The sequence below is a fragment of the Chlamydiales bacterium genome (assembly GCA_041395025.1).
Lineage (GTDB): Bacteria > Chlamydiota > Chlamydiia > Chlamydiales > JAAKFR01 > JAJACP01.
The window spans coordinates 634384-865069 of the sequence record JAWLBH010000001.1 but is presented as its reverse complement, the minus strand read 5'-3'; the positions used below and the strand labels follow the sequence as shown (position 1 = coordinate 865069).

General features: G+C 36.3%; 196 protein-coding genes, 7 tRNA genes and 1 pseudogene (1 of these 204 cut by a window edge). 119 read left to right on the top strand and 85 right to left on the bottom strand.

Going from position 1 to position 230686, the window contains the following annotated elements; translation table 11 throughout:
* Positions 1-338: 338 nt before the first annotated feature.
* Positions 339-1085 (top strand): glycosyltransferase family 2 protein, encoded by a 747-nt coding sequence (locus R3E91_03915; protein ID MEZ5315339.1) that lies wholly within the window; start codon positions 339-341, stop codon positions 1083-1085.
* A complete protein-coding gene (locus R3E91_03910) occupies positions 1076-1801 on the top strand; it encodes a polysaccharide deacetylase family protein (GenBank protein ID MEZ5315338.1) in 726 nt (241 codons plus the stop codon). The genes R3E91_03915 and R3E91_03910 overlap by 10 nt, the downstream gene beginning before the upstream one ends.
* Here R3E91_03910 and R3E91_03905 read toward each other — a convergent pair.
* The 5 genes from R3E91_03905 to sufB all read right to left on the bottom strand — a co-directional run bounded on the left by R3E91_03905 (position 1798) and on the right by sufB (position 6727).
* Complete coding sequence (locus R3E91_03905; protein ID MEZ5315337.1) at positions 1798-2154, bottom strand: hypothetical protein; 357 nt, start codon at positions 2152-2154, stop codon at positions 1798-1800. The two genes, R3E91_03910 and R3E91_03905, sit on opposite strands and share 4 nt — an antisense overlap.
* Before the next feature lie 64 nt (positions 2155-2218).
* Positions 2219-3427 carry a SufS family cysteine desulfurase gene (locus R3E91_03900; GenBank protein ID MEZ5315336.1) on the bottom strand — a complete coding sequence of 403 codons (1209 nt, stop codon included), beginning with the start codon at positions 3425-3427 and terminating at the stop codon, positions 2219-2221.
* Between the two features lie 7 nt (positions 3428-3434).
* Complete coding sequence (sufD, locus tag R3E91_03895; protein ID MEZ5315335.1) at positions 3435-4568, bottom strand: Fe-S cluster assembly protein SufD; 1134 nt, start codon at positions 4566-4568, stop codon at positions 3435-3437.
* Entirely contained in the window at positions 4561-5283 is a 723-nt protein-coding gene (gene sufC, locus R3E91_03890) for a Fe-S cluster assembly ATPase SufC (protein MEZ5315334.1), read from the bottom strand. The genes sufD and sufC overlap by 8 nt, the downstream gene beginning before the upstream one ends.
* A gap of 1 nt (position 5284) precedes the next feature.
* The gene (gene sufB / locus R3E91_03885) at positions 5285-6727 is read right to left on the bottom strand and encodes a Fe-S cluster assembly protein SufB (protein ID MEZ5315333.1); all 1443 of its coding nucleotides are present in this window, start codon (positions 6725-6727) and stop codon (positions 5285-5287) included.
* A gap of 264 nt (positions 6728-6991) precedes the next feature.
* Between sufB and R3E91_03880 the strand changes: the two genes are divergently transcribed.
* Positions 6992-8023, top strand: a complete 1032-nt coding sequence (locus R3E91_03880) for a polysaccharide biosynthesis/export family protein (GenBank protein ID MEZ5315332.1) — start codon at positions 6992-6994, stop codon at positions 8021-8023.
* 59 nt (positions 8024-8082) lie between these two features.
* On the opposite strand, the gene R3E91_03875 is transcribed toward R3E91_03880, so the two are convergent.
* Positions 8083-9108, bottom strand: a complete 1026-nt coding sequence (locus R3E91_03875) for a tetratricopeptide repeat protein (GenBank protein ID MEZ5315331.1) — start codon at positions 9106-9108, stop codon at positions 8083-8085.
* Between the two features lie 68 nt (positions 9109-9176).
* Complete coding sequence (locus R3E91_03870) at positions 9177-12416, bottom strand: penicillin-binding transpeptidase domain-containing protein (protein ID MEZ5315330.1); 3240 nt, start codon at positions 12414-12416, stop codon at positions 9177-9179.
* Positions 12417-12675: 259 nt separating this feature from the next.
* Here R3E91_03870 and R3E91_03865 point away from each other — a divergent pair.
* From R3E91_03865 to R3E91_03825, 9 genes are all read left to right on the top strand, one after another.
* A tRNA-Gly gene (locus R3E91_03865) sits at positions 12676-12746 on the top strand.
* Between the two features lie 134 nt (positions 12747-12880).
* Positions 12881-13642 carry a 30S ribosomal protein S2 gene (gene rpsB / locus R3E91_03860; protein ID MEZ5315329.1) on the top strand — a complete coding sequence of 254 codons (762 nt, stop codon included), beginning with the start codon at positions 12881-12883 and terminating at the stop codon, positions 13640-13642.
* The gene (gene tsf, locus R3E91_03855) at positions 13642-14499 is read left to right on the top strand and encodes a translation elongation factor Ts (protein MEZ5315328.1); all 858 of its coding nucleotides are present in this window, start codon (positions 13642-13644) and stop codon (positions 14497-14499) included. Before rpsB ends, tsf begins: the two co-directional genes overlap by 1 nt.
* Positions 14492-15205 carry a UMP kinase gene (gene pyrH / locus R3E91_03850; protein ID MEZ5315327.1) on the top strand — a complete coding sequence of 238 codons (714 nt, stop codon included), beginning with the start codon at positions 14492-14494 and terminating at the stop codon, positions 15203-15205. The genes tsf and pyrH overlap by 8 nt, the downstream gene beginning before the upstream one ends.
* Positions 15206-15209: 4 nt before the next feature.
* Complete coding sequence (frr, locus tag R3E91_03845) at positions 15210-15761, top strand: ribosome recycling factor (GenBank protein MEZ5315326.1); 552 nt, start codon at positions 15210-15212, stop codon at positions 15759-15761.
* 56 nt (positions 15762-15817) lie between these two features.
* Positions 15818-15892 (top strand) — tRNA-Glu (locus tag R3E91_03840).
* Positions 15893-15927: 35 nt separating this feature from the next.
* Positions 15928-16001 (top strand) — tRNA-Lys (locus R3E91_03835).
* 242 nt (positions 16002-16243) lie between these two features.
* A complete protein-coding gene (locus R3E91_03830; protein ID MEZ5315325.1) occupies positions 16244-16765 on the top strand; it encodes a UvrB/UvrC motif-containing protein in 522 nt (173 codons plus the stop codon).
* Positions 16746-17816: a hypothetical protein gene (locus R3E91_03825; protein ID MEZ5315324.1), complete on the top strand. Its 1071-nt coding sequence runs from the start codon at positions 16746-16748 to the stop codon at positions 17814-17816. Before R3E91_03830 ends, R3E91_03825 begins: the two co-directional genes overlap by 20 nt.
* A 57-nt stretch (positions 17817-17873) precedes the next feature.
* On the opposite strand, the gene R3E91_03820 is transcribed toward R3E91_03825, so the two are convergent.
* The 13 genes from R3E91_03820 to R3E91_03760 all read right to left on the bottom strand — a co-directional run bounded on the left by R3E91_03820 (position 17874) and on the right by R3E91_03760 (position 30951).
* Positions 17874-18842 (bottom strand): hypothetical protein, encoded by a 969-nt coding sequence (locus R3E91_03820; GenBank protein ID MEZ5315323.1) that lies wholly within the window; start codon positions 18840-18842, stop codon positions 17874-17876.
* A 41-nt stretch (positions 18843-18883) separates the two neighbouring features.
* The gene (locus R3E91_03815; protein ID MEZ5315322.1) at positions 18884-21193 is read right to left on the bottom strand and encodes a type II secretion system protein GspD; all 2310 of its coding nucleotides are present in this window, start codon (positions 21191-21193) and stop codon (positions 18884-18886) included.
* A gap of 115 nt (positions 21194-21308) precedes the next feature.
* Positions 21309-22835 carry a protein kinase gene (locus tag R3E91_03810; protein MEZ5315321.1) on the bottom strand — a complete coding sequence of 509 codons (1527 nt, stop codon included), beginning with the start codon at positions 22833-22835 and terminating at the stop codon, positions 21309-21311.
* Positions 22836-22873: 38 nt separating this feature from the next.
* Positions 22874-24139, bottom strand: coding sequence for a type III secretion system cytoplasmic ring protein SctQ (gene sctQ, locus R3E91_03805; GenBank protein ID MEZ5315320.1), 1266 nt, complete (start codon positions 24137-24139; stop codon positions 22874-22876).
* 5 nt (positions 24140-24144) lie between these two features.
* Positions 24145-24840: a DUF5421 family protein gene (locus tag R3E91_03800; GenBank protein MEZ5315319.1), complete on the bottom strand. Its 696-nt coding sequence runs from the start codon at positions 24838-24840 to the stop codon at positions 24145-24147.
* 2 nt (positions 24841-24842) lie between these two features.
* Positions 24843-25346 (bottom strand): type III secretion T3S chaperone, encoded by a 504-nt coding sequence (locus R3E91_03795; protein MEZ5315318.1) that lies wholly within the window; start codon positions 25344-25346, stop codon positions 24843-24845.
* Positions 25347-25512: 166 nt separating this feature from the next.
* A complete protein-coding gene (sctN, locus tag R3E91_03790; GenBank protein ID MEZ5315317.1) occupies positions 25513-26835 on the bottom strand; it encodes a type III secretion system ATPase SctN in 1323 nt (440 codons plus the stop codon).
* A gap of 2 nt (positions 26836-26837) precedes the next feature.
* The gene (locus R3E91_03785) at positions 26838-27482 is read right to left on the bottom strand and encodes a hypothetical protein (GenBank protein MEZ5315316.1); all 645 of its coding nucleotides are present in this window, start codon (positions 27480-27482) and stop codon (positions 26838-26840) included.
* A 21-nt stretch (positions 27483-27503) separates the two neighbouring features.
* Positions 27504-27947 (bottom strand): hypothetical protein, encoded by a 444-nt coding sequence (locus R3E91_03780; GenBank protein MEZ5315315.1) that lies wholly within the window; start codon positions 27945-27947, stop codon positions 27504-27506.
* Between the two features lie 21 nt (positions 27948-27968).
* Positions 27969-28223 carry a DUF5407 family protein gene (locus tag R3E91_03775; protein ID MEZ5315314.1) on the bottom strand — a complete coding sequence of 85 codons (255 nt, stop codon included), beginning with the start codon at positions 28221-28223 and terminating at the stop codon, positions 27969-27971.
* Between the two features lie 11 nt (positions 28224-28234).
* On the bottom strand, positions 28235-28474 hold the full coding sequence (locus R3E91_03770; GenBank protein ID MEZ5315313.1) for a DUF5398 family protein: 240 nt from the start codon (positions 28472-28474) through the stop codon (positions 28235-28237).
* A 35-nt stretch (positions 28475-28509) separates the two neighbouring features.
* Positions 28510-30534, bottom strand: coding sequence for a type III secretion system inner membrane ring subunit SctD (gene sctD, locus R3E91_03765; protein MEZ5315312.1), 2025 nt, complete (start codon positions 30532-30534; stop codon positions 28510-28512).
* Positions 30535-30561: 27 nt separating this feature from the next.
* Entirely contained in the window at positions 30562-30951 is a 390-nt protein-coding gene (locus tag R3E91_03760) for a type III secretion system chaperone (GenBank protein ID MEZ5315311.1), read from the bottom strand.
* A 250-nt stretch (positions 30952-31201) separates the two neighbouring features.
* Between R3E91_03760 and yidD the strand changes: the two genes are divergently transcribed.
* Positions 31202-31423, top strand: a complete 222-nt coding sequence (gene yidD / locus R3E91_03755) for a membrane protein insertion efficiency factor YidD (GenBank protein ID MEZ5315310.1) — start codon at positions 31202-31204, stop codon at positions 31421-31423.
* Between the two features lie 8 nt (positions 31424-31431).
* On the opposite strand, the gene R3E91_03750 is transcribed toward yidD, so the two are convergent.
* Entirely contained in the window at positions 31432-33204 is a 1773-nt protein-coding gene (locus tag R3E91_03750) for a SulP family inorganic anion transporter (protein ID MEZ5315309.1), read from the bottom strand.
* A gap of 189 nt (positions 33205-33393) precedes the next feature.
* Here R3E91_03750 and der point away from each other — a divergent pair, with 189 nt between their 5' ends.
* The 3 genes from der (at position 33394) to R3E91_03735 (ending at position 37052) form a co-directional block, all read left to right on the top strand.
* On the top strand, positions 33394-34704 hold the full coding sequence (gene der, locus R3E91_03745) for a ribosome biogenesis GTPase Der (protein MEZ5315308.1): 1311 nt from the start codon (positions 33394-33396) through the stop codon (positions 34702-34704).
* A 68-nt stretch (positions 34705-34772) separates the two neighbouring features.
* Positions 34773-35900: an Lpg1974 family pore-forming outer membrane protein gene (locus tag R3E91_03740; GenBank protein MEZ5315307.1), complete on the top strand. Its 1128-nt coding sequence runs from the start codon at positions 34773-34775 to the stop codon at positions 35898-35900.
* A 12-nt stretch (positions 35901-35912) separates the two neighbouring features.
* Positions 35913-37052, top strand: coding sequence for an Lpg1974 family pore-forming outer membrane protein (locus R3E91_03735; protein MEZ5315306.1), 1140 nt, complete (start codon positions 35913-35915; stop codon positions 37050-37052).
* A 43-nt stretch (positions 37053-37095) separates the two neighbouring features.
* Here R3E91_03735 and R3E91_03730 read toward each other — a convergent pair whose 3' ends face one another.
* The 4 genes from R3E91_03730 to mnmE all read right to left on the bottom strand — a co-directional run bounded on the left by R3E91_03730 (position 37096) and on the right by mnmE (position 44267).
* Positions 37096-40722, bottom strand: coding sequence for a DEAD/DEAH box helicase (locus R3E91_03730; protein ID MEZ5315305.1), 3627 nt, complete (start codon positions 40720-40722; stop codon positions 37096-37098).
* 148 nt (positions 40723-40870) lie between these two features.
* On the bottom strand, positions 40871-42064 hold the full coding sequence (brnQ, locus tag R3E91_03725) for a branched-chain amino acid transport system II carrier protein (protein MEZ5315304.1): 1194 nt from the start codon (positions 42062-42064) through the stop codon (positions 40871-40873).
* A 221-nt stretch (positions 42065-42285) separates the two neighbouring features.
* A complete protein-coding gene (nth, locus tag R3E91_03720; GenBank protein ID MEZ5315303.1) occupies positions 42286-42894 on the bottom strand; it encodes an endonuclease III in 609 nt (202 codons plus the stop codon).
* The gene (gene mnmE / locus R3E91_03715; protein ID MEZ5315302.1) at positions 42891-44267 is read right to left on the bottom strand and encodes a tRNA uridine-5-carboxymethylaminomethyl(34) synthesis GTPase MnmE; all 1377 of its coding nucleotides are present in this window, start codon (positions 44265-44267) and stop codon (positions 42891-42893) included. Before mnmE ends, nth begins: the two co-directional genes overlap by 4 nt.
* A 278-nt stretch (positions 44268-44545) precedes the next feature.
* On the opposite strand from mnmE, the gene asd reads away from it, so the two are divergent.
* The 5 genes and pseudogenes from asd (at position 44546) to R3E91_03690 (ending at position 50457) form a co-directional block, all read left to right on the top strand.
* Positions 44546-45433, top strand: coding sequence for an archaetidylserine decarboxylase (gene asd, locus R3E91_03710; GenBank protein ID MEZ5315301.1), 888 nt, complete (start codon positions 44546-44548; stop codon positions 45431-45433).
* A 38-nt stretch (positions 45434-45471) separates the two neighbouring features.
* Positions 45472-46782, top strand: coding sequence for a tetratricopeptide repeat protein (locus tag R3E91_03705; GenBank protein ID MEZ5315300.1), 1311 nt, complete (start codon positions 45472-45474; stop codon positions 46780-46782).
* Between the two features lie 144 nt (positions 46783-46926).
* Positions 46927-49722 (top strand): annotated as a pseudogene (gene secA, locus R3E91_03700) (preprotein translocase subunit SecA).
* A gap of 123 nt (positions 49723-49845) precedes the next feature.
* The gene (locus R3E91_03695; GenBank protein ID MEZ5315299.1) at positions 49846-49956 is read left to right on the top strand and encodes an SEC-C metal-binding domain-containing protein; all 111 of its coding nucleotides are present in this window, start codon (positions 49846-49848) and stop codon (positions 49954-49956) included.
* 222 nt (positions 49957-50178) lie between these two features.
* The gene (locus R3E91_03690; GenBank protein MEZ5315298.1) at positions 50179-50457 is read left to right on the top strand and encodes a hypothetical protein; all 279 of its coding nucleotides are present in this window, start codon (positions 50179-50181) and stop codon (positions 50455-50457) included.
* Here R3E91_03690 and R3E91_03685 read toward each other — a convergent pair.
* Complete coding sequence (locus tag R3E91_03685; protein MEZ5315297.1) at positions 50451-50948, bottom strand: hypothetical protein; 498 nt, start codon at positions 50946-50948, stop codon at positions 50451-50453. The genes R3E91_03690 and R3E91_03685 overlap by 7 nt on opposite strands.
* Before the next feature lie 234 nt (positions 50949-51182).
* Here R3E91_03685 and lpdA point away from each other — a divergent pair, with 234 nt between their 5' ends.
* The 9 genes from lpdA (at position 51183) to R3E91_03640 (ending at position 58957) form a co-directional block, all read left to right on the top strand.
* On the top strand, positions 51183-52583 hold the full coding sequence (gene lpdA / locus R3E91_03680; protein MEZ5315296.1) for a dihydrolipoyl dehydrogenase: 1401 nt from the start codon (positions 51183-51185) through the stop codon (positions 52581-52583).
* The gene (gene lipA, locus R3E91_03675) at positions 52583-53548 is read left to right on the top strand and encodes a lipoyl synthase (protein ID MEZ5315295.1); all 966 of its coding nucleotides are present in this window, start codon (positions 52583-52585) and stop codon (positions 53546-53548) included. The genes lpdA and lipA overlap by 1 nt, the downstream gene beginning before the upstream one ends.
* Complete coding sequence (locus R3E91_03670; GenBank protein MEZ5315294.1) at positions 53545-54570, top strand: hypothetical protein; 1026 nt, start codon at positions 53545-53547, stop codon at positions 54568-54570. The genes lipA and R3E91_03670 overlap by 4 nt, the downstream gene beginning before the upstream one ends.
* Positions 54571-54637: 67 nt before the next feature.
* Positions 54638-55531, top strand: coding sequence for a type III secretion inner membrane ring lipoprotein SctJ (gene sctJ, locus R3E91_03665; protein ID MEZ5315293.1), 894 nt, complete (start codon positions 54638-54640; stop codon positions 55529-55531).
* 2 nt (positions 55532-55533) lie between these two features.
* Positions 55534-56379 carry a hypothetical protein gene (locus R3E91_03660; GenBank protein ID MEZ5315292.1) on the top strand — a complete coding sequence of 282 codons (846 nt, stop codon included), beginning with the start codon at positions 55534-55536 and terminating at the stop codon, positions 56377-56379.
* The gene (locus R3E91_03655) at positions 56376-57017 is read left to right on the top strand and encodes an HrpE/YscL family type III secretion apparatus protein (GenBank protein MEZ5315291.1); all 642 of its coding nucleotides are present in this window, start codon (positions 56376-56378) and stop codon (positions 57015-57017) included. The genes R3E91_03660 and R3E91_03655 overlap by 4 nt, the downstream gene beginning before the upstream one ends.
* A 4-nt stretch (positions 57018-57021) precedes the next feature.
* A complete protein-coding gene (gene sctR, locus R3E91_03650; protein MEZ5315290.1) occupies positions 57022-57840 on the top strand; it encodes a type III secretion system export apparatus subunit SctR in 819 nt (272 codons plus the stop codon).
* Between the two features lie 10 nt (positions 57841-57850).
* Positions 57851-58129: a type III secretion system export apparatus subunit SctS gene (sctS, locus tag R3E91_03645; GenBank protein ID MEZ5315289.1), complete on the top strand. Its 279-nt coding sequence runs from the start codon at positions 57851-57853 to the stop codon at positions 58127-58129.
* Between the two features lie 3 nt (positions 58130-58132).
* Complete coding sequence (locus tag R3E91_03640; GenBank protein ID MEZ5315288.1) at positions 58133-58957, top strand: EscT/YscT/HrcT family type III secretion system export apparatus protein; 825 nt, start codon at positions 58133-58135, stop codon at positions 58955-58957.
* Between the two features lie 76 nt (positions 58958-59033).
* On the opposite strand, the gene R3E91_03635 is transcribed toward R3E91_03640, so the two are convergent.
* Complete coding sequence (locus R3E91_03635; protein ID MEZ5315287.1) at positions 59034-59411, bottom strand: hypothetical protein; 378 nt, start codon at positions 59409-59411, stop codon at positions 59034-59036.
* 201 nt (positions 59412-59612) lie between these two features.
* Between R3E91_03635 and R3E91_03630 the strand changes: the two genes are divergently transcribed.
* Genes R3E91_03630 through R3E91_03590 form a run of 9 tightly spaced genes read left to right on the top strand, consistent with a single transcriptional unit; the run spans position 59613 to position 68840 of the window.
* Positions 59613-61010: a hypothetical protein gene (locus R3E91_03630; protein ID MEZ5315286.1), complete on the top strand. Its 1398-nt coding sequence runs from the start codon at positions 59613-59615 to the stop codon at positions 61008-61010.
* Positions 61007-63307 (top strand): secretin N-terminal domain-containing protein, encoded by a 2301-nt coding sequence (locus tag R3E91_03625; protein ID MEZ5315285.1) that lies wholly within the window; start codon positions 61007-61009, stop codon positions 63305-63307. The genes R3E91_03630 and R3E91_03625 overlap by 4 nt, the downstream gene beginning before the upstream one ends.
* A complete protein-coding gene (gene gspE / locus R3E91_03620) occupies positions 63297-64862 on the top strand; it encodes a type II secretion system ATPase GspE (GenBank protein MEZ5315284.1) in 1566 nt (521 codons plus the stop codon). Before R3E91_03625 ends, gspE begins: the two co-directional genes overlap by 11 nt.
* A gap of 1 nt (position 64863) precedes the next feature.
* Complete coding sequence (locus tag R3E91_03615; protein MEZ5315283.1) at positions 64864-66045, top strand: type II secretion system F family protein; 1182 nt, start codon at positions 64864-64866, stop codon at positions 66043-66045.
* Between the two features lie 9 nt (positions 66046-66054).
* On the top strand, positions 66055-66423 hold the full coding sequence (locus tag R3E91_03610; GenBank protein MEZ5315282.1) for a type II secretion system protein: 369 nt from the start codon (positions 66055-66057) through the stop codon (positions 66421-66423).
* Complete coding sequence (locus R3E91_03605) at positions 66407-66940, top strand: hypothetical protein (protein MEZ5315281.1); 534 nt, start codon at positions 66407-66409, stop codon at positions 66938-66940. Before R3E91_03610 ends, R3E91_03605 begins: the two co-directional genes overlap by 17 nt.
* Positions 66894-67283: a hypothetical protein gene (locus tag R3E91_03600; GenBank protein MEZ5315280.1), complete on the top strand. Its 390-nt coding sequence runs from the start codon at positions 66894-66896 to the stop codon at positions 67281-67283. Before R3E91_03605 ends, R3E91_03600 begins: the two co-directional genes overlap by 47 nt.
* On the top strand, positions 67252-67881 hold the full coding sequence (locus R3E91_03595; protein ID MEZ5315279.1) for a DUF1494 domain-containing protein: 630 nt from the start codon (positions 67252-67254) through the stop codon (positions 67879-67881). Before R3E91_03600 ends, R3E91_03595 begins: the two co-directional genes overlap by 32 nt.
* Positions 67878-68840 carry a hypothetical protein gene (locus R3E91_03590; GenBank protein MEZ5315278.1) on the top strand — a complete coding sequence of 321 codons (963 nt, stop codon included), beginning with the start codon at positions 67878-67880 and terminating at the stop codon, positions 68838-68840. Before R3E91_03595 ends, R3E91_03590 begins: the two co-directional genes overlap by 4 nt.
* A gap of 14 nt (positions 68841-68854) precedes the next feature.
* Here the strand turns inward: R3E91_03590 and R3E91_03585 are convergent, their stop codons facing one another.
* From R3E91_03585 to mutL, 5 genes are all read right to left on the bottom strand, one after another.
* A complete protein-coding gene (locus R3E91_03585) occupies positions 68855-70000 on the bottom strand; it encodes a dual specificity protein phosphatase (protein ID MEZ5315277.1) in 1146 nt (381 codons plus the stop codon).
* 131 nt (positions 70001-70131) lie between these two features.
* A complete protein-coding gene (locus R3E91_03580) occupies positions 70132-71886 on the bottom strand; it encodes an ATP-binding protein (protein MEZ5315276.1) in 1755 nt (584 codons plus the stop codon).
* Between the two features lie 2 nt (positions 71887-71888).
* Positions 71889-74099: an adenylate/guanylate cyclase domain-containing protein gene (locus tag R3E91_03575; GenBank protein ID MEZ5315275.1), complete on the bottom strand. Its 2211-nt coding sequence runs from the start codon at positions 74097-74099 to the stop codon at positions 71889-71891.
* 46 nt (positions 74100-74145) lie between these two features.
* On the bottom strand, positions 74146-75186 hold the full coding sequence (locus R3E91_03570; protein MEZ5315274.1) for a Xaa-Pro peptidase family protein: 1041 nt from the start codon (positions 75184-75186) through the stop codon (positions 74146-74148).
* Positions 75149-76912: a DNA mismatch repair endonuclease MutL gene (mutL, locus tag R3E91_03565; GenBank protein ID MEZ5315273.1), complete on the bottom strand. Its 1764-nt coding sequence runs from the start codon at positions 76910-76912 to the stop codon at positions 75149-75151. The genes R3E91_03570 and mutL overlap by 38 nt, the downstream gene beginning before the upstream one ends.
* On the opposite strand from mutL, the gene R3E91_03560 reads away from it, so the two are divergent.
* Positions 76899-78425 carry a CT620/CT621 family type III secretion system effector gene (locus R3E91_03560; GenBank protein MEZ5315272.1) on the top strand — a complete coding sequence of 509 codons (1527 nt, stop codon included), beginning with the start codon at positions 76899-76901 and terminating at the stop codon, positions 78423-78425. The genes mutL and R3E91_03560 overlap by 14 nt on opposite strands.
* Positions 78426-78434: 9 nt before the next feature.
* Here the strand turns inward: R3E91_03560 and R3E91_03555 are convergent, their stop codons facing one another.
* Positions 78435-79781, bottom strand: coding sequence for a hypothetical protein (locus tag R3E91_03555; GenBank protein MEZ5315271.1), 1347 nt, complete (start codon positions 79779-79781; stop codon positions 78435-78437).
* 322 nt (positions 79782-80103) lie between these two features.
* On the opposite strand from R3E91_03555, the gene R3E91_03550 reads away from it, so the two are divergent.
* The 4 genes from R3E91_03550 to pgeF all read left to right on the top strand — a co-directional run bounded on the left by R3E91_03550 (position 80104) and on the right by pgeF (position 83674).
* The gene (locus R3E91_03550) at positions 80104-80607 is read left to right on the top strand and encodes a SycD/LcrH family type III secretion system chaperone (GenBank protein MEZ5315270.1); all 504 of its coding nucleotides are present in this window, start codon (positions 80104-80106) and stop codon (positions 80605-80607) included.
* A 17-nt stretch (positions 80608-80624) separates the two neighbouring features.
* Positions 80625-81713, top strand: a complete 1089-nt coding sequence (locus R3E91_03545) for a hypothetical protein (GenBank protein ID MEZ5315269.1) — start codon at positions 80625-80627, stop codon at positions 81711-81713.
* Positions 81714-81749: 36 nt separating this feature from the next.
* On the top strand, positions 81750-82850 hold the full coding sequence (locus R3E91_03540) for a hypothetical protein (protein MEZ5315268.1): 1101 nt from the start codon (positions 81750-81752) through the stop codon (positions 82848-82850).
* A gap of 80 nt (positions 82851-82930) precedes the next feature.
* The gene (gene pgeF, locus R3E91_03535; protein ID MEZ5315267.1) at positions 82931-83674 is read left to right on the top strand and encodes a peptidoglycan editing factor PgeF; all 744 of its coding nucleotides are present in this window, start codon (positions 82931-82933) and stop codon (positions 83672-83674) included.
* Position 83675: 1 nt separating this feature from the next.
* Here the strand turns inward: pgeF and R3E91_03530 are convergent, their stop codons facing one another.
* From R3E91_03530 to gmd, 5 genes are read right to left on the bottom strand one after another with little or no spacing between them, the layout of a single operon-like run.
* On the bottom strand, positions 83676-84617 hold the full coding sequence (locus R3E91_03530) for a DMT family transporter (protein ID MEZ5315266.1): 942 nt from the start codon (positions 84615-84617) through the stop codon (positions 83676-83678).
* Between the two features lie 44 nt (positions 84618-84661).
* Positions 84662-86026, bottom strand: a complete 1365-nt coding sequence (locus R3E91_03525) for a sugar phosphate nucleotidyltransferase (protein ID MEZ5315265.1) — start codon at positions 86024-86026, stop codon at positions 84662-84664.
* Entirely contained in the window at positions 85965-87074 is a 1110-nt protein-coding gene (locus tag R3E91_03520) for a glycosyltransferase family 9 protein (GenBank protein ID MEZ5315264.1), read from the bottom strand. Before R3E91_03520 ends, R3E91_03525 begins: the two co-directional genes overlap by 62 nt.
* The gene (locus R3E91_03515) at positions 87055-88071 is read right to left on the bottom strand and encodes a glycosyltransferase family 1 protein (protein MEZ5315263.1); all 1017 of its coding nucleotides are present in this window, start codon (positions 88069-88071) and stop codon (positions 87055-87057) included. The genes R3E91_03520 and R3E91_03515 overlap by 20 nt, the downstream gene beginning before the upstream one ends.
* A complete protein-coding gene (gene gmd / locus R3E91_03510; GenBank protein ID MEZ5315262.1) occupies positions 88052-89116 on the bottom strand; it encodes a GDP-mannose 4,6-dehydratase in 1065 nt (354 codons plus the stop codon). The genes R3E91_03515 and gmd overlap by 20 nt, the downstream gene beginning before the upstream one ends.
* Before the next feature lie 384 nt (positions 89117-89500).
* Here gmd and thrS point away from each other — a divergent pair, with 384 nt between their 5' ends.
* The 5 genes from thrS (at position 89501) to R3E91_03485 (ending at position 94671) form a co-directional block, all read left to right on the top strand.
* Complete coding sequence (thrS, locus tag R3E91_03505; protein ID MEZ5315261.1) at positions 89501-91420, top strand: threonine--tRNA ligase; 1920 nt, start codon at positions 89501-89503, stop codon at positions 91418-91420.
* The gene (locus R3E91_03500; protein ID MEZ5315260.1) at positions 91417-92187 is read left to right on the top strand and encodes a ParA family protein; all 771 of its coding nucleotides are present in this window, start codon (positions 91417-91419) and stop codon (positions 92185-92187) included. The genes thrS and R3E91_03500 overlap by 4 nt, the downstream gene beginning before the upstream one ends.
* A 28-nt stretch (positions 92188-92215) precedes the next feature.
* Positions 92216-92965, top strand: coding sequence for a CT583 family protein (locus R3E91_03495; GenBank protein MEZ5315259.1), 750 nt, complete (start codon positions 92216-92218; stop codon positions 92963-92965).
* 13 nt (positions 92966-92978) lie between these two features.
* Positions 92979-93530, top strand: a complete 552-nt coding sequence (locus tag R3E91_03490) for a DUF5414 family protein (protein MEZ5315258.1) — start codon at positions 92979-92981, stop codon at positions 93528-93530.
* 145 nt (positions 93531-93675) lie between these two features.
* Positions 93676-94671 carry a Ulp1 family isopeptidase gene (locus tag R3E91_03485; protein MEZ5315257.1) on the top strand — a complete coding sequence of 332 codons (996 nt, stop codon included), beginning with the start codon at positions 93676-93678 and terminating at the stop codon, positions 94669-94671.
* A gap of 34 nt (positions 94672-94705) precedes the next feature.
* Here R3E91_03485 and uvrB read toward each other — a convergent pair whose 3' ends face one another.
* The 6 genes from uvrB to dusB form a co-directional block, all read right to left on the bottom strand.
* Entirely contained in the window at positions 94706-96703 is a 1998-nt protein-coding gene (uvrB, locus tag R3E91_03480; GenBank protein MEZ5315256.1) for an excinuclease ABC subunit UvrB, read from the bottom strand.
* The gene (gene trpS / locus R3E91_03475; GenBank protein ID MEZ5315255.1) at positions 96696-97733 is read right to left on the bottom strand and encodes a tryptophan--tRNA ligase; all 1038 of its coding nucleotides are present in this window, start codon (positions 97731-97733) and stop codon (positions 96696-96698) included. Before trpS ends, uvrB begins: the two co-directional genes overlap by 8 nt.
* Positions 97730-98929: an aromatic amino acid transport family protein gene (locus R3E91_03470; protein MEZ5315254.1), complete on the bottom strand. Its 1200-nt coding sequence runs from the start codon at positions 98927-98929 to the stop codon at positions 97730-97732. The genes trpS and R3E91_03470 overlap by 4 nt, the downstream gene beginning before the upstream one ends.
* Positions 98919-100181: an aromatic amino acid transport family protein gene (locus R3E91_03465; protein MEZ5315253.1), complete on the bottom strand. Its 1263-nt coding sequence runs from the start codon at positions 100179-100181 to the stop codon at positions 98919-98921. Before R3E91_03465 ends, R3E91_03470 begins: the two co-directional genes overlap by 11 nt.
* A 229-nt stretch (positions 100182-100410) precedes the next feature.
* A complete protein-coding gene (locus tag R3E91_03460; GenBank protein MEZ5315252.1) occupies positions 100411-100683 on the bottom strand; it encodes an acylphosphatase in 273 nt (90 codons plus the stop codon).
* Complete coding sequence (dusB, locus tag R3E91_03455) at positions 100680-101630, bottom strand: tRNA dihydrouridine synthase DusB (GenBank protein ID MEZ5315251.1); 951 nt, start codon at positions 101628-101630, stop codon at positions 100680-100682. The genes R3E91_03460 and dusB overlap by 4 nt, the downstream gene beginning before the upstream one ends.
* A gap of 372 nt (positions 101631-102002) precedes the next feature.
* Between dusB and R3E91_03450 the strand changes: the two genes are divergently transcribed.
* The 5 genes from R3E91_03450 to recA all read left to right on the top strand — a co-directional run bounded on the left by R3E91_03450 (position 102003) and on the right by recA (position 107043).
* Positions 102003-103394 (top strand): hypothetical protein, encoded by a 1392-nt coding sequence (locus tag R3E91_03450; protein ID MEZ5315250.1) that lies wholly within the window; start codon positions 102003-102005, stop codon positions 103392-103394.
* The gene (locus tag R3E91_03445; GenBank protein ID MEZ5315249.1) at positions 103391-104005 is read left to right on the top strand and encodes a hypothetical protein; all 615 of its coding nucleotides are present in this window, start codon (positions 103391-103393) and stop codon (positions 104003-104005) included. The genes R3E91_03450 and R3E91_03445 overlap by 4 nt, the downstream gene beginning before the upstream one ends.
* The gene (locus R3E91_03440; GenBank protein ID MEZ5315248.1) at positions 104002-105273 is read left to right on the top strand and encodes a hypothetical protein; all 1272 of its coding nucleotides are present in this window, start codon (positions 104002-104004) and stop codon (positions 105271-105273) included. Before R3E91_03445 ends, R3E91_03440 begins: the two co-directional genes overlap by 4 nt.
* Positions 105254-105790 carry a 5-formyltetrahydrofolate cyclo-ligase gene (locus R3E91_03435; GenBank protein MEZ5315247.1) on the top strand — a complete coding sequence of 179 codons (537 nt, stop codon included), beginning with the start codon at positions 105254-105256 and terminating at the stop codon, positions 105788-105790. The genes R3E91_03440 and R3E91_03435 overlap by 20 nt, the downstream gene beginning before the upstream one ends.
* Positions 105791-105963: 173 nt before the next feature.
* On the top strand, positions 105964-107043 hold the full coding sequence (recA, locus tag R3E91_03430; GenBank protein ID MEZ5315246.1) for a recombinase RecA: 1080 nt from the start codon (positions 105964-105966) through the stop codon (positions 107041-107043).
* Here recA and R3E91_03425 read toward each other — a convergent pair.
* From R3E91_03425 to R3E91_03410, 4 genes are all read right to left on the bottom strand, one after another.
* A complete protein-coding gene (locus R3E91_03425) occupies positions 106974-107858 on the bottom strand; it encodes a polyprenyl synthetase family protein (GenBank protein MEZ5315245.1) in 885 nt (294 codons plus the stop codon). The genes recA and R3E91_03425 overlap by 70 nt on opposite strands.
* 57 nt (positions 107859-107915) lie before the next feature.
* Positions 107916-108467 (bottom strand): LpxA family transferase, encoded by a 552-nt coding sequence (locus R3E91_03420; GenBank protein ID MEZ5315244.1) that lies wholly within the window; start codon positions 108465-108467, stop codon positions 107916-107918.
* A 334-nt stretch (positions 108468-108801) separates the two neighbouring features.
* A tRNA-Pro gene (locus R3E91_03415) sits at positions 108802-108875 on the bottom strand.
* A gap of 5 nt (positions 108876-108880) precedes the next feature.
* A complete protein-coding gene (locus tag R3E91_03410; protein ID MEZ5315243.1) occupies positions 108881-109135 on the bottom strand; it encodes a hypothetical protein in 255 nt (84 codons plus the stop codon).
* A 53-nt stretch (positions 109136-109188) separates the two neighbouring features.
* Between R3E91_03410 and ung the strand changes: the two genes are divergently transcribed.
* Positions 109189-109866, top strand: a complete 678-nt coding sequence (gene ung / locus R3E91_03405) for a uracil-DNA glycosylase (GenBank protein ID MEZ5315242.1) — start codon at positions 109189-109191, stop codon at positions 109864-109866.
* Entirely contained in the window at positions 109863-110087 is a 225-nt protein-coding gene (locus tag R3E91_03400) for a hypothetical protein (GenBank protein ID MEZ5315241.1), read from the top strand. The genes ung and R3E91_03400 overlap by 4 nt, the downstream gene beginning before the upstream one ends.
* Here R3E91_03400 and rdgB read toward each other — a convergent pair.
* The gene (gene rdgB, locus R3E91_03395; GenBank protein ID MEZ5315240.1) at positions 110076-110696 is read right to left on the bottom strand and encodes an RdgB/HAM1 family non-canonical purine NTP pyrophosphatase; all 621 of its coding nucleotides are present in this window, start codon (positions 110694-110696) and stop codon (positions 110076-110078) included. The two genes, R3E91_03400 and rdgB, sit on opposite strands and share 12 nt — an antisense overlap.
* A 2-nt stretch (positions 110697-110698) precedes the next feature.
* Positions 110699-112867: a GreA/GreB family elongation factor gene (locus R3E91_03390; GenBank protein ID MEZ5315239.1), complete on the bottom strand. Its 2169-nt coding sequence runs from the start codon at positions 112865-112867 to the stop codon at positions 110699-110701.
* Between the two features lie 154 nt (positions 112868-113021).
* On the opposite strand from R3E91_03390, the gene R3E91_03385 reads away from it, so the two are divergent.
* The 3 genes from R3E91_03385 to R3E91_03375 are packed head-to-tail and all read left to right on the top strand — an operon-like array spanning position 113022 to position 116957.
* Positions 113022-113438 (top strand): hypothetical protein, encoded by a 417-nt coding sequence (locus R3E91_03385; protein MEZ5315238.1) that lies wholly within the window; start codon positions 113022-113024, stop codon positions 113436-113438.
* A 27-nt stretch (positions 113439-113465) separates the two neighbouring features.
* A complete protein-coding gene (locus R3E91_03380) occupies positions 113466-114818 on the top strand; it encodes a Na(+)-translocating NADH-quinone reductase subunit A (protein ID MEZ5315237.1) in 1353 nt (450 codons plus the stop codon).
* A gap of 18 nt (positions 114819-114836) precedes the next feature.
* Positions 114837-116957: a YjbH domain-containing protein gene (locus R3E91_03375; protein MEZ5315236.1), complete on the top strand. Its 2121-nt coding sequence runs from the start codon at positions 114837-114839 to the stop codon at positions 116955-116957.
* Here R3E91_03375 and hemB read toward each other — a convergent pair.
* A complete protein-coding gene (hemB, locus tag R3E91_03370; protein ID MEZ5315235.1) occupies positions 116938-117954 on the bottom strand; it encodes a porphobilinogen synthase in 1017 nt (338 codons plus the stop codon). The genes R3E91_03375 and hemB overlap by 20 nt on opposite strands.
* A 370-nt stretch (positions 117955-118324) precedes the next feature.
* Between hemB and R3E91_03365 the strand changes: the two genes are divergently transcribed.
* Positions 118325-119950, top strand: coding sequence for an FAD-dependent thymidylate synthase (locus R3E91_03365; GenBank protein ID MEZ5315234.1), 1626 nt, complete (start codon positions 118325-118327; stop codon positions 119948-119950).
* Positions 119951-119997: 47 nt separating this feature from the next.
* Here R3E91_03365 and topA read toward each other — a convergent pair whose 3' ends face one another.
* The gene (gene topA / locus R3E91_03360; protein ID MEZ5315233.1) at positions 119998-122490 is read right to left on the bottom strand and encodes a type I DNA topoisomerase; all 2493 of its coding nucleotides are present in this window, start codon (positions 122488-122490) and stop codon (positions 119998-120000) included.
* 325 nt (positions 122491-122815) lie between these two features.
* Here topA and R3E91_03355 point away from each other — a divergent pair, with 325 nt between their 5' ends.
* Positions 122816-123631: a hypothetical protein gene (locus tag R3E91_03355; GenBank protein ID MEZ5315232.1), complete on the top strand. Its 816-nt coding sequence runs from the start codon at positions 122816-122818 to the stop codon at positions 123629-123631.
* 32 nt (positions 123632-123663) lie between these two features.
* Here R3E91_03355 and rpoN read toward each other — a convergent pair whose 3' ends face one another.
* Positions 123664-125004 (bottom strand): RNA polymerase factor sigma-54, encoded by a 1341-nt coding sequence (gene rpoN / locus R3E91_03350; protein ID MEZ5315231.1) that lies wholly within the window; start codon positions 125002-125004, stop codon positions 123664-123666.
* 32 nt (positions 125005-125036) lie between these two features.
* Positions 125037-126971: a UvrD-helicase domain-containing protein gene (locus R3E91_03345; GenBank protein ID MEZ5315230.1), complete on the bottom strand. Its 1935-nt coding sequence runs from the start codon at positions 126969-126971 to the stop codon at positions 125037-125039.
* Positions 126972-127139: 168 nt separating this feature from the next.
* Here R3E91_03345 and R3E91_03340 point away from each other — a divergent pair, with 168 nt between their 5' ends.
* The 6 genes from R3E91_03340 to R3E91_03315 all read left to right on the top strand — a co-directional run bounded on the left by R3E91_03340 (position 127140) and on the right by R3E91_03315 (position 131747).
* Entirely contained in the window at positions 127140-128387 is a 1248-nt protein-coding gene (locus R3E91_03340; protein MEZ5315229.1) for a DUF1343 domain-containing protein, read from the top strand.
* Positions 128388-128548: 161 nt separating this feature from the next.
* On the top strand, positions 128549-128842 hold the full coding sequence (locus R3E91_03335) for a co-chaperone GroES (protein ID MEZ5315228.1): 294 nt from the start codon (positions 128549-128551) through the stop codon (positions 128840-128842).
* A 20-nt stretch (positions 128843-128862) separates the two neighbouring features.
* Complete coding sequence (gene groL, locus R3E91_03330) at positions 128863-130545, top strand: chaperonin GroEL (protein ID MEZ5315227.1); 1683 nt, start codon at positions 128863-128865, stop codon at positions 130543-130545.
* A gap of 80 nt (positions 130546-130625) precedes the next feature.
* Positions 130626-130868 carry a zinc ribbon domain-containing protein gene (locus R3E91_03325; protein MEZ5315226.1) on the top strand — a complete coding sequence of 81 codons (243 nt, stop codon included), beginning with the start codon at positions 130626-130628 and terminating at the stop codon, positions 130866-130868.
* Between the two features lie 195 nt (positions 130869-131063).
* Positions 131064-131137, top strand: a tRNA-Arg gene (locus tag R3E91_03320).
* A gap of 28 nt (positions 131138-131165) precedes the next feature.
* Positions 131166-131747 carry a peroxiredoxin gene (locus R3E91_03315; protein MEZ5315225.1) on the top strand — a complete coding sequence of 194 codons (582 nt, stop codon included), beginning with the start codon at positions 131166-131168 and terminating at the stop codon, positions 131745-131747.
* Between the two features lie 43 nt (positions 131748-131790).
* Here R3E91_03315 and R3E91_03310 read toward each other — a convergent pair whose 3' ends face one another.
* Both R3E91_03310 and eno read right to left on the bottom strand, forming a co-directional pair.
* Positions 131791-132174: a hypothetical protein gene (locus R3E91_03310; GenBank protein ID MEZ5315224.1), complete on the bottom strand. Its 384-nt coding sequence runs from the start codon at positions 132172-132174 to the stop codon at positions 131791-131793.
* Positions 132175-132252: 78 nt separating this feature from the next.
* Entirely contained in the window at positions 132253-133524 is a 1272-nt protein-coding gene (eno, locus tag R3E91_03305; GenBank protein ID MEZ5315223.1) for a phosphopyruvate hydratase, read from the bottom strand.
* Between the two features lie 345 nt (positions 133525-133869).
* On the opposite strand from eno, the gene R3E91_03300 reads away from it, so the two are divergent.
* The 4 genes from R3E91_03300 to R3E91_03285 are packed head-to-tail and all read left to right on the top strand — an operon-like array spanning position 133870 to position 141952.
* Positions 133870-135792, top strand: coding sequence for a PP2C family protein-serine/threonine phosphatase (locus tag R3E91_03300; GenBank protein MEZ5315222.1), 1923 nt, complete (start codon positions 133870-133872; stop codon positions 135790-135792).
* Positions 135793-135795: 3 nt separating this feature from the next.
* Positions 135796-137700 (top strand): SpoIIE family protein phosphatase, encoded by a 1905-nt coding sequence (locus tag R3E91_03295; protein MEZ5315221.1) that lies wholly within the window; start codon positions 135796-135798, stop codon positions 137698-137700.
* Positions 137700-140567 (top strand): hypothetical protein, encoded by a 2868-nt coding sequence (locus tag R3E91_03290; GenBank protein MEZ5315220.1) that lies wholly within the window; start codon positions 137700-137702, stop codon positions 140565-140567. Before R3E91_03295 ends, R3E91_03290 begins: the two co-directional genes overlap by 1 nt.
* A 38-nt stretch (positions 140568-140605) precedes the next feature.
* Complete coding sequence (locus tag R3E91_03285) at positions 140606-141952, top strand: hypothetical protein (GenBank protein ID MEZ5315219.1); 1347 nt, start codon at positions 140606-140608, stop codon at positions 141950-141952.
* A 101-nt stretch (positions 141953-142053) separates the two neighbouring features.
* Here R3E91_03285 and R3E91_03280 read toward each other — a convergent pair whose 3' ends face one another.
* Positions 142054-143778 carry an MFS transporter gene (locus R3E91_03280; protein MEZ5315218.1) on the bottom strand — a complete coding sequence of 575 codons (1725 nt, stop codon included), beginning with the start codon at positions 143776-143778 and terminating at the stop codon, positions 142054-142056.
* On the opposite strand from R3E91_03280, the gene R3E91_03275 reads away from it, so the two are divergent.
* From R3E91_03275 to R3E91_03265, 3 genes are all read left to right on the top strand, one after another.
* Entirely contained in the window at positions 143771-146545 is a 2775-nt protein-coding gene (locus R3E91_03275) for an exodeoxyribonuclease V subunit gamma (GenBank protein MEZ5315217.1), read from the top strand. The genes R3E91_03280 and R3E91_03275 overlap by 8 nt on opposite strands.
* On the top strand, positions 146532-149348 hold the full coding sequence (locus tag R3E91_03270) for a UvrD-helicase domain-containing protein (protein ID MEZ5315216.1): 2817 nt from the start codon (positions 146532-146534) through the stop codon (positions 149346-149348). The genes R3E91_03275 and R3E91_03270 overlap by 14 nt, the downstream gene beginning before the upstream one ends.
* 94 nt (positions 149349-149442) lie before the next feature.
* Positions 149443-150801 carry an AAA family ATPase gene (locus R3E91_03265; GenBank protein ID MEZ5315215.1) on the top strand — a complete coding sequence of 453 codons (1359 nt, stop codon included), beginning with the start codon at positions 149443-149445 and terminating at the stop codon, positions 150799-150801.
* Between the two features lie 21 nt (positions 150802-150822).
* Here the strand turns inward: R3E91_03265 and R3E91_03260 are convergent, their stop codons facing one another.
* Positions 150823-151530, bottom strand: coding sequence for a hypothetical protein (locus R3E91_03260; protein ID MEZ5315214.1), 708 nt, complete (start codon positions 151528-151530; stop codon positions 150823-150825).
* 94 nt (positions 151531-151624) lie between these two features.
* Complete coding sequence (rpsT, locus tag R3E91_03255) at positions 151625-151912, bottom strand: 30S ribosomal protein S20 (GenBank protein MEZ5315213.1); 288 nt, start codon at positions 151910-151912, stop codon at positions 151625-151627.
* A 206-nt stretch (positions 151913-152118) separates the two neighbouring features.
* On the opposite strand from rpsT, the gene R3E91_03250 reads away from it, so the two are divergent.
* Positions 152119-152475 carry a hypothetical protein gene (locus R3E91_03250; GenBank protein ID MEZ5315212.1) on the top strand — a complete coding sequence of 119 codons (357 nt, stop codon included), beginning with the start codon at positions 152119-152121 and terminating at the stop codon, positions 152473-152475.
* 504 nt (positions 152476-152979) lie between these two features.
* Positions 152980-154182, top strand: coding sequence for a hypothetical protein (locus R3E91_03245; GenBank protein ID MEZ5315211.1), 1203 nt, complete (start codon positions 152980-152982; stop codon positions 154180-154182).
* Positions 154183-154255: 73 nt separating this feature from the next.
* Here the strand turns inward: R3E91_03245 and R3E91_03240 are convergent, their stop codons facing one another.
* A complete protein-coding gene (locus tag R3E91_03240; protein MEZ5315210.1) occupies positions 154256-154828 on the bottom strand; it encodes a competence protein CoiA family protein in 573 nt (190 codons plus the stop codon).
* Between the two features lie 58 nt (positions 154829-154886).
* Here R3E91_03240 and R3E91_03235 point away from each other — a divergent pair, with 58 nt between their 5' ends.
* Complete coding sequence (locus R3E91_03235; protein MEZ5315209.1) at positions 154887-156551, top strand: RNA polymerase sigma factor; 1665 nt, start codon at positions 154887-154889, stop codon at positions 156549-156551.
* A gap of 9 nt (positions 156552-156560) precedes the next feature.
* Here R3E91_03235 and R3E91_03230 read toward each other — a convergent pair whose 3' ends face one another.
* From R3E91_03230 to R3E91_03190, 9 genes are all read right to left on the bottom strand, one after another.
* Positions 156561-157778, bottom strand: coding sequence for a hypothetical protein (locus R3E91_03230; protein ID MEZ5315208.1), 1218 nt, complete (start codon positions 157776-157778; stop codon positions 156561-156563).
* 133 nt (positions 157779-157911) lie between these two features.
* A complete protein-coding gene (locus R3E91_03225) occupies positions 157912-159087 on the bottom strand; it encodes a hypothetical protein (GenBank protein ID MEZ5315207.1) in 1176 nt (391 codons plus the stop codon).
* Between the two features lie 175 nt (positions 159088-159262).
* Complete coding sequence (locus tag R3E91_03220) at positions 159263-160318, bottom strand: hypothetical protein (protein MEZ5315206.1); 1056 nt, start codon at positions 160316-160318, stop codon at positions 159263-159265.
* A gap of 463 nt (positions 160319-160781) precedes the next feature.
* On the bottom strand, positions 160782-161900 hold the full coding sequence (locus R3E91_03215; protein ID MEZ5315205.1) for a hypothetical protein: 1119 nt from the start codon (positions 161898-161900) through the stop codon (positions 160782-160784).
* Positions 161901-161983: 83 nt separating this feature from the next.
* Entirely contained in the window at positions 161984-162352 is a 369-nt protein-coding gene (locus R3E91_03210; protein ID MEZ5315204.1) for a hypothetical protein, read from the bottom strand.
* A 928-nt stretch (positions 162353-163280) separates the two neighbouring features.
* On the bottom strand, positions 163281-164600 hold the full coding sequence (locus R3E91_03205) for a hypothetical protein (GenBank protein ID MEZ5315203.1): 1320 nt from the start codon (positions 164598-164600) through the stop codon (positions 163281-163283).
* A gap of 311 nt (positions 164601-164911) precedes the next feature.
* Positions 164912-166213: a hypothetical protein gene (locus R3E91_03200; protein ID MEZ5315202.1), complete on the bottom strand. Its 1302-nt coding sequence runs from the start codon at positions 166211-166213 to the stop codon at positions 164912-164914.
* Positions 166214-166352: 139 nt separating this feature from the next.
* Entirely contained in the window at positions 166353-167579 is a 1227-nt protein-coding gene (locus tag R3E91_03195; protein MEZ5315201.1) for a cation:dicarboxylase symporter family transporter, read from the bottom strand.
* A gap of 62 nt (positions 167580-167641) precedes the next feature.
* A tRNA-Ala gene (locus tag R3E91_03190) sits at positions 167642-167714 on the bottom strand.
* Between the two features lie 68 nt (positions 167715-167782).
* On the opposite strand from R3E91_03190, the gene R3E91_03185 reads away from it, so the two are divergent.
* The 3 genes from R3E91_03185 to R3E91_03175 are packed head-to-tail and all read left to right on the top strand — an operon-like array spanning position 167783 to position 171508.
* On the top strand, positions 167783-168970 hold the full coding sequence (locus R3E91_03185; GenBank protein MEZ5315200.1) for an amino acid aminotransferase: 1188 nt from the start codon (positions 167783-167785) through the stop codon (positions 168968-168970).
* Entirely contained in the window at positions 168967-170001 is a 1035-nt protein-coding gene (locus R3E91_03180) for a rod shape-determining protein MreC (GenBank protein MEZ5315199.1), read from the top strand. Before R3E91_03185 ends, R3E91_03180 begins: the two co-directional genes overlap by 4 nt.
* Before the next feature lie 4 nt (positions 170002-170005).
* On the top strand, positions 170006-171508 hold the full coding sequence (locus tag R3E91_03175) for an NAD(P)H-hydrate dehydratase (GenBank protein MEZ5315198.1): 1503 nt from the start codon (positions 170006-170008) through the stop codon (positions 171506-171508).
* Positions 171509-171562: 54 nt separating this feature from the next.
* Here R3E91_03175 and R3E91_03170 read toward each other — a convergent pair whose 3' ends face one another.
* Complete coding sequence (locus R3E91_03170; protein ID MEZ5315197.1) at positions 171563-172519, bottom strand: NAD-dependent epimerase/dehydratase family protein; 957 nt, start codon at positions 172517-172519, stop codon at positions 171563-171565.
* Positions 172520-172734: 215 nt separating this feature from the next.
* Between R3E91_03170 and R3E91_03165 the strand changes: the two genes are divergently transcribed.
* The gene (locus R3E91_03165; GenBank protein MEZ5315196.1) at positions 172735-174078 is read left to right on the top strand and encodes a UDP-glucose/GDP-mannose dehydrogenase family protein; all 1344 of its coding nucleotides are present in this window, start codon (positions 172735-172737) and stop codon (positions 174076-174078) included.
* Between the two features lie 122 nt (positions 174079-174200).
* Here the strand turns inward: R3E91_03165 and R3E91_03160 are convergent, their stop codons facing one another.
* Positions 174201-175058 carry a glycosyltransferase family 2 protein gene (locus R3E91_03160; GenBank protein ID MEZ5315195.1) on the bottom strand — a complete coding sequence of 286 codons (858 nt, stop codon included), beginning with the start codon at positions 175056-175058 and terminating at the stop codon, positions 174201-174203.
* Positions 175059-175128: 70 nt separating this feature from the next.
* Here R3E91_03160 and R3E91_03155 point away from each other — a divergent pair, with 70 nt between their 5' ends.
* From R3E91_03155 to R3E91_03105, 11 genes are all read left to right on the top strand, one after another.
* Entirely contained in the window at positions 175129-176100 is a 972-nt protein-coding gene (locus R3E91_03155; GenBank protein ID MEZ5315194.1) for an SDR family oxidoreductase, read from the top strand.
* Positions 176097-177086, top strand: a complete 990-nt coding sequence (locus R3E91_03150; GenBank protein ID MEZ5315193.1) for a GDP-mannose 4,6-dehydratase — start codon at positions 176097-176099, stop codon at positions 177084-177086. Before R3E91_03155 ends, R3E91_03150 begins: the two co-directional genes overlap by 4 nt.
* A complete protein-coding gene (locus R3E91_03145; protein MEZ5315192.1) occupies positions 177068-177661 on the top strand; it encodes an SIS domain-containing protein in 594 nt (197 codons plus the stop codon). The genes R3E91_03150 and R3E91_03145 overlap by 19 nt, the downstream gene beginning before the upstream one ends.
* Complete coding sequence (locus R3E91_03140; protein MEZ5315191.1) at positions 177619-178929, top strand: adenylyltransferase/cytidyltransferase family protein; 1311 nt, start codon at positions 177619-177621, stop codon at positions 178927-178929. Before R3E91_03145 ends, R3E91_03140 begins: the two co-directional genes overlap by 43 nt.
* A 48-nt stretch (positions 178930-178977) precedes the next feature.
* Positions 178978-179130: a hypothetical protein gene (locus tag R3E91_03135; protein MEZ5315190.1), complete on the top strand. Its 153-nt coding sequence runs from the start codon at positions 178978-178980 to the stop codon at positions 179128-179130.
* Positions 179131-179132: 2 nt separating this feature from the next.
* Positions 179133-180026: a thiamine pyrophosphate-dependent dehydrogenase E1 component subunit alpha gene (locus R3E91_03130; protein MEZ5315189.1), complete on the top strand. Its 894-nt coding sequence runs from the start codon at positions 179133-179135 to the stop codon at positions 180024-180026.
* Positions 180019-181080, top strand: a complete 1062-nt coding sequence (locus R3E91_03125) for a transketolase C-terminal domain-containing protein (GenBank protein MEZ5315188.1) — start codon at positions 180019-180021, stop codon at positions 181078-181080. Before R3E91_03130 ends, R3E91_03125 begins: the two co-directional genes overlap by 8 nt.
* 9 nt (positions 181081-181089) lie before the next feature.
* Positions 181090-182079 (top strand): GDP-mannose 4,6-dehydratase, encoded by a 990-nt coding sequence (locus R3E91_03120; protein ID MEZ5315187.1) that lies wholly within the window; start codon positions 181090-181092, stop codon positions 182077-182079.
* A 75-nt stretch (positions 182080-182154) separates the two neighbouring features.
* Positions 182155-182817, top strand: a complete 663-nt coding sequence (locus R3E91_03115; GenBank protein ID MEZ5315186.1) for a class I SAM-dependent methyltransferase — start codon at positions 182155-182157, stop codon at positions 182815-182817.
* On the top strand, positions 182793-183638 hold the full coding sequence (locus R3E91_03110; protein MEZ5315185.1) for a sugar nucleotide-binding protein: 846 nt from the start codon (positions 182793-182795) through the stop codon (positions 183636-183638). The genes R3E91_03115 and R3E91_03110 overlap by 25 nt, the downstream gene beginning before the upstream one ends.
* A 254-nt stretch (positions 183639-183892) precedes the next feature.
* On the top strand, positions 183893-184918 hold the full coding sequence (locus tag R3E91_03105) for a zinc-binding dehydrogenase (protein ID MEZ5315184.1): 1026 nt from the start codon (positions 183893-183895) through the stop codon (positions 184916-184918).
* A gap of 28 nt (positions 184919-184946) precedes the next feature.
* On the opposite strand, the gene R3E91_03100 is transcribed toward R3E91_03105, so the two are convergent.
* Complete coding sequence (locus R3E91_03100) at positions 184947-186053, bottom strand: glycosyltransferase (GenBank protein ID MEZ5315183.1); 1107 nt, start codon at positions 186051-186053, stop codon at positions 184947-184949.
* 122 nt (positions 186054-186175) lie between these two features.
* Between R3E91_03100 and R3E91_03095 the strand changes: the two genes are divergently transcribed.
* From R3E91_03095 to R3E91_03065, 7 genes are all read left to right on the top strand, one after another.
* A complete protein-coding gene (locus R3E91_03095) occupies positions 186176-187336 on the top strand; it encodes a hypothetical protein (GenBank protein MEZ5315182.1) in 1161 nt (386 codons plus the stop codon).
* The gene (locus tag R3E91_03090) at positions 187323-187940 is read left to right on the top strand and encodes a FliH/SctL family protein (protein MEZ5315181.1); all 618 of its coding nucleotides are present in this window, start codon (positions 187323-187325) and stop codon (positions 187938-187940) included. The genes R3E91_03095 and R3E91_03090 overlap by 14 nt, the downstream gene beginning before the upstream one ends.
* Positions 187937-189235: a FliI/YscN family ATPase gene (locus R3E91_03085; GenBank protein ID MEZ5315180.1), complete on the top strand. Its 1299-nt coding sequence runs from the start codon at positions 187937-187939 to the stop codon at positions 189233-189235. Before R3E91_03090 ends, R3E91_03085 begins: the two co-directional genes overlap by 4 nt.
* A 54-nt stretch (positions 189236-189289) precedes the next feature.
* Entirely contained in the window at positions 189290-189730 is a 441-nt protein-coding gene (locus R3E91_03080) for a flagellar export protein FliJ (GenBank protein ID MEZ5315179.1), read from the top strand.
* Positions 189696-191054, top strand: coding sequence for a UTP--glucose-1-phosphate uridylyltransferase (locus R3E91_03075; protein ID MEZ5315178.1), 1359 nt, complete (start codon positions 189696-189698; stop codon positions 191052-191054). Before R3E91_03080 ends, R3E91_03075 begins: the two co-directional genes overlap by 35 nt.
* A complete protein-coding gene (locus R3E91_03070) occupies positions 191051-192052 on the top strand; it encodes an NAD(P)H-dependent glycerol-3-phosphate dehydrogenase (protein MEZ5315177.1) in 1002 nt (333 codons plus the stop codon). Before R3E91_03075 ends, R3E91_03070 begins: the two co-directional genes overlap by 4 nt.
* Before the next feature lie 147 nt (positions 192053-192199).
* On the top strand, positions 192200-192583 hold the full coding sequence (locus R3E91_03065) for a hypothetical protein (protein ID MEZ5315176.1): 384 nt from the start codon (positions 192200-192202) through the stop codon (positions 192581-192583).
* A 5-nt stretch (positions 192584-192588) separates the two neighbouring features.
* On the opposite strand, the gene R3E91_03060 is transcribed toward R3E91_03065, so the two are convergent.
* From R3E91_03060 to R3E91_03045, 4 genes are read right to left on the bottom strand one after another with little or no spacing between them, the layout of a single operon-like run.
* Positions 192589-193515, bottom strand: coding sequence for a 3',5'-cyclic-nucleotide phosphodiesterase (locus R3E91_03060; GenBank protein MEZ5315175.1), 927 nt, complete (start codon positions 193513-193515; stop codon positions 192589-192591).
* A complete protein-coding gene (locus R3E91_03055) occupies positions 193508-195307 on the bottom strand; it encodes a phosphoenolpyruvate carboxykinase (GTP) (GenBank protein ID MEZ5315174.1) in 1800 nt (599 codons plus the stop codon). Before R3E91_03055 ends, R3E91_03060 begins: the two co-directional genes overlap by 8 nt.
* Position 195308: 1 nt before the next feature.
* The gene (locus R3E91_03050; GenBank protein MEZ5315173.1) at positions 195309-196403 is read right to left on the bottom strand and encodes a rod shape-determining protein; all 1095 of its coding nucleotides are present in this window, start codon (positions 196401-196403) and stop codon (positions 195309-195311) included.
* Between the two features lie 7 nt (positions 196404-196410).
* On the bottom strand, positions 196411-199875 hold the full coding sequence (locus R3E91_03045) for an SNF2-related protein (protein ID MEZ5315172.1): 3465 nt from the start codon (positions 199873-199875) through the stop codon (positions 196411-196413).
* 229 nt (positions 199876-200104) lie between these two features.
* Between R3E91_03045 and R3E91_03040 the strand changes: the two genes are divergently transcribed.
* The 9 genes from R3E91_03040 (at position 200105) to R3E91_03000 (ending at position 207929) form a co-directional block, all read left to right on the top strand.
* Positions 200105-200176, top strand: a tRNA-Gly gene (locus R3E91_03040).
* Between the two features lie 29 nt (positions 200177-200205).
* Positions 200206-201513, top strand: coding sequence for a trigger factor (gene tig, locus R3E91_03035; protein ID MEZ5315171.1), 1308 nt, complete (start codon positions 200206-200208; stop codon positions 201511-201513).
* Positions 201514-201638: 125 nt separating this feature from the next.
* Positions 201639-202244, top strand: coding sequence for an ATP-dependent Clp protease proteolytic subunit (locus tag R3E91_03030; GenBank protein ID MEZ5315170.1), 606 nt, complete (start codon positions 201639-201641; stop codon positions 202242-202244).
* Positions 202237-203484 (top strand): ATP-dependent Clp protease ATP-binding subunit ClpX, encoded by a 1248-nt coding sequence (gene clpX / locus R3E91_03025; GenBank protein MEZ5315169.1) that lies wholly within the window; start codon positions 202237-202239, stop codon positions 203482-203484. The genes R3E91_03030 and clpX overlap by 8 nt, the downstream gene beginning before the upstream one ends.
* Positions 203481-204710 carry a CCA tRNA nucleotidyltransferase gene (locus R3E91_03020; protein ID MEZ5315168.1) on the top strand — a complete coding sequence of 410 codons (1230 nt, stop codon included), beginning with the start codon at positions 203481-203483 and terminating at the stop codon, positions 204708-204710. The genes clpX and R3E91_03020 overlap by 4 nt, the downstream gene beginning before the upstream one ends.
* 77 nt (positions 204711-204787) lie before the next feature.
* On the top strand, positions 204788-205120 hold the full coding sequence (locus R3E91_03015; protein MEZ5315167.1) for a hypothetical protein: 333 nt from the start codon (positions 204788-204790) through the stop codon (positions 205118-205120).
* A gap of 251 nt (positions 205121-205371) precedes the next feature.
* Entirely contained in the window at positions 205372-206208 is an 837-nt protein-coding gene (locus R3E91_03010; GenBank protein MEZ5315166.1) for a hypothetical protein, read from the top strand.
* A 171-nt stretch (positions 206209-206379) separates the two neighbouring features.
* On the top strand, positions 206380-207318 hold the full coding sequence (locus R3E91_03005) for a hypothetical protein (GenBank protein ID MEZ5315165.1): 939 nt from the start codon (positions 206380-206382) through the stop codon (positions 207316-207318).
* Between the two features lie 68 nt (positions 207319-207386).
* On the top strand, positions 207387-207929 hold the full coding sequence (locus tag R3E91_03000; GenBank protein MEZ5315164.1) for a hypothetical protein: 543 nt from the start codon (positions 207387-207389) through the stop codon (positions 207927-207929).
* Positions 207930-208013: 84 nt separating this feature from the next.
* Here the strand turns inward: R3E91_03000 and R3E91_02995 are convergent, their stop codons facing one another.
* On the bottom strand, positions 208014-208706 hold the full coding sequence (locus R3E91_02995) for a pseudouridine synthase (GenBank protein MEZ5315163.1): 693 nt from the start codon (positions 208704-208706) through the stop codon (positions 208014-208016).
* Positions 208707-208757: 51 nt separating this feature from the next.
* Between R3E91_02995 and R3E91_02990 the strand changes: the two genes are divergently transcribed.
* The 3 genes from R3E91_02990 to R3E91_02980 are packed head-to-tail and all read left to right on the top strand — an operon-like array spanning position 208758 to position 211189.
* Positions 208758-209441, top strand: a complete 684-nt coding sequence (locus R3E91_02990) for a histidine phosphatase family protein (GenBank protein ID MEZ5315162.1) — start codon at positions 208758-208760, stop codon at positions 209439-209441.
* The gene (locus R3E91_02985) at positions 209428-210429 is read left to right on the top strand and encodes an aminotransferase class V-fold PLP-dependent enzyme (GenBank protein MEZ5315161.1); all 1002 of its coding nucleotides are present in this window, start codon (positions 209428-209430) and stop codon (positions 210427-210429) included. Before R3E91_02990 ends, R3E91_02985 begins: the two co-directional genes overlap by 14 nt.
* Positions 210416-211189, top strand: coding sequence for an iron-sulfur cluster assembly scaffold protein (locus tag R3E91_02980; GenBank protein MEZ5315160.1), 774 nt, complete (start codon positions 210416-210418; stop codon positions 211187-211189). Before R3E91_02985 ends, R3E91_02980 begins: the two co-directional genes overlap by 14 nt.
* Positions 211190-211231: 42 nt before the next feature.
* On the opposite strand, the gene R3E91_02975 is transcribed toward R3E91_02980, so the two are convergent.
* Entirely contained in the window at positions 211232-211771 is a 540-nt protein-coding gene (locus R3E91_02975; protein MEZ5315159.1) for a biotin--[acetyl-CoA-carboxylase] ligase, read from the bottom strand.
* Positions 211772-211799: 28 nt separating this feature from the next.
* On the opposite strand from R3E91_02975, the gene R3E91_02970 reads away from it, so the two are divergent.
* Positions 211800-212933, top strand: a complete 1134-nt coding sequence (locus tag R3E91_02970; GenBank protein MEZ5315158.1) for an FtsW/RodA/SpoVE family cell cycle protein — start codon at positions 211800-211802, stop codon at positions 212931-212933.
* 163 nt (positions 212934-213096) lie between these two features.
* On the opposite strand, the gene R3E91_02965 is transcribed toward R3E91_02970, so the two are convergent.
* The 4 genes from R3E91_02965 to serS all read right to left on the bottom strand — a co-directional run bounded on the left by R3E91_02965 (position 213097) and on the right by serS (position 220276).
* Positions 213097-216168: an NAD-glutamate dehydrogenase gene (locus R3E91_02965; protein MEZ5315157.1), complete on the bottom strand. Its 3072-nt coding sequence runs from the start codon at positions 216166-216168 to the stop codon at positions 213097-213099.
* Positions 216169-216172: 4 nt separating this feature from the next.
* Complete coding sequence (locus tag R3E91_02960; protein MEZ5315156.1) at positions 216173-218125, bottom strand: heavy metal translocating P-type ATPase; 1953 nt, start codon at positions 218123-218125, stop codon at positions 216173-216175.
* 2 nt (positions 218126-218127) lie between these two features.
* Positions 218128-218841 (bottom strand): VIT1/CCC1 transporter family protein, encoded by a 714-nt coding sequence (locus tag R3E91_02955; protein ID MEZ5315155.1) that lies wholly within the window; start codon positions 218839-218841, stop codon positions 218128-218130.
* A 166-nt stretch (positions 218842-219007) separates the two neighbouring features.
* Positions 219008-220276, bottom strand: a complete 1269-nt coding sequence (gene serS, locus R3E91_02950; GenBank protein ID MEZ5315154.1) for a serine--tRNA ligase — start codon at positions 220274-220276, stop codon at positions 219008-219010.
* Between the two features lie 29 nt (positions 220277-220305).
* Between serS and ribD the strand changes: the two genes are divergently transcribed.
* The 7 genes from ribD to R3E91_02915 all read left to right on the top strand — a co-directional run bounded on the left by ribD (position 220306) and on the right by R3E91_02915 (position 227072).
* Entirely contained in the window at positions 220306-221385 is a 1080-nt protein-coding gene (gene ribD / locus R3E91_02945) for a bifunctional diaminohydroxyphosphoribosylaminopyrimidine deaminase/5-amino-6-(5-phosphoribosylamino)uracil reductase RibD (protein MEZ5315153.1), read from the top strand.
* 351 nt (positions 221386-221736) lie between these two features.
* The gene (locus R3E91_02940; GenBank protein ID MEZ5315152.1) at positions 221737-223341 is read left to right on the top strand and encodes a hypothetical protein; all 1605 of its coding nucleotides are present in this window, start codon (positions 221737-221739) and stop codon (positions 223339-223341) included.
* A 294-nt stretch (positions 223342-223635) separates the two neighbouring features.
* Entirely contained in the window at positions 223636-225453 is a 1818-nt protein-coding gene (locus R3E91_02935; GenBank protein ID MEZ5315151.1) for a hypothetical protein, read from the top strand.
* 44 nt (positions 225454-225497) lie between these two features.
* The gene (locus R3E91_02930; GenBank protein MEZ5315150.1) at positions 225498-226274 is read left to right on the top strand and encodes a hypothetical protein; all 777 of its coding nucleotides are present in this window, start codon (positions 225498-225500) and stop codon (positions 226272-226274) included.
* Between the two features lie 29 nt (positions 226275-226303).
* Positions 226304-226492, top strand: coding sequence for a hypothetical protein (locus tag R3E91_02925; GenBank protein MEZ5315149.1), 189 nt, complete (start codon positions 226304-226306; stop codon positions 226490-226492).
* Between the two features lie 119 nt (positions 226493-226611).
* Positions 226612-226836 (top strand): hypothetical protein, encoded by a 225-nt coding sequence (locus tag R3E91_02920; protein ID MEZ5315148.1) that lies wholly within the window; start codon positions 226612-226614, stop codon positions 226834-226836.
* Positions 226809-227072 carry a hypothetical protein gene (locus R3E91_02915; GenBank protein MEZ5315147.1) on the top strand — a complete coding sequence of 88 codons (264 nt, stop codon included), beginning with the start codon at positions 226809-226811 and terminating at the stop codon, positions 227070-227072. Before R3E91_02920 ends, R3E91_02915 begins: the two co-directional genes overlap by 28 nt.
* A gap of 251 nt (positions 227073-227323) precedes the next feature.
* Here R3E91_02915 and R3E91_02910 read toward each other — a convergent pair whose 3' ends face one another.
* The 3 genes in view from R3E91_02910 to R3E91_02900 are tightly spaced (each overlapping or abutting the next) and all read right to left on the bottom strand, a layout consistent with a single transcriptional unit that may run on beyond the window.
* A complete protein-coding gene (locus tag R3E91_02910) occupies positions 227324-229045 on the bottom strand; it encodes an ABC transporter permease subunit (GenBank protein MEZ5315146.1) in 1722 nt (573 codons plus the stop codon).
* Positions 229042-230523, bottom strand: a complete 1482-nt coding sequence (locus tag R3E91_02905; protein MEZ5315145.1) for an ABC transporter permease — start codon at positions 230521-230523, stop codon at positions 229042-229044. Before R3E91_02905 ends, R3E91_02910 begins: the two co-directional genes overlap by 4 nt.
* Positions 230520-230686, bottom strand: partial view of an ABC transporter substrate-binding protein gene (locus tag R3E91_02900; GenBank protein MEZ5315144.1) — the end only. It continues 1870 nt past the right edge of the window; the window shows 167 of its 2037 coding nt (coding positions 1871-2037); its start codon lies off the right edge, out of view; the stop codon is at positions 230520-230522. Before R3E91_02900 ends, R3E91_02905 begins: the two co-directional genes overlap by 4 nt.

Genomic DNA, 230686 nt, shown 5'->3' with positions numbered 1-230686 from the left:
TTTTTTCCTTAAATCAATGATGTTTATCTATTGACGAAGAGAAATAAGAAGTAAAAAATTAGAAGCCGATTCTGCGAGATAACAAGATTAGGAGTTAGAACCTTGAGTAGACCAATAAATCTATTTAGCTTAGAGATAGGTAGCAGACACGAAACGATAGAGTCTGATTATGATGATTGTGATGAACCTATAAACCATCTACCTGGATCTGAAAAAGTGGTGATGATTAGAGGCACTCTAACAGTTTTACCGTAGTGTTTATTGCTTTAATTTGCAAATCGTAGATTCTGTGATTAATTGATCGAATTAATCCCTGTAATTAACTAAAAATTTCGCAGATGATTAGTGTCACAATTATCATTAAGAATGGAGAACGTTATCTCAATCAAGTCCTCTATCCTCTTGAGAGGTTTCAGGAAATTATTCTTTATGATACAGGTTCCACTGATCAAACACTTGCAATTGCTAAGCGTTATCCAAATGTTGTGATCTATCAAGAAAAATTCCGTGGATTTGGTATCACGCATAATGATGCGGCTCAACGAGCCAGCCATCCATGGATCTTATCGATCGACGCTGATGAAATTCTATCGAAGGAACTGGTCGATGAGATCTTTCAAACACCTTTGCAACCAAGAACTGTTTATGCTTTCCCTTTTTATAACTACTGCAATGGTAAGTGGATTAAATGGTGTGGATGGTACCCTGAATCACACATTCGCCTTTATAATAAAACGGAAACGGCTTTTTCCCAATCTATGATTCATGAAAAGGTGATTTCAACTGGATTTTCTAAGTCTATCTTTAAACATCCTATTCAACACTATTCATATGATTCAATTTCTGATTTTCTCATTAAAATGGAAAGATACTCAACTCTCTTTGCAAAAGAATATCGTCATAAAAAATATTCTTCTCCTTATACTGCTCTTAAACATGGGCTGGGTGCATTTCTAAAGAGTTTTTTCTTAAAAAGGGGGTTTTTAGGAGGTTTTGAAGGATTTTTGATCTCTGTCTATAATGGACATACAGCATTTTATAAGTATCTAAAACTCTATCAGGAGAATAAACATAAATGCTCCTAGCTTTTATGTACCATCGAGTGGGTCAAGGAAAACATACTAATGCTAAAGAAACTCTCCGTGCTCACTTAGTGTTTCTTAAAGAGCATTACCCGATTGTATTACCAGGAGATCCTCTGCAGAAAGGCAAACTTTCAATTTGTCTAACATTTGACGATGCTTTTTTTGATTTTTACTATTTTATTTTTCCCATACTCAAGGAATTGAATATTAGATCTTTAATTGGAATTCCTGTCCGATATATCCTGAATTCAACTGTGTTATCTCCTGAAGAACGACTCAGTGTCCCTTACCCATTAGCGATGCAAGATGGGTTTTTTGATAAGAAAGCTCCTTTTTGCACTTGGGCAGAACTAAATGAAATGGTGCAATCAGGCCTTGTTGAAGCAGCCTCTCATTCGTTTATGCATGGGAATCTCACCTTCAATTTTATTGATCTGAATCAAGAGATAGTGCTATCTAAACAAATCATTGAAACTCGTCTTTCCCAACCAGTTAATTCATTTATTTATCCGTTCGGTAGAACAAATCCTACTCTCCATAAATATGTTTCGAAACACTATCCTTATGCTTTTCGTATTGGTTCTTCATTAAACTGGGGATGGGGTAAAGGGAAACAACCGATTAAACGCATCCCAGCTGACAGGATCATGGATCTAAACACTTTACTTAAACCCCGACGACTAGTCCGGTATTTTCTAAAAAACTACTTTTGTTAAATTTTTAACTCGGCAATCTTTGCAGGTTGCCTATCTTCTGAAAAGATCTCCCGAAAAATCGTAGCTAAGACGTCAATAACTAAAAAAATGATTCCACAACCTAAACATTCAATCGTTCCACGAATAATCTGTAGTGATCTAAATTGCCAAGGAGCTCTAAACCATCGTCCTTGATTAGATAGGGTACTGTACAGGCGAACTCCTCCAGTATATAATCCAATAATAGGGAAATACCCCCCCAGATTGAACCCGTTGACAAAAAGGGCTGCTTTCTCATCTTTTATTGTTTCATCACTCCAAAATGTCTTCACAACTGTCACATGACTATGAAATCCAAATGTGCTTTTAAACATAAACTCGAATTATTGAATAAAAAACTTTGTTTTATCAGACAAAGATAAACTTGTCTAGCTTTTTTCAAACCAAAAAATGTAGAACCGATTGGAGCACGGCAATGAACTGATCAATCTCTGAAATAGTATTGTAAAGACCAAAAGAGATCCGCGCTAGACTATCTAGTCGAAATCGTTCTAATGTCGGCTGACTACAATGGTGCCCTGTCCGAATAGCAATCCCACGGCAATCAAGAAAAGTGGCCAAATCTAATGGATGGACTCCTTGAATCAAAAAACTAATAATAGCCTCTTTTTTTACTGCATTGCCTACAATGGTTAATCCCCTGATCTGATTCAATTTCTCGGTAGCATAATCAAATAATTTTCGTTCCCATGAAGCAATTGCAGACATTCCAATTTTAGAAAGATAATCAATGGCTGTACCTAAGGCAATCACCTCAGCAATCATTGGAGTGCCAGCTTCAAATTTTAAAGGTAAATCGTTATAGGTCGTTTCACGTAGAGTGACATGCTCAATCATATCACCTCCCCCTTCAATCGGTGGCATTTTTTCAAGTAATTCACGCCTGCCGTAGAGCACTCCAATACCTGTTGGACCATAAAGCTTATGACCTGAAAATACATAAAAATCTACTTCCAATGCTTGAACATCAATAGGTAAATGCGCAATAGCTTGAGCTCCATCAAGACAGACATGGGCACCCATCTCATGAGCCTTATCAATAATGGCTTTTACAGGATGAAGTGTTCCAATCACATTCGAAAGATGGGCAATACTGATGATCTTCACTTTTTCATCAATTTGATTGAGAAATTCTTCAAAAATCAACTCACCTGCATCATTGACAGGAATAATGCGCAAAACTGATCCACGTTGTTCGCATATCATCTGCCAAGGGACAATATTAGAATGATGTTCAATTTCGGAAATAATAATTGCATCTCCTGGATGCAAAAAAACTGAGCCATAGGATTGAGCGAGGAGGTTTAAAGAAGCAGTAGCTCCACGTGTAAAGATAATTTCTTCAAAGTATCTTGCATGAATAAAGTGTTGTATCTTTTTACGCGCCTCTTGGTAGAGCTCAGTGGCATGACGTGCAAGTTTGTAAACACTGCGATTCACAGTTCCATAATGATGAGCATAAAAATTAGATAGAGAATCAATAACAACTTGCGGTTTCTGTGCTGTTGCTGCTGTATCGAAATAGATCAGATCCTCATGAATCATTGGAAAATCTTTACGATAGGTATCGATGTGAGTATCCTCCATAAGATACTTATAATAAATCTAGAATCTCCTGACAAAATCCCTCCACAAGCAGCTCTTTCGCTTGTGAATGAGAAATCCCACGTGTCTTTAGATAAAATAAATGTTCCTCATCAATCTGTCCAATAGTTGAGCCATGCGATGCTTTGACATCATCAGCAAAAATTTCAAGGTTTGGTTTAGATTGAGCCGATGCATGTTCACTAAGAATCAAATTGTTGTTCACCTGAAAAGCCTCGCTTTGCTGTGCATTCTGATCAATATAAATTTTCCCCTCAAAACTAGTTTGAGAAACACCTCTTAGAACGTTTTTGAAATGCTGTAAAGATCGACAACGGGGTGACTGATGTTCCATAAGGACATGGATGTGATGATGACTTCTACCGTCTAAACAACTCAAACCATAAAGTCCCGCTTCACTTCCTTCCTCCATAAGGCGAATAACATAATCTCGCCTCAATGTCTCTCCTCCTTTCGCAACAAGACAATTTTTAAAATGGCTATTTCTTTTTAGAGTAGCTCGGACTGCATCGAAATGCCAACTCTTTTCGTTCTCTTCTAAAAAAGTATTCAAAACAATTGAGGCACCTTCATCAAGAGCAATATCCATATAGCTATTCACCCAACCATAGGCTTGATGAGCGATAACAATTTTAGATTGAGCTCCCCTACCAGCATAAAGATGACATCTAGGATGCATAGCAACTGACGCATTCTGTGGAATGATATGGTGAATAATTTTCAAAGAACTGACAGATTTTGGAGGAAGATAAATAAAGATAGGCTCTTCACAAAGCGCTCCATTAAGTGCGGCAAAAGGATCATGCTCTGCCTTTAATTGACTTTTTAGGCGAGGAGTAAGAAAAGCACCATAGCTTTTTTTAGCCTCTGAAAGAGGTTGGACAATGAGCTCCTTAGAAGGCAGTGAGGCAAAAGGATCATATCTGCCATTAACAAAAACCATTTCATCTTGTTTTGGAGTAATTAAGGGATTGATTGGTTGAGCTGTTTCAAAAACACGCTCATAAAGAGCTTTCAGCTTTACATAACGAAAAGACTCAGTCTTTTTCGTTGGTAATCCAATCTCGATAAAACGCTTCCAATACTCTTGATTAATGATCTGTTGCTTAAGACTGTCAAGCATCAAGATAACCTTGTGCTTCGAGCTCTAAGGCTAATTGACTATCTCCTGATCTAACAATTTTTCCATCTACAAATACATGAACAAAATGCGGTTGAATATATTCAAGAAGACGCTGATAATGAGTGATTAAAACCATTGCACGTTCTTTATTCATGATCTGCTTCATTCCTTGAGCTACAATCCTCATCGCATCAATATCAAGACCTGAATCAGTTTCGTCAAGAATCGCAAGCTTAGGCTCTAAAAGAGCCATCTGCAAAATTTCATTTGATTTTTTCTCCCCGCCTGAAAATCCTTCATTCACAGATCGATCCTTAAATTCCCTACGCATTTTGATAATTTCCATTTTTTCTTCAAGAAGTGTGGTAAATTCCTCTTGAGAAAGAGGAGTAGTGCGTCTAGCATTTAAAGCTTGATAAAGAAACTGAGAGTTTGTGAGGCCAGTAATCTCAGGCGGGTATTGGAAACTCATAAAAAGCCCTAATTTTGCTCTTTCTTCTGGTTCCATTTCAAGAATACTTTGTCCTTCAAAAAGCACTTCTCCTTTTGTCACTGTATAAGCAGGATGTCCTGTGATAATCCTAGCTAATGTTGATTTACCCGCTCCATTAGGCCCCATGATCGCGTGAATTTCCCCTACTTTTATGTGTAAATTTAACCCTTTTAAGATAGGTTTTTCACAAACAGATGCATATAAATCATGTATTTCTAACATTTTAACCAACAGAATTTTCTAGTTTTAAGGCTAATAATTGTTTAGCTTCCTCAGCAAATTCAAGTGGAAGTTCTTGAAGTACCTGCTTTCCAAAGCCATTCACAACAAGATGAATCGCTTGTTCTCTTGAAATTCCACGAGATTGGAGGTAAAACAGCTGTTCTTCATTCATCTTTGAGGTCGATGCTTCATGTTCAACTTGCCCTGTATTATTCCCAACTTCAATATAAGGGAAGGTATTAGCAGAGCATTGATTTCCGACTAACATTGAGTCACACTGAGTATAATTCCTTGCCCCTGTAGCCCGAGGGGCAATTTTTACTAAGCCACGATAACTATTATGCGATTGATCAGCAGAGATTCCTTTTGCAATAATTGTTGAACGAGTATTTTTCCCTAAATGGAGCATTTTGGTCCCTGTGTCAGCCTCCATTCGACCATTAGTAAGTGCAATAGAATAAAACTCTCCAACAGATCCATCTCCTTGCAGAATGCAACTAGGATATTTCCAGGTAATCGCTGCACCAACTTCAACTTGCGTCCAAGAAATTTTTGCATAGTCATCACATCTTCCTCTTTTAGTCACAAAATTGTAGATTCCTCCTTTTCCTGTCTGGGAATCACCTGCATACCAGTTTTGAATAGTGGAATATTTAATTTCAGCGCCTTTATGTGCAATCAACTCCACAACAGCTGCATGAAGCTGATTTTTTGAATAGGCAGGAGCTGTACATCCTTCCAAATAACTCACATAAGATCCTTCTTCAGCAATGATTAATGTTCTTTCAAACTGTCCCGATTCTTGATCATTAATACGAAAATAGGTCGAAAGCTCCATTGGACAACGCACACCTTTAGGAATATACACAAAAGACCCATCGGTAAAGACAGCTGAATTTAGTGTAGAAAAATAATTATCTCCAATGGGAACTACACTCCCGAGGTATTTTTCTACAAGTTTTGGATAGTTTTGCACCGCTTCCGAAATTGAACAAAGAACGACACCTGCTTCCTCAAGTTTTTTCTTAAAAGTCGTCCCAATAGAGACTGAATCAAATACCATATCAACTGCAACATTCGCTAAACGTTTTTGTTCATCTAAGGGAATTCCTAGCCGCTTGAATGTTTTGAGTATCTCAGGATCAACCTCATCTAAACTTCCTAGCTTTGCTTTTGTTTTAGGAGCAGAGTAATAAGTAATGTCCTGATAATCAATCGATGGATAGTTGATATTTGCCCATTTCGGTTTTTCTAAGGTTTGCCATTTACGATATGCTTTGAGGCGAAATTCAAGCATAAACGGCATTTCCTCTTTTTTTTCTGAAATTAACCGAATAGTTTCTTCATTAAGACCTTTAGGAATTGACTCACTTTCTACAGGAGTCACAAATCCATATTTGTACTCAGAACGTTGTTTTAAAATCTCTTCTGTTGTTGCTTGCATAAGATGAAATCATACTATAGAGTCCCGGAAATTGCCTAGATTAAAATTGCTATTTCTGAACTATTTTTTAGTTAAAGATTCATTTTTTAAGATTCTCAAGATTAAAAAATTATAATATTTAATTTGTTATTAAACTTTATAATTTAAAATGATTTTAATTAAATTATGGAAATGAAATTAAAAAAAGCTTATCGATCACCATATGAATTTTCATGATAAGATCAATATAAGACAAAAAAGCTCATTTGATGATACAAGATTCCCATGCGTTGGATTGTATTTCTCTCATGTTTTCTTTCTGCCTGCTCTTCTTCTCACTACAATTATCAAATTGAAGGTGCTCAAGAATTTGTACTTGAATCTTATCAAATTTCTCAGGGTAAAAAATCTATTCTTGAATTAGAAGGGAAATCTCCTAAAAATTTGAATAGAGAATATTTAGAAGAATATGAGGATGTAATTGATGAAGATGATCTCCTAAATATTGTCCTCTTTGATCCGATGCAAAACGATTTGATTTGTACTATCAATCAAATTGGACAAACTGTGGGTTACCGTGTGATGAAGGGGATGATTTATCTACCTCATCTTAAACCAGTTTATGTAAAAGGAATGACGCTAACAGAGACTCGTGAAGAGATCCAACGACTCTATTCTCAGGAAATTGAAAATGTAAGTGTATTTATTGACTATGCTCAGCGCTTGCATAGCAAAGTGGAACTCATCGGTGCTGTTAAAAATTCTGAAGTCCTCATCAATGGGAAAACACGTCTCTACGAAGTGCTATCTTTAGCTGGAATAGCTAGCGATACTAATTTATTTAAAAGTTATGTAGTTCGTTCGGGTGAAATTTTACCTGTGGATTTCTATAAACTAGTTCACGAAGGAGATATGTGTCAAAATATTGTTATGCGTCCTAAAGATAAGATTTTCATAGCCGATCCAATGGCTTCCAAAGTAATGGTCATGGGAGAAGTTGGGATGAATACATTAGTTCCTGTTCCTTCAGGTTATATTTCTTTACGGGAAGCCATTGCTGCTGCTGGGGGAATTCCCTTTACAGGTGACAAAAGATGTATTCTTGTGATCCGAGGCAATGCGATGATTCCAAAAATTTATCGTCTTTCTTGGAATCACATCACTTTCCTACCCAATGATAGCCTCTTGCTTGTTCCGGGTGATACTGTTTATATTTCAGAAAGGCCGATTACAAAATGGAATCGTTTCATTGAACAACTCCTACCTAGTTCTTTCTTAATTGATCTTGGCATCAGGACTAAAGGACTTTTCTATTAATGAGAAAGTTTCTATGAGTTTTCTGCAAAAATTTAAATACATCCTTGTTTTTTAAATCTTTATACTTTTTTTTGAACATAGAATTGTTGCCCCTTTTTGGCAATAGATAGAGCATCTTCAAGAGCTAATGTAAAATTAGAATTTATCCCTTTAAGAAACTCAAGTTCTTTATCCCCCTTTTCTTTTTCACCATGAATATAATAAAGCCGACCAAGCAAATAATGGGTTTTCTCATGATCTAGATCGATCATCAAAGCTTGATGCAACACTTTTATAGCTTGCATATCTTCTTTCATGTCCACATAAGCAATAGCAAGATAAAAAACAGACTCGGTATCTTTAGGATTCAGGGTAAGAGCTTTTTTAAAAACTTTTACTGCTTTTTTTGGTCTACCCGCTGTTAAGTAGCAAAGCCCTAAGTTATAAAAGCTATCAGAAACATCCCCACGTAATTCAACTGCACGTTCATAAGCTGAAGTGGCTTCTTTCCATTTTTTTTGAAAAGAGTAAAAAAGACCTAATTTAATCCATCCTTTCCAATATGAAGGATGAATCTCAACTGTTTTTTTCAAATAATCGACTGCTTGAGATAACTGACCCTTTTCGCCAAGCAGAAGTGCTAAATTATAAGATGCTTTAAAATGGACAGAATCATATTTAAAAGCTTCTTTGTAGTAACGGATAGCTTTTTGAAAAGAACCAGCCTGATCATACACACAACCCAAGCTAAATAAACACTCAGCATCATGTGGATGGTCTTTAAGATAAATAGTATACTGCTTCATTGCTTCTTCAAGATTGCCCTGTCTTTCAAAAGCAGCTCCAAGACAATAATGAAGATAACTATTTTCTGGAGCAATTTTTAACCCTTGTTCACACCATTGCATCCCTAAACTCACATTTCCCATTTCTAAAGAGATAATCCCTAAATAACAGTATGCAAGAGGTAAAGAAGGATCAAGATGAATAACTTTTTGAAAATCCATCTCTGCTTCTTCATATTTTCCATCCAAGAATTTTCCTACCCCTGAACAAAAGATTTTCTTCGCAGGACTTGGTTCTCGCGCTGGCAGTGATTTTCCCATACATAGCACCTACAACAGTTTTAATCATCTATTGTGGAATGCAAATTCAGTGCCAATTATTCTTGACGTTAGGAAATATCTTTATCAGATTGATGTGAGGCTTTGATACTCATCCATTTTTGAATGATTTTTCCAGCTAAAGGGGCTGCGTCTTTCCCAAACTCTCCTTGTCGCAGATAAATAATCACTACCAGTTCAGGTTTTAGATAGTCTGGACTCTCATATGCAATCGCCCCAAACCAAATATCTTTTGACTTCAACGTTCTTGAAATGGAGTCAAGGCCATATCTCTCCATGACTTCTGATGTACTTGTTTTTCCAATGATTCGATTCACAAGCTCAGCAGGAAATTGATGTTTTAAAAGCCGAGCTGTCCCTTTTTCTCCCAATACAACCTGACGTAATCCTTGGAGTAAAGGCTTTTGTATTGTTTTAGGAAGAAAAATTCTCCATTTGACATCTTTTTTACAATGCGTAATTTGAGGCTTAAGAATCTCTCCTCCATTTGCTATTCCCGCCATCATCACAGCAGTTTGTAAGGGAGTTCCAACAAGGCTGTGTTGCCCAATTGACATCGCATAAAGACCAGTTCGGTTATAAGCAACATCTTTAGGAATTTTGCCAGCATATTCTCCAGGAAGTCCAATCCCAGTCCGACTACCATATCCAAAAAGTTGAGAAGCAGAACAAAGGTCTTCTGGATCTTCTAAAACATCTCCTGCTAACATCGCAAAGTAAGGATTACTTGAGGTTTCAATTGCATGAACTAAATCAACCTCTCCAATACCATGATGTTCAGATCTTGGTAATCGCCCTCCTCGGTAATAAACCGGAATAGTTGATCCATCGAGATTGTAACCCACATTCCATTCTCCTATTTTCCCTGGTGCACGATGTTTGTTATCGATAATCGTCAAGGGATTAAGATCTTCTGGATGAATAAAATATCTCTGTCTCATTGATTCATAAGCAGTCACTAATTTAAAAATCGAACCAACTGTTGTCGCCTGACGAAAAGCATAAGAACGCGCATACCCAAACCCATATGTTGGATAAAACGCTGAGGCAAGATGTTTCTCTAAAGATCCACGTAATCCTAAATACGAGCCGAAAAGAGGGCGATTGAGCTTATTAAATGAACGTAAACTTTGACAAAAAGAGAGAAAAAGATCGTGCGATGCAAAAGAATCGACCTGTTCCTTGAAACGATGATAATCAAAAATCCATGTAAGCCCGCTATATGCACCTTGAGCAATTTCGTGGGCCCAATGCATTAAATCCAATACATAAGGTTTTAAGGAGAGGTTATTGACATGAGTTTCTTGATTCAAAAAAATAGATAAGAAATCCCAACGATACTTTTCCCAAAAAATAGCAAATTGTTCTTTTCTTACCTTGTCAAGATATTCGATGTAAGGGCGTGAGTATTTACGGCCCATTTTTTTTTCTTCTAGACGTTTTTTTTTTAAAAAACTCTTAAATTCTTTCTCACGCCAATTTTTGAAATCATAATGGTAATATAGTTCTTCAATAATTTGGTACATAGCCTCTTCAACTGAAGAGATCTGAGCACTAGATTTTCGATAATCTACAAGAGACATTTTTCCAATCGCCTCCTTAAGAGAAGCAGAAAAATCACTTGGATCTACATTTATTCGATAGAGATCTACAAGAAGTAACTTCTCATAGTTTAATGGAATTCCATGAAAATACGAGTCAAGGGAACTACATATTTCATCAATTTGAGGTTTGAATAGAACCATTTTATCTGCAAAAAATGCCCGTTCCTGAAGAGAGATATTTGTATAAGTAGAAATATGATTCTCTCCATCATAAACAACGTCAAAAATTTTTGCAGGAGTAATTGAAAAATTTTCTGTCTCAAATAACGAAATCAATTCACAAACCTTCTTCTGCACCCAAATTGCATCATTAATTGTCCCTTTCAAATCAAGCCTTTGCCTCACTGGTGAATGCGCTGGTAAAATCATTCCAAGATAAGTATTCCAATCTAATTTGATCTCTTCTTGATAAAAAGTCTGAGAAATTTGATTAAATCGATCTCTTATAAGAGAAGACTTTAAATCCCAAAGAGATGCAATATGAGCTTCTGTCTCTAACCATTGATGAATTTTTCTATTTTTTTCAGCAGATTTAATGATATCCCCTGTGCGAATAAAATCATTTGGATCAAAACGAGGAGAAGAAGCAAGGGCATAAATCTCTCCAGAATGGGGATCCATAACAACAATTGCTCCTCCTTTAATCCACGGTTGATGCTCAGGAATAAGAGCTTGTCTCTTAATAGAAGCAGGACGCGTACTAGGGAGTTCCTGATCATATTCAACAAGAAGCTGTTCTGCATAAGCTTGCAATTCAGAAGAGATAGATAGAATAACTGGTTGACCAGGAATTGAAGATTCTGATCCCATAAGTTCTCTTAAAAAATTTCCTCTCGTATCTACGAGATACCTATGTCTACCTCTAAAACCTCTCAATTGTTCATCAAAAACAGCCTCGACTCCCATTTTCCCCACAAAATCATTAATAGTATAAGCCTTTTTCTCAAGTTGTTTGAGACGTTGTTGCACTTCTTCAACAGTCTGATATTCTTGAGGAAAAGGAGAGTGATCTCCCTCTTTCCACATCATAATAGACTCGCGTAATTCATGGAGTTCTTGAGTAATCTCTTTGTACTCGATCGCACTAATAGGACCAATATAACCGACTACATCCCCTCCAACTGGACCCATAGGATAGTATCTCTTAGGAGCAATTTCAGCATATAATCCAGGCCAATCTTTTTCTAACATTTTGAGACGAAAATACTCTTCTTCAGAAATATCTTCTTTTAAAATACAAGGTACATTACCTAAAATGGCTGCTTTCGAGTGTATCAAGTCCTCGATTCTCTCTGGATCAAGATGAAGCTCTTCACTTAGTTTTTCAGAAAGAGCTTTAATGTAATCTCTTCGATAAAAATTTTTGACACGTTTTCCTTCGAAATTTTTTTTGAATACTATCCTAGGTAAATCAGAAATCCCTCCATAAGCAATAGCAGCATTATACTGGACTTTATTCACTGCCATTGGAATATGAAAACGATCGCAAATTGTGGCTCTATTCGCTCTTTCTATCACGACTTTTTCTTGTGGTTTACGCGATTCTTCCAATTTTTCTTGATGCTGCAGGACAGAAAGATGCCATATACGAATCAGAATCAAGAGAATAATAACCAATACACCATTTAAAATTCGGTTGGCTTTTTCAGGAATTTTATGCTTTTTATTCAAAGATGCAATCTTCATAAGATGAGAATCAAACGTTGATTTTAATTAAAAAAAATACTTCCACAAATAATTCCTCTTCTTTTATAGTTTTACATCCTTTTCTGATCTTATCTCAACAGGGATTTTGGTTATTTTCCTCCTGCTATCTACTATTTAAAGTAGCTATAACATCAAGCTAGAAAAAAATAGGTCTAATCAGACTCGAGTTTTGATTACATCTCTTTCAACTCAACTTGCACAAAAAAAGATCATAAATTACAATTTTTGGTTTATTAGGGCGCCTGTAGCTCAATGGTAGAGCAGTAGCCTTCCAAGCTACTGGTGTCAGTTCGATTCTGATCAGGCGCTTTATTTCTAAATAATATCTAAGAAATCCGAGTGGGTTTTTTAGTTTGTATATCTAAAATAATGATTAATCAAGACCGAAATTCTGTCAAAAAACAGGATGCCGTGTCAAAAAGGTCAAAGGGACAAGGCTTGATATGAAAAAAGATGTAAGTGTGAAAGATTTATTAGAAGCAGGAGCCCATTTTGGGCACCAAAAAAGACGATGGAATCCAAAGATGAAACGTTTTATCTTTGATGTACGTAATAAATTATATATTATTGATTTAGCCAAAACATTACAACAATTAAGAAAAGGGATTGAAGTGGTATCGAATTTGGTTTTAGAACACAAATCCATTTTGTTTGTTGGTACAAAAAAACAGGCTAAATCAGTTATTCGTGAGTCTGCCGAGGCATGTGATGAATTTTATGTCTGCGAACGTTGGCTTGGTGGAATGTTAACCAATATGAGTACTATTCGAAATTCAATTAAAATTTTAGAAAAAATTGAACATCAGCTTGCAACAACTGGAGATGGGATGACCAAAAAAGAAATCTCTCTCTTAACAAAAAAGCAAGAAAAGCTTGAAAGTCATCTTTCAGGAATGCGAGCAATGCGTAAATTACCCGGTCTTTTAATTGTTGTTGACCCAAGTCATGAACACATTGCAGTGGCTGAAGCAAAAAAACTTGATATTCCTGTACTTGCCCTGATTGATACAAATTGCGATCCAGATCTTATTGACTATCCAATCCCCTGCAATGATGATGCTTTAAAAAGCATCAAAGTGATTATTCAAGCATTAACTCAAGCAATCATTGACTCTAAAAATACACTTAATCTCTCAGTAGAAGGAGAAAAAAAGGAAAAAGCGATTAGCTCTTCTCAAGATAATATATTAGAAGAGGTGCTATAATGGTTGAGATCAACGCAGAAATGATAAAAACTCTTAGACATCGTACCGGAATTGGAATGGGAAAATGTAAAGAAGCTTTACAAGCTGCTCATGGTGATATTGAGTTAGCTATTGCTAACCTTCGCAAAGCTGGAATAGCTTCAGCTGTAAAAAAAGAAGGACGCCAAACTAATGAAGGGATGATTTGTGTCGCTGAAACGCATTCAACAATGGTGGTTATTGAAGTTAATGCCGAAACAGATTTTGTTGTGAAAAACGAACGCTTTCAGGAATTTGCACATAATTTAGCTAAAGAAGCTTGTGATTCTTCAGCAACAAATATTGAAGATTTTCTTAATCAATCTTATACGAAAGATCCAACTCTTACTCTTGATCAATATCGATCAACAATTGTAGAAGGTTTAGGTGAAAACATACGCATCAGTCGTTTAAAAAGATTCAGTAAAAAAATCGATTCGACACTTGCTTTTTATTCCCACCAAGGAGGACAGATTGTCACAATTGTGGAAATTGCTGGATCAAGTCATTTGGGTCAATTCGGGAAAGAAATTGCCATGCATATTGCTGCGGAAGCACCTGATTATATCTCACCCCAAAAGATTCCCGATCACCTTATTGAACAGGAAAAAGAGATTGCAAGAGCACAAATTAAAGGAAAGCCCGAAAGTATTGTAAATAAAATCCTTGAAGGTAAATTAAATGCATTTTTCGATCAAGTCTGCTTACTTAATCAAAAATTTATCAAAAATGGCAATCTGACAATCCAACAACTTCTAGCAACAGAAAGCAAAAAAATAGAGAGTGAAATCACTATTTCTCATTTTCTTCGTTGGAAAGTTGGAGAATACAATGGATAGATACCAGAGAATTATCATTAAACTTTCAGGTGAAGCATTCATGGGATCTCAGGACCATGGTTTGTGTCATAATGCCTTATCCCAAATTGCTCATCAAATTTCTAAACTTCAAAAATATAATTGTCAAGTTGGAGTTGTGATAGGAGCCGGGAATTTATTTCGCGGTCTTCAGAAGAGTCAAGAACTGCAGATCGAGCGGATCCATTCCGATGAAATTGGGATGCTTTCTACTTTGATTAATGGAATTGCATTAAAAGATGCTCTAATTAAGATTGGTACTAAAGTCCATCTAATTACAGGATTAGAATGTCCAAGAATAGCTGAATCTTATCAAGTAGATCGAGTGATTGAATACTTATCTATGGGAGAGGTTGTTCTTTTTGTTGGAGGGATTGGTCATCCTTACTTCACAACAGATACAAATGCTGCGCTAAGAGCTTGTGAAATTCATGCTGATATTCTATTTAAAGCTACAATGCATGTTGATGGAGTATTTGATAAAAACCCCTCTCAGCATATGAATGCAAAAATCTATCATCAAATTTCTTTTCAAGAAATTTTGAAAAAAGAATTAGCAATCATGGATTTTTCTGCAATTACGATGTGTATGCAAGCAAAAATTCCGATTCGAGTTTTTAATTTTAACAAAGTGTCTCTCACAGATGCGCTTTTAGACAAATCTTTGGGAACATTGATAAGTGGGTGAATCTATGGATGTCATGTCAGATATTCGAAAAAAAATGGAAGGGGCAGTTGATCATCTTAAATATGAGCTCAACTCTCTCAGAACAGGTCGAGCAAATCCAGCTATTTTAGACAATGTTTATGCTACAGTTTATGGTACGAAGATGCGAATCAAAGATCTTGCAACTATCTCAGTACCTGAGCCACGTCAAATTCTCATCTCTCCTTTTGATATAAATAACCTGCATCCTATTGCAAAAGGCATTGAGCTAGCTAATCTTAATCTACAGCCAATTGTTGATGGAAATATCATAAGAATGCAGCTACCTGAAATGAACCAAGCAGCTAGAGAAGAGATGGTCAAACAGGCACGACGAAAGCGTGAGGCTGCAAAAATATCCATTCGCAACGTTCGTCGCGAAGGTAACGAGTTGATAAAAAAACAAAAAACAGATGGAGATCTTCCTGAAGATCGGATGAAAAAGTTGGAAAAAAATATTCAAGAACTCACCGATCAATGTTGTAAAGAAGCTGACAAAATCACTGAAACAAAAGAAAAAGAAATCATTACAATTTAAGTTATTGCCATATACCTATCCTATGATTAAAATGGTTTTGCATTTTTAGTTGTTACGGCCCCATCGTCTAGCCAGGCCTAGGACACCGGGTTTTCATCCCGACAACAGGGGTTCGAATCCCCTTGGGGTCAAATTCAATTTTTTGAAGACTATCCTTTAATCTTTAGGGTCTTTAGCTCAGTTGGTTAGAGCACCTCACTTTTAATGAGGGGGTCGATGGTTCGAGTCCATCAAGACCCAGTTTTTTTTCGTTATTTTTTATCTAGAACATTATTCTTGATTTCTGTTTTTTCTTGTTCCCTCTATCATTTTATCTAACTATTTAAAAATAAAGAGTCAATTATTCAACTTTTGCTGATTTTAATGATATCTAGCTCTATTGGAATTTCGATCAAAACGTACAAATAGCATTTCTTATATGAGTCAATTTGCAAATATTTTCGAGGATCATTAAGATATAGATTTTACTTAAATTTTAATAGATGCCTGAACGACCATTAGATTGCACCGAGTGTAAAAAGCCAATTTCTGTCCATTATATTGAAATCATTCAAGAAAAAGTCACACGTACAGGGATGTGTTTGAATTGTCCCCATCTTGAAAAACGATTACATGGAAATACATCTCACAATACTCAAGATAAAAAAGAAAAAATGGCAGACCTTGTATGTGGAAATTGTGGAACATCCTTAGAAGCGATTCGTATGGGCCATCTTCTTGGATGTTCAGATTGTTATAATGTCTTTGCTGAAATTCTTGTTGATGATTTATTTAAGGAAAAACGTGTCTCTCGCCACCTTAATCCAAGTAAGAAAGGTCAGCCTCTGCATATTGGAAGAGTCCAAGGAGAAATGACTGGCATTAGTCCAACCTTACGTTTAATTACTTTAAACGAAGCAATTGATGAAATGTTAATAAAAGAAGATTACGAACAAGCTGCTTTACTAAGAGATCAAATCCGTGCATTAAAGCAGAAGGTAGAAGATGAAAAAACATCGGAGTGAAATCGATCAAATTTATCAACTCAACAAATTGTGGGAAAATGATTCCCACAATGTATGGCTTGCTTCAACCCTAAGTCTTGCCCGTAACTTAAACAAATTTAAATTTTCTTCTAAGCTTGATAAAGCACGCCAAGAACAATTGATTAGATTAATTTGGGAAGGATTTAATGGAGTCCCTATACTTAATCAACCTCTTCTTTATCATTCTGAAGATATAGGCCCATTAGAAAAAGAATTTTTAGTTGAACATTTTCTCATTCAAAATCCCTTTCATCAAGCCCATGCAGGAGAAGGATTTATTATAGATCAATCTGCTAAATTTTTGGCAATGTTAAATCTACAAGACCATCTTCGAATTCATCAAGTTGATACTCAACAGGAAATTGAAAAATCTTGGAATCAACTTGTAGAAATAGAAAGCCATTTAAATAAAAATCTTGATTTTGCATTTAATAGTCGTTTTGGGTTTTTAACAGCTGATCCTCTTTATTCAGGAACCAGTTTAACGATCTCTCTATTTTTGCATATTCCTGCGATCATCCATACTGGTGAATTACCGGAACTACTGGAAAAAGAAAAAGAAGAAGAGGTAGAGGCAGTTGGCCTTCATGGGAAAGCAACTGAAATGATTGGTGATATTTTAGTTGCACGCAATACTTGTACGATTGGATTAACAGAAGAATATATTTTGACAACGATGCGTATGTGGGCAACACGAGCTATCGTTGCAGAAATCCATATGCGGAAAAAACTCATCGAAAATAATAACGAACAAATCAAAAATAAAGTTACTCGAGCGCTGGGTCTTTTAACACATTCCTATCAACTTGAAGTCATTGAAGCATTAAATGCATTAAGCTTAGTGAAGCTAGGCATTGAAATTGGATGGGTATTAGCGCCTAAAGAGTTCAATTTTAATCAAATTTTCTTTAATTGTAGACGAGCCCATCTTCTCAATATTTCTAATAAAGCCATCCAAATTCCTGAATTACCTAAACAACGGGCTAAATACTTGCATGAAATTGCAAAAAAACTTAAAATTTCTTTATAATTCTTCAGATGTGATCTGTTCTACTGATTCAATAATAGACTATAAAAATCTCAAAGATTAAAAAGAATATTTTAGCATCATGAAAGGGAAAAGTTCTTCACGTTGAATAATTTTTCCTACATAAGAGCAATACAATTGCTCGTTATACCGTTTAGCTGCTAAACCAGCTCCACTAATTCCACCAAAATACCATCCACCTTCAAAACTCAGTGTAATGACTCCTGCTGCAATATTACCTTCATGCAAAAAATGAGCAGCTGCACCAATAAAAAGAGCATTCACAAGAAAAGCTGTTACTGCTGTTTGTCTCATTCCAATATACCAGTAACCTGCTCCAGGCATAATCGCATTAAATATCTCTGCTTTTTGTATCGATTTCATTGCTTTATGATATCCACAAAATACTCCCCTATAAGCTGGATTAAGGGATAAATAATTCAAATCAACTTTTTTAATTGCTTCTAAAATGGTGAGACGGTGAGCTATTTCAGAATCTTGTATCTCAATTAAATTTAGGACGTGGGAAGCATGATCGGTTTTCCCCAATTGATAATAACTATCATAAAGAATCAAAAGTAGGTCAGAATAGGCAGGAAAAAGTGAGTCTATCGATCCAAGATCTGTTGAGTCAACAATATAAATTACCTCTGTATATTTTCTACCTAAGTAATAAGCCAGAGCAATCATATATTGAATCTCCTGGGAACGTCCTTTCAAATCATTAGGAATCAAATACAAGGCTCGTTTAAATCCAGTAATTGCGCGATAAAGATCAAAATCTTCAGCAAATAGAAGAGCAATTCTATATTCTTTTCCCCAATCTGTTTCTTTTTCTTCAGGGCTTAAAGGAGAAAAAGGAAGAAGAGAAAAATTCTCAGGTAGAGAAAGAGAAATGCGTTTTTCTTTTTGAATTTCCTTAGGATGAGGTGGAAACTGAATAGAAGGTTGGATACATTTAGGAACACGATAGTAACATCCTGTTTGAAATACGCATAACATCATCAGAATCGTGACTTTCCGAAACATAGGGATATTCTCAGAAATTCTGAATTTTATAGCGAGCTATTTTAATGTATTGGATTCATGGGAGGATAGACCTCGCATTCGGGAGCTTGTTCACAACAGGATTCTTGCAATGATGAGGGATCTGTATCAAAGTTATATTGATAGCCTTCTTGATTAGTTAATTTAATCTGATCGTCAATTACAGTCATCACTTTTGGACGAATAAACATAATCATATTTCGTTTACTACGTTGCTCAATATTACGTGAAAAAAGTGGACCAATAAGAGGTAATGTCCCCAAACAAGGAATCCCAGAGTTTACTTTTGTACACTGATCTCGAATATGACCACTCATAACAAAAAAACAACCATCAGGAACATGAACACGAGTGGTCGCAAGAATTTTTTGTGTCTGAGGTGCAATCACATTTTCTGTTGTCACAGAAAGTACATTAGAAATGGCTTGATTAATATCAATCGTCACAACATTACTAGGTGAAATTGTTGGAGTCACTTGAAGTTGAATCCCTATATCTTCGTATTGAAAGTTTTGTGTCACTGATCCAGTTTGCTGAATCACAGTGCTAGTAGTCTGGTAGGGAATATTCTCTCCAACAAAGAAATTTGCTGACTGTGTATCTTCAACCATAATTCGTGGATTAAGTACTACTTGGGTTTGCATCTCTTGATCGAGAGCACTCACTAGTGCTCCTAATGTCAAAAATGATTGTCCATGATGACGAAGAATATTCCCAATAATTCCAAATCCAAATGCTTCTGTTTGATTGACGATATTACTGATTCCGGAAAGAGAAGAAGGTACTGGAAGTGGAATATCGCGTCCAGGGTTGGGAATTAGAGGAGGCTGGGAAGAGGGGTTCGATGCGATATAACGAGCTCCAGGAGGAATTGATCCTCCTTGAAGATTTGGATTTGGAGGTGAATTGCCTAATAAACCTGAAGCATATGCAAGCTTATTCTGCTCATCACCCAAGGCAATCCATTGAACACCAAAATCAAGCGAATTCTGTAAAGTTGTATCGATAATTAAGACTTCGATATAAACTTGCTTAGGAGGTTGATCTAGATCATCTAGCAATTCAACAATTTTTTTAATGGCATGACTAGAGCCAGTGACAATGATCGAATTATTTACCTCTAACCATTGCAGACTATGAATAGTATTAACAAAATCTAAATTCGCGACACCAGAATATTGTAAATTTGCGCCAATCTCTTTCATTGCATCAGCAATCTTCTGTCCTTTTTGATATTTTAATTTATACATGTGAAAATTATTATTTGCCATTGCATCTGAAGGCAAATCTGGAGCAATTTCTGTGATATCTGCAGTGTCTAAAGCTTGTAAAACTTGAATAGCTTTTTGATTTAAATAAGGAGTAGAAACCACAAATATTTTGTTTGAAGAAGGCTGAGCAATGATTTGCAAGGGGTTATCCCCAGCTAAAGGAGCTAATATTTCTCGTGCATAACTCACAAGAGCACTAGGATAAGCACTATTAACTTTATATTCGAGAATATCAAAAGCTGTATTTGGGATATCAAGAGCGGAAAGAAGATCTGCAATCTTATCAACATTTGCTGTCATATCTGTAACAATCAAATGATGTGTTTCAACAGAAACCTCAACAATCGCATCAGAAGATAGGAGGGGTTTTACAATTGTTTGAATCTTGTTTGGATCAATATTGTAGAGTCGAAAAACACGAGTGATCACTGCTGCCTCACATGCTTCATGAATATTTGTATCAGTAATCACTGTAGAGACTTTTGACATATTTTGATTTTTATAAATCAAAATATTGTTCCCTTGTTCTACAACTGAAAGACCGTGAATTCTTAAAATCTGGAGCAATGCTGCAGAAAGATCTTCTATGGATGTTGGGTCTTCAGAAATAATCGTAATTGCGAAATTTAAATCATTCTTATCAAATACAAAATTTGTCCCAGAAATTTTACTAATAAACTGGATCAGTTGAAGGATAGAAATATCTTCAAAATTAATCGTATATCCTTCTCTCTTAGGATCGCAATTAGGTTTCAGATATTTACCAAAATCTATTCCTTTAAGCTCAGTTTTAGTTTCTGAAGTTTTATTTGTCTGACTGAATTCTTTAATTTCATTTTTATGCTTTCTTTCTGCAGCTAACAATCCATCCGATTGAATGTGGAATGAAGGATGAGATTCATGGGAAACCGAAGCTAATTGATGATCATTTGCATGAAGAGTTGGTCGCAATAAAGGATGAGAAGAGGATTGAATAATTGTGATCGGTCTTTCTAGAGATCCTTGTGTATCTGATCCAATCAGTTCAGATTTGCCATATTTTTCACCATACACAAATGGCATTAAACTAATAATAAATACACATATATAAATGAAATAAAAATTTCTAAGGCGCATTGTCTTCATTATATCTGGCTATATGGTATTGGGTATAGTGAAAATTATTATTTTTACCCAGCTATGTTTCCCTTTGAATACTAATTACAGTAATTGGAGATTCAAAAAAAGCTCGTTCTTCTTTTTGCGAGACTTTGCGAAAAATGGCTTCAACTTGTTTTTGTGGATCCAAAAAAAGAGTCTCCATTAGAGCATTTAAAAATCGTCCTTCATCCTTCTCAATTTCCTGAATACTTTTTGCTTGACCAGCTTGAAAAGTATGCAAAGTTAAATTATCTCCAATATTCCAATTCGAATCAACTTCAAGAAATTCTGGAGAATTTGAAATTCCTAAAGGGGCATTTTCAGCAGTTAAACGACGAGGAGTTTTCCCACCTGCAGGTAAATACCAGAGTGGGCTATAGCCACAAGAGATGTAAGAAAAACGTTCTTGTAGTGGGTATAGAGTCAGCAAAGAAAAAGAAAAACTCTGACTATTCTTTTGATCAAGAATTCTAGCATTTAATGTTGATACAAAATCGAGTGGTGTGTTGATAGCATGAGCCAAAGCATGAACCATGCCTTTCAATATAGCAATTTGTAATAAACCTTGAACACCTGTCGTTAAGGATTCACCCATAACAAGGCTATAGATCCCCTCTTTTGGCTCGAAAAAATCATAATAGACAGAAGAGAGAGCAGTACTACAGTTCGAGGAAAGCGCCATATTCACACGCTGCCAATTGGGAAGATGAGGAGGAATTAAAATTGATTGTGCTTGTCGAAGATTCTCTTTCAACTCACCAAGATAATCACTGCCACGCATATCATGTTGTAGTTCATTTGAATTTAAGTAAGCTGAAACTTCTTGAATAAATTCTACAATATCATCAAATCGATCTTTTCGCTTTGGTTGAAGTGCTTTCGATAAAAGCTTCTGTAAACCACGTGGAACATTCGAAAGATGAACCAATCCATGTGATAAACGCCCTAATATGAGTTCATAAGTAATAATCCCTAAGGCATATACATCGATAGAAAAATCTACATTAAGAGGATTCTCGATTTGCTCAGGACTCATGTAAACCGGAGTGCCAAGAAGTTGAGTCTTAGTAGAATTTATTTTCTCTGTATATATCTGTGAAATACCAAAATCTACTACTTTTACTCCTCCTTGAGCTGTTAGAAGAATATTTTCTGGTTTCAGATCACGATGAATAATCCCATGGACATGAAGATGTGTAAGGGCATAACCAATTTGAATTACAACTTCAAGTGCCCTTTTTAATGACATTGCTTCTTGCAAAATCATTTGACGGAGAGAAATTCCCTGGATGAATTCCATCGCAATATACACTCCTCCTTCCCACTTACCATTCCCATAAATTTTCACAATATTAGGATGATCAGTTAGAGCAATAATCTCTGCTTCTCGCATAAAACGGTCTACCATTTCAGGATGAGAAACATACTTAGATGAAAGTACTTTAATGGTAATTGGCTGATGGGTCTCAGGATGAATACCAAGATAAAGAAGAGTCATCCCACCTCGATCTAGGAGACTCTCAATCCTGTATCCGCCGATATGGCTTGGAAACTCATGAGTCACTGATTTCCTTTCTCCTATCTAAAATAAAATGATCCTTTTTATAGCGATAAAATGCGCACACCCAATGTTTCACCAATACGAATCAATTCTCCACGTCCAACTTTTTTGCCATTAACGACAAGATCTACTCCCTGTTCAGGGTGAACATTGATTTCTATTAAATTACCAGGATTCAAATCCATCAATGCCTTGGCTGTCATACGCAGACGTCCTACTTCAACAGTTAAATCTATAGGTAATTCTTCGATTGCGATTGTCGTTTCATTAGGTATGAGTTCCATTTTTTTCATACTCTCTTCTTCATCAAAATCTTCCAAATCTTTTAGAGAGGGATTTTCATCCTCTAATTCTGATGTGAAATCCTCTGATTGATTCATGTCAAAGAATGGTTCCTCATCCATAAACGTACTTACCTCCTGATAGTTAGGGTACTCAGTGATTTTAATGCCTCTTTCTTTAAAACGCCCTCGAAAAAGAGATTTTTGATTAAGAGATAGAACAACCCCTCCCTTTTTTTTCACTGGATCGTATGAGCAATGATCGAGTAAAATAAAATCTCCCTTCTTTACGTTTTTCCATTCTTTAAACTTAAGCCTTGTATGACCAATCTCTAAACTGATATCTAAATTGATTTTCTCCTTAACCTCACAAGATAGAGTAGAGGGAAGAAGATGAGAAAAATAACTTTTCCATTCACGACGAAAATCTGCTGTTAGGAGTAATTTAGCTCGAAAGGGTTGTTGATTCAGAGAACAGAATATGTTGATGACAAAACAAGGTTGTTCTCCAATGACTTGTTGAATATCCTCGCAAACCTCACCCAATCTAGGAGAAAGAGGAGAGGCAAAATTCAAATTCTCAAGAATAGAAAGAATTTCAGCAATAAAATAATAGTAAAACCCTTCAACAAGGGAAGGATCGTAAAAGTAAGCGGTTTCTTTTTTTTCTCCAAGAAGATTTCTCATCAATTGTTTAAGATCTTGACCGTTTGTCAGAAAATACACAGGAAGTGTTAAGGGGACCCATTCGATCGGTAAACACATCAGCCCTTTCCCTAAACCAGACCATATCTTACCCCCAACTTCCCAACCTTTAATATCATATCCAGTTTTCAATAAGCCATGTCCAAGCACTTCTTGCAGACGTTTTTCAAAAACTTTCCAATCAAAGGGTGCAGGAAGCCCAAATTGCGGTTTTTCTTCAAGATTAAGGAGAAGACGTTCGACCTCCCTAATCCAATCAAGAGGTTTATCAGCAGTCATAGCCATGATTTTTTCAATTTCTATATCTTTACTATATCCCAAGTCGATTATTCAGAGCTAGTCTCCTCTTCACGATCTTTTTCATAGCCCGACTTTTGATCTTCTTTCATTGTACCCTCTTGAGCAGCTATCGAACGAAAAGCCGTCGGATGAGATTCAATGCGAGGCAGTGTAATGGCACGTTCTCCGATACTCATTTCTTTAATATAAATATTTTTTTGTTGTAAAGTTTGAATCATATCTAATAACTGCTGTTTATGTTTCTCAACCATGATCATCGCATTGTTTTCTTGCTGAGGAGTCATAAAATTATCAAAATGAATGGTCAATTGATTTTCTTCATAACTTAACGTCAAGTGGCTCCCTAAAAACGCTTCAGGAAGATTCATAGAGGCTTCTGATAACTGGATGTTAGCAAAATCTTTTCCCTCAAGCTGTCCAATTTGCATTTCTTTAACCATATTTTGAATCAATTTGCTAATTGCAGTGATATCTGTTTTTATTTCTGAAATATCTTGAGAAGCAATCTCTTGACTTTCGGAAAACTCCTGAGATTGTTTCAATTCTTTCAATCCTAATTCAGCACCAGCAATATCAAAAAGTGACTCTTTCTTATCTTTGCTCTCTTCTTTTTTTCTTGGCAGTGTGAAATCTTTGTTTGTTTTCTTATGATCGACTGGTTCTTTATTACGTTCCCTTTTTGAAAAGACACCTGTTTCTCGATTTGATGGGGGAATTTTCATAATTACGATTCCTTTTGTTTTTTTTTCTGAGAGGTATAAACAATCTGGCCAATTTCATCTTGTTCTTTTGCTTCTTTTTTTATCAGTTCAGCCTGAACTTCTTTATCCCATGCTTCTTTATGTAAAGAAAGCTTTTCTTCCTCAACTCTTTTGATCTTAAGATGATCTTGTGCCTCTTGAAGATCCCTCTTGGCAATTTTTACCTGTTGTTGTTGTGTTTCAACTTTTTTTTCTTCTTTTTCTAGTTTTTCTTTAACCACTTTTAAATAAGACTTCATTTGTAAAACTTCATTACTCGTGGTTCCTTTATCCAGAGCCTCTCTTAATTGAGCTAACTTGCTGTTATGATGATTTAAAACAAGATTTCGTGCTTCTTCAATTTTTTTTAACTTATCTTCTTCAATTGTTAGTGCTTGCTTTTTTTTCTGCACAACCTTTTCTGCTTTTTCTACCCGATCCTTCTTGACCAAGAGCACTTGTTGAAGTGGATAGAGTTTTTTTGCCATTTTTTATCTACCAAAATACTTGTTTAGACTCTATTCTCGAAAATCAAGTTAGCAGGTTTCTTAAACACCATTTTTTTAAACAGAAAACCATAGATTGTAAACACGATCTCTTACATATCCCAAATTTTTGTTCAAAAAAAATCATTCTCTAATTTATTGTTTAGAACTATCTAAAGAGCGCCTTAAGCTGTTGAATGGTTTCTTTAAAAGAAGATTTTTCTTCAATTGTCTGTTTTAAAAAACGGTTCAGTTTATTGATATGATCAATCGCATAATCAGCATCACGATCCGATCCCCGTTTATATTCTCCAATGCGAATTAACATTTCATTTTTTCTATAGTTAGCCAATACTTCTCGTGCTTTACTAATCATTTTAAGATGTGCTGGATCTGTCACTTCATTCACTAGACGACTAATAGACGCCAACACATCAATGGCAGGATAGTGATACCCTTGTGCCAGGGTATTTGAAAGAACAATATGACCATCCAAAATAGACTTTACTTCATCTGCAACAGGTTCGTTCATATCATCACCAGCAACTAAGATTGTATAGAAGGCTGTGATTGAACCTTTATCAGAATTTCCTGATCTTTCAAGCAAACGAGGAAGAGTAGAAAAGACAGAAGGTGTATAACCTGCACGAGCAGGGGGTTCACCAGCTGCTAATCCCACCTCTCTTAAAGCTCTTGCAAAACGCGTGACTGAATCCATAATCAAAATGACAGTTTTACCTTGATCACGAAAATACTCAGCAATCGCCGTTCCGACATACGCTGCATTCAAACGAAGCTGAGAAGCTTGATCAGAAGTAGATACAATAATGACTGAACGCGCCAATCCTTCTGTCCCAAGATCTTTTTCTATAAATTCTCTAACCTCTCGCCCTCTTTCACCAATAAGTGCAATCACATTAATATCCGCTTCAGAACTCCGAGCAATCATTCCAATCAATGTAGATTTACCCACACCCGCTCCTGCAAAAATTCCAATGCGCTGGCCACGCCCACATGTCAAAAGGCCATCTATAGATCTTACCCCTGTTGAGATGGGTTCTTTAATCCGTTGCCTTTTTAGAGGATCTGGTGGAGAACGAAAAATCGGACAGGTTTGAGTCAAATTTAAAGGGCCTTTTGTCTCAATATCAAGAGGCTCTCCAATGCCATTTAACACTCTTCCTAATAACTTAGGACCCACTTTAATATGGAGAGGTAACCCAGTTGGAATCACTTCTGAAGAAGGACCTATCCCAGTCATTTCCCCTAAAGGAGAAAGATAAACTTGGTCTTGTGTGAATCCTACGACTTCAGTAATGAGCGGTGGGAGATCTTTTCGTTTAACTAGACAAACCTCACCGATCCGCACCTGAGGGACAACAGCCTTAATCAGCATCCCTACAACTTCTGTAATCCGGCCCATGACAGTTGTTAACTGTACCTCTTCTAAACTGGATATCAGTTTTTCGAAGCCAGTGGTCTCTTCATTCATATTTATCCTAACTGCGTACTCATGATAGTTTTAATGCCTGAGACAGAGGCTCCAACAATGCTGGCAAACAATTCACCTCTTTGAACAGCTCGTTGAACTGAGTATTGTAATTTTAAAAAGGAAGCAGGATTGGGATTTTTATCTTTCCCTATGAAATTTATCGCTGAACTCAAAGTCTGCTGAGATCCATTAATCCAACGGGTAATATAACTTAAAGGTGATTCATCATTCATTCGATGAGCAGAAGGGAATGTCTGATTCGTATGTTTTCCAATGGCTCCCATGTCAGAAGACATTTCCTCAACAATTTTGTCCAAAGCTTCATAATGATCTTCTGTAAATTTTTTAGTGATATTTGGATTTTTAAGTTTTGTCGCTACATCTCCAAGTTGATTTTGTAATCCTTCCATAGCATGATTTAACTGTTCAGGAGTCAGTTTCTTGATATTTTGCTGAGCTTGCTCTCTAGCAAAATCCATCGGAGTTTTTTTTATTTCACCCATTTCAAACTCTGCTTTATCCTTTGATGAAGGTAATGAAAAAGGAGTCGCATTTTCAGTCTCTTGTGAATCCCCTAAAGAATGAGTAGGATTTCTATCAGGATTTGGAGGGATTGGATTAATTTCAGAAATTCTATTATCGGGCATATCTTTTTTCCTCCTAAAATTTTACGGACTAGTTTTAACTTTATCCTGAAGCTCTTTTTCCCATTCAAGAAGAGACTTTGCAAGTTGAAGAGTTGAAGGAGTGTTGCTTTTCTCTAGGACTTCTTGTGCAAGGGTTGCTCCTATTTCAAGAGATTCATATTTTTCTTTTGGTGAACCCTCTTGTAAAACTGAAAGAATATGAGAAAAAGCAAGAAAAACCTGCGCTCTCCAATTTGTTTTTTCAATCTGAAGAATCTCTCGAAAGTGTTTTTGAGAGGTTTTAATATCCATCTTATGCAAAGCAATAATCCCATACCCCATCTTCCGAACCATATTTTGTGGATCAAGAATACCGACAGCATTAAATAATTTTTTTGCACTCTCTTCATCGCCCTGCTTAATTGCGATCAACCCTCCCTCAACTAATAAGGCAAGATCTACTTTAAAATCCTGAAGTGTTTCCATATCCTTAATCCTCTAAATTTATTATTGTCCTTTAACCGCACGTGCCATTGTGACCATTTCATTATGAACTGCACTCAAAGCATTCGAGACTGCTTCAATATACTGTGACATAATTTGCATATGAAACTGCATGTTAAACATAGTCGCTAAATTGACTGTACCTCCTGTTGCGGCCTCTAACTGATTTAAATAGGTTTGAACAGACTGTACATAGCTTTCTAAACCTTTAAGAATCTTATTAAAATCAAAAGATGGTGCCGAACCTTGACCCGTCATAACTTTCCTCCTTACAATACTTTTCTATTTACACGCTGAACCACTTTCTGAAGAGCTAAATATCCATGTAAAAGTGTTTGCGATTGATCAAATTTTTTTTTATTTTCTCCTTTACGAAGAAGAATTTTCAATTGTGAAATTCGTTCCTCAATTTGCTCTTTTAAAGCACGTAATTTTCCTACATCTTTTAACTCTTCCTCTAAATCAAAGGAATAATCAACTGATTGTATTTTTTTTTTGTCACTTTCCATTCCAAACATCATTCTTTCCTTATATATAATTTACCTTATTTGTTGTACTCGATCTTATATTTTAAACCATCCTTTTCAAGAAAAATTGCATGAGGTTGAATACTTGTAATGGTCATTAAATCAATTTGATCTCCTCTTGTTAAAATGCGCCCATTAATCACAACATTAATATTTACATCTCCATGTTTTGAAAAACCTGTAACACGATACTTATTCGGATAACGCCTATTCAAATCGATTAAACCCTGCTCAGATGAGACTGCCACTACAAAGTTCTTTATGGAACGTATACCTAAAATCTTTTCAAATGCATCAACCAAACTTTTATATTCATATGTTTGTGTTGAATTAATATAACCTGTTAGCAATAACTCACCCGTGGAAAAAGCAGGTGTGACTGCTCCAAACCCATGCTGAATCAATTGAGCACTGACGTCTTGAATAATTTGTTCTTCAACAAACACATGATTTTCCAAAAGGTTAGGATAATTGAAGTTAATATTGAGATAGTCAATCAGGTTACTCGCTTGTAAATGGGTTTTTAAATAACCAGAAATGATAAATATCCCAGCCTGGGGAGAATGCATACTGACCCCTTTGAACTGGGAAATTTTTGAGAGTAAAATATTCATCTCTTGCCAAACAGCCTCATCGTTGACAATATTATTTTCCAGACCATGAATAAAGATTAAATTCTTGATCTTATATAATAACTCATTCATCTCAACACCTGTTCTGACATGTCCCATCAAAAAAAGCTTTCCACTCAAAGGATTATAGGTATATTGAATGGCTGGATAGTCTTTAAGTATCTCTTGGATTTCTTTTGGATAATCCTGTTTCTCAATGATCACCTCGCTTGTTTGCAATAAAGAGACCATCCCGATTCCAAATAAAACAGCTAAGCCCGCAATAAACAAGGCGAGGATAAGTGAACCATGTGCAAGAGGATTTAAAGATTGTTTAATGGGTAAAGAAGGATTACTCTCTTGATGAGTCCCCTCTTCTAGAACCTCTTCTTTTTTCTTTTGAGATGTTTCAAAAACTTGAGTGACAATTGTTTCAGAAGGAGCTTCTTTATCGATTAAAAGAAAAGCTGAAGTTCCCAAAGCAACTACGACATTTGCAAATAGTTGGGTAGAATTTACAATTCTCTCATTATCAACGATAACTCCATTACGGCTTCCTAGATCTTCTATAAAAATTTCTCCATCTTCATTCAATAGAAGACGCGCATGTTCTCTCGATACACTTAAATCATTAAATACCAAATCACAGGTTTCTGAATCAGTTCCAATCAAATACTTATGCTCTAATTCAAGGGCAAATTCAGCTCCTGTATTTGGACCTGAGATCACTTTAATCAAAAATCGAGTGGTGGGAGTGAGGTCTATCATCACCTCAGAATCTTCTACTTGTCTGAAGATCTCTTCTCTAGCTAAATCTTCTTGTTTACCACTCGAATCGATTGGATAAGATAATTCTTCTTTATATTCTGCATCGCCATCTTCCATGGCCTCTTTTGCGATTTCTTCATCTGAGTCATTTGAATACTCTATTCCCCTATCATTCCGACTCTCTTCTTGGTCATTTCGATTCTCCTCTTCCTCATCTATTTCTTCCTGGTCAACAGGAGAAGAAGTCTGATCCAAGTTTTTATCCTCTTCTTTAAGGAAAGGTTCCCCTTCTTCCTCAGAATCTAAAAAAGGAGTCTCTGATTCAAAGGCATATTCGGGTTCAAAGGCATATTTACTAAGAGCTCCTTCAGGATAAAATTGAAAAATTGTCTTACCAACACCCACTTTATCGCCAGCTTGCAGTTGCTTACGAGATGAAAAAGCAGCATTGTTAAGTAAAGTAGGAGATTCTTGACTTAAATTTTCAATGAAATAACCTTCTGGAGTTTTATAACAGATAAAATGTTTAGGTGAGACTTTTGGATCTTCAATCACAATGGTCACCTGATCAGGATCAGAACCAAATGACCACTCTTGACCATCTTCAAGAGAAAGAATCAATCCCTTTAAAACTCCTTCTTCGGCGACAAATTCAGCATTCATTATTTATTACCTAATCATTTACCGAGTTTATGATTTAATAAATTCAGTTGCTTCAATTTTCCACGCTTCCGCATAGTTCAAAAAGTCCTCAAGGTAATCATGAAAATCTTTATAATCCAAATCTTTAGGTAGAAACCTTAAAAAGGTAATCTTCTTTCCATCTTTAGTCAATCCCAGAATACTTCCCCCCGTCTCACGACCAAAAAGATTACCTACCATCATTTTCAGTAAAAAAGCCTCTGTTTTTGCTTCGGGTAAAAGACTAAGCACTGTAAAGAAAGAAATAGTTAAGTCAATATTTTCTCTTACAGAAAGCTCCAAGTCTGGTTCGAAATAAAGAGAATAAGAACCATCATGATTTGCATTCAGCGGCTCTTCCAAATCTAAACTTAATTGATCTATAAGCTGCTTAAGCAAATCTATCCTTGCAAAAAAGGTTTCCACTTTATTATTTATTTTTGTTTATCTAAAGATAATCGTCCAATGAATTATGAAATTGATATTTTTTTTCTTAATAAACTCTTTATTTTTTCTCCCATTAAAAGGAAATTATATCGAATCATTTTCTGAACCATGGGGAATAGATTCTGAATTCGTTTACATAAAACGGGAAGATACACAAAACCAAAACTCTAAGATCTATTATGGGAGAAGTATTTGTAAAGGTTTGATTCGTTTTTTCCAAAATTATATCTCTCCAATTGACGGCCCAAGAAGTAGTTTCTATCCAAGTAGTTCTCAGTATACATTTGAAGCAATTCAAAAATATGGTGTCTTTCGTGGCATTTCCATGGGTTGTGACCGTTTGATGCGTGAAAACAATGAAACTTGGATTTACAAAAACATAAAAAAAGAGGGGATTCAACTGAAAATAGACTTGCTTCAATAATAGATTAATCAAATATAATCTTTCGCGAGTTTATAAGCATTACGAGTTGGTTCACTTGGAAGTTGCTCATTAGCTGGGAAAAGATTTTCTTTCCCAATCTCGTTGATAAATTGTGAATCTTCTAATGTTTTCCATACCTCTGTTGAAATTCCGCTGATCAATAACTTTTTGCCTGTTGCCTTTAAGTAGTTGAGTAGCTCTCTTAGCATGAGACAAATTGAAGCATCAATATAACGCGTATTGAGTAGTTGAAGAATGAGGATTTTAATTGAATCGTCTTCGGAGATATCTCTTAGTTTAGCTTGCAGAAGATCAGCCGCTCCGAAAAATAATTCTCCTTCTGGTTGTAAAATACAGATACGAGGATCGGGACGTTCCTCTTTAGCCTCAAGAGGACGTAATTTGCCAAAATTATTAAATGCATAATCAATAAGATAAGGGATAGCTGCTCTTTTTAAATAAATCACCACTGATAAAACCACCCCTATATAAAGGGTAATATCAAGAGTAAAAATCATACTAGATAAAAATGTAGAAAGAAGAACAAATGCATCCCCACGTGTAGCACGTAAACAGATGAAAAAATCTTTAAAATTAATCATATTATAAGCTACAAAAATCATCAGTGCGCTCAACGTACTTATAGGAATCTTATTTACAAGAAATCCAAATAATCCAATAAATAGAAAAGCTAATAAACCACTCATAATTGCAGAAAAACGGGTGCAAGCTCCTGAACCTATATTGAGTGCACTTCTTGAAAAACTCCCTGAGCTAGGCATGGCATACAAAAAAGAAGAAAAGCAATTGCTAACCCCTAGCCCATAAATCTCTTGATTACTATCATATGTAGAATCTTTTGAACTTGTATAATTACGTCCAATTGTCGTGGCTTCAATCACACTCAAAAGCGCAATAGCAAAAGCTAATGGAATGATTTTCGTGAAAATCCGAAAATGAAAAAAAGGGATAGAGAATCTTGGAACATCAAAAGAGAGAAAACTAAAATCTTGTAATAAGACAATACGTCCAATCCGATGACCTGGAGAAATCTCAAAAATGCTTTTAGACGCTTCTGGAGCAAGATGAAAAAAAAATGTTATACTACCAGCTAATAAAAAAACAACTGCTGCTCCTGGAATTTTTACAGATATCCGGTGGAAAATAATTAATAGTATCAAAGAACTTATTGATAGTAGGATCGTAGGTACGTATAGATTGTGTATTTTTTCAATGAAAAACCAAGCTTGTTGATAGAGCGGCTGATATTGATCCATTTCCTTAATCCCAAAAAAAGGGAAAAGCTGTGTCACTACAATAGTGGCAGCACCCCCAGAAATATATCCCATAACTACGGATCGACTTGTAAACTCAGTTAATCTTCCCAGTCTTAACAACCCAGCTATACACTGGAAAATTCCAATGATTAGGATGATTTCAATGGCAATGTTTGAAGCTAAAACATCACGCGCTTGCCCATGAATACCGGGGTAATACGTATAGAGAATTTCAGAGATTCCAGATTGCATTAAAATTGCCACCATATTCGTGGTTCCTGAGACAAGAAAACGAGACTGGCCAAAACTCGCTGTAAAAATCACTCCGAAAATTACTGACCAAATCCCCATGGAAGTCGGCAGACCAGCTAAGAAAGCATAAGCCATGCTCTGTGGTAAAGCCATCAATGCAACTGAAATTGCTGCGATAAGATCTTGTTTTAAAAATTTTAATTTATATTTTTTTAAATCCTCAAAAAACGGAAAGAAATCCACAGGTCGCATCAACATATTTTCAAATTAATACGATTCTATTATAATTTTTCAACCCTCTCTTATTTTTAGGCAGCTAATACTCAGCTTTTTCTCTCTTTTAATTTTCATCTAAGAAGGAGTTTTAGCTATTTGCTTAATTAAACATTGAAAGAATGGCTGAGAGAATTTTTAAATCTAGAAGAACAGACAAAGTGTTTTATGTTTAAGCTTGCGATTATTGGTAGACCGAATGTCGGTAAATCTTCTCTTTTCAATAAATTCTGCAATAAACGGATCGCCATTGTAGATGAAGTAGAAGGAAGTACCCGCGATCGTCTTTATGGACAAGCCAATTTATTTGGTATGTCTTTTGAAGTCATTGATACTGGAGGAATTGATCTTGGATCATCTGATAGATTTTATGATCAAATCCGCAAACAAGCGGAAAATGCCATTCTTGAAGCTGACACATTAATCATGGTAGTTGATGGACAGGTGGGAATCACTGAAATCGATCAATCAATTGCTCGGTTTCTTTTAAAAACTGGAAAGCCTCTTACATTAGCCATCAATAAAATTGATAATCTAGCCGAACAAGATCGATTACACCGTTTTTATTCTCTTGGAATTTCCAACATCGTTCCTGTTTCTGCAGTCCATGGCTATCAGATCGCTGAGCTTCTTGAGATTGCATGGAAAGGATTTTCTCTAACACAAGAGAGCTTGATCTATCATAAAGATCATATTGCGATTATTGGTCGAACAAATGTAGGTAAATCTACATTAGTCAATGCTCTGGTCAATGAAGAGAGATCTCTTGCGAGTTCTATACGAGGAACAACTCGTGATAGTATTGACATTCCTATTCAGTTTGATGGGAAAGAGTATATTCTCATTGATACTGCTGGAGTGCGACGTAAAAAATCTGAGCATACAGCTGTTGAAAAATTTGCTACGATACGCACAGAAGGGGCAATTGAACGTTGTGATCTCTGTTTATTAGTCCTTGATGGATCTGAGGGGATGACAACTCAAGAAAAGCAGATTGTTCAGCGGATTGAAAAAGCTGGGAAAAGTTGTATTGTTCTAATGAATAAATGGGACTTAGTGAAAGGATTTCGATCGGAACACTGTCTTCGTGCTCTATACCAACAGGTACCTTTCTTAAGCCATTGTCCTGTGCTTTTCATTTCAGCAAAATATAAAAACAATCTTCATCGTATTTTCCCTCAAATCGAAACTGTGATCAAAGCTTCTAAATATCGCGTCTCTACCCATCAATTAAATCTTTTTCTCAAAGATACATTAGCCATCAATCCTCCACCCGCCATTCATGGAAAACGCCTACGCGTTTACTACATGACACAAATTGCTATTCAGCCTCCTCGATTTATTCTATTCATTAACCATCCCTCCCTCATTTCCCATTCTTATAAGCGTTATTTAACCAATCAACTTCGGAAAAAATATGGTTATTTAGGTACTCCATTGCAACTTCAACTCCGTAGTAAAGCCTATCAAAAAAAATAAATGCTTTTAAAAATCACCTTTTGTATAAGTGGGCAATAAGAGATTTTATATAAAGAAGGAGGCTTTTTATGTTCCGTTTTTTGGTATTAACGGGTGTAGTAGTTTTAGGAATCCATGGGCAAGCACCTGCTCTTGCTCGAGAAGTTATTCCTGATGAAAATGTTTATTACGATGCTTCAAGTCTAAATACACCAGAAGCTTTATGTGCACGGAATCCTAATCAAACGAATGGTGCGAAATCGCTTTATTGCTGTGACGACTCATCGTCTTATAATTGTAATAGTTTCCCTTCAATATCCTTTCTTTTTGAAGCAGATTATCTCTATTGGCAAGCACGTGTTGATGATTTGACCTATGGTTTTGTATGGACAACATCCGGTGTGGATCCTGATGTTAGAGTAGAAGCTGGAGATCGTTATCAAGTTAATCCTGAAAGTAAATCTGGAGTAAGACTAGGAATCGGTCTTCCTATTCCTTATGTAGATAGAGTTTTGTTTTCAGCTAGATGGACCTATTATGCTACAGCAGGAGATGGAAGAGCTGTTGGCGGTTCAAATAAGTACTTGATGTCTCCTTGGACCAATCCTGCTAAAACGGCGATTTCTAATATAGGAAATGCAAAGTATAATATGGTTGTAAATATTGCAGATTTTTCTCTTGAACACAATCTATTTGCTTCTAATGAACTGACAATTACTCCTTTGGTTGGAGCACGTTGTCTCTGGATGAATCAAGATTTAAACGTCACCTATTCAGGAGGAGATTTTACACTAAGTCCATTATATGCTCACAATGAGAATAGATTATTAGGAGGTGGATTGAGAACTGGTCTATCTACTGAATGGAATATGGGGTGTGGTTGGAGCATACTAGGATGGTCCTACATCGATCTTTTATGGTCAAAAGTGAAAGTTCATCAAGACAATATCTATGGCGGTGATACTAATAGTATCATGAAGACTGATTCTCGTACCTTCAATCCCGTTTTTGAATTGTTTTTAGGACTCTCATGGGAAAGCCCTCTTTGGTGCACAAATATGCGTGCTCGAATCGGTTGGGAAGAGCAAGTATTCTTAAATGCAATACAATTTAATAGATACACCCAATTTACTGGTCAAGAAGATCTACTTAATATCTATCAAACAGGGAACGTAGCTCTAGGTGGTTTGACTGTTGGGTTATCCATCGAATATTAAAGGAGGTTTTGTATGTTCCGTTTTTTAATATTAACGGCTGCAACCATTTTAGGACTCCATGGGCAAATACCTGCTTTTGCTCGAGAAGATAAAGTTGATATGCTAGATAGCTATTATCGAGCATCTAGCTTTGATGAATCAGAAATGGTTTGTGCACGTGAAAATAACAATGCTGTTAAACCTCCTTGTTATTTTGAAGGGAATTACATTCCCAATGCTTGTCCCTCTAGAATCTTTCTTTTTGAAGCAGATTATCTCTATTGGCAAACACGCTCAGATGAATTGCCTTATGCAGTGATCAATGCGACAACAGGGGCAAGCCCTGATCTTGTTCTAACTTCTGGAAAGTTTTATCGTCTTCAACCTGAATATAATTCAGGAGTAAGACTTGGAGGTAAGGTTTTTATTCCTGCTCTGAGAAACCTACTCTTTTCAGGGAAATGGACCTATTATCAAACAACAGGAAATGGAAATACTCCAACTTTATTAGCTAGTGAGTATATGTATCCAACATGGATGAATCCTAATCAAAATCCATTGCCAGCTCTTGCTGAAGGAGAGTACTCTCTACAAACTAATATCGCGGACTTTTCAATAGAACGGATATTTTTCCCTTCGAGTAAGTTGAAAATTAACTCTTTGATAGGAGTCCGTGCTCTTTGGCTTGATCAAGGATTGAATGTTTTATATTCAGGAGGAAGCCTTGCAGATCCGGTCTTATCCAAAAATACTGCAAATTTATCGGGTACGGGTTTGCGAACTGGAGTATCTACTCAATGGAATCTTTGCTATGGTCTGAGTGTCCTAGGATGGTCATATATTGATCTTATCTGGTCTAAAACAACGATCAATCAACGAAATGAGTATCAAGCAGACATTCGTGCTGCGACTCAAGATATTATTTTCACTACTAATCCAATGTTTGAGCTATTTTTAGGCCTTTGCTGGGAAAAAATTGTTGCATCTAAAAATATGTCTAGGGGTACAAATGTATCTGCTCGGATTGGATGGGAGCAGCAGTATTTGATTAACGGTGTGCAATTTAATCAATATACTGAATTCCGCAGCACAGATGCAATCTCAGCGATTGTTCATCAAACAGGGGGCCTTTCTTTTGGTGGCCTAACTGCTGGTCTATCTATTGGATTCTAGACAAGCCCTAATGATAAAAAAGGAAGGACAAATCCTTCCTTTTTTATTTTTCTTTCATCAGCTGATCATACGTAAGTAATTCGATTAATTCTGAGCGAGTCAATTTTTTCAAAACAAGCTGATCATCAGCATGCACTATCTCTTCTAAAAGCTGAGCTTTTCTTGAAATCATCTGATCAATTTTTTCTTCAATTGTTCCTTTTGTAATCAATTTATAGACTTGTACTCCCCATTTTTGACCTATACGATGGACACGGTCAATCGCTTGATTTTCTCTAGCAGCATTCCACCACCGATCATACATAATCACCACACTTGCAGCAGTTAAATCAATGCCTAGGCCTGCTGCCTGTAGAGAGCCAATGAACACAACACAATTAGGATCTTCCTGGAATTTTTTTAATTCTTTCTTTCGATTCACGGTTTTCCCCCGAATCTGAGCATAGCCCCATCTTTTTTCTTTTAAATAATTTTCTACGATGTCAAGCATGTGAAGATATTGGGAAAAAACCACCACTTTCTGTTCACTCTCTCGTGCTTCTTCAATCAATTCAACAAAAAGGTCCCATTTGCCTGATTGGTATTTTTTATAATCCTGAGGCTTCTTTTCTACAAGCGCAGGATGGTTACAGATTTGTTTTAACCGAGAAAGAAGAGCAAAAATATGTAGATAGTTAACTGGCATCTGAGAGTTTTGTAATTCAATCATTAATTGATCATAGTCTTTAGAAAAAGAGGCTTGATAGAGATCATATTGTTGCTGAGAAAGCTCACAATAGGACTTATCTTCGCTTTTTGCAGGAAGTTCTTGAATGACTTCGCTTTTACGACGTCTTAAAACAAAAGGGCGAATTATCTGACGCAAAAGTGATTTTTTCTCATCATCTTCTCTCTCGATCGGATCGATAAATATTTTTCGATAGCGTACCTCTGAGGGCATATACCCAGGAAGAATAATGTCAAAAAGTGCTTTCAGCTCATATAAATTGTTTTCAATAGGAGTTCCTGTTAAGCCAAGACGCATGCGCGCCTGAATATGAGTCAGTGCCTTGTGAATCCGACTCGAAGCATTTTTTGCCACTTGAATTTCATCAAAAATTACAACCTCAAAAAATATTTTCTCCAGCAGATGCTTATCTAATCGAAGGATACCATATGTGGTGAGTACAATTCCCTCATCTGGAATGTCCTCTAATGCACGATTTAGACCATAGAAAGTATGTAAGGTGACTTCAGGTAAAAAGGTCTCTAGCTTATCTTGCCAATGGTAAATCACAGAGGTAGGACAAACTACTAAAATTTTTTTTTTAGATTTCTTTCCCTGATTCAAAGCTGCACTGATTAATCCCATAGCTTGATGAGTTTTACCTAAGCCCATCTCATCACAAAGAAGTGCAGACAATTTGTTTTGATACAAAAACCATAACCAATCCAAACCGATTTCCTGATATAAGCGTAGCTTGCTTTTTAACCCCGTAATGACAGGTTTTTCATAAGGAATACATTCGCGAAATTCTTCCAAAATTTGATCGGTCATCTTTCTATTTAGATTATCTAAGGAAGAAGTAAGAAGAGGAAAAGTGGTGTCAAGTCGAATAAATTCAAGAGCAGTCAATTCAATGAATTTTAAATCTTTTGATGGAATATATTGATGAATCCATTGGAATTTTTGATCATGTAGATCAATGAATCCACCATTTGTGAAAAGATAACGTTGTTTTTTTTGATAACCTTGAGCAATTTCAGTGAGTGTAATCCGTCCATATTCAGTGAGAAATTCAAATTTTGCTTTAAAATCTCCACCCTTTGTACGCATAAGGTCACTCACTTCAAGATCTAATTTATAAGGTAACTTTAAACGCTTATCGATAAATAGAAGATAAGTGGCAATTTGAGGCAATTCATGAGTAAAAAAATCTGCTAACTGCTCTTGGGAAATTATTCTTTCAATTTGGTATTTTTGGGGCAGACGCATATTCATTGGCAGTTCATAAAATCCCTCTCCTTGTTTGTAAACAAAATCTCCATAGAAGAAAATATGCTCTTCCCCTTTACACACTGGCTTGATTTGAATAGAGCTCTCTGATTTAACCGTTATTTCCAATCCTCTTTCTGTCAGAGGAAGATGGTCCATAAAAAAATGAGGAATACACTCCACTTCTTCATAATTCTTTTTGATAAAATCAGATACGTCTCCAGAAAAAATCTCCATGCCAGGACGTATTGCAGGACCTAAACGAGCATATTTTTTAGAAAAAAATCCTAATTTTCCATAATAAATCCAATCTCCAAAATCATACGAATCTATCGATTGAAAAGGAGATTTTGTATGAAAATAGAGATTTTGGTTCTTTGTAATGGAATAAGTTAAATAAGCGTCTATGCTTGCTAAATGTGTTTGAAATCCCTCTTGTCCATTCAACCAAATACGATGATGGTTAACAAAATGAGAGACCTGAAATGGAAACAAAATCACTTTTTTTTCTTTAAACAAGACATTCTTAACTGCAAAAAATCCTCGATTAGGCAGATAGACCCAGTGTTTAAATAGATGTCCATCATCTTGTTGCAGATCTTCTTTTTCAAAAAGATATGCCCTAAAATGCCAATGCCAATCCTGGTCAAAGTGTAGAGTATAAGAAAGGTTAGTCGGCTTTTTATCAATAAAAATAAAAGGAAGAATTACCTCTGAATAATTTGTCAAAAATTCAGAAACTTTTTCCTCTTCAATGCATCTATAATCGAGAAAAAAATCTTCATTTTTAGAGAAAAACCCCTTACCAGAAAGATAATCCCATTCTCCAATGGTTTTGGTTTTTTCTCCTTGCTTTCTAATGTTTTTTTTAGATTGTGAGATATGAAAAGATCGGGTTTTTCGATCGTAATCGATGTGGTTAATTTTTCCTTCGACTCTATGCAAAAGTTTTAATGGGCTATCAATTGTTGAAAGAGTTGGAATCCACTTTTCGAGATCTCTAGGTTGCATTTTCCAAATCATCTCAAAATCTGGGAAAGTGACATTTAAATGAGTTGGTAATCCTTCTAATCCCTCATAAAAACAAATTGATGCCTGATCTTCGTGTAATAACGCCCATTTAGCCAAATCAGACCAAAAAGAAAGAGAATAACGTAGAGCAGGGCTAGGTCTTCCTTTACGCCACCAATGAATTTCTTCCTGAGAAAGATTAGAAAATTTAATCGAATTTTCTGGAGTTTCAACTACCCTATCCTCAACCCACTTCCTAAGCCTTTCTTGTGCTTTTTTCTTTGTTCCTAGAATCATGAAAAAAATGGCATTTTGAAATATGTATCTTCCTGTTTCTTTTTTTTTTAAACAGTGCCCTTCATATCCAATATGATCAGCAGACAAGGTGCAGAGTACATTCCAAAAAGAATTTTCAAAGCGTAAATGAAGAAGTTCTCCTTTATTGCTTATCTTTAGATAAGCTGCCATGAGATGAACACATCCAAACCCATTTTCTAAAGAACATGAACAAAAAGCATCCTCGATGACTTCTTCCTCATCAAACTGAAGAAAAGGCCAAAAAGCTGTTTGAAATTCCGGATCATAAACTTCTATTTGATAGGTCCCTTTTGAAAAGAGTACCTCTCTAACACATCCGTTTTTCACCATTGTCTCAGCTTGAAATCTAAAAATTTCTAAATCCATAACTCATCTTTTTGTCTCATAAAAAAATCTCTCCACAGATGATCGGCCCGATCCTAGGGATCGATAGGCTTCTTTGCGATATTTTTTTCTATTCAATTGATCGCATTGAAAAAGCAATGGCTCTTTTCAAAAGCCTCGATCAAAACCCCTATGTATATAGGAATAAACGTATCAACAAGGTAAGTCCAGATATTCCGTAGAAAATCCCCTTAACCGGCTGAAAATCAAAAAGTTTATATAGTATATTAAGAACACATAATACGATAAGCGCTGGATAAAAGACTTGCAAAATCGGGACAAGAAAAGAAGCAATGCCTTCGAAATGCAGGGTAGAAATTAAAAAAGAGAGCCCAAGAGTGATGAATAGAGAAATCTGGTAAGAAATTTTATGTTTAAAAAAGTTTTCATGCAAATATTCTGCAAAAACGGCTGTTAAAGCAATTTCTGTTGTTAAACAGGCCAAACAAACAGCAAGAGAAGCGACCATACCAGCATAGGGTCCTAAGATTTGGTAAGCTAATGAACCAAGCATTTGATGATTCGACAGCAAAGCTAAACTGGGGCTAAAACCAGCAGCAATAAAAGAAAATGAAAGATAGACAACTGTCAGCAGACAGGCTGAAATAATGCTCCCATAGAGAGCGATTTTTAAGAATGAACGGTTTTCTTTTTCTGAAACTTCTTTAACTATATGACTTTCTCTTAAACAAAGTAAAACAACTGAAGAAAAGAAAAAAGCGGCTAAAAGATCCATTGTATTATATCCATCAAGCAGACCTCTTAGAAACATTTGGGGACCCGAATAGAAAGAAGGAGCGGGATAAGGCATTTGAATAAATCCTTTCACGATGATAAGAGCGAGAGACAAGAGAAGAATAGGAGTGAGGAGGTAGCCTAAAAGAGAAACAATTTTATTTGCACGAAATGTAAATAAATAAATGATTCCACACGAAATGAGACTAAATGTGGTTAAGTTTAATCCGTAGAAATTTTTTAAACCAGAGATCTCAAGAGTCGAAAAAGCAATCGTAATACAACGGGGAATCCCTCCAAAAGGACCAATCAATGAAAGAATCATAATGGTCACTAAAAATCCTGGAACTTTACCAATACGTTGGAAAAACAAAACATAATTTCCATGATATAAAAGCATCGCTAATAGTCCTAAGAGAGGGACGATCACTGCAGTAATAATCAGGCCAAAAATACCAAAAAAAATTTTATCTTGAGTCAATTGACCAAGGGCTAAAGGAAATACGATATTTCCTGCTCCAAAAAACATCGCAAATATTGCAAGGCCTGTTGACCAAATAGTCCCTTTTTTTTGATTCGTTAATGCCATATTTTCCTTTTTCACCATCTTCAAAGATTTAGGATCATGAGTAAAAATTCTTGAGTTAGAAAGAAGAGAACTCCTTTCTATAAAAGGAGGAGAGTAAAGAGAGAAATTAAATGAATTTTGCTGATATAGAACACTCTAACTAATTTTAAATGTAAGATGAAAAAGTTGCAAGTGAAACTTCCTCTTCTTTACTAAAACATTACTAAAAAATATTTTGGATCTCAGTTTTTTAAAGTTCTACAAATTGAACACTTATTCATACTATGCCCACGTGCAGGACAATATTGTCGAGCATAAAGAATGATCTGTAAATGTATCCGTCCCCACTCATTGATATGAAATTTTTTTTTTAGATCTTGTTCAACTAACTTTATATTTGCTTCTTTTGACAATCCCCAACGATGTGCACAACGATAAATATGAGTATCAACAGGGAAAGCGGGTAAATGAAATATTTGCACCATAACAACCGATGCAGTTTTGTGGCCAACACCAGGAAGAGCTTCAAGGGCTGCAAAAGAATTAGGAACTTTCCCACAATGATTTTTTAAAAGTTGAGAAGAAAGTTCCTTAATGGCTTTGGCTTTTCGAGGAGATAATCCAATCGGTTGAATAATCGATTGGATCTCATCAACAGAAAGCTTTACCATCTCTTCTGGAGTTGAAGCTTTTTTAAACAATAAAGGGGTAATGCGATTGACCATTTTATCTGTTGATTGCGCTGAAAGTAAAACAGCAATCAAGAGAGTATATGGATCTTTGTGAAATAAAGGGATTTGAGGATTTGGAATATATTGATTCAAAAGAGTACGAACAATTTCTATATTCATTTGCCGATACAGAATTGAGAAAAGATAGAAGATAGTAAATCCTCACTAATATTCGTACCAATAATACGTCCTAATCCCTTAAGAGCCGTCCTTATGTCTATAGACAAAAATTCTGGAGAGAGCCCTTGATTTAGACCTTGAATGACTAATTCGAGAGCTTGACTCGCCTCTTTTAATGCTTCTTGATGACGTGTTTTAGTAATTAATATCTCATTCTTTGCAATAGTCCCTTTATTCCAAATCAAACGATTGATTTGTTCTTTTAACTGATCTAATCCAACATGATGTTTAGCTGAGATTTCCACCTGATATGGAAAATTCATCAAATGAGACCCCTTTCTTGGAAGATCAGATTTATTCCAAACAATTATGGTTTTTTCATTTGATACACTTGACAAAAGTTCGTAGTCCTCTTCTTCTAAATGGGTAGATCCATCTATCACTAACAACACTAATTCTGATTCATGAAGCACTTCCCTAGAACGACGAATCCCCTCTTTTTCTACAGTTTCTTCAGTTTTACGAATCCCGGCTGTATCTATTAAATGAAAAAGAAAACCACTCATCGTGATCTCTTCGCACAAAAGATCTCGAGTTGTCCCTGGAATCGAAGTTACAATGGCTCGATCTTCTTCTAATAATGCATTCATAAGCGAAGATTTACCCGCATTTGGAGCTCCAATAATACCCACTGAAACCCCTCGCTGGAGTTTTTTTCCATCGTGAAACGTCTTGATAAGACACTGTATCTCTTTAGCTAAATCTTGCAAATTCACCAATAATTCTTCTTTTGCAAGAAAAAAAGGACCCTCTTCTGGAAAATCAACCCAAGCCTCAAAAATTGCTCCTATGCGATTTAGCTCTTGTTGGAAAGCAGCTATTTTTTCAGACAATTTCCCCTCAAGTTGCTTTCCTGCGATAGAAAAAGCCTCTTCACTTTTTGCGCTGATTAGTTCTTGAACTGCCTCAGCTTGACTTAAATCGATTTTCCCATTCATAAATGCTTTGAATGTGAACTCTCCTGGAAGCGCAGCACGAGCACCAGCTGAGAGCGCTGCTTCTAAAATTTTTCTTGTAACAATCACCCCTCCGTGACATTGGATTTCAATCGTATCTTCTCCAGTATAAGACTTAGGAGCACGCATAATCAGGAGTAGAGCTTGATCGATGCGATCTCCATTCGTATCCCTTACTAACCCAAGATGAGCTGTATGAGAAGAATAAGAATCCACAGGACCAGAAAAAATACAATTTGCAATTCTAATCGCCTGATCACCTGAAATCCGTACAATCCCAATGCCTCCTTCTCCAAGAGGAGTCGCAATGGCTGCAATTGTCTCTCCGGGTTTAAAAGAAGAATGGACAAAATCCATATCTTTACAAGCCTCAATAAAATAGATATATTCTAATATAATGAAGATTCTAGTCCCAATCTTTTTTGTTTGGAGTTCTTTTGAATTAAATACCAAGAATAGGTCAAAGACCTAATAAATATGATGGGAAAAGGTTATTTGCTCAAAAAAACTAGAGGCTTATAACAGCAATGGTATAAAAAACAACTGTCACTGTGCAATAACATACTGAAGAACTCTTAGCTTGCCTATTTTTTGAAAAAATAGATGTTTATCATCACATTCAGGAAAGCAAAACTTTGATTCCAATCCTTTTTTATAGAGAACGAAACACAGGAGAGCTGAAAAAAGAAGACATCTATGGCGAATCCGCTTTGCGTTTTCTCTATTGTTCTCGTCTTGGTCGTCTCTTAGTTAAACGTCTCTCTTCTATACCCCTGATTTCAACTCTTTGTGGATGGTGGCAATCCCTTCCTTTCACTAAAAGAAAAATTGTTCCTTTCATCAAGAAATATAAGATTGACCCCTCTGAATTTGAAAAAGACATTGACGCTTTTCCCTCTTTTAATGATTTTTTTACTAGAAAATTAAAAAAAAAAGCACGCCCTCTTGCAAAAGGACTGATCCTTCCAGCTGATGGAAGATATCTTTTTCATCAAAATATAAAAAAATGCGACGGCTTTCTTGTAAAAGGGAAAAAATTTGAATTAACACGACTCATAGGACATCCAGATCTTGCGCGTATCTATGAGGAAGGAAGTATGATTCTTGCACGTTTATCTCCGACTGATTACCATCGCTTTCACTTTCCTTGTGACTGTTTACCGAACACTGCTCAACTTATCAATGGTTCTCTTTACTCTGTTAACCCTATTTCTGTTAGACAACGTATTGAAGTATTTACCGAAAATAAAAGAATGATCACCTCTCTAGAAACGGCGAAACATGGAAGAATTACTTACATAGAAATTGGTGCTACTGCGGTGGGTTCAATCCATCAAACTTATCATCCAGGGAAATATTACAAAAAAGGAGATGAAAAAGGATTTTTTTCATTTGGAGGTTCTTCATTAATTCTGCTTTTTGAACCCGATACGATTCAAATTGATTCTTATTTACTAGAGAATTCTTCTCAAAAGATTGAAACACTGTGTCTTTTTGGACAACCAATAGAAAATAATATTTAATATTTGTTTAAATTATTTATTTTGGTATCGAGATAGTTATGTTTATCTTAATTTCCCTAATCACATTGGCTTTTATTTTCTACTTGGCTATTCGTGATTGGATTCAAACTCCTTATTTGTCTTCAAAAATGATCCAAAAAAATATGAAAAGAGCCTCTCAACAAATTTTATTAGGTAACTGGAAAGGGGCTCAGGATCTACTCATCCCTATTTTAGAAGTTGGGCGTGGAGGCAAAGAGGTGCTTTGCTTAGAAATACAAGTTCTACGAGGAACAGGTTACCTTAAAGAAGCTCTTGAAAAATCTATTAAAGCTGCTCATAACTATCCTGAAGAACTCTTTTTTAGAATGGAAGAAGGATTAACTCTTCTCGAAATGAATCGCCCTAACGAAGCTCTAGAAGCTTTCCGTGTGTGCACCCCAATCATGCGAGGAGAAAAAGAGATTCTCGCACTTGCAAAAGCCTTAAATCGTACAGGTTATCCGGAACAAGCCTTCGATTTATTAGAACCTTGGATTAAAAAATCTCATAATGGTGAATTATTTGCCCTTGTCGGCGAAACTTTTTTTGAACGAAAGCAATTCCATGAAGCTATTCGCTTCTATAAACGAGCTTTTCAATTCAAACATAAAAATCATCAATTAACTACTCAGTTGGCCAATGCTTATAGACGACTCGGTAATTTAGCTCAATCAGAACAAATTTTTCGTACACTTTTGGATAAAAATCCCTTTGATTTAACTGCAACTTTAGGCATTGGAATGTGTTTGCAAGAACGAGGGCATATGCATAAAGCTTTACTGATCTATCAATCAAGCAAATTATGGGAAGAAAAAAATCCCGCTCTGCTTAAAGAGGCCGGTCTATGTGCCCTACGTATCAAGAAATATCGTTATGCAGAATGTTATTTATACGAAGTGATTCAAAAAACTCAACCCGAGCCATCTATTTATTCCCATTATGCCCTTGCGCTCGAAAATCAAAACAAATGGCTCGAAGCAGAACACATCTATTTAAAATTGATTCAAATATTTCCTTCGCATCCACATGGATATAGAGCTCTTGCATGGATGTTTGGAGTAGGACTCTCACAAACGCTTTATCCAGAAAAAGGGATTAGCTTTGCTCATATTGCGCTAAAATTAAAAAATGATCTCATGTCTTGGGAAATTCTGAGTGCTTGCGAAGCACGTATTGGAAACTTCCAACGAGCTTATCGGATACAAATGACGCTGTTTAAACATGATGTATCTAAAGAAGAAAAAACACGTAGACAGCAAGCATTAAGAAATTTACGTAAAAATCATCCCCTAAATGGACACCATTTAGCGCGTTTACTAGTCGCTTAAAAAACTATTAACTGTTTTTGCAATTTTACTGCCTATTTCTTCTCTTCTAAATTAAAAACTTCTCTATTGGTATCGATGCTATGATCTTGTGACATAAGCTTATTAGCTGTATATTTGTGTTATTAACATAAAGATGTAAATATGATGTTTGGGTTTTTAAGAAAAATTTTCGGCTCTTCTCAAGAAAGAAAAGTCAAACGGCTATGGAAAATTGTCAGGGAAGTCAATGAATGGGAAAAGCAATACCAGACTCTGTCAGATGAAGAAGTAAAGAAAAAAACTGAGGAATTTAAAAGACGGTATCGAGAGGGCACCTCTCTTGATCAACTTCTTCCTGAAGCCTATGCATTGATTAAAAATACCTGTTATCGCATGTGTGGAACTGAAGTACATGTCTCTGGATACAATCAAAAATGGGATATGGTTCCTTATGATGTCCAAATTATTGGTGCAATTGCGCTGCATATGGGACATATATCTGAAATGCAAACAGGAGAAGGCAAAACATTGACAGCTACAATGCCTCTTTATTTAAATGCACTGACAGGAAAACCTGTCCATCTTGTCACAGTGAATGATTATCTAGCGAATCGTGATTGTCAATGGGTCGGTTCCATTTTTCGTTGGTTAGGTCTCTCAACTGGAGTTTTAACTCATGAAACTCCTCAGAGCATGCGTAAAAACATCTACGAACAAGATATTGTCTATGGAACGGCTTCAGAATTTGGTTTTGACTATCTTCGTGATAACTCCATGGCGGCTTCTGTTGAAGAACAGGTCCAGCGTGGTTACTATTTTGCCATTGTCGATGAAATAGACTCGATACTGATTGATGAAGCGCGCACTCCGTTGATTATCTCAGGTCCAACCTCTAAAAGCTTTCAAATGTATGACAAACTTAAAGAGGGAATCTCTGTTCTTGTCAGAATGCAACGTGATCTTTGTGGAACATTAGCAACAGAAGCACAAAAAACTCTTGCTCCCTATTTACAAACGGAATGTCTTCCAAAAGAAAAAAAAACTCTTGAAAACATTTATAAAGCCTGTCGATCTCTTTGGCTTGTCAGCAAAGGGATGCCTAATAATCGCATTCTGCGTCGTGTACGTGAAAATCCTGATTTAAGGGGAGAAATTGATAAATGGGATCTCTACTTTCATTCAGATCAAAACAAAGAAGAAAAAATTCAAACAATTGCAGAATTATTTATCGTCATCGACGAAAAAAGCAGTGATTTTGAATTGACAGATAAAGGCATTCAAGCCTGGTCTAAAATCCAAGGAGGGACTGCGACCGATTTCGTCATGCTTGATCTTGGTTACGAATATGCACAAGTGGATCAAGACATCACTTTGAAAGAAGAAGAAAAACTGCAAAAAAAACTTGCTTTGAATGAAGAAGATGCTCATCGAAAAGAGCGATCTCACAATATTCGACAGCTTTTGCGAGCACATCTTTTAATGGAGAGTAACGTCGACTATATCGTCAATGAAGATAAAATCATCATCATTGATGAAAATACAGGACGTCCTCAACCAGGACGTCGTTTTTCCGATGGTCTTCATCAAGCTATTGAAGCAAAAGAGGGAGTCGCTATTCAGCGAGAAACTCAAACCTATGCCACAATTACGCTGCAAAATTACTTCCGGATGTATGAAAAACTAGCTGGAATGACAGGAACAGCGATTACCGAAGCCAATGAATTTAAAGATATCTATAAACTTGAAGTCCTTCAAATTCCAACCTATAAAAAATGCATCCGCAAAGATTATAACGATGAGATCTACATGACAGAAAGAGAAAAGTATAATGCAATTCTCAAAGAAATTCAACGTATTCATGAGCAAGAACGGCCCATCCTCATTGGGACAGAAACAGTAGAAGTTTCTGAAAAATTATCCCGAATTTTAAAACAAAATCATATTAATCATACTGTATTAAATGCTAAGCAACATGTGAGTGAAGCGGAAATTATTTCTCAAGCTGGACATAAGGGTGCAGTCACTGTGTCGACCAATATGGCTGGTCGTGGGACAGATATCAAATTACAACCAGGCGTAGCCAATCTAGGTGGACTCCATGTGATTGGAACCACTCGTCATCAGTCTAGAAGAATTGATAGACAACTATCTGGACGTAGCGGACGTCTAGGGGATCCAGGCTCTTCAAAATTTTTCATCTCTTTTGAAGATCAGTTAATGCGCCTCTTTGCATCACCCAAACTCAACTCCCTAATTCAACGATTTCGTCCTCCTGAAGGAGAAGCCATTTCAGCTAAAATTTTAAATCACTCAATTGAAACAGCTCAAAAACGGGTTGAGGGACGTAACTACACCATACGTAAATATACTCTTGAGTACGATGATGTGATGAATAAGCAACGTCAAGAAATTTATAATTTTCGGAATGAAATTCTTCAAAGCTCAGACATCCTCTCTAATGCTCGTGATTTACTTTGGAATGTCTGTGAAATAGCAGGTCAAAGATTTTTTAAAACTCTCTCTCAAGAAGGGGGATGGAATCCAGAAGGCTACCGTCACTGGCTCATGAGTCTCTTTCCTATCCATTTTAAGGAACATTATTTTGATAAAGATGACTATAATCTAGAGACTATTCAAAAAATGGCAGCAGAAAAAGTCATTGCCGCTTTTGAAGACAAATATGCTCACGAAAAAGATCAAATCAATGAAAACCATTCTCAAGTCAATGGTGACATTCTTGCAAAAAATAGTGTACGTGCCATTATCATTTATAAAACTGATGCACTTTGGCAAGATCATTTACTTGCTATGGATCATTTACGCTCTGAAGTTAGCCTTCATACCGTAGCTCAACGCGATCCTCTTCTTGAATTTAAACATGAGGCATTTCGTTTGTTTCATGAACTCACTCAATCTTTGCAGATTGAAATCGCACGGAATCTCTTTAAAATACAAATTTCATCTCTTCAAACTGGACTTTTTCAAAATCTTCTTAATCAAATTAACCTTGAAACGAATAGACTGATTTTCGATCCTACTTCAACACCCCTTCCCTCTAGCCATCCTGCTCCCCCAGAAACTCCCGTGAATCGTCCAATTACCCATGCTACAAAAATAGGTCGTAATAATCTTTGTCCATGTAAGAGCGGGAAAAAATATAAAAAATGCTGTGGGCTTGAAAAATCGATCCTCTAACTTAGCGTGATCCGATCCTAAAAAGAAAATTTACACGCATGTTCCATTCCAAAAATTAGCGCTATCATGATCCATGAAAAATGGAAAATCACTAAAGATCAATCCATACAAAATTCTCAAAATTTGTATCTGTTATCAATTAAAATTTACCTTTTCTTTAAAGAAAGTCCTATGTAATGTAAATTTTCTGTAAATTCAACCTCAGAGAAAAGGAATGGAAAAATGTTAAAAAATATATGTATTATGCTAGCTCTATTCTTATCTTTCTTTATATGTCCAATCGAGGGGAAGCAAGAAACAAAAAAATTTTACTGCTCTCCTGAACAATTGGAAATTAATCAATCAATGATTTTAGTCCATCTTGATTGTAAGATGGTAGAAATCGATCAACTCCTCGTTGATCAAGGAGGAATCTACTTTAATCAAGAAGCTATGCGCTGCTTTTATTGTAGGCGGCCATTTAATCTAAAAAATACCTGCGAATGCTCAATGATTCAATAACGTAGTCGATGCCAACCAAAAAAAATAAGAGGTAGGGCCCCGAAAAAATAAAAATATCCAAAATTTTGACGCCATTGAAGCGTCAGGACTCCTTCAGAGGAAAATATCATCAAGACGATTCCAAAAAGAAAAAAAACGACTCCAGGTAAAAGAAGAAGAAGTGCAATCAATTCTCTTCTATTTGTCGATGAAGTTGGCTCCTCTTTATGTTCAGATGAATGAGTCTTTTCACTCAAAGAGTGGTTCCACTCTTCATCAGTAATCCCGCTTTCTTGATCAAATGCATTGGCAAAAGGGGGAGGAGGAATGCCTTGATCAGTAGAGATTGAGCTCTGAAAAGGGTTGGCAAAATTTTGAAAAGGATTTCTTTCTTCTTCAATATTCTCAGATGGATGTGATAGATTAACTCCACAATAAGGACATTGCTGAAGATGGAGTGAAACATTTCCATCACAGTTCCAGCAAAGAAGTTTATCATTTTTCTTTGTCATCTCAGCTAATTTTATTTAATTTCCACATGGTTAAAATAGAAAAAATTAATATTCTGCTGATACACAAAACTAAAAGCAGGGTCAATAAAAACATTATCTAACTATGGTCAGAATTGAATTCTTAACTATCCTTTAAGCTTTACATAAAATGTAAGGAAAATCAAAGTTTTTCCATCCGGAAAAAAAATATGAATTCCGTTATACTATTTATAAAAAGAAAATATCTGATTTGTGATGAAAAAAAAGTTATTTGATTGCGTGATTATAGGTAGTGGTTCTGGAGGCTATGTAGCAGCCATCCGAGCTGCACAAAGAGGTTTAGTCACAGCATTAATTGAGGCGCGTGAAATAGGAGGGACTTGTCTTAACCGGGGATGTATTCCTTCTAAAGCATTGATTGCTAGTGCTAATGTTTTTAAAAAAATTCAGGAAGCAAATAAATTTGGGATTTATGTACAGGATCTTTATTTCGATTATGCTCAAATGAAGCATCGTAAGGATTCTATTGTCAATGGGATTCAAAAGAGTCTTGAAAAACTGATTCTCAGCAATAAAATTACTATATTTAATGGATATGGGAGAATGATTTCTCCCTATGAAGTCGCGATCACTGGAAAGGATGAAGGAATCCTTGAAGCGAAAAACATTATTCTAGCCACTGGTTCAGAACCTCGCCCTTTGGAAAAAATTCCTTACGATTATAAAAAAATTCACGATTCCACTTCTTTGCTCAATATGACCGAGCTGCCCAAAAAAATGGCCATTATTGGTGGTGGAGTGATTGGTTGTGAATTTGCTTCTTTATATAATACGCTTGGCGTGGATGTGACAATCGTTGAACTACTCCCCCATCTTCTTCCAAATGAGGGTAGAAATGTCCAAGAAACTTTAACAGCATCTTTTAAAAGACAAGGAATTAAAATTGAAACAACGACAATTGTTAAAAAAATTAGCTATCAAGATGACGGCATCCGTCTCTACTTAGAAGATCAACGCTTGCTTGATGCAGATATAGTTCTTGTATCAATAGGAAGAAAATACAATACCGATGCCATTGGATTAGATAAAGCGGGGGTAGTTGTTGAAGAAGATGGCTCGATTCCAACAGATGAAATGATGCGGACAAATATTCCTCATATTTTTGCGATTGGAGATATCACCGGAAAATGGATTTTTGCCCATGTTGCCTCTCATCAAGGACTCATTGCTGCTGATAATATAGCAGGCCAATTGAATTATATGCATTACAACGCCATTCCAGCTGTAATCTTTACAAACCCCGAAGTGGCGACAATTGGACTCACACTTGAAAAAGCGATTCAAGAAGGGTACGATGCTATCCTTGGGAAATTTCCATTTCAGGCACTTGGAAAATCACAAGTAATGATTGAAACAGAAGGATTTGCTCAAATTGTTGCTGAAAAAAATACAGGGCAGATTTTAGGAGCACAAGTGGTGGGTTCTGGAGCAGGTAACCTAATTGCAGAAATTGGATTAGCAATTGGTAGTGAATTGACTGTAGATTCAATCACTGAGACCATCCATGCTCATCCTACGACTGCTGAAGCATGGATAGAAGCTGCTTTTTTAACCAAGGATATGCCTCTCCATTTGCCCCCTAGGATTAGACGCTAATGGATAAAGATCTATTTGAGCAAAATCCAGTCATTCAAAGAAAAAGACTAAATATTCTTCCTGAACACCCGAACTCCAAAGAAAAAGGGAAAGCAGTTGCTCCAGGACGTTTTCCAAAATGGCTCCATCGACCTTCTCCAAAAAGTAATCTATTATGGAAAACGCAAGAGATTCTTTCTAAACATCATCTTCCTACTGTATGTGAAGCCGCTAAATGTCCAAACCTATTAGAATGTTGGTCAAAAAAAACTGCTACATTTCTGGCAATGGGTAAGTCTTGCACACGTAATTGTGGTTTTTGTGATATCGATTTTATAAAACATCCTCAGCCACTTGAACCAGATGAACCTATACGATTAGCTAATTCAGCTAAAGCACTTGATTTAAAGCATATAGTAATCACAATGGTTGCAAGAGATGATCTATCAGATGGAGGAGCTGGGCATCTGATAGAGATTATTCGTACAGTACGTAAAGTCAATCCTAAATCTTCTATTGAAGTCCTTACATCTGATTTTTTTGGAAATAAAAATGCACTAAAATCTATTTTGGATGAAAATCCTGATATCTTTAATCACAACATTGAAACAGTTCGGGAATTAACTCCAAGAGTCCGGCATCGAGCAACTTATGATCGTACGCTTGATCTTCTCCGGTCTGCCAAAAAACATGCACCTCAATCTCTTCTTAAATCAGGATTCATGGTTGGGCTTGGTGAAACTGATGCTCAAGTCAGAGAAACAATCTGTGATCTGTATGAAACAGGTTGTCAAATCATTACAATCGGACAATATCTACAACCCACCCGCACAAAATTACGAGTCAAGCGTTTTGTAACACCTGAACAATTTCAGGATTATGCCTCTTACGGAAACAGTATTGGAATTAAGCATATCTATTCCGGTCCTTTCATTCGTTCAAGCTATAATGCTGCTTCTTTATTCAATGCTGTAAAAAATATATGAGTAATCAAGAAAGAAAAAAATCTTATCTATCTATTTTTGAAGAAATTGCAGGAATATCTTCTCCTATAGAAAAGCACAATGGCTTGTCCTATCCAGATTTACAAAAGGAAAAAACCTCACCTCTAGAAGAGATATATACATTAACAGATGAGTTAGATCACCAAATTCTTATGCATAGAGATGCCCATTTCGGAGGACATTTCGATATTATGATAAGTTACTATGATCAGAAAGATCATATCGGGATTTATCCAGAATTTGAGTCTAAGAGGATTCTCTACTTAAAAGAAATTGAAAGACAACTCGGAAAAAATCTAGCCCCTTTAATGCTCACAGGAGCTGAGGCAGAACAAGTGGCTCGTTCACGAAGAGCCTATGAAAAGCTTAAAGCGATCTATACAATTGAAAAACCAAAAGATCTTATCTCTTCAGACTATCTCATTGCTGACTTGATCCTAAGTGAAAGCAAGTACCCTAAACAAGAAATTACTGCGATTGTTTCTCAAGGAAAGAGAATGCTCCCTGAACTCTTACAAATTATAAAATCCGAATATGCATATAGCCCACTTTTCCCAGGCTATGGCTATGCTCCTTATTTTACAATCTTGTGTCTCTCTCAAATCAAAGATCCTTCTACGATTATTCCTCTTTTTGAAATTTTGGGACGCGAAATAGTTTTTGATGAAGAGGTCATTCTAGATGCCCTTAGGGCAATCGGAGAACCGGCAAAACAATTTCTTCTTCAACTTCTAAAAGGACGCCCCTTCACACAAGATACTACTCATGCTGCTTTTGCTCTAACAGTTTTTTCTAAAGAATTAGAGGTAGCGATTGCGGCTCTTAAAGAACTTCAAGATCCTAGAGTATGGGCAATGCCTCTATTGCGCTCTTATCTCCTTTATAATACTGAGTCAATTCAAGGGTATAAAGAACAAAAGATGCTATTCCAGATGGTTGATCATCCTGAAATTCCTATGGATTTCCGCAAAGAGATAGAAAAGATGATTCAAAATTGGATCTAAAATAATGAATCACCTTTCACCTAATATCTCCTTATGATATCTTCGCAGGTTGGGTGGATTTAAGGAAATGCGCGTGATTTCTCGTTTTTTGTTTGTACTTGTGATTTTTTTGACTATCTTTACTGGTTGTACCACACAAACGACCATTGTCAATAATATTTCTGAAAGAGAAGCGAACGAGATTGTTGTTTTAATGGCAAGCAAAGGCATTCATGCGGAAAAAATAGAGACAACTTTAGGAGCAGGACAAACAGGGGTGATTACTTACAATGTCTCAGTCTCCTCCAGTCAAATTACAGAAGCATTAGCTATTCTTAATTCTGCTGGCTTACCAAGAGTAAAAGGAACTAGTCTTCTTGATTTATTTGGCAATCAAGGACTTGTGCCTTCTGATCTTCAGGATCGGATTCGCTATCAAGAGGGGTTATCCGAACAGCTTGCAACCACAATTAGAAAGATTGATGGAATTATTGATGCAAATGTACAAATTACATTTCCACGTGATGAAGAGACTAATCAGGAGATGACTGCTTCGGTTTATATCAAACATCGCAGTATTTTAGATAATCCAAATAGTTTGACTATTACCAAAATCAAGCGTCTTGTAGCGAGTGCTGTACCAGGATTAACATCTGAAAATGTTACTGTGATATCTGATCGAGCTCTTTATGCGGATATCACTTTAAAACCAATGTACGAAATTCAAGAAGATCGTGACTATATGTCCATTTGGTCGATTATTATTGCTAAAGAATCTATTCCCCGTTTTCGTTTAATTTTCTATCTTTTTATTATTGCACTTTTTCTTTTATTGACCTCTTTGGCATGGCTAGTCTGGAAGTTTTGGGATATTATTCAAAAAAAAGGGGGGCTCTCTTCTCTTTTCTATCCTCATCAATATGAAATCCATGATTTGATAAAGCATAAAGAAAAAGAGAAAGGAGCAGGAGGAGATCATTGAAATTGCAGGCAAAATCTCTGATCTCTGCCCTTATCCATCCCTCGCGTCTTCTAAACCATAATCTTTTAGGCTACTTCCCTCCCGATCTAGCTAAAGAGATCAACCTTCTATCTCCTCCTGTCTCTCCTAATTTTCCAAAACTTCTTGCTCAAAATGAGTGGATTGAATCAATGCATTTTTCCTGGTTTTATCTGCCACTTAAATCCCTCAAACCTGAAATACAGAAGCTCTTTCTCTCTTTATTACCTGAAAAAAAAGCAGTGGAATTGAGTAAAATGTTATCTTTACCTTTAGAAAAACTTTCTTATTCTTCTTTTATGATCCCCTTTTTAATGAATATCTTCAAAAAGAAAATACTGGGTGAGATCGATATCATTAGCGAAGATTGCTTGCCTGCTTCTGATTTAAACCCTCTTCTCAAACTCACAAGGTTAGAGCTTCTTAACTTGATTGATCTTCTTGGAATTCATGATCTTTCAATTGATTTACGACAGATTGTTGATAGAGAAATTCTAAAAAATATCTATTCAGCTCTTTTTTCTGAACAAATCCATTTTTTACATTATTGTACAAAACAACCTATCAAGTGGATACCTCCTACACTTGGACTTTTAAGATGGAATCGATCGAAAGAAAAATTGCAACATCTTCTCCATGAAAGAGGATTAATTCGTTTAGGAGGCGCACTTTTTGATCAAAATGAAAGCCTAAAATGGTATCTAATCCACCGCCTTGATACTGGACGAGCAGAATTAATTCAAAAAATTTTTAGCAATAATCAAAATTCTCTCCCCTATCCCTACTTTAAAAATCAAGTGATCCATATTTTACAGCGGTACAAAAAATGAAATTTTTTACTTTAATCAAAGGAGAAGAAATCCATATTGGCACTGATACAAAAGTGATTCCTGCAAAAGAATTTTCTAAACTTGTTCAAGGATCAATGTTACTTAAACGAGTCAAGAAAGAGGAAACTCTTTATCGAAAAGATGTCACAAAAGAGTGTGAAGTCTTAAAAGAAAATGCTGAGTTAGCTGGATTTGAAGAAGGATTGGCAAGATGGAATAATCAGATTTTATGGTTAGATGAAGAAATTAAAAATGTACGCAAAGAAATAGAAAGTTCTATGGTTCCAATTGCTCTTACAGCGATTAAAAAAATCATTGGTCACACGATAGAAACCGATCATGAAACAGTTGTCGACATCATTTCTACAGCCTTAAAAGCTGTAACTCAATATAAAAAAATCAAAGTTTTTGTGAACCCGTCCGATTATGAAATCATTCAAAAAGCACGGCCACATCTCAAAAATCTCTTTGAACACCTTGAAAGTTTAGTGATTTCTTCTCGAGAAGATATTACAGAAGGAGGGTGTATCATTGAAACAGAAGCAGGAATCATCAATGCTCAACTTGAAAGTCAACTCAAAGCATTAGGCACTGCTTTTACAACTTTTTTCCAAAATCAGAAAAAAGAGGAGCAGTGAGAGCTTGCCTATTTTCTTATTCATAATCGTTGCTAGCTTTAATTTCTTATCCACACCTCTTTTAGCTGAATCGGATGATGTAACGGCTCTTCAAGCACTATTGCATCAAACAGAATCTCAAAATAGTGGATTAACACCACCTACAGAAGGAGGAGGATATCCTGACCTTGCTTCACAAGCGACTCTCCTCATCTTTCTTGCACTACTTCCTTTTTTGGTCATGCTTCTTACCTCTTTTCTTAAAATGGTGATTACTCTTGCTCTTTTACGCAGTGCATTAGGCGTACAACAAACCCCACCTAATCAGGTCATCAATGGAATCGCATTGATTTTAAGTTTATATGTTATGTACCCAACAGGCCTCGAAATGTATAACCGAGCAAAACATATTATTGAGCAAGAGCTTCCCAAACAGCTTTTTTCGACTAACTCAGCTGCTGTAGCCATGTCTGTGATTGAAGAAGCTAAAGAACCTTTACGAGAATTTTTGATTCGGAATACAAAGAAAAATCATCTTGAAGGTTTTAATAAAATTGCTCAAAAGACCTTCCCAGAAGAAGCAGCAAAAACTGTTAAAACCACAGATTTTATTATTGTTGTACCCTCTTTTATTACTAGCCAAATACGCTCTGCGTTTGAAATTGGTGTTTTGATTTATCTGCCTTTTTTTGTGATTGATCTCGTGACTTCTAATATTCTACTAGCTATGCAAATGATGATGCTTTCTCCTCTTTCCATCTCTCTTCCTTTAAAACTGCTTTTAGTAGTCATGATTGATGGGTGGACTGTTCTTGTTCAGGGATTAGTTTTAAGCTTTAATTGAGGAAAAACTGATGTTAGCGCTCACTTTCCGTTCGATTATTTTTGAATATTCTTACCAATCTCTGCTATTAATTTTAATTATATCAGGGCCGCCTATTCTTTTTGCTTCAATTATTGGAATTTTTATTGCAGTGTTCCAAGCAGCTACCCAAATTCAAGAACAAACCTTATCATTTGCTATTAAAATGGTGGCAGTGATGGGAACTGTGATCTTGATGGGAGGTTGGCTCAGTGGATTAGTTTATCAATTTGCTGCACAGATTTTCCGAAATTTCCATAAATGGACCTAAAGAATGTCTTCTCCTACAGACACATATCTCTCCATCATTTTAAGTCGACCTCTTGATCAAGTCTGGAATATTTTTCTACTCGGGCTCGCTCGCATTGTTCCAATCATCGCAATTGCTCCTTTTTATGGTGGAAAGATGATTGGAGATGTCGTGAAAATTGGGTTAGGTGTCTTTATTACACTTGTCTTTCTTCCTTTTTTAATTCTTACCAATCCTGCCTCATTTTCTAGAGATTGTCATTTTCTACTCCTCATGATCAAAGAGGTCATGATCGGTGCATTGATGGGGTTTTTTATTGCCATTCCTTTCTATTATGCACAAGGTGCTGGAGCCCTGATTGATCATCAAAGAGGGAGCCAAAGTTTACAAATCATGGATCCAACATCACAAACCCAAACTTCACCGATAGGGAAACTCTACAACGACATGTTACTTGTGTTATTTTTTGCGATTGGTGGTCCAATCTTATTTTTTGATGGACTATTCACTTCCTTCTCGCTTATTCCCTTTAACGCCTTCTTTCCTCCACATTTTTTTGATATTCAACACCCCTTTTGGATTACAATGACTGGTGTGATCACAACTGTGGTAAAAATCGGACTCCAACTCAGTGCCCCCTCTCTCATCGGTATGCTACTGTCTGATCTATTTCTTGGAATTGCGAATAGGATGGCCCCCCAAGTGCAAATTTCCTTTCTTTTGTGGTCATTCAAAGCTTTTATTGGAGTAGCAATGTTATTTCTTGCTTGGTGGCTTGTGATCAAACAATTTGATATACAAACAACAAATTGGCTGAAAATTTACTCAAATTTTGTTAAAGAAATTTAGAATATTTGTTATTGGAATTTCTAAACCACTTAAATTTTAAGTTTTCTCACAACGATTAATTTTTTAAAAAATCTATTTACTTTCTTGCAATTCTATTTGCAATATTCATCACTCCATAACCAAATCCAGCAGAAAGGATAAAAATCGGAATCGAAATCAGAAGAAAAACGATCGTTCCAATTAACATTACAGTCTTAAAAACCCCATGAGCAATATACACGTCACGTAACTGAATAAAATATCCATGTATTTCTTGAAAAAAAGAGAGTCCAAATCCTAAACCAACAAAAGCAGAACCCAATCGCAAATAAAAAAAAGATAAAATCAAACCTACCATTAAGCAACATCCTGAAATAATTGCAATACGATACCTATAAATCTGTCTCCAGATTTTGCGAAAATCTTCAAACTGGTTTTTATATGAATCTTGTTTTTTTTTAGGGTCTTTATTCATTTCTTCTCCTAATTAAATTTATTTTATTCTTTAGAGTATTCTTTTTTCAATATTTTATTTAATAAAATCCATTAAGATATTGGAATATAAATATTTAATTCAATTTACTCTTTATAAAAAATAATTCGCAGAATTGCTTTTTTTTTATTATTCCGATATTCTCTTTTCACCAAAAACAAACAAAAAGATGATTGTTAATCAATGCCTTGGATTCCTTATCTTAACTCTTCCTTAGTTATAATTCTATTCGGTGTTTTTACTCTTTTTTTCTGTTGGCGAAAGGACGAGAAAACGACTCTTACTTACCCTCCTGATCCTATTGAAACAGTTTTACCTAAGAGGTTTTTTCCAGAATCTGAAAACTATGATCTAAATCTAGGTGCTCTCTCTTTAAACTGGGTTCCTCCTCTTATGCAACTTCCAGATTTACGTCATGAATTACAATTTTTTGGCAAAAATAAACGACCCGATGGTCAATCTCTGAATGCCTTTTATTATCTGGGGCTTAAAAGTTCTGGAGAAATGGATTCTATTCAGGAAAATAAAAGGCTCTATCTTATTTATCAGGGCAATTACTCACCCCAATTCTTAAATCCAACTTTTTATCAGAATTCGAATAATGCCATATTAAGGCCGTTATGGGGAGAGGAGATGACAGAAAATAAAAGTAGTTATCTATTTAGCCCTGATAACAAACCCACTTCTCTATGGCTAGAAGTTTCTTCAATAAACTCTAATTCCATTTCTTTATATGTCAAAATGTTAGATGAAAAGGATAACGTGATTGAAAGACCTCAGGAATTCAGCTTGATCACTCTCCCAATTCAGGAATTTCCAAAATCTCAAACAACCGGCTGGGAACTTGGTCCTTACCGTGTAGACTCTACTCTGCTTGTCCGTCAAAAAGCACGCTGGATAGGTGGTGACCGTTTTTTAGAGATGCATGGAGGTGATGAATATGACTATGTCCTAGGTTGTGAAAAAATTGACTTTCTTGATGGAGAAACTCCTTATTCTTGTTTTGTAAGGTTAGGAGATATTTTAGTATGGAAAAATAATCAATGGAAAAGACCAAGCAAAGATGAAGTCACTGAAGGCTATCCAATTTTATATATTTCGAAAATTGATGAAAAAATCCTCTCTTTGGAGCTTTGGGATAGTGGTGGGTGGTCTAAAACAACCTTAAACCTAATTCGAACAAAAGATCATCACAAATTTCCTAATCTCAAAGAAGAGTTTAAATTTGTAGGGGCTAAGACGTGGGCGCAATTTATTATTGAATGTTCTGATGGGAAACGATTAGAGGTAAAACCAAATGATTGGCTCATTTTAAAACAAGAGGGATGGGAAAAAATTAATTCTTCTGAGCAAATTGATGAGTATGTTCAAAAACCTCTAGTTGGGCCTCTCTTTGTTTTTGATAAAATGATAAAAAAAAATGGGCGTCATCTCCTTTCGGGACATCTCTTTAACCTATCTAGAACTGAAGTTGAAGAAGTAGAGATTGAAGCCAGTCCCCATGCTCCTTTGGCTAATTTTCATGGGACAAGGATGTCTATACCATCTAGTAAACTTAAAATATCAGGTAAAGAGGAATGAGAAAAACTATCTTCATTCTTTTGCTCTCTATTACGACGATCAAGATCAATGGACAGACGATTATGGAAAAAAAAGAGAGTTTTCAACGTACCCATAGTGATGTTGATCCAAACACTCTTAAAGAGCTAAATCATGTTAATCTAGAGCTCAGTGAGAAACGGTTAGCTATTGAACAGCTCTATGAAGAAGCTTGGGAGATTTACTACACAGATCGCTCAAACAGTGATTATTCCCCAATTTTGGATGAAATTCAAAGCCTTAAAAGAGAGATTCAAGAGATTCAACAAATGTGGTGCGATGAAGTCAAATCTTTAATTCAAAATGAAGAATATGCTCTATGGAACCAGCCTGATATCACTTTGCAACAGCTTGTCATCGACTATGGATCTTCTGATTTTATCTATCTTATTCCTCCTGAAATTGGAGGGATGCGTATTAGCATAAACTCTAATCTACCCATTCCACGCGAATCATGGAGTGAATGTCTAGAATTAATTCTTGCACAGTCTGGCATTGGCTTTCGTCAACTTAATCCCTATCTAAGAGAACTCTATGTCATGCGCAATGATCCTGGAGGAATCAAAGCGATGATTGATACCACTGATCAATTGAATTTCTACTCCCCACTTTCTCGTATCTGTTTCTTATTAACTCCAAATACAATGGATCCTCGTGGAGATTTGCTTTTCTTACGTCAATTTTCGAATCCTATAACCACAAAAATCGAAATTATTGGAGGGAAAATCTTTATCACTGGCTCAGTTGAAACAATCCAAGAACTTTTAAAGCTTTATACTTTTTCAAAATCAAGAAACTTAGGGCAAGATTTTCAATTTGTTTCCTTATCAAAAATCAATGCTAAAGAAATGGAATTGATCTTAAACTCTGCTTTTCATGATGGAAAAATTTCAACAGAAAGCTCAACACTCAGAGTCATTACTCTTAATAGTCTCTCACAATCTCTCTTTTTAAGTGGAAATGAAGAAGATCTAAAAAAAGCCATTGATCTCATTCGAGATGTTGAATCCCAAATCGGAGATCCTCAGGCAAAAACTGTGTTTTGGTATACAACTAAACATTCTCAAGCTGAAGAACTAGCCAGCGTTCTAGCACAAATCTATAATCTTCTACTAGACCAAAATCTTTCTTTAAACAGAAAAAAGGAAGGAAGTGAAGAACTTAGCCATAAAAGAGAAAAAAATGAGATGCTCGTTACTCATACTCTCTCTAGTCAAGAAGGAGAAGCACGCGTATCTCATAAAACAGCTGATGGATGCAATAACTTCATCGTCGACCCTAAAACCGGAGCAATTATTATGGTCGTTGAACAAGAGGCACTTCCTAAAATCAAAGAACTGTTAAAAAAACTAGATGTGCCAAAAAAAATGGTCCAAATTGAAGTGCTTCTTTTAGAAAAAAAAGTTTCGAATAGCAATAAATCTGGTCTTAATCTTTTACGCCTTGGATCAGAAGCTACTCAAACTAATTCAAAGAATATTAAATGGAATATAGGACCGGTAGGAGGAATTTTTGAATTCTTAATTTCTCGGCAAAAAGGCTCAGGACTTCCTGCTTATGATCTAGCTTATCAATTTCTCCTAGGTCAAGAAGATGTGCAAATTAATGCCAGCCCTTCAGTAACAACAATAAATCAAACTCCTGCTACCATTGCAATAGTTGAAGAAATTTCCATTGATGGAGGAGCAGATAGTAATCAAAATAATATTTATCACCGTGCACAGTATGGGATTACGATGGAGATCACTCCAACCATTAATACAGACGAAAGTGAAGAAAGTGAAGATTTCATTACACTAGATACTGATATTACCTTTGATACAACAAGAAATAATACAAACCATCGACCAGATGTGACTCGCCGTCATATTAAAAATCATGTCCGTATTGCAGATGGTCAAACTGTAATTCTAGGAGGTTTGCGAAGAAAAAACTCTCAAGAAATGAAAGAAAGTATTCCTTTTCTTGGTGAAATTCCTGGAATTGGAAAACTTTTTAGTCATACCGATATTCATGATAGCCACTCCGAAATGTTCATCTTTATTACACCAAAAATTATTGCAGATCCTATAAAAGATGGAGAAAAATTACGTCTACAAACATTAAAAGCACGTCCTGGTGATCTCCCTGAATTTTTACATGAACTCTTAGAAGCACAGAAAAGAGAAAAAAAACACCTTTTTGAAGGAAGTCTTACTGCTCTTTTTGGCCGGCGAGAGACAAAAAATTTAGATAATATGAAGAATCGATACCGAACAGGAGAATATAATGGTCGTTGAGTCACCTCTTCAACTTGCAATAGATCTAGGCATTGAAATTTGTGATAAGATCTCTCTCGAAACACTTCCTAAAAGTTTTGCTAAACAAGTTCCCTATAGTTTCGTCCGCAACCATCATATTCTTCCAATTAAAGAGCACCAGGAGGTTGTGACTGCTGCTTCATCTAACCCCCTTAATCTTGAAGCGATTGATGAGTTACGTCTTATCCTGAATAAGGAAATCAAAATTGTCTACACTCCTGAAGAAATTCTTTTAAAAGCGATTGATTATTGTTACCACATGCAAGAAGGTGCTGCTTCAGATTTTCTTGCCCACCTATCCGATAGCAATTATTCTGAAAAAAAACACAAAGAAAATGATCTCTATGATCTGCTGGACATCAAAGAAGAAGCTCCTATTATCCGTCTCCTTAACTTAATTTTAACTGAAGCGATTCAACAAGAAGCCTCCGATATTCATTTTGAACCCTTTGAAAATGATTTAAAAATCCGTTATCGAATTGATGGGGTTCTACAATCACGCCATGCTCCTCCCCGAGAATATCAATCTCAGCTCCTTACAAGGATCAAAGTTTTAGCTAAACTTGATATTGCTGAACATCGTCTTCCTCAAGATGGACGTATTAAACTGAAAATGGGAGGAAGAGAAATTGATTTTCGTGTGAGTACCGTCCCTATTCTTCATGGAGAAAGAATTGTTTTAAGAATCTTAGATAAGGAAAACGTTGTCTTAGGCATCAATCAGCTAGGAATGCTCCCCTCTGTTCTTAATGAATTTCGTAAACTCATCTCTCTATCTCAGGGCATTGTTCTTGTTACGGGTCCAACAGGAAGTGGGAAAACGACTACTCTTTATAGCGCCTTATGGGAAATCTATAACGAAGAAACGAATATCATGACCATAGAAGATCCTGTTGAATACAAGCTCCGTGGGATTGCTCAGATTGCTGTTCATCCTAAAATTGGGCTCAATTTTGCAAAAGGACTACGCCATATTCTCCGACAAGATCCCGATGTCGTAATGATTGGGGAAATTCGTGATACCGAAACAGCTGAAATTGCAATCCAAGCTGCACTCACTGGTCACCTTGTATTTAGCACACTGCATACTAATGACGCTCCTTCAGCAGTTTTGCGTTTAATTGACATGGGAATTGAACCCTATCTACTTTCATCTACTATCGTTGGAGTCTTAGCACAACGACTTGTTCGTTGTATCTGTCCTCATTGTCGTAGACACTATACGCCTCTTGAGACCGAACTTTATGACCTAGGAATCCAAGCAAATCAGCTTAACGGAGGAAAGTTATATCGAGGATTGGGTTGTCAACACTGTTATGGATCAGGATATAAAGGAAGGCATGCAATTTACGAACTCATGATTGCCTCTCCCATGATTCAATCTCTTATTGCGAAAAATGCTGATATCTTTGAGATCAGACAAGAAGCTCTTAAAAAACAAATGATTTCTTTACGCGAGCATGGAGCCCATCTTGTACAAGCTGGAATTACAACTTCGGCAGAAGTGGCTCGTGTTTCAAAAAGATTTGATTAATATGTTATTTGAGTATTCTTACATCAACGAGAGAAAAAGAAAAAAAAGAGGGGTAATTGAAGCTTCAAACATTGATGAAGCAAAAACAATTCTACGTCGACAAAGACTTTTACTTACTTCTTTAGAAAAAGTAAAACAAAAGAAAAACACAACTTATTATCTAAAAAAAGAAACGCTGATTACATTTACTACACAATTAGCTGCACTAATTGAAGCTGGAATGCCTCTTTACGAAAGTCTTCTTTCAATTGCAGAACAGTCCCATCAAGAACCATTTCATCCTATTTTAATCACCTTATGCCAACAAATTAAAGAAGGAGCTAACCTATCAGAAGCTCTAACACATTTTCCTAAAAGCTTCAATCGTCTCTATTGTAATATGGTTGCAGCCGGAGAAGCAACCGGTACCCTTGATAAAACACTCAATAAAATTGTTAAATTGCTATCTAAGCAAATGCAATTGAAAAAACAAATTACAACTGCATGTATCTACCCTACTCTTCTATTTGCTTTTTCTTTAATTGTGACCTTACTTCTTATTGTTTTTGTGATCCCTTCACTTGAAGAACTATTCGAAGATCGTAATGTCAATCGTTTTACAAGATGTATCATGATCTTTAGTCAGTTTCTTAGAACAAAATGGTACTACTATATTCCTCTTTTTATGACGATGGTCTTTGGTATCTATTCTAGTTTAAAATCAAAAAAAGGGAGAAGGTGGACCCAAAAACAGTTGTTGCGTCTACCTATTTTAAATCGATTAATCATCAATATTGTGATTACTCGTTTTTCTGGAACAATGGAGACTCTACTCAAAGGAGGGGTCTCTTTGATTGAAGCTCTACAAATCTCACGTAAAGTAATGCACAATTCTTTATTTGAAGAAGTGATTGAAAAGGCTGAGAAAAAAATTATTGAAGGCAGTTTGTTAAGTATTGAATTAAAAAAATCCTCTTTAATCCCCACTCTTGTTTCAAGAATGTTATCTGTAAGTGAAGAAAGCGGGACGATTGCATTGATGTTTGGAAAAATTGCTGATTTTTATGGAGAAGAGGTGGAAAAGAGTTTAACCCGCCTGACTACCTTAGCTCAACCGATTATTTTAATAATTATGGGGGGGATTGTTGGAACTATTATGATGGCTGTCCTTCTTCCACTAACAGATGTAAATGCATTTCTATAGGAGTTAAAAATGAAAAGGAAAAAACAATCCGTTACACTAATTGAGATCATGATTGTGATCCTACTGATTGGCTTGATTGGTGGTGCTCTAGCATTTAATATGCGTGGAAGCATGGACAAAGGAAAAATGTTCAAAACTGAACAAAATATCTCTCGTCTTTATGATGCGTTGATGATGGAATATGCAAAAGGAGAACGCAATCTCAATCAGATCATTGAGGACCGAGAAAATATACTAAGAGAATGCCCTTTTGTCAAAGATGGACTGACTCTTCTTAAAGATGGTTGGGGAAATGCTCTATTGATTAAAACAGATAAGGATGACAATGACTTAATCATTACCTCTCCTAAAATGGAACATCATGAGAGAGACTTCTAAACATTCTTTTACCCTTCTTGAAATCCTTTTAGTGATCGCATTAGTAGGTCTTGTCATGGGAATCTTCGCTATCCAACTGCCAAAAGCAATTTCCACAGAAATTTTCGAAAAAGGTATTAGCGAGATTAAAATGCGAATCACTCTCGCAGAAGAATTAATGCTTAACTATCGCACAGATGTGTTTATAGATTTCCATTACAATCCTGAAAAAAAGGGAATTAATGCAATCATTCAGACAGCCCGACCTCTTCCAGAGAAGATAAAAAATCAGATCAATCGCCAATCTTTAGTTAAAGGAATTGAAATGATCACATTTGGAGAAGAGCAGACAGCTAACCCCACTCTCTATTTCGATAGTACCTTGGGGACGACTCCTAAAGGAAAACTCATTTTAAAAAGCTATAACCGGGAAGTCTCTCTTATATTAAAGGGATTTCCTTCGCAAATTCTAAAAGGGGATGATACTACCGATGATAAAAAAGCAGACTATCCAGAAAAGATCTTTTCTCTTATTTGAGTTACTGCTTGCGATGGGACTTTTGATTCTTTGTCTCTTCCCAATGATCAAGACCCATGTGACGATTGTGAAAGAGGAGAGAAAACAATTACGAGAGATCTTGGAGCCACTAAAGATCTACAAAGCAATATGTGATCTTAAAATTGATCTTCATGAGCATCGATATAGTTGGGAAGAGTTGATGAAAGGGGCAAAAAACGATAAGTATGTCTTAAAAAAACTTAAACAATCGACTAAGATCAATCAAGAAAGCGGAATGATTTTAAATGCAATTCTTCTAATTGAAGGAAGAAAAATAGAAAGAACGATTTATGTGGAAAAAACACTCAATTACACTGGTTGAAATTTTAATTTCCCTTACCTTAATCACTCTCTTATTCACTACCTTGTTTTTCTGGTATCGCCACCTTCATGAGAAAAAAGGAGAACTTACAAAACTTAAACAACCCTATTTAGAAGAATACCATGCATGGCAAAGACTCCAAGAGATTCTTCCAAAAGCCCAACATTTCTTCCTTGGTGAAGGATCTACCATGGTCTTTTGCTTTGATAGAGGGATCAGCAGAAATCCTAAACTCTCTAATACAGTGTTAGGGAAGATCTATCACGATCCCATCATGAAAACTCTTTGTCTAGCTGTTTGGCCCAATCCCATCCAATACCAAAGGATGGATTCTCCCTCATTGAATCTTACTCTTCTAGATGGCGTTGAACCAATAAATACGATAGCTCTATTTGAATTCTATCTTCCTCCAGATCCTTTTAAAAAACCCATTGATCCCAAAGGAGTCGATCTTAGTGATAAAGAAGGATGGAATAAAGAATGGAATAGTAGTAAATTGCCTGCTTTTGTGCGTATAAATTTTTTACACTATGGCAAAGAAAAAGCCTTCTATTTTGATCTGAATCAGAAAATTTTCTATCCTTTGGTGAAAGGATGAATCCCTACTTAATGACTGTAGCATTTTTAATGTTAATGAGTATTTTAACTTCAAGTGAGTTGAATCGATTTCGTCACAATTCTTTTAGATATCAGTTACAACTCGATTATCAAAAAAGAAACAGAGCTACTGAGAATATAGTGGCTCATGCGAATCTTGAGGATTTTCAAAAAGAAGAAAAAAACGAAAAAGAAGAGAGACTTCCCATACCTCATTCTCCTAAACCTCAAAATCAAATTCCACGCTCTTCTTCATTAGGATTTAACTTGTCTCGACCTCCAAATAACTCTAGATTGAACCTTTATCTCTTAATTCACACATCTCCACATAAAAATTATCCCCTTTCTCTTTACGAAGGATTTGCACGTTTAATGAGAAAACTATACGGACAAGCGAGTTTCTATAGAGCTGATTGTGAATATAAGATTTTAGATTGCCTTATGAAAGAGAAAGAATCGACTCAATCTTTCTCTTATCCTGATGAATTGGCTAATCTTGATTTAGGAAATCCAGAATTACAGACAATCTTTTACTCTATGATCAAGGGAATCGAAGAATACCCTTCACTTCTTGATTTTATCACTTTTGATAGAGAAAAGCTTTCAAGAGAAAAAAGAAAACTCAATCTCATGTTTGCAGATGCTCTTGTGATTGAATCTCTTCTAGATCATCCTTCATTAACTAAAAAATTGTTAGTTCTAAGAGCTACCTTTTGGAAAGAGATTCTTGATCAAGAGTCTCATCGTTTGGAAAGAGAGAAAGAAATCTGTAAAGGAAGAAATCAATTTAAAAATGAACTCCTAGAGGAATATAAAAAAATTCTCTCCGAAGAAGGACTCGATTATGATCTTAACTATAAATGGGTTTTTGACTTAAGTCTAGGAGAGTTAGGAAATATTCTTTTTATAGAAGAGGCTCAAACAGGCTTTAAAATACGTGAAAAATATTCCTCATTTTAGCTTTTTTCTAGGGATTATTTTTTTGATACGGGGAATATTTGATTTAACTCATTATTACGCTCGTCTTTCTGTGCAGCTTCTTGCGATTTGAGTCTTTTTGCTAAGCAATATTTCTGATAGGTTTGGTATATCCATTTCAACCTACTCCCGTCGTTCAACTTTGAATCACAAAAAATGGAAGGACTGTCCTTATTTTCTTTGTACTTTAAGGCATGCGCTACCCTTCCGATAAAAGGAAACTCATTTCCTATTATCTCTGAAGAGTGATAGAGATACTCAGCCATTTCATCCATTTTTTCAATAACTTTGTTATTGTCCTTTTTACTATTATCCTCTATAAGATGCGCTTGATAAGCCATTAGAGCATCTCTTTTTTTATAAATGCTCGATCTAGGTCTTTTTTCTTTAATTAATTGACAAGCTTCGTTAACTGTAAAATTTTGATATTTCATCAAGTAAGCTGCAATACCCATCGCTGAACGTCCAACCCCAGCACGACAATGAACATAAATATTCTTCTCTTCTTTAACTTGTTGGTCAATAAAATCTGCCGCTTCATTAAGCTGATCTATATTTAAAGGAACATGGTCTTCGGCAAGAATTCTTTTAAGAATAATCTTATTATCCAACCCTTGATAATCGATTTCGGTATAGGGAAGAACAAGACCATTTGGCTGGGTTACTTCCCAAAGTTCGTTAAGGGATAAAAATGCTTCTACCTTTTCAGTGTAAAAAAGGTACTTTGCGTCATTGACTAAACGATTTGGAAGAGCTCCTAGAAAAATTTTTGAGTTTCCGACTTCAAAAACTTGATGATAGTCTTGTTGAGCTAACATACGTCTAAGCATACTATACTCAAATTCAAATTTTTGCTTTCCTTTATCAACAAAAGTGAGTTGTAACTCTAATCCAACCACTAATCCTACTCCAAAGCTACTGACTATACAAGCAACGACCACCCAAGAAGGAGCATTGACAAGGAGAATAACTAAAGAACAGCCAGTAAATAGAATCGATACAGCCAGGGTTTGGATAGTAGGAGAACGTCCAAGACCTTTAATTAAATCCCCAAATTTTTGCCGCTCGTAGCGCAAAGGCACAATCTCTTGCACTTTCTTCTCAAGCTTAGGGAAAGTATTATCTGTCGAGATTGGCTCCATATTAGAAACATAAGTTATTACTATACAAAAGATTATATTAAAAAAATTCATATATGTCAAGATATTTCTCTAGTTACAGAGGGAGAAATGAAAAGAAATAGTTTAGAGAATTTATGGTTAAATTCAAATACTTAGACATTGACCTTCTTAGAGATAGGAAGAGTTATAATAAAAGTTGTTCCTTGGCCTATTTTCGACTCAACTTCAATTTTCCCTCGATGTTTTTCAATAATAGGTTCAACAATTGAAAGTCCCAGCCCTGATCCACCTAAACTACGAGATTCTCGCTTGTCAACAGCATAAAAACGCTCAAAAATGCGTTCTAATTCTTCAGCAGGAATACCGATCCCTTTATCTGAGACTCGAATAATAAACTTCTTGGAATATTTTTCGATGTGAATGGTGACTTCTTTCTCTTTTTTTGAGTATTTAATTCCATTATCTAACAAATTAAGAATGGCTTGAAAAAATAAATCATTATCAGCCATTAAATCAAAAGGACCTTCTCCTTTTGTTTTGATCAAGATTTTTGCTTCAGGATGAATGGATAGCATTGTCTGTTTTGCTTGCTCCATCAAATGGTAGAGATTGCAATTTTGAAGACGAGAATCTGGAAGTTTTTCATCAACTGCAGCAAGAGTAAGTAAATTCTTTACTAATGTATCCATCCGTTTACAGTTGGTGACAATCTTATCAGTAATTTCATGATACATTTCACGCGTTAGCTCTGGATGATCATGAAGTGTTTCTGCGAATCCTCGAATAATCGTAATGGGTGTTTTAAGTTCATGAGAAGCATTCGCAATAAAATCTCTTCCAAGTTCAATCACTTTATGAAGGCTAGTTTTATCCTGTAAAACTAAAATTGCTCCTCCCTTTATCCGTGGAACAGCAACTGCATCAAGATATCTTTTTTGCTTACCTTTTGGTTTAATCATCAGCACAAGAGTTTGACGCGTTTTTTGTGCCTCTTTAATAAGATCTTCGCAAGATTTTTGATGAGCAAATGAAAAATTCTGCCCAACTAATTCTCTTTCATTAATGCCTAAAAATACTTCTGTCATTCGATTCATATAAATAATCTTCATCTTCTCATCAACTGCAATCACTCCTTCAAGAAGAGATTCAAGAATCGCATTTTTTTCATTTTTCTCCAAAACAAGAGAAGAGATCTGATGATCAATATGACGAGAAAGAGAGTTAAAAGTTTCAGCTAATTTTCTAAATTCATCTCCCCAATGGATCCCCCTTTTTATCTTGATTTCAGGGATCTGTTGTATTTCTCCTCTCTGATAGGGTTGTATGGCTTGAATAATCTCCTCAACAGGATGAGTAAGAAGATGAATCATAAACCAAGATAAAATACTAAATGAGAGTAGGACAACTATCCCTAAAATGAAAATGGTTAGGGTTAGATCATGAATCATTCTAAAAATCTCTTCATAAGGAAAGGCAGTTTGAAGGATGTAATCTTTGTCTTGATAATTAAATTGAACAGCTACATAAGCGATCTCTTGTCTAAATAGAGGTGAAAAATGGACTTCATAGTTAATTTTTTTTTTAATGACTTTATCCAATCCTGATTGAGTGATAAGTTGCTCATGACTAAAACCAGCAGTAGCCTCATGAGAATCATAGATATAACCTACTCGTGGATCAAAAAGGCTAATTCTAAAAAAAAGAAATTTCTCTAATTCTTCTACTTGTTGAATTAAAGAATCAAGATTTGGAGCGAGTCGTAGGTTTTGGACGAGCTGTAAGGTGCGATTTTTGAAGTTCTTTTCTTGAATCCATCCAATCAGACCATGGACAATCGGATAGATACATATTGCAAAAATCAGAAAAATTATCAGAAAACTGAGAAGAATTTTTTGTCGAAATCCCATATCTAGCTCTCTTCCCATTTAAAACGGACAACTTCATAGATTGAAACTGGTTCCTTAAATCCTTTTAGAGCGATGGCTTCGAGTGGTTCAACAAAAAAAGATTCTTTGACATTTGGCTCAATAAGTGTCGCTTTCGAAATGACTAACTGATTCCCTTTGGCAACTTGACATAACCTTGAAGCTAAATTCACATTTGATCCTAGGACTGTGTAATTTAATCGATTCTCAGCTCCCATATTTCCAGCAACTACACATCCTGTATGAATCCCTATTCCCATCTCTATCACTGGCTCTCCTTCTTTAGCTCTCTCTTCATTCCACTGCTTTAGAGTCTCAATCATTAACATTCCTGTTGAGACAGCTCGCAAAGCATGGTCTTCATGAAATTTCGGAGCTCCATAGATTGCCATAATCTCATCACCTACATATTTATCGATCACCCCTCCTTCACCTTCAATCACACGAGAAATTTTTGTCATGCATGCATTGAGCATTTTAATAATTTTTTGTGGTGTTGCATTTTCCGTCATCTCAGTAAACCCTCGAATATCGCTAAAAAGCATGGTAACAATTCTATCTTCTCCTCCTAAATGAATGCGATCGCGTAGAATTTCATTTGCAACCTCTTTAGAAACGACTTTATCAAGAATCCCACGAATTTTTTCTTTTTCCTCTAAACCCTTGACCATATTGACAAATGATCGAATAAGTATAGCGACTTCATCCGATCTTTTCCCTAAATTTGGAAAGACAATCTCTTGGTAGTTTCCTGCAACCACATCTTCTGTTGCTTTTGCTAACTTTGTAATAGGATAGATGACAGTGAAGCCAATTCTCCCGACAAATAGAAGAATTAACAACATGATAGCAAGAGAAATTAAAGCAAGTTGCAAAGAGATTCTTCTCGATAATGTATGTTCTAATTCAAGAAGAGTTTCAATAATGGATTTTTCTTCAGTGATGGGATCAATTGCATATAAAACTAAATCCTCATTGAATAATTTAATACACGAGTTAAAAGAGGATTGTCCCTCAATCGACAACATCCCCTCATTTTCTTTAAGAGAATTAGATTGAAGAATCTTGTCAATCTCACTCGATGTAAGTTTTTTCCCTTTCCCATCAAACCCAAGCCAAATTTTTTGATCGATATTTAGTAAAATTGTCTGATTCCAAGAGAGGGAGAGCCCTTTGATTAAATTGCTCATAGAAAATCCAATTGAAATAAAAGTATTTGGAATAAAAAGAGTATTTGCAATAAATGCAGAATTTTCTTCTGGTTGAACAATAAAAATAGAACTATCTGCTACTATTGATTGATCTCTTTTGGAAGAATACATTTGATCATAAAATAGATCGTGAGAAACTGGGGTCGTTTGGAAGACTTCTTTTGCAAAAAGTGCGACTCCCTCATTGTTTAAATCTAATCTTCCAATGCCATCAGGGATCACTTTCTCTTGATCCTTTTGGATAGATAATCCTTCTAAAAATAGTGGAGCTAATTTACGAATCATATCTATCTTAATGCCCCAAAAATAGGCCTCAGGATCATCTTTAGGCTCACTAAAAATCTCTTGAGGCATATTTTGATCTTGATGCAAGACAAGACTCGCAAGCATCTGAGAAAAATTTTCCTTGCCCCATAGGATTTTATTAATTTCAATCAGAGCATAAGAGGTTGCAGTATTTTCATCCTGAGGAGCTTTAGGTAGAGGAATACCCAAATACAACATCTCTTCCTCATGTGCTTTGTCCATGCTCATCACTACCCACCCATTTCCCTCCCATACTTTTTTGATGGTATAGAGCTTGGCATTATGTGATGAGATGACAATTGTTTGATTTTGATCTGGTGAGTGAATTTGAACAAATCCAATTTCAGGATCATATCCGGCTAAATCTGCTGCTCCTTTCCAAACATTCAAAAGAGGATTTTCTTCTTTCAATAAAAGATGGTTAGAAAAAGAATTTTCCTCACCAAGCATAAATAGGATCGAGTTGATATTTTGAACTGTCCTATCTATCTCAGCATTTAATGAATGTTTTTGACTCTCAACCAGTTTTCTATGTTCTTTGATGAGGAGAGAATGAATGTGTTCAGCAGCCGCATACACATCCTGTTTTACAAAGCAGGCAGGAAGGATATATGTTAGTACGACCATCCCACAAAGGAGCAAACCTACCCCAAGAAGCAATTTAGTAGATAATTTCATCCTGTGTGTAATCTAACAAATTTATCCACCAGAGGAAAAGGGATAGTTAATGAAAGTCAGAATTCCATGGACGATGAGTGAGATTTTCAAATCCATTAGATGTAATCACAATGGTATCCTCAAGACGCACTCCTCCTTGATTTACAAGGTAAATGCCTGGTTCAATTGTAATGACCATCCCTTCTTTTAACTCTCCAACAGCCTTCTTTCTAATGTATGGTTCTTCATGAATCTCTAGGCCAACCCCATGGCCTAAACTATGTAAAAACTGATCTCCATATCCTGATTCTGTAATGTAACTACGCGCAATATGATCTAGTTCAGCAATAGGAGTGCCTGGTTTACATAAGGCAAATGCTTTGCTTTGAGCAGCATTGATAATCTCGTGAATCTTCTTTAGTTCCTCTTGAGGCTCTCCAAAAAAAATTGTCCGTGTCATATCGGAATGATAGTGATTCACAACAACCCCAATATCGATAAGTACAATATCCCCTGGTTCTAATGCTAAATCTCCCACACGAGAATGAGGATAGGCACTATTTTTACCAAAAGCAATTTGAGGAGGAAAAGAAAGTCGTTCTCCTCCTTTTTTGCGCCAATAAACTTCAAGTTCGATAGATAATTGTTTTTCTGTGACCCCTTTTTTAAGAAGAGAAAGTAGAAAATCAAATCCTTCGGCACAAAGATTGGCAGCTCTTTTGAGAGCCTCGATTTCGAGTGGCTCTTTAATCGATCGAATCAATTGCAGAGGTTTAGAAAGAGGAACCCATTCATGTTTAAAAGACGAGAATTTCAGAAAACAATCATAAGTCGTAAAAAAGGCATCAAAACCAATTCTCTTACCTTCAAAAAGAGAAAAAAAATCTCTTTCTTTTTCTAAAAGAGCAACTGGAATTAAGAGCTTCTTTTTACACAATTCGTAATAGCGTCCATCAACATAAAGTACAACCTCTTGTTTGGATATCATGAGCCGTCCTAATGAAAGAACCTCTCCAATCAAGTAAAATAAATCTATCGGATGATCAACAATCAGTAGATCAACTTCCCAATCATCCAAAGATTTTTGTATTTTTTTGATGCGATCCATGAAACAATTTCTCCAATTCCTTTTCAGTTAATAAAAGATAAGTTGGTCTACCGTTAGGTGTCCAGTTTGGCTCAGAACATTTAAAAAGCGTATCGACGATGACCTTACCTAATTGAGAAGAATGGATTCTCAAACTTTTTTGTAAAACATTTGCAAACTTCTTCTCTTGAGGTAATTTGCCTTCAGCTAACAATCCGTAAACAAAATCCAAAACTTCTTCCAATTCAAAAAATGCAGGTAAAGCATCTATAATAAAGGTATTTCCTCCAAAATGACGAATGGAAAATCCTGCTTCTTTAAGTAGAAGCAGATTTTCCATCATTTGCATTTTTTCTTCTCCTATTGTTTCGATTTGAAGGGGGATTAAAAGCTGCTGAATTGCAGTCTTTTCTGGCTTTAAGAGCAGTTGTTCATAGAGAATTCGAAAACGTGCTGCTTTTAAATCAACAAGATGAATCCCTTTAGCATCTTCAAAAAAAAGATACTGTTTGAAATGAAACATTTTCTGAGAAGGAACTGAAAAAAGTTCTGGAGATGGGCTCTCTTTCTCTTGATGAATCTTATCGGAAGAATAAGGAACTTTTTCCTCAGAAGCAGATAACGTCAGTGTCTCAAAAGAGGAAGAAACTGAAATCTCTGGAACATTCATTATAGTCAATCTTTTATCAATGACTCTTGTAATAAATTTACCAACTTTTTCTTCCTCACAAATACGCACTTCTTTTTTTTGTGGATGGACATTTACATCTATAAGATCTTGAGGGGAAAAAAAATAAAGAACAAAAAGAGGAAATCTATGTTTGGAGAGTCGTGTTCCATACCCTTCCAGAACTTTTCGTGATACAAAAGATGAATGCACACAACGTCGATTGATAAATAGATATTGGCCTGTTTGGTTAGGACGGTGAAAGCTAGGAGAAGCGATAAATCCTGATAATTGAAAAGGCTCTTCTTCTTGTTCCACAGGCAACATCATCTGAGAAAAACCTCCACCAATAAGTAAGCGAATACGATCTTTCAAAGGGGTTTGTGGATCGATTAAGAATTCTTCTTTTCCTTCTGAAATCCAAGAAAATCCAACTGTTTGATAACATAATGCAAATTTAGTCAATACCTTATGAATTTCAATACGATCTGAAGTTAAACTTTTCTGAAAATTTTTTCGAACAGGTGTATTAAAAAACAGTGACTTAACTTCAATAGTGGTGCCTTTTTGGCGTGGTTTCATTTGAATTCCTAAACATTGTCCTCCTTTTACATTGAGCTCATAACCTTTCTCATCATAAGCTGTATGAATCAACATTTTGGAAATAGCAGCGATTGAAGAGAGTGCCTCTCCACGAAATCCCAATGTGAGAAGAGATTTAAGATCTTCTATGTCAGAAAGTTTTGAAGTTGCATGTCGTTCAAAAGAAAGAACAAGATCATCATAAGCCATTCCACATCCATTATCAACGACACGGATGACCCCTCGTCCTCCTCCAACAGTCTCTACAGAAATAGCAGAAGCCCCAGCATCTAACGCATTTTCTACCAGCTCTTTAACAACAGAAGCAGGGTTTTCCACTACCTCTCCTGCTGCAATCTGGTTAATCGTTGCTTCACTAAGAAGACGAATCCTTCTTTGCTCTCCCATATTAAAATGATTTTTTGATAAAATAGGGAATAACCATACAATGGTAAAGAAAAAAGATGCAAGAGAAGGTATTAAGATGACAGAAAGCATTCAAAAATCACAGCCTTTACCACCTGAGCGCAATCAAGGAAGCAAGCAAGTCCCCTTGAAAGATCTTGAGGAATATATTCAATTAAAAGAGGAAATTAAACAAATAGAAGTCCTGCTAACAATGGCTCAAAATCTTGTCCAAGATCATCTAAACAAGACAAAAAACAAAACACAGGACTCTCAGTTTCATGTTGAGAAAGTTCCAGTAACAGGGAATTCTCAGGAGAGAGAAAATATCACGACTTTTAATGCACTTCAGCCTCTGATTGCCATTGAATTAGAATCGTTAAAAAAACAAATTCTCATTTTAAACAAAGATGATATTCATTACTCAGAAAGAGATAACAGCGCTCTTAATCAACTTGAAGAAGTAGCGAATGCATTCCCAAAGATTTCGGAAGATCAAATTGATGTCTTGGATAGGCTATTCGATACACTTCAATTTCAAGCGAATCAAACTGATGAAAAAGCTCGAGGGGCTTTTTGGACTGAAGTGAGGATGATGTATCGAAAAATGGCCCATATCAACGAGGAAAATTCAAAAGAAATCGAAAAGAACTTACAAAAACTTCGAAAAACACAAGCTCCAGGTGAAGAAATAGAGGGAGCTGAAAGAGCTCAAGTAGGTCTTGAATCCACACACAAGAATTTAGAAAAAGCAGCAGAAGGGGCTACTTTACATGCTACGCTATCTGGTGCCTTACCCAAACAATTCCAAGATGCTATTCTTAAACACTACATGCCTCAACAAGAGAAATACTTAGCCTTACTCGCAGAAGCTTTAATGTGTGATAATATGGGATCTGAATTTGGGAATCAACTGCTGAATCTGATGACAGAGTTCAATGCTTCTGCAACAAATTTTAGCCTCAGTAACTCTCTTCATAGTAGTGGGAAAAAGGATGAGAATGGGAATACTGTCTATAACGGAGACGCAACACAAGCAAATGCACAAATTAGCAAAGAAAAAAATAATGCCTATAATCAAGTAAAGGCGATTAATGACTCTCTTAGTAAAATTGAAAGCCAGATCAAGGAAGTCAACAATGATGCTCAATTGACCGATACTCAAAAAAATGAACTCATCAAAGGTCTTAAGGAAATTGAAACAGAATTAAAAACCGCTCTACCTCAAGTGAGTGCTCTTTACGAACTTTTAGGAGATCTTTCTGCTACAACTTCTGGAGATGGTTTTATCATTACTTTTCAACCTCCAGAAACTTCTGACTCTTCTGACTGGGCTCCAGCATTATCTGCCTACGAAAATATGGTGATTAATGGGGCAACCCCAGACGAAGCAAAAAAATGGGGGTTCCCAGAAGGAGGAGGATTGGTTCAAATTAGCTCAAAAACGAATACTTTCCAACAAACCTATGCAGATCAAGGGCAAAATCAACAGATGAAGCTCCAAATGAATATGACCCAAATTCAGCAAGAATGGACAGTGGTATCCACTGCTTTACAACTTTTAAATCAAATGTATATGACTATTGCTCAAGGTATTTATAAATAGTACTCCCATTTACCTTTTTGTGGTATTAAGATGAGCTTTGTAGATTTCCACCTGCTCAGAAGCTTTTTCTAACAGTGTGTCTTTGTAGAAGATTAAAGGATTAAGGTAGTCTGGTTTCATTAGATCGATCAGCTGATATGGGAGTAGACCTAAACGAATGGCTTCTCTGAATAAGATCACTCTCTCTAAAATACGATTGAGAGCACTTTCGGAAATAAAACACCTTTTTTTTAATTTCCAGCTTAGTTGTTGAAAAGGAAAATTTTCTAAGAGTTTGATCAAAGAGGGGATCAATGGCTCCTTACCCCCTTTAAGATTCCAATACCAATAACTCAATTGATCATGGGAATCTGGAAAAGAAAGCCCATGATCTATGGCAGCAATTTTCTCATCTCCAACTAAAATATTTCCAATATTACGATCGGTATTCCCAATGATCACATCTAGGATAATAAGAAGTTGATAGTCGACCAGAGGCAGGTTGTTTTCCTCTTGATGATAGACATCACTAAAAGGGACAAATCCTTCAAGGTATTCTTGAAACGAACCATATTTTGTCTTATCTGGTCTATACGAAGAGAATCGATTTTCAGAGGATAAAAAAAATGTGCGATGGGTAAACTCTGCATAATAAGTATGGGGCACAATCCCAAATCCTAAAAAAGCATCAACTAAAAAAGCCCCAACTTCATGATGAGCGGCCTCACCCACTCGACACCCTAGACGTGTCATGCGCTGGCCTAATGCTCCTTGAAAACCTGGACCAATGGGATTATTAGGCGCATGGATTTCTTCATCAAAAGGTTTGAAGAGCCCCACAACTGTTTTATTTGTACTACGGATCCAATAAGCGCCTGAACACCCCTTAGTAATTAAAATTGGATAGAGTCCCTTTATGATAGCAATTTTAGCATCTTTAATAATCTCTGGGATCTTTTGATGCTTAACTGCCAGATGGATTGAGCGAATGACATGGTATTGAAGAAGAGAGTTCCGATGAAAAGTATCCAAGTGGATTTTAATGAATTTCTGATCCCAAAGCTTTCCATTGATCTTTTTGACATGTCTTAACAAACGCTTTAAAAAAGCGGTTTTTCTTTCAAGAAAATAGATCAATATCTTCTTATCAAAAGGATTATTTAATTCCAGAGTTAGAGTCACATAGGTATAATAAACGATTTTCTTTACACGACTCAAAGGAGCTCCCATTAGGAAGAAATTTTTTAGAAAAAAACTCCATTTCTGCCATTTTGTCGTTAAGAGAAAGAGTTTCCCGGTTCTTGACGCGCTGATTCCTTGATCTTCTCTGACTCGGATAAGGATTTTTATATTTTGCGAAATATGGCTTAAATCCATTTGTTTAGCTCTATAGCAGTGAAAAAGATAACAAAAAAAATGGATCCCCTCGTCAAGAGGGATTTTATGATAAAGTTTTTGTAAACAATTAAGGACAAATTGATAAAAATGAATTAGGAGAAAAACGCTTCTCCTCCAAATCCACAAGCTTAATTTTAATAAAAAATCTTTCAGTCTCATAAAACTTATTATATTCACTTAAATAAATTCTAACAATTATTAAGATTTATTAAAAAACCTAATAGAATCTTTAAAAATCAATTGTAATTTAATTATTTATTTGATATACTTATTAAATAATTTTATTAATTACAGGTTTTACATGACTTATGAATCAATAGAACTCAATGCTCAATTTCTTCAAAAGGAGGAGAGAGAGGCGATTGCGGGAGAGATTCTAACCCATTTAAAAAAGGGGATGACTCTTCAAGAGGCGATTGGAATCAGTGATCAGGCTCTTGAAGAGGTTTATGGACTTGCTTATAATTTTTATTCTCAAGGTAAATACAAAGAATCTGTAAGTTTATTCCATTTTTTAGCAGGTGCTTCTCCAAAAACCTATAAATATATTTTTGGATTAGCCTCCTCTTATCATGAGCTCGGGATTTACCAAGAATCGATGGTGGGTTTTTATGTAGCTTTAGGGCTTGAACCAAATAATCCCCTCCCAGCGTATTACATTACAGATGCGTTCTTAAAACAAGACTTGATAGAAGAAGCTAAAGAGTTTGTAGAAGTGACAATTTCGATATGTGGGGATGATCCAGAATATCAAAATATGAAACACAGGTGTGAGCTGATTCAGCAATCACTAAAAAATAAATAATATTAACAAGGAAGGCTATGTCAACTTACCATGCTGCAAATAATTCAATGAATTTTATTCAATTGAATAGATCTATTCAAGAAACAGCGAATCCCTATCCTCTCAATAGGGAAGTGATACGCACTCTTGATACAATCGCGGATTTAGAAAAAAAAGAAGAAAAAAGACAAGTTGAGATTCGTGAACGCCCAGTTCTTCCTGAGGCTAGCCAATCGAGTGATCCAAACTATCTAGGGATTTTAGCTGAAGCATTTTCAAAAGCCTTTGCCTCTATGTCTGAAGGATCTATTCAACAGGTGCAATCCTATGCAGAACTTCAGCAGCTTAACGAAACGATTTCACAATCTGTTTTTCAATCGATGAAACTAGCGATTGATAAAGAAGAGAAGCAGATTAATGCTGTCTCTATAGTAAATGCCTACCAAGAAAAATGTTCTGAAGTAGACAAAGTCTTGAATTGGGTCCTGTTTGGAGTTGGAATTGCGATGATCTTAGGAACGATTGTGAGTTGCGTTTTTGATGGAGGAGCTTCTGCTGCTGCTCTTCCTGAAGAGATCGAGCTTCTTTCAGATCTAAGCGTAGAAGAGATAGGGACCTTAGATGAAGCTGTTGATGCTGCTCCGGAATTCAGTGAAAATCTAGAAATAGAAAGCAATGATGCTGTAGAAATTCCTGAGGAAAATCTCAATATTGAAGGAGAATCTTCTCAACAAGAGACAGAGATCAATCAAGCAAACAGAGATACAACGAATGAAATGGATCGAGTCAATAGAGAAGGAGCAAGAAGCAAGTCAAATTGGAAAAAAAGATTGTTACATATGTTGATTGGAGCGGGATTTGGGACGCCATCCTTAGTCAAAGCGATTCAAGAGATGAAAACTTATGATCTATTAAAACAGACTGCTGATTCACAAAAAGAAGTCGGAGAGGCACTGGCGATCCTCCATCAGAATAATCTCTACTTTCAATTCTATCAACATCTTGTTCAACAAACAGGCAGTGTTGTGCAAGAAGAAACAAAAAATAGTGCTGAATTAGTCGAAACGTTTGGTGAAATTACAAATGCTTACCAACAAATTAGTTATGGTTTAGCTCAAGCGGTCTAATTTAAAAAATAATAAGAGGTAAAAAAGATGAGCAGTATGATTAATGAGTTGAATAAAAAAGTCATCAATCCAATTGACTATGTAATAAAGGAAAATGAAAAGGGACAAAAATATCGAGAACTCTTGATTGCAGAGATCCGCTCTTCACAAGATCAAACGCGGATAAAAGATCAAATGATCTCATCTACAGAAGAGAGTTCATTAGGATTACCTATTCACGTAAAAAGCGAAAAACCCAAACTCCCAGAACCTAAAGAACAGTTTAATGGCTTTAAAGGAGTTGAAAAAGGATCTGAGCAAGGAAAGACACTTGGGATCATTGCCATTATTGGTGAAGTGATGGCACTTCAAGCTAAAGCTAACTCAAATTTCTGGGGAACACTTTGGAAACAAGCCTCAGAATCGATGATGATGGAAGTCAAGTTTGCTCCAATTATAGGAACTGCGGTTAAAAGTGCTTATGATGCACAATCTCAAGCAACTATGGCTCAAGCTAACCAAGCAAAAGAAGATGGAATGATTAACTTTACGATGTTTGGTGCGATGATGATTTTTGGGGGGATTTCTGAGATCACTAGTGAAACTGATGTGGCTGCTGATGTGAATGCGGAGCAAGAGACACGTGCAGTAAATGAAGACATTCAAGAGGCAAGTGCTGAAGAGAACCCTTCTCTCATAGAAGAAGAGAATTCAGTCGAAAATGAAGAGGCACAAGCAAATGAGCGCCAGAATATTGATCGAGCTGTAAATAGAGAAGAGTCGACTTTTGTCAGTCGAATCAAAAAATATGGAAAATCTTTCAAAAAAATTGCAGGGAAAGCCCATAAAAGATTAGGGAGTGCTCTTGGAAAAGGGATGCAATATGCCATGGGAGCAAAAATGGCTTCTGATGGAATCACAGGTTGGTTTGTTGATGCAAAATATCAAGCTCAAAAAGCTGAAAAGGAGCAAGAAGAGGGTCAAGCTCAAGCACTCTCTAAAATGACAGAACAGTACGCACAATTCTATGGTCAATCCTTTAGTCGTGCAGATACTTTAACACAAGGGACCCAACAGAATATCGATTATGCAATGAATGTCTTGAAATCAGCTGCTGATGGGATTACACAAACAGTAAATTCTATGTTTAGAGGGTAAATTCTCCACGAAAGAACCTCCTTCTTTAGGAGGTTCTTTCATCTTAAAATAAAAACTATCTTTCGCTATTCTAGATCATTATGGAGAGACATGTAGACAACCATATTGAATGGCTTACCTTTGATCACCTTTCAGCCTGTCCTAAATTAATTCATGGCGTCTTCTTACGCCATGGAGGTGTGAGTCAAGGAGAGTTTAGCTCTTTGAATTTCGGTTTAAATCAAGGGGATGATCCCCATGCAGTAGCGATAAATAGAAAACGTGGCTTAACTATTCTTGGGATCGAGGATTTTACTCTCCTTTACCAAATACATTCGAATAGGGTTGTAGAGGCAACCGCTCGTTTACAAGAAGAAGGAGATGCTCTAATCACACAAAAAAAAAAATTAGGACTTCTCATCTTACATGCTGATTGCCAAGCTGCAATTTTTTATGACCCGATCCATCATGCACTGGCTAATGTCCATGCAGGATGGCGTGGAAGTGTAGCTAATATCTACGGGAAGACGATTCAAAAGATGAAAGATCGTTACGGTACCCAGCCTCAAGATCTCCTTATAGGAATTTCTCCTAGCTTAGGGCCCGAAGCAGCTCAATTTATTCATTACCAAAATGAGCTTCCCAGCACTTTTTGGCCTTATCAAATCAAACCCACCTATTTTGATTTTTGGCAGATCTCACAATTTCAACTCAATCAGGCTGGGATTCTCTCTCATCATATCGAAATGGCTAATCTCTGTACTTATACTCATAAAGAGGACTTTTTCTCTTACCGCAGGTGTAAACAAAGTGGCCGTCATGGCACAATAGCTGCAATAAAATAGCTTAAATAGCTCTTTGGATATTTTTCTTGCTCGTCCATCTGATATAGCCAAGGCGTAATTCTTCAGCATACACTAACCAAAGACCAAATAAAATGACTCCAACAGATAGAAAAAATCCCCATGAGACAGTTTCATTTAAGATCAGCCAACCAAAAAAGGCAGCAAAAAGAGGCGTTGTGAGACCAGCAAAAGAAAGGAAAGTTGCAGTAAACCACTTCAATAACCATCCATAAAGATTATAACAAATCAAATTAGAAATGATAATCATCAAGACAATACCTTGAAAAAATCCGGTATAATCTGTAATCGGTGTTGGAACCCAACTATCAACGAAAAATGAATGAGTTAGAGCTATTAACCCACCTAAAGACATCGAAGAAGCATTCGCCATAAGAGGAGAGATTTTTTCATCTTTACCCAATTTTCTTAAAAGTACCCACCCATATACTGATGTCACCGTGGCTGCAATTAAAGACAGTTCTGCCCAAGATAAAAAAGAAAATCCACCTAACAGCTCTTCTGCCCCTGACTGACTCAGAAGGACAGGAAGAAAACCAATAAACCCTACAATAAGTCCTAAGAGTTTTCTTGATGTCAATTTCTCTTTAAACTGAAAATAGGAAAAAACTGCTGTAAGAAATGGAGATAGGCTATAAATAAAACAAGCCTTAGCCGCAGTCAAATATTGAAGGCCCCAGAATTCAAATATATTGGTTAAGTAAACAGAAGAGATCGAGAGAAGAATTAAAGGAAAGATGTGACTCTTTTTGCATTTTAAAGCACTTTTTTTAAAAAGTGCTAAAAAAGCTAAAATGACTAACCCTCCTATTAGCATCCGTGTTCCTGTTAGAAATAGGGGAGGCGCATATTCTAATGTCGCCTTTCCTAAGGTAAAGGAGGTGGACCAAATAAAAAAAGTCAAAAAAACAAAAAAAAGAGGCATATTCCCTTCTAAGGTTTCAATAAAGAATAAAAGAAGTTCTATTTTTATACATTATCAAATTTTTTCCTTAATAGATTAAAAGCTGTATCTTCTTTTAATCTTCCGTAAATATCTTCCAATCGAATAATATCATCTTCTTCTAAATATTCTCCTACCTGTACTTCAATAATTTCAAGTGAGACCTTGCCTGGATTTTCTACACGGTGTATTGAAGATTTAGGGACAAAGATACTCTCTCCTTCATGAATACATTGCTCTTGATCACTGATAGTGACTCTAGCTGTTCCATTGACAATGACCCAATGTTCACTGCGATGATAATGCATTTGTAAACTTAATTTTTGTTTCGGATAGACCTCAATCCATTTGATCTTATATCTTTCCCCTTTCATCAAGACCGTATAAGTTCCCCAAGGACGACGAATAGTGAGATGTTCTAATATTTCTTTCTTACCAAGCTTTTTAAGCTTTTCCACCATCTCTTTTATCTGAGACCCATAGGTTTTTTTAGCGACAAGGACTACATCATCTGTTTCAACGACTACAAGATCCTCGATTCCAATTGTCGAAACAAGACGATTTTCAGCATGAATCAGAGAATTTTTTGTTTGATGGGTGATCACATTTCCACAAATAGCATTTTGAGCTTCATCTTTTTGAAGAAATTCATAAACATTTTCCCAAGAGCCAATATCAGACCAAGAAAGATCAAGAGGTAACATGAAAATACGCTCACTTTTTTCCATGATTGCATAGTCAAACGAAATATTTGGCATCTTGGAAAATGGAGCTTCAATCAATTCTGGAGCATGTAAACCTGCCTCTCTTCTAAAAGTTTCTTTAGTCAAGGCAACCATTCCTGAATTCCAAAAATAATTTCCACTTTCTAGGTAATGACACGCTGTTTTAAAATCTGGTTTTTCAATAAATGCTTCCACATCTCTTCCATCTAATTTTATATATCCATATTCTGTAGCTGGACGATTAGGATGGACACCAAATGCCACTAGGTCTCCTTTTAAAGCAATGTCTTCGGCTTTTAGGATCGCTTCATGGTATTTATCAACTGGGTTGATCATGTGATCAGCAGGCGTAATCAGAAAGACTCCATCTTCTTCAATTTTTTCAAATGCGTAAGCAATTGCAGGCGCTGTGTCTTTTTGCTCTGGTTCAAGAATAATATGAGACTCAAGATTGGGGTCAATCTCTTTTACCTGTTTTAAGACTTCATAAAAGTAAACTTCATTCGTGAGAATATAAAGAGTTTGAGCAATTTCTAAGTTACGTCGCAATGTCTTTTGCAAAAATGACTCTTTCCCAAACAACTGGAGAAATTGTTTAGGATAGTTAGCACGAGACAGAGGCCAGAGACGCGTCCCACTTCCTCCGGCTAAAATAAGAATTTTCATGAGTCATACCATGTGTAATTTTTATGAAGGCGTCAAACACCTGATCCACTGTAAGGGCTTGCAGACACCGATTTTCTCTGCATTTCGATTCAAACCCCAATTGTATACAGGGTGAATATCTCATCAAAGGGATCAGGGAGATCACTTGCTCACCTTTTGCTCCCCATCTATTAGGTGAAGTGGGACCATGGAGGCTAATGACAGGACATCCAATCGCAGCAGCTAGATGCATAATCCCTGTATCCACACTAATCACACAGACACATTTTTTTAAATGATGAGCTGTTTCTCTTAATGAGAATGCTCCTGCATAATTCGTAGCTTCAGGAGAAAAACGCTTTAATGCTTCATATTGACTACGATCTCCAGTCAAATCAACTTGATAACCAAGATGTGTCATTCGCAGAATTAATTCTTTCCAATACTTTTCAGGCCATTTTTTCAAATGAGCTTTTGATCCTCCTGAAAACATATGAGCAACAACGCGTTTCTCAGAATGAGTCGGGCGAATTATAATCCTTGGAGGATGTTTGCTAACAATAGCTAGTGGTTGAATGAGGGCTCGATAATTTTCAATTTCATGATGAAAAAACGCATAGGGAATTGAAAGATCATACACCCAATGACGCCCCTGACCTTGAGTTTTAAATCCAATCGTATATTTAGAACGGGAAAAAAGGGTGAATAAGCCACTAATACGCGGCCAAGAATCACAATCTATCCAAATATCGACGGAATGTTTACGCAACTTTACCATAGCAGAGAAAGGATGAGTAATAGGTAAGGAAATGACTTTGACACCTTGAATCATTTTTCCCATTTCCCTATTCGACTCTCCTGTAAATAAAAGAACTTCTTTTCCCTTTAAATCTTCTATGATTCCTGAAAGAAGAACAAGATCGCCAATTCCTGCACTTTTAAGCAGACCAATCCTCTCTATCTTTTTAGGCAAAGAGCGTTTTTTACGGAAAAGACCTAGGATAAATAGAAGAGGAATTCCCAGATAACGATCCCAAAACTTCAACCACTTATTTCCTCGTTCCTTCATGCACTTGATCCAAAATATTGATAAATTTTTCAGCTGTTTTTTCGATTGTAAACTCTTTTACTCTTTTCCAACCCTTTTCGACTAACTCTTTTCGTCTTTCTGGATGATTTAAGAGAAATTCCATTCCCTTTTTGATTGAAGAAACTGAAAAGGGGTCGATATACTCAGCAGCATCACCACATACTTCCGGTAAAGAGGCAATACGACTGACTAAAACAGGACACCCACAAACCATCGCTTCAAGAGGAGGGATTCCAAACCCTTCATAAATTGAAGGAAAGACAAATAAATCCGCTCCAGAATACACTTCTGAGAGCATATCATCAGGAACATACCCCATATAATAGACATGCTCGGGAATGTGAATCTCACCGAATTGTTTTCCCACAATCACAAGAGGAAGAGGATTCTCCATTTGAGCATGCGCTGCAAATAATCTAGCTAAATTTTTATGAGCTTTCAAATTACCAACATAAAGGATATATCGCTTAGGTAAGCCTTGCATTTTTCTTCCATGAGGATGTAGGAGAGGACAACTCGGAACAATCCCTAAATGTTTTGGTTGAAAAAAACAATATCTTTCAATTTCTTGAGCAGAAAACTGGGAATCAGTCATCACATAATCTGATAAATATAAAGCAGCATTAAGAAAAATTTTCGCATAAAATTTTTTAGATAAAGAAAGTGTAGAAAAATACGCAAGGTGGAATACATCATGCACAGTCACAATTCTTTTTTTTGCTCGAATTGGGGAAAGCGGAATATTGAAATGAGGAGACCAAAAAGTATCACAACAAGGAATCTTTTGAGGCAACTCAATCTGTTCTCCTAATGAATAAATCCCACTTTTCATCATCACCTGATGAAACGGAAGGTTAAGAGGTTCATTCACAAGCAAAGTAAGACGAAATTGAGAGAGAGAAAAAAGAAGTGCTTTGATATGTGTTCCAATTCCAGATCCATGATAAAGGCGAGCATCAATGCATAAATGGGGCATACTTTGCTTCTTTTTGTGCCAAAAGATAATCGTTTCTTACCATTTCAGTGATCATATCTTCAAATGAAGTTAAGGGTTTCCATCCAAGTGTTTCATAGGCTTTCGAGGGATCTCCAAGCAAAGTCTCCACTTCAGCAGGACGGAAAAGCTTAGGATCTAATCTAATCAGAATTCTGCCTGGCTCTAAAGAACAGGAGAGTGAAGAATCAACGGATTCGATCACCCCTTTTTCATCCAGACCCTGTCCTTCAAAACGAAGCGTGATTCCAAGTTTTTCTGCCGCTATTTGTACAAATTCCCTTACCGAATGCTGAACTCCTGTGGCAACGACATAATCATCCGGAATCTCTTTTTGAAGAATGCGCCATTGCATTTCTACAAAATCCCGAGCATATCCCCAATCCCGCAAAGCATTAAGATTCCCTAGTTTTAGATCTTTTTGAAGTCCAAAACAGATCCGCCCAAGAGCTCGAGTGATTTTACGGGTGACGAATTGCTCACCTCTCCATGGAGATTCATGATTAAAAAGAATACCATTACATGCAAATAAACCATACGACTCACGATAATTCACAGTGATCCAATAGGCATATAATTTTGAAACAGCATAAGGTGAACGTGGATAAAAAGGAGTCGTCTCTTTTTGAGGGATTTCTCTTACTTTACCAAAAAGTTCTGATGTAGAAGCTTGATAAAAACGAGATTTCAATCCAAGAATACGGATCGCTTCAAGGATCCTTAATGTCCCCAAACCATTCACATTGGCAGAAAATTCAGGTTCCTCAAAGGAGACACTCACATCGCTTTGTGCTCCTAAGTGATAGATCTCATCAGGTTGTATTTCTTGTAAAAGACGGCATATGCTACCAGAATCCGTCAAATCACCTATATGCAAATACAATCCCTTCAAATCTTTTAAGCGTAAGGTATTATCTATGGAGCTATAACGATAAATGCCATGCACTTCATAACCTTTACCTAGGAGCAATTCTGCAAGATAGCTTCCATCTTGTCCCGTAATTCCTGTAATCAAAGCTCTTTTCATCCTTATGACCTAACACATTCGATCTGCTTGAGCCATGGTGAACCTTTCCTACTTTTCTTTTCAATACACTTGTCCATTGATGAGCATTGAGAGGGTCTAATGTAAATTAATTGACTTGTTAAAGATTCCTAAACTTAAAGAAAACAAAGCTTTAATTAGAAAATAGTATTTTCATTTTTCTCAAAAAAATTGGATGAAAACGATCCAACTCATCAACAATCCACTACGATCAAGATCATTAAGCATGATTTTTTTTTTCTTCTTTGATATAAGCCAACTATGTTGTTTTAAGCTTTCGATGTTTCTCTATGAACACAACGGTTTTGCTACCATGATTATTTTGAACGACACGTTATTTGAGAAAAAAACCCATCACAGATCAATATGATTCAAGTGAAATATAAAGATGAGCTTGTTGAGCTGCCTGAAAATAGTACTGCTCAAGATTTAGCAAAAAAATTTCATCAGACAGCCCCCGAACAAGCGCTTGCCGCCTCTATCAATGGTGTAACCGTTGATCTCTCTCACTCGCTTCAACATGGAGATGAGGTCATCTTATGGAATTTTTCTGATCCTATAGGTAAAGAAGTCTATTGGCATAGCTCAGCCCATATCCTTGCTCAAGCTGTTTTACGTCTCTATCCGGAAGCGAAACTCACGATTGGCCCCCCTATTGCAAATGGATTTTACTACGACTTTGCCAATCTTCATATCTCTGAAGATCAATTTGAGAAAATTGAAAAGGAGATGGAAAATATTCTCCAACAAAATTACATCACTCAACGTGAAGTGCTCCCAAATAAGGAGGCAGCTTTAAAAATATTTGGTAATAATAAATATAAAGTCGAACTTATTCAAGGATTTAAAGACTCTCAATTGACTCTCTATCGACAAGGCGAGTTTTATGATCTTTGTAGAGGACCTCATATTCCTTACCTTGGGAAGGTCAAAGCAGTGAAAATTCTTAAGAATTCTGGAGCTTATTGGCGTGGTGATTCCTCTCGTGAAATGCTTTGTCGTATCTATGGAATCACATTTCCGCATAAAAAGATGTTGAGGGAATATCTTCAAAAAATCGAAGAAGCAAAAAAACGCGATCACAAAATCCTTGGGCCCAAACTTGATCTTTTTTCACATAGAGAAGAAGCTCCAGGTATGCCACTGATTCACCCCAAAGGTCTCTTGATTTGGACTGCTCTACTCGATTACTGGAGAGAGCTTCATGAAAAAGCAGGTTATTTCGAAATCAAAACTCCCTTGATGATGAGTCAGGAACTTTGGGAACGTTCTGGTCATTGGCAAAACTATCGCCATAATATGTACACTTCGGCAGTAGAAGAACGCATTTTTGCGATTAAACCTATGAATTGTCCTGGTTGTATGCTCTACTATAAAACAGACATGCATAGTTATCGTGAGTTTCCTCTGAGAATTGCTGAAATTGGCCATGTGCATAGACATGAAGCATCAGGAGCGATTTCAGGACTCATGCGTGTCAGAAGCTTTCATCAAGACGATGCCCATATTTTTATGGAACCTCATCAAATTGAAAATGAAATCGTCAATCTCCTTCACCTAGTGGATCAAATCTACACGACTTTTGGCCTCAATTATCATCTTGAACTCTCTACACGCCCAACAGAAGGGACCATTGGAACAGATGAACAATGGGATCATGCGACTTTATCTTTACAACGTGCACTTGAAAAACATCAAAAAGCCTTTAAAGTGAACCCTGGAGACGGGGCCTTTTATGGTCCTAAAATTGACTTGCATATTTGCGATACTTTGGAGCGAACTTGGCAATGTGGGACGATTCAAGTAGACATGGCGTTACCAGAACGTTTTAATTTAGAGTATATCGACTCTCATGGGAATAGAAAACGTCCTATCATGATTCATCGTGCTCTTTACGGTTCTATTGAACGTTTCTTAGGAATTTTAATTGAACATTTTGCCGGGAAATTTCCTCTCTGGATGAGCCCAAGGCAAGTGCGGATCATTCCTGTTGCAGATCGTCATCTCGATTATGGCTTAATGTTAAAAAACCATTTTCTCGCAGCTGGTTTTCATTGCGAATTAGATAATTCTCATGAGTCTGTGAGCAAAAAAATACGCCTTGCACAAATTGAAAAAGTCAACTATATGCTCACGATAGGAGATCAAGAGATCTCTCATCAAACCATGACACTGCGTACACGTGATAATGTGATTCATGGTGAAATATCTTTAGAGAGGTTGTTAGAAGCAATGAATCAAGAAAAAGCCAACCGTGCTCTTCTTTCTCCTTGGAGACAAGAATGAAAACGATTGCCATCAGTAGCTTTAAAGGAGGAACAGCTAAAACTTCAACCACTTTACACCTCGGAACAGCTCTTTCTCGTTACTATGATGCCTCTGTACTCCTTATTGATTTCGATGCACAAGCTAATCTAACAGCAGGTTTGGGCTTTGATCCCGATGAATTTGACAGCCTCTCAGCTACCCTACAAGGAGAAAAAGAGATTCAAGAGATTATCCAAAAAACAGAGGATCCTCATCTTCATTTGATTCCAGCGGATACTTGGTTAGAAAGAGTGGAAATGACGAGTCCGCTTGCTGGAGATCGTTATTCTCACGAACGTTTAAAATCTATCTTAACTGGTCTTTCCTATGATTATGTCCTTATCGATACCCCCCCTTCTCTTTGTTGGCTCACTGAATCTGCTTTAATTGCTGCAGACCATGTGTTAATCTCTGCAACTCCTGAATTTTACAGTATTAAAGGATTAGAACGGCTCTCTCAATTTATCCATTCGATTTCAGAGCGTCATCCTCTGCGTATTCTTGGCGTGGCAATTTCATTCTGGAATCCTCGTGGGAAAAATAACCAAGCATTCATTGATCTTATTGAGAAAACATTTCCAGGAAAATTATTGGATATAAAGATCCGGCGCGATATCGCTATTTCAGAAGCTTCTATTCATGGGAAAGCAGTTTTTAGTACTCATCCCACAAGTCGTGCTGTCGAAGATTATCTAGCTCTTACTGAAGAATTCTTAATTAGAATAGGCATGAAGGTGCCCATATAGTTTTTTATTGTGTAAAGCGGGTTGACAAATGGTAAAAATCACATCGATTTTAAATGAACGTTTTCGAAAGAAAAAGAAATTGAAAATGGCAGAGCTAGCTGAAAAAACAACAGAGGGCAATCTTACAGTATTTTCAGGAATTTTTGGCATTAAAAAATTGGCAGAAAAAGATTGCGAACTCCTCTCCACTCTTCTCCAAAAATTTTCTCATGATAAGAATGCCGATCTGTCAAAAGATTTAAAAAGACTGATCGCGATTACCTCTGAAGTGAAAGCGATCAACAATCAAGCAGCGATTTTACATGGTGAAAGGATTAAACAAGTCCAAACCATGCTTAAAGACTATCGTGATGGAGCTTTTACTGCTTGGCTCATCACAGCTTACGGTAATCGACAAACTCCTTATAATTTTTTGCAATACTACGAATTTCATTCAAAAATTCCTAAAACGCTTCATCCTCAAATTGATGCTATGCCTAGGCAAGCGGTTTATACATTAGCTAGTCGTCTAGGTTGTTTGACGAAAAAAGAAGAAATCGTGCGCAATTACAACGGGGAAAGTAAAGAAGAAGTCATCGCTTTGATCCGCTCAATCTTTCCACTCGATCAGAAAGATAGACGAAAAGAAAATGTCGGAGAGTCGACTCTCAAAACTCTACGCAACCTTGTGACACTTTTCAAAAATTCTCCAATAAAAATGACTCAAACACAAAAACATTCAATGTGTGAACTCATCGAACTATTGAGTTCTCTCGTTGAAACATGTGAAATAAAATAAGGAATTTCTCAATATGTCTGAACAAATACGAAAAAAAATGGTTTTTGATGAACAAATGATTCTGCTGTTTGAAGGGAATATGAGAAGAATTTTCTCCATGACAATTACTCCTTCCACTTACAGAGAAATTCAGAATAGTATTTTAAATTGCGTCAATCAAAACAAAGATCTTGGAAATTTTTTTTTTGAAACTCTTTTGACAGGACAGATCAAAGTTTCAATTCCCAATGAAAAACATTATGAAATTCTAGAAGATGTGATCAAACATTTTACTATTCCTGCTCGTCTTGCAAAAGAGGTTTATGAACGTGGAGAATTTGTCAATATTATTACTTCTGATGTGATCAAACAAGACCAAGCTCCTATCCTTTTAAATAGAGTCCGTAGAATTGATGGAAAAGAATTTGTATTCATGTCCAATGTCCAGAATACTGTTGAGCTTATCCAACATTTTGTTCATCGTCTATGTGAAATGAGCCATCAAGAAAAAAATAAAGAGATTTTATGCAAATATAAAAAAGAAATTGAAACGATTACTGAATCTCTAAAACAATGTACTTTATAAAAACAACGAAAGAAACCTAATTTAAAAAATAAATTTAAATTATACTTTTTCTACTATTCTATTCTTCAATAGTATATATTTTTTCGTAAATCATATGTGCCAAGTTCAGTTAGCTTTTGGGTTGCCATGCTATGATGATCCTAGGGTGAAAGAGACAACATATTCTCTTTCTTTTAGGATCACCATGATTGTTCTAGCTGTTATCTCAGTAATTGCTGGTATGGGACTATTTAAAATCCCTTTGGGAATGCCTGGAGAAATTTTATTGTCTATCACAGGTGGTCTATTATTCATTACAGGACTCTTGATAAAATGCGTCTCAACTAGAAAAAATCATCTCGAAAAGCTCGATTGTGAAAAAAAAACAAAATCTCTGAATAAGAATAGCGAAAGTCGAGAGAGAGAGTCCCATAATCAATCTTACTTATCCAATGTAGACATTTTCTCCCACTTAGTTTCGCTATCTGAAGATTTTCCTAATAAAATCTCTCTGATTGACTACGAATTGAATGAAAAAATATTGAACGATATGCATAAAACAGTAGAGGAGGGTTTTACTATTAAATCTTTGTTAAATAAGATCAATTCTCAGTTAGATCCATCTAATCCTCTTGATGTCCCGATCTTTATTTTATTAAAAAATCACTGGGTATTGGTTTACTTCGACAAAAAACATCGCTCTTTTGAATATTATGATAGCAAAGGAAAATACGGAAAATTTCATGAAATTATAGAGAGAGAACTCATCGGCTTTATGGACACTACTTTTAAAATATCATGTACTTTTACCCCTAAAATTACTTGGGAGTTACAGAAAGATGGATATCAATGTGGTCCATGGACACTATACTTCTTAGAACAAAAATTATCTAATTCCCAATTCGAGGTGAATGCATTACGCAGAAAAAATCAAGGTGAGATCTCCTCTTTGATTAGACAATATAGACAAAAGATAGAAGATGTATTAGCTCAAATCGAAGATAATAAAAACAAAACAATAGAGGATTACCAAAAAGTCTATGCAAGTGAAGAAGAAGGATACAAAGCATTTGAAAACAAGTGGCGAGAGCTCTCAAGGATAGAAGGGTATCGTCATCTAATTCATAATAAATTTCCAAATCCAAAATTCTCATCTACTTAAAAGATATACATCTCTATAGAAAAACCATTATTCTCTATTCCACCCCTAATTCTTTATTTTTGTATTTTCTTATAAGATCTCGATATTTAGCTGCTTCTTCAAAGCGAAACTTTTTCGTTGCTTGATGCATGAGTTTTTCATAATTCTGGATTTTCTTTTCAAGATCTTGAACATTAAAATAGCGTTTTTTCTTTTTATGCAAATCGTTTGAGGATTCTGCTTGTGATTTTGAGAGATCTTTAGGGAAACTCATTTCATTCGCAAAATTGCGTTTAATAGTTTGAGGAATAATGTCATGCGCTTGATTATATGCCATTTGACGCTTACGACGTTCCTGAGTAATTTCAAGGGTCTTTCTGATCGCTTCAGTTAATCTATCCGCATACATGATGACTCGTCCTTTTGCATTACGCGCAGCTCTTCCACAGGTCTGGATGAGCGCGGTTTGGCTACGTAAAAATCCTTGCTTGTCAGCATCAAGTATTGCTACAAGAGAAACCTCTGGAAGATCGAGTCCTTCTCGCAGGAGATTAATCCCGACCAGTACATCAAAAACACCTATGCGTAAATCATGCAAAATTTGGACACGTTCAAGGGTGTCAATCTCAGAATGGAGATATTTTGCTTTTACCTTTAGATTGAGGAGATATTTCGTGAGATCTTCAGAAAGACGTTTTGTCAATGTCGTCACGAGAATTCTTTCTCCTTTCTCTTGATGAAGACGAATCTCTTCCAAAATATCATCTACTTGTCCAGTGGCAGCTCTCACTTCAATTTCTGGATCTAAAAGGCCTGTAGGACGAATAATTTGTTCGCAACACTCTCCTCCAGCTTCATTAAGCTCCCACTCCCCTGGAGTCGCAGAAACATAAATCACTTGATTGATCCTTTCATAAGTTTCTTGAAATTTTAAAGGACGGTTATCATAAGCAGAGGGAAGGCGAAATCCAAAATCAATCAGAGTTTTTTTTCTGCTTCTATCTCCATGATACATCGCATGAAGTTGAGGGATCGTTTGGTGAGATTCATCGATAAACAAAAGATAATCATCTCCAAAGTAATCGAGTAAACAAGAGGGGGGATCCCCTGGATTTCTGCCTGAAAAATGGCGAGAGTAATTTTCTACCCCTTTGCAAAAACCTACTTCCTTAATCATCTCCAAATCATAGAGGGTACGCTGACGAATTCTTGCTTGTTCCACTACCTTCTCTTGCAATCCAAAGTAGGTGATTCTTTCCTGAAGTTCTTGCTGAATTGTTTCAACAGCACGTAAGCGCACAGCCTCCGGCATGACATAATGGGAACCAGGATAAATGGTCAAATTTTCCAATCTTTTCGATATTCTACCCGTTACAGGGTCTATCTCACTGATCTTCTCAAGAAGATCATCAAAAAATTCCATACGATAGGCACAGTTTTCCTCATAAGCCGGATAAATTTCTAATACGTCACCACGTAATCGAAAAATCCCACGAAAAAAATCGGTATCATTACGCTTATATTGCATCTCAACCAGTTGGATTAAAAGAGCATTTTGATTCCATTTTTCTCCTACTTGTAAATGCAGTTTCATCTCTGCATAATGTTCTGGCATCCCAAGACCATAGATACAAGAGACAGAAGCCACAATCAAAACATCTTTTCTTTCTAGCAATGAACGGGTCGCTGAAAGGCGCATCTTGTCAATCGTATCATTGATTGAAAGATCCTTTTCAATGTAAGTATCGGTACGGGGAAGATAAGCTTCAGGTTGATAATAATCATAATAAGAAACGAAATACTCGACAGCATTATCTGGAAAAAATTTTTTGAATTCCTGATATAGTTGAGCAGCAAGTGTTTTGTTATGAGCTAAAACTAAAGAGGGTTTTTGGACTTTTTCGATGATGTTAGCCATCGTATAAGTTTTCCCTGATCCAGTCACTCCTAAAAGGACTTGTGCAGGTTTTCCCTTTAAAACCCCTTCGGTCAGTTTGTGAATTGTATCTGGTTGATCACCACAAGGGAGAAAATCCTTTTTGAGTTTAAACATTCCTGGCAATTCTTGAAATTTTATTCCAGTACCCTTTCAATCCCATCGCACTTTGCATCTCTTTAAGGGTCTCTTTAGCTATCTCACGCATTTTTAAGGTTCCTTGATAGATAATCTTTTCTACGATCCCTTTTTGATTTTCATAGACTTCGCGTCTTGCACGTATTGGAGAGAGAAGTCTGTCTAGTTCTTCCATAAGACGCTCTTTAATTTCAAGATCACCAATTTTGCCAGCTCGATAACGCGCTTTAAAATCACTGACTTCATCTTTATGGGGATTAAATGCATCATGAAATAGAAACAGGGGATTCCCTTCGACTTTACCAGCAATGTGTGTGTGAATTCGATTCGTATCAGTAAAGATGTTACGTACTTTTTTCTCAATTTCTAAACGAGAATCAGAAAGAAAAATCGCATTCCCAGCTGATTTACTCATTTTGCCCTTGCCATCAGTTCCAATGAGAGTAGAAGTTTCACTGAGAAGGACTTCAGGCTGCGGAAAGACTTCACCATAATAATTATTAAAACGCCGAGCTATATCTCGCGCCAATTCAATATGGGCTTCATTATCTTTCCCGACAGGCACAAGATGAGCACGTGGGAGTAAAATATCCGCGCTTTGTAAAATGGGATAACCAATTAATCCAAAAGAGATCCTTTCATCAGGAATATCTGCATGACGTGCCATCTCCTTTATGCTCGGTAACCCTGTCAGTCGATTCAAAGAAACGAGCATCTCAAAAATGAGATTCATCTCATACACTTCAGGAATAGCCGACTGAAGATAAATCGTCGATTTCTCAGGATCAATCCCACAACTTAACCAATCAAGGACCACTTCTCGAATGTCAGATCTCATTTTTATAATATCGTTTTTGAGTGGCTTCGTTGTTAAGGTATGTAGATCAGCAATTAAAAAATAACAGTCATACTTCTCCTGCAAAGCTAACCGATTCTGAATAGAACCAACCCAGTGCCCTAAATGGAGTTTTCCAGTTGGACGATCTCCTGTGACAATCCGTTTTTTCATGAAAAAATCTCGACTGATAATAAGAAAATCGCTAGGAAAATTGTCACTGTGAGCAGTTTTTTCCCACCAAAAACTTTAAATTTGAATTCTAAAAATTTTTCATCATTTCTATAACGCTGAAACCATGCCATGAGAATGGGAAGAATTCCAAGAAGAATGATGACAAAAAACCCCGCATAATTTAGTGCAGCAATAAAGCCTTGAGGATAAAAAAAGGTAAATAGAAGCGGAGGAACAAAGGTAAGAAGAATTAAACATAATTTTCCTATATGCGTCTTTTTAATTTTTAAGCCATCGGCTAAAAAATCCAAAAGACTCAGACCCACTCCAAGAAGAGAAGTGATGATCGCAAAAAAAGCAAATGCATGGACAAATAGACTAAAAAATGGATGATGTACCACCAATTCTAATAATAATGAAACCGGCATCTCTTTCTGAGCTGCCCCCAACAAACCATTTTCCCCTTCTACAGGAATCAAACCCATCACAAGAAATTGCCAAATTAAATAAACAATAAAAGCGATCAAACTCCCAATGAAAATAGACCATTTCAGACGTTTACTATCATGCTCTAAATAGGTGGTCAAAGTGGGAAGAATGATGTGATACCCAAAAGTGGTCACTAAGACAGAAATAGAAGGGAGAAGGAAATTCCAGTTGATATGATTTAACATCTTTAAATCAATGTATTTCCATCCAAAACTGATCAAACCAAGATAGGTAATCATTAAAACTGCCATTAAAATTCGATTTAGAATATCGACGACTTCTGTACCAAAGTAGAGGAAAATGCCAAAAATACAAAATATTGCGACAGGCCAAATATAATGGGGCAGTTCAATGAAGAAGCTCTCTTGGAAAAGGGTAGAAATAATCTGGCTACATCCTACCATATAAGCTGCAGTAAGAGAATAAAGTAGTAATAGATAAGTCATCCAAGCGAGGATTTCACCCGGCTTGCCTAGAGTTTGATGAGCCATTGAAATAAGATTACTTTCTCCTTTTAAAGATAAATTGACCTCAAGCAGATAGAATGCCGTTAACATCATAAAAAGCCAAATGAGAGTCATAATCACCAAAGAAGGCACAAAACCCGCTAAACCCGTAGTGATAGGTAAAGCCAGCATTCCTGCTCCAATCGTCGTCCCCGCAACAAGAAAAATCGCCCCCATCATACGGTTATTTTTAGTGATCATCGTAGACCTCAATAGAATCAGAAACAGAAGAGGAGGTCATTTGAGTAAATAATTGAATAAAAAAAATACTCATTCCAATCAACATGATCAATCCAAGCAGCAACCGCCCCAACGGGAGGATATGAACCATATTTTTTCTCCATCTATAACGTAAGACCCAGACCATGATTACGGGTAAAAAACCAAAAAGAATGACGGCAGAAAATCCACCTCCAAAATTGAGAGCTTTGATAAAAATTCCTGGATAAGCATAAGCCAAAATGAAAGGAGGAATGAGGGTAAGCAAAACTAGAGCACACCGTCCTAAACCCACCTTTGGAATTTTTAGACCATCTGCTAAAAAATCGACCAAACTTAAAGACTGAGCAAGAAAAGAGGTAATGATGGCAAATAAGGCAAATCCCTGTGCAATATAATTTATCCAGGATATTCCAACAACAGCACGTAAAGTTTGAGTGGCTGCCTCTCCTTGATTTAAAGCATGGAGCCATCCTGTACGTCCTTCTAAAGGCACAATTCCTAGCATGACAGTTTCCCATAAAAGATAAATGATTAAAGGAATTGCACTCCCAACTAATACCGTGATTCTCAGTCGTTTTCGATCTCCTTTCATGTAAATCGCAAGAGAAGGAATCATGTTATGAAAACCAAAAGAAATAATTAAAACAGGAAGAGAAGGCAAGGCATATTTCCACTGTTTTAAAGATAAATAATCTGGATGAATGTAAAAACTGCCAAAGAGAATCAAAATCAAATAAGTCAGAATAAGACCGATCATCAAAAATCGATTAAAATAATCCACACGACGTGCCCCACTATATAAGACAAGAGTAAAAATAATAGTTAATAGACACCCACCTCCCCAAACTGGGAGATTAAGATTGAAAAAATCGATTGTCAATCCGTGTAAAATCGAACCACTTGCTGCAATATAGGCAATACTTAAGGAATAGAAAAGAAAAAGAAAGAGAACCCAGCAGAGGATTTTACCGACCTTACCTAAAGTTCTTTCTGCGATGGAAATTAAGCTGCAGTCATAACCAACCGCGAGATTAGCTTCTAAAAGAAGAAAACCGGTGGCGGTCATGAAAAGCCAAGCTAAAAGAAAAAGTAAAATCGAGGGAACAAAACCCGCAATCCCTGTAATCACAGGAATAGCCAACATTCCTGCTCCAATACAACTACCAGAAATCAGAAGAATACCTCCAAAAACACTGCCTTCTTGAATATGGAAATTCGCTAATTTAACCATCTGTAATCCTTTAAAAATATGAGAAGAAAATAGAAAAGATTTTAAGAAGAAATCCGCCAAAAAAAGCGGATGACATAGGCATTGGTTTTCATGAAATTTATAATATCGAGATGAGATTTTTCCTTCTACCAAAAATCTTGATCTCTATCGATGGAAATCAAAAATGAGTGGCTACGACTTTTGGAAATAGATCTTTTAAAAGAGCATTGAGGATTTACCATATAGATCTTTAGTAAATAATTCTAAAATCTTCAAATTTTTTTACTGCTTCTTTATAACTCGTTTCTATGGATTTAATTTGAGGGGCGCCCTTATGTTGTTTCAAATCTTGAAGAAATAATTCCAACGACTTCTGAGACCCCTGAGCACAAATTTCTACTGTGCCATCCGAAAGATTTCTCGTTATGCCTCTTAAAAGATATTTCTCAGCATAATGTAAAATTAACCTACGAAATCCAACACCTTGTACCCTGCCATGAACAATGCTATGTAATTCTTTCATTGGTCAAACAAGCAAATTAACTTATATGCCTCATCTAAAGATGAAGCTTGACTCACTGCCTTGCGCAAATAGCGAACATTAGGCGCATCTTTAAGATACCAACCAGAGATCTTTCGAATGGTAATAAGAGCATTTCGTGGATCTTTATGCTCTCGTAAGTAATGGATATGGTCCAAAAGCGCTTGTCGATAATCTAGATAGGAGCGGTCAATAGGGGGATCACCTTTGATTAAATGACGAATATCTTCTACAATCCATGGTTGTCCCATGGTTCCTCGGGAAACTAAAATCCCATCACAATGAGTTTCTTTTAACATGCGTATAGCTGCATCCGCATTAAATATATCCCCATTACCGATCACCTTGATCTTTTTAGCTACTGCCTTCGATGATTTGATATGAGTCCAATTTGCTCCTCCTCGATAGGCTTGAGCTCGAGTTCGTCCATGGATAAAAATTGCGCGAGCTCCTGCCTCTTCAACAATTTGAGTGATGAGAGGAGCATTAATGCTTTTCTCGTCCCAACCCGCTCTTATCTTGACTGTAACAGGAATTTTTACAGCTGCTACCATATGAGAAATCGCTTCCCCAATCCGCTCTGGATCTTTGAGCATTGCAGAACCACTACCATCTTTTGTCACCTTGTCAACAGGACAACCGCAGTTCAGATCCACAACATCAAATCCTAAATCTTCAATAATTTTAGCACATAGTCCTGCCAATTTTGGTTGACTCCCACAAATTTGTCCTCCAATCGGACGCATAGACTCATTGTAGTTCAACATTTGATAAGTATTTGGACAATTACGTAACATGGGTTCCATTTTTACCATCTCGCAAAACATCAATCCTGGGCGATAGCGAGCAGACATCTGACGAAAAGAATAATCTGAACAACCTGCCAACGGAGCATAAGTAATTTGAGGGAAAGGAGTGATCTCTTGCATAAGGACATTATCGAAGTATTTTAAATACTATCGCCTCTATAATTTGAAGCACAAAAAAAGCAATCATTGGGCTAATATCAAGTGGACCAAAGGGTGGAAGAATTTTCCGAAAAACATTTAGATAAGGATCGGTATAAAAAGCAATAAAATACATAAATCGATTTTGAGATAAGTTAGGAAACCACGAGCCAAAAACCCGTATCAATAGCATGAACGTATAAGAGGTAAAAAGAATATTTAAAGTATATAAAAGCATTTTTAATTACAAAAAAAGCATCATTTTACATAAATTTTCTTATTCTTTTCCAGTTGAATCATCCGACTCATTAGTTTATAATTTTTACAAAAACAATACAATTTATTTGACTTAGTATGGGTTCTTTTTTTCCTTCTGCGCCTATCTATTTTGGCATCGATCTCCATAAGGAGACGGTTCGTCTTGCAAAGTTAAAGAAAAAAAAAGCCGCATGGGAATTGATGAGTCTCACCACTCATCAATATTCCGAAGATTTTATTTCTCTTTTGGATGAAGGTACGACTATTTCTCTTCTTCCTTCAAAAGGAGTCCTTGTGCGTGGTTCTGAGATCCAAGTAGAGAAAGATAAAGATATTCAAGCAGCGATTCCTTTCCAACTAGAACCTCTTTTACCTTACTCTATCGATCAAGCTATCATTCGATTTCAAAAGATAAAAAAGAAATCTCATGCCACCCTTTTGACTCATTTTTCTGTGCGAAAAGACCATCTTGAAGAACATCTAAAAGCTCTTCACACAAAAAATATCGTACCACAAGTCGTCACTTGCGTGCCTTATGCACTCGCTGCTTTAACAAGACTTTTTACAGAAAGTAGTGCAATCAATTTTCTTGTTTATGAAGGAGAAGAAGAAACAACATGTATCTTAGTAGATCAAGGAAAACTTTTAGCTGCTCGTGCTTTCAAAAAAACTCAGCATCTTGGGAATGAGGTTCAGAAGACAGTGTTAAGTTTTGCTTCATCACATAAAACGAAAAAAATCGATACCATTTTTTTATTGGGTAGACATCCTGAGCAAATTGAAGCGGCTACAGGGAAAATGGTCAAATGCCCCTCTCTCTTAGCTTCAAATGTATCAAATGAAGATTTAAGAGAATATGGGCTTGCTATTGGGGGAGCGATTGCGGGCTATGAAATCAATTTCATCGAGGAAAAGCGCTCTTACCCCTACCAATGGTCACGTTTTAAGAAACCACTGATCACTTCTATCACCCTATTAGGGATTCTGCTAGGAACTCTACTGAGTTTTGCCAAAATCTCTCTGAATCAAGAAAAAAAACGAATAGAAGAGAGTGTTGTATCTTTACTCCAAGCTGAAGGAAAAAATATTCTAACAGAACAACTATTAGACGCTGATGACTATTTATTCACCCTCGAAAAAATAGAAAAAACCATCAACTCTCGTCCTAACACCTATCCCATGCTTCCAAACATTCCTAATGTAAGCGAATTATTAGCTTGGCTTGCTAAACAACCCTCAATCGCAATAGATTCTATCCAATATTCTATGATCAAACGTCCTGATTTTTCTCGAAAAGATGAGCGATATAAAGTCAGGGTGGAAATAGAATTTTTCTCGAAAAGTACTGAAACCACTGATGCTTTTCACAATGCTCTTCTCTCTGCTCAAAATGTTATTGACCCCAAAGAAGCTGTGGAATGGTCTAATTCCAAAGGAAAGTACAAGACTAGTTTTTATTTAAAAGACAAAACTCAATATAACTCATGAAAAAACTGCATCACGCAATCTCTCCCTTTCGGTTTCTTTTTTATCTCCTTCTATCGGTGGTCTTGACGCTTTTTGTTATTGGTTATTCTTATATAAAAGAGAAAAAAAAATGGAGTTTAGTTGCAAAGAGAATACAAACTATCCAATCTTTATCTATAGAGAAAAGAGACAAACAGTCTATTAACAATGCAGTTCGAAAAAAGTATAGCCATACTGATCATAACTACTTGAGCAATCACCTAGAGTCGATAGATTTTCTCAAAAAAGAGCGTCTAGCACTGATAAATCTTCTCAAAAATCCCTCTTTTACAGGAAATAAAATGGCAGAAAAACGCTATGCTTTTTTAATGGGAGAAGCCAACTGTTTACGTTTCGTTGAGAAATCCCCCCATTCAGGTGATCATATGCAAGAAACAACATTGATGCAAGCTCACACTGTAGAAGTCGATATTGAGGATCTTCACAATATTCTAGTCTGTTTAGAGGGCGATCAAAGAGAAAAACCACAAATTATTATTACAGACTTTGAATTAAATAAGAAAACTCAATTGGAGGGGAATCAGATTTTTGAACTTAACTTAAAACTATTAAAAAGGGAGTTTTTTGAATGAATCAATACATCTTTGTATTTCTCTTGTCTACCCTTTTTCTTTTTAATGGCTGTCTACTCCCTTTTAAAAAGGAGTTCGAACCTGAGATGATCACCAGTATGAATATTATTGATCGAAATGGGATGTCTGAAACAATTAGTTCGAAAGATCGCTTAAGTACATTTGATAAAACAAATTTTCTTACCCCTCAGCCTTATCAAAAAGTACTTCGTGTCTATGGAAGAAAAAAGAATGGAAATATTCATTCTTATCTTACTAGCTACCATCCTAATGGACAACCTAAACAATATCTTGAAGCAATCAATAATCGAGCTTATGGAAGCTATCAAGAATGGTTTCCTAATGGTCAAATGAAAATTGATGCCAAGGTGATTGGTGGAATCGCTGATCTCGATACCAGTGCTGAACAAAGTTGGTTATTTGAAGGGTTAAATCGCGTATGGAATGAAGAAGGGATTTTAATCGCTCAAATTCCCTATAACAAAGGAGAATTAGAAGGAGAGGTTATTTACTATCATGACAACAGCTTAGTTTGGAAAATTACCCCTTATGACAAAGGATTTTTACAAGGGACCCAAAAGATTTATCTTGATAATGGTAGGCTTTTTCAAACTATTGATTACAACCACGGAGAAAAAGAAGGGGAAGCGATTCGTTACTGGAATAATGGGGAACAGGCCTATCATGAACAGTATAAAAAAGATTTGCTGATGGAAGGAGATTATTTAAATCCATGTGGCAGCAAAATTTCTGAAATTAGAAAAGGTGAAGGATGGCGGGCAGTTTTTGGAAAAGAAAGTTTACAAGAATTGCAAGAATTTCAAAATGGAATTCAAGAGGGTGCTATTCATGTGTTTGATGAAGAAGAAAAACTGATCCGGATTTACCATCTAGAAAATGGACTCAAGCAGGGAGAAGAGGTAGACTACTTCCCTAATACTAACCAAACCAAATTGTTGCTAACCTGGCATTGCGGAGTCCTTCAAGGTCCCGTCAAAACATGGTATGAGAATGGGCAAAATGAAAGCCAACGTGAAATGAGTGGAAACAGAAAAAATGGCCTGCTTACAGCTTGGTACCGCAATGGGAATCTCATGCTTGTTGAAGAATACAGCAATGACAAACTTATAAAAGGAGAATACTATCGTCTAGGAGAGAATATCCCTCTTTCTAAGGTCGAAAAAGGTCATGGGACTGCAACTCTTTTTAATCCGGAGGGAATATTTTTAAACAAGATTGATTACCAAGATGGAATCCCTGTTAATTAAAAATTCTCTACGTAAATTCTTAAAAACCATACGAAAAACGCTACCTCCTCAAAGGCAGGAGGAAGCTGCTCAAGCTCTAAAAGATCATCTACTTCCTCTACTCACCCCTTATCATTCGGTACTATCTTTCTGGAGTCTTTGCTCTGAAATTAATACCTCACACATAAATCAGTGTTTAGCAGTCAATGGTCAACTCTTATTACCCAAAGTTGAAGATCAATCTCTTACAATATATAGAATAGAAGATATTGAACAGCAATTATATAGGGGAAAATTTGGGATTCATGAACCTATCCCTGAGAAATGTGAACAAGTCAAAGAGGTAGAAATTGCATTAATCCCGGCTTTGGGTTTTGATTTTCAAAATAATAGAATTGGTTATGGGAAAGGATACTATGACCGTTTCCTTAGTTCTATGAATTGCCTATCTATTGGAGTGGGTTTTAAAGAACAAATGATTCCTTCAATCCCTATTGAAAACCAAGATATTCCTCTAAGTCAGATAGAACTTTTCTAATCAAACCCCTCAGTGAAACACTTCTTTTAATTAAAAGAAATTTCTTTATTCATTCGATTTGAAAATAGATTTTTTATTACCAGAGAAATCGATCTACTATATATCTCGTACCTTTGGTATCATTCAGTAAAAATAGGAACAGATGATTGATTCTATTATCATGGAGATGAACTATGGATTCTTCTGAGCGTAAAAAGGCACTCGAATCAGCAGTAGCATATATAGAAAAACAGTTTGGTGAAGGTTCGATTATGACCCTTGGCAAACACTCAACAAAAAAAACCATTTCTTGTATCCGCACAGGGGCTTTAACTCTCGATATTGCTTTAGGAATTGGGGGGGTTCCACGAGGAAGAATCATTGAAATTTATGGACCAGAATCTTCAGGAAAATCCACACTTGCAACTCATATTGTTGCGAATGCACAAAAAAATGGTGGTTTGTGTGCCTATATTGATGCCGAACATGCTCTTGACCCTTCCTATGCTACAAGAATTGGTGTCAATGTCAATGAACTGATGATTTCTCAACCAGACTGTGGAGAAGATGCCTTAAACATTGCTGAAATGCTAGCTCGATCAGGGGCAGTCGATTTGATTGTGATTGACTCTGTAGCTGCCTTAGTACCCAAAAGTGAACTTGAGGGAGAAATGGGCGATTCTCATATTGGATTACAAGCGCGTATGATGTCTCAAGCCCTAAGAAAATTAACAGCCACTCTTTCCAGATCGAATACATGTGCAATATTCATCAATCAAATCCGAGAAAAAATTGGAGTGATGTTTGGGAATCCTGAAACCACCACTGGAGGACGTGCCCTGAAATTTTACTCCTCTATGCGACTAGAGATTCGTCGTATTGGGGGGATCAAAGGAAGTGAAACTAGTGGAGGAAATGATATTGGAAATCGAGCTAGAATCAAAGTTGCTAAGAATAAATTAGCTCCTCCTTTCCGCGTCGCTGAATTTGATATTCTTTTTAATGAAGGCATTTCTTCCGAAGGGAGTGTGCTTGATTTAGGAGTGGAAAAAGGCATCGTAGAAAAGAAAGGGGCATGGTATAGCTATGGAAATCGCCGCCTTGGCCAAGGACGTGAGGCTGCACGCGATGAATTCAAGAAAAATCCTGCACTGTGTCAAGAAATTGAAGACAAAGTCCTCCTTGCTTATGGCATGAGCTTCAATCAAGATTCAGCAAAAGTAGGAGAAGATTTAAATCGAAAAAAAGAAGCAGCGGGTGTTGTAGCTAATTGATTTTCAATTAATGCACTTAGAGATAAAAGTTTAGATGTGTTAAAAGTGAGCTTCTGCAATACCTCTTGAAAATGAGAAAGCTCATCAGTCAGCAGGTAAGCTGCTTTTTCAAAACCAATCAAGCTGGGGATTTTTTTATTTTCTTTATCCTCAAAAAGATCGACAAAATCATCGCTGATTTGAAATGCACGTCCAAAATGACACGCAGCTTGTTTTACCCATTTTAGAAGAGATAGATCACCTCCTCCAAAAATCCAACCTAATACAAACGCAATTTCGAAAAGAGTTCCTGTTTTTTTATCAATCACATCCAAAATAACTGCTTCAGTCCATTGAGAAGGAAATAAGTCAGCATACTGTCCACCAGTTGCCCCTAAAATCCCTGTATTAAAAGCGACGTTTTCAATAGCAATAGAAATTAAAGAGGGATTGTTTAGTTTCTCCCCATTCAGACGAATCCGGTCATATCCAGCAGAAATGAGACTATAGGTAGCTAGAATAGCTGTGCTTTCTCCATAAACTTTGTGGAGAGAAGGTAACTCACGACGCTGATCATCATTATCCATGCATGGAAGATCGTCTGCGATCAAAGAGGCAGTATGAAAATATTCTACAGCTAAAGCAGAATCTGTGACATCAATCTTACAGTCAATCATCTCTGAGATCATGTGAACAATGGCTGGACGTAAACGCTTTCCACCATTTTTAAAGGCATATTCGATCGCATCTCTGAGAATAGTTTTAGGACCAAAAGAATTAATGCTTTTATAGAGATTGCCATCAATCTGCTCTTGATAATCTGCTAGAATATTCATACTCTTCTTCATGAGAATGAATTTTATCATTTTTAGAGTGTTTTGACGATACAATTTTCAGGAAATTCTACTAGATAAAAATGTGGATGGATGGAAAATGCTTTTCGGCTCTATTAATACCCCTGGTCTTGTCACTGCATTACAACCAGTTTGAGATCCATCTCCCAAAATAGCACCTAATTTTCTCAGTCCACTATCCACTTTTTTCTCTCCATCTTTAATAAAGATATTTTTTTTATCAAAACGAAGATTAGCCAATTTAGTTCCTGCTCCGAGATTGACTCTATTACCTAGGATAGAATCTCCCACATAAGCAAAATGGCCTGCTTTAGCTCCATTCAAAAAAATAGAATGTTTTACTTCAGTCCCATGACCAATGAGACAATCATTGCCAGTAATGACTCCTCCACGGAGATAAGCACCGTGGCGAATCACACAATTTTCCCCAATAATACATGGACCTTTAATATAGGCGCCAGATTCAACAATCGTGCCCTTGCCGATTACAATCTGTTCAGGATCAGGTAAAAATACTCCAGGTTCTACCACTCCTGAGATTTTACCTAAACAATAAGAGAGAAGATAATCAGAAATTCTTGTGATAGCCATCCAAACAGGTGTTTTATGATGGAATAGTAGGGGGTGGGCAAAATCAGAAAGATTGAAGAAACTGGGAGAGGAGTAGAAAGACATGAGCTTAATTTATATAAATATTCACAAATTGTAGAAAAGAAGAATCTATATCTAATTTACTCTTCTTCTTAGAAGATAGTGGAATTGTTTATTCATGCTCTTGGATGCTAGAGAGATCTTTTGTGTCGATAAGCTGTTTATGTCTTGTATATATCCTCTGACTTATCGACATCAAGAGAATATGAACAAGGCTATTAACAAAGGATTTGATAATGTATGAACAAAATATTTCTTAAGGAAAGAGAAGAAATCTGGGTGAGAGGATTTGAACCTCTGCCCCCTTGCACCCCATGCAAGTGCGCTACCAAGCTGCGCTACACCCAGGAGGATTATATAGCAGTAAGCCCTTCAAACTTAAAGTCACTGTTTTGAAATTCCTTGACTCCTATACGGGCACAGGCTTCAATAATATTTTCTAATGGATCTCCAGAATCAACGTCAGCTGCCTCTAAATTGACAGCAATAACTGCTGTAAAAGTCGTTCCATTACGAACTCCTTTAACTTTAAAATTGGCAAAAATCCCCTCTTTTGTTTTAGAGATATTTTTAAATCGAACAAGATTATTCTCTTTTAGATTTTCCATGGGAATAATTTACCATTTTGACTTATAGCTGACAATAGGATAGGGTATTTTTTATGAAAGCTCCGCCACAAATGGAAATCAGTTGGATAGAAGCTCTACAAGAGGAATGGAAAAAAGAATATATGAAAGAGCTTGCAGATTTTCTTGCTCTAGAAAGAGCCTCCGGAGTTTCAGTCTATCCTGAACCTAAAAATGTTTTTAAAGCTTTTTCCTACACTCCTTTTGAAAAGGTGCAGGTCGTAATTGTTGGACAAGATCCCTATCATGGTCCTGGTCAAGCCCATGGGTTAAGTTTTAGTGTCCCTGATCAAACTCCTATTCCTCCTTCTTTAAAAAATATCTTTAAGGAAATGCAAGGAGATCTTGGTATCCTGCCTCCCAATCATGGAAATTTGACTAGATGGGCGAAGCAGGGTATTTTACTGTTAAATACCATCCTAACCGTACGTGCCCACCAGCCCCATTCTCATCATGGAAAAAATTGGGAAAAATTTACCGATGCTGTGATACAAAAACTCAGTGATCGGTCAGATTCTGTGATCTTTGTCTTATGGGGACGATCAGCTCAAACCAAGTGCCAGAAACTGGCAGCCCATCATTATATTTTAACAGCCTCTCATCCTTCTCCTTATTCAGCAGATAGAGGATTTTTTGGATGTCGCCACTTTTCAAAAATTAACGAACTGCTTAAAAAACAAAATAAACCCCCTATTAATTGGTCATTGTTATGAATCAAGAGATTTCCCCTCTTTCTGGCAGATTAACTTCTAAACCTTGCGCTTCGATAGGCAAAACAAATATCGATAAGGCAGAAGAGCTCGAAGCTTCACAAGCTTCAAGAGAATTGGAAGCATTTAAACTAGAAATAGAAAAACATGATCATGCCTTTTCTCTAGTTAACGAAATTCGTCAATCTCTTGAAAAGGCACTGAAAAATCTTTCAGGTGACTAGACTTCTTGGATTGTGTAATAGTTTGTCCAGCGTTAATGTGATTTTTTCGAGAGCTTTTGCACGATGAGAAATTTGATTCTTTAACACTTCTCCCAACTCAGCAAATGTTTGATGATAGTCGTGTTTGATAAAAACAGGATCATACCCAAATCCATTCCCTCCTCTTGCTTGTTTAGCAATCATCCCCTCACAGTATCCCGTTTCCACTTTGCAAAAATCTCTATCCGGAGAGACTAGAACGATACAACACTCAAAATAAGCAAACCGATCTTCTCCATCTAATCGTTCCATCTCTTTTAAAAGCTTATTGCAATTTTCCTTATCACTTCCTCCCTCCCTTGAGTAGCGAGATGAATAAATCCCTGGCATTCCTCCAAGGGTAGGGACGATGAGTCCTGAATCATCAGCAAGTGCCCATTTTCCCAACTTTTTTGCTACATCTTCTCCCTTTAAATAGGCATTCTCTTCAAAAGTCTTCCCTGTTTCGGGAGGAGAGTGGTAATCAGAAAAATCTAAAACAGAATAGATATCCAATCCTTGCAGAGATTTTAAGAAAGCTCGAATTTCTCGGATCTTATGTCCATTTCGTGTCGCTAGAACTAAATCCACTGTTATCCCAAATAACTTTTAATGTCTTTGATTGTATATTTTTTGCCTTGAAAAGCAAATACTTCCCCTTTTTTATGACCCATCATAGTTTGGGCAAACTTTGATTGAAAAGAGAGAATATTTTCCTCTACATTTGCTTCCCAGGGTCCAAGAAGAGTATAGATAATTTTTTTTCCCTGCGCATCTATTAAACTCACCACAGCTCCGACATTCACAACATCATGAGTAATATCTTCTTTCGTTAACAAACGCGCTTTGTTGACCTGTTGTGAGAGCTTTTTTAGTTCAGCTTGTAAACGAGAACGTCTTTCTAAAGCAAATTTATACTCAGAATTTTCACGTAAATCTCCTAATGCACGAGCAGCTTCAATTTCTCTAGCATTGTCAATCGTTTCTACTCCAATTTCACGGATTCTTTGCTGAGTCTTTTGATAACCCTCTTGGGTTGTCCAGATCACATCTAGATCTTTTTCTTGAGTCTTTTTCTCTTTAGCTAATTCCGGATGGACGACTTCTGCCAGATTTTGTAAGATTCGAAGATCATGCTTCGTAAAACTATGACATTTGCTAGCTAGCAATAGAAATTCTCTCAAATACTCTAAGCTTGCTCCTACGAGCATCTTGCGGATCAATGCGTAACGTTTTTTCACTATTGTCTGATACATCTTTTTTGCAAGATCTTTGTAATTTGGTTGATCTTCAATGAAATGTAGGAGGATGAGGAAAGCTTCCAAAAATTGGAATTGGCTCTCTTGTTGATCATCAAGTACATTATCTCCAGAAGCAATTTTTTGAAAATACCAAAAAAATGGTTCTGGATAGAGAGTCATTTTGTGGAGTAACTGATAAATTTTTTCTTTTAATAACTCTTTTGTTTCAGGAGAAGCGTACAATTCTTTAAATATATAATCTCGAATAGGGGCTGGAAGTGCAACAAAAAACAGGTCAAAAAAAATGCAATTCCAATCCTGGCGATGGGTACGGATGATGGTCAAAGTACGTTTTTTAAAAGCATTAATTTCAATAAGCGGCAAAATAGATACAATATTCTCCATCTCTTCCATTAACTTGGCAGATTGACCAGAAAATTCATCTGGAAATATATCTTCTAGAAGATAGGTGGTTTGAATTTTCCTAATCATCGTTCGCTCAGGAAAATTCGAATCATCTTCAAGAGCTTTTAAGAGAATAGTTTTCACTTGTTGTTTGAGATCCAGGTTTTTTAAAATCTCAGAAAAATCACGAGTTAAGTTATAAATAATGAGAATAAGATGATCGATGTCTGATGTCTTTTGCAAAGACTCTTTAAAATGAACCTCATGCGGCATCGCTTTGCTTCTCAGGACAAACGGGGCTTTTGTAGATTTGGGAAATTCAATTTCTGTATCTTTCTTCACCTTGCCTCTGGCATAATTCCACCATTTTTGCCAGTCTTTTTCTAGGATGACAAGTTCGCATAGCTCTTCTTTTATTTCTTGAGCTGTCTTGGGTCCTAAATCTCTTAAAAGCAGCTTAATTAAAGAGATTGGATCTTTTTTTCCTTCTTTTTCCAAGCCATCTGGATTACTGAAACGGCGACAGAGAAAGTGGTCAGCCTCTAGAGGGATAAGATGTTTAAAAGCATTTTCAAAAGAGAGATCCTTCAAAGCTCTAATTCCCTCAAACTCTAAAATAACATGTTCACGGAGAAAGGAAATCTCCATCACCTCTCCCACACCCCATCCTCCTGTGTGGAAGACAAAATTGCCTTTCTTCATATGAGTCAGCAACTCGTAATTTGAAATAGCTCCTTGGAAAGCATCTCGAGTCAATAAACCGACGATACGGAGCTTACTGTTAAAATCCTTATCTTTTCCATAATGATACTTTAGAAAATCAGTCGCTAAATCCGCAAGAAGAGGAGAATGAGTCGTCTGCAGGTCAATCATCAAGCGAAGAGTCTCATATGCGTGATCTGATGAGTGCACCTTTTTCCATAAAGGCAGAATGGTTTCAGCTAATTGACCAAAGGTTTTGGAAAAAGAGGAATGTTTAATTAATCTGAGAATTTTATTTAATTCTTCAATATCTACCTCATGAGCCATGCAGTACTCTTCCCAGAGACGTAAGAAATTTGCTAGTTCATCATTTTCAATCAGAAGATTAAAATCCTCTAAATAACTCATTTTCATGCCACTAATTTAGTTTTCCATAAAATTTACATTCATGAGGAAAAATAATCAATAAAAAATTGATAGATGTTTTTTTATCTAAATTGTCTTTTAAAGATTAAAAATTTATTTTTATTGGATATTAAATATATAATAAATTTTTAAGGAGTAAGGTATGTCTGATAGTGAAGAAGAGGTACGCGAAGCATTAGAAGAAGTTTTAGCTATGTATGGGATTCATCTCGATATACAACCTCCATCTGATGAGGAAGCACGTGAGGAGAGGTTAGGAGATTATTCTGAAATCATTAGTAAAACACAGCAACGTTTGGATGATTTGAATGAAAAAGCGGAAGAGATTTATAAGCGTACGGGGATGAATCGTGAGCAGCTAGAAAGTTATGCTGCCAATCCTCATAATTTTACTCCAGAAGAGTGGCAAGCTCTGCAAAAAGTTAAAGCTGCTTGTCAGAAATACAAAAGGGCTGCTCAGTCTATTATTGGAGATGAGCAATTCAAAGAAAATCTTGTGAAAAAGAGAAAGAAACAACCTAATCGTTTTGCGAAGAAAAAACACTGGATCCCACTTTAATTTTGAATATAATCGCTGATTATGAAGATGGTTGTTAAAAAAGGCCTTGATATCCCTATTGAAGGGAAGCCAGAAGGAGAAGTAGGTGACTTACTACCACCTAAAACGATCGCTCTTAATCTTGATGCTTTTGAAGAGCTCAGTTTCAAATTACACGTAAAAGTTGGAGAAAAAGTTAAGATTGGTCAACCAATCATTGAGAATAAATCCATAAGAGGGCAAATGTTTGTTTCTCCGGCTGGAGGATTGGTAAGAGAAATCCGACGGGGTCTTAAAAGACGATTGAGTCAGATCATCATTGATCTAGATGAAAATGAAACCTATTTCTCCCATCAAACGTTAAATTCGAGAGCTTCTCAAGAAGACACGCTAAATTTTTTTATGGCAACCGGCCTTTTTCCCCACATTCGAATGCGTCCTTTTGATTTAATTGCTCATCCCCACTCTCTTCCTCGCGCTATTTTTGTGCGAGCGATTGAAACCCTGCCCTTTACTCCTTCTGCTGAAATCCAATTGGAAGGATACGAAGCCTATTTTCAAGCAGGTTTGGATACTATGAAAAAACTTACGAAAGGTGAGTTACATCTTGTTTATAAAGAAGGTTCTACATCTACTGCATTGACTCAAGCAGAAGGAGTACAAAAACACACAGTCTCTGGTCCACATCCAGCAGGAACTTCTTCCTTCCATATTCATGAAATTGCCCCGATTAGAAGTGTCAGCGACTCTGTTTGGACTTTATCCACTCTTGATGTCATCACAGTTGGGAAAATGGCAACTGAAGGACATTATTTTATCGATCGTATTTTAGGAATTGGAGGAGGAGGGATCAGGGAAGAAAAGAGAGGATTTTTTAAATCTCGCATTGGTTTTCCTGTGAAAGCTCTTGTGCACAATCGGTTAAAAAATTTACCCTTACGTTTGATTACTGGTGACCCAATTACTGGGACTGAGGCAAAAGAGGAGGATTTTTTAGGATTTTACCAAATCGTTTTTACAGCTCTTCCAGAGAATCATTTGCGTCCTCTCTTGCATTTTCTTCGCCTTGGTTTTGATAAATTTACCGCAACAAAAACATATTTTACAGGTCATGTGCGTCCCCCTCGGAAAGGGTATCCATTTACTACTAACCAACATGGAGAAAGGCGTGCTTTTATAGATGGCAATATTTATAGACGTGTCATGCCGATGCAAATTCCTACGATGCATTTAATAAAAGCAATTCTTGCGGAGGATTTTGAACTAGCTGAATGCTTAGGGCTGTTAGAAGTCACAAGTGAGGATTTTGCTCTTGCTACATTTATCTGTCCTTCAAAAATTGAAATGATGCAAATCGTTAAAACTGGTCTACACAGATATTCAAAAGAAATGGGACATTAGGGTATTAATTTCCTTCTTATGAGAAGGATCCTATTATGTTTTTTACTTTTATCTTCTTTTATTCTCATCGCTGATCAATCGCTTCATGAACTTTTACAAGCTCTTGAGATTGTAGCGAATTGTGATCGTAAACTTGAAACGCGTTTTCCGATGACATTTAACTATCTCTTATCTACAGGGTATTTCATGACGCACTCAGCACGTATGACTCGTGAAGGAGAAATAGGAATAGGATCTGCTTACTCACCTCTTTATTTGAATTTCAATGGAAGGATACAGCCATTTTTTTTTCTTGAGTTTACTGCAAATTATAGAATTTTTTTGCAATATCCAGATCCAACGATTGGAAAGTATGGATTCGGAAATTATGCGGACAGAGGGGCAAATTTTAAAGTGGCTATTCTCCATCCTGAACAGAGTTTTTATCGCTTACCTGGAATTGCTTTTGGTATCGATGATTTCATGGGATCTAAAAAGTTTACCAATTATTTCGTTGTCGGGACTCAGGTATGGCCTGACTATGGCTTAGAAACTAGTTTGGGGTGGGGATATGGAATCTATACTCAAGGTCCTTCTAAAGGTTTTTTTGGTGGGGTGAATTGGTTCCCTTTTCTCCAAACTTCTCATAAATGGTGGAAAGGCATCTGTTTGACTGTAGAATATGACCCAACAAATGTTTCAAAAAGTCCTCATCCTAAGGGAAAAACCTCTTACACACCCATGAATTTTGGTGGAAAGTATAGTTTTGATAATACTGTAGAGCTTTCAATGAGTTATATCCGAGGGTATCTCTACTCTTTTGCTGGCTCGTTACATTATAATTGGGGACAATCGAACGGTTTTCTTCCGAAAGTGGATAATCCCCCCTTCTATCTCGCTCCAGTTGATCACCAATCGATTGGGGAGATGCGTCCTGTTGATATTATGGTGCATAGTTTAGGTTATGCCTTAAAAGATCAGGGATTCCAATTAACAAAAGCCTGGTTAGATCAATCCACTCTTTGGTTGAGTGTCATAGTTGAAGCGTATCGTGAAGAAGAAGTGGTTCGTAGTCGTCTTCAATATCTTCTTGGTGCTTTAATTCCTACCAATATTGAAACCATATTCGTGCAAATAGAATCTTATGGTCTTCCCTGCCAACAATATATTTATAAAAAAGAATTTCTTATGCGTTATGCTCATCATACAATTTCTCCATTTGAAATGAATACGCTCTCTCCTCGTGAAGAAATTACTCCTCCTTCCTGCTCTTCTCATTTAATTTTCGATCATCGTTATCATTTGTGGCAGATGAAAATCAGTCCTAGAATGGAGAATTTTTTCGGTAGTTCTAGTGGGAAATGGAAGTATGATTGTGGTTTAAAAATGGATATACAGGGATTTTTACCATATCGTTGGTTTTATGAAATCCAAATAAGCAATACTCTTTTTTCAGATATCCATGGCTTATCAGATTTTGATCTATTTGCTCCTTCTCAACTTCTCAATGTAGCCACAGATTATATTCGTTATCGTCAACTGCATAATCTCTCTTGGGACCGTTTTTACATACAAAAAAGCTGGAATTTTGGGAAAAGCTACTTTGGACGTCTTTCAGGGGGATATTTTCAAATTAATTATGCCGGCTTAGCTACGGAAATTTTGTGGTATCCGGTGCAAAGTTCGATAGCTTTGGGGATGGAAGGAGCTGTTGTCAAGAAACGTAAATATACAGGATTTGGTTTTCAATCAAAAATACGTTATTTTGAGGGAAATACCCCACATTTTACCTCTTATTTGATGTTGGGACAATGGTTTGTTAATTTCTATCTCGATCTTTCTGATTTAAAAATTTTTACGAAAGTTAGTTTGGGACAGTTTTTAGCGAGAGACAAAGGGATACGATTCGATGTAACACGTTATTTTGAGAATGGAATTCGCTTGACTGGATGGATCACGTATACCAATGCACACGATCAAATGCATGGAGAAAACTACTATGATCGAGGGATTGCCCTCGAAATTCCTTTTGATCTCTTCTACAAATGTAGTAGTCGAAAAATTTGGAATTATGGCATGGCGGCATGGCTTCGAGATGCAGGCTACTCGACTTCTACAGGCCGAGAACTATTTGAAATGATTAATAGAGAGCGCCGTTAGCTAAAAGACGAGCGACTTTAATCGCTCCATAAGTCAAAATCATATCAGCACCCGCTCTTTTAATACTCAGTATGCTTTCAAGTAAAGCCTGATCTTCATCTAACCATCCATTTTGAGCCGCAGCCATGATCATCGCATATTCACCACTCACATGATAAGCAGAAATAGGTAAGGCTGTAGAAGCACGTATTTTGCTAATTACATCTAAGTAAAGAATCGCGGGTTTGATCATTAAAATATCCGCCCCCTCCCATTCATCTAAAAATGCTTCTAACAATGCTTCTCGACTATTTGCAGGGTTCATCTGATAAGTTTTTTTATCCTTTACAGGAAATTTCAAACCAATTGCATCACGAAAAGGGCTATAAAAAGCTGAAGCATATTTGGCAGTATAAGCATGGATATTAACAGAAGCAAAGTCATTTTCATTCAAAGCCGCCCGAATGACCCCTACACGTCCATCCATCATATCACTAGGAGCAACCATATCAGCTCCTGCTTCTGCTTGTATCAAAGCCATTTGTTTGAGAATACCTAGAGTAGGATCATTTAAAATTTCTCCATTTTCATCGACTAGTCCATCCTGTCCATGGGAAGTATAGGGGTCTAAAGCAATGTCCGTCATGACACATAGTTGAGGAAAATGTTTTTTAACAGAAAAAATCGCTTGTTGTAAAATTCCTCGAGGATTAATCGCTTCACTTCCTTCTCTATTTTTTAATTCACTTTCAATGACAGGGAAAAGAGCAATCGCAGGAATTCCCCATTCAATCAGAGATTCAATCTCTTTTAACAATACATCAAGGCTCAATCGATAAATTCCAGGCATGCTTTGAATGGGATCTTTAATGTTAGATCCTTTTACAACAAACTGAGGATAAATTAAATCCGAAGAAGAAAGTTGTGTTTCTGTGACTAATGCACGAATAGCGGAACTTTTTCTGTTGCGACGGGGTCTATAATAGGGGGGAGTGAATAAATTGGGTCTGTTTTTCATATGCACCTAAACTGAAGAAGAAAAATATAGAATACTTAATTCCTCTTCTTCTTCCTATGTGAAAATGTTTATAAGTCGACTTTTCCTCTCGTAAACAGATTGTTAATATTTTGTTGATAATGTGTAGAAAAATGAGAAGATATCGACATTCTAATTCAGAACAATCAGTTTGTCTACTTTCCTTCAACAAGGTATGAACAATTTTTTACCAAATGTTCTATATTGAGGTCACGCTAGAAGAAAGTAGTAGATTCTGCATGAAAAAATTTTTGGATGTTGTATGACAAATAGTTCTCTGACTTTTCTCTTGATTGTCCGATTGAATTTATGGCAGGCTTATTTTTTTGAAATTTAGGAATACGACTAATTTATGAAAAATGATTTAGATTTCAATGCAACACAAGCTAGTATTCTTAAAAAATTTGTAACTAATACTTCAAGTAACGTATTTGTTTTGCGTAATTTACCGGAAGTGATTAAAGGAGCGCTTTTTTCACGTTATTCTCGGTCAAGTTTAGGTCTCCGTGCCTTGCTTTTAAAAGAGTTTATCCAAGGAGAAGAAACGGCTTTTGATTCGATTGTTGGCGAAGGAAAAGGGAGGGACTTTGAAAATCACGAAGATCAAACCATTGCTATTCAACGCGCTCAAAACTTTTATGATCGCATTTTAGATGGGTATGGTGATGATTCGATTGGGGAACTTGGGGGAGCTCATGTAGGCATCGAAAATATCTCTATGTTAGCTGCAAAAATCATAGAGGATAAACGGATTGGTGGTTCACCTCTGGAAAAATCGACTCGTTATATTTATTTTGATCAAAAGGTAGATGACCAATACCTTTATTATCGTGAACCCATTCTTATGGCTTCTGCTTATCGTGAGCCTTTTCTAAAAACATGCGATCATCTATTTGAAACCTATTCAAGATTAATTTCTCAGCTCACCCCTTTAATAGAACAAAAAATTCCTAAAGAGTCTGGGCAATCAAAAACTGCTTACCTTGCTGCCTTACGTGCTAAAGTCCTCGATTGCTTACGTGGCCTGCTTCCTGCTGGGACCTTGACAAATATGGGATTGTATGGAAATGGAAGGTTTTGGGAAGGATTGATCCATAAGTTGCAATGCCAAATGCTTGCCGAGCTTCAAGATATTGGAAAAAAATCTTATCAAGAGCTTTCCAAAGTCATTCCTTCCTTTGTACGTCGGGCTGAGTCACATCATTACTATCATGAAGCTTTTTCTCAGTGCTTTGAGTCAATGCAAGAACAGTTAAAGAATGTAGCCTCTCGTCAATTTGTGACAAACAACGATTACAAAATTGGCCCTCGTTTAATTGATTATGATATAAAAGGCCCCTACAAAGTCGCCTCTGCTCTGCTTTTTAATCAAGGGAATAGTAGTTTGGAGGATTTGCAAACTCACTGTTCTCATCTTTCTAGTGAGGAAATAGCGGAAATATTCGAAGCGGCCTCTTCAATGCGAGAAAGTCGTCGCCAAAAATCTCCTCGTGCACTAGAACAAGCTCAGTTCACTTTTGAAATTATTGGTGATTTTGGTATCTATCGAGACTTACATCGTCACCGTATGCTGTCTCAAGAAAGACAGCTTCTGACTACCAATTATGGTTACTTCATTCCCAATGAGATTCTCGGCACTCCAATGGAAAAGGATTATCGAGAAGCTATGGATATGGCGAAAGATGTCTTTGATTTAATTGCGAAAGAATTACCAGAAGAAGCTCAGTATGTGGTCCCAATGGCTTATCATGTTCGTTGGTATTTTCATGTGAACTTGCGTGCTCTCCAATGGATCTGTGAACTGCGTTCACAGCCATCTGGTCACCCTAATTATCGTTATGTGGCTCAAGAAATGGCACGTCAAGTCATCGAGGTTTGCCCTAATTTTGAAATCTTTTTCAAATTTGTAGATTATGAAGGATATGATTTAGGTCGATTAACTCAAGAGCAAAGCAAACAAGATAAAAAAGTCAATTGATGATCAGTTTAATACTCTAGAGAACATCATTTTCTCTTGCAGTCCTATCATTCGAGATGCTTGTTTAACAAGCTGGAAATGCGAAACATGCTAATGGGTGACTCTGTTTCAAAAAGAAGAGACAACCCTTGATCGGGAATAATTTCACGTTTATCTTTTGGATTTTGTAAGTCATGAGTTTTTATGTACTCCCAAATTTTCTTGATCGCTTCTCCACGTGTGATCGGATGATCTCCGATAAGCTTTGCAAGATTCTTTGAGGGAGTCAGCTTTCGACGCCCTCCTTGTCCTAATTTCTTCGTTCCTGCTTTTTTCTTTTGATACGAGGTTTTAGGGTGATTAGGATATTTTTCTTGGATTTGCGAGAGATCGTTGACAATGACATCACAATCTGGAAAATTTAAACATGAATAAAATAGCTTACCAAAACGAGAACGTCGAGAGACAATTTTTCCATCGCAACCGATTGCAGGACAAGAAGGTGTAGGAGAAATATGCTCTCCTTTTTTAGGAATATTAATGATTCCTTTGCAATCTGGATACTTCACACAACCTAAAAAGGGACCATAACGTCCGTGACGAATTTGCATTTTCTCATGACATATAGGACAGGGCTGCTCCCATTCAAAATCGGGAGCATAATCTTCTTTTTTGAAACTGAGTTCTTCCAATGAAGCTGTAAAATTACAATCTGGATAATGAGCACAGCCATAGAAATAACGGGATTTAGACCAGATCTTTTGTAAGTGAGATTTTCTACAGAGAGGACAGGGAATATCAGTATCAATTTTTGGAACATAAGCCTCTTTTTCTGCAATCGTAACAGTGGGAATGAATTGCTCCCAGAACTCACGGATCACTATTTTCCATTCCTTTTGATTTGATGCAATCTGCTCAAGCGTATCTTCCATTTCCGCTGTGAATCCAATATTCATAATTTGTTTAAAATTATCTTCTAAAAATTGAGCAATCACGCGACCAAGTTCTGTGGGTTTAAGGCAATAGTGTTCTTTGATTGTATAATCACGCCCCTGAATCTTATTCATAATAGACGCATAGGTAGAAGGGCGGCCAATCCCTGATTTTTCTAATTCTTTGACTAAAGAAGCTTCACTAAATCGGGGAGGAGGGTTAGTAAAAGATTGTTCAGAAGTCACTTCAATCAATTTTAAGGGAAACCCAGCTTGTAAAGGAGGAAGGAGCGTAGAGCTTTCTTTCTTCTCTTCATCTTTTTTTTCTTCATAAACAGCTAAAAATCCCTTAAATTTTATAACCGATCCTGTAGCACGTAGAACGAGACCTTGGTCTGTGGCAATATCAGCAGAAACAGTATCGTAAATTGCGGACGCCATCTGAGAGGTGATAAATCGCTTCCAAATTAATGCATAGAGCAGATTTTGATCATGAGTTAGATAGGGACTCACTAATTCAGGTGGATGATGAATATTTGTAGGACGAATCGCTTCATGGGCATCCTGAGCTGTTTTTTTTGTCACATAAACTTTAGGTTGAGGAGGAAGATGGTCTTTCCCATAATGAGAAGAAATAAAACTGCGAGCAGCATTAATGATCTGTGGTTCAACGCGGACTGAATCAGTACGCATATAAGTAATGAGTCCCTCAGTCCCTTCTTTCTTAAGATCAATACCTTCGTATAATGACTGAGCAATTCTCATGGTTCTAGAGGCAGTAAAACGAAAATGTCTACTTGCTTCTTGTTGCAGAGTGGAAGTAATGAAGGGAGGTTCAGGATGACGTTGTCTCTCTTTTTTTTGTACTTTGTCTACATGATATTGTGCTTTCTTTAGTCGATTCACAATTTGATCTGCTCTCTTTTTATCAGGAATCACGAAAAGCTCTTTGTCTTTTGCTGGTTCTTTGTCCCACTTCTTTCCATCCACCATATAAAGACGAGCAGGAAATGTTTGAGAAGCTCCTTCATTCTGTAAAATTGTGGCAATATTCCAATACTCCACTGGTTTGAAGGCTTCAATTTCTTTTTCTCTATCCACTACCAGTTTTAAAGCCACAGACTGCACGCGACCTGCTGATACACCTGAGCGTTGTTGTAGTTTACGTGCTAAAATGGGAGAGATTTTATAACCTACAATTCGATCAAGAAGGCGACGGGCTTGTTGAGCATTTACAAGCGCCATATCAATTTTTTTAGGGTTTTTTAAAGCCTCTAAGACAGCTTCTTTAGTGATCGCATGAAAAGCCGCTCTCTTGATATTTGTTTTTGCAGGTAAAAGAGCGGCAATGTGCCAAGCAATGGCTTCTCCTTCACGATCAGGATCTGGAGAGAGATAAATGGTCTCACATTCTTTAACCATTTTTTTGAGTTTTTTAATTAATTCTTTTTTATCAGAAAGAATTTGGTAATCAGGTTCAAAATCATGATCTATATCAATCCCAAATCCCTTTGAAGGTAAATCACGAATATGGCCTATAGAAGAAGCAAATAGATAATCACTTCCTAAAAATTTTTTAAGAGTTTTGATCTTTGCTGGAGACTCAACGATGATCAGAGATTTTCCCATGATGATTCATTAATAAGCATTATCGAAAAAAACATTCAACAGATCATCGGTTTTTTTCACAAGTAGACATTTCTCCATGGGCAGCAATGCTATCATAAGAAATATAGGGTTTTTATGCTCCCTTCCATTTTTTTTGAGTGTTTTATCATCTGATTTTCCTATTGCATATCATGCGATATTCAATTCAAATCACTTGAAATAGAATTAGATAAGGTTTAATATAAAATATATTTTTTAAATTATTTGTTTAGCTAGGTTCTAGATTAGAAAATACAATAAACTCTCTAAAACCTATCGATTTTTTTGTAAAAAAATTTAGGTGAATGTGAAAGAGCTCTCGGAGAAAATATTAAGCTATAACCAAAGAGGTTTAATTCAGGGACCTGATGAATCGATAGAAGCATATTCCCTTCGCTGTCAAAAGGCTCTCAAAAGAGAGCCTCATCTTGATTCTCAATTAGCATTCAAATTATTTGATATCCGACCAGACTGGGTCGAAGTGGATTACAGTAACGCATCTCTATACCCTTGGGAAGGAGGATGTACTTGGATAAAAAATCATCAATATCTTCTCCAATTGCGTAAGGTTTTTCAAAAAAAGAGTTTTTATCTTGGATATTCTCGTGAAGAAATCTTTGCACATGAACTTGTACATATTATCAGAGGCGGTTTTAAAGAACCTATCTTTGAAGAAATTTTAGCTTACCAAACGAGTCGTTCACGATTTCGTCGTTTTTTCGGTCCCTTTTTTCGCTCTTCTCGCGAGAGCCTGTTTTTTGTCACTTCTCTTTGGTTGACTGGATTGATCGCATTACTTACCCCTTATGAATATATTATATATATCAATATTTTTAGTTTATTGAGTTATGGTATGATACGTTTGTTTAAAGCTCAGTTTTTCTTTTCTAAAGCTTGTAAAAATATTGGAGAAATCGTTGGCAAAGAGAAAGCTTTGGCTGTAATGGTGCGTTTAAAAGATGAGGAAATCATCCAGTTTGCAAAGCTGAAAAAGCAAGCGATTTTAAGCTATGCAATGAAAATGCAATTCAATCAAACACGATGGCAACAGATTTATTCTGTCTATTTTCCCTCTCATGTCACTATCTCTAAAAAATCAGATGGGGATTTTTCGATAAAATAATCCGCTATTTTTTCCAATCTAGTGGATCATATTTAATGAATTCTACGCTGAGCAGTATTGCCAATTTTGAGTTCATGTCGATATTTAGCAATCGTGCGTCGAGCACAAGGAATCCCTTGCTTTTGAATCATTTTGGCAATGCTCTCATCTGAAAGAGGTGTGTGTTTATTTTCTTTATCAATCATCTGTATTAAGGTTTCTTTGATAACTTGTGAAGAGATGTTGTCTCCATGATCTGTGATGTAAGTATGTGTAAAAAATGTACGCAAAGGGAAGATCCCACGCGGACAGCTCACATATTTTTGTGAGACTGCACGTGCAATTGTAGAGGGGTGCAAATCTAATTTCTCTGCTAATTCTTTCATCGTCATTGGGATTAGTTCCCCTTTGGGTGCGAGAAGAAAAGCTTGTTGAGATCGAAGTAATTCTTCACCGATCCGATGAAGTGTCTTATTGCGCTCGTATAAATTGCGCATTAGCCATTTTCCTGAGGAGATTTTTTCATAAATATAATCTCGTGTTGCATTAGAGACAGAAGGATCATTCAACATATCTAAATAAAAATGGTTGAGTTTTAGATTGGATAGATTTTGATCATTGACTTCTACTAACAAATTTCCCTCTAAATGTTTGATAAATAAATCAGGAGTAATGTTGTGACTCAACTGACGATAATGTCCAGCTGGTGAATTAGTTCCAGGATGTAGATCGAGTTTTGAAATTTCTTCTATGATTATTTTACGTATCTCTTTAGGAGAACAAGAAAATGCCTTAGCGATATTGGGTATTTTGTTATGAATGAGATCATCAAAATGATTTTCAATGATCTGGAAAGCCATCGTTCCTTTTTTTCCAGCTGCATCGAGTTGAAGCAGCAATGCTTCTTGACAATTTTTTGCTCCGACTCCATAAGGATGAAATGTCTTTAATATTAACAAGATCGGTATTAAATCTTTGATTTCATAACTTCCTAAAGTAGCGACCTCCTCGAGGGAAGAAGTCAGAAATCCATCAGAATTAAAGTTTCCAATCAACCATTCAGCCCTCTCTCTTTGCGAATCTTCTGTAAAAACCTCTCGAGCTTGAGCCATAAGGTGTTCGTAGAGTGATTCTTCATAGGCAACAGTGTTTTCGATGAAATGATGCAAATCCTCTCTATTATGGGTGTTTTTTGTTTCTCTGCCACGAATATCAGAACAAAATCCTTCTTCTTTTTCCAATAGAGGATTATTTACGACCTCTTCTTCGATGGCTGTATTTAATTCTAATATAGGTAGTTGAAGAAGATGAAGGGCTTGTTGCATTTGTGGAGATAAAATCAGCCGCTGAATTTGCTGCACATTTTGAGATGTGGCTTGTTCTATCCGCCTCATATTTATCCCCCCACCCACCTTGATTAACAGAATCAATGAAAGCGTTCTAGATATTTTTTTGGAATTTCTTTTAAAAAACGACTAGGACGCATCATGCGATGTCTACCCCATAAAAAACGAGTTTCAGTGGCTGTAAGATAAAGCCTTGACTTGGCTCTTGTTAAACCAACATAACAAAGACGCCTCTCTTCTTCAAGAGTTTCAAAGGAATGGGAAGAATTGATATGAGGAAATAGATCTTCTTCCATTCCTACAAGAAAGACAACTGTAAACTCTAATCCCTTGCCATTATGTAAAGTCATCAAATTCACTTTATCTTGAAGAATATCGGCCTCATCAATTGAGCCTTTTAATGAGAGTTCTTCTAAAAAATTGTCTAAATCATTTGAATTATTCATTAATTCCCATTCATGGGCTTTAGCAATCAGTTCATTAGTATTTTCTTTTCGATCTTGAAAAGTTTCTTTATCTGCTTGTAAAAAATCAAGATAATGAGTTTGCAGAATGGTTTCCATTACAAGCTGTTTTAAAGAAATCGTTCCTTTGATATGACGTAAATTTAAGATAATAGAGACATATTCATTAAGGGATTTCAGCTGTTTTGTTGATAAACGGATATTTTCGATCTCTCCTTGTATTAATTTGACACAATAAGTAAAAAGAGGAAGTGCTTGCTCCACAGATCCTTGATGAATCTTTTCAATAGTCGCAGAGCCGAACCCTCTTTTGGGAAGATTAATTGTTCTTTCAAAAGAGACTAGATCCTGATTAGAAATTAACATACGTAAAAAAGTTAGGAGATCTTTAATCTCTTTTCTTTGATAAAAAGAAATGCCCCCTACAATCGTATAAGGAGTGCGTTGACGCAAAAGAAAATCCTCAAATAGACGGGATTGGAAATTTGTGCGATAAAAAATTGCGATTTGATTTAATGGAATTTGATGGAGAGTATGAAGATGATGAATTTCATTCACAACAAATTCAGCTTCTTCTCTTTCTGTAGAACCAATAAAAAGTGCAATTTTTTCTCCTTCACCTAATGGGCTCCATAATCTTTTCTCATAGCGTGAATTGTTATGTCGAATCAAGGCATTAGCTGCATCTAAAATATTAGTCGTACTACGGTAGTTTTGCTCAAGACAGATCACTTTTGCCCCAGGATAATCCCTTTCAAAATTGAGAATATTCTCAATATTTGCTCCTCGCCAGGAATAAATCGATTGATCAGGATCTCCAACAACAAAAATATTGCATTTTTCTCCAACAATTAAGCGAGCGATCATATATTGAGCATGGTTAGTATCTTGGTATTCATCAATCAAAAGATGGGACCATTTTTGTTGATAGTCAGCTAAAATATTAGGAAAATTTTGCAATAAATAGACGGTTAAATAGAGAAGATCATCAAAATCCAAAGCATTTGATTCTTTTAAATGGGTTTGATAGAGAGAATAAACATTATGAAAATGCTTTTGGATCTGATCCGGATAAATTGAAAGATCAATGTCGAGAGGATCTTGTAGGGTATTTTTAGCATGGGAAATTAACCCTCGAAATGTTTTTGTTTCTTTAGAGATTTCCGAAGATTTTAAGCATCGCTTGAGAATTTTATTCACGTCTTCTTCATCATATATTATAAAGTTCTGTGAGTATCCTAAATGATGAATCGATTCGCGGAGGATTTTTGTTCCAAGACTATGAAAGGTTGAGATGAGGGGAGGATCAAATTGAGGAAAAAATTTGTAAATTCTTTCACGCATCTCGCTAGCTGCTTTATTTGTGAAAGTTACAGCTAGAATCTCAGAAGAAAGAATACCTGATTGAATGAGATGAGCAATGCGATAAATGACTACACGTGTTTTTCCTGAACCTGCTCCAGCTAAAACTAATAGTGGACCTTCAATATGATTGACTGCTTGGATCTGATGTGGATTGAGTGTATTTAGAAAATCTTTTTTCTTTAACATACAATGAAAAACTGCAATCCATATCTTTAATTGATAAGCTTTGTTCTATTAAAAATTAGGAAAGATTTTAAAATAATTTAAGTAATTTTATTTTCTTATATCAATTTTAATGAAATTTTTAATAAAAAAATCATTTAAAAATAATGAATTAATCTTTAAAAAAATCTCATGCGCTCTATGCTAAAAAATTTATGGGTTTTACTGTACTGTTTTTCCCCCTTTTTTTTGAATGCCAATGTCAAAGTAGGAGCTGATCTTCTCTTTACCCATGGAACGCCATCTTTTTTGCAAGGCAAACGCATAGGTCTGATTACTAATCAATCAGCCATGAACTGTGCTTTCAAAACTACTTTTCATTTAATTAAGGAGCATGCAAAAAATTATCAACTTGTTGCTCTTTTTGCACCAGAACATGGTTTTTATGGGGATGCCTACGCTGATGAAAAAATAGAAGATCAAGAAATTGAAGGGATTCCTATCTATAGTCTTCATGGAAACCACAAACGCCCTACGGAGACCATGCTTTCAGCAATCGATGTGCTGATTTATGACATTCAAGATATTGGATCTCGCTCCTATACCTTTCTAGCTACTCTTTGCTACTGCATGGAAGCAGCTGCAAAGCAAGGAATTTTAATGGTAGTTCTTGATCGTCCTAATCCAATGGGAGGGCTTGTTGTGGATGGACCTCTCGTCTTAGAGGCTTGGCGTTCTTTTTTTGGCTATATGAATGTTCCTTATTGTCACGGCATGACGATAGGAGAGTTAGCACATTTTTTTAATAGTGAGTATAAAATCGGTTGTCATTTAATTGTCATCCCGATGAAAGGATGGCAAAGAGGCCAGACTTTTGCTCAAACTGGTCTTCCTTGGGTTCCAACAAGTCCTCAAATTCCTGAATCTGATACCCCTTATTATTATCCTACCACCGGATTAATTGGTCATTGTTCTATTGCGAGTATTGGGATTGGATATCCTCTCCCCTTTAAATTAGTTGGTGCCCCATGGGTTCAAGCGGAGAAATTTGCCTCAGAAATGAATAAACAAGCCCTACCTGGAGTCTATTTTCAACCTTATTATTTTCGTCCCTTTTATGGAAAATTTGAAAAAGAAAATTGTCAAGGTGTTCGCATCATCATCACCGATCCAAATTGTTATCTCCCTTTCACTACTCAGTGCACAATTATGGGAGTAATCAAAAATCTCTATCCTACTCAATTCTATAAGGCTCTTAATGAGATGATTGCTTCGCCTAGTAAAAGAGAGGTCTTTAATAAACTGATTGGTTCAGATCTAGTGCTGACTATTCTTTGTGAGGAATCTTATATTATTTGGAAACTAAGAGAAGTTTGTCTAAAAGCACGTCAAGATTTCATCCCAATACGAGCTCGATATCTTAACCCTGCTTATCATTAAGGTTTCATTTAATAAGTCGCACTTAGATCCCATTTTTTACCTTGTTAGCACTGTAAACTCTTTTCTGCTAAAAATAGTATTTCCATCTTGACATGAACTGCATCTCTTCTATAAAATTTCGCTTCAATAAATCAATAATCTATATTGAGGAGATCAAAAAAATGAGTAAGATTAAACCTCTTAACAATCGTATTTTGATAAAACGCTCGAAAGCGCCAAAGAGAAAAGGAGGAATTCTACTACCCGATACAGCTCAAGAAAAACCTAAAGAAGGCCAAGTTGTTGCTGTGGGAGCGGGAAAAAGAGATGAAGAAGGAAACCTACAACCTTTAACTGTGAAAGTCGGTGAATGTATCCTCTTTTCTTCATTTGCAGGAACTGAAGTTAAGAACGCCGATTTAGAAGATGAATATCTTATTCTGTCTGAAGATGATGTTTTGGGCGTATTGGTTTAATTAATTAAGGGAGTATTATCATTATGGCTAAAATGTTTCAATTTAAACACAGCGCTCTGAAATCAATTCAAGAGGGCATTTCTAAGTTAGCTAAAGCTGTCATTGTCACTTTAGGTCCAAAAGGACGTAATGTTGTTATTAAAAAAAGCTTTGGAGCGCCTCTCTCAACAAAAGATGGAGTGACTGTTGCAAAGGAAATTGTCTTAAAAGATAAGTTTGAGAATATGGGAGCACAGTTGGTTAAAGAAGTGGCCTCAAAAACATCTGACGAAGCAGGAGATGGCACAACAACAGCAATTGTTCTAGCTCAAGCCATTTACTCGGCTGGTATAAAAAATGTGATTGCAGGATGTAATCCAATGAGCCTTAAACTCGGCATTGATAAAGCAGTGCAAAAACTCACAGAGGCTCTTTCTAAACTCTCAAAAGAAATAAAAGATCATGAAGAAGTGAAACAAATCGCGACGATTTCCGCGAATAATGATCATGATATCGGTGCGATTATTGCTGAGGCAATGCAAAAAGTAGGAAAAGATGGGATTATTACTGTTGATGAGGCAAAAGGCATTAAGACTTTTCTTGATGTAGTAGAAGGAATGCAGTTTGATAAAGGATTTCTTTCTCCTTATTTCATTACTAATCCTAAAAATATGAGTGTTGAATTAGAAAAGGCACATATTTTGTTGGTTGATAAGAAAATTTCTTCAGCTAAAGAATTAGTTCCTATTCTTGAAAAAACTATGGAACATGGACCAAAACCTTTATTGATTATCGCAGAAGATATAGATTCTGAAGCGCTTGCCACTTTAGTCGTGAACAAATTAAAAGGAGGTCTGCCTATTTGTGCAGTCAAAGCTCCAGCTTTTGGAGATCGACGCAAAGCTGTTCTAGAGGATATGGCTTGCTTAACTGGTGCAACTGTAGTTTCAGAAGATATTGGCCTTAAGCTAGAAGATGTAGATCCTAATGTTCTTGGACAAGCTAAAATGGTCAAGATTACAAAAGAGAACACAACAATTATTGATGGTATGGGTGATATCAGTCGTTTAAAAGGGCGAGAAGCTCAAATTAGACATGAGATCAAACACACTACATCTGATTATGATCGTGAAAAGCTTGAAGAACGTTTAGCCACACTAGTTGGAGGAGTAGCTGTCATTAAAGTCGGGGCACTCACTGAAACTGAAATGAAAGAAAAAAAGGCAAGAGTTGAAGATGCACTTCATGCAACACGTGCTGCTGTTGCTGAAGGGATTGTTCCAGGAGGTGGAGTCGCATTGCTTAAGGCGATAAAATCTTTAGATTCATTAAAACTTGTTGGAGATGAAGCAGTTGGTGTAAAAATTATTTATGAAGCGGCTTTTGCTCCTGCAACTGCGATTGGAAAAAATTGTGGCAAACAAGGAAATCTCATTGCTGAGAAAATTTTTGAAAGTAAAGAAGAAAGCTGGGGCTACAATGGACTCACTGATAAGTTTGAAAATCTTGTAGAAGCAGGAGTTATTGATCCTGTCATGGTAACGAAGTCAGCGCTTCGCTATGCTGCATCAGTTGCGGGTTTGTTATTAACAACCACAGTTATGATTACTGATGTTCCTAAACCAAAAGAAAATACTCCGACTCCTCCAATGGGTGGCGGCATGGGCGGCATGGGCGGCATGGGAGGTATGGATATGATGGGCGGCATGGGCGGCATGATGTAAAATAAAAAGATTACGCTTGAGATGATGATTTGATCTCTAGCGTAATTTTCTTTATCTTTTTCTAAGCACAGGAGCAAAATATGCCAACTTATGATTATCAATGTCAAAATTGTGACCATGCTTTGGAAATTTTTCAGAAAATTAATGATCCTCTATTAAAAAAATGTCCAGTTTGTCATCAAGAAACACTGCAACGTGGAATTGGTGGTGGGACATCTATTCTCCGTTTTATTGGAGAGGGATTTTATGTGAATGAATCTAAGTGCCAAACAGAAAAAAAATGTGGTTCAGGAGGAGATTGTCAAGGATCTTGTCATGATTAATCTATTTGATAAAATTAAATGATTAAAAAAGACAGTTTAAAAGTCTTAAGCATTTATAAGAAAGTTTTTATACTCCTTCATGAGTTTTAAAAAACCTTCTTCTTTTTTTCTTATTTATATCATAAATAAAAATTTGTTTGAGTTGAATTGGGACTTGAATAGTAGAAAAGAGTTCCTTATAGTTCTTACATTTCTGCACTGGTAGCTCAGTTGGATAGAGTACTCGGCTACGAACCGGGTGGTCAGAGGTTCGAATCCTCTCCAGTGCAAATCTAATCAATATGATGGAGGTATCACATGAGTTTAGTTGGAAAAGAAGCTCCTAATTTTTCTGCACAAGGTGTAGTAGATAAAAAAATGAAAGATCACCTTTCCCTATCTTCTTTTCGAGGAAAATATGTTGTCTTATTTTTTTATCCTTTAGATTTTACTTTTGTTTGTCCTACTGAATTGCATGCGTTTCAAGATAAATTAGGTGAATTTAAAGATAGAAAAACTCAAGTAATTGGCTGTTCAGTAGACAGTTGTTTTTCTCATATGGTTTGGCTAAATACTGCCCGTAGTAAAGGGGGAATTGAAGGAGTGCAATATCCAATCTTATCTGATATCAACAAATCTATTTCTCGAGATTATGGAGTACTTAAAGAAGATGAAGGCATTGCATATCGAGGTCTTTTCTTAATTGATAAAGAAGGCATTGTGCGTCATCAAGTGGTTAATGATCTTCCACTTGGTCGCTCAATAGATGAAGTGCTTCGTATGATTGATGCACTCGTTTTCTATGAAAAACATGGTGAAGTATGTCCGGCTAATTGGAAGAAGGGAGAAAAAACAATGAAGGCTACTCTTGAAGGTTTAACACGTTATTTTGAAGGTTAAAAAGTAAGAAAGACAATTTAATAGTAAAAATTTTTGATTTTTATCAATTTGTGAAATAATCGTAGAGATCTTTTTCTGTAATAATCAAGATGCTTTTATAAATTTTGCATATGGGGTTTGTTTGTTCAAGAATTTCTGCATCGCCTACCCCTGGAAGACATAAAGCAGACATCGAAGGGAGTTTTTCTTTTTTGATAAGAAGATTTAAACCAAAATCATAATCTTTTCTACTATACCCTTCTTCACTGACACGAAAAAAAAGAACTCTATAGTTTAATAAGATCGCTTGAATTGCAAACTGTAAGCCTAAGCAGTCTTTTGAAGGAGGTTCTCCTAAACATTCAGATAGCTGCTCCAAACTTTTGCAAAAATATGCGGTTTTAAATTCTCCTTTTTCCGCTTCTCCGAAGAATGTCACGATATGCATAATAATTACCTCATATTAATCTTAACAAATTAGTATTAATAATTAAAAATTAATTTATTTAATTAAGATCTGAATATTTCAGATAATTGAGTGATATTGGTTTAAATCTTTATAAACTGATTGATTACCGAGTTCTTTTTCTATAGTTATCAGTCGGTTATATTTTGCAGTGCGTTCTGCACGAGAGAGAGAGCCAATTTTAATTTGTCCTGAAGCTGTAGCAACAGCTAGATCACTAATCGTTGTATCTTCTGTTTCTCCAGATCGATGAGATAGAATCGTTCTATACCCATTCAATCGAGCAAGTTGGATACATTCTATTGTTTCAGTTAGAGTGCCAATTTGATTCATTTTGATCAAAATGGCATTTGCAATACCTTCTCGTATGCCTTTTCTAAAAAAATCTGTGTTTGTGACAAAAAGATCATCTCCAACAAGTTGAATCTGTTTCCCTAACTTTTCTGTCAGTAATTTCCATCCCTTCCAATCATTTTCAGCCATCCCATCTTCAATGGAATCAATAGGAAAACAGTGACATAAATGAATTAATTCTTCGACTTGTTCTTTGATAGAACGTCCATTGTATCTTCCATTTTTATAAAAATGGGAGGCAGCACAATCAATAGCTAGTGTAATTTGCTCACCCGGTATATAACCAGCTTTCTGAATGGCTTCTATGATTAGACTCAATGCTTCTTGATTAGAAGAGAGATGAGGGGCAAATCCTCCTTCATCACCGACAGCTGTAGCCATGCCTTTGGCTTGTAAAATTTCTTTAAGGGTATGAAAAATCTCTGCACCCCATTGTACACCTTCAGAGAAATCTCGAGCAGCTATAGGTCGAATCATAAACTCTTGATATTCAAGACAATTATCAGCATGCATTCCTCCATTGATAATATTGATCATGGGACAAGGCAAAAGATGAGCAAACGGACCTCCAAGATAACGATAAAGAGGCAGGCCTAAACTTTTAGAAGCAGCTTTTGCAATTGCTAAAGAGATGCCTAAGATCGCATTAGCTCCTAATTGTGATTTGTTTTTAGTGCCATCCTTTGTACACATAAGTTGATCAATAGCAATTTGATCAAAGACGTTTTTCCCAATTAAACAAGGAGCAATCTTTTTATTGACATGCTCTACAGCTTTCAAGACTCCCTTGCCAAAGTAGCGTTTTCGATGCGTATCTCTCATTTCTACTGCTTCGTATTTTCCTTTAGAAGCTCCTGATGGAATAGATACAGTTGCCATGATCTCTCTATCAGTGGTTAAAGAGACCTGTAAAGTGGGAATGCCTCGAGAGTCTAAAATCTCAATCGCATGAATGGCTATGATTTTAGAATTAAACATCGAACACTCAAATTAAGGAATATATTTATATTTTTAATAATACAAAAAATTCTATTTATTATAGAGAAAATATATAGTTTAGTTTTTTAAAATTATTTTAAACCTTTTTACTCTCGATTTAAATTTAACTAGTTTCTCTCTTGTCCATGACAAGGTCTTTTTAAAAAGAAATAGTCACATATTTTACCTTAGACAATATGATAGATTTGTGTGATATAATTTTTTTTCAGAATGGGGTATTCAGTTCATTGAAGAGGGAAGATATTGCTAAAAACTTATTTGGATTTTGAGACTCGATTTTTTTTTTGAGTGTTTCTTTAACAATTTAATTTTAATATCAAAAATATGATTCCATTTAGAAAATCTATTGGATTTCGCTTGCTAGGAATTAGTTTTATTCTGCTGACATTTCCTCTTTTAGTTGATTCGTTTATTCTGATTCAAAAACGTTACGAACACACGATTCTTGATGCGAAAGAATATCTTGCTGAGATTACCTATTTAAAAGAGCTACCATTTAATCAAATTCAACCACTCAATCAACCTCTTCTTGACATGATCAGTTATTTTCTTAACTTACAGAGTGATTTTCCTATACAACCAGATCCTGTCGTGAATGAAAAATTAAAACTGATTGCAGACATTGGAAATCTCCCTGCAGTCTTTCTGTTAGAAATTAGAGAAGATGATCGCTATATTGTCACAGCATCGAGTCTACCAGATCTTGTGGGTAAAGATTACGAACATTTTTTTCATACGAACAATTTCTTTTCTTCTGCTGCTCTTGATAAAAACTTTAGTAGTTTTATCTGCTATAATAGAGAAACTTTAGCTCCTTACCTTGTCTTGACTCATCTCATCTATTCTTTTAAAGAAGGAGATCCTGTAGGAATTTTGGTTGTTTCTGAAGATATTACTGATAAGTTAGATAACCTTTTTGAAAGAGAAAATTTTTCCTATGAAGTGAATTTTGCGCTTTTATTACCTACGACTGTTGTCTTAGCTTCTAGTGATCCCAATATGCGGTTCCATTATTTTCTTCCGCTCCAACCAGGCTATCGACGGTTATTGATTGAAGAAGACCCACATGCCGCACAATTACTCCCTGACCAGCCAATTGTTATTGACCATAAAATGGGGTATCCATTTTTTGAATTTGATTGGAATGGGGTAAAGCAAGTTGGGTATATTAAACAACTTTCTGAAGCAAACTTCAGTTTACTTACTTATGTAGCTAAGAGTGAAATTTTTCACTCACCTATCACTGATTTTCTCAATACTTATAGTATGTATATCTTAATTTTTCTGATTGGAGGGTTAATGACTTATCTAATCACTATGCGTATGGCAAAGCCGATTCAAAAATTAAGCCTAGTCATGCAAAAGATCCAAGAAGGAGATTTAAAACTACGTTATGAGAAAGATCCTCTAGGTTTTGAAATTAATATTTTAGGAGATATCTTTAATAAGATGATAGATGCAGTGATTGATCAGAAAAAAGTGGCAGAGAAAGAGCGTGTAAAAAAAGAAACCTATGCACATGAGCTTTGGTTAGGTCAACAAGCACAGCTGAGCTTGTTACCTCAAAAAATGCCAAGCTATTATGGTGTGGATATCGCTGTAAAATATATTCCTGCGATTGAAGTAGGTGGAGATTTCTACGATGTATTTCTTAAACCAGGTGAGCAGGGGGATCAGCTGATTCTTGGGGTAGCTGATGCTTCTGGGAAAGGAGTCCAGGCGTGTTTTTATTCTTTGAGTTTACGTCATATACTTCGAACATATGCACAGGAATATGATGATATTGGAATGGCTATGTCAGCAACAAATAATTTGATTAGGATCGATACGGAAGAATCAGGCATGTTTATCACAGTGTTGATGGGAGTCTATAATCATACAACAGGCATATTTCATTATTTTTCTGCCGGACATAATCCTGCCATTCTTCGAAAAGAAAGGGGAGAAGTAGAGGAATTGCACCACCAGGGAGTTGCAATGGGAGTCGTTCCCACCCAAGATCAACATGCTGCCTCTATAAAATTGGAAAAAGGAGATAGCATCATTTTTTATACTGATGGGATTACTGAAGCTCATAATGAACATGATGAGCTATATGGTGAAAAAAGACTCATGCATCTTATAAAGAATGAAGGGTGGAGAGGGTCAACAGATTTAGTAGAATGTGTTGTAAAAGACATTGAGAATTTTTCTGGGAAAACCCCTCAACATGATGACATTACCTTACTTATAATGAAGATAATATAATCCGTGATTAAGCAATCTTTTACACTGCGTGTTCTTGTTATCAGTTTTTTTATATTGGCCCTTCCTCTTCTCATAGATTCTTTTATTTTTTTTCAAGATTCATATTATCACGAAATTGCAGATGCACAACTCGAATTGAGAGAGTCAGCCAATTTTCTTAATTTTAATCTTAAGGAAATAGAACCTGTTCAGCAAGTATTTTTACGAGAGATTACATACTTTTTTGATCTAGAAAATCTAGAAAATCTTGACCAAGAAAAACTCAGCCGTCAATTTTCAGAGCTTGTAGATTTGAGGAGAAACTTCGAAATTTTGTTACTTGATGTCGGAAAAGAAGATCAATATAAACTCATCGCTTCAAGTATGCAAAATTTTACTGACCAAACAGTGACTAGTTACCTTAAACTTGCTCATATTCTCAAACTAGGAGAAGGAGCATTTATTCGATTGATATATTCAGATCAGACAGGAGATTCTACCCCCTATATATTCACTGCTAGAGTGGTTCATTCAAAAACAGGGGAACCCGTGGGGATCATTTTAGTCACAACGGAGATAAAGAAACAGTTAGAATCAGTGATGAATATGCAAAGAAAAAACACTCAGACCCAGTTTGCTATTCTCAGTTCTGATGGTATTGTATTTGCTGCTACAGATCGATCGTTAATAGGCAATTATTTTGATCTTATCTCTTTAGAAAGACAACGAGAGGTGATTGCTTCGAAACAAATGGGGATGATCTCCCTTCCTCAAACCCCTATTTCCCTGCTTGAAACAAAAGATCCTCCTTTTTTTGAGTTTATTTTTAATGATCAGATTCAAATTGCATATAGAGCCTATCTTTCTGATTTAGGAATCTCTGTGATTGCATACTCTTCAAAAGAGGAAATTTTTGGAAAAGCTATGCGCGATTTTCTTTTTATTTACTCTCTTTATGGGATGATTTTAGTGATTGGAGGAGGAGTGGCCTATTGGCTCTCTTTATGGATTTCCAGACCTTTGCGTCAGCTCTTCTATTTAATGGAAGAGGTGAGCCGAGGAAATCTCAATTTGCGTTTTGAAAAAACACCTCTGGGATTTGAAATCAATATTCTAGGAGGGATTTTTAACAATACTCTTGTCAATTTACTGGAGAATATTCAGGAGGTGGAAAATGAACGTGTAAGAAAGGAAATGTATAAAAGAGAACTCGCGATTGGACTTAAAGTACAAAGAAGTTTGCTTCCCTCATCTCTTCCTAAAATTCAAGGTGGTGAGGTCACAGGAACCTACCTTTCTGTATTAGAAGTTGGTGGAGATTTGTATAGTTATATGCCTCTGATTAAAAAGAATGAAGAGACCATCATGATCACAGTTGCAGATGCTGCTGGTAAAGGAATTTCTCCTTGCCTCTATTCTCTTTCAGCAAGAAGTCTTTTGTTAACCTATGCGACTCTTGTTGATGATCCAGGAGAAGCTTTGAGTCGGACAAACAATGCCTTCATTAAAGGGACAGGAGATACAGGGATGTTTGTGACAATGTTAGCTGCTCTATATCATACAAATTCAAAAATTCTCTCTTACTACTCCTGTGGCCATGTTCCTCCAATTATTCGTCGTGCGAATGGACATCTTTTGACTTTAGAACATTCTGGTATGGCTTTAGGTTTAAGAGAGTCTCAAGGATACGAGACCGATGCTGTACAACTAGAATCAGGCGATATTGTCATTTTCTATACTAAAGGTTTAATAGAATCTGTAAATAGTCACTATCAATCATTTTCGGAAAAACGTTTAAAAAATTGTCTCCAGCAAAGGAATTGGCAGACTGCTCAAGAAGTTGTTGATGGATTGACAGCTGAATTGCAAACATTTATTGGGGCTACTTTACAAGAAGAGGTAATTATTGTTGCGTTAAAAATAGACTAATGAAAGAAAGACTTGAAAACGCATTTTTACAACAAATCTTTGAAAAAGTTGTTTTAAATCACAATTTTTCAAATCCTCTTGAAGAGCTTTTATGCTCGGAATTTATCCAAATTAGTCGTGATTTTCAGCTAACTAAAATTCAAGATAGCTGGTCTTGGCGTAATGCTTATACTAGCAAAAAACTGGCAGTTTTGCTAATTGATGATCAAGGGTATCTGAAAAAGGACGTACTGAACAAAGCGATTGACCTTATTGAAGGTAACTTGCATTCCCTTGGTCCGAATCGTTATCATGATAGTGAGTACTTTTCTCACCTACTTAAAATGCTCTATCTCTTTTTAAAAGAAAAAGAGGCTATTCATGCTTTATATCAAATCCGGACTCCTGATCACCACCAAGGAGCTTTAGATCTCATACGCGTCACACTCTCTCTTCAGAATAGTGAGAAAATCACAGATGTTCATACAAGACAAGCTGCTCTATCAGCCCTTTTGACTAGTTTACGTCAAAATGTCGGATCCTGTTTTGCAACTGCTCCAGCAATTATGATTCAAAAAGAACAGCCTTTGCATTTTCTAGCTGATATTGCTCAACTCTTTACTATGAGCAGACTTGTCCGAACTTATGAAGGTCATGAATATGCAGTCCCTCTGAGTCTAAATTGGGGGTTAGGAGATCTAATGAAGCCGATTTTTTTGCCTGCTTTAGGTAGACAACCGATCAAAACTCTCTCTCTTTCTCCTGGCTTACAAATGGTTTTTGAAGAAACAGGGCTAATCAAAAAAGATCTTGCAAGAACACAAAAACAAAAAGCTGTAGAAAAGCTCATTGGAGAAATTGGCTGGGGGGACTATCCATTTGCTTATTTTACAGCTGATCATATTCTAAAGCATGTTTATCTCTCTCATTATGGATTGAAAGAAAAAGAGATCAATCAATTAGAAGCAAAATCTTTTCAAACACTAGTGAATGAAGTGGTAATTGACCCCCCTTCATTGACCAAGAATCGATCACAATTATATAAAAATTTTCTAAGAGATTATCAAAAAGCGAAGAATTTATTCACAGCTTTAACTGATAATCCGCTTCTGAAATCATGGGAGTTCACACTTGCTTCTCTTTCCGAATCGCAGGCAAATTTTACTAAATGGAATTTTTATATTAGTCTTGGCATTGAAACAACGGGATCGAATGGTATTGGCAAGAGCTTACAAAATTATCTTCAAGAAAAAATTGAAGCGATCAACCATGAAATAGAAAATTATCAATCTCAATATGACCATCTTTATGCACAGATTAAATCTTATGAAGGACGAAGAGTCTCAACTGCGATGGAAGCAAATTGGATCCAAGCTAATTATCAATTGCGTATTAAAGAAATCAATCGTCTCTTAGCAGAGCAAGAAAAGCTCCATGAAAAAGGGAAAAAGTTAACCAATGTATTTTCTATGATTGTTGAATTCTATGGGAAAAAAATCCGAGAGTATTTTCAGGAAGTTTATGATCCACAGATGCACACAGCCTCTGATCATAGGTATGATGATAGTCCAGCAGGATTTCGACTCTTATATAAACATGGACGGACTCACACCCCTCTTTGGACAATGATTTATTCAGCTAATGAATATCTTCACTGTTTAAAAGAGTTTTTTATTGCCACAGAAGGTGAATTATCTCGGTTGCCTGAATTAGAGGGGATTGAAAAAGAGTTGTCGGAGATGATTACAATCATGATCAAAACCATTAACGAGCCTGATTTTCTTAATGAAGCTTTTTTTCGTTTAGCAAAAGCTTATGAGGAACCAATTTCACCTCCTAAACGGAGACCTTGGGCGTATGTTTCTGGAGGGACAGTAGAAACTTTAATCAATTCTTATTATTGTCAATCGGATCCTCTGATCAAAGAAGAAAAAGGTTGGGTAGAGAGTGAAAATGAACTTTTGGCTTTTTTTATTGATACTTTTAAAGCTCTTCCATTGGATATTCAAGAAATTTATCAAAAGGATTCCTCCCGTTCGATGGTTGCCTATTCTCCAACACACGCCTTTTTAATTAAACCAGGATGGCCATTACTGAAAGAAGCTTGGGAAAGTCCTCTCTATACCTATACTTGGATTCGTGATGTATGGTCTTATACTCACCTCGATTTTCTTGAGAAGCATCATTTAGATAGGAAAATGATGGAATATCTCGTAGATCAACTTATCTCTTTTATTCCTTTTGATCGACAGTGGATAGATAAACACATTTTCAATGAATCCATGTTCTTGATGCGTGCAGATCAATTTCGTCGACATGTTATGACAAAACTCTCTCAAGAAAGGTTGGCTTTAAGCCAAGAGCTATTACATTTCATAGCTGAAGAACTTGATAGCCTTCTCTATCTTTGTATGCCTTTTTTTACAAGCACTCTTCTTTATGAATATCTGCAAATTCTTTTCAAAGAGATGCAGATATTCGATCAAGATATAGAGGAGGTCCTCTTTAAACAGATCAACGAAATTGAAGTTTTAAACTATCACATATTTTCCGCTCATGACTTACGGGAAATAGCCAAAGGACTCATTTTGAAAGTATTTAAATCTACTCGTACTCCTATTTCTTATGATGAGAAAATCATCGAGGCAATGCGTATCCTTAAATTTGCCTATCCCGAACCTATTTTAATTGGGGATACTAACTGGGTGAAAAATAGATTTGGTTTTATTGTTAGTCCTGGGACAGGGAATGTGGAATTTTGGTGTTTTGATCATTTTGGAATTGAAGGCTATCCCTTATCAGCTTGGAAGGAGTATTTCAATGGAATGAATCGTAAAAAATGGGGAATATATACTGCTCCATTTCAGTATGGACAGTTTACAAAATAGTATAACAAACCTATAATGCTTGCGTTTACAGGTTTGTTATGCAGAAATTTTTTCGATTTCACTTAATTCTCTTCTTAGGATCCATCTCTTGTCTTCTTGCTGAAGAAGAACCACAGATCGATGTTAATTATGAAGAACCTTTAGTTGCTGCTGTTGAAAATTTAGGTCCTAATGCTTCGGGCTTTCTCTCAGAAAGAGATTTTGGACCTATTGGAGACGAATTCATTGATCCTCATGTCTTACGCGATTTTATTGAGAGTAAAGGATTGATCGAATGTCGTAATAAAACAGGATTGCTCACTATTGCTGCAGATATCCGTGCTCGTTGGACGGCAATCGGAGAACAAGTGAATGGGCAAAAACAACGTGGTACTGGGACTAGCCTTGCCATCGATCGATATAAAAGCGAAATCAACCTCTTTCTTGATTATGTCGCTCCTCGTACTTGGGGATCAGCAAAAGTAAAATGGGTCAATTTTGATGGGAAAGATGGAGGTTCTTTAACAAGAGTTGAATTGGATCGTGCCTTTATTGGTTATGATATTCGTAAAGAAGAAAAAGAAGATTTCTACATTGAAATTGGACGGAGTCGACTAAATTATATATTTGATTCACGTCTTGAGTTTATCAGTATCTTTGATGGAATCCATATTTATTATACAAATGCATGGTCAGCTTTAGGAAATTTTATTATTCATGGTGGACCTCTAATTGTTGATAGTTTTACAAATCATTATGCCTGGGTAGTTGAAACTGGAGTGATTGGTTTTAGAGGAACTGGATTAGGTTTTAAGTATAGTCTTATTGACTGGAGGAGATCTTCTCCTACTCTTGACTATGGAAATCTGCCTAATTCGGGTAAAACTACGGTGAGAAATAATCCTCGCTACGCATTCCTTGTATCTCAAATCCTATTGGGTTATCAGCAGAAATTAGATTTTCTCCGATGTAAAACGCTTTATATTTACGGAGCTGCGCTCATTAACCACGATGCTAAACCCTCTCTAACAACGAATTGGCAAAAACTGAATCAAGCTTGGTATGTTGGATTTACTCTTGGTAAGCTGTGTACGGCATGCGATTGGTCCATTGATATTAATTATCAAAGTGTACAAGCACAATCAGTTCCAGAATTTGACTTAGGGGGTTTTGGTCACGGAAATGCTGCCAATTTTCTTTTATCAGATGCGATTCTTCAAGGGTTTGGCTCTGATCGTGCCTTTGGTTTTACAAATTATAAAGGGTGGTCGTGTAATTTTTTATATGCTCTGAGTAATAATCTTTCTCTGAGTGCTCAGGGCCAATATGCAACTCCAAGAAATAAAACTCTAGGAGGAGATTTTAAATATAAAGCGTTTGAGATGACTGTGATCTATGCTTTCTAAGTCAATCGAGTTTTCAAGATTGCTCTCTTTTAGAGAGCGATGTGATTGTCTATAGTAAAACTTGTTCATTCTTCTATCATCATCTACTTTACAAAGAGAGCTCATTTCCTGATTTTACTTCCATAAGAGATTGTGATAGGATTTTTCATTAAGTTTTTTAAAAAACTGAGATAAGTTGATGTTTTGAGCTTTGCTCGAGAAATATAGATAGGCATCAGAGGAACTTTGATATTTTCGAGAAAACCTGAGAGATTGTTTTTCCATGCTTTTAAATCTTTCATCCCAATGTGATGAGGATTTATCAAACACACTGGATGGTTTGCATCTAATTCTTGATTTAATATTTCAATTATTGTTGGTCCAATAGGAGAAAAATGTTTCAAATCAAGAAGACAAAATCGCAAGAAAGGATAGAAAAAAGATCTATGCCTCATTTTTTTTTCCATAGGAACTATACAACGAATTAAACGAGGCAGAGTTCCTATGAGAAAAACAATATCAATCCAATCCATTTTAGAAGCTATCAAAAGAATAGGTTGAAAAGGGTGGATCTTTTCTTTACCAATCACTCGAATAGGAAAAAATTTTGTGATTAATTCAGCAAAAAGACGTAAAACTTGATCAGCAAAGAGAACCAGAAGATAGAGTCCAATGATAAATGTCACGATTCCAATAATCAAAAAACCACTTTTTGCACTCAAATTTAAGAAATTGCCGAAAAAGGCCATCATTCCTGCAGCAATAATGACTCCAATAAAATTCAGAAAATTTGATGTGGCAATATTTTGTCCCCGATTCTCATTAGGACTGGCTATTTGAATAAAAGTATCGATAGGAACAATATAAAATCCGCCAAACAAGCCAATCAAAATCATAAATAGAGTCACCATAAAGAAAAATGATGCAAATAAGAATAAACCAATAAAACAGAGAGCTATTCCGATGGTTGCTAAAGGAACAAAGCCAAGCTCAACTTCTTTAGCTGAAAGATATCCTGCTAAAAAAGCTCCAATTCCCATTCCTATCGCCGTCATTAAGAAAAAATATCCTCCTTGGATTTCTGAAAGATTGAGAGATTGTAGGGTAAAAGGAATAATATTGAGTTGAGTATAAGCGCCTATAAAGAGAAAATAACTCCCGAAAATTAAAGAATAAAAAAGATAGCGTATTTTTTTGGATCTTTTTAAGGTATTCAGGATCACTGGAAAAAAATGCAAAGAGAGAGGTTTTTGAGGAGCCTGAGGGTGGGTTTTTTGAATACCAAAACTTAGAAAAGTTCCAATAATAGAAATAGCGATACAACAAGAGAGAGCAAAGACAAAATTTCGATTTGAGACTTCGGAAATAAATGAAGCAAAGAAAGTGCCAAAGATGATGGCTAAATAGGTGGTAGCTGTTAAAATCCCATTGCTATGGGAGATATTTTTTTTCTCTACGATTTCAGGAATAATACCATACTTACATGGTGAGAAAATTGCACTATGTGTTGCCATTAAGAATAAGACAAGATACCCGCCAAAGATCGATTTTATAAGAAAACAAACTAATCCCAAGACTGTTGAGAGAATTTCAGCTAGTCGAGTAAGATAAATAATCGTTTGTTTACTAAAACGATCTGCAAGAAAACCTGCAATGGGAGCAAAAATAATAAATGGAATCACAAAGATGGTACCAGTTAAAGCAAGGATGGTATTGCTATGCTCTTTTCCTTGAATCGAAATTACAAAGAAAATCAGGAGAAGTTTGTAAAGGTTATCATTAAGAGCAGCAAAAAATTGAGTGAAATTGAGTGCACTAAAGGAAGAAAAAGAATTAGGTATGGGCATACATCTTGACTATACTCCTAGTCACCTTTTTTTTAGTAATTCTGTTGAACAACTTTTCAAAAAATTCAAGGAAAATCTTTTTCTTGATGATTCAAATCCTTTTTCAAAAAGAATCTTGATTATCCCTAATCTGACCATGGAAAGGTGGATTCGGATACGTTTAGCAGAGGAGCTTAAAATTGCAGCAGGATTTGAGACATATTTTCTAGAAAATGGTCTACATCATCTTTTTAATATCGACTCATTTCCTAGTAAATTTGAATTACTTCTTTCAATTGAATCAGAATTGGATCTGATTCAGGCAAAGTGGAAACCACTTAAAAAATACTTATCGGATAAAGAAAAACGAAAATTTGCACTCTCCTTAAGGTTGACTTATCTATTTATGCGTTATGGGGTTTATGGACAGGCTCTGCCATCAAGTTGGGAAAGCCATCCTAAAAATTGGCAAGAAGAATTATGGAGTCGGGTCTTTAAAATTTGGACCTATCCTTTAAGAAGAATTTCTCATATTCAACCGAAGCATCTCGAAGTCAGTGTTCATCTTTTTGGATTTAGTCACATTCCTCCTCTATACTTTCATTTTTTTCAACAACTACCTTGTGTCTATTTTTATCAACTCTCGCCTTGTAAGGAATTTTGGAGTGATCTCTCAAAAGAACACCCTTTTTTAACACACTTCGGTCATCTTGGGAGAAAGACAATCTCTTTGATCGAAGAGAGTGATCTCATCATCGAAGAGATCTATGACATGCCGATGGGGAATACTCAACTTCATCAACTTCAGCGTGAACTCTTGAATCTTGAAATTTACGAAAAAATTCAAGATCAATCAATTGAATTACATATTTCTTCTACAGAATATGATGAGGTGTATAACCTTTACCAAAATTTGGTTAGGTTATTAAAAGAAAAAAAAATAGAACCTAAAGATATTCTTGTGATGGCTCCTGATATTTCTCAATATGAACCATATATTTTGACTATTTTTAAAGATCTACCTTATCAGATTGCTGATATGCCTATTGAGAAAAAAGATCTTGAATTAGAGGCATTTTTTCTGCTTATTGAGCTTGAACAGCGAAGATTTAATGTCCCAGCTCTTTTAGATTTATTTCATCATCCTCTCTTTCAGAAGAAAATCGGTTGGAATGAAGAAGATATATTAAAGATTCGTGAATGGATTGAAGTGACGGGGATTCGTTGGGGCTTAGATAAGAAGAATAGAGATGATTTATTAAAAAAAAGCCAATGTGATGAGGGAATTGAAGATGAATGTGCAACATGGAAATCAGGAATAGATTGCCTTCTTGAAGAGCTAGCAATCAGTTATTCTCCAAAACGGATTAACTTTTCTGAAGCAGAACTTCTTGGAGAGTGGAAAGAATTGATTGATCGTCTTACTTCAGATGCGAGTATTTTTTCTGAGCAACTAACATTAAGAGATTGGGCAGATAAACTTAGGATTTTTCATGAAAGGTATTTTTCTGAATCAGCAACAGTGGTCTATTATCTCGAAATTTTAGCATCTTCTGCTCGACATCTTCCTAGCCGGAAGTATTCTTTTGAAATTTTTCAGCAGTTAATTCGTGAGGTGATTGGTGAAAAAACCATGACTGTAAATTCTCATTGTATTCAAGGCATTCATTTCTCTTCGATGGTGCCTATGCGTATCGTGCCAGCAAAAATTATCTGCTTAATTGGAATGAATGAGGAAGCCTTTCCTCGGAAAGAAAGCCTTTTTTCTTTAGATATGTTAAAAGATACAGGAGATTATTTTCCTTCTCGGCTCGATTTTGATCGCTACCTTTTGTTGGAAATTCTATTGTCTGTTCGTGAAAAATTGATCATTAGCTATTTAGAAAATCATCTTGATCACCAGATATCTTCCTTGCCTTCTTCTGTAATCACACAACTTCTTCCATATATTTCTAAAACAATTAAACATCCTCTCTATATGCCCCTGAAAAATGAAAGACCACTTCCTATGTTATTTACTTATCGCCAAATCAATGTTGAAATTCCTTCTTGTCAAATTGAGATTGCTGATTTAATTCGTCCTTTTCGCTCACCTTTACGCCATTATCTGTACCATCAAGAGATCTATTTCAGAGAAGAAGAGATGATCAAAAAAGAAGAGGTTTTTTCTCTTTCTCCCTTGCGTAAAGCAAATTTACGCAAATTAGGAGAAGAGGCTTTAAAAAAAGCTAAGAGAGAAAAGGATTTTCCCATTGGCCCTTTTGCTTATGTGGCTGAGAAACAATTAAAAGAAGAAATTCAAAAGTTTCCCAAAGATCTTGAAAACCTTTCAGTCAATTTAACCATAGAGAATGTCCAGATTGTCGGTATATTAGAAGGGGTCACAAAAGATGGATTAGCGATCTATGAGCAAAAAAAAATCAAAGGAGTTGTAAAACATTGGCCTTTGTTTCTCCTATTGGCTACTATTCGTCCAGAAATCTCAAATTTTTTCTTTCTAAAAGATGGTAAAAAAGTCAGGCGTTTTTTTGATAATCCTGAACCCTATCTTAAATCCATTCTGAGATATTATTTTTTCTCTCAAAAAGTTTTAACTCCCCTATTCCCTGATTGGATTGAACCCATTTTAAAAGAAGATTCTGTTAAGTTAAAACAGATGAAGCATTATGATCCTACTTTAAAATGGGCTATGCGTGGACAGAAATTACTTCCTCCAAAAGATTTGATTTTATCTTGGAAAGAAGAGGCAGAAGCCCTTTTCAAAGAGATGGCAGATGCCTGGTTTTAATGTTCTTGATCCGAGTCTATCTATCTTTGAGAATCGTTTCTTAGAAGCCTCTGCAGGAACAGGAAAGACATTTACCATCGAAAACCTCGTTATTCGTTTGCTAAATGAAAAAATTCCCTTTAATCAGATTCTTATTGTCACATTTACACGTGCTGCAACATTTGAATTAAAAGAACGCATTCGAGCCCGTCTTTCTTCTCAGCACCTTCTAGAATTTGATCAAGCGAAAATTTGGACAATTCATAGTTTTTGTCTGCATTGTTTGCAAGAACATGCGTTTCATACTGCGTTTACTCCTGATCAGGTAGAAGAAAGTGCCCAGTCTGATCTCTTTAAAGAGATAATTAAAGACTCATTGCGTACTACAAAAAAATTAACACCAAAACAATTAGAAAAGGTCATACAAGACTCTCTGATTAATCGTCTCGTCAACCTCGTTAGTCAACGTTTACCGATTGAACAACCAAATTGGGAGTTTCCAAAATTTGAAGTCAATCCTGATCAACTTTTTGAAGATCTCATCCATCTTGCTCCACAATATAAAAATATCTGCGATAAGCAAAAACGGATAAAACCGGAAAATATTGAGGGTTTAAAGCGCTTTACAAAGTGGATTAATGGAGAGAAGATCGACCCTGTGGATTTACCTATTTTAAATTATGCGAAAGAAAATATCTCAAAACGTAAGTTATCTATTCGATTAAATTATCCTGGGTTATTAGAAAAAATGCAGGAAGAGTTAATTCCTAAGCTTGCTTCTTTCTCAGACCCAACGCATATTCTAGCAGTTCTTGCTGATGAGGCACGTTTGCATGTTGAAAAAGTTATCAAAAAAGAAGATTTAGTTTTTTTTGAAGATCTATTGAAAATTTTATCAAAACAAGTAGAAGATTTTGATTTTGCTCAATTAGTTCGTCAACAGTATCGAGCAGTATTAATTGATGAATTTCAGGATACAGATCCTATTCAATGGAAAATTTTTTCTACTCTTTTTTTAAATCAAGCATTTGAAGGACCAGTTTACCTTGTTGGGGATCCTAAACAATCTATTTATCGTTTTCGTAGCGCTGATCTCTATACTTATATAGAAGCAAAAAAAGCAATGGGTGAAAAAGCCTATGCATCTCTTGCAACAAATTATCGTTCAACTCCTTCTCTTGTTGGAGAATTGAATGATTTATTCTCTCAACCATTTATTACCCTTCCAAAAACACAAGAGGCTATTTTCTGTCGTCCTGTAGAAGCAGCTTCTAAATTGGAACCCATTTTGGATGGGAAGGGAAGTTTACATTTTCTTTTTGCTGAAGAAGAAGAAATTTTATTTTCAACAATTGTCCATGAAGTTGCTAACCTGAATTTGCCTCTAAGAGAGATAGCTGTGCTTGTTAGCGATCGTTATCAAGCTGAACGTTTTATGAATTACTGCTCCCTACCTTGTATTTCAAAAAGTAGTCGCTCACTGATTCATTCACCTGCCTTTCCCACACTCATTGAATTAATTCGTGCAGTCCAAAATCCACGTGATCGAAGTGCTATCGCTCAGGTCTTTGGAGGACCACTTTTTCGTTTTCCTATTGATGCACTTCCTAAAGATTATGCATCTTTTTATGATTATCATGATCTTCTTAAAAAGGAAGGGCTTCTATCCTTATTTAATAGAGTTATCGAAGATTCAAATTTGAGCGATCCTTTCTTTTACCAAGAGATGTTACAGCTTGTTAAAATGGGGTTGCATATCAAGAAAGATTATCTTTTCTTTTACCGAGAGTTGATGTCAATAGATCCTGATTCAGAAAAGCTAAAAGTGAAAATGCATTTTGAAGAAGAGGCGATTCAAGTGATGACGATTCATGTCAGTAAGGGATTAGAATTTTCAGTTGTGTTCCCAATTGGCATTGCTACACCTTACAAACACCATAAGGGCTTAGTTCGATGTAAAGATCGGTTTGTTATTTCTGATGAATTAAGTCGAGAGGAAGAACGATCAGAAAAGATGCGTCAAATTTATGTAGCTTGTACTCGTGCAAAAAAAAGAGTTTATATTCCGGTATTGAAAAATGATTCTCCAATCTCAACTTTTCTGAACAAGATCAATCTTTCAGAGAAATCACAAGAAATCTGTCGTTTTTATCCTCCACCTATCTATAAAAAACCTCCCATAGTCCAATCTAAAAAGATTGAATGTGATCAAACATACTCCCCTCTAGCGATCCATTCTTATTCTTCTCTTTTTTCTTATGAACCGGTTGAAAAAACTATTTTTTCTGAAGATAGTATGCCAGGGGGGGCTCAAACAGGGGTACTTATTCATCAACTCTTTGAGGAAGTTTCATTTGATTGCTCAGATCTCAATGTATTTGTGCAAAAAAAACTCTATGGGACTTTTTTAGAAGGATGGTCAGATGAAATTACTGCTATGTTAGATTGGGCATTAGACTATCCTCTGCCTAATGCCCACAATGTTTTTTCTCTTCGTCATGTGAACCAAAATCACATGATTAAAGAAATGGAATTTTTATTTCCTTCTCAAAATCCTCCTGGGTTTTTTAAGGGATTTATTGATTTATTTTTTAAACATGCCGGGAGTTACTATCTTATCGATTGGAAAACTAATCTAATCGATACCTCAGTAGAGGAGGTAATACACACTCATCGATATGATCTTCAAGCGCAAATTTATCAAGAAGCGATTCAGAAATATTTAAGGCTTTTTGACGAAGAAGCGAATTTTCAAGGGATTTTTTATTTTTTCTTGAGACCAAGAGTATCTTATCAATTTTTCAATGGGTCGTTAACGGAATGATAAATCAAGAGAAAATCTTACAAATGAGAGACTCTTTCCACATAAGACAAAGGAAAGTTGAGATTAAATTATTGCATCTCAAACTGAGAGAAAAATGGTAGAAAATAAAAATCTATTATTTATCCAAGCAGATCAATCTGATCTAAAAGAAACGCTATCTCTCTGGAAAGACAAAAGTCTAGTTGATTATTATTTTGCAAAAAAACTCGCTCCTGATGGAGAAGATAGTCTCTTACTTTTTCTTGGTGATCTTTTAAAAGCAGCCCGAGAAGGACACTTCTGTATTCGAGCAAAGAGAAGTCTACCTAGTTATCTTTTTAAAGAAGCACTGGTGCAAGAGAAAGATAGGGTCTATCTAAAGCGTAACTGGGATTGTGAACAATCTTTTATTCATCATTATCATCGTCTTAAAAGTGAGATTCCTTCTATCTCTATTCCTGACCCTGAATTTGAGGCTGTTCTTCAATTGGAGCAAAAACAAGCGATTCTTCATACATTCCAACGTTCTTTATCTCTGATTTGTGGTGGGCCAGGTACGGGTAAAACTTTTACAGCAGCGGTTTTGATTCAAAAGGTGATTCCCTATCTTAAGCCTATCGTTGCTGCACCTACGGGGAAAGCAGCAGCAAATCTTCGACATGCCTTGGATGGAATCTGCGATGTCCATACTCTACAGTCCTTATTAAAAAAACAATATTTAGGATATGATTTAGTTCTTGTTGATGAAGCTTCAATGATCGATGCTGATTTAATGACTAGGCTTTTTTCTTTGATCAATAGAGGTTCACGTCTTGTTCTAGTTGGGGATCGAGACCAACTACCTCCTGTGGAAACAGGTCATCTTTTTGTTGATTTAGCAAAAGATCTGACGCTTGTTAGTGAACTTAACAAATGTTTACGAACCGATTTAAGTCGTATTACTGAAATGGCAAGGGCTGTTAAGGAAGGTAGATCAGTTGAGATTTTACCAATACCTGATTTTGCAACGATTAGTCATGCGGTATTTGAAGAAAGAGTCTCTATCTTAACGCCTTTAAGACACACTGTTGATGTCCTTAATAAAAAACTATTAAAGGAAGGTCATCATCGTGGAGGGCATCGTTTTCCAATCATGATCTGTGTCAATGATCCATCAGTAGAACTCTATAATGGAGATGTAGGTGAGCTGATACCAGATGAAAAATGTGCCTATTTTGGAAAAAAAAGAGTTCCTGAATGTCTATTACCTCGTTATGATTATGCCTACGTCATTTCAGTCTATAAAAGTCAGGGAAGTGAATATGATGAAGTGATGATTCTTTTGCCTGAAGGATCTGAAGTTTTTGGTCGTGAAATGCTCTATACAGCAATTACAAGAGCCAAAAAGAAAGTTACGATTTATGGATCAGAAGAAGTTCTTCGTCAAATTCTTGAAAAAAAGGAACATAGACTTTCTGGATTAAACTGCAGCTAAAATTTTTGGATCACGATAAGATTAAGAAGAACAGATAAACTCTTTTAGAAGATAACTACTTTTTGTAATTAATCCAATTGCAGATGCTGCTATGCCGAGTGGAGCCAACTGCCTCCCTTTTATACGTGATATAAAATCAATGAGAAGAGAGATTAGATCTAGTACATTAGATACAAAATTGAGTATCAATTTTTTCATCTGATCATATTCATTAGTATTTTTTATAGATTTAACTATTTCGATCGTCTCCAATGAGATACAGATAGCCCAGATTCCTACTACGGTGTTACCCATTTCTTCAGCATGAGTCCCAAGCTTATGTATGCCCATGTCATGAAGCCAGTTAATCGGAGAAAAAACACACCGAGCAAGAGTAGCAAGAATATTTGAGATAATACTCATGTGACTTTTTGGAGTCTGGAATTTTGAAAGAGAGCCTTGACTATTAGGATACATTTCCCAAATAGATTTTCCTGTGATGAAACCTTCAATATCTTGAATCCCACGGACTAAGCCAAGAGTTTGATTCACTAATCCGCAAGTATCAGTGATACGACTATATTGTTGGGCAGCTGTAGGATTCCCATTTAGATAAGTCACTTTGTGTAAGATTTCAGAAACATCTTGAATGATTCCTATGGAGCGATCAAGATATTCAGCCCAATTCTTTGATTTATCTACAAATTTGCTTGCATTGCTATTTAGATAATGCCCAATGACCGATTCCACCAGATCACCTAATAATCAAGAAAAGAAAAAGTAATATAATTTAGAAAAATGTTAATAACAATATAAAAATCTTTATTCTAAATTTAGAAAGAAACTAATTAGACAAGAGAGAGGATTTTCGAATCGCGTGCGATTTAAGACGAGCCGCTTTATTTTTTTTGAAAATGCCTCTTTTTACCCCTCTATCCATCATGCTATAAACTAAATTCAAAGAGATTTGAATTTTGCTTTTATTGCCTTCTTGTAAGGCTTTTTCAAAGGATTGCATTGTTGTACGGACTTTGGACTTAAATATTTTATTGATTAAACGTTGCTTGTTGTTACGGATATCCCGCTTTTTTGGAGTAGGCAGCTTAGTTTTTTTGTTTTCTTCTTTTTGCATCTTAAAATTGACTATCTTGAGTTGAGGAAATGATTTTATTTTAATCTGTATTATTCGTCAATGAGCTAAATACAATGATAGCTATTTGCTATTTCCTAAATTTTTGTTAAATTTTCTTTATGTATAAAAGAATTTTTTCCTTAGCTTTTTTTTTGTTTTTAATAGGATTTGGGACATTTTTGAGTTTAAAAGCAGGTAGAGCATGGATGAATTATTACGCATTTAGTGAAACTATTCCAGTGAATATACAAGCATGGGAAATCAAGGAGGTTAGGGTAAACAGTTATGCATTGATCGTTTCCTATTTTTATACATACAATCACAAAAATTACTCCTCAAAAGAACAACTTGACTTGATCTATCCTAATCCTTGGGCAGCTAGGCGAGCTATAGAAAAATTTCAAGAAAAACATTCGCATGGTTGGATCCAGCATAAAATTCCCGAAAAATCTATATTGGAAAAAAAAATTCCTTATAAAACTACACTATCCGCCCTGATGATATGGGGATTGACGATCTATTTTTTCTTTTTATCTCTTTTTATAAGATTAAAAAATCGATAATTTAAAACGAATTTTTTCCTAAAGATCTTGAAGGTTATGATTTTAAGATGCATCATATATGAAGTAATCAGAGATGGGATAGAGAAGCAAACTCTGTTATCTGAAAGATAGAAAAAATTTGAAAAAAGAGTATTTTCTCAAAATTGATAGAGAAAATTTTAGAATAAGTATATCTAAAAGACTAAGGAAATATAAAAGAGAATCTATTCCACATGGAACGATTAAGATGATTGTTAATGTTTATTCCTCATCGATGAAATAGTTAGGAGTTTTTCGAAATTTTTCTTTATTTTAAGGAGTCATAGAATTTGAAATCCAATGAGATGCAACTGGGCTTCGACATTTTTCTCCTCATTAGTAGCATGCGATTCCTAAAGAGAATTTTTCTTTTCTTTAAATGCCTTCTATCTACCAGATTCTTACAAATCGAGGATAGGGAGGATGCATCTAAAAATTCTGATTTTCCTTCTATCACTTTCTATGTTATAGAAAGGAATTGAGTCCATGGAAAGTAAATTTGAGCCCCAGAATTTAGAAAGGGAGTTGCGCAAGCCATTTTTACTCTTGTCGCGAACACATTTCTATCTTTTCCTATTCGGCTGTTTTTCTTTGCCAGTTGTTGTATTAGCTTTTTACACTGCAAACGTTCATGGAGTGTTTTTTGTTGCCTTTGTTTCTCTCCTGATTTTTGGGTTTGGAGAATGGTATCTCCTGAGGATGTGGGAGATAAAAATGCAATCCTCAGTCTCTAAAATTATTAAAATGCGACTCAATCGAACTCAACTTTCTTCTATCAGTGAAGAAAATCATCTTTTAAAGATTGAACTTGCAGAGGGACGTCGAGGATATGAGCATCAGATAGATCTACTCCAATCTTCAGTAGCAAAGAGTAAAGAAGAGGTCCACCAACTCAATTTAGAGATGGATAGAAAGCTTGAAGAGATGAGAGTAGCTTATCTTGAATTTGAAGACTTACGTAAAGATTATCACCGTCTTGAAGAAGATACTGCTTATGGACTCCAAGAGAAAAAAAAAGAGATTGAACATCAAAAATCTCTCAATAGTGAATATCAACGGACCATCTCGGAACAGAGAATGATTATTGAGAAAAAACAGCGATATATAGGTAAGCTTGAAGAGAAAATTCGTGATTTAATGTATGAAATTCGCAGTCTTCTTCAATTAGAAGAAACAACTAAAGATTCGCCGCCTTTAGATGCTAAAATCTCCCTTCCCTCTCCTTCTTCGATAAACCCCTATGATCTTTCTCTACATTTGCAATATTATATTCAAAAAACGGAAGAGGAAATGGGAATGAGCCATTTAGGAGGAAAATCTTCTCGTTTTCTTGATTCTTCTGATAGTTATGTGATTGATCGTCGTCGTCTTTTTGATAGCTTTCGAGATGAAACAGTGGGGATTATTTTTGTCCTTTCATTAACTGAAAAAAAGTTTTTATTTGTTAACAAGCATGTAAAAACTGTTTTAGGATGGAACCCTGAGAAATTTATGAAAGATTTTTCCCATTTAGTGATTTCAGGCTATAGGGATTGGAAAAGAGTGGTAGAAAATATCACTACTATGGATGAGTCTCAGACTCGGATTGTAATTGCAGAAAAATCAGGAAAATCAAAGGAGTTAACTTCAGTCATGGGAATAGTTAAGAAAGGCCCCTTCAGAAATCATATCATTGGAATTTTTTCTTAAAAAATAGGTGCTTGAGTCAGACATATAATGAAAAAATAAATGAGGCTAGTATTTTTTAGAAAATAGAGGCAATCTAATCGCAGACTTTTTGAAGGAGCCATTCGAATAGAAAGCGATAAATCTTCGAAAAAGAAAGTGGATTAGCATGAGATTCTTGGTGAAAGAGATCTCCTTGAAAGCTGTATTTCCATTTTCTACGTTCTTTGGTTAAATAGGATGGCATGCGTGCGAAATAGGAAATTTTACTGAGATTTATCGGATAGCGAGGTGTTCTTATCAGTCTTTGTCTCCATGTGACGAGAGCATGCTGATCATAGATGTCTCCTTCTCCTAGGGAATTGATGTTTGTAAAATAGTGGGTATATGAACGTAAAAAGGATTCAACAGAGGTAAGATAATAGAAGTTGTAGTAGGATGCATGCAAAATCCAAACAATAGTGTACCCGATTTTTTCATAATCATCGATCTGCCTTTTTATCTCTTTAACAGAAATAGGAGTAGATTGGATTTGAAAAATGAGATTTTGCGCAGGCCAGACAACATCAGCAGTGCGATCAATCTCAGAAAAGTATCTTTTAAGCCATACCTCCTCAGGAGCTAGCCTTTTCTCTATGGTTTTTTGGATGATATGAGAGGAATTTTGCATAGCGAAACAAAGATAAAGCAAATATAGTAACATAACTAGAAAAAAAATAATACGTTAGATGACAAAAGCAAAAAAAACTGAAATAGAGACGACAGCATTTCAAGGAAAAATGGAAGAACTCCTGATGCAGGCTAAAGAACAGGGTTACATTACCTACGAAGAAATCAATGAGATTCTTCCAATGACTTTTGATACCCCTGAGATGATAGATCAAGTTTTAATTTACTTAGCTGGAATGGATGTCCAGATTTTCAATCAAGTTGAAGTTGAAAGGCAAAAAGAACGCAAAAAAGAGGCAAAAGAGTTAGAAGGGATTGCTCGACGAGCAGAAGGGACGCCAGATGACCCTGTGAGGATGTACCTGAAGGAAATGGGATCTGTACCTCTTCTCACTCGAGAAGAGGAGGTAGAAATTTCGAAGCGGATTGAAAAAGCGCAGCTTCAAGTTGAGAAAATTATTCTCCGATTTCGCTACTCAACAAAAGAAGCCATTTCAATTGCACAGGCTCTGATTTCTGGAAAGGATCGTTTTGATAAGATTATTTCTGATAAAGAGGTAGAGGATAAGAATAGCTATTTTAAACTTCTTCCTAAACTCACTGAATTATTGTGTAAAGAAGATCAACTCCTTGAATCTCTTCAAACTTCCTTGCGTAAACCCAGCATCAGTCGGTTAGATGAAGCGCAAATCCATGAAGAGATTGAAAAATGCAGAATACGTAATCAAGCTTATTTACGTCATTTTCATTGTCGTCATAATGTTATTGAAGATCTAGGTGAAGTGGTTTTTAAAGTTTACGATCGTTTTTTACATCTAGAAAAAGAGATCAATGAATTAAAAAATCGTGCAGAGAGAAATAAATTTGCTGCTGCAAAATTAGCTGCAAGTCGTAGAAGGTTGGTGAAACGAGAAATTGCTGCCGGTCGAACGATTGAAGAATTTAAGAAAGATGTGAGGATGCTTCAGCGTTGGATGGATAAGAGTCAAGAAGCGAAAAGAGAGATGGTAGAATCAAATCTTCGTTTAGTTATTTCTATCGCAAAAAAGTATACAAATCGAGGTCTTTCCTTTCTTGATCTTATTCAAGAAGGAAATATGGGATTAATGAAGGCAGTGGAAAAATTTGAGTACCGTCGGGGGTATAAATTCTCAACTTACGCGACTTGGTGGATTCGTCAAGCTGTTACAAGAGCGATTGCTGATCAAGCACGTACTATTCGGATTCCTGTCCACATGATTGAAACGATTAATAAGGTGTTGCGGGGTGCTAAAAAATTAATGATGGAGACAGGACGAGAACCCACTCCTGAAGAGCTAGCAGATGAGCTTGGATTAACAGCAGAACGGGTCCGTGAAATTTATAAAATTGCACAGCATCCTATTTCTCTTCAGGCTGAAGTTGGAGAAGGGGGAGAGAGCCAGTTTGGTGATTTTCTTGAAGATACTGGAGTTGAATCACCAGCTGAAGCAACAGGATATTCGATTCTTAAAGATAAAATGAATGAGGTATTAACGACTCTAACTGAGAGAGAGAGAATAGTTCTCATTCAACGTTTTGGATTGCTTGACGGTAAACCAAAAACACTCGAAGAAGTAGGGGTGGCATTTAACGTGACGCGTGAGCGTATTCGTCAAATAGAAGCTAAAGCTCTGCGCAAAATGCGCCATCCCATTCGCTCAAAACAGCTTAAAGCTTTTCTTGATTTGCTAGAAAATGAATAAATAGAGAAGTTAATTTTTTCGGTTTCCTTTAGATTGTGGGTTCAGTAGATCTGAGTCTGAGAGTAAAGATTTAAACTCCTCATCGAGTTTCTCTACTGATATTTGTTCTTGTGGTGATTCGATGGCATTATTTTTTTCTACTTTATCACAGAATTCCCATATTTGCTCTTTCAAAACCTTTTTCTCTACATCAGTTAACCGATGATCATTATCGTCGAAAATAGGTTGTGCAGCCTTTTGATTAAGGAGATCTTGGTAGGGTTTAATTGCATTACGTTCTTCTAATGAGAGGTTGTATTTTTCGAGATAGGTTTTGACAAAATGTATTTCTTTTTGAATCGAGAAAAATTCCTTCTTAGAATAAGCGTGTTTCATTCTTATACCTGTTGTTTCTGCAAACTCATCAGCGAGTTTTTTGGCTTCTTTTTGAGGTATCATTAATTTATTGAGGACCACTTCCCCATTTTCGACAACATAACCAAGTCGAATCAGTGCTTTTGCGTCAGTAGCAAGAGACATTTTTCCATTTGGCAAGTTAGTATCATCAGCTTCTGTTATTTGATGAATGACAATTGCTCTTTGGAGTTCTGGAGGGAAGTTGTTCCAAACTGACTCTGAACTACATATGCGCTCGACTTCTTTATATGCCTCTTTATAATCATTAAATGCCTTTTTTACAAATTCTTCATGTGAAACTTCTAGTTGAAAGTTTCTGTTGATTTGTGCAAATCCAGAGAGCAGTGTGTGAAACGTTGTGTTCTTGATATCTTCAATAGCGGTTTTTTTTTCTTCTTCAGAGGATTTGCGGAAATTACTTAAAATATTACAAGCAATTATATGAACTTGGCGGTGAATTCGCAAAACTTCCATTAGCTTAGGCTGATTAGCTTTTAGCTTAGGCTCATTAGTTTTAAGTGTCTCTATATCTGTCTTTATATGCGCCTGAACTGCGTCTTGATAAAAACGATAAGAAGGGAGTAGCTCATATTGATGTCCACTCAGGGCATTGATACATTGATAGGATAGATCTTGAATAGGTGTCTCATTAAGTTTAAAGGGAAGATTGTTTTTTTGAAGCAATTCAGTAATTTTTTGAGCTAAATGCAAGTAATCTACTTTAAAAAAAATACGATCTTTGATGGATTGTTGTTGTTTATCTTGAAGTGCAGGTAAACCATAATAAAAATCATGATAGACCATAGTGAAAGAAGGCGAAGAAGATTCCATAATAGCTAATCCAAAGGTTAAATTCTGATTTTTCCAAAAATTTTAAGAAAATTTTAACGGTAAGTCAACGAATTTTGAAGAAGAATAAAAATTTCATATGAATCGATGAGACTTATCCTTTCAATTTTTTGGGTTAAGATTGAGATTGTGGATCTTCTGGTTTTCTTGATATGTATCTTTGCATCGATTCGACAAAACGTTCCTGAAGTACCTGTTCTTGTGGTGGCAGAGTCTTATCATAAGTTCGATATAATAGATCAGAGAGATGCCATGCCTTTTTTTGCAATGCTTCTTTTTCTGCATCAGTTAACTCTTCATTATTTTCGTTAATCACAGGTTGTGCAGCTTGTTTTTGGAGACGGTCTTGATAGGGTTTGAGTGCATTACGCTCTTCGAATGAGGGATTTTCTTGTTCAAGGTAGAGGTTCACAGAAAATATCTGTTTTTGAATTTCGAAAAATTCGACTTTAGAATAGGCTCGTTTAACTGTTAAACCTGCTTTTTCTGCAAATTTATCAGCAAATTGTTGTGCCATTTCTTGATTGAACATCTGTTTACGGAGAACGACTTGACCATTTTTGACAATATAGCCAATTTCAATCAGCCATATTATGGCATATGAAACTGGAAAACAACCTTCTTTTGCAGGCTCTTTTTCAGTAGTCTCTTTAATATGAAAAAGGATCATCTCTACTTGGTGTTCTTTAGAGTAATCATTCCATTGATTTGATTTAGAGAGCAGTGCTTCAGTTCTTTGGTATGTTTCTATATACAAATCAAAGATCTTTAATAGTTGATCTTTAGTTGATGTTTCTGGTTCTAATTCAAGCTTTTTATTGAGTTCTTCAAGTCCAGAAAGTAATGTAGAAGACATGGGATTTGTTTCTAGTTCTTCAATGGCACTAACTCTTTTTTGTTCACCACCTATACGACCATAAGCTCTTGTTAAAAGATTGCAATTAATCAGATGGATGCGTTGGCGAATGCGGTTTGCTTTGTCGAACTTAGGGTGAATAGTTGGCTGTTGGTTGATTTTCCGTTCATAAAAGGGATAGGAAGGCAGCTGATACTCATGGCTATTAAGAGTATTAAGGATTTGACAAGATTGGATTGCTATAGGTTGAAATAAGATATTAGGATTTATAGGATAGGGAAGTGCACGTCTTTGAATTAGATTAGCAACTTGTTGACCTATATATAATTCATCTATTTTTAAGTAGATTTCTTCTTTTGGGATGTCTTTAGTATTTACAGGTAGACCATAAGCAAAAAAATGGGTCTTTTGGGAAATATCACGGGAAGGTTCCATAATAGGTCAAACTTTTGTTAATTTTGTAAAATTTATAAAGTCAATGTGATTATAAATCAACAAGTTTTGAAATATATTCAAAACTTGGAGTAAAATGAAATATATTCAGTATTCATTTAAAACTAAGAAAAGCCTTTTTCAAGGTACTAAAAAGTGGATAAATGAGGCAAAGGATTTACCTAAATGAGAAGTTCTTTTCCATCGCTTTTTTCTCTTCATCAGTGAGTTCATGATTATTCCCATCAAACACAGGTTGTGCGATTTTTCGATTAAGAAGGTTTTCATAGGCTTTAACTGCATTAAGCTCTTCTAATGAGATTGGGTTCTTGGAAGGAGAATTAAGATAAACACACGTTTTCAGCAATTTCTTTTGGAGCATGAAATATTGAATTTCGTTTTTAGAATACACTGGTTTAACTATTACGCCTGCTTTTTCTCCAAATGCATCAGCACATTGTTTTGCTATTTCTTCAGCCATTATCGGTTTATCGTGGACCAGATTCTTGTCTTTGACAATATAACCACATTTTATCAGTGCTTGTGCTGAAGTGAAAGGGCGTAAGGAGTTTTTGGGAGATGGCAAGTTCATGATTTTCTCAATCACAAGTTCTCGTTGTTGTTCTGAAGACAAATCTTTCCAACATGGCAGACATTTAAGTTCAAACTCGATGACTTCATAGGCCTTTATAAAGTCATCAAACATATTTTTTAGATTTTGTTTATGCGAATCTTCTAGTTGACGGTTTCTAGTGATTTCTGCAAATCCACACAGAGTCTTTTGAATGATCTCTTTGTGGATATCTTCAATGGCACTTTTTACTTCTTCTTGGGAGGATTGACGGACAACACCTAAAATCTGACAGACAGTTACATGGACTTGGTAATGAATTCGCTTTGTTGTGTCTAACTTAGGCTTTTCAACTCCTATATTCCTTTGCTCTTGCTCTATTTCTTCTTTATAAAAGCGATAAAAAAAGAGTAGAGTATCCTCTTTTTCTTTAAAGTGATTGATGAATTGATAGGAGTGATTTTCAATAGGTATATCATTACTAAATTTAAAGGGAGGATTCTTTTCTTGAATGAATTGAACAATTTTTTTAGCTACATGCAGGTAATCTAATTCCGAAAAAAGAATAGCTTTTTCCATTTTTACCTGATGTTCAGGCGCTTTACTTAAAGGTATTTGATAAAAATCAAGAGGGACATTCTTTAAAAAAGAGGAAGATTCCATATATCTACTCGCAGGGTTAGATTTTGATTTTTTTCAAGAGTTTTAGGAAAATTTTCACTGTAGTCAACGAATTGTCAAGCAGAATAAAAATTTTATGTGATTTGATCAGCTTGTCCTTTCTCTAAACCTTTTAGATTGGGTGGTGAGATTTTAGGTCTTCTGGTTTTTTCAATCTTGTTTTGTATTCATTTGAGTACATCTTTCTTGAATACCTAATATCTCTCTGGATGTGTTAACTCTTCATGATTTTGATTAATCAGAAGTGATAATGCTTGTCTAAACATGACATTGAATACGAAATCTTCTTCTTTTTTGAGAAATGATAAGATAATTGTGGTCAAAAATTCACAAATTGTCGATTGCAACCTTGTATGATCCATTTTAAGTCCTAGGTTATCACCTTAGATTGGATAGCTTTTTTTCCTCCTAATATTTAGGTAAATGGGTGATTTCGATCCATTATCTAATTGTGCTCTATGGCTCTTCGATGGTGCTTTTTTTCGTTAAAGATAAATTTTTTAGCTTGTTGTTGGAGATGATCTTGGTATGGTTTGAGTGCATTACGCTCTTCGAATGAGAGATCTTGTTTTTTGAGATATTTTTCTAAAGTCATGATTTTTTCATGAATTAAACTCCAGTTCTCTTTGGACAATACTGGTGAAACTGCGGATAATATTGGTGGAACTGGAGACAATATTGGTGGAACTGCAGGTGAAATAGTTGGGCAAACGATCAAATTTGCTTTTTGTGCAAAATCATTTGCACATCTTTGGGCAGTTTCTTCATCAATGCGAGATTTTCGTAGTCTAGCTTCTCCTTGTTTCGCAATATACCCAAGTTGAGTTAGCAATTTTATCCCAGATAAACTTTCGTTTGCAATGGAGGATAAATCTTCTATTTTTATACTCTTTATTTTAGTAGTGACATGTTCGATTTCTTCTTCTGAGGCAAAAAGATTCGATCTATCAACCTGACTAGAGTCATGTTCTACAAATTCATACATTTTTACATATCGAATCAATATCTCTTCTAGATAATCTCGACATGAGTCTTCTGCGTCTACTTTTAAATTCCTTGTTATTTCTGCACGTCCGCAAAGGAGTTTCTTCATCAGCTTATTTTGATTAAAATCTTCAATCGCTTTTCTTTTGATAGTTTCAGATAATCCATAGATTTTAGCTAAAAGGGTGCAAACTACTACATGGACTTGATAGTGAATCCGATCTGCTTTATCTGACTGAAGGTTTTTAACTCGAAACTTCTTCTGTCTTCCCTCTATATCTCTTTCATAAAAGCGATAAGAGGGGAGTAAGTGATACTCATCGTCCACAAGGGCATTGATGATTTGATAAGATAGATATTGGAGAGGTTGAGATAATCGCAGTTGAGGATCAACATTAAAAGGAAGTGTACCCTTTTTAATCAATTCAGTAATTTTTTGAGCTAAATGATATTGGTCTAGTTCAAAGTAGACGAAATCCTTTTCCATTTCTCCAGAAGTTCTATGTTGAGATAGGTGATAAGGAGGATAGATCGTGATAGTGGTGTGTTGACTAGGATTGATGAGGTGAAAAGACTCCATAACAAGAATGATTGATTTTCGTGAATTTTGCAAAAAATGCTAAAATCATTATAGCTATAAGCCTAATCATTTTACAAAAAAAATCAACTTTTGTTTGTGTAAGATATGCTATCCAACTTGATTTTTGAGACAATTGATAGGAGTGTTTTCCCCTTTTGTGGTGCATTGGTAGTTGTCTCTTTAGTCGTTTGTCTGATGTGTTCTTGCAGAGCAACTAGATGTGCGTTTAATTTGTTGGGTGTGATTCTATCTTGTAGTGCATCAATGGAATCATTTTGATGAAGTTTTTCAAGAAAATCATTTATTAAAGCTTGGACTCTTTGTTTATCTATATTCGATAACCTTGTATTGTCATCAAAAAAAATAGGTTGTTCAGCTTGTCGATTAAGATGGGCTATGTATGTTTTTAGCATCTGTACTGCTTCAATTAGAAGATCTTGTTTTGATAGCACAAGTTGTATATTACGTAATCAATTCTGAATGAAAATAAAATCTTCTATAAAGTAGGTGGATTGAATTGTCAAATATGTTTTTTCTTCAAAGTAGGCAGATGATTCTTCAACAATGATAGCCAAATCTAATTAATATCTGTGATTTAGAAGAGACATTATAACTAGTCTCAAAAGTTCTGTAAATTTCTATATACTTCTTGAATGGTTCTTTTAGGAAGTGCAGATAGGATTCTTCTCTTTCTGTTTTAAAATTTCTTCTAATTTCTCCGTGAAAGGAATTTGTCAATCCAAGGATGAGCACTAAAATCTTCAATGGCTTTTCTTTCGACACCTTCAGATAATCCATAAATTTTAGCTAAAAGGTGACAAACCACTACGTAGATTTGATAATGAATGTGATAAGCTTTTTTTATAGAACCATGAATTCCAGTTTTTTTTGTTTTAAATCTATGTCTGCCCTGACTTTTTTTTGATAAAAATGATACGAAGAGAGCAAGTTTTCCTCAATTCTCGAAAAGGTATTGATCATTTGACAAGAAATGTTTTCAGTGGATTGTTGTAACAGTGTCAAATTTAAAAAAGAATGGTCGATTTTCAATCAATTTTACAATTCTTTGAGTTAAATCATATTGATCTGATTCAAACAAAGTGAGGTTTGTTTGAATGTATTGAGAAGTTCTTGATAATTGATACGGAAAATAAAACACCTCTGTGCGAGTATGTGTAAAGTTGACATTAGGTCGAGAGGCTGAAGATTCCATAATGAATAGTCATTCCAAATCTTAAGCTTCGTATTTTTAGTTATTCACAGCTTTCTGATCATCTTGTACTGTAGACAAAACGCGCCATCGATATACAATTTCTTTTGGCTTACTAGAAAATTCATCGATGGCGAAAGCAATGCTTTAAATTCATCAGATCTGTCAGTTTAAGATTTAGAATTAGGTAGGCCTATTGATAATTCTTTGATCTCCTGACTTAAATTCTTTAAATCTTTTTCCATTTTTATCTTAGACAAGAATTCCTTTTTCAACGCTTCTTTCTCTGCATACGACAACGCTTTATGATGTTCATTTAACTCTGCATACGACAACACTTTATGATTTTCATTTAAAATAGTTCTTTTACTTCTGTCATTAAGATGATCTCGGTATGGGTTTATGATTTCAAGCTCTTCGGATGATGGATTTTGTGTTACCACATAGTTTTCCAAACGATATAGTTCTTCTTGAGTTGACAGAAATTCCTGTTTAGAATCAGAAACTAGAGCAAGTAAATTTGACCTTTTTAGAAAGGCATCAGCTTGGGCTTTATCGGGTTCATCTAAGATCGCATCTCCATCTTTGAAGATGTAACCTGCTTCAATCATCCATATAATTTGATATAGATTTTTTTTCGCCGGATTTTGGTCTAGTAACCTCTCCAACCTTTCATCGATCTCTCTAGTAAACATTACCATTTTTGCCCTTGTGTTCAAATGATCCCACTTATGCGAATCAGGATCTTCTATCATTATGATCCGATAAAAATCTAGAAATAGGTTTTTAGAATATACAAGCGATTTATTTGTATCGTTCATTATCGATTTCTTCAAGATTACATCTCCATTTTTAAAGATATAACCTTCTTTAATCATCATTTTTATTTTAAATAGTTCTATTTTTTCCGGAGATTGGTTTGGTAACGTATTCAATATTTCATCAATTTTTTTATCAAAATATTCCATCTTTTTTTCTAAAACCCACTCAATCGACACCTCAACAAAAGGATCATTATCATAGTAGTAATGCTGATTTATCTCTATCTCGTTATCTTTAAAAAGAGAGGTAAATAGCTTTTTACCCAAGTCTAGTGGACCTATCATGGGTTTACGTAAGATCACACCTCCATTTTTGAAGATGTAACCTGCTTCAATCATCATTTTTATTTTAAGTAGATCTGTTCTTTCCGGAGATTTTTCTGGTAACGTGTTCAACCTTTCATCGATTCGTTCAGCGAAATATTCCATTCTTGCTTCTGAACTAAAATCATGCCAAATACGAGAAACAGGATCATTAAGATTACTATACTGCTGATCTATCTGATTATAAAAAGAGATAAATAGCTTTTGCCATTGATCTAATGAATACTCCGTAGATTTCTTCGAGATCACATCTCCATCTTTGAAGATGTAACCTGCTTCAATCATCATTTTTATTTTAAGTAGATCTGTTCTTTCCGGAGATTCTTCTGGTAATGCGTTCAACATTTCATCGATTTTTATATCGACACATTGTATTTTTTCTTCTGGAGTAAGCGTTTGCCAAATAACAGAAGCAGGATTATTAAGATTACTATACTGCTGATCTATCTGATTATAAAAGAGATAAATAACTTCTTATAATAAAAGTTAAACATATTCTTATTAAATTTGATAGATATCTTACTAATTTCTTCTAATGCATAATCCGTAGATTTCTTCGAGATCACATCTCCATCTTTGAAGATGTAACCTGCTTCAATCATCATTTTTATTTTAAGTAGATCTGTTTCTTTCCGGAGATTCTTCTGGTAATGCGTTCAACATTTCATCGATTTTTTTATCGACACATTGTATTTTTCTTCTGGAGTAAGCGTTTGCCAAATAACAGAAGCAGGATTATTAAGATTACTATACTGCTGATCTATCTGATTATAAAAAGAGATAAATAACTTCTTATAATAAAAGTTAAACATATTCTTATTAAATTTGATAGATATCTTACTAATTTCTTCTAATGCATAATCCGTAGATTTCTTCGAGATCACATCTCCATCTTTGAAGATGTAACCTGCTTCAATCATCATTTTTATTTTAAGTAGATCTGTTCTTTCCGGAGATTCTTCTGGTAATGCGTTCAACATTTCATCGATTTTTATATCGACACATTGTATTTTTTCTTCTGGAGTAAGCGTTTGCCAAATAACAGAAGCAGGATTATTAAGATTACTATACTGCTGATCTATCTGATTATAAAAAGAGATAAATAACTTCTTATAATAAAAGTTAAACATATTCTTATTAAATTTGATAGATATCTTACTAATTTCTTCTAATGCATAATCCGTAGATTTCTTCGAGATCACATCTCCATCTTTGAAGATGTAACCTGCTTCAATCATCATTTTTATTTTAAGTAGATCTGTTCTTTCCGGAGATTCTTCTGGTAATGCGTTCAACATTTCATCGATTTTTTTATCGACACATTGTATTTTTTCTTCTGGAGTAAGCGTTTGCCAAATAACAGAAGCAGGATCATTAAGATTACTATACTGCTGATCTATCTGATTATAAAAAGAGATAAATAACTTCTTATAATAAAAGTTAAACATATTCTTATTAAATTTGATAGATATCTTACTAATTTCTTCTAATGAATCTTTAGTTTGATTTAATTGCGATTCAAATAAACTAAACATGTCATATTCTTCGGCATATTCTTCAAAGGCTTTTCTTTTGATATCTTCAGATAATCCATAGATTTTAGCTAAAAGGGCACAAACCACTATATAAACTCGATCATCGCATCGCTGCTTTGGTGAGCGGCCGCGTACTCTTAGAGCGATCTCTAATTCTGACTGATAAATAGGATAAGAGGGAAGCAAGTAGGGTCTATGTTGATTTATTATACGGACGATTCGATGAGAAGCATCGCTAAGGTTAGAAGATAATAAAAGGTTACTATTAAGTTTGCCAAGCTTTATCAATATTGAAATTTTTTTGATTACATTTATTTTATCCACTTCAAAAAAAATTTTGTCTCTGTCTTCTTTTTGTGAATTTGGTGGTAATCCATAAAGATAAATAGTGTTTACTTGTTGCCCAGCTTGTGTTGATTCCATATTTCTCCTTTCCGTATATGTATTCTAATGCCTTTTTAAATAAAAAAAGTTTATAAAATTCAATTTTAATATTTCTTTCTCAAAGAAAGAAATTAATTATCGAATTAAATTCGGATTATATACAACATAAATAAGATTATCACACTTCTTGTGATCTTGACATAGGAGAGGCAATCTGATTAAGATCTTGATTAACAGCAACAGTAATACATCCATCTGACCAGACATTGAGTGTTGTTTCAATCATGTCGAGAATTGTGTAGAAAGGTAGAATTAATCCCATCATGTAAAGAGGGAGATCCATACCCATCAAGAAACCGCTAGTGAGAAAAAAACATCCCATAGGGACACCAGCATTTCCGATCGCTGCAAATGTTGCGATAAAGATCCAGCTAATCAAATCAAACGGAGAAAAGATGATCTGATGAATGGAGGAGACAAATAAGACTGTGATCAGGATAAAAGCAGCACATCCATTCATATTCACCACAGAACACAGGGGCAGAGTAAAATTTGAAACTTTTTCCTTGATGCCGAGATCTGTAGCACAGCGGATGGTGAATGGAAGGGTAGTGTTAGAGGATTTAGAGAAAAAAGCAATGATCAGCGATTGATAGAACCCTCGAAAAATTTTCCAGGGAGACTGTTTTTTCATTTTTAGAAAAAGAGGTAAAATTACACATCCTTGAATCAAATTTGCCCCTATCACACAGATTAGATAAAGCATGATCCGATCAAAGTAGAGGGAATGTTCTCGTAATTCTTTTACAAGAAGAACGATGAAAGACCAGATTGCAAGTGGCATAAATTTGATGATCAAACCTGCCATCTTGATCATGGTAGCAAAGAGACTAGAAAAGAGGTGATTTAAAAACGTCTTTTTCTCCACAGGAAGCGCAAGAATAGCAAAACTGAGTAAGAGAGCAATAAATACAATCCCCATCACATTTTCTGTGATAAAAGCTTCAAAAAAATTCGAGGGGATGATTTTAAGAAGAAATGAAAGATAAGAAGCTTGTCTCGGAACTTCTAAAGAAGAGGAGGCTTCTAAATTTCTTGCAGGTGCGGCAGGGTCGACAAAAATATATAAGCATAAAGCAATGGTTGCTGCAATCAAAGTTGTAGTTAACGTGTAAGTTAGAACCCTACGTCCCATAAGGCGCATTTCCTGAAAACTCTTTGTCCCAGTGATGGTTGAAGTGATGGCAAAAAAGATGATAGGCAAGCTAATCAATTTTAAAAGACGCAAGAATAGATCAGAAATAATGGTGGCGATTTGATTGAAGAAGGCAATATTTGCCCATCCTAGGACCACTCCAACTACCATAGCCACAGGGATTAGGAAATTTCCAAAACGTTTCGCCATAGTAACTATCATAATTTAGAGGAGATTAAATACAAATGGAAGAAAGAGATAAAGAAATTTTTTGGAGCGTAACGGAATCGAACCGTTGACCTCAACAATGCCATTGTTGCGCTCTACCGACTGAGCTAACGCCCCTTGAAAGAAAAAAAATATCACCAATTCCTTTTCTTGAGAAGAACAATAGGAGATGGTATTTTTTTTTTATGCCCTTTTTTGAATTAGTTAAAGAACTCCCTCCCGATCCTATTTTTGGTTTGAATCAGGCTTTTGCAGCAGATCCAAGGGGTCTGAAGGTGAATTTAGGTGCCGGTGTTTACAAAACAGATGCATTGGAATCATTTGTATTTCATACTGTGAAAAAAGCAGAGAGCTATCTGCTTGATCATGAAACAACGAAGGATTATCTTTCGATTGACGGATTACAAGAGTATGTCGAACTCACAAAAGTGTTAGTTTTTGGCTCTGGAGTGCCTTTTGATCAGATTTATGGTGCTCAATCTGTTGGAGGGACAGCAGCCTTGCGCATCTGTAGTGATTTTTTGTATCACCATGGTTATGATTCAATCTATATTTCTGAGCCCACTTGGATGAATCATCGAAGAATTTTTTCTGACTCTGGTCTTAAGATTCAGACTTATGCTTATTATGATGCTCAACATCACCAATTTGACTTTAAAGGGTTTTGTGGAGCCTTAAAGCAGATGGCAAAAAAAAGTATTGTTCTTCTTCAAGGGTGTTGTCATAACCCTACAGGTTTTGACCCCTCTTATGCACAATGGGAGGAAATTTTAATCTTGATGAAGCAATACGATCTCTTCCCATTTTTTGATTTTGCTTATCAAGGATTTGGCATTTCTCTTGAGAAAGATGCAGAAGTGATTCGTCTTTTTACCAAATCAGGCATACAGATTGCAGTTGCAGTATCTCATTCAAAAAATTTTGGTTTGTATGGAGAAAGAACGGGTGCACTGTATTTTGTGTGTCAAGATCAGCAGGAGATGAAAAAAATTGGTTCACAAATTAAATCAGTCATTCGTGGTCTTTACTCAAATCCTCCCTGTCATGGGGCAAAGATTGTGAGTTTGATTTTAAAAGATCAGGATTTGAAAAGAGATTGGTTAAAAGAGCTGGCAGGGATACGAGACCGTATCTCTAAAATGCGTCACATGTTGGTGAATTTGCTGCAAAGAAAGACTCATCACTTTGATTTTTTAGCTCACCAGTTAGGCATGTTTGCCTACACTAGCTTAACAGTCCAAGAGGTCGAAAAATTGATGAGTGAATATGGGATTTATTTACCAAAAGATGGCAGGATTAACGTTGCAGGGTTAAACGAGAAAAACATTGACTATGTTGTTGATGCTCTCAATCATGTCACAATCAATCGATGAGGCGCTATCCCTATAAAAAGTACCTTCTTCTTTTAGCCACCCTTTTCCTCCTATTGACTTTGCCTCCTTTGTTGATCCAAGCAGTTAGAGGCAAAATATTTGCCTATCTTGCTCCAGCCATGAATATGGCAAACAGAGGCCCTGAAGATATCCAACATAAAAAACTTGAGCTAGAAAATCACTTACTACGTATTGAAATTGGTAAATTGCGTGCGATCATCGAACAATCTATTCCAGATGACCCTCTTTTAGGAAAGGCAATTGCAGGACGTGTGATCTATCGTGATCCAGGGACTTGGACGAGTTCATTATGGATCAATATAGGAGAGCTAAGTGGACCAATCATTCAAAAAAATAGTCCTGTGGTTTTAGGACGTGCCTTAGTCGGAGTCATTGATTATGTGGGGAAAAAACAATCACGCGTACGATTGATTACAGATGTGGGTTTAAAACCCTCTGTACGTGCTGTACGGGGATATCCACAAAATCTTGCTCTTGCAGAACATATCACTCCTATTTTACGTCAGCTAAACATGCGTAGAGATCTCCCAATTTCTCAGGAAGATCAACATTCCCTTCAACAAATACTCGTCCGTTTTAGGTCATCCCTTTCAGAAGGGGCTGAAGGATGGTATTTAGCAAAAGGGATTTTGCAAGGATCCGGTGCTCCTCTTTGGCGTAGTAATAATAAAATTTTAAAAGGCATTGGATTCAATTATGATTTTCCTGATGCTTTTGGGCCAGGTCGTGATCTTGAAACAGGTAGGTTGATCCATCTTCCATCTTCATTAGAAAATGTTCCGATTATTCAACTCCACGATTTGCTTGTAACAACTGGAATGGATGGTGTATTCCCTCCAGGACTCTCTGTGGGTGAGGTGACAAAAATCCATCCTCTAAAAGAGGGGGCCTATACTTATGAGATAGAATCTATTCCTGCTGCAGGGAATCTTGATGGTTTGCATACACTGTTTGTGATTCCTCCTGTAGGTTATGATGAAGCAGATCAACATGAGTTAACATTGAGCTAAAATTATGAAAGTGATTCAAGCAAGAGAAATGGGACGAATTGAAGGTCTTGCCTATGCTGAAGGAGCTTCTGAAGAACAATTTATGAACAAAGCTGGAGAAGGAGTTGCTCAATTTGTTAGAAACTTCATTGCGCGTTACCATCTCCAACCACTGGTCACATTGTTATGTGGTAAAGGGAATAATAGTGGAGATGCGTATGTGGCAGCTACTTTACTTATCAAAGGAGGATTTCAAGTCCATGCCCTTGCCTTTTCTTCTTTTCAAGAGAGTAGCCCTCTTTGTCAACTACAGAGTCGTCGGTTTATTCAAGCAGGAGGCATGATAGATTATATCGTTAAGGAATCGGAAATTGTCTTTGGTCAAATAGGTATCTTATTAGATGGAATGTTAGGTACGGGTTTTCGAGGACAAGTCACTGGGCTTTATCGAGCAGCGATTGAAAAAGCTAATAGATCTGGTCTTCCTATCCTTGCAATTGATATCCCTTCAGGGATTGATGGAAATTCTGGAGATGTTGGTGGTCTTGCTATTCATGCTACAGAAACCCTTTTTTTGGGGCTACCTAAAAAGGGGTGTTTTATTGGAGAGGCTTGGGAGTATACTGGAAGAATCCATGTCTATGATTTTGGTCTTAAAGAGAAGTATCTTGATCAAGCAAAAGCAGATTTTTATCTTATTCATCCCGAGATGATCAAAAGTTATTTCCCTCCTATGATCCGCAGACGTCATAAATATCAAGCCGGGTATGTTGTGGGGCTAGGAGGATCTCCAGGTATGTCTGGAGCGGCTATCATGGCAAGTTTTGCTGCATTGCGTGTGGGAGCAGGTATTGTAAGACTTTTACATCCAAAAGGGATAGAAGCTGAATTTGCCTCTGCTCCTTATGAGATCATTCGACAGGGATATCAACCAGGAGATTTGAAGAACATTTTGGAAACTTGTTCTCGTGCAAAAGCTCTTTTCATTGGACCTGGGATCGGAACAGCATCAACGATGGTTGACCTGTTGCAATCTTTGATCCCAAAAATTGAACAACCTTGTGTCATTGATGCAGAAGCCCTCACTTTGATTGCTCATCACCATATTCCGATTTGCTCGCCTACGATTATGACTCCTCATCACGGTGAGATGAAACGCCTTTTAGGTATTAAAGAAGATCTTCCATTTTCTCAATTTCTTGAGAAAAGTCAAAACTATGTGAATACTCATCATGTCACGCTTGTATTGAAAGGAGCGCCTACTTTTATTCTCCATCCTCATTATCCCCCTTATCTCTCTTCTAGAGGGGATCCAGGTATGGCAACGGCAGGCAGTGGAGATGTTTTAACTGGGATAATTACAGGATTTCTTGCTCAAGTAGAAGATCCACTAAAAGCAGCTATTTTAGGGGTTCACTTTCATGCTCTTGCTGGAGAATATGCAGCTAAAAAATTCACCTCTTACTCGATGGTGGCAAGTGAGATCACACAGGCACTGTCTCAAGTCTTTTTGGAGTATGGGTCATGAATCTGATATTGATCAGAAGATTTTTATAAAATAGTATGACTCCAAATGTCCCTTCTATAGATCCACCCCATCTTTTCGATACCAAGCAATAAAATGTGAAAGACCTTCTTCTAAGGAAATTTTGGGGATAAAACCAAGTTTTTCTTCTGAGTAGGTGAGATCAGCGTACGTTGTGTTTACTTCTCCTCTTACAGATCCTTTAAAGATTTTTATAGCTTTAATACCTAATGCGTTTTCAAGAAGAGAAATGAAGGTTAAAAGGTCGATAGGATGGTGACTTCCCAGATTAAATATCTCACACTTCCCTTGGTAGTCAATTGCAGCAAGTGTGCCATCGACAATATCATCTATATAGGTAAAATCGCGTTGCATCTTTCCTTCATTAAACAGATGAATCGGTTTTCCATTCAACATTGCCTTGGTGAAAGCATAATAAGCCATGTCAGGACGTCCCCAGGGGCCATATACAGTAAAAAACCGCAAACCCGTCATAGGAATTCCATAAAGGTGATGATAAGCATAAGCCATCAATTCATTGGTTTTTTTTGTTACCGCATAGAGATTTGCAGGTTGATCAGTCATATCAAAAACTGAAAAAGGGGTCTTTTGATTTCTACCATAGACAGAGGAAGAAGAGGCATAGGTCAGTTTCACATTTGGATAATAACGAAGGACTTCTAATATTGAAAGAAACCCATTGATATTACTTTTGAGATAGACATCTGGATGATTGAAGGAATACCGAACACCTGCCTGAGCAGCTAGATTGAGTAAATCTGTTGGAGAGTACGTTTCAAATAATTTCCTAAGAAGATTCTGATTATTGATATCACCTTCAATAATCTCAATCCCCTTGGCTTTAAGAATTGAAGCTCGTGCTTCTTTAAGTTTAGCAGAATAATAGGTGTTAAAATTATCGATTCCAACAACAAAATCTCCTCGTTTTTTAAGAGCTAGAGCGACGTGGAACCCAATAAATCCAGCAATACCTGTTAAGAGAATGATTTTCATTTTAATTAATTCTTATTTAATTAGATGGCTCTAAAATAGTCGATGTTTTTTTTCAACCTTTCTATTCACATCACAAATATATAGTTTGAACAGTAGATAAAAAATGCTTTAAATTAAGAAAATAAATGAGTTATATGTTTTAGGTTGCATAATTTATAGGGAAATTATGCGCTATTTCTGAGTCTTGGGATTCTTTTTTAACATTAGGAACATCTATGAAAGTGCTGATTATAGGGACAGGCTATGTGGGTTTAGTGACCGGAGCATGTTTTGCTGAAATGGGTAATCATGTGATTTGTTTAGATATTGATCGAGAGAAAATTGAACAATTGAAAATGGGTAAGATTCCTATCTACGAGCCTGGTTTAGAAGAGATGATCTGTCGAAATCAAAAAGCTGGTCGTTTGGAATTTACTACTAGCTATACTTATGGTGTTCATACTTCCCTTTTTTGTTTCATTGCTGTTTCGACTCCATCTAGTCCAGATGGTTCTGTTAATCTCACTCATGTAGAAGAGGCAGCTGAACAAATTGCCGAAGCAATGAATGGGTATAAAATCATTATTAATAAATCAACAGTGCCTGTTGGTTCTGCATGCGCTGTCAGAGAGATGATTGCAAAAATTCTTCAGAAACGGGGAGTCTCTTATCAGTTTGACACCCTTTCCAATCCTGAATTTTTAAAAGAGGGGGATGCGATTCATGATTTTATGAAACCTGATCGTATTATCATTGGGAGTGATCATCCTCGGGCAAATAGTTTAATGGAAGAGCTATATGCTCCCTTTAATGTAAGCCATGATCGTTTAATTATTATGGACTCTCGCTCTGCTGAGATGACCAAATATGCTGCTAATGCTATGCTTGCTTCTCGGATCTCTTTCATGAATGAAATCGCTAGTCTTTGTGAGCATGTAGGAGCGGATATTTCTCTGATTCGCAAAGGGATTGGATCTGATCAGCGGATTGGATATGCTTTTCTATATGCTGGTGCTGGGTATGGAGGATCTTGTTTCCCTAAAGATATTCAAGCTATAAGAGCAATAGGTCGGAAATACCACTCCCCAACTCCATTGATTGATGCTATTGATTTAGTGAATAGACGACAAAAAGCATTGCTCGGGGAAAAAATTATGAGTTACTTTAACGATGATCTTTTTGGTAAAACCATTGCGATTTGGGGTCTTTCTTTCAAACCTGGGACTGATGATATTCGTGAAGCCCCTGCACTTGTATTAATTCGTCAATTGATTGAAAAAGGTGCGCATGTGCGTCTTTATGATCCTGTTGCTATGCCGAAAGCAAAAGCTGTGTTAAAAACCTCTCCTCAAATCGTTTGGTCTAAAGACGAGTTTGAAGCAGCAAGAGAAGCAGATGCAATTGCTCTAGTCACTGACTGGAAGCAATTTCGATTTGTGGATTTTGACAAAGTTTTCCCAAAACAACGCCTCTTTTTTGATGGAAGGAATCAATATGATCCACAAGAGATGGTAGCAAGAGGTTACGAATACTACAGTATTGGTTATCAATCTATTGGCCCATCTAAAGTTTGTAAATGATTAGCGAAGATAGCTCTGCAGATCATTAGAGGACTATTGCTTAAATAGACAGCAGGTATCGAAAAAGTTTGGAGATGATTTGAGTTTTCCCCCTATTGAGGAATACATTGTTCCTCTGAATTCTACTGATGAGATCTAATATATTTCCAATAAGGGAGATATTTAGGGTATAAATAGAGTTTCCATTTTAAATCTCGAAAGACAAAATCTAATAACCCTCCGTAGATAAATTTTTTTCTCAGTTCTTGATCTCCAAGGAGATGATCAAGGAGTCTATGAAAAGTCGCACGACGACGATGTTTATTTTTTTTCACCATATTTGTCAGCGTCGTCTCATGGACACGCATACTAATCAGTGTATCAGGGAGATAGCCTAACCCTTCAGAAAAGGCAATTTTATGAAACAGAAACCAATCAGCAATATTTTCTAATTTGGGGTCAAACCCTCCATAATGATCAATCAAATTTCTTCTGACAATACAAGACGTCCCGGGAACAAAGAAATCGGTCTTATGGATTAGTCTCAGTAACTCTTCCTGATTAAAAATAGTATTTTTTGAGCAGTTAGGGATAAGAGGATTAAATCGAATATCTGGTGAGCCATCATCAAAGTAACTCACAGTGGAACAAACTAGATTTAAATGAGGATGCTCTTTTAGCATTCCCATCGATTTAGAAAGAAATCCAGGAAGATAACGATCATCAGCACTAAAAAAGTGAAAATATGCACCCCTCGCTCTTTTCAGAGCGATTTTACAGGTCTCAAATAGACCTAGATTACGAGGATTACGGATATAAAAAATGTGAGGATATTTATCTGAATAAGACTGACCGAGTTTTGCTGTTTCATCAGTTGATCCATCATCAATTAAGAGGATTTCGTATTGAGAATAATTCTGACTTAAAACGGAATCGATAGATTCGGATAGATATTTTCCATAATTATAGCAAGGGATAAAGATTGAAAGATTAGGCTCCATATCTCCTTTTTCTTGAAAAGAATCCACTAGAAATCTATACCAGATCCTAAAATTTAAAAATAGGTTTGTCATGAAAGTCCTTGTGACTGGAGGTGCTGGATATGTGGGTTCAAAATTGGTGCCAGCCCTTCTTAAAAAGGGATATGAAGTTGTTGTTTTAGATCTTTATCTTTATGGCAATGTGCTTGAATCTCATCCAAAATTGCATCAAATTAAAGGAGATATTCGAGATTTAGGATTAGTTGAAAAATCGATTCAAGGATGTAGTCATGTCATCCATTTGGCGTGTATCTCTAATGATCCCAGTTTTGAGCTTAATCCGATCCTTGGGAAATCGATTAACTTTGATGCATTTGAGCCTCTTGTCAAAATAGCAAAAGAGAACAAGGTTGGTCATTTTATTTATGCCTCTTCTTCATCGGTATATGGAATTAAATCAGAGCTTGATGTGACTGAAGAGGTGTTGCTTGAGCCATTAACAGATTATTCCAGATTTAAAGCTGCTTGCGAACAAATTCTTTTCAAATATATGGATGACACATTTATTTGTACCGTTCTTCGTCCAGCCACAGTGTGTGGGTATGCACCTCGTCAACGTTTAGATGTAGTTGTCAATATTCTTACGAATCATGCTTATCATGAACATAAGATTAAAATCTTGGGAGGCTCTCAAATGCGTCCCAATCTCCATATTGATGACATGGTAGATGCCTATTTAGTGGTCTTAAATGCACCTAAAAATGAGATCCAGGGAGAGGTATTTAATGTCAGCTATCATAACCATACTGTGAGAGAAATTGGTGAGCTTGTCTCACAATCTGTTAAAGGATGTAGAATGGAAATTCTTCCCACGAGGGATCATCGCTCCTATCATGTTTCGTCAATTAAAATTCACAAAAAGCTACGTTTTATTCCACTAAGAAGTATCGAAGATGCGATACAAAGCTTAATTGATGCTTTTAGATCAGGAAAACTTCCTAATTCTTTAAAAGATAAGCGGTATTTTAATGTAAAAACGATGAATGAGTTAAATTTAAAATGAAAGCTATTGTAACTGGAGGAGCCGGATTTATTGGAAGCTATTTGACGGAATTACTTCTTGAACTAGAACATGAAGTGATGGTGATTGATAATTTGCATTCAGGACGGCTTGAAAATTTAGATAAAGTCAAAAACCATCCCAACTTCTTTTTTCATAAGAAGGATATTTGTGCACTTGATTCTACCCTTTTTCAAGGAGTCGATTGGGTCTTTCATTTAGCTGGAGTTGCTGATATTGTGCCTTCCGTTGCAAATCCTCGTCTTTACTACGAAGTAAATGTCCATGGCACATTTAATCTTCTTGAATGTCTACGCAATGCTAATGTAAAGCGCTTGATTTATGCTGCCTCTTCTTCTTGTTATGGGATTCCAACTCTTTACCCCACTCCCGAAACAGCTCAAATCTCTCCAGAATATCCCTATGCATTAACAAAATATTTGGGAGAAAAATTAGTCCTTCATTGGGAAAAGGTCTATCATATCCCTGCAATTAGCTTGCGTTTGTTTAATGTTTATGGGTTGCGTTCACGTGCAACAAATGCCTATGGAGCTGTTTTTAGTGTCTTTCTTACTCAAAAGGCTCATAAAATGCCCTTTACAGTCGTTGGAGATGGAACTCAAAGTCGTGATTTTATTTATGTCACTGATGTAGCTCGAGCATTTGTCCAAGCTGCTTCTAGTAGGATTTCTGGTGAAGTTTTTAATGTTGGCAGTGGAAAGGATTATAGTATCAATGCTCTTGTAGAATTGTTAGGAGGAGAAGTGACCTATCTCCCGAAACGCCCTGGCGAGCCTGATTGTACATGCGCGGATATCTCAAAAATCAAACGTTTACTGAATTGGGAAGGAGAAGTTCTGTTTGAAGAAGGGGTATCACGCATGTTAACTGCAATTCAAGAGTATAAAGATCTTCCTCTTTGGAATTCTAAAACTATTCAAGAAGCAACTAAAAGTTGGTTTGATTGCTTATGTTCCAAAAACGTCTAAAATTATTACAAAATTTGATTGAACATACTGTTTATACTAAAGATCTTGAAGAGATTGATGGAGATAAAGCACTGAATAACATTCATTTTTTTCTAGAAGAACTCTCACATCTTGAAGGAGTTGTCTATTTTATAGGCAATGGGGGGAGTGCAGCGATTGCTTCTCATTTTTGTACAGATTTTTTACGTACTCTTGGAATTCGAGCAGCTGGGTTCTTTGATCCAGCGATTTTAACCTGTTTTAGTAATGACTTTGGATATGAAAATGTCTATAAAATCCCCTTAAGTTATACGCTTAAATCAAAAGATTGTCTTATTGCAATTTCTAGCTCAGGGGAATCCAAAAATATTCTTGCAGCCGTCACTCTTGCTAAGAAAAAGAAAGCGATGACAGTCACTTTGACTGGATTTCATGTTAATAATCCTTTACGTCAGTTAGGTGATGTGAATTTTTGGGTGGATAGTTCTGATTATGGGCTTGTTGAAACAGCTCATTTCTTTTTTTTACATAGCATTGTGGATACCTTTTACGGATGCAAGAAAAAATTAAATCTTTTAGCGAAATCGCCTCTCTAATTATTCAAGAAAAAAAGAAAGGGCATACTATCATTCATTGTCATGGTGTATTTGATTTACTCCATCCTGGGCATATACATCACCTACAAACAGCAAAAAGTCAAGGAGACATACTCATTGTTTCGATTACTCCAGATGAATTTGTGAATAAAGGGCCAGGGCGTCCTGCGTTTAAAGAGAGACTTCGCCTTGAACAGATGGCCTCTCTTGTATGTGTAGATCTTGTTGTTTTGAATAATGCTCCTGATGCAGTCACGTTAATCGAAATGATCAAACCAAATCTCTATGTTAAGGGGCAGGAGTATTCGAGCCATGGAAGCGATGTAACTGGGAAAATTTCTCAAGAAGTACAGGCTGTTCAAGCTCATGGTGGGAAAGTTTTTTACACAGATGATGAGGTATTTAGCTCTTCAAAATTAATCAATCTTTTTTTTGATACTGATGCTTTTAGAATTGCTCCTTTTATTTCTCAATTTAAAAAGAGATTTTCTCTTTCTCAGGTACTTGATCGCATTGAGAAACTCAATGATGCTAAAGTTCTTGTCGTTGGCGATGCAATTATTGATGAATACCAATATGTAGATCTTCTTGGTCAATCAGGGAAAGGGACACAGCTTTCAGCAGTTTTACAAGACAAGGAATCTTTTTTAGGGGGATCTCTAATTATTGCTAACCATCTTGCTACCTTTGTCAAAGAGGTCGATCTTATTACAGGTGTAGGAAATGGAGAATCTTTTTCAGATCTTGCCGTAAATATCAATCGAGATTTTATCTATTTAGAAGATCTTCCTACCTTAAAGAAAAGGCGCTATGTTTTAAAAGATGGTCACAGAATTGATAAGTTATTTGAGACCTATTCAATTAATCAACCTCTTTTATCTCCTAAACAAACAAAAGAGGTAATTCAAAAAATCTATGATAGAGGATCTGAATATGATTTGATTTTGGTCTGTGATTTTGGCAATGGCTTTATCAACCCGGGTATTATCCATGCTCTTTGCGATCAATCAACATTTCTAGCGATCAATACACAAATCAATAGTGGGAATCGTGGTTACAATGTAGTGACACATTACCATCGAGCAGATTTTATTTCCTTAAATGAAATAGAATTGCGTTTTGCTGCACATGATCGTACATCGCGTCTAGATATCGTTGTTGAAGATATTGCCTCTATTTTAGGATGCCCATCTGTTTCAATTACACGAGGAGTGAATGGGGTGAATCTCTATCAAAAAGGAGAGCCTACCATAGAGATTCCCGCTTGAACCACTCAGACTATAGATCGTGTAGGTGCTGGAGATAGTTATTTTGCTGTGGCTTCTCTATTTGCTGCTAGAAAAAATCCCCTTCTCCTTGGAGGATTTATTGGTGCAGCTGCTGCAGCTATCGATATTCAAATCATTGGAAATAAAGAGGCAATAAATAAAGTAGATCTATGTAAATATCTTACTAGATTAATGAAATGACCATGACAAGTGCTTTAGAATATCAAATTGTAAGAATTCGGATGATTGAAGAAGCAATCGCTCATCGTTATTGTGAAAAGGAAATGCGTTGTCCTGTCCATCTGAGTATTGGACAGGAAGCGATTGCAGTGGGTGTTTGCTCTTATTTATCTTTTAAAGATTATGCGGTCAGTGGTCATCGTGCCCATGCACATTATCTTGCTAAAGGAGGGAGTCTAAAACGTATGCTTGCTGAAATCTATGGGAAAGAAGCAGGAGCTTGTCGAGGTCGAGGGGGTTCAATGCATTTAGTCGATCTTGCAGTCGGTTTTTTGGGATCGACTCCCATTGTTGGAGGCACGATTCCTATTGGAGTAGGAATCTCTTTAGGAGCAAAAATGCAGAATGAAGATCGAATCACTGTGATTTTTTTTGGTGAGGGGTCGACAGAAGAGGGGGTGTTTTGTGAAAGCTTAAATTTTACCGCTCTTAAACAACTTTCTGTTTTATTTATCTGCGAAAATAACCTCTACTCTGTTTACTCTCCTTTAGAAGTGAGGCAATCCCCTCAAAGAAGTATTATTCATTTAGCTCAAGCTCATAATATTTTCGCTCTTAAAGGGAATGGAAATTCTTTGCAAGAAGTCATGAGCTTGACTGCAAAAGGGATCGATCACATCCGTTCTGGAGGTGGACCTGCGCTTTTAGAATTTTCAACTTATCGTTTTTGTGAACACTGTGGACCAAACCGCGATCCCTATCAACCTTTAAAAGAGAGGGCTTTTTGGGAAGCAAGGGATCCAATTCAAGCCATTAATATTGATCGTCAACCTATTGAAAAAGAGATCGAAGATGCATTTGCTTTTGCCCAGATGGCCTCTTTTTCGAAGATAGAGATAGAAGAGAGGCATGACTAACTTTAAAGAGGCAATTTTAGAGGCAACTGACCAGCTCTTACTCACAGATGAAAGGGTTTATTTGATGGGCCTTGGTGTCCCTGATCCAAAAGGGATTTTTGGAACCACAGTTGGTCTTCAAGAAAAATATGGTGTAAAGCGTGTTATGGATATGCCTTGCTCAGAAAATACGATGACAGGAGTGGCAATTGGTTCAGCTCTTGTTGGGATGCGTCCGATTATGACTCACCAACGTGTCGATTTTTTTCTTCTGGCTCTTGATCAGTTAATTAATAATGCAGCCAAATGGCATTTCATGTTTGGTAGTCAGATGACAGTTCCTCTTGTCATTCGTTTAATTATTGGAAGAGGTTGGGGACAAGGACCTCAACATTCTCAAACATTTCATAGTTTTTTTGCTCATATTCCAGGTTTAAAAGTGGTTGTTCCTTCATCTGCTTATGATGCAAAAGGATTATTAATTTCTGCAGTAGAAGATGACCATCCCGTTATATATCTTGAACACCGTTGGTTACATCATATTCAAGGTCATGTTCCATCAGAGATCTATCGTGTACCAATTGGTCAGGCAAATATTTTAAGAAAAGGGGAAGATTTGACCCTGATTGCTTCAGCTCATATGACTTTAGAAGCCTATAAAGCTGCTCAGTTTCTTGATGAAGTTGAAGGGATTTCAGTTGAAGTGATTGATTTAAGAAGTTTGAAACCTCTTGATACTAAAACCATTCTTATTTCAGTGCGAAAAACAGGACGAGCAATTATTGCCGATGATGATTGGAAAACATGTGGCATCTCAGCAGAGATTATGGCTCTCTTATTAGAAGAGGCTTTTGATGTGCTTAAATCTCCTCCAAAGCGGATTACCTACCCCGATAAATTTTGTGGAACAAGCTGGAAACTTGCAAATGATTATTATCCAACTGATAAAGAGATAGTCATTGCAGCTTTAGAAATGATGAATCGACCAAGTCATCAACATGTAGAAGCTAGGATTAAAGTAAAAAACGAAATTCCGATGGATGTGCCAGATGCACTATTTACAGGACCATTTTAGAGAGCAAATATGAAAAAAGTCATCGTAATTGGAAGCAATGCATTTTCTGGCAGCGATTTTATCGATCTGCTTTTAGAACAAGGCCATTATGAAGTCATGGGGATCAGTCGTTCACCTGAGAAAAAAAGTTTATTCCTTCCTTATAAAAGGCATCACCTTAAACATTTTCAATTTCATCAAATCGATCTTAATAAGGATTTAGAGAAATTTACTCTTCTATTTAAACAATTCCGACCTGAATATATTGTAAATTTTGCTGCTCAGAGTGAAGTAGCACCAAGTTGGGATCACCCTCACCATTGGTTTCAAACCAATGTAGTAGCATTAACCAAGTTGATTAATCTCATTAAAGACCAGACCTGCCTTAAAAAATATCTTCATATTTCTTCCCCTGAGGTTTATGGGACATGCAAGGGGTTTATTACAGAGAACGCTCCTTTGAATCCTACGACACCCTATGCAGCTTCAAAAGCAGCTGCAGATCTCTCTCTTTTTACCTTTGTAAAGAATTGGAATTTTCCGTTAGTTATCATTCGTGCGACCAATGTATATGGTCCTCATCAACAACTTTTTAAAATTATTCCTCGTTCTATTATTTATATGAAACAAGGTAAAAAAATTCCTCTTCAAGGAGGAGGTATAGCAGTCAAATCCTACATACATGTCAGAGATATTTCACATGGTGAGCTTTTAGCTATGGAAAGAGGACGTTTGGGTGAAATCTACCATCTTTCTCCTGATAAGGGAGTGGCAATTAAAGAGATTGTAGGTCAGCTCGCAAAACGACTAGGATTGATCTTTGAAGACGTCATTGATAGAGTCCCAGAGAGGATAGGTCAAGATGGGATCTATACAATTGACTCAAAAAAGGCTAGAGAAGAACTAGAATGGTATCCTTCTATTTCTCTAGAAAAAGGTCTCGATCAAACAGTAAATTGGTTAGAAAATCATTTTGAAGAGATTAAGCAAGAGCCTTTGGAATATTTGCATAAGGAGTAGTATTTTTCATTCTGAGAAAATAGGTACAAGGTTGAGATGGGTGCATATTTATAAAGAAAAGTTGGAAGGTTTTGGATGGAAATAGATTTACTCAAGGATTATCCTAAAATAAAACGTGATCTGAAAGCACGTGGTTTGATGAAAACTGAAGAAGATAGAAAAATTGCTCGGAAGTTTGGGAAAGATTTTTTTGATGGAGATCGTAAACATGGGTATGGAGGATTTTTTTATCAACCGCGTTTCTGGCAACCTGTTGTTCCTGCATTTCAAGCCTATTACCGACTTTCTTCTCAATCCAAAGTTCTTGACATTGGTTGTGCAAAAGGATTTATGTTATATGATTTCAGTCAGTTGATTCACGGAATTTCTGTGAAAGGAATTGATATTTCAAAATATGCAATCGATCATGGTAAAAAAGAAGTCAGAGAGTATTTAGAAGTAGGAGATGCACGCTCTCTTCCTTTTGAAGATGATACATTTGATCTAGTAGTTGCAATCAATACTATCCACAATTTAGAGATTGAAGATCTAAAACAAGCTTTGAGAGAAATTGAGCGGGTGAGTAAAAAAAATAGTTTCATTACGGTAGATGCCTACCGTAATGAAAAGGAAAAAGCATCGATATTTGATTGGAATTTGACTGCGCAAACAATTTTACACGTTGATGAGTGGAAAGCTTTATTTGATGATGTGGGATACACAGGAGATTACTATTGGTTCATTCCATTAAGCCCCTGATCATTGGGGCTAAAGGGTTTATTGGCAGATATTTTTTTCGTCATTTTCTTCCTTTTTTTCCTGATTTAATTGGGACTCATCATCTTTCTCAAGAGGGGTTTTTTTTATTAGATCTTCATGATCCTGTTCTCAATTTTCCTCTTTCTAGCTATAGATATGCAATGATTACTGCAGCCATTAGTCATCCAGAATCATGTGAAATAGATCGAAAGCATAGTTATCAATGCAATGTTGAGGGACCTATTAAACTCGGAATGTTTTTTAAGAAAAAAGGGATTATTCCTATTTTTTTTTCGACAGATTATGTCTTTGATGGTACTCAGTCATTATATACTTCTGATTCTCCTCCTTCCCCTCTCAATGAATATGGTAGACAGAAGGCAGAATTAGAGCAGCGTGCTTTAGATTTAAACGGTCTTGTAATACGTTTGAGTAAAGTTTATGGATTAGAGAAGGGGGATCGCACTTTTTTTGATGAAATTGTATTTAATCTATTAAGCAATAAGAAAATAAGAATGGCATCGGATCAAATCTTATCACCTATTGCAGTCCATGAGATCGTCAAAATAGTTGAGCAACTGATGCACAATGGTGAGAGAGGGATTTTCAACTTAACAGGTCCAACATATGCGAGTCGTTTTGAGATGGCAAAAAGAGCTGCATCTATGCTAGGTGTCGATGGAAACTTAGTCACGAAAATTCTTTTAAAAGATTTAAAAAGCTCGTATCAACGACCAAATCAAGTCAATTTAGCTTCTCTTTTTTCTACAATGCCATGGGAAGAAGGATTACAAATAGTTGTGGATCAGCATAAGAGATAACCAAGAAAGAGTAGATCATTTTCATATTCTTATTATTCCACGTTTTTCATCAAAGTGGATCAAATGCTATTTAAAAAATAGATATTGCATTAAAGTTTTATAGGATCAATTTTTTAGGTGAGAAGTGATGGATATTTTTTTCCTATCTTAGGAAACGAGAAAAACCTTGAGGCCATCTTCTTGCTTAATTCATTCGGATTGATGAAGACTGGATTTAATGAACTGGCTAGATTGAACAATCAACAGGTCAATAGATGAAAACTCAAGCTGCTGTATTGAACAAGCAAAACGCTCCTCTTGAAATCTGGGATTTAGAGATCCCTTTTCTCCAATCTGGACAAGTCTTAGTTAAAATTGCCTATAGTGGATTTTGTCGCACTCAGCTCAATGAAATTCATGGTTTAAAAGGGTACGATAGATTTATTCCTCATACTTTGGGACATGAAGGATCTGGGGTTGTAGAAGCCATTGGTCCTGATGTCAAAAAAGTTAAGGAAGGAGATAGAGTTGTCCTTTCATGGATTAAAGGCCAGGGGGCCGATATTTCACAATGTAAGTATGGGATTGTGAATTCGGGAGCAATCAGTACTTTTATGACTCATGCAGTGATCTCAGAAAATCGGGTGGTTCCCATTCCTCACAAAATGCCTTTACGAGAAGCGGCTCTTCTTGGTTGTACTCTTCCTACAGGAGGAGGAGTCGTAAAAAATGAGATGCAGTTAGAAGCTGGCAGTTCATTTGCTTTTTTTGGTGCAGGAGGTGTGGGATTAAGTGCATTATTAATGGCAAAAGACGCAAGAGCCAGCCTTAGGATTGCGATTGATATTAATGAATCGAAGTTGATACGCGCATCTAACTGTGGTGCCACTCATCTCATAAATGCACTTCACCGAGATCCTGTGTCTGCGATTTTTGAAATTACTTCAGGAGAAGGGGTTGATTATGTCTTGGAATCTGCTGGACAGCGTCAAGCTATGGAACAAGCTTTTCGCTCCCTAAAAGTCCAAGGGGGTCTCTGTGTATTAGCAGGAAATCTCAGTCAAGGAGAGTCAATCTCGATCGATCCTTTTGAACTGATTTGTGGAAAAAAGATGATAGGGACTTGGGGAGGCAATAGTAACATAGATAGAGATGTTCCCTATTATGTCGATCTCTATCTTAAGGGTCGGATAGATCTAAGTTGTCTAATTACTCATGAAGTTCCCCTTATTCATATCAATGAGCTAATATCTGATTTAGAATCGGATTTGGTAGGGCGAGGACTCGTACGTTGTAGTTGAAGTGTTATCTGCTTAAGATGGGATTTAATCATCTTAAAAGATCTTGATAATGCATTGCACGTGATTGCCAATTGAACTGATCTCTATATAGAGAGATCTCTTTTTGCAATTTATCACGTAGGGTCTTTTCTTTGAGTTTTTCGATACAATCAGATAGCGAGTCGATCTTTCCTGGTTCAAAAAAGAGTAATCCACGATTAAAGTGTTCCCGGACAATAGGTAGATTTGGTGCGACAATTGGACGTCCCCATTTTGCATACTCATATAATTTCATATGAGCTACATAGGGCATACGCCCTAAGGGATGAAATGGAGCCACAAAGACATCAGCCTCTGTTGCAATTTCTGAAAGTAGGTCAGGAGAGATAAAACCGAGAAAATCAACTTTATGACTTATATTTAGATGAGTCACAATTTTTTTCATGTCGAGAATCTCATTTGCTTCTCCTCCAATAATTTTTAAATGTATTCCTTCAATAGGTTCAATGGCTCGAATCAGATTTTCTACTCCTTGTTCAGGATATAATTGACCAATATATGTAATCATTAATTTATCAGAATGTTTGATAGGAAAAGCAAGAGGGGTTTTTTTCACTGCTAAAGGAACAACTTCAATTGGGAGAAGCTGGTCATAAGGGGGAGCGAGAAGGATCTCCTTGAGAGCCTGTGTAGTCACTGTAATTAAATCTGCTCGATTTAGCATTTCTTTTTCTCGAAAGAAGAGATTAGGAAGGGTTTTCATATATGGATAGAAAGTCAGTTCATGGACTTCGTAAACATAACGGGTATTAGGGATTTTATGTTTTAAGTGATAGATTCCTTGTTTATAAACACTTAAAAATACCCAATGCGGTTTAATCTGTTTAATCACTCTTTGAGACAAGAAAAAAAATAAAGCGTTCCAACTAAATTTAAAAAGATGATTTTTTCGAATAATTGGAATCCTTTTAATATTAAAGGTATCTTTAGAAACCGAGTAATGTTTGAAAAGATCTTGATTCTTCATTCCTCCTTTTCCGCATAAAAGAGAGACATCAAAGCCAATATTCGCTAAGGCAGCGCATTCATCAAAAATATAAAGATCATGGGCTCTATTTTTAGGGAGGATTTCGTTATAAGGATAAACAATCCGCATTTGTCAAATTTTCATTTTTCTGCTAGAGCTTAGAATAGTCAGTTTTAAAAAATATTAGAATCCCTTTTCAGGTGATCGTTTATATTCCTTATTGTTATGGAATATTGCGATATCAAAAAAAAATGATGAAAGAAATTGAAATACAACTGCGTGCAATTTGGAAACAAATCCGACCAGTACAAAAAATCACGGTAGTATTGGTGATTTTTTTTATCTTAGCATTTTTAGGTTATCTCATGATTAGAGCTTCTTCAAGACACGTTGAGAAATCTCTCTTTGTGGAAGAAGAACAAACTTTTGATTCTATCACGACTCCTAGAGGATTTGAGCTTTTCGATACCAATACATGGATTAAAGGAGATAAAGAACTGCAAGTACTAGAGATGCGTGCTTTAAAAGGACAGCTTGAGCGAGATTTAGTAGAATTTGAGCAAATTAAAAATGCCAATGTGATTCTCGATATGCCTCCTGTAAGAAGCTTTGGAGGTTCTTCTCATAAAACCAAAGCCTCAGTGATCCTTGAATTAAATCCTGAAGCCATCCTTTCTAGTTCTCAGTTAAGGGCAGTGATTTATCATTTGGCAGGTGCTGTTCATGGTTTAGAGCCAAATATGATTGCGATTTCTGATACGAAAGGAAAACTTTATACAGCCATAGATCCAGAAGGACAGGAAGAATTACTTTCTAATGCTGCTTTAGTATTTGAAGAGCATCTCAATCAAAAAATAGAAATGCTTTTAGCTTTTCTTATTGGGAAAGGTCGATATATTTCCTCAGTTCAAGCGGGTATGGAAAGAGGGAAAGAGCAACCTTATTCCCTTTCAGTTGTTGTAGTAATTGACCAAGAATTTGAGAAATTTTTGACAGATATCGAAAATCAAATTCATACGATTCTTCTTGGATATGACATTCCCTCTCATATTAAAGTCAGCCTCTTTTCTTTTGAGAAAGAGAAGAAACTCCTTATTCACAATCAAGAGAGCAAGAGCTATATAGGAGTGATTGTGATTCTCCTGACCAGTTTACTCATTCTTGCTGCTCTCTATCCCTTTTTTCGTAAATATTCTAAACAAAAACAAGAAGATAATCTATTCCGAGTGATGACTCGAATTGATATTCAGAAACTCGCTGAATCTATCGAAAATGAGGATCCACAAACAATTGCATTGATGCTTTCATATTTAGAGCCTATTCGAGCTGAAAAATTAATCACTTTCTTTCCTCAAGAATTACAAGAAGAAATTTTTAAGTATCTATCCGAGATTGAGTATGAAAGCAATTAATATTGGAATTATAAGAGGAGAAAAGGTAGAGCAAGTTGCTATGCTCTCTCCAAATGGAGAACTGATTCAATCAAATCATGAAGCATTCACCAATCTTATTGAAGAAGAGTGTAAGAAAGCCTTTCAAAATGGTCATGAAAAAGGAGAGAGAATAGGCTATCAAAAAGCTTTGGATGAAAACCAATCATTTCTCCATCTTTTACAAAAAATGGCTCATAAAATTTTAGAACAAAAAAATCATCTTTTAGATCTAATCAAACCTGAAATTATTGAATTCATCATCGCAATTTGTGAACGTGTGATTCGTAAAGAATTAAATGATCCAGACAGTCTTGTCCAGTTGATCAATTCTTTGCTTAATTCTACAACACCTTCTTTAAAAAATGATGTCGTTCACATTGTGCTGTCTTCTGAAGATTTTATGATGCTCGATAAAAGCTTTGATAAAATTCAATATGATAAAAGAGAAATCAAGCATATTCGATTTACTTCAGATCCATTGATGCGTCAAGGAGATTGTCGGATTGAGACAAAAACTGGCTTACTAAATTATGACATTTCGAGAGAGTTAGCAAATTTCCAAGAAAAGGTATTAAACCATTGAATCAGTTTTTTAAAAAAGAAATCTCTTTAGCTAAAAAAAGACATTCTCCTCGTATTAGTGGAAGAGTGACACAAGTCATTGGATTATTAATTAAATCGATCGGTCCAGAGGTTTTTGTTGGTGAACTTTGCTATATTTATAGTAGAAAAAGGGAGAGAATCCTTTGCCAAGTTGTGGGGTTTAAAGATCAGAAAGTTCTTTTGATGTCTTTTGGAGATTCTACTCATATTGCCCCAGGAGCAGAAGTCTATCCTACAGAAGAGGTGCATCAGATTGCTTTATCTAAAAATCTGTGTGGTAGAATTCTTGATGCTCTAGGTCGTCCTATCGATGGGAAAGGTCTTCTATTTACTGAAACACTTTACCCTGTCCTTGCATCACCACCTCATCCTCTAAGTCGCAAACTTATTACAGAAGCCCTTCCAACAGGAGTGAAGGTCATCGATGCTTTATGTACTCTAGGCAAAGGACAGCGAGTAGGGATTTTTTCTTCTCCAGGTGTTGGAAAATCCACTTTAATGGGAATGATTGCCAGAATGTCTCAGGCGGATATTAATGTCATTGCCTTAATTGGAGAACGTGGGAGAGAAGTACGTGAATTTATTGAAAAAGAATTAGGCACTGAAGGACTCGCTCGCTCTGTGGTTGTCGTGGCTACTTCTGATCAAGCTGCTTTACTGCGTAGTCAAGGTGCAGATGTGGCGACTGCAATCGCTGAATATTTTCGAGATTTAGGTCACCATGTTATTCTCATGATGGATTCAGTCTCTCGTTATGCCATGGCATTAAGGGAGATTGGATTAGCAATTGGTGAACCTCCAACGACAAGAGGGTACACTCCTTCTGTATTTGCTAGTCTTCCACGCTTATTGGAACGGGTAGGAAATAGCGAAAAAGGTTCAATTACAGGGATCTATACAATTTTATCTGAAGAGAATGAAATTCATGATCCTATTCCTGACCAAATGCGTTCTTTGCTTGATGGACATATCCAACTTTCCTCTGAACTTGCTGCTTCTCACCATTTTCCTCCTATCGATGTCTTACGTTCCCTTTCTCGTTTAATGCATGCTGTCACTGATAGCGATCAACAAGAAAAAGCAGGAAAAATACGTCATCTTCTCCATACTTATCGAGAAGCTGAAGAGCTCATCAATTTAGGAGCCTATGTTCCTGGTTCTAATCCCAACATCGATGAAGCTGTAAAGCAAATAGATGTGATCAACAAAAAATTACAGCAAAAGGTGGATGAGAGAGTGACATTTGAGATAAGTAAGTCAGTATTATGTATCTAACTTTTCAAAAAATGAATAAATATTTTTTTTATTTTGCATGGAGTCAATACTTGGATGATGAAAAAGTTTTTCTTTAGGCTAGAAACTCTTCTCAAATTACATAAAACTCGAGAAAGACGTACACAAAGAGAACTCGCTTATATGGAGCAAAAACAAACTAGTCTCCAAGCAAAATCAGTATCGCTTGAGAAGCAGATGGCTGCTTTGATTAAAGAGATTACCATAAAAAGAAAAGCAAAAGAATATGGCTTGGAAGAGACCTATTCTCAACTTCTTCATTATCTTAATACCTCTTTTTCCCAAACTCAAGAAGTCCTTAGTCTTCAAGATAAACAAATCACAGAGAAAAAGGAACAGCTTAAGAAAATGGTACAAGGCAGAAAAATCATCGAAAAGATAAAGGAAAACCACTACACTGATTGGCGCGTTGAAATCGAGCAAAGGGAAGAGAGCCTTTTAGATGAAAAGACTGCTAACCATTCCCCTTTTAAGTGAGAAAGAGGCTAGAAATAAACTCAGCGCAATTGACGAAAGTGGGCTCATCGATCATTGGTCTGGTTTAAATCAGGTGCAACAGAGCAATCTTCTCAGATCGATTACCCATCTTGACAAGGCTCTCTTAAAGCATCAAAAAGCCCATCTACTCCAATCCCACACACATAAGCTCCCTTTTGAGAGGTTCATACCTGATTTTTTCTCAGGTAACGAAGCAGATTATCAATCAGGGAAAGAGGCCATGAAGGAAGGACGGTGTGCTTGTCTTATTTTAGCAGGAGGACAAGGGTCTCGTCTAAATTTTCAAGGTCCTAAGGGATGCTGCCCAATTACAAATATAAAGAAAAAAACTCTTTTTCAACTTCTTGCAGAAAAAATTCAAGCAGCTTCTATACAAGTAGGCACTGCTTTACAAGTCGCAATTATGACCTCTCCATTTAATCACTTTGAAACAGAATATTATTTTATTCGTAATGGGTTTTTTGGACTTGATCCTGGTCAGGTGACATTTTTTTGTCAACGGATGTGGCCTTTTTTGAATTTAGACGGCCATGTGTTTTTAGAAAATCCTGATACAATTGCTTTTGGTCCAAATGGAAATGGAGGGGTTTTCCATCGCTTCATTGAAGTCGGTCTTTGGCAAAAATGGGAAGAAATGGGAATTGAAATGGTGAATGTCATCCCTGTGGATAATCCGTTAGCCCTGCCTTATGACCATGAACTATTTGGTTTTCAACAGAGGATGAGGAGTGATGTTGTCATTAAAGTGGGGTCTGCTCATGATCTTGAAGAAAAAGTTGGCAGAGTGGTTAAGGTAAATGGTAAAATTCGCATTCTAGAATATTTTGAGCTAACAGAAGCAGAAAAAAATCAACTGACCCACACCACTATTAATTTAGGTTTATATAGTTTTTCAATGTCTTTTATCAAGCGTATTGGGCATCTTTCCCTCCCTCTTCACCGAACAAAAAAAATCGTTAGACATTGGCGAGCAGAGGTTGGATATGATCAAACTGATTCATGGAAATTTGAGGAGTTTATCTTTGATCTACTCCCTTTCGCTGATCATTGTGAAGCTTTGCTTTATCCACGAGATATTGTCTTTGCTCCCCTGAAAAATTTGACGGGAGAAGATAGTAGAGAGAGTGTTAAAAAAGCACTTTTGAATGCGGATAGAAAGAGATATACCTCTTTAACAGGAATTAAGCCAAATAAGACGGTTTTTGAGCTCTCTCCTTCTTTCTACTATCCAACAGATAGCTTCTTAAAATCCTGGAGAGGGAAGCCCTTACCGAATTATGATTACATTAAGGATATAGAATGAAAAAAATTGGGTATTTAGGAGCTGGTGTTTGGGGATATTCTCTTGCTTCTCTTCTTGCGACAAAAGGATATGAGGTGACTTCTTGGACCATCGAAGAAGCAGCTGTTATCCATATGCAAAAACAAAGAGAGCATCCCAAGCTTAAGGGATATCGAATTCCAGATCGCCTCTCTTTTACGACTGATATTAAAAAAGTCATCCATGGGAAAGATCTCATTGTTGAAGGAGTCACTTCTGCAGGAATTCGACCCGTCTTTGAAAAAGTCAAAGAGATAGGTGTACCTCACTGTCCTATTATCTTGACGTCTAAAGGAATTGAGCAAAATACAGAGTTGCTGTTAACAGATGTGATGATTGAAATCCTTGGAGAGAGTCATAAACCCCAAATTGGCTGTCTTAGTGGCCCTTCTATTGCACAAGAAGTGCTCCAGGGGCACCCGACTTCAGTCGTGTGTAGTGCTTATGATCCCACTATCATCCCTTTGATTCATGAAATATTTGCGACACCAACATTTCGAGTCTATCCTAATCTTGATATTCGTGGTGTAGAAATTGGTGGGGCTCTAAAAAACATCATTGCAATTGCTTGTGGTATTTCTGATGGGATAGGTTTTGGGGATAATGCAAAAGCTGCTCTAATGACACGGGGATTACATGAGATCCGAAAAGTCGCTCTCATCAAAGGAGGCAAACCAGAGACTCTTAATGGACTTGCTGGAATGGGGGATCTGTGTGTGACTTGTCTTTCAAAATTGAGCCGTAACTACCGTTTCGGAAGATTAATTGCTGAAGGAATGGAATGTGAAAAAGCAAAAAAGCAAATCGGGATGGTCGTTGAAGGGACATATACCTGTTTATCTGCAATGCAGATTGCGAAAAAAGCACATATTCAATTGCCAATTACTGAATCAGTATATAAAATTGTTTACGAAAAAATGGCTCCCCAGCAGGTAGTAGAGTGGTTACTAAAACGTGTCACCAAGGAAGAATATCTCTAGTAGCTAGATTTTAAGAAGAGATAACATGGGAAGTAGTGTCAAATTTCTTCATTTTTCTCAAAAAAATCTGCTAAATCTTCTTTAAGCTATCTCGGAGGTCATTAAGAAGAAACCACGCAATCTCACCCACAAGAAAGGAGAAAGAATATGACACCGTCATTGACTAGCACTGCCAGTCAGAATCAATACAATTCCTATTTATTAAACGAAACATTAGTGGGAAAGAATGATGATAATTTTCAAATAAATTTTAAACCAGGTAATGGAGATCTTTTTGTTCCACATAACCGAGCGAATGAAGAACGACTTGTTCGTACAACAGATGATATGCAAACTTCTTGTATGAAACATACTTGTGTCAAGGTAGCCACATTTATTACAGGATTTATTTCGACAGCTTCATTGGGATGCTTAATTTCTGATGCAAGTCAATCTGAAAATGTTGCTGTAAGTGCAACGATTTTTGGGATTAGTACCGTTGCTTTATGTTGCGAGTGTCTTGCAATTAGCATATTAAATAGACGATCATAAAGATTTTAGAGGAGAATACGATCTCCTTGCTCTGGAAAGATAAATTGAACGCCTAAGTCATTCAGATCGGTTAATTCTTTTTTAATGATTTTTTGAGTCTCTTCTCCTTGTCTAATACTTTCTTTACAGTGGGTGATAATAATTTTTAATTCTTCTAAAGAAGTGTCTACAAAACTGGCTAAGCGATGTAATTCAAGCAAAGTTAATTTAGGGTTTAGGTGACCAAATAAGACCTTGTTAGCTGCATTTTGAGAATAAGAACTTTCAAGAAACATCCCTTTAAACTGCCCTCTCTCAATTAGAGGAGCAATGCGCTTCCAGAGAAAGGTTAAGTGTTTTTCTCCTTCTAGAGCATCTGAAGAGGTATCTCCAACATAGAGGAGATAATTTCCTTGATATTCAATGAGGAAAGCAGTTGATGGGTAGCCTCCAGGATGATTTAGTAAGTAACTTTCTACCTGCATTGTTGTATTGGGGATGGGGAGGGTTTTGAAAAGAGGAAGACGTACATATTGATATTTTCCTAGAATAGGTTGAGACCCTTCGCTTCCATAATTAGGCCAAATCTCTCCATTAAAAATGTGATCTCGAAGATGATCAATTGTAGAATCCGTTCCTAAAATATATTTCGAAGTATCAATTTGAGAATTTAGGATTAAACCAGCAATGTGATCCAGATGAGCATGAGAAATCAAAAAGGCTTTTATATGTTCCAATAACATTTCTCCAGCAGGAGTCAATGCAGAATTGGAAAACAGAGTTAGATCAAGATGGTTTTTTAATATAGCGATATGGATTCCACTAAGAAGCGTTCCTGCATCTAAAGCAATCCATTCTGTTTTATCGATAGGAGAAAGGAGATATCCAGAAAGATTGCCTTCGAAGGGGCCTCCTGTACAGCCCATGACAATCACTTGAAAAACTTCACTCATCTTTCAGTCTATGATCGAGTTGATCTAATTGATCGAGAATGCCTTGAGGCAGATTGTGGTCAAATTGTGAGAGATAATGACGCATAGATTGTGTATCTCGTAACCATTCTTCTCGATCAATCTGAAAAAGAGCTTGTTGATTTGCTTCTGAAATTGAGAGGTCTGAAAAGTCAAATCCTTCTAGTTTAGGTAGATATCCAATAGGACTTTTTTGTCGATTTGCTACCCCTTCTGTCCTTTCGAATATCCATTTCAATACACGAATATTTTCCCCAAAACCAGGCCAGAGAAATCTTCCATCAGCAGACTTTCTAAACCAATTCACAGAATAGATTTTAGGAAGTTGTCTTGATTCTGTTTGATTGAAAGAGAGCCAATGGCGAAAGTAATCTCCCATGTTATATCCACAAAAGGGAAGCATAGCGAAGGGGTCATGGCGTAACTTTCCGACTACACCAGTCGCAGCCGCCGTCATTTCAGACGAGATACTCGATCCAATATAGACTCCATGATCCCAATCAAATGCTTCATATACCAGAGGGATGAGCGTGCTACGTCTTCCTCCAAAAATAATTGCTGAAATCGGGACGCCAGCAGGATCTTCCCAACCAGGATCTATGACAGGGCATTGTTTTGCAGGAGCTGTGAATCGTGAGTTAGGATGAGCAGCAGGAGTCTTATTTGCAGGAGTCCATTCTGTATGACCGAGCCAGTCAGTCAGTGGAGAGGGAGGATGTTCAGTCATTCCTTCCCACCAGACATCTCTCTCACGAGTCAGAGCTACATTGGTAAAAATGGCATTTTTCGCACAGGTTGCTAAAGCATTTGGATTAGATTGAGTCGAGGTACCTGGAGCAACACCAAAAAAACCAGCCTCTGGATTAATTGCACGTAGTGTTCCATCTTTTGCAAATTTCATCCATGCAATGTCATCTCCAATACATTCGATTTTCCATCCGGGTAGAGAAGATTGCATCATTGCTAAATTAGTTTTTCCACATGCACTGGGGAAAGCAGCTGCAAAATATTTTTTTTCCCCTTCAGGATTTGTGACTCCCACGATTAACATATGCTCAGCTAGCCATCCCTCATCACGAGCCATAACTGAAGCAATCCGAAGAGCAAAACATTTTTTTCCGAGTAGAGCATTCCCTCCATACCCACTTCCATATGACCAAATTTCTCGGGTTTCTGGAAAATGAACAATGTGTGTGTTTTGGGGATTACAAGGCCAAGGAAGATCTTTTTGGCCCTCTTTTAGAGGGACTCCAACACTATGTAAGCCAGGAATAAAACTTCCATTATCTTTTAACAAATCCAGGACCTCTTTCCCCATACGTGTCATAATCTTCATATTACAAACAACATAGGGTGAATCTGTTAACTCAACACCTATTTGTGCAATATTTGATCCTAAAGGCCCCATACTATAGGGGATAATATACAGAGTCCGTCCTCGCATACAGCCTCTGAAAAGAGAGAGTAGTTTTTTTTTCATTGTTGCAGGTGGGGCCCAATGATTTGTTGGACCCGCATCCCCTTTGTCTTTTGAACAGATAAATGTAGATCCTTCGACGCGACTCACATCATCTGGATGAGAACAAGCTAGAAAGCTATTTGGTCGTTTTAGAGGATTTAAACGGATAAAAGTTCCATTTTTTACCATCTTCTCGCAGAGAGTTTGGTACTCCTCTTCGCTTCCATCACAAAGATGGATATGCGCAGGTTGAGTTAATTGAATCATTTTTTGGATCCAATTTCTTAGCTTTGAGTGTTTCGAGATTTCGAACATATTAGATCATGGCTTTACGCTTTTTAAATTTTTCTATATGGTCGAGAGCTTTTCCCGCTCCCATACAAACTGCTAATAGTGGATAGGGAGGAATAATCACAGAAAGTCCAGTATTTTTTGTCAGTGCTTTATCAAGACTTTTAATCATCGCCCCTCCACCAGCGAGGATCATCCCTCGTTCGACAAGGTCAGCAGAGAGTTCAGGAGGGCATTTTTCCAGAGTCAATCTGACGCATTCAATAATTTGTTGTATCGGTTCTGCAAGACACTCACGAATTTCTACTGAATTGATGCGTTTTGTCACCGGAAGACCAGCCACTTGATCACGCCCCCTAACCTCCATTTCTAGTTCTTTATCGCCCAAAGGAAAAGCTGAACCAATGGTGATTTTAATCTCTTCAGCTGTTCTAGGACCAATCATCAGATTATACGTACGACGCATATAATTGATGATACATTCATCAAATTCATCTCCAGCAATTCTTAATGAACGCGACTCAACGATTCCACCTAAAGAGATAATGGCAATCTCTGTGGTTCCTCCTCCTATATCAATAATCATGCTTGCAGCAGGTTCATGAACAGGAAGATCTACACCAATCGCTGCAGCCATCGGCTCTTCGATGAGAATGACTTCTTGAGCTCCAGCATGAAGAGCGGAATCTTCCACTGCGCGTTTTTCAACGCCAGTAATGCCTGAAGGTACTGCAATCAAAATTTTTGGACGGAATAGAGATCGAGCAGGAGTCACTCTTTTAATAAGCGCTTTGAGCATACCTTCTGCAATTTCAAAATCTGCAATTACCCCATCTTTCATTGGGCGTACAGCATGAATTTTTCTCGGTGTCTTACCTAACATCGCCTTTGCTTTATGACCTACGGCTAAGACTTCGTTGGTTTGAGAGTCAACAGCAACGACTGAAGGCTCACTTAAAACGATCCCTTTCCCCCTGACATAAACTAAGGTATTTGCTGTTCCTAAGTCGATCCCAATATCACTCGAAAAGAAATTGAAAAATTTATCAAATCTTTTGAATGCTTTTTTACGTATTGTTTCCAAAAGGGCTTTAATCCCAGGGTGGCTCCGATTTAACATATTTCCTTTATGTTTGTAATAATTCTAAAACTTCTTCCCATGTGAGCTTTGCGATTGCTTCGTCATCAGAGCTCATGACTTTTTTTACAAGCCCCTTCTTTCTGTTTTGCAGATTTAGAATCTTTTCTTCAATTGTATTTAATGTAACCAGTTTATAAGAAGAGACCGATTTTTTTTGACCAAGACGATGGACACGACCTGTTGCTTGGTTTTCTACAGCTGGATTCCACCACATATCATAATGGATTACTGTATCTGCTCCAACTAAATTTAATCCTGAACCCCCTGCTTTTAAAGAAACAAGGAAAACAGGAATAGTAGGATCACTGTTAAATTGTTTGACAATACTCAAACGATTTTTAATCGATCCGTCAAGATATGCGAATGGGATACCCTGATGTTGCATATCTTCACGCAAAATCTGGAGCATTTTTGTATATTGACTAAAAATTACAGTCTTGTGTTTCCCCTGGATTAAAGATAACAGTAGTTCCATCAGCATGTCATATTTAGCAGAATCGCCTGCTTCTGCTTTTTCTTTAGCAAAAATCGCTGGATGGCAACAAATCTGCTTTAAGCGTGTGAGTGTAGCAAGGACATGGATTTGAATCTTATCAAAACCTTCTTTCTTCACAAGACGAGATAATTCTTCCTTAGCTGATTTTGCATAGGAGATGTACAGCTCTTGTTGAATGTCAGTGAGATGGCAGTGGTAGAGAACTTCAGAGACTGGAGGAAGATCCTCTAAGACATCTTCTTTCATACGGCGTAGAATAAAGGGAGAGACTTTTTTACGAAGAGTTTCAATGTTAGATAACTTGTTCCCTGTATGCCCACAATTGCGGATATATCTTTCAACAAAACGATCAAAACTACTTAAAAGCCCAGGCATCAGAAAATCGAATAAACTCCATAACTCTTCCAAAGAATTTTCAATTGGTGTGCCTGTTAAAACGAGACGATGTTGCGCTTGGATCATTTTTACAGACTTTGCATTGCGTGTGCTACGATTTTTAATATGGTGCGCTTCATCAAGGACGACATAGTCAAAAAGAATTTTTTTATAAATTTCAATATCTTTTTGTAAAAGATTATACGAAGTAATTACCACATCATAATTATCGATGGATTTTAACAATTTGCGTCTTTGTGAGGGATTTGCATCAACAACTAATACTTTAAGTTCTGGATTGAATTTATGAAATTCTTCTTGCCAATTATACACAAGAGATGTTGGACAAACAACAAGAGATTGAGCCACAGATTTTTCTGCTTTGCTTTGTGTAATTGCAATAATCGCTTGTAATGTCTTACCAAGCCCCATGTCATCAGCTAAAATGCCATTAAGATGCATCTTACGTAATCTTTCTAGCCAATTGACTCCTTCAAGCTGATATTTACGTAGCTTAGCTCGAATCACCGAAGGAACATTCTGTGTTGTGATGTTTGTCTCACCTAGAATTTGTTTTTGAATTTGCTGCAACCATTCACTCATGGAGTATTTGACTGGAAGAGATTGAAATTGAGCAGGATGAATTGAAGCAAGACTCCAAAGAGGGCGCTCTTGCACATGTGAGTCAATGACCTCTAGACCTACTTCATCAAAGATTTGAACCAAGGGAGCAATTTTTTCTAAATTGAGCACAAGAATGCGCGGAATCGTAGAAGTTTTACGACCAATTTTTTTCTTACCAGGGATGTCCATTTCAAGGAAACGCTTTTTTGATGCGATACAATCCCATAAAAGATCAAGTCTAGTACCCTTAAGATTCCCATTCACTTTTAATTCTACTTCATAAACATCAATTCGTTTGCTTTCACGAAAATGGAGCTCAAAGGTTGACTCATCATAAATAAATTGTTTGGAAAGATTTTCTGGACATTCATAAGAAATTTTATCCGAAGTGCTTGGAATCACTTCAGTCATAAACTCCACAATTTTCTTTTCACTTTTTAACCGAAATACACCTTCCTTTTCTTCAAAAATAAAATCTGAAAAAATCTCTTCAACCAATTTTTGCTCTTCCACAAGATTTCGAGCTAAAATTCCTTCTTTCCCTACAAAAGGGGTGATATGCTCATATTGTAGTTTCGAGAAGGCTCCAGGGACTTCGATGTTTCCATAAATAAAGAATAGTTCTGCTTCTAGCTCTCCATTGAGATAATGGATGAGACAACGTCCCTTAAGGGGATCAACAAAAGGAAGAGTAACGAATTGGTTAATTAGATTTGGATTGGTTACCTCAACATATTGTCGAAGAGTAGGGAAAGCATTTTCAATAAATGTTCCAAAAAGAGGTTTGGGAATTGCGGTTTTGTGTAGATGAGGAATGGCTTGCAAATGAGAGCGTTTAATATGTGGTTGAAAACGATAGTAGGTATTTTTGTACATTAAACCTGGTTTTGTAGATTCAAATAAGACGATTTCCTTGAGCTGAACTCTATCTTCATCCACTTGAAAAGAGGGGTTCAACAAAAGGGTCTCTCCCGGAGTTTCAAGATATTCAATTGTACACTTAATTTCAGCAGGAGAGATGGAAAAATAGAGAGGATGTTCCAGATTGTCTACAAAGAGGCAGGGCATAGGAATTTTTTTATCCATCTGTATCGTATCTGAGATAGCTAAGTCATAGCCACGAGCAAGTAGTGTAGCCAATGCTTCATGGGTAAGATAAGCAATACGCGGCTGGGATTCTTCGGGGGTGTTTGCAAAAACGACATTTTGCAAAAGAAGCGTCATCATCTCACGTTGGATTGTATCAAATGAGAGAAGAGTAAAAAAACATTGTTTCCCTCCAATTGAGATGGGTTCACGGTAACGAATTGCATCAAGAAAAAGATGAATATTTGGAATATAAAGAGGTTTCGAACGAAAAGGCAGACGGATTGTCAGCTCAATTTCAGCTTGTGTATTTTGCTTAAGGGTTTCTTGATTGAAAATCACAGCAAGTTCAGCTTCATCTTGGGTATGAGTTGCTTGTCTTAAAAAGAAAGGAGAAGTTTTTAAATCTCGTGCTCCACTGATATATTCCGATAAAACTTCTTTTTGATATTGTTGATCTTTACGTGTCCCTTCTTTTGAAACTGCTTTCTTAAACGTTTCACGCAACTCGTGTTTTTCTTGATCATCAATTTCTCGATGCATATCGAGATTTGTCTCTTGAGAATAGGCAACAACAATCTCGTTGAAATGACGCTCAAGGTAATAAAGAAGAGCTGCAATATGTTGACAATCATAAGTATATGTACAATCACAGTTAGAATCAATTGCAATTGATTCGTTTCTGTCAATCTCTAACTCACTTTCATAAATATTTTCAAAAGAGCCACTTATTCGAGAGCTAAGACGGATGGAATTTGTATTGAAATGGAGAATTTTTGCCCCTAATACAGCCTCGTTATCAAACAATTCTTTTCCTTCTTTTAGAATATTTGAGGAAAAATCTTGACGTAGTTTACGAAAATTAAGCATTCTTTAAGCCATAAGATGACACAGATTTTATTTGTACTGATTTACTCTCGTGAAAGCAATGAAAATATTTTTTTGTTCTAGATCAAGATTCAATAAGTATTGCGAAAAAAAAATTGCGATTCTAAAATATCTCTTTTGTTTTATGCGGGTGTAACTTAATGGTTGACCACCACCCTCTCAAGGTGAATGTTGTGATTTTGAATTTCATCATCCGTTCGGTTGCCATAACGCGGGTGTAGCTCAGTGGTAGAGCATCACGTTGCCAACGTGAGGGTCGTGAGTTCGAACCTCATCACCCGCTTTTTCTCTAAAATTTAAAACTAGATTTTTATGGAAGTGTTTGAAAAGGATGGTTTTTCTGTTGAAGCGCAAAAAGAGTCAGGATGTCGCCTCTCTCTTAAGATTGGAGTTTGCTCAGATTTTGTAAAAAGAGCTTATAAACGAGCAGTCAAAAAAATCAATAAGCAGATTTCTATTCCAGGATTTCGTAAGGGAAAAGCTCCCGATGCTACAATTATTCATCAGTATGGTTCTTATGTGGATCAAGAATGGAAAGAAATTTTACTGAATGAGGCATATCGAAGAGCTTTAGATCTCACTGCTATTTTTCCTATGAATAAAGAGAGTATTCAACGTCCAAAAATTGAAAGTTGTTCTCAAGAAGAAGGGGCAGTTGTTCTCCTTGCCTATGAACACTATCCAAATGTTCCTAAGATTGATTTTACGACACTCAATCTTCCTACATTCGCTAAAGAAGCTGTAACTGAAGAACAAGTAGATGGGGTGATCAGTAGAATTTTGAGGCAGAATGCTGAATGGGAAAAAGTAGAGGGACGAGGCGTGCAAAAAGGAGATTTTGTAGAGGTTTCGATAGATCAAATTGATGTTGATCCTCCTAAGTCTATTTTAAAAAATCATCGCCTTGAGGTGGATGATCAACAACTTGCTCCCTGGATATTGAAGCTGCTGATTGGGATGGACTCTTCTAATGCGATTGAAGGGATGAGTGAAGTAGATCCACAAGCCGATGATGAAACAAAAAAAGCCTTTAAACCTATAGCTATTCGCCTCACTCTTCATGAGATAAAAACTATCATTCTTCCTGAGTTAAGCGATCAATTAGCTAAAAAACTGGGAGCTGCTTCTATAGAGGAGATGAAAGGTAAAATTTCTTTAAGTCTCGAAAAAGAGAATGAAGTTCGCCATCGTCAAAAACAAATAGAAGCTCTTGAATCTGTTCTTTTAGAAAAATATGTTTTTGATTTACCAGCGTCGCTTGTTGAAGAGGAAAGAGTCAGTCGTATTCGTTCTCAAATTGAATTCTTAAAAAAGCAGGGAAAAGAGGATGAAGAGATTAAAGGAAAAGAGGAAGAGATTGAATCTACAGTAGCTAAGGAGGTGGAGGTTGCAATCCGTCTTTATTTTCTTATTCAACAAATCATTAAGCAAGAAAATATCTCTCTTTCTAATCAAGAATTGAATGAAGCGCTGGCAAGTCAGATGATGCAAAATCCTATCGATAATCAACAGGGAATAACTAAAGAAAAATCTAGAGAAATGGTGAATAGACTTGCTAGTAGATTGATACAACGTAAGGCAAAAGAATACGTACTTGAGCAAATTAAGGATAAACAATAAAGTCAACTTGAAAAGGAGTTCTCCAATTGTTATTTTATTGGAATTCAAAATTTCTTGACGCATGTTTATTCACATCATAAACTTTGCCTTGTAACGTTATAGTAACCAACAATGAAGAGTTAGTCATGACACTTGTTCCCTATGTAATTGAAGATACTGGCCGTGGTGAACGCGCCATGGATATTTATTCCCGCTTGTTAAAAGATCGTATTGTTTTGATTGGGACTCAAATTGATGAACACCTTGCGAATAATGTGATTGCACAGCTTTTGTATTTAAAATCAGATGATCCAAAAAAAGATATTCAGGTGTTTATCAATTCTCCTGGAGGATACATTACAGCTGGGTTAGCGATTTATGATACGATGCGATTTTTAGGGTGTGATGTAAATACTTATTGCATTGGTCAAGCTGCTTCAATGGGAGCTCTTCTTTTAGCTGCGGGTACGAAGGGAAAACGACGTGCATTACCCCACAGCCGTATCATGATTCATCAGCCTTCTGGCGGCATTATGGGCACATCGGATGATATTAGACTTCAGGCAGAGGAGATCTTACGTTTAAAACAATATTTAGCTGATATTCTTGCAGAATGTACGGGACAGACTGTGAAGAAAATTTTAGCGGATTCAGAACGTGATTGTTTTATGAGCCCGAAAGAGGCAATCGAATATGGATTGATTGATGAAATTGTGACCTCTTCTGCTAAAACTATGGAAAGAGATGACTAAAAAAAATTTTACAAATAAAGAGATCACAATCTGTTCATTTTGTGGTCGTTCTGAAGAGGATGTTGAGAAGTTAATTTCCGGACCTAATGTATATATTTGTGATAATTGTATTCGCTTATGCATGAGTATCTTGGAGAAAAAGTCGACTACGCATCAGCTCACGATTCTTAAACCACAAGAAATCAAAGAAAGATTAGATGAATTTGTAGTTGGTCAAAACGAAGCGAAAAGAACGATTTCTGTGGCAGTGTACAACCACTATAAGAGAGTCCAGGCGCTTTCTCAAAATAGAGAAGTGGGATATAGCAAATCGAATGTTTTACTTTTAGGACCTACAGGTTCAGGTAAAACTCTTATTGCTAAAACACTTGCTCAAATCCTTGATGTGCCCTTCACTATTGCTGATGCAACGACATTGACAGAAGCAGGCTATGTGGGAGAAGATGTAGAAAATATTATCCTTCGTTTACTTCAAACAGCGGATTATGACGTTACAAGGGCAGAACAAGGAATTATTTATATTGATGAGATTGATAAAATTGGAAGGACAACAACGAATGTTTCAATTACAAGAGATGTTTCAGGAGAAGGGGTTCAGCAAGCATTATTAAAAATTGTTGAAGGGACGATTGCTAATGTCCCCCCTAAGGGAGGAAGAAAGCATCCCCATCAAGAATATGTCAAGGTGAATACTGAAAATATTCTTTTTATTATTGGAGGAGCCTTTATCAATCTTGATAAGGTGATTGGTAAGCGGTTGGGCAAAAGTACGATTGGTTTTTATGATTCTAAAACTGGAAAATCTATTGATCCGCAGGATAAAAATAAATTGTTAGAACAAGTTGAGCCTGAAGATTTAATCAGCTTTGGCATGATTCCAGAGTTTATTGGTCGATTTAATTGCATTGTAAATTGTAATGAGCAAACTTTAGATGATCTTGTGAGAATCTTAACGGAACCAAGAAATGCGATTGTTAAACAATATAAAAATCTTTTTAATGATGAGAATGTAAAATTGGAATTTTCAGACAAGGCTCTTTATGCAGCAGCAGTGAAAGCAAAAGAAGCAGGCACTGGAGCTCGTGCATTACGCATGATTTTGGAGAGTCTACTCACAGATCTGATGTTTGAAGTTCCTTCAGATGATACAATTGCAGAAGTGTATATCCAAGAAGAAACAATTACAAAAGGAAAACCTCCTGAGATTGTTCGTCGGGATTCTTCTGAAAAGATTGCATGATCAATACCTCTCTTTTCGTTTTAGGAAAATCTATTTGTCAAATCCTCAGCGATAGGGGATATATCGCATATTTCGCAGGAGGATGGGTACGTCAATTTCTTTTAGATCAATCTTCTGACGATATTGATATTGCCACTAGTGCCCCTCCTCAGGTTGTCCAAAATTTTTTTTCTAAAACGATTCCTGTTGGATTAGCATTTGGTGTAGTGATTGTTGTTTTAGAGGGAGTGAATTTTGAAGTTGCGACCTTTCGTCAAGATGATCGCTCTGATGACGGACGTCATCCGATGAGTATTGAATTTGCTGATCCTAAAGCAGATGCTTTAAGACGAGATTTTACAATCAATGGGATGTTTTTTGATCCCCTAACAGATAGAATTTATGATTATGTAGAGGGGAAAAAAGATTTAACAAAAAAAATCATTCGCACAATAGGAGATCCTTTTCTCCGTTTTTCTGAGGATCGTCTTCGTATGGTACGTGCTTGTCGTTTTTCAGCCCGTTTGGGATTTATCATTGAAGAAAAAACTAGATTAGCGATTAAAGAGCTCGCGCCGACTTTATTTCCTGCTGTTTCTATCGAAAGAATCTGGCAGGAATTTTGTAAAATGGCTCTCTATCCTCATTTCAATCAAGCTTTAATTCTATTGAAATCTCTTGGTCTATTAGGAATCATTTTCCCTCAACTCAAAGAGGTAGATGTTGAGAAATTAGTCGCTCCATTTCCAGACTTTCCTTTACATTGCCCTCCTATTATTTATCTCATGGAGCTTTTCCCTTATGCCACTTTAAATGAACGTTTGAGTCTTTGTGAAGATTTGAAAATCTCAAAAGCAGAAAAGCAAGAGGCAATATTCTTTACCCAATCCATGGCTCTTTTGGAGCAAGCCTCTGTCGACAATTGGCATTGGGCACATTTTTATGCTCATCCTTCTTCTGCATATGTCATTGGTGTTTATGCTGCTCATGCTCCTTTACTTCAACGCTCTCTTATTTTTAAAGCACATCAAGAACGAGAGCAGTTTCTCAAAAAACATATTGATCGCATCAAAAATCAAACTCCTCTTATTACCTCGACTATGCTGAAAAATCAAGGAGTGAAACCAGGAAAAAAGATGGGGCAATTATTAAAGTCAGCTGAACGTCTTTCTATTAACCATGACCTAAATGATCCATCAATTCTCTTAAGATTGCTGGATTTAGAAGACATAGGACAGGTAGAATGATTTTCTACCTATAGATGAACTATTTTCTTTACAACATCTTTAATTTATTCTATTTGTTGATTAACTTGGTAAGAATTATGACATTGTTAGCTGTGACAATCATGAATGGGCCTCCTCCTATTGCTAGGCAGGCTTTTTTAAGAAGAAATGAAAAGATTGCGGTCATCACCGATCTTGTCATAGCCATCCTTCTTTTGCTTATTGGAAGTTTAAGTTTGATTCAAAAGGGAGGTATGGGGGATCTTGGAGTCTTGTCTTGTTTAGGGACGATGAGTTCGGAAGCCATCGTTTTTATGATAGGAAGTAGCTTCCTGATTCCTATAATTCTTCTCATGATATTCTTGGTACGAGAATCAAAATATACAAAAGAGATTCAGGCAATTAAGCAAGCCACAGCATCCAATCAGTAAACTTGATTTATCAACAGGATGAAGTTTTCCAGATAAACGTATTTCATTTAGTTTTGCATGAGATAGGCGTATATTTCTGATCTTCAATTAAAATAGTCTCTTTTTTTTAATAAATTTTATTCGAACAAAGGAGACCATATTTAACTCTTTATAAAAAAAAAGAGAATCGCGAAAACTCTCTTGTTAATTACAAAAATTTTCTTTACAACATCTTTAATTTTACATAATTTTTGGCAAATTAGGATGAGAATATGACATTGTTAGCTGTGACAATCATGAATGGGCCTCCTCCTATTGCTAGGCAGGCTTTTTTAAGAAGGAGTGAGAAGATTACTTTAGTTACTGATCTTGTCATAGCCATCCTTCTTTTGCTTATTGGGAGTTTAAGTTTGATTCAGAAGGGAGGTATAGGGGATCTTGGAGTCTTGTCTTGTTTAGGGACGACGAGTTTGGAAGCGATTGTTTTTATGATAGGAAGCAGCTTTTTGATTCCTATGAGTCATCTTATCATATTGGTCGTGCGAGAATCAAAATATATACGTCAAGTGCATCATTTTGAAAAGGAAAGGGAAAAGATGTTTAATATGAAGACAGCAGAATTAAATCAACGAAAATCTTCACAAGATAAAAGAGCAGCAGATTTGGACTTGATACTTCAAGAGATTAGAAATACAGATCATAGTTTGGTAAATAGAGCACATGAAGTTGATCACTATCTTACTAAGAGACGCGCAGAAATAGAACAACAAGCATGGCAATTGCTCAAAGAGCAACAAGAACATGATTTGCGGGTAAAAAAATTAAGGAAAATGTATGCAGACTTACAACAATATCAGTTCAACAAACCACTAAATCAGAAGAAAAAAAATAGGATCAGTCAATCTGATGGTCTAGGCAAAAGATCCCGTTCTGCAGATGAAAAGAGATATCGTGTTTCTCATTTAGAAGATCATTCAAAGCAAGAAATTAGTGATCAGACATTTTCATTGTCCCGCAAACTTCCTATGGATCAATCTGATAATCACACATTTTTATCCCACACTGATGATCGTACTTTGCTCCGTGATTTAAATATTAAAATAACTTGAAAAATTCTTTTTGTTTTCTCAATCAAATAGACGAAAAGAAAGTGATCAGAAAACCCTTCCTTTTGATTATTTCATCTCCTCATCAGCCATCTCAAGATCACCTATTTTTGAAACAGTAGTTAGATAAGTTTATCTATTTTTCTTTACATCATCTTTAATTTATCATATCTGTTGATCAAATTGGTGAGAATAATGACATTATTGGCTGTAACGCAGATCAATGGATTTCCTCCTATCCCTAGGGAGACTGTTTTAAGAAGAAATGAAAAGATTGCGGTTATTACCGATTTTTTCATAGGCATGCTGCTTGTGATTGTAGGGAGTTTAAGTTTGATTCAGCAGGGAGGGTTAGGGAATCTTGGAGCTTTCTCTTCTTTAGGAACGGTCAGTTTTCCGGGAGCTTTGTCTATGGTAACCATAGGGTTTTTATTGCCGACTAGTAATTTCTTTTTCTTCATCGTTCGAGAATCAAAATATATGCGTCGCGCTAGAGAACGTTTGGTCAAGTTTAAGATGGAAGAAGAAGAGCCTTCCGGAGATCCGAAGATACAGGAGTCAATAGACAATCTAGAAAGCAAAAAACAAGACTTATTGGATGATATAAGGAATTTAGAACAAGATAAAGAGTTATATGAACAGAATCTCGAAGTTCTAAAAAAACAGATTCGTATTTTTTCTTTAAAAAAAAGACATTTAACAAAATCTTTCGACAATTTGGCTAATAAAAACCTGAATAAAGAATCTTTAGTGAATACCGCAAGCAAGAAAGCTCCTTATTCCATATTGAGAAAAGAGAGCGACTTATCTAACCAAGATCACAAGCGATATCAGATGATCCCTCAAAATTCTATTAAAGTGACTCGTTCTAATGAGCTATTATATCTATGGAATGACAAGATAGAGGGTCAAAAAAAAGTCAATTGGAGCAATGAGAGACAGGAAACATTATCGAACCATGATTTAACGTCATCGAGAGTGACATTTGCACCATCTTTTAGCAACTCTGAACAGGGGGTTGAAAATCCTTTTAGTCAGGTTATCAAGAAAAAAAGTCAATTTTGTCAAAATCAATCACTAGAATCAATGGGAAATGAAAGTGAGAGTCTTTAATTATTTTCCTCTATATCATATTTTGGTACATCCCGTGTGTTCATTAAATAAATTAGACAATATATAGTATGGCATTATCTCTTGTGACAAAGATCAATCCACCTCCTATGATTCCTAAAAAGGTGGTTTTAGAAAAAAATGAGAAGATCGCTTTGATCACTGACCTTGTAGTAGCAGTGCTATTATTCATGGTTGGGAGCTTGAGTTTAATCCAGAGGGGAGGGTTAGGAGATCTTGGTAGTTTGTCTTGTCTAGGTTCGATGAGCTCTGTTGGTGCCTTTTTTATGGTAGGAGCCGGGATCTTGCTACCTATGAGTCATCTTCTTTTATTCGCCATAAGAGAATCAAGATATCTATCTCGTTTAAACTCTTTTCTTAAGAAAAATAGCAGAAGAGAACAAGGATCTTATGATCAAGTAGACGAGCACCATCCAATTCTGCAACATATCTCCAATAATCCGCTTCTTAAAACAGATACAAAGCCGAGAAGAAAAAAGAGAGTGTTGACTCAAAAGAAACAAAATAGAGAACTAAAAAAAATTCTTGCAGAAGATTTTTGTCAAAAAGCGAGTGATCAGGCCATCCAAGAACAGTACAATGCCAATAAATAAGAATGGAGAGTTGGACTTGTTATCTCAGAAGAAGATGGGAAAGAGAGGGTCAAAAAGATGGATCAGATATGTTTTCTATTTTCATTATACAAATTGAGCCCGTTCTTTTTCAGTGAGTTCACGATATTGGCCTAAAGGGAGATGATTTAGGGTTAAGGGACCAAGGCGAATCCTGATCAGTTGTTGAGGATGAAGCCCAGCATGAGCAAGCAGAAGACGGACTTCGTGTTTCTTACCTTCAGAGATAACAATTTTGATGGTTCCTCGGCGTACTTTTTTTACTGAAAGAGGTTTGATCAATTTTTCGTCGATATTGATCCCTTGTGCAAGAGTTTTTAAGTGTGTGGAAGTGATCTCTTGGTCTGTTTTTGCAAGATATTCTTTAGTGATTTTATGAGAAGGGTGGATGATACGATGGGCAAATAGGCCATCATTAGTCACTAGGAGTAGACCCTGTGTCTCTTGATCAAGTCGACCGACTGTAAAAAGACGTAAATCAATATGGGAAAAAAAATGGAGAATGGATTTTTTGGATTTAGTAGGATGAGTACAGATATATCCCGCTGGTTTATTAAGAAGAAAATAGACCTTTTTTTCCTCATGTTTCACCGTTTTTCCATTAAAAATAAGACGATCTGTTTGAGGATCGACTAAAGTTTGAGGGAGCTTGACTACAACGCCATTGACAGCGACCTCTCCTTTTAAAATCAGTTTTTCAGCTGCACGTCTAGAAGCAATCCCAGCCGCGGCTAAGACTTTAGCAAGTCTTTTTTTCATTTTTTGTCATTAATTATAAAGTTTATATAATTCTGCCATCAATGAGATATTATGGCACAGCTTATTTTAATTAGGCACGGAGAATCTCTATGGAATAAAAAAGGGATTTTCACAGGTTGGATTGATATTCCTTTAAGTAGACAAGGCGTTGATGAGGCATTGCGTGCTGGAGAGCAGCTAAAAACGATTCGGATAGATTGCATTTACACCTCCGATTTGATTCGTAGCATTATGACAGCGTTATTAATCATGACCGTCCATCAATCAGGCAAGGTGCCGGTAGTTTTGCATTCGAAACAAGCAAAATTTTATGATTGGAGATCTCCTTCTGGGTTAGCAGAAGGGGAATTCATTCCTGTTTGCTGCGCATGGGAACTTAATGAGCGGATGTATGGAACCCTGCAAGGTCAAGGTAAAGAAAAGATTCGAATGGAGTTTGGAGAGGCTCAGATTAAAGCTTGGAGACGGGATTTTACTGAGTCTCCTCCAGGTGGTGAGAGTTTAAAAATGACGAGCGAACGAACTATCCCTTATTTTACATCAAACATTCTTCCTCATTTGATTGACGGGGAAACAGTTTTGCTTGCAGCCCACGGGAACTCTTTACGCTCAATTATTATGCATCTTGAACATTTACGAGAGAAAGAGGTTTTATCTCTTGAGGTCCCAACCGGAGAACCTTGGATCTATACTTATCAAAAAGGCAAGTTTATCAGAGAGAATGATGGAACTTAAAGAAGCTTATACAATTCTCTACAATCTTGTTGGTGCAAACAAAGAAGATCATTTTATTTTTACTTCCTCAGGAGCTGAAAGTGTGAATCATGCAGTTTTGGCCACCTATTTGGATGTGACTCGAAAAACAGGAAAAAATCATTTTATCAGTGGAGTAGTTGATGAAGCCCCTGCTATCATGGCAATGAGTCGCCTGACTGACTTGAATTGTACCTATGTAACAGCTCCTGTAGATCGATTTGGACAGATTTCTGCGCAAGCAGTTATGGAAACTTTAACTCCACGTACAGCCATGGTCTCTCTTTCTTGGGCAAATAGATTGACAGGAGTCATTCAGCCTGTGGCTGAGATTGGAGAATTATGCCGTGATCGAGGAATAGTATTTCATGTAGATGCGACTCATGTATTGGGAAAAGGAGAGTATACACTTGAAGCAAGTAAAGCGGATTTACTTACATTTGATGGATTCATCGATGGAACAGGGGGACTCTTTATGCGGGCAGGAGTAGAAATGAGCCCCTTAATTTTAGGGGGCAATGAACAAGCACAGATGCGAGCGGGAAGGATAAATTTAGCGGGTTTGCATATGCTTGCCAAAGCTGCACAAGAAGCCATGCGCTTTTGCGATCATTTTGGTCTTGAGGTAGCAAGGTTGCGTAATCAATTTGAAGAGATTATCGGTCCAGGACTGTTTTTTGAGAAAACACGGTTACCTCATATTTCTGCTCATATTTTTTCTGGCGTGACAAGTGATGCGCTCCTTTATCTATTAAATAGAAGAGGAATAGATCATGCAACTTTTGGAGGAAACCATTTACAGCATCTCATGCATATCCTTCGAGAGTGTGGCGTAGAAGGACAAGATATCCATAGTGGATTGAGTTTTTCTTTTTCTCATGACATCACTCAAAAAGACATTGAGAAGACGGCTAAAGAAACATTAGAAGTTGTGAAGCACTTAAGGAGTTTAAGTCATGAGTTACGATGATCTTTTGAAAACTTCCCTTTGGAATCGTTATAGTAAAAAAATGATCAGTAAAATTGAATCTCCTCGTAATGGTGGATCATTTAAAGAAGAGGATGCAAATGAGCGAGGAATGCGACTGGTCATCGGATCTGAAGGATCTCTAGAAGAAGGAAGTGCTCTTGCTTTTTATTGGTTTGTAGATCCGATGGATGGAGTGATCGTAGATGCTAAGTTTCAAGTCTTTGGTCCATCAGCTCTGATTGCAGCTGCTGAGGTAGCCTGTGAATTTCTTATTAGTAAAAGCTATGATCAGGCAAGAAGAATGAGTGCTGAGCTTTTAGATAAGCAGTTACGAGATAAACCGGATCAAGTAGCTTTTCCTGATGAACTCGTTGAGTATCTCAATCTTGTGATTGATGCAGTTGACAATGCAGTTGAGCAATGTCTAGATATTCCTTTATCTAAGCAATATACGACGCCTATTCCAAACGAGCCTTTACCAGAAGGCTATCCTGGGTGGTCTCAACTTTCTGACAAAGAAAAATATGCTGTGGTTGAAAAGCTATTAGATGAACAGATCCGTCCTTATATTGAACTCGATGCTGGAGGGATTCAGATTGCTAAGCTAGAAGAAAAAACCCTCACGATTTCTTATCAAGGAGCTTGTACTTCATGTCTTTCTGCCATTGGAACCACATTATCAGCTATTCAGCAAATCATTCAGACAAAAATTCATCCAGATATTGTAGTGATTCCTGATATGGAAGGTCTAGAACTATAAACACTCCTAAGTGAATAAGAAAAAGAAAGAGTTTACTTAAGATCATTTAGAGGAGTTTAAAGCCTTATGAAAGGAGAGTAAAATTTTCTTTAAGACTCTAGAAATTTTCCATACTTTTTTTGTTTCACATTTCAGTGAAGTGGCAGGTTGATTAATTTTGGAAAACATCTCTTCAGACATATTCACATTCAATCCTAAACCAATAATCATGCCAATTTTTGTTGAGCATTCTTTTGTTTCACATAAAATGCCTCCAATCTTTTTATCTGCAACTAGCAAATCGTTAGGCCATTTCAGTGTACAGGATAACCGAAATGATTTAAGACAATCTATAATTGAGGTGGCAAGTAGATAAGTGAAATAAAGAGGTTCCTCTCGATCTCGATCAATGAAAAAACAGAAGCTCGCATATAGATTGTCTCCTTTTGGTGAGATCCATCTTCTTCCATACTGTCCTCTACCCCGTTCTTGGTAATCGGCTGTGACGAGTGTGAGGGCATGGGGGGGGAAAGTGTGAATTTTTTGCTTTCCCCAGTCATTTGTTGAGATCAGGCTTTCAAAATGGTGGTGGATGATATCCATGAAAAAAATTATACTCATGAGAGAGTATATGTGGAACGATCGATTCATTTTTCGCATTGATTGGCGTGTGATTCCTATCATTCTTGCATTGATGGTGATGAGCTTACTTGTGATTGCGGCTACTGATCCAGCTTGCATTAATGGGAATGAATATGGATTTTTGACTCCTAAAGTGACAAGACAAATCCAACATTTTTTTCTTGGCTGGGGGGTATTTTTTCTTTTTTCTGGGATGGATTACAATAAGATACGTGAATGGGCTTGGATTCTCTATCTACTCATGATTGTTAGTTTAGTGGGACTTTTTTTTGCCCCAACCATTCAAAGTGTCCACAGATGGTATAAAATCCCTCTCATTGATGTGAGCATACAACCCTCTGAGTATGCAAAGCTCATTGTAGTCATTAGCTTGAGTTGGTTTCTGGAACGCAATCAGTTTCAAGCTAGAAATTGGAGAACTTCAATTATTGGAGTATCTATTTTTGCCATTCCCTTCTTATTGATTCTTAAGCAACCTGATTTAGGTACTGCCTTAGTCCTCTATTTAATTGCACTTGTCATGTTTTATTTAGGTAATCTACATCCTGGTTTTGTGCGGATTATGATGGTTTTAGGGACATTTTTTTTGATTTTTATCCTTCTGGTTTTTACAGGAGTTTTCTCACATGAACACATCCGTCCTTATGCAACAAAAATTCTTAAAGAATATCAATATGAACGCCTTAATCCAAATAACCACCATCAATGGGCTGCTCTTACTGCCATAGGAGTTGGGGGGATCACAGGTAGTGGTTGGCGAGCTAGTGAATTTACCGGAAGAGGATGGCTTCCTTATGGATATACCGATTCAGTTTTTCCTGCTTTTGGTGAAGAGTTTGGATTGATAGGGTTACTGATGATGCTAATTATATTTTATTGTTTAATCTATTTTGGATTTCAAGTGACTGTTGCAGCAAAAGATAGATTTGGTTGTATGCTCTCTGCAGGTGTGACTGTCTATATTGCAATGCATATTCTTGTGAATATCAGTATGATGTGTGGATTTTTACCAGTCACAGGTGTTCCTTTAATCTTAGTCTCCTATGGAGGATCGTCAGTTTTTGTTACAATGGCTGCGCTTGGAATTTTACAAAGCATTTATAGTAGAAGATTCATGTTTTAATATTTTGATATATTCTTTCGAAAGAAGCATAAGAAATGCATTAGATAGCAGACTTTAGGAATTTTCATCCATCTCGACTTTTTGCAGGAGATTTAATCCGAACTGATGATCAATGGTTTTAAAAAAAAATAAAAATTCTATTTTTAAATCTTTAGAAAAATATTTATATTGAATGAATCAGTTTTTTGTCATGGAGAATGAGGGGAAGAATATCGATTAAAGTGGGAAACCATCTCATTCCTCTTTGATAAACTAAACGAGCAGCAATATGCGATGCAATGATAGCTTTTTTATGATTATCAGGCACTTTTGTTAAAAGTTGCGTTTCAAATTTTTCACGTAGGATCCTTGGACAATAGTGCAAAAAGCAAGCTACGAGTGGATCTTTGGGATTACTAGGAAGTTCAATGGTTTCTAGATAATCAAGAAGTTGATCAGTAAAATAGTTGATTCGTTTAGAAATATCCTCAGAAATCTCAGTCAGAGGTTTACCTTCTTTTTTATGTTCTTTGAGCATTAAAGAACCCTCATCATAGGCACACTTTTTTAATCGTTCTAAAATCTCTGCAACCAAGATAGATTTATATTTAATAAACTCTTGATCAGTAAGTGTGAGTCCACACAAAATTTCGAAGGAAGAACAAATGACTCCTCCTTTATTTGCAGAACTATCTTTAATAATTAAAACCCCCATTTTTTCAAGGTAATGGCATGCCCAAGAGGAGAGATAGAGATTTGCTCCTTCTACAATCGCTTTTGAGGTTGGACGACCTTCTGCATCTAAAAATTCTTTATAATTTGTATCATGCAAAGTTTCAGGACGTCCTCCGCAAGGGATAAAAATATCAGCTGGTGTTTGATGTAAATTGTGACGCAATAAAGTGTTTGTTTCATTCCCTGAAAGCCAATCAGCAATAATGTTTCCTTCCTTATTTCGCCAACAAAGTGTTTGTTGTAAATACTCAGTAGGTTCACGTCGGTTCTCACGATCGAGCAAAAATCCTCCTGGTGATAGCTTTTCATAAGGATAAAAGCGGATGGGTTGCCCTTTTTTGAATAATTCAACTACTACTCCCAAATCGAGCCCGTTAGGGTCATGAATCGTTCCGGAAATATCTGTAAGAGCGACCAGTTTTGCTGTATTCGGATAGTGAGTATAGAGGTTTTTAATCTGGTTACCTGCAACATCACCATCAGGACCTCCCGAAATTTTCACTCTAAATTCCTGTTTCTCGGGATGAATATTTAAATAGTTGAGCATCGCATGCATATAGACATTGACTCCAAGAGAAGTCACACCATACTCTTTGTGGTTAATCCCAATTTTTGGTTTGCCGCTGATAAATGCCCCTCCAGGCCTATAGCCATCTCTTTGACTTTCACTGGCAATCCATTCGATCATAGAATTATGCATATTTTCATCAGGGCCTAAATAGATATACTCAGGTTTTTTCCAGTAATCAACAATATGTTTAGCTTTCAGATTGCCATTTAGATCACAATTGACCAGAGAGAGAAAATTCTTAATAAAAGAACGCTGCGTTTGATAGAGATATTCAAGTTTTTGTTCATTTTTAAAGGTATTGAGCCTGGTTTCAATCTCCTCAGAAGCCATTCCAGTGAGATACATTTCACGAGATAGAATTGCCATTTCAGAAACAAGTCGTTCATATGGTTTTAAGAAAATTACACCTTTAGCTCCCCCTTCTGGAATATCTTTATTCTTTTTTTGTTGAGTATAAGCTAAATGGTAACATTCGATAAAAATCGTATTACGTTCGGCAAGCATTCTTTCTTTGATTTCAGGGAAAATGGTGCGTAATCCACCTCTAGAAAGGTCTTTGAAACGAATATGGAATCCTAAAAAATGCATTCCTTTAATGAAAAAAATTGCAAATGGAAGTACAGGAAAGAGCTTTGTCCTATCAAAAGGCGTATAATCCAAATAAGCTGGATCAAGACGAAACGCATAGGCAGTTTTATTATTCCTATAAAAATTTGTTTTGAGAGTGTGGCTAACAAAATTCATTCCCTGTAAAAGAATATTTTTTCTTCGTTTATCATGAAATTCATGGCCTGTATCAAGTTGATCGACTAATTCTAAAAACTCTTCTCTACTTTTCTCAAATTTTTCTAGACTATGTTTATGAGGATGGAATTTATCTTCGAAAGCTTGACAGAGTTTGATAGTTAGTTCACTATGGCGACATAACCCTTCCTCAATATTTTCTAGATCATAAAGATTAGGATCGACGTTAATCAAGACTTGATGAATAAAATGCATCATCGCACGTAGGAAATTGGCAAGATTTCCACGTAATAATCCTTTACTCACAAAAGTCGCATCATATTGATCAAGTGAACCAAAATATTTCAGTGTCACGAGTTCCTGCAAAAAATCTGCAATATCGGCGGCTTCCCATGCCGCTTCTCCTTTTGCTCCATGAATTTCAAAAGAAAGCATAAAAATATTTTGCGTTTTATAGGGTTTGATATACGCTGCGTTGACACGGCGCATTACAAGCTTATGTTGATGTACAATGCGTGCTAAGCGGTAGAGAAAGTTATGTTTAGGCACGTTTTTCCAAGCCAACACGATAGACATAGAAGGAGAATCTACTCTGTCCCAATTCTCTTCGTATTGAACTTCATATTGGCAATGGTCACGTATTTGTGCACGTTCAAACATCTCGACAGCAAATACTTGCCCTTCAATTGGGATCTTACGTAAAAAGCGTGGTACAATCTGATCAATGAGTCGATCTATTTTCCCCATCGACCAATTAGGGTGACGTGCTTTTAAGAGATGATTTAGCTCATGGCGAGTTTCTGTGGTTAGAGGAGGATCAGTGAGCTCAATTGCTTCTGTAAAATAAATCGTGGCAATCCGTAATTTACCTTGAATTGTGGCAAATGGGATCAACTCTCGAGAAATATAAGTTGTATAATTTCTAATCCCATACATGGGGTAATTTTTTAAAATATTTACATCGGCTTCAGGACTATCAATGCAAAGAGAGATGGCAGCATTTTTTAGATGAATTTCAGAAAAAAAATCCTGTTCTTCAAATCCCATCAAGCTATGCACAATAAGAGAAATCCATTCTTTTTCAATTTCTTGGAAAAATAGACGAGGCATACTCTTTTCTAACCACAAATAGCACTGTTCAAAACGTTCCAGCTCTTCTTTGATAGCTTTTTTCATTTGTTCCGGTGGCAATTTGGGCTCTACCATACTCTTACCTCTTTCTTAATAGTCTCAATGCATTTAGACCAACAAGGACGGTTCCCCCTTCATGTAAAAGCACAGCTAGCCATAAAGGAATCCATCCAGAAATCGCAGGCATAGTTGCACAGAAAATCGCTGCTGCTGCAATCGAAACATTCTGCTTAACAATACGCCCAACTTGATGGGCTTTATTGACAAGCCAATGGAGCAGATCAATACGATCTTGCAAAAAAATGATATCAGAGGCATCGATTGCTGTACTACTTCCCACTTGTCCCATGGAAATACCAACAGTTGCGTGTGCAAGAGCCGGCGCATCATTGATGCCATCTCCCACCATTGCTAAATTTTCTTCTTGGGAAATATAAGCCAGTTTATCTTCGGGACGTAGATTAGCATAATATTCAGACAATCCAACTTCTTCTGCAATCGAGCGAGCACTAGCTTCATGGTCACCAGATAACATAATTAGGCGCATCCCCCATTTTTCTTTAAGGGTACGTAGAGTAGCCATCACACCTGGACGTATTTGATCACGAAAGCGAAAGAGAGCATGTTCTTCTCCTACACGCAATACAGTTACAATCTCTCCTCGTTTTTTAATTGTTTCGACTTGTTTCATATCTGACAATAGCCAGTCAGGATTTCCAATACGCACCTCTTTGTCTTCAAACTTTCCTTCCAATCCATACCCAGGAATTAAACGAAAATCGGTAATGTTTGCAGGAAGGACTCCTTTTGCTTCAGCAAAATTAGTGATTGCTTGAGCAATCGGATGAACAGCAGAACGTTCAAGTGCATAGGCAATAGAAAGCAAAGTTTGGTCATTTTTTTCTGTAATCATTTCTAAACAAACAAGGTTACCTGTTGTCAATGTTCCTGTTTTATCCATTGCAATAGTAGAACATTTTGCTAGTGCATCTAATACCATTCCTCCCTTAAGCAAGATTCCTTGTTTTGCACAGCAGCTAATAGCACTTAAATAGGCAATTGGCATTGCAATAATCAAAGCACAAGGAGAGGCAGCGATCAGAAAAGTCAGAGCTCGATAAATTGATCCCTCAGCACCTAAGTAAGGAATATGAAAAATCCAGGGGAAGGTCAAGGCAAAAATAAAAGCAAGAGAGATAATAGAAATCGCATAACGGTTACTCAAAGTATCAATCCATCTCTGTAATTTGGGTTTTGTCTCTTGAGCTTGGATAATGAGTTGGATAATACGAGCTAAGGTTGAGTTAGAACTAGTATGAGTGACGCAGATGGTTAGTGCCCCTTCTAAGTTGCGTCCTCCTGCAGGGACATGATCTCCAATTGAGCAAGTCACAGGAAGACTTTCTCCGGTGAGATGAGCTAAATTCAGGGAAGAGGAACCCGCAACGACTTGCCCATCTAACGGAATTAATTCACCTGCTTTCACATGAATTTGTGTTTTAAGAGGAATATCTTTGATAGAACGAGAGATCAGCGTCCCATCTTTTTGTACAACATAGGCTTTTTGAGGAGCAAGTTTTTTCAAAGAGCTAATCGCTCCCTTAGCCTTTGTACGAACAGCTTCCTCCATAGATCCTGAAAGAGAGAAGAGGACCAATAAAAGAGCCCCTTCTCTTCCACTACCAATTAAAATAGATAAAAAAGCTGCTAGAGTCATGAGTACATCAATATTGATCTCAAAATTAAGAATATCTTCAATAGAAGCAATTAATGCTGGAATTCCAGCTAAGAAATAGGTGATTAGGAGAAAAAGATGAGAAAGACTTTCATTCCCTGGGAAAAAAGAACAGATAAAAGTACAGAAAAGTGGAATGACAGAAACAAGAGAGCTTTTTAGCCCAATATTTTTCCCCCATTTACGCGATTTTGGAGTGAGGAAAGGACTAATACTCTCTTCTAATCCTGATTCGAAAAACTCATCGAATAGCTCTATACCACCAGTTGTTGCAGGAAAAAGATTACGTATATTCATAGTTAATTAAGTATTTGAAATAAAAAATACCCTATTCCAAACCCTAGCATTCCTATACTAAGATTCCAAATGATGGCAGGAATCGGTCGGTTTTTTTCATAAAGAGCTGAAAACATGGAACTCCCTGTTATCAGCAAAAAAGATGCAATTAGGATGCCATAAGGGAGCAGAAGAAAACAAGTCAGGCTAAAAGCGAATGCAGTGACAGAACCAATAGCAGCTCCTAAACATTGTTTTAGGGGATGTTCAATAGTTTGAAGAGTTAAACCCATTTCTTCCTCTAACATGACTTTTAAGAGTCGGTCTTGATCTGCCATTAAAGTGTCAACTACATCATTCAGTAGCTTTCCTTCTAATCCTTTTGCCTGATAAAGAGCGATTAATTCTTCTCGTTCTTGTGGACGATGATGGTCAATTTCATATTTTTCTTGTTCAATAAGACGGTGAAGACGTTCTAAACGGGCCCAGCCTAACCAACCACTTCTACCCGATGTCCATGCAACTATTGCACAGCCAAAAGCGATAAAAACAGGAAGGTGAGAGGAAAAGATAGAAAGAAGAGTCAAGAGTATTGCCATCTCACATATCGCATCCAAACCAGCTGCAAGATGACTAGCCATTTCTGTTCCATGAAGCTCAGGAATTGACAGCCTTCCTTGAGCGCGTTTTCCTATTACATGGGAAAGAGGATCTTGATTTTCAAAATGTTTATTCACTTACTCACATGCTTTATTGGTTAAAAAATTTGAAAACCTAATTTTTAGATTAATTGTAGCTAAGAAGTACCTAAAGAGCCAAATCACCTCTCTATCTAGAGAAAAGTCATTCTAGCTCAAAACTCTCTGGGTGTCCAGTTTCTATTGAGTTTTAAAATTTTTATTTCTAAGTCAAAAGAGATGTCCCGAGTTTTTCAGCTAAAACTGATGGAAGATTTACAGAGCCATCCATATTTTGATGATTTTCAAGCAGCGCCACCATAAGGCGAGGTGTTGCTAGTCCTGAACCATTTAAAGTATGTACGAGCTCTAACTTTCCTTTGTTTGGGCGGTAACGAATTTGTGAGCGACGTGCCTGATAGTCAGTGCAATTTGAGATTGAAGAGACCTCATAAAAACAATTTTGTCCAGGCAGCCATACCTCGATATCTATTGTTTTCGCAGCCGTAAAAGACATATCACCAGTGACAAGTTTTGTCAGGCGATAATGCAAATCTAACCCTTTTAAAATTTGTTCAGCAACTTCGATCATTTGCTCCATCATCATTTCACTCTCTTCTGGTTTAGTGAAACAAAACATCTCAACTTTATGGAATTGATGAACACGAATTAATCCCCGCTCTTGTTTTCCCGCACTGCCTGCCTCACGCCTAAAACAGGGGGTAAAAGCAGCATACTTTAGAGGGAGATCTTCTTCTAGGAGAATTTCATCGTAGTGGAGTCCATTGAGGATAACTTCTGCGGTTGGAATAAGAAAAAGCGGATGATCTTCATCAGTTGTTTTATAAAACTGTCCATCAAATTTTGGAATTTGGCCCGAACCAAACATGATCAGAGGGCGAACCATCAGGGGAGGCAGCCAAAACTCAAATCCATTCAGTTGTTGTGTTTCAATCATATAATTAATCAACGCCCATTCTAAACGCGCTCCCATTCCACGATAAGCTGGCCACCCTGTTCCAGTTGTTTTTGCGGTACGATGAAAATCGAATAAATTTAATTTTTCATTTAAATCTAGATGATGCTTAGGATTAAAGGAAAAAAGAGGTTTCTTTCCAATAATTTTGATCACTTCATTTTCTGTTTTATCTTGTGAGTCTTTGATCTCATCCATAGGGAGATTTGGAAGACGAGAGAGAGTTTCAATAAATTTCTCCTCGACTTCATTCAAATCACGATCAAGAGAGGTAATGGCATCACCTATTTGTCGAATTTCTTCTCTTAGTTCTCTAATCTCTTCCCCTCTCTTTTTTTTCTTTCCAAAGAGTTTGGATTTTTCATTTCTCTTTGCTTTAAGGGTTTCGGATTGCATCATCAGATTCCGCAGCTGATCATCTAGTTCAAGAAGAGAGTCCAGATTAAGGTCAGGGTCTTTTTTTTTAAGCCGTGCTTCTATATTTTTCCTATCCTTCCGAATAAGCTTGATATCCAACATACTCGTCCCTATGATTTTTATGTGAGTATATGGCAGACAGAGAAGCGCAACAACTCTTTTTTATGCGTCGTGCAATTCGTTTAGGAGCACGAGGACGGCTTACTGCACCTCCTAATCCTTGGGTCGGTTGTATTATTGTAAAAGAAGGAGACGTTATTGGAGAGGGCTATCATGTCGCTCCTGGCCATCCCCATGCTGAAATTGTAGCTCTTCAACAAGCTAAAGGTGCGGCTAAAGGTGCCACTGCTTATGTCAGCTTAGAACCCTGTCCTCATCAGGGTAGAACTCCTTCTTGTGTAGATGCGCTTATAGAAGCAGGAATCAGAGAAGTGATTATACCTTTTACAGATCCTGATCACCGTGTTTCCGGACAGGGGGTTAAAATCCTGCAAAAAAAAGGGGTCGAAGTCAGGATAGGTGTGGGAAAAAAAGAAGCTAAAGAATCTCTTCTTCCCTATCTTCACCATCGCTATACGTATACTCCTTTCTGTCTTTTAAAAGCTGCAGTCAGTATTGATGGACGAATGGCAGCTCAGGATGGTACATCAAAATGGATTACCTCTGTAAAAGCCCGATCGAATGTACAACTTCTTAGAGCACAATCTCAGGCTATTCTTGTAGGTTCAAATACAGCTTTGCTAGATCAGCCTCAACTCACTGTCCGTGGTCAAGTCGATCAGCCATTGCGTGTTTTAATTGATTCGCAAGGAAAAGTCCCTCCAGAGGGGCCTTTATTTGACCCCTCTCTTGCACAAACTTTGGTATTTACGAGCCATAAAAAATGGGAAAAAAAAGGCATTGAAATCCTTGAGCTTCCAAAAATTGATTTACAAGTTGTACTTAAAGAGCTTGGCCAACGAGGAATCATTCAGTTGTTAATTGAAGGAGGAGCTACTCTACACAGCGTCTTTCTAAAAGAAAGGCAAGCTCATCGATGTGCTCTTTATATTGGCAATTGTTTACTTGGATCTTGTGGTCAGCCTTTTGCTTCAACACTCAATGTATCTACCATGCAAGAAGCTCCTTCTTGGAAGCTGGAAAAGGTTTACCGTTTTGGAAGCTCTATACGTTTGGATTATCTCATTCAAGAGACGATCTCAATTAGCTAATTTTTATTTAATAAAAAATATTTAAAAATTATTTTTATAATTTCACCTCCTAAAAAGGGAATAACAGACTATATTTTTTTATCACAAGTAGCATGAGAAATCAGAGAATTAAAGATATAGAATCCTTTTTAGAGAGGCTAAATTTTTTACAGTGACTAAGAGAGATGATGATTTGAAGAGGTTATTTTATCCTATAAAATGATGAAATCAAGCAATAGAGGATATTTTCTTTAACTAGAGATTAATAAAAAATATTCTATTTTAACTGGGGGTTAAAAACTTTTTATTTTCAATTATTTTCAATAATGATACAATTTTTTATCTATACAAACATATATTTTATATATAGCGATGTTCCCAAGTTACAATTCACTATTTTTAGGTCCAGCATCATCTTACTCAAAATTCGAATCTCGATTTAATGACGGCTTCTGGTCAGACTGGCAGCAGCAGAGTCATGAAACATGTAGAACTCTTTTCAGTATTTCACCTAGTTCTACTGAAGATTACTCCGGAGCAACTAATCGTGCTAAAGCTGAATTCAGGGCAACTCAAATCACACTATATGTGATTGGTTTGTTGGGCTTTTTAGCTATAGCTGGAGGGATAGCTTGTCATACAGCCAATGGATTTGTTTATGACCTTAAACGGCCGTTAGATCTGCTCAGATTGGTTGGAGGAATTAGCTTATCCCTAACTGGAGTAGTTGTAACATCTTTTTGTGCGATACTTAACGAAAGACTTGTCATAAGCAGACAAGAAGCAATTGAAAGATGTCTTCGAAAGATTAAGGATGAGCAGATAGAGATAATTAAAAAAATTAATCAAAAGAATTCTTTGGACCGCTGTTTAAAACAGAAAGGACAATATTGGTTGTGCAAAAAAGAGAATTATAAAGGGTTAAATAACAATCTTCTTTTTAAATCTTTAGGAGCATTAAGAGTAGACAAAATTGTCCATGCGGGTAGAGGTTTTTATCGAAACCCCTATGAAATTATTTTTTATGTTGAAGTGAGTGATCTTGATTCTTCACAAGAGGTAATCGCAGAAGGTAGAAATCTTGAAGAAGAGAGGGGGGCGTTTAACCGATTCCTTAATAGTTTAGAAGTACAAAACAACTTGAATCCCAATAATAGGCCTTTTGAGGTTAAGTTATATAATTCTAAAGAGATATTAAGATCATCCGATCTATCAAATTCTGTAGAGATACCATCTTATGTCTATGCACGGAATTTACTTACGCAATTGACTTCCCTATGTCCGAAAGACCAACGGCTCTTTCTTCCTATTGAGTATGAAAATCAAAATATCGCCTTATTCAATCTCTTTGTTACCTCACAAAACGGTAGTGTCATATGGCAAGAGTCTTTAGATCAATCTAACTATTTAGACAAGATTACGAGAAAAGAAGTTCTAGGAGAAGTCAATGTCCTTACATTACTTGCTGATCCACAGAATAAGGGAGAGTGTGAAAGGTTAATAGGAGCGTATGGAGAAACAAGCAAACCTATAGATAGGGAATATCAAAAGAGTGTATTTGATAAGAGTTCTTTAGCCTTGGATGATCAAGATGGAATTGTTGATGAAGATGAGGATCAAGAAATTGTTGATGAAGAAGATGAGGAATTTCACTTGATGCCTGGCAATGATGATGATATAAAAAATTTTCAAGGGATTTTAAGGAGCGATTTATGCCAGCTTCTTGCTCAGCACTATCAAAGGATGAATCGATTAAAAGAGTGTTTGTTACAAGAAGGGGACTATTGGTTAGTTAAAGCACAAGAGCATGCCCTAGATAGTCATATCTTATTTAAATATACAGAGGATAAAATTCAGATTTCTTATCCCTCAGACGAAGAGATTCGGGGTTTGGAGGATAGCAAATTTAGAAATGTCAGAAAAGAGAAATTTGAATTAGAGAATAATCAAGAAAATCTTCTTGAAGATATCGCCTAATAAATCCCCATCCCCCTATATCAACTACAAAAAGCTTGAAGATTTGCGAGCTACGCATTCTAAACACACGAGAGATTCATCGTTATGATTCATTTCAGATGATGGTATATCAATAAAAACAATGTAAAGTTTAGCTAGTAAAAATAACTAGAAATTTTAAATTTTTTATCCATTTCAATGAGATCTGAAAGCGTTTTATGAAAATAAGTTTAGATAATCATAGAAATATGATAAAATATCTTACCTTATCATCAAAGGTATTGAATATTAATCTCAGCAGTAAGTGAAAGGTATATGAATATTAATCTCAAAACTAGTTTTAGAAAATATGAATCTGTTCCTCAATCTTATGAAAATTATTGTCGTTTGAAAAAGTTCGAATCCAGATCCCAAGAAACCAAATTTTTTTTTAATACTGCGGAGAGTAAAGAGATCGATGCTTCATATAGGAAGAAGGAAGATCGGGTAAATAGAATCTATAGGATCACAGACTATGTCCTCGGTATTCTGGTGGTTACTAGCTTCTTTGGGATGATGTATCTACGTGCGATAGGAGGTCCAGTAGGACTTACCTCTGCTTATCTTGCTGAATTTATCAGCTGTACCTGCGGTCTCTTTTTTTCAACACTTGCTTTTATCACTGCCTGCATAGCCAAAGAAAAAGAGATTAAATTGTTAACAAAGGAAAAAAATCAAAATATTACTGAGCTCACTGAGAGAAAAAAAGAACTTACTACTGAGACAAAAGATCAGTATCTATTAGACTATGCGCTTAGTCCAGGAGATTATTGGGTCAGTAATTTCGATAGTCAAGAGCAAGGATTATTATTTGTGTGTAAAGCTAGGGATTCAGGTCTGCGGTTGACCGACTTCCGAGATATTACCGTCACTGAAATCAAAAAACTTGAACTTTTGAAAGACCAAGGGAATGATTTGAGAGAGATAATTAAGAAAGAAATTCCTCCTGAACTAGGAGAACATCTTCTTTCTGATGAGGCTAGGATTAATCCGAAGAAGCCTTTGGAAGATACAAAATATTGCTATCAGAATTGTATGTTTCCAGGTGATTATCTTGATTTACCATCCCGGTCAATTAAAGACGAGTATAAGAATTCTCACTTGCTAGGTGATGTAGATAAACTTCATGCTATTCATCTTTTTTCTAAAACACCGGATCAGGAGTGTGATGGAAAACTTGAAATGCACTATTTTCGCAGTGAAGATCAGAAACAAAGTTTTTTACGTAATTTTTCGGTAACAAACATTCATGGAACAGATTCTCAACCTGTGAATGTTAAAGAACGTTTCTCTCTTTTAAAAAGTTTTATGGAGAGATTAAAACCTTTATTTCTAGAAAAAAAAGTATTTTTACCTATTGAATATAAAGAAATGGATATCGGATTAGTGATGACTTATAAGAAAAAGAATGAAGAATTGTTTTCATGTGCTCGTCCTGTATTTTCTGCTCATGAAAATTTAATCAAAGCTAATAAAGCACGAGAACGTCAAGAAGAGCAGAATGTCCTAAAGCTATTAACTAATACGCAGAATAAAAATATCATAAAAGATATTGTACAACAAGAATCTAGAAGTATTTTTAATATGAGTTTCTCGAGTTCAGATCCTGAAGCAAACGCCGTGAGTTTAGACTTGCAACAACTACTTATCCAACACTATCAGAGGTATTATGGATTAGAATATCTTCTATTAGAAGAGGGAGACTATTGGAAAATTGAAGCGTGTGAGAATGCTTTAGATTATGAGATCACTTTTATACGTTCAGGAGATCGCATTGAGGTAATAAGTCAAGATCAATATCAGGAGAAATGTAAGAAAAATATAAGAACAGAAATTGCGACGAATGGAAAAATACCAGAATCACTAGTTCTGTATTTGTTTGACAAGTTTTCTTCGTATGAATCTAAACATGACTTAAACTCTTGGAAGTCTAAGGCGAGTAAAAAATATTATCTCATTGATCTTTCTTCTCATATAGACTGTGAGTTCACCAAATTTTACGCTCTTAAGGTGAATATCGAAGATCAAAAAGAGATTCTTTATTTCAAAAGTGATGAAGATCGAGTTTCTTACGAAAAAAATCATCCTAACTAAACCATAATCCATGTTTTTATTAAAAAATCTATCATAACTTTGTAATGTCTTATTCTCAATCACCTCCCAATAATGCCTTATTCTCAATCACCTCCCCAGCAATGTCTTATTCTCATTGCCTCCCCAATAATGTCTTATTCTCATCAACTCCCTGGTTTCAAGTAGACCGGGCAGCGTCTCATGATAACTGTTTACACGGTTCACGCCATATAACAGGGTTTACCTCTTCTATGATGAATCATAGGGTGTATAAGATCACGTTATATATAAGTACTATTCTTACCATTCTAAGCACAGGTGGGTTGATTGCATTATATGCAACAAGTGGGATCACTTTTTCTGCTTATGCTTTCCCAAAGATAGGATTACTTGCTCTTTTGGTGAATTCAATAGTGATTGGATTGTGTATTTATCGAAAAAATCGAAAAAATATCGAGCAAAAAAAGTTAATACAGAGAATCAGTGAAGACTATTTATTTCGATTTGTTTTAACAGAAGTAGGAGATTGTTGGGGATTTAAAAAACATTCTCTTTACAATTTAAAGAAAAATTTCCTTTTTAAATGCGTTTCGGTAGTTAAGACAGAAAATCACCTTATTCTACCTCACATGGGATATGAAGCAACAAAATTTACGCAGGTCGTAAGAATGGAAGTAATGCATATAATTGACATTAGATATCCTGAAGACTTAGAGGAGGCAATGAGGGATAGTCAAAATATTGAAGAAAAAATACGTGTCTCTAATCAAATTCCTTTCTCTAATCAAATTCCTGATAATTTAAAGGAAGATTTATTACGTAAAGTAAAGCGAAAACAGTAATCTCTACAGATTTTGAATATCGGAATTTAATGATTCCTGGGAAATTTTATGATTTACAGATGAAAAAGGAAGTCATTCTTCCCCCTTACTGTGAGAATCTTTGTTTTATTGACACCTGTTTTAAAAACGGTAAAAATGAAGATAGGAAGTTTCGAATGCACTGTTTTATAGATAAGAAAGAGAAAGACCAATTTTTAGCTAATGGAGGATGGAGTTAAATTCGATATTGACCTGTCCATCTCAAAATTCTACTATCGTCTTCTCTGTTTAAACAATTTAATCAATCAACTGAGTTATCTATTACCAATGAACAGGAAAATTTTTTGCCCTATTGAGCATGAAGAGATGGAGCCTTAATCATTATTGCTCAGCGAAAAAAGAAGAAACTTCTATTGAGGAAAGTGAGTGGATTAATGAAGAAAATTTATACGAAGAGATTGAGAGGAAGGAAGATGCAGGGCAAATTAATCTGCTTAAACTACTAACTGATTCAAAGAATAAGTCAACATATACAAAAGTAAAAGCAAAGCATTATTGGCAGAAGATCGGGATTCTCAAATGAGAATTTTTGCTTCTTATTCGGATATTGATAACCATAAGAATAAAATGCTACAGCACAGCCGTACGAATGAAGATACGCAAAAGATTTTAAGGACGGATTTACATCAGCTTCTTGCTCAGTACTATCAAAAGATAAATCTATTAGAAAGGCATTCGTTAAAAGAAGGGGATTATTGGTTAGTTAAAGCCAAAGAGCATACCCTAGATAATCATATCTTATTTAAATATAGGGAGTAAAATTCAGGTTTCTTATCCAATGGACGAAGAGATTAAAGATTTGCTAAATAGCGATTCTGAAAATCGTAGACAATCCTTCCTCGTATATAAAGCATTTATCTAAGAGAGCATTTTTTGAAATTCAAGTTTCTTTTTTTGATCGTTCTCTAATTATCTCTATTAACTATGTGAGTATAAATTTCCGTACTGGATATTTTTTTAAGTAGTCTCTAATTGCATTCCATTGATTTAGGAGCTATCTCATCTGTAAATTAATGGCGCATTTTTGGATCGATTGCATCTCGGAGTGTATCACCAACAATTGCAATACTGACTAGCAGGAGTGTTAAGAGAATGGCAGGGGGCCAAAGGAGGTAACTTTCACTAGGAAACATTGCACGTCCTTCCTCCATTAACATTCCCCAAGAGGTAGACTTTTCTTCACCTAAGCCAAGAAAAGATATTCCTGCTTCACTCGTAATTGCAGCCATCATAGAAAAAGAAAGGATCGTTAAAACTGGAGGAATCGCATTTGGAAGAATATGAGAAAACATAATTTTTCGATGCGGATAGCCAAGACTTTTGCAGGCGATGACATAGGGTAATATACGCTGTTTAAGTGTTTCAGCACGAATGAAACGGCAAAAAGTTGTCCATCCAAAAATACCCAAGACTATGACAATTAGGAAAATAGATTTCTTGTGCATAATAGACACAATAAGTAGAAGCATAAGAAATGTCGGCATTGTTTCCCAAATTTCAATAAAACGACAGACAATAAGGTCACATTTTCCTCCGAAATATCCAGCAACCATTCCTAGAGGGACGCCAATCAGCAAAGAAAGACCAACCGCAGTGAGACCAATCATCAAAGAGACTCGAATTCCAAATAAGAGACTGGCAAATAAATCTTTTCTATTCACTCGTGTTAGCTCCCAAATGGGTAGATAACTATTTAATCTTTGTGATCCACCAGCATCTTCTTCCCAATGAAAATTTCGTAAGAAAGGAGGAATCAATACCTGGAAATGAGGATTTTCACTTTCCAGCCATTGTTCTTTATCTTCTAGGTAGGTCAGCGATTCAATCGCTTTTCTATGTATTGCAATACGATTAAGTGTTTGAATAAGGGGAGTTCGTACATCATAAGATGCATCAATGACTTGTTGGTAATGATTCAGAGTCTTTTCATGCTCTTCTGAAGAGGCATGTTCTAATAGGTACTTTGCCATAATATAGGCATGAGAATGAGGTGTGTAAGCATGTATTAAGAATGGAAGTTGATCGAGGCTTTTTTGATAGAGTTCAGTAGTGGTATCAATTTTTTTTTTCAAATCTTGCTTTAATTGATTCTGATAATGTTTTGTACTTACTGAAAGAATAGGGGGTTCCCGCCCAGTATCTGTCTGGTATTTTTGAATATACGGCATGAGTTTTTTTTCCTGTGTCTGCCTTTGCCAGTGTTTTAGCAGGAGATTTAATTGATGATAAGAAGAGAGATGTTTTAGCTCAAAGTTCCAGGTAAGTAGAGGTTCATAAGGAGTCAGTAGAGGATCTTCTCGATAGATTTTTCTTGCTGCTAATGCTTCTTTAAGAGAAGGCTGTAACCTAGATTCTCTTTCTGGATTTTTTATCATCCCAGATAGAATACATCCAAATATCATGCAATGGAGGAAAGCTAAAACAATAAAAAAAAAACTCCTCACTTTTTTTTTAAAGATCCAACCACCTAAAATAGCAACAGGAAAAGTAAACATAAATAAATTATAAAACAGGTCAATCGATTTAGTATAATACCCGGGATAGAAAAGATAGCGTAATAGTGGTGAATACACCTTTCCTTGCCAGAGAACGAGGAGAGGTTTTCCAGAAGCAAATAAGGGAGCATAAAGGCCAACAAGAAAAAATACTCCAAGAAGATAAAGAGCCAACAGACCTTTTTTACTTTTTCTAAAATCTTGCCAGACTAAGTTCCAATAATTATATCGATTCATTCTAAACTAATCCTTGGGTCAAGCACTGTATAAGCAATGTCAGCAAGAAAATATCCAATGAGTGTCAATAATGATCCTGCAAAAGCTGAAAAGAGGATAACATTATAATCTCTATTTAAAATAGCAACATAAAAGAACCGTCCAAATCCATTAATTTCAAAAATAGTTTCTATAATTAACGAACCTCCAAGCACTATTCCAAGAGAAGCAGTTAGGGAGGTGATAATCGTAATAGATCCATTGCGTGCAACATGGTGAAAAAGAATACGCATTCTTTTTAGCCCTTTTGCACGAGCTGTGCGCACATGATCTTGATGGAGTACTTCTAAAAAGGCTGTTCTTGAAAGACGAGATTGGATCGCTAGGTTTCCATAGATCACAGCGATTAAGGGTAAAAACAGATGGAGAGAAATATCAGCTAATCTTTCTGGTGATGTATAAGTTTGGTAGATTTCTAAGGGACTATGGAACCCACTATGAGGCATAGGAACTTTAGTAAATAAGAATGTATGATGTAAAGCAATTTTTTCAATCAAAAAGGGAGCAGCGACAAAAATAGGAATAGCGAATAGGATCAAAAAGAGAATATTTAATAGGTAGTCGGGCCATTGATTTTGCATTAATGCCATGACCATTCCAAAAATTTGGCAGAGCACAAATGTGATCAGCATGGGAATCAGGGTAAGAGTCAGTGAATATTTGACTCGTTTTGTAACTTCACTGATAACAGTTTTATTATTATCATTCCTTAGTGTGCCAAAATTAAGAGTAAAAATGCGATTTAAATAGCGAAAAAAACGTGTGTGAAATAAAAAGATTTCTATTTTTCTCCATCCATCTGTTCTTTCTTCTGTTTTTGCTCTTTTATCTTGAAACCATGCTGCTAGTTGAGATACTTTTCGATTCAGTTCTTCGATAGTATCGTCTTCTAGAATATGTAATTCGCTTAATGTTAAATTGGTATTAGCGATTTTTTGATTTTTTATGCGATTTTGTGATGAAAGAGTGGCTCCAACATATCCTTGACGAATTCCTCCTCGGATAAAGAGGTTAGCTGCTATCTGGCGTTTTGTAAAAGAGTTATGGTTATCTAGTGCTTCATTTAAAAGATAAGCCATAATAAATTTAGCTCGGTCTCCCCAGCGAGTTTTTAATGCATAATAGTTTTGAGTATTTCCTTCTTTTTTTGCATTGATGATTTGATCAAGCCCTTGATGAATTTTATCTCTGGAAAGAGAAGGCCAAGTATTAAAAAGCATTGGAAGAGTTAAGCCATAATGTTCGCGAAAGGTGAGATATTGATTTTCATCTACCATCCCTCCGTTGGTACTACTGTAACTTGCTTCCCCAGTTGTACTCATATTCGCCTGGTGAATTGGATCACCAGGAGCTAAATTTAAAATGATAAAATTCACAAGAATGATTACAAAAAGTGTGAGAGGTAGCAAAAGGATACGGCGTACAATATAAGCGATCACTTTTCTATCCAAATCAGTTCTATATTCGGCTCAGAAATATTTGCACCTGGAATTAAATCATCTCTTTCCCTAGGAATAAAGATATTTTTAATATATTCTCGATAGAGAAGACGAATTTTAGGAGTGTAGAGAAAAGTATAGGGAGCCTCTTGATCAATTTCTC

Coding starts and splice junctions, on each gene's coding strand:
- R3E91_02995 (MEZ5315163.1), bottom strand. CDS start 208,706: ATGAAAAAAAGACTTGCTAAAGTCTTAGCCGCGGCTGGGATTGCTTCT.
- gmd (MEZ5315262.1), bottom strand. CDS start 89,116: ATGAAAAGAGCTTTGATTACAGGAATTACGGGACAAGATGGAAGCTAT.
- R3E91_03635 (MEZ5315287.1), bottom strand. CDS start 59,411: ATGAATAAAGACCCTAAAAAAAAACAAGATTCATATAAAAACCAGTTT.
- ung (MEZ5315242.1), top strand. CDS start 109,189: ATGAAAGCTCCGCCACAAATGGAAATCAGTTGGATAGAAGCTCTACAA.
- R3E91_03400 (MEZ5315241.1), top strand. CDS start 109,863: ATGAATCAAGAGATTTCCCCTCTTTCTGGCAGATTAACTTCTAAACCT.
- R3E91_02965 (MEZ5315157.1), bottom strand. CDS start 216,168: ATGGTAGAGCCCAAATTGCCACCGGAACAAATGAAAAAAGCTATCAAA.
- R3E91_03785 (MEZ5315316.1), bottom strand. CDS start 27,482: ATGCCCGATAATAGAATTTCTGAAATTAATCCAATCCCTCCAAATCCT.
- eno (MEZ5315223.1), bottom strand. CDS start 133,524: ATGTTTAATTCTAAAATCATAGCCATTCATGCGATTGAGATTTTAGAC.
- R3E91_03020 (MEZ5315168.1), top strand. CDS start 203,481: ATGATCAATACCTCTCTTTTCGTTTTAGGAAAATCTATTTGTCAAATC.
- R3E91_03245 (MEZ5315211.1), top strand. CDS start 152,980: ATGGAAAGTAAATTTGAGCCCCAGAATTTAGAAAGGGAGTTGCGCAAG.
- mnmE (MEZ5315302.1), bottom strand. CDS start 44,267: ATGGATTTTGTCCATTCTTCTTTTAAACCCGGAGAGACAATTGCAGCC.
- R3E91_03380 (MEZ5315237.1), top strand. CDS start 113,466: ATGGTTGTTAAAAAAGGCCTTGATATCCCTATTGAAGGGAAGCCAGAA.
- trpS (MEZ5315255.1), bottom strand. CDS start 97,733: ATGAAAAAACGGATTGTCACAGGAGATCGTCCAACTGGAAAACTCCAT.
- R3E91_03570 (MEZ5315274.1), bottom strand. CDS start 75,186: ATGGATCGCATCAAAAAAATACAAAAATCTTTGGATGATTGGGAAGTT.
- tig (MEZ5315171.1), top strand. CDS start 200,206: ATGGAAGTGTTTGAAAAGGATGGTTTTTCTGTTGAAGCGCAAAAAGAG.
- R3E91_03775 (MEZ5315314.1), bottom strand. CDS start 28,223: ATGACGGGTCAAGGTTCGGCACCATCTTTTGATTTTAATAAGATTCTT.
- R3E91_03470 (MEZ5315254.1), bottom strand. CDS start 98,929: ATGATCACTAAAAATAACCGTATGATGGGGGCGATTTTTCTTGTTGCG.
- R3E91_03585 (MEZ5315277.1), bottom strand. CDS start 70,000: ATGGAGCCAATCTCGACAGATAATACTTTCCCTAAGCTTGAGAAGAAA.
- R3E91_03340 (MEZ5315229.1), top strand. CDS start 127,140: ATGCGCTCTATGCTAAAAAATTTATGGGTTTTACTGTACTGTTTTTCC.
- R3E91_03640 (MEZ5315288.1), top strand. CDS start 58,133: ATGTCTTCTCCTACAGACACATATCTCTCCATCATTTTAAGTCGACCT.
- R3E91_03685 (MEZ5315297.1), bottom strand. CDS start 50,948: ATGACAAAGAAAAATGATAAACTTCTTTGCTGGAACTGTGATGGAAAT.
- R3E91_03575 (MEZ5315275.1), bottom strand. CDS start 74,099: ATGAAATTATCTACTAAATTGCTTCTTGGGGTAGGTTTGCTCCTTTGT.
- R3E91_03070 (MEZ5315177.1), top strand. CDS start 191,051: ATGAAAAAAATTGGGTATTTAGGAGCTGGTGTTTGGGGATATTCTCTT.
- R3E91_03500 (MEZ5315260.1), top strand. CDS start 91,417: ATGAAAACGATTGCCATCAGTAGCTTTAAAGGAGGAACAGCTAAAACT.
- R3E91_03050 (MEZ5315173.1), bottom strand. CDS start 196,403: ATGTTAAATCGGAGCCACCCTGGGATTAAAGCCCTTTTGGAAACAATA.
- mutL (MEZ5315273.1), bottom strand. CDS start 76,912: ATGCTTTCTGTCATCTTAATACCTTCTCTTGCATCTTTTTTCTTTACC.
- R3E91_03225 (MEZ5315207.1), bottom strand. CDS start 159,087: ATGGAACCTTCCCGTGATATTTCCCAAAAGACCCATTTTTTTGCTTAT.
- R3E91_03820 (MEZ5315323.1), bottom strand. CDS start 18,842: ATGTTTCGGAAAGTCACGATTCTGATGATGTTATGCGTATTTCAAACA.
- R3E91_03560 (MEZ5315272.1), top strand. CDS start 76,899: ATGACAGAAAGCATTCAAAAATCACAGCCTTTACCACCTGAGCGCAAT.
- R3E91_03520 (MEZ5315264.1), bottom strand. CDS start 87,074: ATGAAGGAACGAGGAAATAAGTGGTTGAAGTTTTGGGATCGTTATCTG.
- R3E91_03365 (MEZ5315234.1), top strand. CDS start 118,325: ATGAAAAATGATTTAGATTTCAATGCAACACAAGCTAGTATTCTTAAA.
- R3E91_03495 (MEZ5315259.1), top strand. CDS start 92,216: ATGGTAAAAATCACATCGATTTTAAATGAACGTTTTCGAAAGAAAAAG.
- R3E91_03075 (MEZ5315178.1), top strand. CDS start 189,696: ATGAAAAGACTGCTAACCATTCCCCTTTTAAGTGAGAAAGAGGCTAGA.
- R3E91_03310 (MEZ5315224.1), bottom strand. CDS start 132,174: ATGCATATCGTGACATTCTTCGGAGAAGCGGAAAAAGGAGAATTTAAA.
- R3E91_03735 (MEZ5315306.1), top strand. CDS start 35,913: ATGTTCCGTTTTTTAATATTAACGGCTGCAACCATTTTAGGACTCCAT.
- R3E91_03555 (MEZ5315271.1), bottom strand. CDS start 79,781: ATGGATTTAAGCCATATTTCGCAAAATATAAAAATCCTTATCCGAGTC.
- R3E91_03345 (MEZ5315230.1), bottom strand. CDS start 126,971: ATGTTAAAGAAAAAAGATTTTCTAAATACACTCAATCCACATCAGATC.
- R3E91_03690 (MEZ5315298.1), top strand. CDS start 50,179: ATGTTAAAAAATATATGTATTATGCTAGCTCTATTCTTATCTTTCTTT.
- R3E91_03550 (MEZ5315270.1), top strand. CDS start 80,104: ATGACTTATGAATCAATAGAACTCAATGCTCAATTTCTTCAAAAGGAG.
- R3E91_03580 (MEZ5315276.1), bottom strand. CDS start 71,886: ATGGGATTTCGACAAAAAATTCTTCTCAGTTTTCTGATAATTTTTCTG.
- R3E91_03705 (MEZ5315300.1), top strand. CDS start 45,472: ATGTTTATCTTAATTTCCCTAATCACATTGGCTTTTATTTTCTACTTG.
- R3E91_03130 (MEZ5315189.1), top strand. CDS start 179,133: ATGACAAGTGCTTTAGAATATCAAATTGTAAGAATTCGGATGATTGAA.
- R3E91_03105 (MEZ5315184.1), top strand. CDS start 183,893: ATGAAAACTCAAGCTGCTGTATTGAACAAGCAAAACGCTCCTCTTGAA.
- R3E91_02925 (MEZ5315149.1), top strand. CDS start 226,304: ATGATTCCTGGGAAATTTTATGATTTACAGATGAAAAAGGAAGTCATT.
- R3E91_03145 (MEZ5315192.1), top strand. CDS start 177,068: ATGTTCCAAAAACGTCTAAAATTATTACAAAATTTGATTGAACATACT.
- sctS (MEZ5315289.1), top strand. CDS start 57,851: ATGTTAGCGCTCACTTTCCGTTCGATTATTTTTGAATATTCTTACCAA.
- R3E91_03280 (MEZ5315218.1), bottom strand. CDS start 143,778: ATGCCCATACCTAATTCTTTTTCTTCCTTTAGTGCACTCAATTTCACT.
- sctJ (MEZ5315293.1), top strand. CDS start 54,638: ATGCGCGTGATTTCTCGTTTTTTGTTTGTACTTGTGATTTTTTTGACT.
- R3E91_03290 (MEZ5315220.1), top strand. CDS start 137,700: ATGAAAGAAAGACTTGAAAACGCATTTTTACAACAAATCTTTGAAAAA.
- R3E91_03830 (MEZ5315325.1), top strand. CDS start 16,244: ATGCCTGAACGACCATTAGATTGCACCGAGTGTAAAAAGCCAATTTCT.
- uvrB (MEZ5315256.1), bottom strand. CDS start 96,703: ATGTTTAAACTCAAAAAGGATTTTCTCCCTTGTGGTGATCAACCAGAT.
- sufC (MEZ5315334.1), bottom strand. CDS start 5,283: ATGTTAGAAATACATGATTTATATGCATCTGTTTGTGAAAAACCTATC.
- R3E91_03465 (MEZ5315253.1), bottom strand. CDS start 100,181: ATGGTTAAATTAGCGAATTTCCATATTCAAGAAGGCAGTGTTTTTGGA.
- R3E91_03875 (MEZ5315331.1), bottom strand. CDS start 9,108: ATGGGAAAATCACTGCCAGCGCGAGAACCAAGTCCTGCGAAGAAAATC.
- R3E91_03000 (MEZ5315164.1), top strand. CDS start 207,387: ATGGCATTATCTCTTGTGACAAAGATCAATCCACCTCCTATGATTCCT.
- R3E91_03825 (MEZ5315324.1), top strand. CDS start 16,746: ATGAAAAAACATCGGAGTGAAATCGATCAAATTTATCAACTCAACAAA.
- R3E91_03045 (MEZ5315172.1), bottom strand. CDS start 199,875: ATGCTTAATTTTCGTAAACTACGTCAAGATTTTTCCTCAAATATTCTA.
- R3E91_02975 (MEZ5315159.1), bottom strand. CDS start 211,771: ATGGATATCATCCACCACCATTTTGAAAGCCTGATCTCAACAAATGAC.
- R3E91_03870 (MEZ5315330.1), bottom strand. CDS start 12,416: ATGAAGATTGCATCTTTGAATAAAAAGCATAAAATTCCTGAAAAAGCC.
- clpX (MEZ5315169.1), top strand. CDS start 202,237: ATGACTAAAAAAAATTTTACAAATAAAGAGATCACAATCTGTTCATTT.
- R3E91_03610 (MEZ5315282.1), top strand. CDS start 66,055: ATGAAAAGGAAAAAACAATCCGTTACACTAATTGAGATCATGATTGTG.
- R3E91_03770 (MEZ5315313.1), bottom strand. CDS start 28,474: ATGGAAAGTGACAAAAAAAAAATACAATCAGTTGATTATTCCTTTGAT.
- R3E91_03600 (MEZ5315280.1), top strand. CDS start 66,894: ATGATAAAAAAGCAGACTATCCAGAAAAGATCTTTTCTCTTATTTGAG.
- R3E91_03440 (MEZ5315248.1), top strand. CDS start 104,002: ATGAATCAATACATCTTTGTATTTCTCTTGTCTACCCTTTTTCTTTTT.
- R3E91_03250 (MEZ5315212.1), top strand. CDS start 152,119: ATGAATTATTACGCATTTAGTGAAACTATTCCAGTGAATATACAAGCA.
- R3E91_03205 (MEZ5315203.1), bottom strand. CDS start 164,600: ATGTTGAACGCATTACCAGAAGAATCTCCGGAAAGAACAGATCTACTT.
- R3E91_02935 (MEZ5315151.1), top strand. CDS start 223,636: ATGAATATTAATCTCAAAACTAGTTTTAGAAAATATGAATCTGTTCCT.
- R3E91_03740 (MEZ5315307.1), top strand. CDS start 34,773: ATGTTCCGTTTTTTGGTATTAACGGGTGTAGTAGTTTTAGGAATCCAT.
- R3E91_03160 (MEZ5315195.1), bottom strand. CDS start 175,058: ATGGAGCCTAATCTTTCAATCTTTATCCCTTGCTATAATTATGGAAAA.
- R3E91_02930 (MEZ5315150.1), top strand. CDS start 225,498: ATGTCTTATTCTCAATCACCTCCCAATAATGCCTTATTCTCAATCACC.
- tsf (MEZ5315328.1), top strand. CDS start 13,642: ATGGTTGAGATCAACGCAGAAATGATAAAAACTCTTAGACATCGTACC.
- R3E91_03605 (MEZ5315281.1), top strand. CDS start 66,407: ATGAGAGAGACTTCTAAACATTCTTTTACCCTTCTTGAAATCCTTTTA.
- serS (MEZ5315154.1), bottom strand. CDS start 220,276: ATGTTGGATATCAAGCTTATTCGGAAGGATAGGAAAAATATAGAAGCA.
- R3E91_02990 (MEZ5315162.1), top strand. CDS start 208,758: ATGGCACAGCTTATTTTAATTAGGCACGGAGAATCTCTATGGAATAAA.
- lipA (MEZ5315295.1), top strand. CDS start 52,583: ATGGATAAAGATCTATTTGAGCAAAATCCAGTCATTCAAAGAAAAAGA.
- R3E91_03915 (MEZ5315339.1), top strand. CDS start 339: ATGATTAGTGTCACAATTATCATTAAGAATGGAGAACGTTATCTCAAT.
- R3E91_03120 (MEZ5315187.1), top strand. CDS start 181,090: ATGAAAAAAGTCATCGTAATTGGAAGCAATGCATTTTCTGGCAGCGAT.
- R3E91_03410 (MEZ5315243.1), bottom strand. CDS start 109,135: ATGGAAAATCTAAAAGAGAATAATCTTGTTCGATTTAAAAATATCTCT.
- R3E91_03265 (MEZ5315215.1), top strand. CDS start 149,443: ATGGTAGAAAATAAAAATCTATTATTTATCCAAGCAGATCAATCTGAT.
- R3E91_03325 (MEZ5315226.1), top strand. CDS start 130,626: ATGCCAACTTATGATTATCAATGTCAAAATTGTGACCATGCTTTGGAA.
- R3E91_03420 (MEZ5315244.1), bottom strand. CDS start 108,467: ATGGCTATCACAAGAATTTCTGATTATCTTCTCTCTTATTGTTTAGGT.
- R3E91_03185 (MEZ5315200.1), top strand. CDS start 167,783: ATGCCCTTTTTTGAATTAGTTAAAGAACTCCCTCCCGATCCTATTTTT.
- der (MEZ5315308.1), top strand. CDS start 33,394: ATGTTTAAGCTTGCGATTATTGGTAGACCGAATGTCGGTAAATCTTCT.
- R3E91_03905 (MEZ5315337.1), bottom strand. CDS start 2,154: ATGTTTAAAAGCACATTTGGATTTCATAGTCATGTGACAGTTGTGAAG.
- sufB (MEZ5315333.1), bottom strand. CDS start 6,727: ATGCAAGCAACAACAGAAGAGATTTTAAAACAACGTTCTGAGTACAAA.
- R3E91_03315 (MEZ5315225.1), top strand. CDS start 131,166: ATGAGTTTAGTTGGAAAAGAAGCTCCTAATTTTTCTGCACAAGGTGTA.
- nth (MEZ5315303.1), bottom strand. CDS start 42,894: ATGAATATAGAAATTGTTCGTACTCTTTTGAATCAATATATTCCAAAT.
- R3E91_03300 (MEZ5315222.1), top strand. CDS start 133,870: ATGATTCCATTTAGAAAATCTATTGGATTTCGCTTGCTAGGAATTAGT.
- R3E91_03335 (MEZ5315228.1), top strand. CDS start 128,549: ATGAGTAAGATTAAACCTCTTAACAATCGTATTTTGATAAAACGCTCG.
- R3E91_02910 (MEZ5315146.1), bottom strand. CDS start 229,045: ATGAATCGATATAATTATTGGAACTTAGTCTGGCAAGATTTTAGAAAA.
- R3E91_03275 (MEZ5315217.1), top strand. CDS start 143,771: ATGGGCATACATCTTGACTATACTCCTAGTCACCTTTTTTTTAGTAAT.
- R3E91_03100 (MEZ5315183.1), bottom strand. CDS start 186,053: ATGCGGATTGTTTATCCTTATAACGAAATCCTCCCTAAAAATAGAGCC.
- R3E91_03490 (MEZ5315258.1), top strand. CDS start 92,979: ATGTCTGAACAAATACGAAAAAAAATGGTTTTTGATGAACAAATGATT.
- lpdA (MEZ5315296.1), top strand. CDS start 51,183: ATGAAAAAAAAGTTATTTGATTGCGTGATTATAGGTAGTGGTTCTGGA.
- R3E91_02920 (MEZ5315148.1), top strand. CDS start 226,612: ATGAAGAGATGGAGCCTTAATCATTATTGCTCAGCGAAAAAAGAAGAA.
- frr (MEZ5315326.1), top strand. CDS start 15,210: ATGGATGTCATGTCAGATATTCGAAAAAAAATGGAAGGGGCAGTTGAT.
- R3E91_03595 (MEZ5315279.1), top strand. CDS start 67,252: ATGTGGAAAAAACACTCAATTACACTGGTTGAAATTTTAATTTCCCTT.
- R3E91_03655 (MEZ5315291.1), top strand. CDS start 56,376: ATGAAATTTTTTACTTTAATCAAAGGAGAAGAAATCCATATTGGCACT.
- recA (MEZ5315246.1), top strand. CDS start 105,964: ATGGATTCTTCTGAGCGTAAAAAGGCACTCGAATCAGCAGTAGCATAT.
- R3E91_03215 (MEZ5315205.1), bottom strand. CDS start 161,900: ATGGAGTCTTTTCACCTCATCAATCCTAGTCAACACACCACTATCACG.
- sctN (MEZ5315317.1), bottom strand. CDS start 26,835: ATGAATGAAGAGACCACTGGCTTCGAAAAACTGATATCCAGTTTAGAA.
- R3E91_03540 (MEZ5315268.1), top strand. CDS start 81,750: ATGATTAATGAGTTGAATAAAAAAGTCATCAATCCAATTGACTATGTA.
- R3E91_02970 (MEZ5315158.1), top strand. CDS start 211,800: ATGTGGAACGATCGATTCATTTTTCGCATTGATTGGCGTGTGATTCCT.
- R3E91_03515 (MEZ5315263.1), bottom strand. CDS start 88,071: ATGCCCCATTTATGCATTGATGCTCGCCTTTATCATGGATCTGGAATT.
- R3E91_03630 (MEZ5315286.1), top strand. CDS start 59,613: ATGCCTTGGATTCCTTATCTTAACTCTTCCTTAGTTATAATTCTATTC.
- ribD (MEZ5315153.1), top strand. CDS start 220,306: ATGGCAGACAGAGAAGCGCAACAACTCTTTTTTATGCGTCGTGCAATT.
- R3E91_03175 (MEZ5315198.1), top strand. CDS start 170,006: ATGAAAGTGATTCAAGCAAGAGAAATGGGACGAATTGAAGGTCTTGCC.
- R3E91_03460 (MEZ5315252.1), bottom strand. CDS start 100,683: ATGAAAGAATTACATAGCATTGTTCATGGCAGGGTACAAGGTGTTGGA.
- R3E91_03425 (MEZ5315245.1), bottom strand. CDS start 107,858: ATGAATATTCTAGCAGATTATCAAGAGCAGATTGATGGCAATCTCTAT.
- R3E91_03625 (MEZ5315285.1), top strand. CDS start 61,007: ATGAGAAAAACTATCTTCATTCTTTTGCTCTCTATTACGACGATCAAG.
- R3E91_03545 (MEZ5315269.1), top strand. CDS start 80,625: ATGTCAACTTACCATGCTGCAAATAATTCAATGAATTTTATTCAATTG.
- R3E91_03220 (MEZ5315206.1), bottom strand. CDS start 160,318: ATGGAATCTTCCTCTTTTTTAAAGAATGTCCCTCTTGATTTTTATCAA.
- sufD (MEZ5315335.1), bottom strand. CDS start 4,568: ATGCTTGACAGTCTTAAGCAACAGATCATTAATCAAGAGTATTGGAAG.
- R3E91_03125 (MEZ5315188.1), top strand. CDS start 180,019: ATGACTAACTTTAAAGAGGCAATTTTAGAGGCAACTGACCAGCTCTTA.
- R3E91_03670 (MEZ5315294.1), top strand. CDS start 53,545: ATGAGTAATCAAGAAAGAAAAAAATCTTATCTATCTATTTTTGAAGAA.
- thrS (MEZ5315261.1), top strand. CDS start 89,501: ATGATTCAAGTGAAATATAAAGATGAGCTTGTTGAGCTGCCTGAAAAT.
- rpsB (MEZ5315329.1), top strand. CDS start 12,881: ATGAAAAAAGATGTAAGTGTGAAAGATTTATTAGAAGCAGGAGCCCAT.
- R3E91_03010 (MEZ5315166.1), top strand. CDS start 205,372: ATGACATTGTTAGCTGTGACAATCATGAATGGGCCTCCTCCTATTGCT.
- R3E91_03155 (MEZ5315194.1), top strand. CDS start 175,129: ATGAAAGTCCTTGTGACTGGAGGTGCTGGATATGTGGGTTCAAAATTG.
- R3E91_03080 (MEZ5315179.1), top strand. CDS start 189,290: ATGATGAAAAAGTTTTTCTTTAGGCTAGAAACTCTTCTCAAATTACAT.
- R3E91_02985 (MEZ5315161.1), top strand. CDS start 209,428: ATGATGGAACTTAAAGAAGCTTATACAATTCTCTACAATCTTGTTGGT.
- R3E91_03030 (MEZ5315170.1), top strand. CDS start 201,639: ATGACACTTGTTCCCTATGTAATTGAAGATACTGGCCGTGGTGAACGC.
- R3E91_03170 (MEZ5315197.1), bottom strand. CDS start 172,519: ATGAAAATCATTCTCTTAACAGGTATTGCTGGATTTATTGGGTTCCAC.
- gspE (MEZ5315284.1), top strand. CDS start 63,297: ATGGTCGTTGAGTCACCTCTTCAACTTGCAATAGATCTAGGCATTGAA.
- R3E91_03815 (MEZ5315322.1), bottom strand. CDS start 21,193: ATGCCATTTGTGTATGGTGAAAAATATGGCAAATCTGAACTGATTGGA.
- R3E91_03390 (MEZ5315239.1), bottom strand. CDS start 112,867: ATGAAAATGAGTTATTTAGAGGATTTTAATCTTCTGATTGAAAATGAT.
- R3E91_03385 (MEZ5315238.1), top strand. CDS start 113,022: ATGTCTGATAGTGAAGAAGAGGTACGCGAAGCATTAGAAGAAGTTTTA.
- R3E91_03095 (MEZ5315182.1), top strand. CDS start 186,176: ATGATGAAAGAAATTGAAATACAACTGCGTGCAATTTGGAAACAAATC.
- dusB (MEZ5315251.1), bottom strand. CDS start 101,630: ATGCAAGAGATCACTCCTTTCCCTCAAATTACTTATGCTCCGTTGGCA.
- R3E91_03780 (MEZ5315315.1), bottom strand. CDS start 27,947: ATGGAAACACTTCAGGATTTTAAAGTAGATCTTGCCTTATTAGTTGAG.
- R3E91_03900 (MEZ5315336.1), bottom strand. CDS start 3,427: ATGGAGGATACTCACATCGATACCTATCGTAAAGATTTTCCAATGATT.
- R3E91_03795 (MEZ5315318.1), bottom strand. CDS start 25,346: ATGGCAAAAAAACTCTATCCACTTCAACAAGTGCTCTTGGTCAAGAAG.
- R3E91_02940 (MEZ5315152.1), top strand. CDS start 221,737: ATGTTCCCAAGTTACAATTCACTATTTTTAGGTCCAGCATCATCTTAC.
- R3E91_03615 (MEZ5315283.1), top strand. CDS start 64,864: ATGTTATTTGAGTATTCTTACATCAACGAGAGAAAAAGAAAAAAAAGA.
- R3E91_03525 (MEZ5315265.1), bottom strand. CDS start 86,026: ATGAAAATTCTTATTTTAGCCGGAGGAAGTGGGACGCGTCTCTGGCCT.
- R3E91_03375 (MEZ5315236.1), top strand. CDS start 114,837: ATGAGAAGGATCCTATTATGTTTTTTACTTTTATCTTCTTTTATTCTC.
- hemB (MEZ5315235.1), bottom strand. CDS start 117,954: ATGAAAAACAGACCCAATTTATTCACTCCCCCCTATTATAGACCCCGT.
- R3E91_03285 (MEZ5315219.1), top strand. CDS start 140,606: ATGCAGAAATTTTTTCGATTTCACTTAATTCTCTTCTTAGGATCCATC.
- R3E91_03240 (MEZ5315210.1), bottom strand. CDS start 154,828: ATGCAAAATTCCTCTCATATCATCCAAAAAACCATAGAGAAAAGGCTA.
- brnQ (MEZ5315304.1), bottom strand. CDS start 42,064: ATGGCATTAACGAATCAAAAAAAAGGGACTATTTGGTCAACAGGCCTT.
- R3E91_03115 (MEZ5315186.1), top strand. CDS start 182,155: ATGGAAATAGATTTACTCAAGGATTATCCTAAAATAAAACGTGATCTG.
- topA (MEZ5315233.1), bottom strand. CDS start 122,490: ATGGGAAAATCTCTGATCATCGTTGAGTCTCCAGCAAAGATCAAAACT.
- R3E91_03140 (MEZ5315191.1), top strand. CDS start 177,619: ATGCAAGAAAAAATTAAATCTTTTAGCGAAATCGCCTCTCTAATTATT.
- R3E91_03235 (MEZ5315209.1), top strand. CDS start 154,887: ATGACAAAAGCAAAAAAAACTGAAATAGAGACGACAGCATTTCAAGGA.
- R3E91_03590 (MEZ5315278.1), top strand. CDS start 67,878: ATGAATCCCTACTTAATGACTGTAGCATTTTTAATGTTAATGAGTATT.
- R3E91_03015 (MEZ5315167.1), top strand. CDS start 204,788: ATGACATTGTTAGCTGTGACAATCATGAATGGGCCTCCTCCTATTGCT.
- R3E91_03270 (MEZ5315216.1), top strand. CDS start 146,532: ATGCCTGGTTTTAATGTTCTTGATCCGAGTCTATCTATCTTTGAGAAT.
- R3E91_03065 (MEZ5315176.1), top strand. CDS start 192,200: ATGACACCGTCATTGACTAGCACTGCCAGTCAGAATCAATACAATTCC.
- pyrH (MEZ5315327.1), top strand. CDS start 14,492: ATGGATAGATACCAGAGAATTATCATTAAACTTTCAGGTGAAGCATTC.
- R3E91_03435 (MEZ5315247.1), top strand. CDS start 105,254: ATGGAATCCCTGTTAATTAAAAATTCTCTACGTAAATTCTTAAAAACC.
- R3E91_03910 (MEZ5315338.1), top strand. CDS start 1,076: ATGCTCCTAGCTTTTATGTACCATCGAGTGGGTCAAGGAAAACATACT.
- R3E91_03750 (MEZ5315309.1), bottom strand. CDS start 33,204: ATGCGACCTGTGGATTTCTTTCCGTTTTTTGAGGATTTAAAAAAATAT.
- R3E91_03060 (MEZ5315175.1), bottom strand. CDS start 193,515: ATGAGTGAAGTTTTTCAAGTGATTGTCATGGGCTGTACAGGAGGCCCC.
- R3E91_03090 (MEZ5315181.1), top strand. CDS start 187,323: ATGAAAGCAATTAATATTGGAATTATAAGAGGAGAAAAGGTAGAGCAA.
- R3E91_02980 (MEZ5315160.1), top strand. CDS start 210,416: ATGAGTTACGATGATCTTTTGAAAACTTCCCTTTGGAATCGTTATAGT.
- R3E91_02960 (MEZ5315156.1), bottom strand. CDS start 218,125: ATGAATATACGTAATCTTTTTCCTGCAACAACTGGTGGTATAGAGCTA.
- rpsT (MEZ5315213.1), bottom strand. CDS start 151,912: ATGCAAAAAGAAGAAAACAAAAAAACTAAGCTGCCTACTCCAAAAAAG.
- R3E91_03445 (MEZ5315249.1), top strand. CDS start 103,391: ATGAAAAAACTGCATCACGCAATCTCTCCCTTTCGGTTTCTTTTTTAT.
- pgeF (MEZ5315267.1), top strand. CDS start 82,931: ATGGAGAGACATGTAGACAACCATATTGAATGGCTTACCTTTGATCAC.
- R3E91_03450 (MEZ5315250.1), top strand. CDS start 102,003: ATGGGTTCTTTTTTTCCTTCTGCGCCTATCTATTTTGGCATCGATCTC.
- rpoN (MEZ5315231.1), bottom strand. CDS start 125,004: ATGAGGCGGATAGAACAAGCCACATCTCAAAATGTGCAGCAAATTCAG.
- R3E91_03230 (MEZ5315208.1), bottom strand. CDS start 157,778: ATGGAATCTTCTTCGCCTTCTTTCACTATGGTCTATCATGATTTTTAT.
- R3E91_03200 (MEZ5315202.1), bottom strand. CDS start 166,213: ATGGAATCAACACAAGCTGGGCAACAAGTAAACACTATTTATCTTTAT.
- R3E91_03800 (MEZ5315319.1), bottom strand. CDS start 24,840: ATGAAAATTCCCCCATCAAATCGAGAAACAGGTGTCTTTTCAAAAAGG.
- R3E91_03730 (MEZ5315305.1), bottom strand. CDS start 40,722: ATGGATTTAGAAATTTTTAGATTTCAAGCTGAGACAATGGTGAAAAAC.
- R3E91_03165 (MEZ5315196.1), top strand. CDS start 172,735: ATGAAAGTGCTGATTATAGGGACAGGCTATGTGGGTTTAGTGACCGGA.
- R3E91_03150 (MEZ5315193.1), top strand. CDS start 176,097: ATGAAAGCTATTGTAACTGGAGGAGCCGGATTTATTGGAAGCTATTTG.
- R3E91_03530 (MEZ5315266.1), bottom strand. CDS start 84,617: ATGCCTCTTTTTTTTGTTTTTTTGACTTTTTTTATTTGGTCCACCTCC.
- R3E91_03195 (MEZ5315201.1), bottom strand. CDS start 167,579: ATGGCGAAACGTTTTGGAAATTTCCTAATCCCTGTGGCTATGGTAGTT.
- R3E91_03180 (MEZ5315199.1), top strand. CDS start 168,967: ATGAGGCGCTATCCCTATAAAAAGTACCTTCTTCTTTTAGCCACCCTT.
- R3E91_03055 (MEZ5315174.1), bottom strand. CDS start 195,307: ATGTTCGAAATCTCGAAACACTCAAAGCTAAGAAATTGGATCCAAAAA.
- sctD (MEZ5315312.1), bottom strand. CDS start 30,534: ATGAATGCTGAATTTGTCGCCGAAGAAGGAGTTTTAAAGGGATTGATT.
- R3E91_03880 (MEZ5315332.1), top strand. CDS start 6,992: ATGCGTTGGATTGTATTTCTCTCATGTTTTCTTTCTGCCTGCTCTTCT.